Here is a 221920-nt window from a genome sequence, read left to right on the forward strand (position 1 = left end):
GAACGGCACGCTCGGCTGGATCCCGCTGTTCGGCGGCGACAGCCCCGGCAAGAACTCGATCTTCACCGCCTCGGTGGTGCTGGCGATCATGATCCTGCCGATCATCTCGTCCCTGTCCCGCGAGGTGTTCCTGCAGGTCCCGCGCGCACACGTGGAGGCGGCGCTGGCGATCGGCGCCACCCGCTGGGAGATGATCCGGATGGCGGTGCTGCCGTACGGGCGGTCTGGCATGATCGGCGCCTCGATGCTGGGCCTCGGCCGCGCGATGGGCGAGACGATCGCGGTCGCGATGGTGCTGACGTTCGTGCCCGGCATCAACTGGCACATCCTGGCGGACGGCGGCGCGACGTTCGCCGCGAACATCGCCAACAGCTTCGCCGAGGCGTCCGTCACCGGACGCGGCGCGCTGATCGCCTCCGGGCTCGTGCTGTTCGTGATCACCCTGGTCGTCAACATGGCCGCCCGCGCGGTCGTCGCGCGCCGGAAGGAGTTCGCGTGACCACCCTTTCCTCCGGCACGGGCGCGGGCGGGAGCCTGGCCTCGGTCTCGCCTGCCCGCAAGCTCAAGGACCGGCTCGTCCAAGGGCTGGTCTATCTGGCGTTCGCGCTCGCGGTCGTCCCGCTGCTGTCGGTGCTGTGGACGGTCGCCGTCAACGGCGCGAAGCGGCTCGACCCCACGTTCTTCCAGTTCTCGATGAACGCGCTCAGCGGCAAGGACGCCGGAGGCGGCGCCTACCACGCCATCATCGGCACCCTGGAACAGGTCGCCATCACCACCGTGATCGCCGTCCCGCTCGCCATCCTCACCGCGATCTACCTGGTCGAGTACGCCGGCAACGGACGGCTCGGCAAGCTGATCAGCTTCACCGTGGACGTCATGACGGGCATCCCGTCGATCGTCGCGGGCCTGTTCGTGCTGGCGCTGTGGCTGCTCACGATGGGATTCGGCTTCTCCGGGTTCGCCGGTGCGCTGGCGCTGACCATCCTGATGATCCCGACGGTGGTGCGGGCCGCGGAGGAGATGCTGAAACTCGTCCCGAACGACCTGCGCGAGGCGTCCTACGCGCTCGGTGTGCCGCGCTGGCGGACGGTCTGCTTCGTCGTCCTGCCGACCGCGATGACCGGGATCATCACCGGGGTGATGCTGGCCGTCGCCCGCGTGATGGGCGAGACCGCGCCGCTGCTGCTCACGATCTTCTTCACCAAGGCGATCAACAACGACCCGTTCAACGGCCCGCAGGCGTCGCTGCCCACCTTCATCTGGGAGCAGGCCGCCGACCCCAACCAGAACTCGATCGACCGGGCCTGGACGGGCGCCCTCGTCCTGATCGGAATCATCATGCTGCTCAACCTGGTCGCCCGTCTCGTCGCCCGGCGCGCCGCGCCCGCGGGCCGGTAGAAAGGAAACACGACTCCATGGCCAAGCGGATCGAGGTCTCCGGGCTGCACGCCTACTACGGCGGCGTCCACGCCATCGAGGACATCTCGATGACGGTCGAGCCGCGCTCGGTGACGGCGTTCATCGGGCCGTCGGGCTGCGGCAAGTCCACGTTCCTGCGCACGCTGAACCGGATGCACGAGGTCATTCCGGGCGCCCGCGTCGAGGGCAAGGTCATGCTGGACGACGAGGACCTGTACGACTCGTCCGTCGACCCCGTCGCCGTCCGGCGCGTCGTCGGGATGGTGTTCCAGCGCCCCAACCCGTTCCCCACCATGTCGATCTACGACAACGTGGCGGCCGGTCTCAAACTGAACGGGGTGCGCCGCAAGGCCCGCCTGGACGAGATCGTCGAGGAGTCGCTGCGCGGCGCCAACCTGTGGAACGAGGTCAAGGACCGGCTCGGCAAGCCCGGCGCCGGTCTCTCCGGCGGCCAGCAGCAGCGCCTGTGCATCGCCCGCGCCATCGCCGTCCAGCCGCAGGTCCTGTTGATGGACGAGCCGTGCTCCGCGCTCGACCCGATCTCCACTCTCGCCATCGAGGACCTGATCGAGAAGCTGAAGACGCAGTACACGATCGTCATCGTCACCCACAACATGCAGCAGGCCGCCCGCGTCAGCGACCGCACGGCCTTCTTCAACATCGCCGGCACCGGCAGGCCGGGCAGGCTCATCGAGATCGACGACACCAGCAAGATCTTCACGAACCCCGAACAGAAGGCGACCGAGGACTACATCACCGGCCGCTTCGGCTGAGGGGAAGGGGGATCAGGTTCGGGCGGGGGCCTTTTCCTCGGTGTCGCCGGGGCGGTGGTCGGGGACGAAGCGGTAGCCCACGTTGCGGACGGTGCCGATCAGGGATTCGTATTCGGCGCCCAGTTTGGCGCGCAGGCGGCGGACGTGGACGTCGACGGTGCGGGTGCCGCCGAAGTAGTCGTAGCCCCAGACCTCCTGGAGGAGCTGGGCGCGGGTGAAGACCCGGCCCGGATGCTGGGCGAGGTACTTCAGCAGCTCGAACTCCTTGAAGGTGAGATCGAGGACGCGGCCGCGGAGGCGGGCGGTGTAGGTGGCCTCGTCGATGCTGAGGTCGCCGCTGCGGATCTCGCCGGGGCTGTCCTCCTGCTCGCCGGCCGTCGCGGCGCGTCCGACGGCGAGGCGCAGGCGGGCCTCGACCTCGGCGGGGCCGGCGGTCTGCAGCAGGACGTCGTCCAGGCCCCATTCGGGGCTGAGGGCGGCGAGGCCGCCTTCGGTGACGATGGCGAGCAGCGGGCAGTCGAGTCCGGTGGTGCGCAGCAGGCGGCACAGGCTCTTGGCCTGGGCGAGGTCGCGGCGGGCGTCCACCAGCAGGACGTCGGCCGGTGGCGCGTCGATGAGCGCGGACGCCTCGGCGGGGGCGACCCGCGTGGAGTGCAGCAGAAGTCCGAGCGCCGGTAGGACCTCGTCGGAGGGCTCCAACGCGTTGGTCAGCAAGAGCAGGCTGCTCAAGTGCCGTCTCCCGTCCCAAAGACGTAGGACCCGGACGGCTCATCCTCCAGCCTCGGCAACGGCCGGCGGCTCGAAGAACGAGGCGGCCATGAAGGGCCTTCCGGATGAACTCCATGGCCTCGTCGCCCGGATCCCTCACCCCGAGGATAACCGAGCCGTGTCCGCGGGCGGGGGACGGCCTGCGAGACTGGAACCATGGCGAAGGGGACGATGCGGTACTGGGCGGCGGCCAAGGCGGCGGCCGGGACGCATGAGGAGCCGTACGAGGCGGGGACACTGGCGGAGGCGGTCGCCGACGCCAAGGCGAGGCGGGGCGAGGAGTTCGCGCGGGTCGTGCGGCGCAGTTCGTTCCTCATCGACGGGGATCCGGTCGGGAGCCGCCCGCACGAGTCCGTCCCGCTGCCCGAGGGCGGGGTCGTCGAGGTTCTGCCGCCGTTCGCGGGCGGGTGACGCAAGGTCATTCTCCGGCGCGACTCGGTATGGGGGCGTCTGCGCATAAAGTGTGGCGAATCGCATGCCGAAGCCCGAAGGAGAAACATGCGGAAAGTGCTGCTGGTCCTGCTGATCTTCGCGGCGGTGGTGCTGGTCGCCGCGGACCGGATCGGCGTGCGGGTCGCGCAGGACCAGATCGGCCGGCAGGTGGCCGCGCAGTACAACCTGCGGCAGCAGCCGGACGTCACCATCCACGGCTTTCCGTTCCTGACGCAGGCGGTGGGCGGCGAGTACGAGCACATCGAGGTCTCCATCGGGGACTGGACGGAACGGGGCGTCACCGTCAGCGGCGTCAAGGTCGACATGCGGGGGGTGAACGCGCCGCTGTCGGAGGTCAGCCAGGGCAGCGCCGCGAACGTGACCGCGCGGACGGCGACCGCGTCCGCCGTCGTCCCCTATGCCGTGATCCAGAAGGAGGCGCCGAAGGAGGTCAAGCGGATCGGGCCGAAGGGCGACGACCTCTCGGTCGACCTCACCGGCAGCATCCTCGGCTTCCCGCTCTCCGGCACCGCGGTCGTACAGGTCAAGCCGACCGCGAAGGGCATCGCGATCTCGCCGGTGTCGGTCGGGTCGGACGGCGCCGTGCAGATCCCGCTGGTGGCGGTGAAACAGCAGCTCACCTGGGTCGTGCCGGTCTCGGACCTGCCCGTCGGGTCGCGGATCAGCGAGATCCGGCCGACACCGGACGGGCTGCGCGTCTCCGCGACCGCCCAGAACGTCCGGCTGAACGATCTCCAGTCGGCGCAGAAGCAGGGCGGGGCCAGCTGAACCCGCCCGGCGACGCGTACCTGCCGGTGGTGCGGGTCCGGCCGCGGACGAGGGTCGCTTCACGATGACCACCCGAACGGAAGAAGCCGCGTCCCGCCGGGGTTGAGCATGACGATGACCGGAGCATTGATCGCGGCGGCGGTCCTCGCCGCGGCCACGGTGTTCGGCCTCGTCCGCCGGCGCCGTGACGGTGTGCTGCGTACGCGGCGGGAGAAGGGCGGCGAGATGCCGGAGACCGTCCGGCCGGACGACGTGGGCGCCGAACTCGGTGAGAAGGCCACGCTCCTGCAGTTCTCCAGCGCGTTCTGCGCACCCTGCCGCGCGACCCGCCGCGTCCTCGGCGAGGTGGCCGAGATGGTGGACGGTGTCGCGCATGTCGAGCTCGACGCCGAGTCGCACCTGGAACTCGTCCGCCGGCTGAACGTGGTGCGGACCCCGACCGTCCTCGTCCTGGACGCCGCCGGACGCGTCGTCCGCCGCGCCACCGGAGCGCCCCGCAAGCCCGACGTCGTCGCGGCCCTGGGCGAGGCCATCCAGTGAGCCCGCGACCTGCGCTCACTGTCTCGGAAGACGAGACGGATGTGACAGGCACTGGAATGCCGCTTAACATCGTGTCCGTGCGTTACTGGACAGAGCAGATGCTCACGAAGCGTCGCGCGGTCGACTTCTGCCGCGTGGCCGCCTCGCTCTGTCGCATGGCCTGAGGCATCGAGCCCCTCCGCCCCCGAGCATTTTCCACTTCCAGCTCGTACGCACGCTTCCACTCCGCCAGGAGTACCCCAATGCAGGTTGATCCGCGTGGGCAGCGCTTCGGCGCGTCGGTCACGGCAGTCGTCCTCATCGTGGTGCTGGTGACCGGAAGCTGGGCCCTGCTCGCCGCTCAGGCCGTCGTGTTCGCCGTCGCGACCTTCCTCGGCCTCCGGTACGCCCCGTACGGACTGGCGTTCGCAGTGCTGATCCGTCCCCGGCTCGCTCCGCCCAGGGAACTGGAGGACGCCGCCGCGCCCCGCTTCGCACAGGGGGTCGGCCTCGCGTTCGCCCTGGCCGGAACGGTCGGCTACGGGACGGGGACCACCTGGCTCGGCATCGGTGCCACCGCCCTCGCACTGGCGGCGGCGTTCCTGAACGCGGTGTTCGGGTTCTGCCTCGGCTGCGAGATGTACCTGCTGTTCCGACGTATCACCGCGAAAGTCCGCTCCGAGAGGGAGGTTCCCGTATGAGCCGCTCAGACGTCCTGGTGGACACCAGTTGGGTCGAGTCCCACCTGGACGACCCGGGCCTGATCCTCGTCGAGGTCGACGAGGACGTGTCCGCCTACGACAAGGGCCACATCCGTGGCGCCGTGAAGATCGACTGGAAGACCGAGCTGCAGGACCCGGTCCGCCGCGACTTCGTGGACAAGACCGGGTTCGAACAGCTGCTGTCCGCCAAGGGCATCGCCAACGACGACCTGGTGATCCTGTACGGCGGCAACAACAACTGGTTCGCCGCCTACGCCTACTGGTACTTCAAGCTGTACGGCCACGACAAGGTGAAGCTGCTCGACGGTGGCCGCAAGAAGTGGGAGCTGGAGTCCCGCGAGCTCGTCACCGACGTCCCGTCCCGTCCGAAGACCGAGTACAAGGCCAAGGACCAGGACCTGGCGATCCGCGCCTTCCGCGACGAGGTCGTGGACGCGATCGGCAAGCAGAACCTGATCGACGTCCGGTCCCCGGACGAGTTCAGCGGCAAGCTGCTCGCCCCGGCGCACCTGCCGCAGGAGCAGTCGCAGCGGCCCGGTCACGTGCCGACCGCGCGCAGCATCCCGTGGTCGAAGGCGGCCAACGACGACGGCACGTTCAAGTCGGACGAGGAGCTCCGGCAGCTCTACACCGAGGCCGGCGTCGACCTGAACAAGGCCACCATCGCCTACTGCCGCATCGGCGAGCGTTCCTCCCACACCTGGTTCGCGCTGCGTGAGCTGCTCGGCCTGGAGAACGTGAAGAACTACGACGGTTCCTGGACCGAGTACGGCTCGCTCGTCGGCGTGCCGATCGAGCTCGGCGCCCCCAAGTAAGCCCACGCACTTTCCCAGAGCTGGAGGAGCAATGACCCAGGGTTGCGCAGCACCCGAGCAGACGGCGCACCTGCCCGCGACCGTCGACCTGGCCAACGAGGCCGTCATCCAGGGCACCGTCACCCGTGACGGCGCCCCCGTGTCCAGCGCCTATGCCCGCCTGCTCGACTCGTCCGGCGAGTTCACCGCCGAGGTGGTCACGGGCGAGGAGGGCGTGTTCCGGTTCTTCGCCGCCGACGGCGACTGGACCGTCCGCGTCCTCGCCGCCGGCGGGGTGAGCGTCGACACCGCCGTCACCGCCGAGACCGGCACGGTCGCCGGCCTGGAAGTGAAGATCTGACCCGGGCCCGTCCCGCGAACCCCGCCGTCCCACCGGACGGCGGGGTTTCGTCATACGAACCCCGGACGGTTTACGATCAGCGGCGATGTCCTGGCCGTCCGCGCGTTCCCCGCTGATCCTCCCGTGGGCCGCACTGAAGCTCGCGGGACGGTTCATCGTGCCGCTGACCCTCTGGTTCACCGTGGGCGAGCTGCTCCGGTACGGCGCCATGTACGCGGGCTACCGGCTCGGGATGATGAAGGGCACGGCCGCGTCCGTCGCGCCGATCGTCACCATCGGCCTGCTCGTGGTGGTCGCGCTGACGGTCACGGTGCTGATGGTGCACAGCGTCCGGGAGGGCCTGGACGTCGTGCAGGCGCGCGAGGCGGACGGCGACCTGACGCCCTGGGCGGTCGGCAACGAGGAGCCGGTGATCGGCGCGATCGGCCGGGCGGCGCTCCCGTTCGTCATCTTCTACCTGGCGTGGGGCCTGCAGAGCGAGGACGCGCGCGAGTTCGCGTCGGCGGCGGCGAGCCGCGGACTCGCCGAGGGCGGCCTCGAAGGGCAGATCAAGGGCGCCGGGATGCTGCTGTCGCTGGAGAAGCACGTCGGCCTCGCGATCGGCCTCACCGTCGGGCTGTTCGTGCTGAAGGTACTGGCGGAATGGCGGCTGGAGGAGCGGCTGCCCCGCGCCGTCGGCGCCCTCGTCGCCCTCCTGGAGATCAACTTCGCGCTGTTCGGCATCTTCACCATCGACCATCTGCGCAACCTGGGCGCCGACTGGTTCACCGCGCGGGAGGCGTGGGGCCGGCTGACCGGCCTCGCGGGCCCGGCCTTCGGGCTGTGGGGGCCGTTCAAGGACGCGGTGCTCGGCGCACTGATCTGGCTGGTGATCGCCGGGGTGATCCTCGGGCTGGACGCGGGGGACGAGCGGGTCGTCCTCGGCGGAAGCCGGGCGGCGCGGCGGCTGGCGCGGGCCGGGGCGATCGACCGGGTGAACAGCCCCCGCGAGCTGCTGACGCGCGGGTTCCGGGAGATGTGGCTGCCCGCCTGGTACGGGCTGCGGCTCGTCCGCCGGTCCGGGGTGCTGCCGTTCGCCACGTTCTGCCTGCTGTTCGCGGGGCTGCATGTGGGGGAGGACGCGGGCCGCCGGCTGGTGTACGAGCTGATCGGCCCGCACGAGGTGACGTGGTGGATGCAGTGGCTGCCGGCCATCGGCTACGGGACGGGCCTGGTCTTCGAGATCCTGCGCGTGTGCCTGCTGGCGGCGGCGTTCAACCTCGTGATGGCGCGGGTCAGCGTGAGAAACGCAGCGAAGCCAGTGGATCCTCCGGCTTCTTCCGTGTCTCCTTCGGCGCCTGAATCCGCAGCTCCAGCGAGTCCGCCTTGGCGCGAGGCACCGTCCCCCTGACGGTGATGCGCATCGCGACGCCCGCCTTGGGCGGGGCCGTCGTGAGCCCGGCCGCGGACCATTCGCGGCCGTCATCGTCCTGGAGCCGGTACGCCAGGCCGTAAGAGCCGACCGCCTTGGCGCTGGCGTCGTCCGAGGGGAGGACGCCGAGATCGAGCCGCAGCTCGACCACATCGCCCCGCCCGCCGCCGAGCGGCTCGGCCGTCCGCCGGTCGAGGATCTTCCACTTGGCGCCGACCAGAACGCCGAGCCGGCCTTCGGGGACGGTCGTCACCTTCTCGGGCGGTTTCAGGAACCGCCGGACCTTGTCGGTCTCGTCCACCCACTGCAGGGCGAGGAGCGCCGACATCGCGCACCCGAGGGCGATCGCCTCCACGATGCGCCGGTCGCGGGGACGCATCCGGGACCGTCCGGGCAGCGGAATCCCGTCGGGCCGGGTCACCGAGGCCGTCATGAGTTCTCCGCCCTGACCTTGTACCGGTCGGTTGCTCCCCGCACCAGGCGGGCCGCCCGGTCCTTGTCGAGCTTGAGGTCGATGTCCGCCGCCGCGGAAAGCTGCGGCAGCAGCCCGCCGGTGCCCACGACCAGATGCGCCCCGTCCACCCGCTGCTTCGGCAGCTCGAACAGCAGTTTCGTGGACGTCCAGATCATCGGCTCGAACGTCGGCTGGTTCAGCAGGACGGACCTGGCCCGCGGGTCCTGCCCGAACGTGTAGCCGCCGGGCGTCTCCAGCGCCGCCGACGCCAGTCGCAGCGGCTTCCACCGTGCCGTCGCCCGGAGATGCACGATGAGGTAGACGCCGTCCGTCCCGACGGCGGGTGTGGTCCCGAGCGAGAACCCCGGCTCCACCGACCGCGCCGCGTCGACCCTGTCGACCCGCACGCTGAAGTCGCGGGTCGTGACCTGCTCGCCGATCGTCCCGCCGGTCCGGATCGGGTCCAGCGCCCCCGCCCTGACCTCGGGCCGGACCGAGTGCAGCCACATCGCACCGGCGAGCAGGACCGTCCCGCCGAGCCCGGCCCCGCCGCGCAGCAGCACCTCCCGCGTGTTCACCGCGGGCTCACCGCAAGCGTGAGGCGGCCGACGAGTTCATCGCTCTTGGGATCGACGATCCAGTTGAAGCTGCTGTCGGTGAATCCGTGCTCGTACTTCCACTTGCGCAGCCCCACGGTCAGCTTCGCCGGTGCGTCCGCCGGGCCCATCCCCCACATGGCGGACGCCTCCACCGGCAGCCCAGGCTGCGTCGTGTCGGTCTTCGCCCCGCCTGCGACACCGTCGATCCGCTCGGGCTCGACCCATTTGCCGGCCCCGGTGCGCGCGACGACGCCCTCCGACAGCCCGCCGCTGCCGAGCGAGACGGTCTTCTTGCCCTTGTTGAGCACCCGCATCCGCACGATGAGGAACCGCTGCTCGCCGGTGCCGAACATCCCGCCGGCGAGCCCGATCCGCGCGTCGCGGACGGTCACGCTGAAAAGCCCGAGGTCGAGCGGATCTCCCGCCTTCTTGGCGGGCTGCTTCGGCGTCTCCTTGAACCCGCCCGCGACCCACACCACCGGCACCAGGACGGCGACCACCCCCAGAACCGCCCCCGGCACGACCCACCGCCGCGCCCCCACGCGCTGCTCGGGATCTGGAGGAACCGGTGCCGTCGATCGCATCCGCCCGATGGTAATACGAGGACACCGGCCGGCCGCTTCCCGAACCGCTGCGCACACTCGTCCTCGCGTCGCTGATCGGCGTGGAACTGATGACCCCCGCCACCTGACCCCCATTTTCGGCCAGGCCATTGGTGACCGTAGGCAGGTCCATTTGCCCCCTATGATCAACTAGCCGGAGGTGAACGCCTGCCTCCCGCGCACAGCAAGGAGGGCTCTCTCGCACAGGGCCCGAAGGATGAGACACCTCCCTGGGACAAATGACCTTCTCCAGCACCGCCCTGCGCCTGAACCTCGCCGCCCAATACGAGGTGCTGGACGCGGGCACCGGCTCCGTGCTCGCCCGGCTCGCGGAGGTGACGCGTGTCCGCTCACCCCGGGGCAACCTTCTGCGGCCCGACCCCGTCGCCGTCCCCCGGCTCACGTTCGCGCTCACCGCGCCGGACGGCTCGACACTGCTCTACATCGACCGCGCCGAGCACCTGAAGCTCAACTTCGTCCCGCCGCAGACCGCGCTCGTGGACGCTGACGGAACCGTCCTTGGACGTGTGGACTACGACCGGTACTCACCGGTCCGGGAGGCGCCGGCCGGGGGCCGCGGACTTGAGGCGTACACCGATGAGCGGGGGATGCGGGTGGCCCCCGCCGCCTGTGTCCTCGACCCCGGCGGCCGGCTGCTCCTGAACGTGGTCTACGAGATGCCGGAAGACGGCGGCCGCCCCCGCCTGCCCGACGGGCAGGACGCCCGCGTCACCCGCTGGGTCACCACTGAGGGCGTCCAGGTGGCGGAACGCCGCGACGGCGTCCTCGGCTTCGACGAACGGCTCACCGGGGCCTGGCGCGCCATGATCGTCGGCTCGTTCGTCGCGTTCGCCCTCGAATTCCATTTTTCCTGGGGCGGCACTTCCGCCCCCGAATCCGTGCCCGAGCCGTATCCGGGGCACGCGGGCCTTCACGCCGCTTATGCCGAATATCAGCGGAGGGTCGTCGCCGAGTACAGGTCACCTGTCCGCACTCGCACCGGCCTGACCTTCCGTTCGGGCGTCATCTCTGATCAGCTCGACCACTTCTACAAAGTGGCTCTCCCCCTCATGCTCGTCGTCGCCACCGTCATCTTCCTCGTCCGCCACCTGACCTGATGAAAGGCGCCGGGGCCACGCTGATCGTGGACGACGGGACCCCTACACCTGGGCGCGCGGAACGGCGCTGCGGGCCAGGGCGGGCCGGTAGAGCCGGGCCCCTTGTAGTCGTCCATGGCCTCTCTCACGCGCTGCTGCTGGACGCCGAGTTCGTGGGCGAGGTCCCGCATCTGCCCGGCGAAGCCGTTGGCGATCTTGTTGAGGGAGGCGATGGTCTTGGCTGAGGGGCGGCCGGAAGGTCGAACAGGGCGGTACTCGCCTCACGGACCTTGCGCTGGAAGTTCTGGCGGCACAGTTGACCGCGGCACGGATCGCCTCGCTGAGCTCCGCGACCGGCCGCCGCAGCGCCCGGGGGCGAGGTCGATCTTGGTCACACCGTCCTCCGCCGTGCACTCGGTGACGGTGCGGCCGCCGGCGGCTCCCCCGCGCCGGATGGTGGCCCGGATGGACTCCTGCGCCTCGGTGAAGTCGCACATCTGCTTCTGCATGTCGCGCTGGAAGCGCTTGAACTCCGGCCCGAGACTGAACTCGGCCATCATCGCCTCCTGTTCTTGTGGGCGGTCTGGATGACACGGCTGGTGACGGACCGGTGCCATGGACGGCATTCACCAGATGCCATTACGCCGGCATGTCCGACCCGGCGCATGCCGGTAGGGTTCGTGTTGCTCTTGCCGCGATTCGGGTCTGGAGGAACGGTGCTGCGGCGTTCGTCGACACTCGCTCTCGCATCGGCCATCGCGTTGGGCGCGGCCTTCGTCCCTCCGCTCCGGGAGACACCGGCGAGGGCGGCGGGCTGCCCGGAGGAACTGGTCTACGGCAGTCCCGCGAAAGAGCTGCCGCGTCAACTCTGGCCGCAGGAACGGCTGAACTTCACGGACGTCTGGGAGCACACCCGCGGCAAAGGCGTCAAGGTCGCCGTCGTCGACAGCGGCGTGGACATCGGCCATCCGCAGCTGAGGGGGCACGTCAAGGCGTACGACGTGACGAGGAGCGGCCTTCAGGACTGCGTCGGCCACGGCACCGCGGTCGCCGGGATCATCGGCGCCCGGGACATGCGCGACAAGGGCATCCCGTTCGTCGGAGTCGCCCCCCAGGCCGAGATCATCTCGGTGAAGATGGCGGTGAAGCCCACGGGCAACAGGTCGGAGTGGGCCGCGCAGGGGATCAGGAAGGCGGTCGATCTGGGCGCGAAGGTCATCAACGTCTCGTCCCAGTCGCCCGACCTGCCCGATCTGCGGCAGGCCGTCCGCTACGCACAGAAGCACGACGTGGTGATCGTCTCGGTCGCCGGCAACCTCACCGACCAGACCAAGCAGACCCCGCAGAAGTCCTACCCGGCGAGCTACCCCGGTGTGATCTCCGTTGGCGCCCTCTCCAAGGACGGCACACTCGCCGGTTTCTCCAACACCGTCACCCCGGTCACCGTGACCGCCCCCGGACAGGCCGTCATCAGCACCTGGCCGCGCGACTCCTACAAGCTCGACGACGGCACCAGCCTCGCGGCCCCCTACGTCGCCGGCACCGCCGCGCTGGTCCGCGCCTTCAACCCGAACCTGAACTACCAGCAGGTCAAGCAGCGCATCGAGTCGACCGCCGACGGTGCCCAGGTACAAGGCACCGGTTCTGGCGTGGTGAACCCGCTCCGGGCCGTCACCACCGTCGGCACGGGCGGCGGGAACGCCAGCACCGCCCCCGCCGCCGGTGTCCAGCGTGTCTCCATCGACCAGCCGGTCCCCGAAGACCGCTTCGGCCGCAACATGGCCCTCGCCATCGCGGGCGTGGCCCTCGCCATCGCCGCCGCCCTAGGCGTCGCGGCCATGGTCGTTCCCGCCGCCCGCCGCCGCCACTGACCTTTGGGTCGGCGGTCGCCGACCGTGGGTGCCGCTTCAGACTTGGCGGGTGATGCGCACGGCGATGGGCAGAGCGAGCGCGAGCGGGCGGAGCGGCTCTGGGCACTCCGGTGAGAACTCCAGCCACATGCGGCTGTTGTCGGCCTTGCTCTTCGTCCGCAGGGAGGCGACCTCCCGGCCGGTGGTGTCGGTGACGGCATAGCGGCCTCCATCCTGGTGGACGGTGCCGAGCAGCGTGCCACCGGCCGAGCGCAGAGACATCTCCCCACGCCCGCCGAGTTCGCCGAGGCTGTTCCCGTCCGCGTCGAGGACGGTCATACGCTCCCTGCCCAGAGTCCGGGGCATCCGGTTGATGATGAGCATGGTGCGCGCATGGGGATCGCGCAGGACGATGCTCCTGCGTCTCTTGTTGGGGTTGGTGGCGAAGAAGCTCGCTCCCTCCGTCGACTTCTTCATCAGCCGGCCGCAGGCCTGGGCCAGGAGAGCGCCTCCGCGTTCGTTGCGGTAGCGGCCTTCGCCGTTCACGAGGACGCGGTCGGCGTCGAACAGCGCACGCGGTGACGGTCCTGGCACCTCCTGGCCGCGGTCGTCCAGCACGCGCCAGGTACCGCCGAGGATCTCGATGGTCGCGGCGTGCACCGCCTCCAGCCAGCCGGCCGGCAGCGAACGGTCCCGCAGCAGCGTGGCCACCGCCTCCTTCTGGTCTCGCTGTCCGACCTTGGTCACGGTGTCGATGCCGGGTGCCGCCGCCGGGTCGTACCAGGTCGTCCACACCGGGTCGCTGATCGGCCAGGTCAGCCCGACCGCGTGCACAGCGCTCGACGGGATCGTCGCCTCGTCGTCACGGTGGCGCAACGCGATGCCGTCCCCCCTGATGGTGACGATGAGACGGCTCCTATGCACGGTGAGCGCCCAGATGACACCGACCAGGCCGACCATCAGGCCACCGCCGCCGTAGACGATGAGGGGCCCCGCGACCGTGCCGGCGTAGCTGGTGGGCAATGTGGACGCGCAGAGACCGAGGCCGATCAACGGACCGGCCACCGCCATGGCGAACGGCCACCGGTAGGCTCGCGGCCCCAGGGTGACCCGGAGTTCCGGTGCGCCCTTCACGCCCGGCGTCCGCCGGGCGAGGCCCGCCTGGCCGGCCCATCGCCTGCGCCACCAGATCCGGGCGGCCACCGGGCAGCCGACGGCGGCGACCAGGGCGACCAGCGGCAAGAACGACTGCATGCTCAGACCTTCAGGGTGCTCGCAGCCTCCGCGCCATCACGGCGCTGGGCGACCACGTGCAGTTTCTGCCGGACGTCGTGGAGTTCCTCGACCCGGGCCTTGAGGTCCTGATCCGCCCACTCGGTCATGACGGCATGCGCCGTCGCAGTTCGAAGCCGTACAACATGAAGGCGTCCGTGCTGATGTCATGGGGAGCACCGTTGAGGGTGTAGCGGGCCCCCTTGAGGAGGCCCATCGCACTGTGCCTCGTGTTTGTCGGCAAGGACGCGAATCGTCTCGGCCGGGTGCTCATGTTCCACGTCGAGTACTCCGCCCTTCCGTTGATCACGTACCGCCTCGTGATGGAGTATGACGGACTGGTATGCCCCTACGGGCTCTGATTGAAGACCGCCCGGCTGCCGACCACCAGAGCGTTGGTTGATGCTCTGGCAGACACATGTCCGAGACGTCAAGACCGCGCACGACCGGATCCCAAGATGGCTGTTGGCGGGCGAGTGACCACATCGATTGCCCTGCACGGCCGAATCGCAGCGGCGGGGACCGCAGCCCGTGTTGGTGAAGTCCGTGATTAACGACATGACGCTGCTCTGCTGAGGCCACTACCGGCGCCGTGACGGTGACGGCTCGACTGACGATGTCGCTCAGGCGCTCAACGCATTGAGGTGGAATCGTTCCACAATGGACCCGCCGATCCGCGGACGGCGGCTTTGATGGTTTCGGCATCCTCCTTGAAAGCGCCCAGCTCGCACACTTTGACCGCAGCGTGTTCCGACCTCCATTCCGGGTGGTACATGCGGTAGGGCAGTTGCATTGGTGCTTGCTTGGGCCAAGCCATCAACCAGTCGCCCTTGGCGCGACCGGGTGCCTGAACGATCCGAACCTCCTCCAACTGAGTCCAGAGAATCCGAGTCGCCTGGCCGCGTGCTCTCACCTCCATCCCCCCGTCGTCCACCCGGAACTCCATCGGATGGTAGGCGTACGGGAGCAGGAGCACGCCACCGACGAGAAGGACGAAAAAGAAGATGATCAGCGTAAAGCTAATGACTGGATCCAGGCCGAGGAAGGTGCCCGCGACCATTAGTACTGCCAGCCCCAGTGCCCCCAGGGTGGACTGCCATATCGGTTTCTTCTCTGCGTAGAAGACATCAGATTGCATCAGCCTCACCGGATGCTGCTGTTGTGGGTGCCGTACCGCCTAAAGAACCGGCGTCCGGCTATCCCATCATCTTGCGAAGTCTGTCGAGTTGCTCGGCTGCGGCCCGGGCAGGATTCTCTGAGCGGGCTACGGCGGCGGTACTCTGTTCGATACGGTCAGAGACCTCTTGGATGGTTCCCTTGGAAACCATTTCTTCCAGCCGAGTGACATCCCCCGTTAGTGGCGCCATCAGTTCCTGACTCTTCGTGGCCAGGGACTGCTGTGCGGCGAGTATGGTCTTGGTGATCTCTTCGGACAGTGCTTCGGATCCTTGCTTCATGGCTCGCGGATTGATGTCGAGTCGGTCGAGCATCCCGTTGGGCTGCACAGTGACCCGGATGTAACCGTCCTCACTCTCCGCCTCACCTGTGAGTTCGCTGAGTTGGTCAACGACGGCGAGTGCCTGCTTCACTTGCTTCTGAATCCGGTCGATTTCCCGGTCGAGTTCGGGGTTTCCGGTGCCTGCCACTCTTTCTCCTGGTTCTGATGGAATTCGCAGACTATGCCTGGGGAACGGGAACCGTGGGCTGAGCCCAGTCGATGTTGATGTCCTTGAAGGACGTCCCGCCGCCCAGGTTGACCTCCAGCTTGGCGAAGTTCAGGCCCGCCGCCGAAGCAATGTCCTGCAGCGGACCGATGGCGATCCCGGCCACCCCCAGGACGGCCGTGACCGAGGCGGCGGTTCCGGCCGACAGGATTGCGCCCTGAATCAACTTTGCGACCCTGAAGAAGATTCCGACGTAAGGAGTGTTCTCGCCAATCGAGAAGGCTATGATTGCCGCTAGAGAAATCATTGCGAAGCCGAACATGGCGTTCTGAATGAAGTGCAGTTGCTGAACAAGTTCGGTCAGCGCTTGGCTGTTCTTGTCGGCGGCGGCGGCGGTCTGTTCAACTTCTTTCTTGAAGATCTCGGCCCAGTTGTCGAATGCGCTCTTGGAGTCGCCTTCCCAATTCTTGTCGAGCGTCTTGGCAATGCCTTCCCAGGTGCCTCCAGTCACTCCTTCTAGATTGGTTTTGGCTGCGTTCCAGCCGCCGATCGCCTCTTGTATATCGCTGTCTATTGGCGTGAAAAGCGCCCAGAGGATGGTGGACGCGATCGCGGTAGGGGCAAGGGTCTTTGAGGCTCCGTTGGCCGTGGCTATGGCTATGTTCTTGGCGAGCAGTGCGCCGATTCCGGCTCCCGCCCAGCCCGCACCCGTGAGGGCGCCTTCCTTCGGCGCAAAGCCCCAGGAGCTGGAAGGTTTGGTGTATTGACTCTTGGGAGCGCGCTTGGCTCTGGTGTCGGCGGAGTTGGCGATCTCGGCCTTTGCAATGGTGTTGGCGACCTTCACCAGCCCCTCCGACGCGGTCTTGAGTTGCTTGGCTCCCGCGTCAATGCTGTTAGAGAGGGTGCTTCGTGAGCTCTCGTAGGAACTTGAGAAGAGAAAGTGGCAGATCACGCCGAAGGCGAGGGGGTTCAGGTCGCAGGCCTTCTCAGTGTACTCATGGGCCACCTTCATATAGGAGAGCGGTTCGGAGGACATTTCCCCCGCGGTCTCAGCGATCTTTTCTGCGTGCGCGCGAAGCTCTTTGGAAGGTGCCATCGAAACCTCCTGGTGGTGTGTCTTGATGAGCTCGCCGGTCTTTATGTCTAACGAAGGATCTCTAGGAAATGGGGTCGTCGCGGTGGGCGGTTTGGATTAGGCGGGTGCCGGTGCGGCGGTCTATGTGGTAGCCGCGGCCGGGGGGGAGCTTGTGGGGCTTGATGTTGCCGAGCAGGATGCCCTCGTCCTTGTTGCCGGACATCAGCAGGCCAGGCGACGCCATTTCCTTGATGCGGGTGATGGCCGGGTCGAACATGCCGCGGCCGGCGCCGCCCATGGCGCGGGCGAGGATGATGTGCAGGCCGATGTCGCGGGCCTGCGGGAGGAGTTCGACGAGGGGACGCAGCGGGTTGTCGGACGTGGCGACCATCTCGTAGTCGTCGATGATGAGGAACAGGTCGGCGCCCGTCCACCACGAGCGGGAGCGGAGCTGGTCGGGGGTCAGGTCGGCCGGTGGGAGCCGCTGCATCATCGCGCCGCGGATGTCGTTGACCAGTGAGGTCGCCGCCGGCGCGGAGGCGCCGAAGCCGATCTGGTGTTCGGTGTTGGCGACGTCCAGCAGCGAGCGTCCGTAGTCGATGAAGATGATGCGGGCCTGGTCGGGGGTGTAGCGGCTGGTGATGCCGGTGGCGATGTGCCGCAGCAGGTTGGACTTGCCGCATTCGGCGTCGCCGAGCACCAGGAAGTGCGGGTCCTGGGTGAAGTCGAGGTAGACGGGGGAGAGCGACTCCTCGTCGATGCCGATGGGGATGCGCATGCCGGTCTCGGCCGGGGTCGGCAGCGACGACACCGGCAGGACGTCCGGCAGCATGCGGACCTGCGGGGCGCGCTGGCCGGTCCACGCCTCGTTGACCGCCTGCACCATCTTGAGGACGCCGTCGTTCAGCGACTCGTCGGCGCCGCCGCCGTCGAGGCGGGGGACGGCGGTGAGGAAGTGGTAGCCGTCGCGGGACAGGCCGCGGCCGGGACGTCCCTCGGGGACGTTGTCGGCGAGCTTCCGGTCGATCTCCGACTCGTACGGGTCGCCGAGCCGCAGTTCCAGCTTGGTGCCGAACAGGTCGCGGATGTTGCTGCGGAACTCGGTCCACTTGTTGGACGAGGCGATGATGTGGATCCCGTACCCGAGGCCGCGGGCGGCGAGCTGGGTGATGGTGTCCTGTGTGGCCTCGTAGTCCTGGCGGAGCGTCAGCCAGTTGTCCACGACGAGGAACACGTCGCCGTAGCCGTCGCCGGGGTGCTCGCCGGACGCGCGCATCCGCCGGTAGGTCGCGATGCCGTCGATGCCGCGCTCGGCGAACTCCCGCTCGCGCTGCTCCAGCAGCCCGCTGACCTCGGCGACCGTCCGGCGGACCCGGTCGGCGTCCAGGCGGGTGGCGATCCCGCCGACGTGCGGCAGGTCGGCCAGCGCGGTGAGCGCGCCGCCACCGAAGTCGAGGCAGTAGAACTGCACCTCGGCGGGGGTGTGGGTGAGGGCGAGGGACGCCATCAGCGTCCGGATCGTGGTCGACTTGCCGCTCTGCGGACCGCCGGCGATGCCGACGTGGCCGGCGCCGCCGGACAGCTCCAGCCAGTACGGGTCCCGGCGCTGGTGGAACGGCTTGTCGACGATGCCCGCCATGGCGTAGAGCTTGCCGCGGCCCTCCCAGCCGGCCGTCGTGAGCCCGTACTCGCGGGTGACCTGCAGCGGCGGGAGCATCTCGTTCAGCGCGGGCGGCTCGTCCAGCGGCGGCAGCCAGATCTGGTGCGCCTTCGCGCCGTGGCCGGCCAGTTGCCGGACCACCACGTCGAACAGCGCATCCTTGGACTTGTTCTCCTCCGGCTCCGGTGCGGGCGCGTCCGGCTGTTCGACCACCTGCGGCCGCATGTAGTTCGCCAGGTACGGGACGACCTGGGCGGCGACCTGGCCGGTCTGCCGGCCGGTGTCCTGCTTGTGGGGCTGCTCGTCCACCGGGCCCGACACGTACGCCGCCTTGAACCGCACCATCGGCTCGGTCGCGAACTTCAGGTAGCCGTTACCGGGCGCGGGGGGCAGCTCGTAGGCGTCGGGGACGCCGAGGACGACCCGCGATTCCATCGCCGAGAACGTCCGCAGGCCGATCCGGTAGGACAGGTGCGTGTCGAGGCCGCGCAGCTTGCCCTCCTCCAGGCGCTGCGAGGCGAGCAGCAGGTGGACGCCGAGCGACCGGCCGAGCCGTCCGATCATGACGAACAGCTCGGCGAAGTCGGGCTTGGCGGACAGCAGTTCGGAGAACTCGTCCAGGACCAGGAACAGCGTCGGCATCGGCGGCAGGTCGGCGCCGTCCAGCCGGGCCTTCTCGTAGTCGCGCAGCGAGGCGTAGTTGCCCATGGCCCGCAGGTACTCCTGCCGCCGCACCATCTCGCCGTGCAGCGCGTCGTACATGCGGTCGACCAGCGGGAGCTCGTCCTCCAGGTTGGTGATGATGGCGGAGACGTGCTCCAGGCCGTCCATCCCGAGGAACGTCGCGCCGCCCTTGAAGTCGACGAGGACGAAGTTGAGGATGTCGGGCGCGTGCGTCATGGCGAGGCCCAGCACCAGCGTGCGCAGCAGCTCCGACTTGCCGGAACCGGTGGCGCCGATGCACAGGCCGTGCGGTCCCATGCCGCCCTGCGCCGACTCCTTGATGTCGAGTTCGATGGGGCGCCCGTCGGCGTCCAGCCCGATCGGCACCCGGAACCGGTTGCGCTGGGCGCGCGGCCGCCACACCCGCGCCGGGTCGACCTCGTACGGGTTCTCGACGCCGAGGAGGGACGTCAGCGTCATGTTGCCCGACAGGACGTCCTCTTCCTCGGTGGTGTCGTTCGTGCTGCTGCGGAACGGCGACAGCTGGCGGGCGAGGCTCTCCGCCTGCGGGATGCTCACACCGTCGGGGGCGCCGATCGAGGACGGGACGTCCTTGCCGGCCCGGTCCTTCTTCAGCATGTGGACCTTGCCGGCGGCGACGTTCAGCCGCAGCGTCCCGCCCTCGGTGGTGAAGCCGACGGTCTGGCCGAGGTCGATGACGCAGACGCCCTCGATGCCGTCGGCGGCGAGCTGCGAGTCGTAGGACGCCATGCCGCCGTCCACCACGACCACGTGCAACGGCAGTTCACCGGACGGACGGCCCGCCACGAACCGGGAGCGGTCCTTCACCTCCGGCCCGAGCAGGACCTCCAGCTCCGACATCGTCGGCGCGATCCTGCGGATCTGCCCCGCGGCGTCGTGCTCGGTGGGGTGCAGCGCGTGGGGCAGCCACTTCACCCAGTCCCAGTGCGGAAGGTGCTCCTGGGACGTGCAGACGCTGATCTGCACGTCGTCGGGGGAGTGGAACGTCGCGATCTGCATGAGCATGGCGCGGAGCATGGCCCGCCCCGCCTCCACGTCCCCGGACAGGAAGATCCGCGAGAACGAGCGGAGGTTGATCGCGACGGGCAGCGCCGGGACGGTCGAGTGCGTCCGGATGAAGCGCCGCAGCGCGCCGGCGCTCATCGGCTCCAGGTCCTCGATGGGCTTGGTCTCCGGCGCGATCAGCTGGACGGCGAGCCGCTGCGGGCCCGCCCCGACCCGCACCTGGCCGAAGTCGCCGTCCTCGGCGCGCCGCTCCCACAGCCGGGAGCTCATCACGATCGACCACAGCCGCGTCGGGTCCGGGTTGTACCACTCCAGGGCCTCGCGCTGCTGGGTGGCGGCCTTGCGCACCTTTGTCCGGACCTGCCCGAGATAACGCAGGTAGTCGCGCCGTTCGCTGTTCAGTTTCGATTTGCGTTCGCCGGACTTCTGGCCGACCTGGCTGAACATCATGCCGAACATCGACAGGCCCATCATCCCGCCCGCGACCATCTGCAGCGGGTTGGAGTTGGGGTTCAGGAACATGAACGCCATCGCGCCCGAGCCCGCCGCCATCGGCAGGTACATGAGCACGCTGCGGAACCCGTCGGTGGTGATTTCAGGCAGCTCGGGCGGTGATTCCAGCAGGACCTCGCCCCGTGGCATCTCCGGCGGCTTCCGGCGTTCTTTGCGCCGCACCAGTACCGTGCTCACTGGACCGGGCTCCCCTCTGGCCGTCAGTCGTCGCAGCCCGACATCATACGGATAAAGTGCGTCCCCCGGCTTTCAGGACAGCACGCTAAAGCGAATCGGACGCCCGGCGCCACGCCCAGACCAGTGGGAACACCAATCGTCGCCAGGCGGCGGAGAACCTACAGAACTCGGAGACCACGATGTTCGGACCGGACGGCCTCGACCTCGGCGACCTGCTGCGCCAGTCGCAGGAGCGGATGGCCAAACTCGCCGCGGTGCGGGAGCAGATGGCGGGGCTTCAGGGCCGCGCGGAGTCGCAGGACGGCCGCATCAGCGTGACGAGCACGGCCGAGGACCCGCTCGCCGAGATCAAGATCGACCCCAGGGCGATGCGGATGGGGTCGGAGGAGCTGGCGGCCACGCTCCAGGAGACGGCCCGGCGCGCCCGCCAGGACCTCGACGCGCAGGTGCAGAAGATCACCGCCGACCAGTTCGGCGGCACCGAGAACCCGATGGACGTGCTCAAGGACCAGGACGCGCTGAAGAAGTCCCTCACCGACATGCAGGGCGTCTTCGAGCAGGCCGGGCGCCAGTCCCAGCAGATGATGGACGAGCTGCACCGAAAGCTCGGCCTCCGGGACACCGGCAAATGACGGCCCGGTGGGGTGAGGCGGTGCTCGCCGCGGAGCCGTTGCGGCGGCGCGTGTCCGACGACTCCGGGACGCGGGCCCTGATCGTCGCCGCCCTGCTGGTCTTCCTGGCCGGTGCCGTGGTGGCCGGGGTGCTGGCCTACACCGGGCGCTGGCGGTCGTGGTACCCGGGCCGGTTCCGGGTGACCTTCATGCCGCTGGCGGCGCCGTGGTTCGCGGCCGCCGCCCTGCTGATGGCCGGCCTGGTGGGGCTGGACTTCCTGCTGGACCCGATCCCGGCCGGCCTGGCGCTGCTCGGTGTCGCGCTGGCGATCGCCTGCCTGCTCGTCGCCGGTGTCTACGCGATCCATCCCCCGCGGCGCATGCTCCCCCGCTGGATCAGGCATCTGGAAGGGGACGGCTCGCCGTCCGGACCGGCGGGCGGCCGTTGATGAGGCGGCCGGCCCGGAGCGGTTCTCCCCCCGCCGGCGCGGGCTCCCGCGCGTGGCTCAACATCGCCGTCCTGGGAGCCGCCGCGCTGGTGGGCCTGGTGGTCCTCGCGCGGCCGCTGTGGTGGTACGCGACCGGCACGCCGACGAAGGCGGCGGTGGAGCGCTGCGACGATCCCGGCCGGAGGCCGCTGGTCTGCGGCGGGACGTGGACCCTGCCGGACGGCACCGAGCACCACGGCCGGATCGCCGGGGCGGGAGAGGGCGACGAGGGGAAGACCGTCCCCGTACGCGCCTCCGCGTCCCATGCCGCGACGTTCTCCCTGCGGCTCGTGTACGGTCCCGTCCTCGTGCTGCTCGTGGCCGCGTTCTTCGGCTACGTCTCCTACCGGCAGCGAGCCGTCGCGCGAAAGAACGCGGGAGGGAACACGCGGGCGGACGCCCCGGGTGCGCGGCCCGCGGGGACGGATCCCGGGCAGGGCCTGTCCTCCTGAGCGTCAGCGGTGGGGCTGGGTCTTGTCGACGTACTTCTTGCCCGCGTCGTCCTCCGAGCCGTAGGAGTCGCCCCAGTTCGCCCACGGGGTGGCGAGGATGTTGCCTCCGTTGAGTGTGTCCGCCGTCCCGAGCGTGGCGGCGAGCTTCTCGGGGACCGTCAGCGGCGCCACCCGGGAGGTGAGCGGAACGCCCAGCCCGGTCGCCGGGTTCGCGCCGAAGACCTCCGACGTCCGCTTGGTCAGCAGGTAGGCGAGAGCGCCCTTGAGCATGTCGTCGGCGCCGTTCATCGTCGCCTTCCCGAAGGTCGCGAAGACCTCGGAGTTGCCGTTGAACAGCTGGCCGACCATGTTCGTGCCGAGGAAGACGCCCCAGACCGCGGCCGCGCCCACCGAGATCTTCTCGATGATCGTCGAGCTGACGTTGAGGACCTTGTAGGCCATGGACGCGAACTGGTTCGCCTGGGCCTCCAGCTCCAGCGCGGCGGGCGCGCCGACGATGGTCCCGGCCGCGATGCAGATCGCCGTTGCGAAGATCGCCAGCAGCGTCATGATGATGAACATCAGGTAGATGAAGACGCCGATCAGGACGGCGAGGATGTACAGCGCGACGATCACCGACCACGCCATGACGATGGAGAAGTCGAGCTGGTCGGAGTAGTCGTCCATCTTGCCGTCGAAGGCGGTGCGGTCGTCACCCTCCCAGGCGCTCGTGGAGACGCGCCGCGTCAGCTCCTCGATCTTCTGCTGCGCCTTCTCCAGCTGGTCGACCATGTCCTTCCAGCCGTCGGCCGCCCGCCACAGCTTGCCGGGGTTCCCCTGCGCCTGGTAGACGATCGGCACGATCGGGATCGCGGCCGGAATGACCACCGACACCCACAGCGACTCGAAGAACGCCGCCTTCGCCAGGCCCTCCGCGGCGTCCAGTGCCTCGGCCGCCATCAGATCCCCTCAAGCGTCGACTGGCGCTCGGCCTCGTCCTGGATGCCGGCCGTCTTGATGAGCCTGTCGTTGATGTCCATCGCGTGCTTGCTCTTGTCGATGAGGTCCTGGTCGGCGAACTCGATCATCTGCGTGTACGTCAGGGCGGCCGAGATGGCGAACATGGTGTACGCGTCGGGCTGGGCGTCGCGGGGTTCGGCGTCGAGCTTGTAGCGCGCCTGCTTGAACAGCTCCATGAGCTCCTTCTCCACCGCGGTGCCGAGCTTCTTCAGTTCGTCCGGTGAGAACCGCACCTCCCCGCTCGTCTTGCCGGGCGGCGCCGGGGGCGCCTGCGGGGAGGGAGACGGGGTCGGTGTTGCGCCTCCCGGCGGCGTGGCGGGGTGGCCGGCGGCCGGGGCAGGGGCGGGGCTCGGGCCGTTCAGGAGGTCGGCGACTCTGTTCTCACCCATGCGAAGGCCTCCGTTCTGTGAGCGGTGAGCGAACCTGAAGAGACAACGGGGCATCGACCGACGGTCGGATAGCCCCCATCATGGCAGGCATCCACAGGGCGGCCTCGCGGCACAGAACTTCGTGCGACGCGAGGCCGCTCCGTCAGGTGCGGCCCTCCAGTTGGGCGAAGGCGACGTTCCACCAGGACTCGGTGTCGGTGAAGGCGGCCGGGTCGAGGGCGCTCAGCTCCTCCCGGAGCCGTGCGGCGGGCAGGGCGCGGGTGGCCTTTCCCTGGTCGGCGCGGATGAGGCGTTCGAGATGGTAGAGGAACTCGACGAAGGCGCCGAGCGTGGAGTTGACGACCTCCAGCCCGGTGGTGTCGCCGAGGTCGAGGAGCATGACCGCGCCGCTGTCACCGTCCAGGCAGTAGTACATCTTCTCGTCCGGGACGGCGCCGAGGACGAGGAGACCGAGTGCTTCGTTCTCGCCGACCTGTATTTCGAGGACGTTGAAGAGCTCGAAGTCGCCCTCGACGTATGCGGTGAACAGCAGCGGCACCTGGGCCGGTATGGCGGCCTCGGGCGGCAGGGCGCTCAGGTCGAACGTCATCCGCTCGACGCGGTCCGGGGGCAGGTAGAGGAGCCCGTCCTCCCCCCACAGGCGCACCATGTCCTGATATTCGAGCATTAGGCTCCCTCAGTGATGAGTCCCTGGGCGACGAGGAAGTCGTACCAGCGGTCCTCGGGCGGAGCGGGGATCTGCTCGGCGTAGCCCGGGCCGAGGACGTACCGGTCGATGAAGTCGTCGATACCCCCGGTCAGCCGCTCGAAGCGGGAGTCGAAGGCGTACTCGGCGTCCATCTCGGGGAACCACCACACCGCCCCGGTGGCGCGCTCGACCATGAAGGGGAAGTCCATGTTCCCCCCGAAGCACACCCAGGCGTCACGGCCGCCGTCGAGGTCGTCGCAGTAGAACTGGTTGGCGCCGATGGTGCGGGTGGAGTGGACGGTGATGACGCCGGCGTACAGGCCGTCGGTCACCAGCAGCAGATCCCGCAGCTCCGGCGGAAGGCCGGTGAGGACGTCCGCGGAGCCGGACGCGCCGGGATTGAACTCGGCGAACATATAGGAATCGGGTCCCGATTCCAGGCTCTGCCGGACGGAATCGATCTTCTGGCGAAGCCGGTCGTTCATTCGATGATCCTAATACGCAGGGGAGTCCCGTCCGGCAGGTTGTGAATCTGCTGCCGGATCTGCCCGCCGATTCGCCAGTTGGTGAAGCTGTCGAGATAGCGCAGGTTATTCCGGAGATCGGCCCCCGCGGTCTGCAACTCGTTCACATGGTCCAGCTGCATGCTCTGGTCGAACAGGCGGCGGATCATGCGCCTGGAGAGCTGGGGGTTGCGCTGGCCGTATTGCCGGTGGATCCGGTCCACCAGGTCCCTGCGATGGTCGATCGAACGCTGGCGGTCGCGCCTGCGCACCGGGTTGACGGCCTTGAACAGCTTGCCTTCGTCGCCCAGCCGCTGCAGGGCCCTGGCCTTGCGGCGGAACTGGGCCTTCGGCATTCCCGGTTCGTGGCGGAGCGTGATGGTGACGGGGCGGCGGGGACCGTGCCTTTCGGCCCACCGGATGAAGCTCGCGGCGGCCTTGAAGACGCCGCGCGCGTTGTTCTGCCCGGCCGCACGCGGTGCGTGGTACCTGACCCTCAGCAGCAGGACGAGGACCAGGACCGCGAGGCTCGGCCTACCCATTGAGGATCGCTTCGATGGCCATGTTGAGGAGCTGGTCGATGATGAGGCTCGCGATCATCTTGAAGATCGGGATCTCGGCGAGCGAGGCGCCGAAGGTGACCGCGGCGGTCGCGATGGCCTGGGCGATCTGAATGGCCAGCATGATGAGCTGGATGATCACGTGGATCTTGAGGGCGAGGACGATGACGCCGCAGACCATGAGGGCGGCGCCGATGATGGTGGACGCGGTGCCGGCGTCGCCGAGGGCGGGGCCGGGGGCGTCCTCGTGCGACCACGCCTTGCGGAAGGCGTCGATGCCCTCGCCCTGGTTGCCCGCCCAGATCGCGGCGGCGTGGGCGTTGGCCTCGCCGACCGGCTGCCCCAGCTTGCCGGCGAAGCCGATCCAGTCTCCGCCCATTTTGAAGAGCTTCTCTTCGTCGGCCTCGGGCCAGTCGTAACCGAGCATGCCGAGCAGGGAGATCAGATCTCCGGGGAGTTGCAGTCCCATGGCTCAGCCGAGAATGTCGCGGACGCGGTTGACCTCGACGGTGCTGGCGTCCTCCGCCTGGAAGTAGTTCGCCGCCATCACGGTCGCGCCCTCCGCGTGCCCCTTCAACCCGGCGATGTTCTCCTGGATGCACTCGGCGGCGAGTTCGTAGACGGCCATGTAGCAGCCGCCGATCAGCATGCCGAGCATGTCCTGGCCCCAGGGTTCGCCGTGGCCCTGCAGCTTGGCTTGGAACTGCTCCCATTCGGTTTGCAGATGCTGGGCGGACGAGTTGATCCCGGCGCCCGCACGCTTGATGGTCCTGGGTTCTACGTCCAGGTGGTTCTCGCCCATGCGCTTTCCCTCGGTCAGCGTTTCTGGATGCTGCTCATGAGAGCCGTGAGCGACCCCATGAGCGAGCGAAGCTGTTCGATGCTCTGATCTTGCACGGCGCGCACGCGCTCCTGGAGATCCGGGTCGGCTGCGGCCTTCGATCGTTGGGCCGCGTCCGCGCGGGCGGAGTCGAGCGCCTCGTTCGCGGTCGTGACGATCGTGGCGGCGAGGGCGTGAGACGCCATGCGCAGCGACCGGGCGTTGAGATGGACCGCCTCGACCCGCCCGGCGCCGTCCGCCACCACCCGGACGAGTTCATCGTCGTCGGCGGCCTCCGCGGTGGACCGTTCCTTTTGGTCGCCGGGAAGGGCGGAACGCGCGACCTCGCCCGCCTGGTCCAGGAGGTGCTCCAGCCCCGGGAACGCGGCCTCCCCGCTGACGTACGCCCGATCGCGGATCCCGGCGAGCGCTTCGTTGATGCCCTGTGTCATCACGCTCAGCCGGCGCAGCCCCTCGTTCTGCACGCGCTGCAGTTCCCCGGCGAGGACGGCGAGGTCGGGGACGAGGTCCGCCTGCTCGGCGCCGGCCCGGGCGCGCACGTCGTCCAGTGCGAAATTGAGCGCGTCGCCCACGTGGGCGGCGAGTTCCTCCGGTTCCAGGCGCAGGACGCGAGGGTCGATGTCCAGCGTCTCGATACGGCCGCCCGTCACCGCGACGGCCCGCACGCGGCCTTCGCCTGACTCGCCTTCACCGCGGACCCGCACCTCGGCGGAGGAATCGGCGGAGGAAGACGCCCGCAGACGCTCCCGCTCTTCCCGGAGCCGCCGTTCGAAGGGAACTCCGGGCCCTGTGATGTCCGACGTCATGGGTCCTCTCCCTCGCCTGCCGGGCGGGCAGGGGCGCTGAAACGGGACGGTTCCCGGTGATGCTGATACCGTCCGCGACGGTGGAGCGGCCATTGGCGCGCGCCGTCACAATTTATCCTGTTACGGTTTCGCCGGTATCCGGACGCTCCCCAGGGACCATGCTTACAGGTGAGGAAGAACAGTGGCTTCAGTCACCGGGGCGGAGCTGTGCAGGGTCACAGTGGTGGCCCCGAAGCGCCGCATCGATATCTCGCTCCCCGCTCATGTGCCGTTCGCCCAGTTCTTCCCGGCGATCCTGCACTATTCCGGCGCCCAGATGGCCGATGCCGGTCTCGCGCACGGCGGATGGGTGCTGCAACGACTGGACGAGGCGCCGTTCGACGGCGGCATGACGCCGGCGCAGGCCGGACTCCGCGACGGTGAGATCCTCTACCTGCGGCCGGGCAGGTCCCAGCTTCCCGAGCTGGCGTTCGACGACGTCCCGGACGTGGTGGCGACCGCCATCAAGGACCGGCGGGACCGCTGGCGGCCGGAGTGGACGCGGCAGTTCTCGCTGTCCGTCGGCGGCGGCGCCTCGGCGGTCGCGGCGCTCGTGGTGCTGCTCGCCGGTCCGTCCTGGATCGTCCCCGCCGCCGCGGCGGGCGTGATCTGCCTGCTGTACATCGCCGCGGCGGTGTCGGTCTCGCGGGCCGCGGGCGATGAGCGGGCGGGCACGGTGCTCGGTTTCGCCGCGCTGCCGCACGCGTTCCTCGCCGGCCTGCTCGCCCCGGCGCGCGACACCGCGTTCTCCGGCCTGGACGCACTGAACGCGCTGGCCGGGTTCGGCACCCTGGTGCTGGCCGCGGTGATCCTGCTCGTCGGCGTCACCGGCGGCGCGTCGGTCTTCTGGGGGATGGTCGTCGGCGGGCTCCTCGGCGCACTCGGCTCCATCGTCGCGCTGCTGTTCGAGGACCTGTCCGCGGCCGGGATCGCGGCGGTCACGGTGGTGGTGGCGATGATGCTCACCCCGCTCACCCCGACGCTGGCGTTCCGTTTCTCCAAGGTGACGCTTCCACCGGTGCCGCAGAGCGCGGACGACCTGCGGCGCGACACGATCATGGTGGACGGGCAGCAGGTGCTGACCCGCACCGGCCGCGCCAACCGGTTCATCACCGGCTTCACCGCCGGGCTCGGCGTCGTGGCGTTCATCGGGCTCGTCCCGTCCGCGTTCGACGACGGCTGGCTCGGCCCGGTCACCGCGGCGGTCATCTCGGCGCTGCTGATGCTGCGGTCGCGGCTGTTCCGCGGCCGGGCGCAGCGGCTGAACCTGATGGTGCCCGGCATGCTCGGCGTCGGCGCGCTGGTGACCGCGCAGGCGTGGGACGCCTCGCCGGTGGCACTGGTCGCGGGTGCGCTCGTCCCGCTCGTCGTGGTGGCGGCGACCGTGGTCGGTGTCGGACTCTGGCTGCCCGGTAACCGGCCGTCCCCGTTCTGGGGCCGCGCCGGGGACATCCTGGAGATGATCCTGCTGATCGCGCTCATCCCGCTGGCACTCGGAGAATGCGGACTGTTCGCGTACATGCGCGGGCTCGCCGGTTAGGAGCGCCGCGTGCAGACTCGTAAGGACCTGCTGCAGGCTCACCGCCTGATGAACCAGCGCGCGTCGCTGGCGCTCATTTCCGGTGAGCCGGACAACCCCGAACTGCCGATGCGGCGGATGAACATTGCCGCATTCAGCGGCGTCATGATCGGCATCCTGTGCATGGCGGCGTTCGGCATCTACGGCATCATCCGGCCGGGCGGCGCCACCGGCCTGGAGAAAGCCGGGATGCTGATCGTGGAGAAGGAGACCGGCGCCCGCTACGTGTGGTGCGAGAACGGCAAGCTCTGCCCGGTCAGCAACTACGTGTCCGCGCGGCTGGTCGCCGGAACCGACCCCAAGAGCCGCCGGACGGTCTCCCGCACGTCGCTCAAGGAATTCCAGCGCGGCCCCGTGATCGGCATTCCGGGCGCGCCGAACACCCTTCCCGAGCCCGACGAGCTGACCAAGGCCCCATGGGCGGTCTGCGTGCGCACGGTCGAGGGCACCTCGCTGGGCCGCCGGTCGCTGGTCACACTCACCGCCGGACGCAAGGTCGGCGGCACCCCGCTGCAGGACGGCCAGGCGTTGGCCGTGCAGGCCGACGGCCAGAACTGGCTGCTGTGGCGCAATTCCCGGATGCGGATGCCGCCGTACGCGCTGACCACGCTCGGCGCGACACCCGCCCCGATCGCCGGAAAGTGGTTGAACTCCGTCACCCAGGGGCCGGACTTCGCCGCGCCGCAGATCCAGGGGCTCGGGCAGCCGGTGAACGGCCCGGGAGGCAATGCGCGGGTCGGGCAGATCTTCAGCCTGAACACCGCGTCGGGCGCCGGGTCCTCGTTCGTCCTCCTCGCGGACGGCCTCGCGCCGATCACCCCGATCCAGCGGGACCTGCTGGTCGCCGACCCGCAGACCCGCAAGGCCTACGGCAACGGAGCCGTCCGGGCGATCGACATCGACGCGGCACAGGTCAACGCCGTCGGACGGTCCTCGCAGCCGATACGGGACCAGAAACTCGAAGGCAAAGCGCCCGCCCTCGTCCCCTTCAACGGGACGAGCCCGCTGTGCGCGCTCTACAGCGACCCGAGCGGCAACAAGGACGCCGTCCTGACCCTCAACGGTTCGCTTCCGGCTCCACCGGACGCACCCAAGCCGAGCGGCGCCGACCAGCTGGTCTTCCCGCCCGGCAGCGCGGCCCTCGCCGGCCGGGTCCCGAGTCCGGGGCAGGCCGACCAGGTCAACACCTATTACCTGGTCGCCGAAGGAAAACGATTCCCGATCAAGGACAAGGAGACGGCCGAGAAGCTCGGCTACTCGCTGCCCGGCGATGCCTCGAAGGTGCCGGCGGGAGTTCTGGACCTGATCGTGCAGGGCCCGGTCCTCGATCCGGCCGCGGTATCCACCCAGACCACGAATGCCCAGGCAGGGAACTGATCATCGGCCGATTCCGGATTCGGTGAAACCGCAATGGGCGCTATTGCGTCCATGACTGTGGATGAACGGATGGACACCCGGCGAGGAAGATCCTATGGTGGGAGGCACTCTGCGGTGCGACCCCCCGCCTTTCAAGGCCACAGGGTTCATTGCGCTGCCGATACGGGGGCAGTTGGTGTTGGCCCGGCGCCTCTGTTCTGGACCACCCTCGCGGGTCACGAGGATACGAGTCACTGGAGGTGACTGATGGGGCAGCAGTCTGCCGTCGACAGAGCGGCAATGAAGCAGGCCGCGGACGACATCGACGCATCCGCGAACATCATCAAGGGGCTGCAGACGCAGCTCGAAGGACACAAGCAGCAGGTCCGCTCGGCCTGGGAGGGCAACGCCTCCATGGCCTTCGAGTCGGTCTTCAACCGGTTCAACGAGGACTTCGGCAAGGTCCTTCGCGCACTTGAGGGCATGCACCAGAGCCTGGTCCAGACGAAGATCACCTACGAGTCGAAGGAAGAGATGTCCGAGCAGGCCGTGAACAAGGTTCAGGCCCTGCTCAACGGCACGACCTGACCGATTCGCATTAGGTGACGAGAGCTGGAGAAGGGGAATCATGAGCTACACGAGAGCCAATTTCGGTGGCCTCAGCGAGGGCGAGGCACAGTTCAGCCAGGCCGCCCGCGCCCTGATGGACGAGCTGAACGACCTGGAGGGCAAGCTCCGGACGAAGCTCAACCAGTGGGAGGGCTCCGCGCAGGAGGCGTACTGGGTCTTCCAGAAGCAGTGGGACGGCGCCGCCAAGGACATGCAGAACGTGGTGGCGCAGCTGGGCCTCGCCATCCGCGACGCGCACGACAACTACCAGCAGGCCGAGCGGAGCAACTCCGGCATCTGGGGTTGATCGGACGGCCGACGATGGCTCATCCCGGGCTTCCGGGGTGAGATGGCCCTGGCCGTTCACGCGGCCAGGGCCGACTTCGCCGCACCGGGTCCAACGGGGGAGCATGTGCCGTTCTGTGTCCCGGCCAGTCGAAGAGCAAGAGGGCTGATCAGGAGGTAAGCGCACATGGGACACCCGCACCTGCCCACCGCCGGAGGCAAAGAGATCAAGATCGATCACGATGCCCTCAAGGACATCGTGAAAAAGCTCGAAAAGGATCTCCACGACCTGGAGAAGATGCGTTACAGCGAGCGAATCCAGGACGCCACGCCTTCCGAGGGCGCAATGGGCAACTACCAGGCCGGTCGCGGTCTGCACACCACCGTCCGGATGGCACGTGACTCCATCGGTGGTACGTACGACCAGTTCATCGAGTCGTACAAAAAAGTGATCGAAGCCATTCGGAACTCGGACAAGACCCATCGCAAGGCCGACGATGCCTCCAAGCGTGGCGTGGAGGCCGCTGGTTCCCCGCATAACTACGTCTGATAGGTACACGAGCGGATTGGGGTGAGCGGCAGTGGGTCAAGAACAGAAGATCAGGAATGACACGATCACGAAGGACGCCGAGGGCGTTGGCCATTGGTACAACGCCCTCGAGGTCTGGCACGACAACTTCGACAAGGTTCGCGAGATTGTCGACAGTATGCAGCCGGGCCAGCTGGAGTCCGGTGCGAAGGAGTACGGCGCCCTCTCGAAGAGGATGACCAGCTCCGCCAACCTGATCTACAACCAGGCGACGCGCATGGCCGAGGCGTGGGGCGGTGAAGACGCCAAGAAGGCCATGGAGAACATGAACAAGACCTATCGCCAGGTACAGGAGATCGAGCGGGTCTCGGACCAGACCAGCAAGGCGATGTCGGCACACGCCAAAACGCAGCATTCCTGGAAGAATGCGTATGGCAGTGGCAGCCGTATGGACAGCTGGGTCAAGGACGTGGTCACCTGGGGTCACCGTATTCTCGCGATCAACCCTGCCACGGCCCCGACCGCCATCGGCGGTCTGATCGGCAACAACGCCGGTGCCAGCAGCGTGATGAACAACATCAACGACGGCACGGTGGAGTCCAACAACAACTTCCCGCCCTCCATCCGCCAGGACCTGGCGAACGTCAACATTCGCGACACGGACTTCCCCGAGGGCCCAGGGCCGGGCGGTGGTCCGACTTCCCCCAAGATGCCAGGGGGAGGCCCGGGCGGAGGCCCCGGTGGAGGCCCAGGCGGTATGCCGGGCGGTCCTGGTGACCTCCCCGGCGGCGGTCCTGGCGGTGGTCCCGGCGGTCCTGGTGACCTCCCCGGTGGCCCCGGCGGTCCGAACATGCCCGGTGGACCGCATGGGCCCGGGGTTCCGGGCGGCCCAGGTGGGCCGGATCTCCCCGGTGGTCCCGGCGGCCTCGGCGGTGGCCCTGGTGGCCCCGGCACGGACTTGGCCAGTATGCCGCCTGGGGGACCCGGCGGCGGCCCCGGCCTCGGCGGCGGAGGCGCTGGGCTCGGCGCCGGCGGCGTGGGCGGCGGCCCTGGTGCGCTCGGCGGCGGCCTTGGCGCCGGTCCAGGAGGCATGGGCGCGGGCATGGGGGCCGGCCCCGGTGCCTTCGGTGGCCTAGGTGGCAAGGGCGGGATGAACGGTATGGGAATGCCGATGGGCGCCGGTGCCCGCGGAGGCGGCGGTGACGGCGACGAGCACGAGCGCAGCACGTGGCTGACCGAGGACGAGGACGTCTGGGGCGGCAACGATGACACTGCACCGCCAGTGATCGGCTGACGTAGAGACGTCGTGTGGTGAACGTGACGGCATCGGCAGACCAGGCGCCGCCTGGTCTGCCGATACTTTTGTGAACTGATTCCCGTAGACGAGGAGTGCTGATGCTGCAACGGGCTCGCAGAGTGGCCAGTTCGACGTTGGCCATGCTCATTTTCGGGGCGGTTGCCTGGCCCGGTTCAGTTGCGGCGGCACCCGGACCTCTGCCTCAGGAATGGTGGTTCCAGAGTTGGGGTGTTCAGAGTCATCTCTGGCCCTTGTCCACGGGCAAAGGTGTCACGGTCGCAGTGATCGATACCGGTGTTGAGGCGGACCTGCCTGAGTTGCAGGGCGTGGTCCTGCCTGGCATGAACGCCGAGGACGGCGGTGGAGATGGCAGGGAAGACCTCGATAGCGTTGACGATCCACCAGGCCATGGCACGGGAATGGCAGCGCTCATCGCTGGGCAGGGACGAGGCACCGGGATGGTGGGTATCGCCCCTGATGTCAAGATTCTTCCAGTGGTGGCGCAGAGTACGTCCGCTTATGCAAAAGGGATCCGTTTTGCGGTGGATCATGGGGCACAAGTGATCAACCTTTCTCAGGCGGTTCCCGGTCACTGTCCCGGGGATCTGCAGGAGTCGATCGCCTACGCGTTGGGTAAGGACGCGGTCGTCATTGCCGGTGCGGGCAATGACGGTAACGCTGGGAATGCCAGTAACTCGCCTGCCAACTGCAAGGGTGTTGTAGCGGTGGGTGCTGTCGATTTGAAGGGCCGCCCATGGGAGAAGACGCAGCGTCAGCCTTATGTGACGGTGGCGAGCGCGGGCGTCCACACGGTCACGGTCCTTAAGGACGGGAAGCTCTATCCCGGAAGCGGTACGAGCGACGCCACGGCGCTGGTGTCGGGTGCCATTGCCATCATTCGGGCCAAGCATCCGGATATGAAGAACCGTGAGGTGGTGCGGCAGCTCATCGCTTCTGCGGCGGACGTCTACGAGAAGGGGAAGGACGACCGGACGGGGTACGGGATGATTCGTCCCTATCGGCCGCTGGCAGGGAAGGCGCCGAAGGGGACTGCGAATCCTGTGTTCGAAGAGTTCGATCGGTGGAAGAAGGACCATCCCGAGGCTGCCGGGGTAACGCCTGCGCCCGCCGGGAAGAAAAAGGGCGACTCCGTCTCCACGGGCACCATTGTCGGCTACGGGGCTATCGCCGCCGTGGGTTTGGCGGCCTGCATCTTCGGGTTCTTCATCTCCCGGCGAAAGCGGTCCGCAACTCCGCCCCTGATAGGGCCTGGTCCTGGCTATGGTGCGCCGCCAGGATTCGGACAGCAGCCGGGGCCGCCGCCGGGAGGTCCGTATCCCCCTGGGGGGCAGCCACAGTACCAGCCGCATCCGCCCATGCCGCCCGGTCAGCGACCGCCGGAGGGTGGTCCTCCCGCTCAGCCACCCCAGTAACGACGCAGGGGACGGCACTGCACCGCTGGTGATCGGCTGACGTCGAGACATCAGGTGACGAACGTGATGACATCGGCAGGCCAGGCGTCGCCTGGTCTGCCGATATTTTGTGAACTGATTCCGTAGGCGAGGAGTGCTGCTGCGACGGGTTCGGCAAGGGCCGGTTCGACCTTTGCCGTTTTCATCTTGGGTCGGTCGCCTGGCCTGGTCCGGCTGTGGTCGCCCCGATCACGGTCGGATGAATGGTGACCTCGGTTCATCAACACGACCAAGGATGCCAGTTCTCCTGGAAAGGAACGGCTGGTCGGTTACGGAGTCGTAATTCCGGCCCCGGCGTTGGCGGCTAGGGTGCCGAAGAGTGTGCCGAATCCCGTCTTCGCCGCGTACGACCGCTGGTTGAAGGACGTGCCGAGGATGAAGCCGTCCGCCACCAGGGTGCCCAAGCCCAACGCCACCAAGGGTGCTGATCAGGCGGATCGCAATCTGCTGGTCGTGCTGATCACCGTTGGTGCGGTCGTGGTGATCGGCGGAGCCGTGTTCTTCGTCCTCCTCAAGCACGGCAAGAAGGGCGCTCGTCCGGTGCCGTCGCCGGGTGGGCAAGGAGGTCCGCAGGATGGTCGGCCGTATGAGCCTCCGCGGGGTCGCGGCGGTTCCCACCTCAGTACTAGGTCTTTCTCTGTTCGCGGTCACCTTCCCGCTGTGTGCGGACGGCCGTTCTCCCAGTTTTGCAAGCACGACGACAGAAAGAGTGATCATGAAGAAGCTCCTGCTCATCCCGGTCACGGCTGCCGCGCTGGCGCTGAGCCTCAGCGCCTGCGGTTCAGACTCCAAGGACGGCGGTTCGGCGTCCGGGGCGACCGCTTCGGCGACGCAGCCGGGCGGTGGCACCATCACCGGCAATGGCGGTCAGACCACGAACGGCGGCGGCGGGAAAATTACCCCGGCACAGCGTGAGGCACTGACGAAGACCAGGGAGTGCATGATCAAGAAGGGCTACGACATGCCCGAGGTGGACCCGAACAACCCCGTCATGGCGCCGAAGAACGGCAATGGCAAGAGTGACGCGCAGGTCAACAAGGACGCCGCGGAGTGCGCGGCGCAGTCGCAGCCGTCGTGAGGGTGATGCGCGTTCTCTGATGGACGGAGGGCCGCGGCGGCGGGCGAGGCCTCGTAGGCTGTCCCTGCAACGAAAGGAGGTCGGGTGCCGGACTCGAGTTGGCAGCAGGCCGTCTTGCGCGATCTCGGGGTTGCGCAGCGGGGATTGCAGGTGCTTGAGGCGGCGTCGTCCGTGGCGGTACAGCCCGTCTGGGGCGCCGAGGCCCCGCCTCGGCCGGTGCCCGAGCCCGAACCCGCCGTGGCCCCCGTGGTGATGCCGGAACCGGTTCAGGCGGCCCCTCAGCCGCCTCCGCCGCCTCCGCCTCCGGCCGTCGAGCCTCCGCCTCCTCCGCCGCCGGTTCCTTCGCAGGTCGAGCCATCCCAGGATGTCGCGGAAGCTCCGCCTCCGCCTCCGCCGCCTCCGCCTCCGGCCGTCGAGCCTCCGCCTCCTCCGCCGCCGGTTCCTTCGCAGGTCGAGCCATCCCAGGATGTCGCGGAAGCTCCGCCTCCGCCTCCGCCGCCTCCGCCTCCGGCCGTCGAGCCTCCGCCTCCTCCGCCGCCGGTTCCTTCGCAGGTCGAGCCATCCCAGGATGTCGCGGAAGCTCCGCCTCCGCCGCCTCCGCTGCAGCCCCCGTTGCCGCCGCCGCACGAGGAGGCCGATCCGCCGCCTCCGCCGCCTCCGCCGCCCCCGCCGTCGTTGACGCCTGAACCCGTCCCGCAGCCGTCGACAGACGCGCCGCCCGAGCAGCCGCAGCCCGTCGCGCAGCCGACGCACTTCGACTTCGACTGGTCGGCGGCCGTGAACCCGCTCATCGGGGTCGACACCGCGGACGTCCCGGAGCAGTCCGCGGCCGAGCAGTCCGCCGCAAGTCCGGCCGCGCCGGCGACCGCGGAGCAGCAGCCGCCGGCGGTGGGGGCGGCGGCGCCGGTTCCGGCCGAGGAACTGGTCCGCAAGAACCAGCACGGCGACCCGCTGGCGCGGCGCATGGGGCGCAACGTCCGCCGGGCCGTCGGCGGCGGTTCCCGGGAGGCCCGGGAGATGGCCGCGTTCGTCGAGCTGATGCAGCGGTCAGTGCCCAGCACCCGGCAGATCGCGATTGCCAGTGTGCGCGGCGGCGCGGGCAAGACGACGATGGCCGCGCTGGTGGCGACCGAACTGGCCCGGCATCGCCAGGATCGGGTGCTGGCCGCCGATGCCGACGCCGAGCTGGGCTCGCTGCCGCTCCGGCTCGGCGTTCGCTCGCAGCTGTCGCTGTTCGACCTGGCGGGACAGAACCCGCGCTCCTTCGAGGAGGCGGCGCGGTTCCTGTCACGCACCCCCGAGGGCCTGTTCGTGCTGTCGTCGACGCGCGGCGGGCGCATCGCGGGTGAGTTCACGCTGGAGACGTTCCAGAGCGCGCTCAACGTCGTGGCCCGGTACGTCGGCGCCACGGTCATCGACTGCGGCGCCGGCATCCTCACCGAACTGAACCGGGGTGTCGTCGCCGCGTCGCACGGCCTCGTCCTGGTGACGCCGGGCACGGTGGACGGTGCCCTGAGCGCGCGCGGGGCGCTCGAATGGTACGCGGCCAATGAGCAAGGGGACCTTCTGCGGCGGACGGTGATAGCGATGGTTTCGCATGCCCCCCAGGTGGGTGCCGATCTGCACCGGGCGCATCAGATGCTCACCGCGTGGGGTCTGCCCGTGGTGTTCGTGCCTTACGACCGGCACCTCGCCACCGGCAGTTCGGTGGACATGTCCAAGGTTTCCGCCGCCGCCCGGTCGTCGGTGACCCGGATCGTGCACGAGGTGTTCGCGCGGGCGCTCACCGCCCCGACCCGCTGAGGCGGCGCGGCCCGCGCGGGCCGCGCCGCCGGTGGTGGTCAGTTCGTCCAGATGAGGGTGTTGGTGACCTCTACGCCGAGTTCGCCGGCGGTGGCGAAGACGGCGCCGGTGCGGTCGCCGGTGGCGCCGCCGGACGACCAGTAGGACTGGGCGTAGATGACGCGTGAGCCCTGCGACCAGGAGCGCGTCCAGTAGGCGGGGTCGGGACGGGGCTGCGGGAGGCCGCTCGCGTCGGACGGGGTGAGCAGCAGCGGCCAGCCCTTGTCGTTGGTGGTCTGGCTGACGCTGCTCGCCGCCGACGGGCTGGAGAGCGTCAAGATCGACACCGACGTGATGATCTGCTTGGACGGGTTGGCGTACACGGCGGAGTGCATCGGCCCTATGCACGGGTACGTCTGCAGTGCCGTGCGCAGCCGCGCGTTGGCGCGGCTCGTGCACGACTGGGTGCGGGTGCCCGCGCGGGTGAACGTGTTGCCCTTCGCGGTCCGGATGGTCGCGGACAGGACTCCGGAAGGGTCGCCCGGCGTCCCCCCGCTGGTGGGGGTTGGGGTCGGCTCAGAGGAGTAGGGAGTCAGCGTCGGTGGCGTGTAGGGCGTGTACGTGGGAAACGTTGTGGTCCTGTCGTTGCCGCCGCCCAGGACGAGGAACGCGCCGACTCCGACAACGGCGATGACCGCCACCACGCCGAAGATCAGTAGTGGGACGAGTGGGCTACCGCCGCCGCGTGGCGGTGGTGGGAAGCCGGGGCCGCCGAAGGGCGGCGGCGAACCCGGCGGCGGTGGTGGGTATCCCGGGCCGCCGGGGGGTGGGCCCGGCAGGTGAGGGGGCTGCATGATCGACTCCGTGCCGATGGTCGTGCGGGGTGGCGTCCAATGATCGGAACAGCGTATCGGGAGGAACCCGGCGATATCACGGTGATGGATAGGTGTCTCACGGGATAGAGGTCCCGTGGGCAGCGGGTGCGGATCTCTCATAAAGTTGCTGAGGAGAGGGGAGGCAGGTGTCCGACTCAAGCCGGCGACCGGCCGCGGGTGCGGTGGTCGGCTCCCGTTCCGTCCGACGCTGGGGTGGCCGATGAGCAGTGACCTGGTGGCGCTGGTGCGCCGCAGCCCGGATGTGCACGCCGTGGCCGACGGCATGATCGCCATGGGGGAGCCGCTGGAGCTGCGCGGCGGGGAGCCGGAGCCGACGCTGCTGTACGACGCCGAGGGGCGGCTGCTCGTCTCCATCGAGGACGCGGTGCGGGTCTCCGCGCAGAGCGAGATCCGGCGGCTGCTCGGTGCCGAGTTCGCCGACCGGGTCGGCGTGCCGGTGTGGTGGGTGGACGTCCGGGCGGTCGCCGATGTGCCGGAGGCGATGCGGGTCGCGCGCACGTTCGCCGACTCGCTCGTCCGCTGGCTCGGCGGGACCGTCTACCCGGACGGCGCGAGCGATGCCCCGCCCCGCAGCTGGCGGGCGTCCGACCAGGGCGACGACCCCGGTGCCACGGCGTCCCGCGGCCTGTCCGGGGACGTGGGCGGCGCCGCCTACCAGGGCGGCGTGATCGGCTGAGCCGGGCTCAGGGCCAGTCGCGGGTCAGGTCCAGATCCCAGGGGACGAGGTTCCACGGGCTGCGCGGCTCGGTGGCGAGCTCCTCGATGAGCCGTTCGTACTCGGCGTGCGCGGCCCCGCCGCCGCCCGACCAGAGCAGCCGCCCCTGCAGGTAGCAGGTGGCCATGTCCCGCCAGGACGAGTACCGCCGCTGGATGTCGAGCGCCAGCGGAAGCATCCGCTCCCAGCAGTACTCCTCTGTCAGCCACCCCACCATGTGGCCCCAGCGGTAGAGCATGAGGGCCCGCCCGTAGTCCCAGATGAGGAAGCGTCCCGCGTTGGCGCGCAGCGCCGGGTCGGCGAGGACCTCCAGCCGGTGCAGTTCCTCGGACGCGTGGTCGCGGTCGTTGAACAGCCGGTGGAGGAACTGGGCCAGCTCGGCGCCCTGCTCGCTCGCGTCCGCGCCCGGTTCGTCGCGCAGCAGGGCCGGGACGAGCCGGGCGTATGCGCCGCCCTCGTCCCCGTACCGGATGCGGACCAGTTCGATGAGCCGTTCCACGAACGGCGGTTCGAGCCGGTCGTGGGCGATGAGGCCGTCGACCTCGCGCAGCAGCGTCCCGTACTCCTCCCGCGCGGCCGGGGGCCGGGCGGCGAGGTGGGCGTCCTGGGCGAAGTCGGCGCGGTGCCCGTCCTGGACGAGCCAGTTGACGGCGGCGAGGAGCTGTTCGAGGTCGTAGGCGCCCCACGGGTCCTGCAGCAGCTCGTGGGCGGTGCGGCGGTCGGCGGACGCGGTGGACTCGCCGGGCGCGGTGCCGAGCCGGTCCACCTGGAACCCGTTGACGGCGCCGTAGGGGGCGCCCGCCCCGATGATCCAGCGCTGCACGGGGGTGAGGTCGTTGCCGTGGGTGAGGACGCGGGGCAGGTCGGGCGCGGAGATCAGCTCCCAGAGCCGCCGCTGGAACTCCTCGGCCTGCCGTTCCTCACCGTCGAAGAACCCGGCGAGCTGCTTGCGCAGGGACGGATGCCGGACGTAGAGGCGCCGGAAGAACGGTCCCGTCTTCCACACGAGATGCTCGGGACGCAGGTCGCCGAACGGTATCCGGGTCCGCCGGTGGACGATGGCCTGCTCGTCGAACCGCAGCTCCACATCCGACCACAGCCTCGCGAGGGGAGTGAAACGCCACAGCAGCAGGAAGCAGGCCACGGCGCCGAGCAGCGCCGCGCCCGGTGCGAGCGCCCAGCGCGCCTCGTCCTGGAGCCCCGCCAGGGACAGGACGGCGCCGGCGAGCAGCAGTGCCACGCCGCCGATGCCGAGCCCGACGAACCAGCCGGTGGTGAGGATGAGGGACCCCTCGATGCGAAGGACCGCCTCGTCGCCGTCGAACTCGAACGCCCCCTCCGCGAGCGTCCCCTCGACGGCCCGCTCAAGCGCGTCGAGCTGACCGGCCTTCCCCATGGGCAGGACCGTACAGCATCCCTTACGGGTAGATCATCAGCCCTGTGCGGCGTATGCGGCGTCCATGGGGTGGAAGGCCCGCTTTGGGCGCCGCGTACCCCCGGCGGCCGGATCAGGCCGATTGGAGGTGCTGCATGAGCAGGCTGTGCCGCTGCCAGCCGTCCGGCGAGCGGCCGTCCCCCAGTGGGAAGAACGTCAGCGGTGCGCGCGCCGGCCCGACCGGCTGCCCGGGGATGGCGTGGGGGCCGGTGACGGTGCCCGCGACCGCGAGCGCGACCGGCGCGGCCGCGCCCGTCCAGCGCGGCTCGGTGGTGAGGTCGGCGCGGCCCGGGGTGAGCTGGACGAACAGCGACGCGATCGGCTGGTCGGCGGCCAGCGCGCCGACGAGCGAGGGAAGGTGCCGCAGGGGCGGCGGGTCCTCGGGCGCGTAGCCGACGGTGACGGTGCTGACCTCGGCGACGGCGCCGCCCTCGGCGGCCGTGTAGTCGCAGATCGCCTGCGCCGGACGGGGCCCGTCGCCGCCGACGACGAGCCGCACGGTGGAACGTCCGCGCACGTACTCGGTGAGCCGGTCGCGGCGCCACGGGTGCTCCAGCGGTTCGGCGGGGCCGAGCCCGGACGGGTACTTGCCGGTGAGCAGTTGCAGGAGCCGCTCGACCGTCCCGGCGAGGTCGCCCTCGGTGCCGTGCCGGATCCGGTAGACGAGGGTGAGCTGCGAACCGATCGGCGCGGTCGGGCGGGTGGTGTATCCGGGTGCGTAGTCGCGGGCCTCGGGCACCGGGACGAACGTCGCGCCGCCCCACTTCATCGGCCGTCCGGTCAGGCCCTCGTAGTAGCCGTCGCCGTTGCGTACGATCCACTGCACGCCGGTGCCGGACGCGGCGGTGCGCAGCGGAAGCGTCAGCCGGGAGTCCAGCGGCGTGACGAGCTGCAGGGTGCGGCCGGTCTCGGCGCAGTCGGCGAGGGCCCGGTCCAGCCAGGCGCTCAGCGGCACGACCGGCCGGTCCTGGAGGACGACCATTGCTTGGTCGGTCAGCGCGTCTACGGTGCTCATCTCGTCCGGGAGTCTAGTCACCGGGGACCCTCGATGGCCGGGCGACCTGATCACCGGATACTTTCCAGTGACACGCGTGCCCCTTTTCTAATCTGTGCTGAAATGTTACGGATGCAGCGAGCCGCCGCGCCCTCTCCCGTGTACTACGCGGGCAACGCCCCACCGCCACCGGAACCGCCGGTGCGGGGGCGTCTGTGGCGCGTGCTCGGCTGGGTGTCGGTCGTGCTGTCGGTCGGGCTCGTCGCCGGCAGCCTCACCGCCTACGGGTTCTGGCGGCGGCTGGACGGCCAGATCGACCGCGAGCACGTCGACGACCGGCTGGGCGAGCACCGCCCGCCCAAGCTCAACAGTTCGCTGAACATCCTGGTGATGGGGTCCGACAGCCGCGCCGGGGAGAACGCCCGGTACGGCGTCGAGGCCGGGCAGCGCTCCGACACCACGATCCTGCTGCACATCTCGCCCGGCGGCGAGAGCGCCATCGGCATCAGCTTCCCGCGCGACTCGATGGTGCAGATGCCGCCGTGCAGGAAGAAGAACGGCACGACCGTCCCCGCCCAGTTCGGGATGATCAACGCGGCCTTCTCCAACGGCGGCCCGGCCTGCACCTGGCGCACGATCGAGTCGCTCACCAGGATCCACATCGACCACTACGTCGAGGTCGACTTCGCCGGCTTCAAACGGGTCGTGGACGCGCTCGGCGGCGTCGAGATCTGCGTCCCGAAGCGCGTCGACGACCCCAAGGCCGAACTGCACCTCAGGGCCGGCCGGCAGACCGTCCGCGGCGACCAGGCGCTCGGCTACGTCCGCACCCGGTACGTGCTCGGCGACGGCTCCGACCTCGACCGGATCAGGCGGCAGCAGGCGTTCATGGCGTCGGTCGTCAAGAAGGCCACCGACAAGGGCATGCTCACCGACCCGGGACGGACCTACGACTTCCTCTCCGCCGCGACCAAGTCCATCAAGGCGGACGACCGGCTCACGCTGTCGGTGATGCAGAAACTCGCTTCCGGCCTGAGCGGGATGAGCGCGGGGAAGGTCCGGTTCGTCACCGTGCCGGTGCAGCCGTATCCGCAGGACAAGAACCGCGTCCAGTTCAACCAGGCGCTCGCCGAGCCGCTGTTCAAGGCCGTCCGCGAGGACAACAAGCTCCCCGAGCCCGCCCCCGCGCCGGTGCCCGCGCAGAACAAGGTGCCGCCCGTCCCGCCGGCGCAGGTGAAGGTCGGCGTCTACAACGCCTCCAGTGCCCAGGGCCTCGCCCGGCGGACCGCCGACCAGCTCGGCGAGCGCGGCTTCCAGATCGTCAAGGTCGGCACCAGCAAGAAGCGGTACCCCCGCACGATGATCCTCTACGGTGTGGGCGCCGAACGGCAGGCCGCGCGCCTCGCGATCGCCGTCCCCGGGCCCCAGCCGCGCCCCTGGGCGTCCGCCAGGCCCGGCTACGTCTACCTCGTCATCGGCAAGGACGGCGCCGAACTGCGCGCGCTGACACCGACGGTTCCGAAAATGGCGGGCGAGATCCGCGGCGACCGTAACATTTGCGCTCCGACCTGATCTGGCCATGCGCCGCACCGGTATCTTGGCCCGCGCAAACCATTAACCGCACTAAAGCGTCCTCTGTAGGACGGCCGACTCGAATCCCGACCCTGGCCCGCGAAGCCGCCCCCGCACAGGGCTTTACCGGGCAACGCTCCCCCCGGAACGGACGCATGCAGCCCGAACCCTTCACCCTGTTAATGACCGTCTACGGCGGCGATCAGGCGGAGCATGTACGAGACGCGTTCCGGAGCGCCGTGCACCTGCAGACCCTCCGTCCCGACCAGGTGGTCCTCGTCCAGGACGGCCCCGTCCCGCCCGAACTGTCCGCCTGCCTGCGCGAACTCGTCGAGGGCAGCCCGGTGCGGGTGGCGTTCGTCCACCTGGAGCACAACCGCGGCCTCGGCCCCGCCCTCGACGCGGGCCTGCACGCCGCCTGGTACGACATCGTCGCCCGCATGGACGCCGACGACGTCGCCATGCCGCACCGCTTCCAGACCCAGGTTCCGCTCGTGCGCGCCGGAGCCGACCTCGTAGGCGCCGGGCTCCTGGAATTCGGCACCGACATCACCGACGTCGTCGGCCGCCGCATCCCGCCGAGCGACCCCGCCGACATCGCCCGCTACTCGCGCCTCCACGACCCGTTCAACCACCCCACGGTCGTCTACCGGCGCAGCGCCGTCGTCGCCGCCGGCGGCTATGGCGATCTCCCCCTCATGGAGGACTACTGGCTGTTCGTCCGCATGATCGCCAACGGCGCGCGGATGGTGAACATCGCCGAACCCCTCGTCTACTACCGCGTCGGCGAGGGCGCCTACGAACGCCGCGGCGGCCGTGAACTGCTCCGCTCCGAACTGCGGCTGCAGCGCGAGATGCTCCGCGAGGGCTTCATCTCCCAGCCGCAGTACTGGCGCAACGTCGTGGTCCGCGGCGGCTACCGCCTCGTCCCCACCATGATCCGCAAACCGTTCTACCGCGCCGTCGTCGCCCCCTACGGCTCCCGCCGCAACCGCTCCCGCGACCGCGCCGGCACCCCGCCCGGCGCCCTCACCTACATCCCCCGCCACGTCCGCCGCCGAGAGCAGCCGCCCCCGCAGCCGGGGCCTCTCACCCCGCAACCGGAGCCCCCGGCGCCGCCCGCCCGCTGAGCACCGGCGGCGATGCCCTCGGCGCCGGAGTGCCCGGCACCGAGGGTGGCGTGCTCAGCTCTTCCTGCTCCACAGGACGGGCTGCGCCTCGGATTGACGGGAGGTTCCGCCGACGCCGAGCAGCGCGTTCTTGAAGACGGCCAAGCCGGTGATCTGCTGGTCGCCCGCGCCGGACAGGCCCTTGGCGTCGAGGAGCGCGCCCTTCCACGTCGCCCCGTCCGAGGACGTCCACGACACCACGTCGGTGGCCCCGACGGGCCCGCTCGTGCCGGCCGCGGCGAACCCGTCAGGGGTCGCGGTCAGGCTCAGCACCTCAAGGTTCTTCGTGCCGTCCGGCGACGGAAGGTCGACCGGCTTCCAGGTGCGGCCGCCGTCGCCCGACAGATATCCGATCGCGATCCGGCCCGACGCCTTACGGCCGTTGCCGGTCGCCACGAGCGTGTTGTCCTTCGCGCTGATCTGCGTCAGCACGCCCTCCTGCACGCCCGAGGGAAGGGGAAGCTGCTTGAGCGTCCACTGCTTGCCGTCGGACGACGTCCACACGGCGGGGCGGTAGCCGGACTGCTGGGGCGCGGCGGGGTCGCGCAGGCCCCCGGCCGCAGCGAAGCCGAACGGCCCGCCCGCCACCGACCGCAGCCACCGGTTGGAGTTGGGGAGCGCCTTGAGCCCGCTGTTCCCGACGCCCGTTCCGCGCATCCAGGTTTTCAGGTCCGGGGAGAACCAGGTGGCCGCGGACAGCCCGTCCTCACCCACGACCACGTACCCGGCGGGGGCCGATGCGGCACCGTAGGTGACGAGTTCGTGCCGGCCGGCCTTGAACACCTCCGACTGGTCGGCCGCCTGCCAGCTCGACCCGTCGGCGGACGTCACCACGAGCGGCCGCCGCGGTCTGGCCTGGTCGAACCCGACGGCGAGCCAGCCCTTGGCGCCGGCGGTGACGCCGAGCAGCCGCTGCGGGCCGGGCCGGGACAGGGCCGCGCCGACACCGCGGGCACGGTTCCAGGTCTTGCCGTCCGCGGAGACCCAGGTGGCCGCCTCGCCGGCCGCGCTGCCGACCGCCACCGCCTTGCCGCCGTCCGCCGCCAGCGCGGTGACCGCCAGGTCGGGCCGCACCGCGCCGGGCACCTTGGACAGGTCGATGGGGACGTCTCCGCCGTTCCCGTCGTGCACGCTCAGCAGGGCGTCCGTGTCGCCGCCGCCGTCCTGCGCGCCGACCAGGATGCTCTGCCCACCAGCGAGGGCCGCGCCCCGGACGATCAGGCCGCGCGGTGCCGGGACGGTCCCGGCGTCCTTCCAGGTGCGGCCGTCGGCGCTCCGCGAGATCAGCCTGTCCCGCCCGCGGCCGACGATGGCCGCGAAGCCCTGGTCGTCGCTGAGCACGGCCTCGACCTGCTGGTAGCCGGAGACTGCCAGCTTGCCGACCTTCGTCCACTTCTCGCCGTCGGTGGAGGAGAAGAACTGGCCGCCGCCCTTGATCTCGCGGACCGCGAGGAAGCCGTCCGCGCCGCCGCCGATCATCAGGCCCCGGCTGCCCTTCGGCACCGGGATGATGGACTCGGTCCACGTGCCGCCACCGTCCTCGGACCGCCACACCTTCCGGGCCCTCGCGGGCTTCTTCGGATCCGGGCGGTGCACGCCCTCCAGCAGCAGAACGTTCCCGGACGAGGCGACGGTCACCAGCGTGACCTCGCCCTTCTTGACCGGAAGGTCCAGCCGGTCACCCGACCGGACCTGCCAGCTCCGGCCGTCCGCGGACGTCCACACCGCGGGTTCGGCATCGCTGAAGTCGCCCTTCCGGGAGGTGGCGCCGATGGCGACGAAACCGTCCGGGGCGGCGTAGACGTCCTTCACGCGGGTGCCCTTGCCGAAGGACTGCGCGGCCTTGTCGGGCAGCCGCTGCCAGGTCCGGCCGTCGCGGCTCGCCCACACCACGGCGCCGCCGTCGCGGCCGCCGAGCGCGACCCAGCCCTTGGCGGATCCGGTCACCGTCCGGGGGACCTCGTTCGGCGGCGGCTCCCCGCCGCCGGGCCCGGTCACCTTGCCGGAGGAGAAGGTGCGTCCGCCGTCAGCGGAGACGAGGAACTGGCCACGCGAACCCGAGGTGTCGGATTCGCCGCCGATGGCGACGACGGTGGAGCCCGCCGCCGCCACGTCCGTGAGGCGCTGGTCGCGTCCGTCGGTGGTGCCCGCGGAGTTCGCACCGAACATCGAACCCGCCAGCGTGACGTCGCCACCGGCGGCGCCGGTCGTGCTGTCGTCACCGCCCGCCAGGAAGAAGAACCCGCCGGCCGCCACAAGGGCGGCCGCCGCCAACCCGGCGACGCCGATGAGCAGCGGCTTCTTGATGTTCTTCCGCCGCTCCTTGGCCTTGCCCTGCGGCGTCGTCCGCCAGGGTTCCTCGATGACCGGTGGCGGCGCCGCCGGGTGGGCGGCCTCCTGCGGCGGCCCGCTCGGAATCTGCTGCGCGTAGGGGAACGACTCTCCGGCCGGTGGAGAAGCGGGTGGAGCCGCGGGCGTGCCCGGGATCTGCTGCGCGTAGGGGAACGGCTCGGGCGTCTGTGGGGCGGGGGTGCCGGGGATCTCCTGCGCGTAGGGGAACGGCTCGGGGGCCGGCGGGCTCTGCGCGAGGGAACTCGCCGCGGGCGGGTTCTGACCGGGCGGACGGGGAGCCGGCGGGTTCGGCGCGGACGGGTGCTGCGCGGCGGGCGGACGCTCCGCCCGCGCGGCGTCCGGGATCTGCTGCGCGTAAGGGAACGGCTCGGGTGCCCGTGGGAGGGGCGTGTCGGGGATCTGCTGCGCGTAGGGGAACGGCGGGGGCGCTGGCATGTCGGTGGACGTGGCCGGGGGAGCGGGCTGCGCGGCCGGGGCCGCCGGCCCGGTCGCCGCCGGGGAATCGGTCTCCTCCTCCGCGGAGGGTTCGCGCGCGATCACGACGGTCCGAGGCGACCCCTCGGGCTGCGGGACGACGACGGTGCGCTCCATCCGGGTGCGGTCGGCCATCTCGGCCTCCGCGTCGTCCTCGGACTCGTCCTCGGGACGGTCGCCGCCGGACCCTCCCGGCTCAGGGGCGTCCTCGGGCAGGAGCGCGACCGGACCGGGCGCCTGCCCGTCGTTCAGCCACTGCGGGGGAGGCGGGCCCTGGTCCGGCCGCCCGGGTTCGGGACGCTCACCCTCGTGGTCGTCATCCGGTTTTCCGGTTGGAGTCACACCCGCTCTCCCAGCATCAGGGTCGATGTCACGTCGCTATCCTGTCGCCCGCGCGGCCCGCACGACGCCAGCGATGATAGCGGCGCAAACGGGACGGAATTTTCTAATGTCCGCTGAGCTGCTCGTCCATCCAGGTCATCATCTTCGCCCCGGCGTCCTTGCTCAGATTGGTGAGCTGCATGTCCCGCCTTCCCGCTATCGGCTCCGGCCCGCGGATGCGCAGTTCGCGCCCGAGCAGTGGGTCAACGCGTACAGCAGCGCGGAGAGCCGCCGCCGTCGCTCCTCCGGCAGCGTCCCGGCGAGGTTGTCGAGATTGTGCGGGTCGCGGGTGAGGTCGTAGTACTCCCGCTCACCGTCGGCGTACTCGACGTACAGCATGTCGGTGGTGCGCAGTGCGTTGTACGTTGCCGGCGAGCCGGGCAGGGAGTCCTGGCGATCCGGGTCCGCGGCGGAGAACGGCGGCTTGACGTGCTCGATCAGTGCCGTCTGCCGCCAATCGTCCGGGGTGTCGCCGCGCAGGAACGGGACGAGTGACCGGCCGTCGGCGGAGCCGGGAACCCGGAGGCCCGCCATGTCGAGGAAGGTGGGGGCGAGGTCGGTGTTCTGCGTGATGGCGTCCGCCCGGCCGCCCGCGGGGATACCGGGCCCGGTGAAGACGAACGGGACGCGGATGTCGCTTGTGTACGGGGTCATCTTGCCGCCGGCGAGCCGGTGCTCGCCGAGGTGGAATCCGTTGTCGGAGCCGAAGATGACGTAGGTGTCCTTGTCCCGGCCGAGTGTCTTCAGCGTCGAACGGATCCGGCCGACCATCTCGTCCACCGACTGCACCATCCGGGCCCGGTTGCGGAAGGAGTCGTCGATGTGGGTGAGCCGGCGTGGCCCCAGCTTGCGATGCTTCCGCAGCCAGGACGGCTTGTCGCTGATGTCGGGCTCGTTGAACGACGGCGGCCGGGGTGCCCTGAGACGGGGGAACGCCGTGGCGTGCCGGGGCGCGGGGATGAACGGCCCGTGCGGTGCGAACGTCGCGATCTCCAGGAAGAACGGCTGCCCGGAGCCGCCGGCGCGCTGGACGAAGTCGGTGCTCTTGTCGGCGAGCACATCGGTCAGGTAGTCCTTCGGCCGGTGCCCGTAGTGGACGGGGCGGCCGTTCTCGTTCAGTTCGTAGCCGAACTCGGGATAGCCGTTGCCCCCGACGTACCACTCGCTCCAGCCCGGCGGGACCTTCCGCGGCAGGCCGCTTCGGTCCCGGGGCTCGTACCCGTTCATGTACTTGCCCAGCATGGCGGTGCGGTAGCCGGCCTTCTGGAGCGCGGGCGCGAACGACGCCTGCTCGCCGCCTTTGCGCTGGAAGACGTGGTAGCCGCCGTCCGGCGGGAAGTTCGTCCGCACCCCGGTGTTGTGCGGATACATTCCCGTGAAGATCGTGGCCCGGGACGTGCAGCAGAGGGAGTCCGCCATGAGGAAGTTCTGGAAGGTGAGCCCCTCGCGTTGCATGCGCTGCACCTGCGGCATGTAGGGGAGCAGGTCCCACGACAGGTCGTCGGTGAGCACGAACACGATGTTCGGCCTCTTCACGAGCGTCCTGTCTTTCCGGTCCTGTCCGATGCCGCCGGAGCAGGCGCCGAGCAGCAGTCCGGTGAGGACGACGAAGAGAAGGGGGAAGGGCGGTCGGTGCCGCCGGGATCGGAACACTCCGCCTCTCCTTGATCAGGTACGCCGGGTTGCAGCGTACCGAGGTGTGTGCCCGGCTTGTCGCGACCTTGATGGTTCGCGGTGGCCGCCGGCTGTTGGCATCATGCGGAATGTCCCAGGAGGAGGGCCGTGAACTCTCGACCGACCGGTCCGGTGGTTCCGCTGGTCGCGGGCGCGGCGATCACGGGACTCATCGCGTTGCTGATCCTGCTCGCCGGCAGCCTGGTGCCCGGCCTGCGAGCGGGCTCCTCCGGCGGCACGGCCCCGGCGCGCGGCGCCGCACCGGTGACACCCGCCCCGGCGGGGACGGCCACGCCGGTGACCGCCCCGGGCTACTCCCCGGCCGAGCCGGTGATCCGGGACTCCTTCGCCGATCCCGCCGTCATCAAGGCCGGGAACACCTACTACGCCTACGGCACCAACGCCGGCGTCAACATGCCGGTCGAGAGCGCGCCGACGGTCACCGGCCCCTGGGAGAGACTGCCCGGTGACGGACTCGCGCACCTGCCGTCCTGGGCCGCCGAAGGCCGGACGTGGGCGCCCGAGGTCGTGCCCCCCGGGCCCGGTAACGGCGGCTACCTGCTGTACTTCTCGGCGCGGGTGAAGAACCGGGACCTGCAGTGCATCGGTGTCGCGACGTCGGCGTCCCCGGCCGGCCCCTTCGCGGCCCTGGAGGGTGGGCCGCTGGTGTGCCCCGCGGAACTCGGCGGAGCCATCGACGCGTCGTCCTTCATCGAGCGTGACGGCACCCGCTACCTGCTCTACAAGACCGACGCCCGGACGACGGCGGCGATCTACCTGGTGCGGCTGAGCCCGGACGGACTGTATCTGGCCGGGCCGCCCACCGAGATCATGGGCAGGGGCGGGAACGATCCCGTTCTGGTGGAGTCGCCCGCCCTCGTGCACCGGGGCGGCAAGTACGTTCTGCTGTACTCCGCCGGCTGGTACTTCGAGACCAATTATCAGACCAGGTACGCGGTGGCGTCGTCGCTGGCCGGACCTTACGTGAAGGCGCCGGACCCGGTGCAGTCCACCGGCGGTTACGACGGGAAGGTCAAGGGGCCGGGCGGGGCGAGCATCGTCACCGATGCCGCCGGCGACCATCTGGTCTTCCACGGAATCCTGGAGTTCCACGGCGACTCGCAGGTGACCCGGGGCATGTACGTCGCGAGCCTCGGCTGGGACGGTCCCCGTCCCGTGCTACGCGGTGTCCCCGTCCGGTACGAAGCGGAGAACGCTCGTATTGGGACCTGCGCCACCGTCGTCGGCCGTCCGCGCGCCTCCGCGGGCAAGGCCCTCGCGCCGCTCGCGCAGGGCGGCTGCCAGATCGAATTGGACGCGGCCGCACCCGAGACCGGCCGGTACACCGTGCAGATCCGGTATGCGAATCGGTCCGGGCGGCCGGGCACGCAGCAGCTGATCGTGAACGGGCGCGCGGCCGTCCCGGTGAACCTGCGTACGACGGGAGAGGACGAATGGGCGTCGGCCAAGGTGGAGGTCGACCTTGTCTCGGGCCAGAACGTTCTCGCGCTGCGTCAGGTGACGGGAGCGGGCCAGCTCGACTACTTCGAGGTCGGCTGACCCGCGTCAGATCCCGAGGTCGCGGAGTACCTCGGCGGTGGGACGGGGCCGCTTGCGCAGACCGTCGCCGAGCCCGCGTGCCAGGCAGCGGAGCAGGGCGGCCCGGTCTTGGGAGCCGGCGAAGGTTCGGACCCAGCGCCGCAGGGTCGAGCCACCGTAGAGGAGACGTTCGGTGGGGGACAGGGCGCGGCTGCGGGTGAAGAGCCACACCTTGTTGCGTACCTCGTAGTAGAAGCGCGGACCTGGATCTGCATCGGTCGAGCCGAAGGTCACGGTCTTGTGGACGACCACGCTGTCGCGGGACAGCAGCCCGCGCCGGCCGCGCAGGATCCGCATGGTGAACTCGAAGTCGTCGTTCCACAGGAAGTAGTCCGCGATGGGCAGTCCCCTCTCACGCACGTGGCGCGCGTCGATCAGCACGGACACGAACGAGGCGGACCGGATCGGATAGCCGTTCACCGCCTCCGCCAGGGCCAGCTCGGACGACGACGCCCGCGGCTTGCGGCGCGGGGTGTTCATCGGATGGTCGCGGCCGTCCGTCCACACGACGCGGCTGGCGACCAGGACGGGCGCGTTGCCGCCACCGCCCGGCTCGGCGGCGAGCAACGCCTTGAGGGCACCGGGCTCGGGAACGGTGTCGTCGTCCAGTAACCAGAGAAGATCGGCCTCCCCCGTGAGTGCGTGTGCGATGCCCGCGGCGAACCCGCCGGCGCCGCCCGTGTTGACGGGAAGCTCCAGCAGCTCGGTCTCTGGGAACCGGGCGCGGACCAGCTCCGGCGTCCCGTCGCCGGATGCGTTGTCCACGACGATGACCCGGTCCGGGACGCGGCTCTGCGACCGCAGCGCCGTCAGCGCCTCGGTCAGCAGCTCCTGCCGCCGAAACGTGACGACGACCGCGGCGACGACCGGGCTCATCGGCCCATGCCCGCGCGCTTGGCGGCGCGCCGCAGCGCCGGGTTCGGCACGGCGGCGGTCTCCATGAGCCGGTCGAGACCGTCCCGCACACTGGCGAGGTCGGCGTGCAGCTGGGCGAGGCCGACCCGTTCGCGCACCTCCGCGAGCCGCGTCAGCAGCTCGGCGATGACCGCGATCAGCGCCGTGGCCACCTCCCGGTCGGGAAGCTCACCCGGCATGACGGCCTGCTCGGGACGGGGTGCCGCCGCCAGCTCGGCCAGGTCACCGTGCACCCGGTAGCCCGCCGTCCGGATGCCGTCGACGACCTCGGCCGTGCGCCGGGCCGCCCAGGTGGCGTGCTCGTCCGGCAGGGCCATCGGGGCGCCGCCGCCGACCCCGCCGGCCTCGGCGCCCGCGCTGAGCGCATGCCCGATGAGGTGGGCGCGGACGACGTCCTCGTACTCGCCGCCGAGTGCCGCCGCCAGCTTGCCGTTCAGCCGCCGCATCAGTTCCGCCTCGATCACCGACAGCGGCCGGTCGTCCGGTATGCCCGCCACGTCGTACCGGGCGGCGTCGATGCCGGTCAGCTCGCAGAACCGCCGCCACAGCAGCCCCGGAGCGTTCCAGGAGGGCGGAAGCGTGATCACGTGGATGCGCTCGCGTGGCACCGCCGTCTCCCACGCCCGCAGAACCCGGACCGGATCGTGCAGGCCCCAGAACATCTCCCCGTACGGCTCGGGCGCGTCGATGCCGTGCTCGACCAGGTCGGCCACGAACCGCTCGAAGGTGATGGTGTGGGTGTGGCGGATCTGCTCCTGCCAATCCAGGATGAGCTGCGTGCCGAGGTCACGGGTCGCGAACACGATGTGCACCTCGGCGTCCCCGAACGAGGTGACGGCCCGCTCGACCTGTTGCTCGTCCGCTCCACCGAGAAGCTCCTGGGACAGGACGACCGTGTGCCCGCGCCAGCCGCGTGCCCGCTCCGCCACCCGCTCGTACGCGCCCTCCCAGGCCGGGTCCCGGTGACCGCCCCACGTCATGTCGCGCAGGTCCATGACCGCCCCGAAATGCTCCAGGGGACCGGCGACGGGATAGCGGACGCCGTCTTTCGCGAGGCGCCGCCGGTTCGCCCAGAGCGCCTTCTGCAGGAAGGCTCCGCCCGCCGCGGGCGCTCCGACGTGCAGGTACACGGCCTTGTCGGGCTGGGTCGGGTCCATCCGGTCGGTCACCTCGTGTTCGTCTCTTCGGCGGCGGGCACGGAGTCCCGTGGGCCGGACTGAAGCCGCCAGTACGTCTCCCGCAGGCGGGCGGCCATCGGGTGACGCTCGCTCAGCGTCCGCGCCGCCCGTTTGACGAGGGGGACGGTGTCCTCGCACAGCCGGTCGATCCGCTCCCGCAGTAGTTTCGCGTCGGCGTGCAGCAGTTCGATCTGGTCGGCCTTCCGCGTCCCGATGCCCGCCGGCAGCCCGGCCAGCTCCGCCTCCGAGTCGGCGATCCGCCGGAGCAGCGCTCCGATCGTGTCGTCGGCGGCGTCGGCGATGCCGGCCCAGTCGGGGTCGTCGGGATGCCGCCCGGCGTCGTCTCCGGGGGGTGACGGCCGCAGCTCCTCCAGGTCGCCGACGATGTCGTACCCGGCTTCGCGAAGCCGGTGGATTGTCTCCGCCGCCTGCTCCGCCGCCCAGGCGTGGTCCTCGGCGGGCAACTGGATGCGCGGGGACCCCGTCCGGCGGCCGAGCACGTCCTGGGCCAGGTGGTGCTTGATCTCGTCGTTGTAGAAGTGCCAGTCGACGGTCGCCTCGTCCAGGGACGCGTTCAGCCGGCGCAGAATCTGCGTCTCCGGCAGCCCCAGCGACGGGTTCGCGAAGGGGGCGGCCAGGTCGCAGCTCTCCGGCGGTACGCCCACCACCCGGCAGAACCGCTTCCAGAGCAGGTCGCGTGGTGCGCCTGGCCGTGGAAGCGTCACGAGATGGACGTTCTCCGGCGGAAGGTTCTCCGCCCAGCGTCCGAGGACGTCGATGGGGTCCTGGAGCCCCCAGAAGAGCCGGGCGACCTTGACGGTGTTGCGGTCGGGGCGGCGCAGTGCCGCGGTGAAGTCGGCGAACGAGGTGGTGAAGCGGTTCTTGATGTCCTCCTGCCAGTGCGCCGGGATCTGCCGGGCCATGTCCCGGACGGTGAAGATCACGTGCACGTCGGCGAAGCCGAGGTCGTCCAGCGCCCGCGCGACATGCGGGCGCAGCGCGGGCGCGAACAGCTCCTGCGAGATGAGCGTCGTGCCGGGCCAGGCGCGGGCCCGGCTGACCAGGTCCGGCCATGCGCCGGGGACGAGGGGGTCCGACGCGCCGCGGAAGAACGTCTCGCGAAGGTCGAAAGCGGCCCTGACGTGCGCGGCGTCGTCGTCGCCCGGGTAGAGCACGCCGTGCGACCGCAGCCGCTCCCGGTTGTGCCACAGGACGTTCTGCAGGAACGTCGTCCCGCTCTTGGCCGCCCCGACGTGCAGGTACACCACCGGACGCACGCCGGGCCCGGGAGTTTCGGGAGAAGGTGCCGCCACTGCGTTCCTCGGGCTCATGGGCGCTGCCGATCGATCAGCCGGTATCTTAGCCGGGTATCTGTGCGAACAACGCGTATCACCCGGGGCTCCGGCCCCGTTCGCTCCCGGCCCCCCGCATGGAGATGGACGCCGTCCCGTGAAGATCGATCTTGTTGTCGTGGGTGCCGGGTTCTTCGGCCTTACCGTCGCCGAACGGTGCGCGGCCGAGCTGGGCCTTCGCGTGCTCGTCCTGGAGCGCCGCGACCACATCGGCGGCAATGCCTACAGTGAGCCGGAGCCGGAGACCGGCATCGAGGTCCACCGCTACGGCGCGCACCTGTTCCACACCTCGAACGAGCGGGTGTGGGAGTACGCGAACAGGTTCACCGCCTTCACCTCCTACCAGCACCGGGTGTTCTCGACGTTCAAGGGCCGGGTGTACCCGATGCCCATCAACCTCGGCACGATCTGCGAGTACTTCGGCCGTGCGATGTCCCCGGACGAGGCCCGCGCGCTCATCGCCCGGCAGGCCGGGGAGGGCGTGCCGGACGGCGGGCCGCGCAACCTGGAGGAGAAGGCGATCTCGCTCATCGGACGCCCGCTGTACGAGGCGTTCGTGCGGGGGTACACGGCGAAACAGTGGCAGACCGACCCGCGGGAACTCCCGGCGGAGATCATCACCCGGCTGCCGGTGCGGTACACGTTCGACAACCGGTACTTCAACGACCGGCACGAGGGGCTCCCGGTCGACGGCTACACGGCGTGGCTGGAGCGGATGGCCGACCACCCGAACATCGAGGTGCGCCTCGGCGCCGACTTCTTCGAGCGGCGAGACGACCTCGTCGGGCGGGTTCCGGTCGTCTACACCGGCCCCCTCGACCGTTACTTCGACTACCGCGAGGGCGAACTCGGCTGGCGGACGCTGGACTTCGAGATGGAGGTCAGGCCGACCGGCGACTTCCAAGGCACGTCCGTCATGAACTACGCCGACGAGGACGTCCCCTACACGCGAATCCACGAGTTCCGGCACTTCCACCCGGAACGGGAGTGGTACCCGCGCGACAAGACCGTGATCATGCGGGAGTACTCCCGCGCGGCGGCGCGCGGGGACGAGCCGTACTACCCGGTCAACACGCCGGACGACCGCGCGATGCTGCTGCGCTACCGGGATCTCGCCCGACGCGAGGACGGTGTCCTGTTCGGCGGCCGGCTCGGCACCTACCAGTACCTCGACATGCACATGGCGATCGGCGCCGCGCTCAGCATGGTCGACAACCGGTTGCGCCCGCACTTCGCGGGCGGCGCCCGACTGGTCAGCGGAGGAGTGGACGAGTGACGACGACGAACCCCGCCGGCCCGCCGGAGACGGTGACGCCGCGCACGCTGCAGCGGGTCGTGCTGCCGGTCGGGCGGGACCTGGACGTGCTGCCGCTGTACATCGAGGGCCGGATGGTCCGGGGTGCGGAGGCCGTGGCGGAGGAGAGCGCGGTGGAGGCCGCGCCCGGGTTCCCGGAGACGGGCGGGCGGGCCGGTGAGGCGGGGCGCCGCACCGTCCTGGTCCCGGTCGGCGGCCGGGTGTCGTTCGCGACCTACTTCAACGCGTTCCCCGCCGGGTACTGGCGCCGCTGGACACACGTGGAGGAGGTCGCCCTGCGGGTCCGGCTCCGCGGCGAGGCGACCGTCATCGTCTACCGGTCCAGCGCCAAGGGGCACGTGCACCGGGTCGCGTCGGTGACGGTGGACTCCGAGACCGCGGAGGAACGTTCCTTCGCCCTCTCGCTCAAGCCGTTCCTGGACGGCGGCTGGTACTGGTTCGACGTGCTGGCCGGGGAGCGCACCGCGGTGCTGGAACGGGCCGAATGGTGCGCCGACGTCGAGCAGGTGCGGCGCCAGGGCACCGCGAGCATCGGCATCACGACGTTCAACCGTCCCGCCTTCTGCGTGGACCAGCTCATCGCGCTCGGTGAGGCGCCGGAGGTGCTCGACGTCATCGACGAGATCTTCGTCGTCGACCAGGGCACCGACCGCATCGAGGACCATCCCGACTTCGCGGCGGCCGAGGCGGGGCTCGGTGGCCGCTTGCGCGTCATCGACCAGGGCAATCTAGGTGGCTCCGGCGGCTTCGCGCGGGCGATGGACGAGACGGTCCGGGCCGGCCGCAGCGACTATGTGCTGCTTCTCGACGACGACGTGGTGACCGAGAGCGAGGGCATCCTGCGCGCGGTCGCGTTCGCCGACCATGCCAAGACGCCGACGATCGTCGGCGGGCACATGTTCAACCTGTTCGTCCGCTCCCAGCTGCACGCGTTCGGCGAGACGATCGAGCGCTACCGCTGGTGGTGGGGGCCGGCCGCGCACACCTGGCCGGAGCACGACTTCGCGCAGAAGGGCAACGCGCTGCGGGAGACGCCGTGGCTGCACCGCCGCGTCGACTCCGACTACAACGGCTGGTGGATGTGCCTGATCCCGGTGGAGACCATCGGCAAGATCGGGCTGTCCATGCCGATGTTCATCAAGTGGGACGACGCCGAGTACGGGGTCCGCGCGCGGGCCGCTGGGTTCTCCACCGTGTCGCTGCCGGGGGTGGCGGCCTGGCACGTTCCGTGGCAGGACAAGGACGACGGCATCGACTGGCAGGCGTACTTCCACTGGCGCAACCGGCTGGTCACGGCGCTGCTCCACTCACCGTACGAGCGGGGCGGCAACCTGCTGAAGGAGAGCTTCATCATCTCGGTGAAGCACGCGCTCGCCATGCAGTACTCCACCGCCGAGCTCATGGTCATGGCGTTGCGGGACGTGCTGGCCGGGCCCGAGCACATGCACGCGGGCATGGTCACCAAGGTGAAGGAGGTCCGCCGGGTGCGGGCCGGGTTCCCGGACGCGCAGGCCGGTGAGCGTGTCGAGGAGTTCCCCGACGTGCGGCGGACCCGTCCCCCCAGGCGCGGCCGGAACCCGGACGTGCCCAAGGGCCGGTCCAAGGTGATCAAGACCGCGCTGACCAGCGCCATCCGCCACCTCGGGCCGGTCGACGAGGAAGCGCTGCGCAACCCGCAGGCGACGATCCCGCATCTCGACCAGCACTGGGGGATGCTGTCGAAGTTCGACAGCGCTCTCGTCTCGTCCGCGGACGGCACGAAGGTGACCTGGTACCAGCGCGACCCGAAGCGTTTCCGGGCCATCATGAAACGCAGCGGCCTGCTGCATGCCAAGCTCACCCGTGAGTGGGACGACCTCGCCGCGCGCTACCGGGCCGCGGCGGAGGAACTGGCCTCCCCGGAGGCGTGGCGGGAGACGTTCGCCGCCGCCGGATCGGCGGGCGAATGAGCGAGCGGACGGTCCCGGCGCACGCGGGCGGCCTCCCACCGCTCGTCGCGCCGGGCACCGGCGGTGGGCTGCGGCACGTCCTCAAGGACCGTTACCTGCTGCGTCTGCTCGTGCGGCGGGAGCTCAAGGCCCGCTACAAGGGCTCGCTCCTCGGTCTCGGTTGGTCCTATGTACGTCCGGCGGTGCATTTCTCCGTCTACTTCTTCGTGGTCGGGGTCTTCCTCGGGATGGACCGCCACGTCGAGCATTTCCCGATCTACCTGTTCTCCGGCATGGTGCTGGTGAACCTGTTCACCGAGACCATCCACTCCTGCACCCGTTCGGTCACCGGCAACGGTCCGCTGATCAAGAAGGTGTTCCTGCCGCGCGAGCTGTTTCCCGTCGCGTCGCTGCTGGTGTCGCTGGTGCACTTCCTGCCGGGGTTCGGGATCATGCTGGGCGGCGCGCTCGCGTACGGCTGGCGGCCGTCGCCGGCGGGGCTCGCCGGCGCGGTGCTCGGCTTCGCGATCATCATCGTCCTCGGGCTCGGGATCGGGCTGCTGTTCGCCGGGATCAACGTCTTCTTCCGCGATCTGGAGCAGGTCGTGGACATCATGATGATCGTCATCACCTGGTCGGTGCCGATGATCTATCCCTGGTGGCATGTCCGAGACCAGGCGCCGGGCTGGGTGCTGGAGACGTACCTGGCCAATCCGCTCGTGTCCGCGGTCAGCCTGTTCCAGCGCGCGTTCTGGTTCCCGGGCACGCGGGGCGACTTCACCTTCCCCCCGGACATGTACGGCCGTGCCGCGATCTCGCTCGCGGTGGCCGGGCTCGTGTTCCTCGCCGGCAGTCTGGTGTTCGCGCGCGCCCAGCAGCGGTTCGCCCAGGAGTTGTAGCGACGTGGCCATCCCCCCGATCCCCGAGTCCATCGTCATCGACGCGGTGAGCAAGCAGTTCACGCTTCGGCACGCCCGGTCCATCCGGGAGATGACGATCCGCGCCGTCCGGCGGCAGAGCCTGTCGGAGACGTTCAACGCGCTGGACGACGTGAGCCTGACGATCTACCAGGGTGAGACGGTCGCGCTGATGGGGCTGAACGGCTCCGGCAAGAGCACCCTGCTCAAGCTGATCTCCGGGGTGATGCGCCCGGACTCGGGTTCGGTCCGGGTGCGCGGCCGGATCGCCGGGCTGATCGACGTCGGTGCCGGGCTGCATCCCGATCTCACCGGACGCGAGAACGTCTACCTGAACGCGGCGATCCTGGGCATGTCCGAGGCGGAGATCAAGCGAAAGTTCGACACGATCGTCGAGTTCTCCGGGGTAGAGCGGTTCCTGGACAACCAGGTGCGGTTCTACTCCTCGGGCATGTTCATGCGCCTCGCGTTCTCCATCGCGGCGCACACCGAGCCGGACGTGTTCCTCGTTGACGAGGCGCTGGCCGTCGGCGACCCGCCGTTCCGGGAGAAGTGCCTCAAGCGCATCCGGGAACTGCGGGGAGAGGGACGCACCATGGTGATCGTGGCGCACGACATCGAGATGCTCACCCGGCTGTGCGACCGCGGCGTCACGCTGCGCCAGGGCAGGGTCATCTTCGACGGCGATCCGGCGGAGGCGGGCAAGCTGTGGCGCCAGGACCGCCAGGCCAAGCGCGCGGCGATACAGGCGGGCAAGCCCTGACCGTTCCGCAGTGCGGTGGGGAGGGGAAAGTGGCCGGGTGCGGCCAGTTTTGCGGGGCGGGTTGTCCGATCTTTCATGCAGGTGAGGCGGGGTGCCCGAAATGGTGGGGCTAATCGGTTATCTGTAGTGCTGTTACGTTGAAGGACGCGCGGGGACGCAGGAAGGTCTTTACCCTGGACTGCGTAGGCAAGCTGACCGGCAACCCCCAGGCACTCCCGCGACTCCAGGGGTCTCTCGACGTGACGGACATGGCGAGCGGGTCCGCGATGGCGCGGCTCACACAGGCCGACCGCGTTCATGTGGGCTGGCGTTACGTGCAGGTGCACCCCGACCCGGGGCCGCCACCGGAGCGGCCCGAGCAGCCCGAACGGGCGCCGCTGCCGCCGCCGGGGCGGCGGCCCGCCGAGCACATGGCCGGCCGGCCGCTGCGCATCGCGTTCGGTGGGACGGTCGCGTTCGTCGGCCTGTTCCTGCTGTGCGGCATCGTGGGCGTGATCCCGTGGGCGTTCGCCGGGGTGGCGCTGCTGGCGTGCGCGATCGTCCTGGGCATCACCGGCGGCGGGCTGTGGCGGGACGAGCGGGGCGTGCGGGAGCGGCTCGCGCTGGAGCGGGACGAGGAGGAGCGCCGCAGGGCCGCCCGCGAGCGGGAGCGGGACGCGGCCGAGAAGGCGTACGCCAAGGCCCGCGCCGAATGGGAGAGCCGCCGGGCGGCGTACGAGAGCCAGCGCGAGTGGTACCCGGTCGCGGTGCCGCCCGGCGTGGACCGGGTGGACATCGTCGGCGGGACGCTCGCCGGGTGGGCCGCGGCCGTGACCACCATGGGGGCGGCGCGGCTGGCGGTGGGCGCCCGGCTCACCGTCATCGACCTTTCCGAGGGCGCGGTCGCGCACGACCTGCTGCGGCTGGCGGCCGACCGGGGGGACGACCCGCTCGTCTGGGTGCTGCCCGCCGACCTGCCCCGGCTGGACGTCACGCGGGGGCTGAACCGGGAGGCGCTCGCCGACGTGCTCTCGCTCGTGGTCAGCGCGGGCGAGGAGGAGGGCGGCACCCGGGATCTGTCGTTCGACAACGCGATCCTGGAACGGCTCATCGAGGTCCTCGGGCCGGACGCGACGATCCCGCGGATCACCGCGGCGCTGCGCGTCCTCGCCCAGGTCGGCGACCCGCGCGACGACCTGCGGAAGGGGCTCCTCACCGACGAGCAACTCGAACGCATCGCGACGCTGTTCGGCCGGGACGCCACCGACCGGATCGTCGTCCGGCGGGCGTGGGCGCTCGAAGCGCAGCTCCGCAAGCTGGAGAAGCTCGCCACCGAGCCCGTCACGCTGCCGCCGTCCAGGCTGCACGTGGTGTCGATGGACCGCCGCGCGGGCGTCCTCACCAACCGGATCCTCGGCACCTACGTCACGACCGCGCTCACCCACCGGATCCGCGAGGCCCCGCCCGGCGGCAAGTGGGACCACACCCTGTTCCTGTGCGGGGCCGAGAAGCTGCGCGGGGACGTCCTCGACCGGCTCATCGACGCGTGCGAGGCCACCGGGACCGGGCTCGTGCTGATGTACCGGTCGATCCCCGGCCACGTCCGCGAACGGCTCGGACGCCGGGGCCACGCCGCCGTCGGGTTCATGCGGCTCGGCAACCCCGAGGACGCCCGCGTCGCCGCCGAGCACATCGGCGCGGGCCAGCCGCTGCTCGTCGCCGAGATCACCGACGCGGCCGGGGAGACGCTGTTCGACGTCGCGGGGGAGAGCTACGCCAGCACGGTCGCGTTCGCGCGGCCGCGCGGCGACGGCCTCACCGACCCGGTGTGGTCGCCGCTGCCCGCGCCCGCCGCCGACGATTCGGTCCTGGTGAAGGGCATCAGCTCCGCGACCGCGTGGGGCCGGACGGTCGCCGACCTCCGGACGAACAAGCAGCGCTTCCGGGAACTGCTGGTGGAACCGCCGCAGCTCCAGGAGCTCCCCCCGACCGCGATGGTGTTCACCCATTCGGGCGCTGCCGGCCGCCGCATCCTCCTCGTGGACGCCAACCCCGGCATCATCACGCTGCCGACCGCGCATTCGATGGAGTTCGAAGAGTACGTCCGCGAGCAGGAGTCGCTCGCGGAAGCCGAGGACGCCCCGCCGGCGCCCCCCGACCCGGAACCACCACCGGACGCGCCCGCGCCGCTGGTGCCGCACACCCGGCACGCGCTGCCCCGCGGCGCCGGATCCCGCCCGGTCCGGATCGGCTCGCCGCTGAAACCCAACGGCAGGCACAAGGCGAACCCGCCGTCCTCTCCCTGACCGGCCCCGCCGCTCGCGACATCTGCGGTTTCGCAATCCAGAAACCAGAGCCGCCGACGCTGTGCGACCACTCGAAAACTCGCAGCGATCCAGCCCGATCCCGCTTCGGAGAACGCATACACCGACCCACTGTAGAGGTCAATTACGGCAGCTGTAGATCGTGAATTTGGGGATGTCGCTGCTGGTCAGCGGGGCAGCTTGAGATGATCACGATCGGGTGGAGTCCCGGACATGCGGGACGGCCGCCGTGATCTTTGCTTTGTGTGACGAAAACCAAAACCCCGACGACCGTCGGGGGCACGATAGCGCATGCCGAACAGCAGCGGCGGGCCCGGTTTCTGGACGCGGTGATGACCCGGATCGCGGGGTGTTTCCGCAGGTGTGAGCCGCGACGGCTGGCCCGGGAGTTCGTGCTGGGCCTGCTGATGGAGCTGGAGGACCACAACTGCTGGACCTTGGGCGAGGCGCTCGGGCACACAGGCCCGCACCGGCTGCAGCACCTGCTGTCGAGGGCGAAATGGGACGAGCGGCAGGTCCTGGACGAGGTCGCGGCCTGGGCCGTTGAACACTTGACCGGCGGCGACGGTGGCGCCGACGGTGACCAGGACGCGGTGTTCATCGTGGACGAGACCGGCGACGCCAAATCCTCCACCGATTGTGTCGGGGCGGCGCGCCAGTATTCGGGGAGCCTGGGCGGGGTCGCGTTGTGCCAGGTGACGGTGAATCTCACCTACGCCACCGGCCATGGCCACACCATCATCGACCGCCGCCTGTACCTGCCCAGAGACTGGGCGGCCGATGAGGAACGCCGCGAGCTGGCCGGTGTCCCCGAACAGGTCGAGTTCGCCACCAAACCGCAGTTGGCCGCCGCGATGCTCGCCCGCGCCCGCGGCCGCGGGATAGGCGCCGGGTTCGTGGCCGGGGACGAGGTCTACGGCGGCCGAGACCTGCGCACCTGCGTCCGGAGCCTGGGCATGGGCTATGTGATGGCCGTCAAGCACGACCACACCGTGGCCCTCGGCCCGCACACCACCACCGCCCGCAGGGCCGTCCGGCTGATCAGTGACGGCGGGTGGCAGCGCATGCGCACCGGCACCGGGACCAAAGGCGTCCGCTCCTACGACTGGGCCATGCTCGCCATCACACCCGACGACACCCCCGACAGCCACCAGGCCGGTGACCAGGCCGGATGCACGGTCCTGCTGGTGCGCCGGCACCGCTACACCCGCAAACTGTCCTACTACCGCTGCTACAGCCCGACCCCGGTGCCGCTGGCCCGGCTGGTGGCCATCGCCACCGTCCGCTGGAAGATCGAAGAAGACCACCAGCTCGCCAAACAGGCCTGCGGCCTGGACAAAGGCCAGACCACCCGCTGGGTCTCCTGGCACCGCTGGACCTGCCTGGCCCTGCTCGCCTACACCTACCTCGCCGTCACCACCGCCACCGAACGCCACCCCGGCGACCCCGAATTGATCCCCATCACCGTCCCCGAACTGCTACGGCTCATCCGGGGGACCGTCGTACCCCCGCCCCGCACCGACCCCCAGCACCGACACGCATGGTCACTATGGCGCCGACGCCACCAGCAACGAGCCCGAGCCTGCCACCACGCCTGGCACACCTACGCCGAAACCACCCCATGATCACAGCAGGTCAGAGCCGAAATTACAGCTGCCGTATCAATGCCAAAGTTTTATGCCTTCGGCGCTAGATGTTGTGCGGCCGTCGATTTACATCGCCTTCCCGGAATGAGGCCACTGCAAACGTCGATATTTCGAAGGCGTTTAGTTACCTAGCGTAATATTCTTGGTTGGGGTATTGAAGTGGGACGCCGGAGACGTCTCGCCAGGTTTACTGAATTGACTGTGTTGTATATCACATTGCCATGATCGATCCGGGTCTTTCTCCCTAATGATCTGCGGGTTACGTTGAGGCGGCTTTGATCAACCCGGGCGCATTGGGGTTCTTTATGAGTCGCCGTGCAGCATGTCGTCGTGGTTCTGTTCCTTGGCCGTCGCCATGGCGGCGCCCAGTTTGGTTGGTCCGGTTCCTGGCGCTGTTAATGGTCGCCGGAATGGTCCAAGTACCTTTGTGGTCGGCGATTCGAGAACCCCTGGCCCACGCCGATGAACCGAAGTCGGCGGCAACCGAGCAGCAGGCGGTGGCGGCGGCGAAACGGACGGGCCGGCCGGTGGAGATCACCTCCCGGCGCGGAGAGAACAGCACGGTACGGGCGCTGCCGAACGGCCGGATCGAGATCGAGCAGCATGTGCAGCCGATCCGCACTCGCCAGGGTGGCAAGTGGGTCGACATCGACACGACCTTGCACCGTTCCGGTGGCGCGATCGTCCCGGCCGCGACGACGGTCGGGCTGAAGTTCTCCGCCGGTGGGAACGGTCCGATGGTGCGGATGACCCGGGCCGGTCACGCGCTGGCCCTGTCATGGCCGCAGGCGTTGCCCGAACCGATGCTGGACGGCGACACCGCCGTGTACGAGGGCGTGGCCGGCCCGGCCGTGGACTTGCGGCTGCGGGCGCGGGTGGACGGGTTCGCGCATGTGCTGGTGGTCAAGACGGCGCAGGCGGCTAAGGACCCGCGAGTGGCCAAGCTCGCGCTGGCGATGTCGACCACCCGCCTCGCCGTGCGCGAGGAGCGGGGCAGCGGGGTGCTGACGGCCACCGACACCGGCTCGGGCGCGGGAGTGTTCGAGGCGCCGTCCCCGAGAATGTGGGACTCCTCCCAGACCGCGCCAACCACGCCGCAGGCCCGCGCGGCTGAGCCAGGAGCGGACCCGGCGAAGGGGCCCGCCGACGGCGCCAAGACGGCGCGGCTGGATGCGGCCGTGGAAGCCGGCAAGCTGACGCTGATCCCGGATCAGGGGCTGCTGACCGCGCCTGACACCCGGTTCCCGGTGTACATCGACCCGGTGTGGACGACGAGCAAGGCGACCAGTTGGGGGATGGTGTCGTCGGGCTGGCCGGATGAGTCGTATTACAAGTTCGCCGGCAACTCGACCGAGGGCGTGGGTCGCTGTGAAGTGGCCAAGGACCCCAACTGCGTGAAGAACCAGACCAAGCGGCTGTTCTTCCGGATGCCACTGCCGGCGATCAAGGGCCGCTACATCCAGAACGTGGAGTTCGTCGCCTACGAGACCTACGCCTACAACTGCAGCAACCCGACCTCGATCCAGTTGTGGCGGACCGCCACGCTGCAGTCGTATGCGACCTGGAACAACACCAATAACTCATCGGTGTGGCAGGAACAGCTGACCTCGCGTGATGTGGCGTACTGCTCCAAGACGCCGGTGGAGTTCGGCGGGACCAAGCTGCGTTCGCATGTGCAGGACGCGGTGAACAAGGGCTACTCGACCATCACGTTCGGGTTGAAGGCCTACAGCGAGTCGACGATGGACTGGTGGAAGCGGTTCGCCGACGACGCCTACATGAAAGTGCAGTACAACAACCCGCCGCTGCAGCCCGACACCGACACCATGTTCGCCAACCCGGGCACCAAGTGCCTGCCTAGTGGGCAGGCCAAGACGGTCAACGACATCTCCACGGTGTACGCCTACCTCAAGGACCCCGACACCGAGGACGCCAACAAGGTCCAGGGCCAGTTCACGCTGCACTGGGCCAACAACGCCGACGGGTCGGACTGGGGCCCCAAATGGACCTCCGCGCTGACCCCGGCCAAAACCTCGGGCAGCCGGTTCTCGGTGACGCTGCCGTCCACCATCCCGCAGCGGACCAAAATCGGCTGGGGCGTGCGGGCCTGGGACGGCGAGCAGTGGGGCCCGTGGAGCTACGCAGGCGCCCAAACCGGCTGCTACTTCTACTACGACCCCGCCGTGCCCGGGGCCCGACCATCACCTCGACCGACTACCCCGCCGACGATGCTTGGCATGGGGGCGTGGGACAAGCCGGCACGTTCACCATTGCCGATTCCGAGGGCGTCGCCGACCGGTACGAGATCACCTTGAATGACGAGCCGGCGCGGATGGTGACCACTACCGCCGGCGCGGTGCAGCAGGTGCAGATCGCGCCGACCCGCTCGGGCCCCAACATCTTGACGGTGCAGGCGTTCGCGCCGTCCAACCAGAACGGACCAGCGGTCTCCTATGAGTTCCGCGCGAACACGGGTTCGGATCCGGTGGCCAGGTTCAAGCTGGACGAGCCGTCCGGTGCCACGACTTTGCAGGCGGTGACCCGCAACGGTGAACCGGCCGTCTCCGCGACCGTGCACGGAGGAGTGACCACTGGCACGACCGGCCAGATCGATGGGGCACTACAACTAGACGGTTCGACCGGCTACGCCTCCACCAGCGCCCCGTTGATCGACACCAGCAAGAGTTTCGCGGTGTCGGCCTGGGTTCGTCTTGACGACCCTGATGGCCGCACCCGCACGATGCTCAGCCAGGACGGGACGAGCAAGAGCGGGTTCTACTTCAAATACGATGGCGCGTACCGTAAGTGGGCACTGTCCAAGGTCAAGTCCGACTCAGCCGAGACGGGAACCTATCAATCCTTCTCCGCGAGCATGGCGGAGCTGAACACCTGGACCCATCTGGTCGGTGTCTATGACGACACGACCAGAAGGCTGCAGATCTATGTCAACGGTCAACCAGGGACCCCCAGTCCCGAAGTGACTTCCGTATGGAACGCCACGGGCGGGTTCCAGGTCGGGCGCAGCCTTTGGCTTGGCAACCCGGCAGATCACTGGCCCGGTCAGATCGACGACGTGCGAGTTTACGACCGGATCGTCGGCCAGCAGGAGGCCGAGGAAATGGTCACTCAGCATCCGGTGCTCAAGGCTCGGTGGAAGCTGAATGAGAATGGTTCGGGTGAGCCTGCGGGCGCCCCTGCGTTGGTACTGCAGAACGGCGCGGCCATCGACCCGACGGCCGGGTTCCGGGAGTGGGCGTCACCGGCGGGCCTGAAGCTCGACCCCGCCCAGAAGCAGTTCGCCGAGACCACTGAACCCGTGGTCGACACCGATGAGAGCTTCACCATCACCGGGTGGGTCCGCAACGGTGGCCGACCCCAGCAGCCGGCCACCGTGTTCTCCCAACCGGGCGCCGCCACGAACGCCTTCGCGTTGCGGTACGTACCGGGTGAGGATCCGGCCGAGCAGGGCGGCTGGCAGGTCGTGATGCACAACTCCGACGATGCGGCCGCTCCGGCCTTGACCGCCTCGCATTCGGGTTTCGTCCCATGGGACTGGTCGCATGTGGCGGTGGTGTACGACGCGTTGCGTGACCGCGTCAGCCTGTACGTCGACGGGCAACTGGAGGAAACCGCCGACGGGGTGTCGCAACAGGACCAGATCCTCGGTTTCAACGCGGCGGGCAACGGCGGTCTGCAGGTGGGCCGCAACAAGTTCGGCGCGACCGACGGCACCGAATTCTGGACCGACGCCCTCGATGACATCTGGGCCTACCAAGGTGCTCTGACCACCGAGCAGATCCAGTCCCTGGCCGGCGATATCGAGCTTCCGACCGCAGACGGCCCCTAGCCGCTAGGTCCGCCGCCCGCGCTGGTGAAGCCGGGCGGCGGACCATCACATCCCTGCCCTCTTCTCTTCGTGATCTCGTGAGGCGCCCCGCGGCGGGGTGCGGCGATGGAGGACGTCGTGAACGCAGGCCGGAAGGTCTCGGGTCGGACCGGACGCAGGAGGCTGGTGCTGGGGTCGCGTCGGGCCGTGACTCTGGTCGCGGCCGTGCTGGCGGTTGCGATGCCGGCCGGGCTGGTGTCGGTCCCACCGGCGCTTGCCGACCCGCCGAACTCGCATCGCCCGAAGGTCGCGAACCATGAGAAGCAGGTTCCGGGTCGTGATCTGAAGGTCCGGCAGCGCAAGGCTGACCCCGTCAAGCCCGGGCCCGCCGCCAAGGCGGCATGGCCGAAGCCGGGGGCCGCCGAGGTCGACGTCCCGTCCGATGGGAAGGGCGCTGGGGCGCGGGCTGGCAAGCTGCCTGTGCAGGTGTTGCCGCCTGACAAGCAGCCACGATCCGCCAGGGCCGTGCCGGCAGCGGAACGGGTGCGGGTTCAGGTGCTGGACCAGCAGACCAGCCGCACGCTCGGAGTGGACGGTCTGGCGTTCACTGTGGCCCGCACGGACACCGTCGCACCAGGCCGGGTGAAGGTACGGCTGGACTATTCGGGGTTCGCGCAGGCGTTCGGCGGTGCCTTCGGTGCGCGGCTACGGCTCACGCAACTGCCGCAATGCGCCCTGACCACGCCGGACAAGCCGGAATGCCGGGCGGGCAAGCCCGTGACGGCAGGCAATGACGCGGCGGCCAAGACGCTGACCGCCGACGTCGAGGCCGCCCCGTCGGGTTCCCCGACGGCCGCGACGGGTCAGAGTGCGACTTTGCTGGTCGCCACCGCCGGCTCCGGCAGTTCCCAGGGTGACTACGAGGCCACTTCTTTGGAGGCGTCGGCGACGTGGAACGCCGGTGGCAATTCCGGAGATTTCACCTGGTCGTACCCGATGCGGGTGCCGCCGGTACCCGGTGAGCTGGCTCCGGAGGTCGCGCTCTCCTACTCCTCGGCGAGTGTGGACGGCCGGACCGCCAACACCAACGGCCAGCCGTCGTGGGTCGGTGAGGGCTTCGATCTGTGGCCCGGCTACATCGAGCGGCGTTACAAGTCGTGTGAGGACGACGGGGCCCCCAAGGACGCGTATGGCAACTCGCCAGGCGATCAGTGCTGGGGGTACGACAACGCGACGGTCACGTGGAACGGCAAGGGCGGGGAGCTGATCGAGGCTTCCGACGGCACGTGGCGGATGAAGGGAGACGACGGCACCAAGTTCGAGAAGCTCACCAGCTCCTCCACCGGCAACGGCGACGACGACGGGGAGTACTGGAAAGTCACCACGACCGACGGCACGCAGTACTTCTTCGGGTTGAACCGGCTGCCGGGCTGGACGAGCGGTAAGCCGGAGACGGACTCGACGTGGACTGTGCCGGTGTTCGGTGACGACTCCGGTGAACCGTGCCACGGGTCGAGCTTCGCCGACTCGTGGTGCCAGCAGGCCTACCGCTGGAACCTAGACTATGTCGTCGACCCGTCCGGCAACGCCGTCAACTACACCTACGGCAAGGAGATCAACCACTACGGCCGCAACCTCAAACCCGAGGACGAGACCCCGTACGTCCGCGGCGGCTATCTGAAGACGATCTCCTACGGGCTGCGCAAGGACGCATTGTTCGCCAAGGCGCCCGCGCAGGTCTCCTTCACCACATCCGAGCGCTGCATCCCGGACGCGACCTTCGACTGCGACCCGTCCAAGATCGGAACCAACCCGGACTACTGGTGGGACGTCCCCTGGGACCTGAACTGCGACGCCGGGCAGGAGTGCAAGGACACTCATGGGACGGTCTCTCCGACGTTCTGGTCCCGCAAACGCCTCACCAAGGTCACGACCCAGATCCTGACGGCGGACGGGTCAGGGTACCGGCCGGTGGACTCGTGGTCGATGGACCACGAATGGGGGCTGGCGGACGTCGAGCGGGATCTGCTGCTGAAAGAGATCGTCCACACCGGCCACGCCGCCACCGATGACGGTGGTGCGGTGACGTTGCCGAAGGTGACGTTCAACCATGTCCAGTTGCCGAACCGGCTCGACAAGACCGGTGACGACATCCTGCCCTACATCCGGTACCGGCTCGGCGCCATCTACGACGAGTCCGGCGGCCAGATCGACGTCGCCTATTCCGACCCGGACTGCTCCCTGTCGAATCTGCCGACACCGGAGACCAACACCACCCGCTGCATGCCGGTGATCTGGACGCCGCCCGGCCGGGAAGCCCCGATCACCGACTGGTTCCACAAGTACGCGGTGACGTCGGTGATCCAGACAGATCGCACCGGGCTGGCCCCCGACATGGCCACCAAGTACGAGTACGTGGGCGGCGCGGCCTGGCATTTCGACGATGATGACGGGCTGACCAAGGAGAAGAACAAGACCTGGTCGCAGTGGCGCGGATACGGCCACGTCCGCACCTTCACCGGCGACCCCGCCGCCCCCGCCACCCAGGCGGACGCGTACTTCATGCGCGGGATGGACGGGGACCGCGAGTCCAAGGCCGGCGGGACCAAGTCGGTCACCGTCTCCGACGGTGAGGGCGGCACCTACACCGACCATGACGCGCTGGCCGGATTCACGCTCAAAACCGTCCAGTACACCGAACCCGGCGGCAGCGTCCACAGCAAGACGGTGAATACGCCGTGGCGGGTCCAGACCGCCTCACGGACCCGTTCCTGGGGCACCACCGCCGCCAACGTGGTCCACACCGACACCACCCGTACCTGGACGGCCAAGGACGGCGGCGGATGGACCGAGACCAAGACCGACACCGAGTACGCCGGTTCTGGCCCGGGTGTCGGCCGGGTCACCTCCATCAACGACCTCGGTGATACCGCCACCGGCGCCGATGACAAGTGCACGCGCACCAGTTACGCCGACAACACCGCTGCGTGGATGGTGAACTTCCCCTCCCGTGTGGAGACCGTCGCAGTCGCCTGCACCGTCACCCCCGACCGGCCCGCGCAGGTCCTCTCCGACGCGCGCACCTACTACGACAACGGCGCCTTCGGTGACGGCCCGTCCAAGGGCAACATCACCAAGGTCGAAAACCTGGCCGACTATGACGGGACCACGCCGCAGTATGTGACGCAGGCCGCCACCGTCTACGACGCCTTCGGCCGGGTCACACAGGTGACGAATGCGCTGGGACAGGCCACCACCACCGCCTACACCGACACCCAGGGTCTGGCCACCAAGGTGCAGACCACCACGCCGCCCGCCACGTCCGGTGACGTGTCCACGGCGCTGACCACCACCGAAGAGCTGGATCCGGCATGGGGGCAGCCGACCCGCACCACCGACGCCAACGGGCTGAACACCGACCTGGTGTATGACGGGCTGGGCCGGCTGCGGAAGGTGTGGCTACCTGACCGGTCCAAGGCCAACGGCCAGAGCCCCAACCACGAGTTCCAGTACCAGGTGACCGACGGGCAGATCGTCACGGTCACCACCAAGGCACTCACCGCCACCGGCGGGCAACGCGTGGCCGGGATCGAGTTGCTGGACGGGTGGCTGCGATCCCGGCAGACCCAGGTCCCCGCCCCGGACGGCCGCCTGATCGCCGACACCTTCTACGACAACCGCGGCCAGGTCATCAAGTCCTACGCCGCTTACCCGGCGACCGGCGCCCCCGAGCCGACCCTGTTCGGGGTCGGAACCCCCGGCAACGTGGAGACCCAGACCCGCACCGAATATGACGGGCTGGGACGCAAAACCGTCGAGAAGCTCACCAAGGGCAACGGGTCGCAGCCCGAACAGGAACTGTGGCGCACCACCTACGCCTACGGCGGCGGTGACCGGATCTCGGTCACCCCACCCGCCGGCGGCACCCCCACCGCGCAGATCACCAACGCCCATGGTCAGGTGATCGAACGTCGCCAGTACAAGGCGTCCACCCCGACCGGTGACTACGACGCCACCCGCTACACCTACACCCCCGCTGGGCAGATCGCCTCGGTCACCGACCCGTCCGGTAACACCTTCACCACCACCTACGACCTGCGAGGCCGCAAGGTCCAGACGACCGACCCCGACAAGGGCACCACCACCTTCACCTACGACGACCTGGACCGTCTCACATCCACCACCGACGCCCGCAGCAAGAAGGTCTTCACCACCTACGACGGCCTGAGCCGCAAGACCGCCACTCACGAGGGCACGGCTGGCGGGCCGCTGCTGACGTCCTTCACCTATGACACTGTGACCCGCGGCAAGGGCAAACCGGCGACCGCGACCCGCCACGTCGACGGCGCCGAGTACACCAGCCAGATCCGCGGCTACGACACCCTCGGCCGTGTGCAGGCCACCACCATCAACATCCCCACACAGCAGGGCGCGCTGGCCGGTGCTTACACCTTCTCCACCCGCTACAACCTCGACGGCACCGTCCAAAGCAACAGCCTGCCCGGCATCGGCGGGCTGCCCGCCGAAAGCGTCGTGCAGTCCTACGACACCTGGCTGCGGCCCACCCGCCTGACCAGCAGCACCGCCACCTACGTCAACGACACCGTCTACACCCCCACCGGCAAGCCCACCATCCTCGAACTCGGAGTCGCACCCAAACGCGCTTGGCAGACCTTCTCCTACCAGTACGGCCCCCAGCGCCTTTCCACCGCCGAAACCCTCCGCGAGGGCATCAACGGCTCCGACCGCAACGCCACCTACCACTACACCGACTCTGGCGTCATCACCTCCATTGCCGACACCTCCCGTGATGGCGTCGACAACCAATGCTTCACTTACGACCACCTGCAACGCCTCACCCAAGCCTGGACCCAGGCCACCACCGACCCCTGTGCCGCCGACCCCACGGCCTCGGTGGTCGGTGGCCCGGCCCCCTACTGGCACACCTTCGGCTACGACACCGCCGGTAACCGCACCAGCGAAACCCGCCACGGCATCGCCGGCGTCGCCGACACCACCCGCACCTACAGCTACGCCACTCCCGGTCAGGGAAACCGTCTCACCCAGGTCACCCAGAGCGGCCCCACCGGAGACCGCACCGACACCTACGGCTACGACGCCACCGGCAATACCACCACCCGGACCACCACAACCAGCCAAGGCACCACCGGCCAGACCCTGCAGTGGGATACCGAGGGTGAGCTGGCCAAGGTCACCGAGAACGGCAACGACGAAACCTTCATCTACGACACCGACGGCAACCGCCTCATCCGCACCGACCCCGCCGGCTCCACCCTCTACCTGCCCGGCGGCACCGAGCTACGCGCCCTGACCGGCGCCACCACCGCCACCGGCACCCGCTACTACACCTTCGGCGACCAGACCGTCGCGATGCGCACCTCCGACGGCACCGTCACCTACCTCACCGCCGACCACCAGGGCAGCGGCCAAGTCGCCGTCAACGCCACCACCCAGGCCGCCACCGTCCGCCGCTTCACCCCCTTCGGCTCCATCCGCGGCATGGACGAGAACGCCACCTGGCCGAACGACAAGGGCTTCGTCGGCGGCACCCAGGACCCCACCGGCCTCACCCACCTCGGCGCCCGCGAATACGACCCCGAAACCGGCCGCTTCGTCTCCGTCGACCCCCTCATGGACCAGGCCGACCCCCAGCAGATGAACGGCTACACCTATGCCAACAGCAACCCGGCCACCCACGCCGACCCCGATGGCCTATGCCCGCCGGACATCTGCGGCGCGGGCTACGTCCCTGTCGGCCACAAGAAGCCATTGATGACCGGTGGATGTGGGCACGACTGCGGAAGCCCCCCTCGGGGATTCACCTCATCACCCAACAGGCCAGTGAATGTCCGGTGGGGCGACACCGTGGTTCGCGCCAGGGATTCCATCGCATACACCGGTGCCCTGCAAAAGATGCTGCGGCTCGTGTACACGAAATATGCAGGCACCCTAGGCCCTCTGGACCCGCAACTCATGCCAACCTGCGGTACCAACGGCAATGCCTGTTTCCCAGGGGACCTGGGCAGACTGGGCAACTTCGCAAGACTGCTCTGCAAAATCGGCGGCTTCACATGCGAACGCATGTCAGGCATGGAGTTCCTCTCCGCAGGAATGCGCAGCTTCCCAGAGCTTGCCGCGTTGGGGCCGGAAGGCGGTATCACGGGCGTCAGCGGTGGCCGCCGACCGGCGGGCGGGCCAAGGAGCGGCCCCTCCAAGCTCGGGGGATGCAGCAGTTTCGTGCCGGGAACAACGGTCCTCATGGCCGACGGTGGCCGGAAGCCCATCGAAGACGTCAAGGTTGGCGACAAGGTCCTTGCCACCGACCCTGAGACGGGCGAAACCCGGGCCCAACCAGTCCTGGGAACGATCACGAGCAAGGACGATAAGAACCTCGTCCAAATCACCGTCGACGGCGATGCTCCCGCCCTGGCGTGGATGACCAACCAGACGGCAAAGCGTGTCTCTCCCAAGTTCCATGGCCTCAAGTTCTCCAAGAGCGGCGTGCTCATCGCCACCGACAACCACCCCTTCTGGGTCGCCGGTGACATCAACGCGTGGGTCGAGGCGGCCGACCTCAAGCCCGGCATGTGGCTCCGCACCAGCGCCGGCACCTACGTCCAGGTCACCGCCACCCAACACCGGATCACCCACCACCAACGCGTCCACAACCTCACCATCGCCAACACCCACACGTACTATGTGGAGGCGGGCACCGCATCCGTACTCGTCCACAACAGCGGTTGTGGCGAAGTCATGGCGCACTTCGATGGCGTAAGTGCGGCGCGTAACGCCGCTCGAAATTCGGCCGGCTTGGGGGACGATGCTGTTCCGTTCATTCAAGAAATCGGCCCAATGAAGGGTCGGGTGACGGGTATGCAGAGTCCGGACGGCCTGAGAGGGTGGCGTATCGACTTCGACCCGAATGATCCGGAGAAAGGCTTTCATTTCAACTGGTGGGTGAGGGACGCTGCTAAGCGTTCGGCAGGTGGCTGGCGGAGCGGGGCTAACGTCGTTAGGGGTGGCACCTATGACGATTACCTCAGTCTTATCAGCCACTTCCCACAGTCATGATGATTTGATGAAAAAAAAGACAAAGATCAAAGAAGCTCACATCAGGCAGTGGATGTCAGAGCACGAGTCGCTGCAGTTGGACGCGTCTTACTCGGCCGAATTCGAGCAATATCTGAACAGCCAGCCGTGGGCTCCGAGTCGACTCGATTGGAGATCTGTCGGTCACGTCGAGTTTGTAATGACCGATTCCTGGGAAAATAACATCGTTGAGTTTTCCGATCAGACGCCCTTGGGGCATCATGGTCATCTGATGCTTATGTATAGCGGTGCTGAGCCTTCGCTGCTCAGCTTCAAAGAGGACGCACTTCGGGATATCGACTTGATTTATTCGGCAAGTCCTGGAGCTCGCTACTTCTGTGGCGTCGATATTGTGGATGGTCGGCCCATGCCAAGGTATGAGGACTTTGCTGAGTTCGATGGCAACTCTAAGATAACCTTTCGGGTGTAGGTGTAACGAGGGGAGAGTGAAGCTTTGCTCGGTAACTGAGTAGTCGCATCTGCGGTATCTGGTCTCATCAGGTGCGCAGCCGGTTGCGGTCAAAGCCTGGTTGGTTACACAGAGCTCTTCAAGATTCTTATAAAGCCGGGCGGCAGGCGATAGCCTAAGCCCATGCGGCGCATAGCCACCCCGGCAACCGTTACGGTCTCGGCTGTTTTATCTACGGAGGACGGGGCGGTGCGTGCCGCAATTCGTGAGTGGGTGTGGTAGTCGGCGGCACCCTCGGCTGGGTGACCAGCCAAGCTCCCAAGCCCAGCAGCCCCAAGCTTCTCAACCCCAAGGGCCCCAAGAGCGGCGTGCTCATCGCCACCGACAACCCCCCCTTCTGGGTCGCCGGTGACATCAACGCGTGGGGCGAGGCGGCTGACCTGAAGCCCGGCATGTGGCTCCGCACCAGCGCCGGCACCTACGTCCAGGTCACCGCCACCCAGCACCGGAGCACCCACCACCGGCGCGTCCACAACCTCACCATCGCCGACACCCACACGTACTATGTCGTGGCAGGGGCTAGGCCAGTCCTCGTCCACAATCAGACTTGTGGGACCCCGTCTTCAGGGAAGGTTAGTAACCCTGGCACGAGATTTGATGTTCCAGATGAAGCCGGTGTATATACGATTCACATGGATGACGGAAGTAAATATGTCGGAAGTAGCGTCGATAGTATGAGGACGAGAGTTAATAAGTAAATGCGATCGAAGCATGCAGTCAGGAAGGCTGAATATGGTCCGGGAAGCGTTGTTAATGTCACATGAATTTCACTTCCTGGTGTGAATGACCCGGTAGTCGCACGTCGAACCGAGCGGACTGTAATGGAAGGGCTCAAGAGTCGAGGTTTCACGCTGATTAATCGGCGTGATCCGGAAATCGTGGTTCCATTTGGTGGGTATTTTCAGTGAGATAGAATAGAGGGGGCGAGATGGGGGCATGGGGCTCTGGGCCATTTGACAGTGATACGGCGGAAGATTTTGTGGACGACCTGGAACGGCTGGCTTCACTGCAGCGCTTGGCGGTGCTGGAGCGTGTATTTCATCGCGCCATCGATGCCGCAGAATCTGAGAAGCTTCCTGCGGAAGTTGTGGCTGCCGCCGCAGTGGTTGCGGCAAACCTGCCATCAGGCGCGTCTCTGTCCTGGAATGAAGATTATCCAGGTATTTCCGAGTGGTTGCCTAAGCCCATTGCTTTCGATCTCACTGTCTTGGCCAGGCGTGCCTTGGATGTCGCCCTGCCGGTTAACGGATGGTTCTGGCAAAGCTGGGTGGATATTGAGGAGAGGCGCGAAGCGGAGAGTGTGGTCAATATATTGAAATCCATTTTGAGTGATCGGTGATAAGAAAGTCCCGGAGCGTGTGTGGATCGGCGCTAATGTCAAGGGCTTTAATTTGCTGCAACAAGGCACTGGAGAGACTGGCCTGCCTCAGCAGCTCCGTGCCGAGTGGGTATCGCGGGGGCCGCGGCTCGGCATGCGTTGCCGCGGGGTGGAGGGCGGGCGGTAAGGGCTGTGGGGGCGTTGAGGACGGGTGGGGGGCGTAAAGGTGGGCATTTGGGGTCTTCTTAACGGGGCGTTGGCGTGAGCGGTGGGGGCTGGTAAGGATGCTGGGGTGACTCCGCCGTCTGGTTCGAGACCGCCGTACCGGATGAATCCCGGTATACCGCCGAGCATGGGTGCCGCCCCGGCGGAGCCGTTCGTGCTGCCGGGGCCGTGGTACCGGATCCAGGCGATCCCGGTGCCGGAGCGGGTCGCGTCCGCCGAGTGGGATTTCGTCAGCGTGCTGCCCGCCGCGCTGTCGGCGGCGCGACTGGGCAGGCCGTTCGTGGTGGGGTGGTTGTCGGCGGGCGGCGGCGCGCCGCTTGAGCTGATCACCAATGCGGGGTCGATCGGCACCCCGGAGCCGGGGGCGGAGACGCACGGGTTGCTGTTCCCCGGCGGGGCGCGCGGTGTCCCGATCGGGGACGGCTGGCTGCGCCGGGCGGAGCGGATGGCGTGGACGCGCTGCCCCGGCCGGCTCGCCCCGCAGCACGCCGGGGCGGGCGGCGGGCCCGGGCTGTTCGAGGCGACGCTCGTCACGCTGATGGAGCGGCCGTTCGGGTGGTTCGTGGTCGCCGACCCGTGCGACGAGCGGCAGATCGACACCGAGATGCGCGAGCTGCACCACGAGCTGCGGATGCTGCGGCGCGGCGAGGACGAGCAGGCCCGGCTCGCCGTCGACCGGGCCGGGCGGCGGCTCGCCGAGCTGGACGCGTTCCGCGAGGCGGGGCTCTGGCAGGTGCGGGTCGTCGCGGGCGCCGCTTCGCAGGACGAGCTCGGGCAGATCGCCCCGGTGCTGGTCGGGTCGATGGAGCTGGGGCACCATCCCTATCGGCTCAGGTCGGGGCATGGGAGCGGGTCGTTCGCGGAGATGCTGACTCCGGGGGCGGTGCCCGCGCCGGTCCGTTCGATGGCCGAGCCGGAGCAGCGGTTCCCGTTCGTCGCGACGGCCGGGGCGCTGGCGGCGCTCGCCGGGCTGCCGCGGCGCGAGGTTCCCGGGCTGCGGGTGCTGGACGCCGGGTACTTCGATGTGACGTCCGAGACGGTGCCGGTGAGCGGGGAGCCGCAGATCGAGCTGGGCGCCATCCTGGACGGGCAGGACCGGGAGGTCGGCCGGTTCGCCGTGCCGCGCTCCACCATCAACCGGCATGTGTTCGTGACGGGGGCGACGGGCGCCGGCAAGTCGCAGACCGTCCGGCATCTGCTGGAGCAGCTGACCCGCGCGGGCATCCCGTGGCTGGCGATCGAGCCCGCCAAGTCGGAGTACGCGGCGATGGCGGGACGCATCCAGGACCTCGGCGGGCCGGTCACGGTCGTCAACCCGTCCGATCCGGGGGCGGTGCCGCTGTCGGTGAACCCGCTCGCGCCCGAGCCCGGTTATCCGGTGCAGGCGCACATCGACATGGTGCGGGCGCTGTTCCAGGCCGCGTTCGACGCCGAGGAGCCGTTCCCGCAGATCATGGCGCAGGCGTTGCAGCGCGTCTACGAGAACAACGGGTGGGACGTCGTGACGGGCGGGGGCGTGCCCGGTTCGCTCATCGAGCCGGCCGTGCCGACGCTGGAGCAGCTCCAGAACGCGGCGTTGCAGGTCATCCAGGACGTCGGCTACGGGCGTGAGCTGATGGCGGACGTGCAGGGGTTCGTGGACGTCCGGCTCCGGTCCCTGCGCATCGGGTCGGCGGGACGGTTCTTCGAGGGTGGCCACCCGGCCGACATCGGCGGGATGCTCCGCGACAACATCGTCCTCGCCATCGAGGACGTCGCGAACGACGAGGACAAGGCGTTCCTCATGGGGACGCTCATCATCCGCATCGTCGAGCACCTGCGGATGCGGGAACGCAAACGCGACCGCGCGACGGGTCCGGCGCTGCGGCACGTCATCGTGATCGAGGAGGCGCACCGGCTGCTGCGCAACCGCGGCCCGGAACGGGGCAGCTCCCACGCGGTCGAGCTGTTCGCCGGGATGCTCGCCGAGATCCGCGCGTACGGCGAGGGCATCATCGTCGCCGAGCAGATCCCGACGAAGCTCGTCCCGGACGTCATCAAGAACACCGCGCTGAAGGTCGTGCACCGGCTGCCCGCCTACGACGACCGGCACCAGGTCGGCGCGGCGATGAACCTGGACGGCGACCAGTCCCGCGAGGTGGTGTCGCTGCGTCCGGGCGTCGCGGCCGTGTTCGCCGACGGCATGGACCGCCCGCTGCGCGTCCGCGTCCCGCTGGGCGAGGGCCGGGAGGCGGAGCTGGCGGGGCCGCCGCCGCCCGTGGACGGCCGCCGCTCGGCCGCCTGCGGCTGCGAATGCCGGTCGGGGCGCGCCTGCACCCTGTTCGAGCTGCGCGAGGCCGACCTCATCGCGGGCGGCCCCGACTGGACCTGGCTGCGCCTGTGGGCGGACACGCTCGTGCTGGCGCATGTCGTGAACCGTCCGCTGCCCGCCGTCCCGCCCGAACTGGGGCGTGCCTGGTCCCGGCTGGCGCCGCGGCTGCGCGAGTGCGCGCTGGCGACCGTCCTGGAACGTTCGGTGACCCGGCGGTCCCGGTCGCTGCGCACCGCGTACCCGCCGGCCGAGCTCACCGCCGCCGTCGCCGAGGTCGCCGGGCGCCTCCTCGGCGGCGCCGCCCCCGGTGCCGCGCCCGGCCCGGCCTGGGTGATCCCTCAGGTCAAGTGGCTGCACGAGCTGGACCGCCTGTTCCCCTACGGCGGCGGCGTCCCCGACAAGCACGCCCCCGCGCCGCCGCTCGACTACCCGCTTCCCGGTCTCAAGCAGCCGCCGGGCGCCAAGCTCGGCCACCGCCTGCGCGCCCTGCGCCGCCATCCGCTGTCGATGGAACTGGAGCGCAACCGTCCGATCGCCCTCACCGCCCTCTACGGCGACGACGAGCACGCGGGCTTCTACCAGGACCTCACCGTCGTCACGATCGGCTTCGAGGAGGACGAGCAGGTGGAGCACGTCGCCGGGACGATGCGCGTCACCGAATGGCTCGAACCCGTCCTGAGCTGGTTCGAGCGTTTCGTGGCCCCCTTCGAGGACCCCTCCGCCGGGCTCCCCTTCCTCGGCCAGCCCCGCACCCCCGGAGAGCCCGCCGAGCCGTGACCGGGTGTGGCCAGCGGATCACAACTCGGTTCCGTTCCACCTGTCAGGGTGATCATCCGGATATTTTCGTCGTCATGACCGTGGAGCAGGACACTCCGGGCGGCGCGCCGTTCTTCCACCACGCGCAGACGGCCGCGGAGGCCGCGCAGCAGCCGCTGCAGAACACCACCCGCTACCTGTGCGCCGCCGTCTACCTGGACCGGCGGATCTGCGACCGGGTCATCTCCGAGTTCCTCGACGACGAGAACCGCGCCGTCGTCCCGTCCTTCGGGTTCGACCTGGAACCGGTGATCCTGCACGCGCTGCGGGCACGCCGCTACCGGCTGATCCGCGACCTCGTCCTTTGCGGGATCTGGACGGTCGCGCTCATCCTCCTGCCGCTCATCGCCGTCGGCCTCTTCATGTTCGCGCTGGTCCTCTCCGCCTTCTACGCGATCCCATGGCGGCGGCTCTCCCCGGGGATGCGGCTGCTCGTCGGCTGGGTGGCGGTCAACGCGGTCGGGGTGGTCGCCGCCGCCGCCGTGGTCCCCGTGGTCGGTGCACAGCTGGTCGAAAATGCGGGCTACACCACCCACGAACTGGAGCAGGACAAGGGAGCCCTGGAACTGCTCCAGACGGATCTGGCCGTCCCCAGCCTGATCATGCTGACCCTCGCCCTGAGCATGACGGTCATCGGCCATCTCGCCGCCGTCTACGCCGTCCTCGCGCGCGACCTCGCACCCGGCGCGACCGGGCCGGGCCCGCGCGCGTTCGGCGAACGCGCGGGGAAGGTCGTGACGCGGGTCCGCTCCGCCCAGCGCGGCAACGTGACGCTGCACTCGGGGACGAACCCGTTCATCGGCGCGGGCGACCTCACCTCGCCGTGGGCGCGGGCATGGTCGATCGTGCTGGAACTGGACCGTCCCGCCTCCGGCCGGGTCGACCTCGTCAAGCACGGGGACGACGCCGCGGGGCCGTCCCGCGTCGACCCGATGGTCATGCACATGCGGGTGCGGGACCGGCTCCACGCCATGCGGGACGAGCGCCCGACCGGGGAGCACACCGCCGGCCTGGAGGACCTGCCGCCGAACGAGCGGATCACCGCGCTCCTCACCGGCATGCACATCGCCGGGCGTGGCGAGAGCGTGCAGCGGATGCGTCCCGCCGACCCGGCGATCGCCACCTCGATGCCGCCGCACCCGCTGATCGACCCGGCGCACGGATGCCCGTTCTCGATGGCCACGCCGGAGGCCGTCGACGCGCTCGTCCGGCATCCGCAGTCGCACATCCGCTGCTTCCAGCGCATCACGGTCGGCGCCCACGGGCAGGCCGTCCTCAGCCGGGACGGCCGCGTCGTCGCGGCCGCCGAGGAACAGGACATCTCCCTCACCGCCTTCGTGTATCTCGCGGTCGAGGGCCGGATGCTGTACGGGAATTTCGCGGCGACCGTGCTGCCGCCCGTCCGGCGCGAGTTCCGCATCGTGGACCTGCTGCCCACCTGGAGCACCGCGACCCAGCTCTTCTACGCCTTCAAGCACGGGTGGCGCACCGTCCTCAGCGGGATGCTGCTGCCCGGCGTCCGGACGGTCGCGACCTGCTGGGCGACGGTCCGCAGCGTGATCGCGGCGGCGTCCGCGCACGACTCCGCGCGCCGGATGGTGCACGACTACGGCGCGCGGATCAGCGTCCGGGAGCTGTGCGCCGCCGCCGACTTCGACACCTACGTCCAGGAGATGGACGCCGACAAGTACACGCGGCTGATCGAGTGGCGCGTCAACGAGGCGCTGCTCGACTACCTGGGGGACGAGTGCGGCATCGACGTGTCGGCGTACCGGACGCAGGCCGGCGTCATCATGAACGAGGGCGTCATCATCACCGGCGGGACCGTGAACGGTCAGGTCGCCGGGGGCAAGCGCATCGACCAGCGGCAGGGCGGCCCCGGCCGCGTCAACCCATGAACCGCGTCAACCCCCGACGGCATCTGGAGGGCGCATGAGCGAGCACGGTGACCGGGGCATCAGGATCGGCGGCAACGCCCGCGTCTCCGGGCAGGTCGCGGCGGGCGAGAACGTCACGCAGAACCAGCGGATCGGCGCCGGGCCGCCCGGCGACGCCGCGGACGCCCTCGCCCGCGTCGAGCGGCTGCTGGAGGCGCACGCCGCCGAACTCGCCGAGCCCGCCAGGGCGCGCCGCGACCTCGCCGACGTCCGCGAGGAGGCGGATTCCGGCGACCCCGACCCCGAGCGGATGGAGGGCGCGCTCGCGCGCCTCGGACGCCGGGTCGGCGGCGTGGCCGCGCTGGCCGAGGCCGTCCGTGCGCTCGGAACCGCCCTCGGCCTGGGCTGACCCGGTCAGATGTCGCTTTCGCCGCGAGCGGGGAGGCCGGCCCGCTCGGCGATCGGCGTCCAGTAGCCGATGAACTCGCTCTTGGCGCTGCTCGCCCGCTGGTTGACGTCCGCGACCTCGCCCTCGGACGGGCAGCCGGGCGCGACGTCCAGGTAGCGCCGGTTCGACTCGGTCGACGCCTCCAGCGCGCGGACCAGCGCGTCCCTCATCTGGGTGCCGTTGTCGAGCGCGCCCACCTCCAGCTCGCGGGCCTTCTCCAACTGGCTCTGGCGCGCGTCGAGGACGCTCTCCAGCCCGCTGACCGGGCAGTCCTCGGTGACGACCGTGCCGAGGTCGGTGCGGGTCGAGTGCATGTCGTCCAGCAGGTCGTTCACGGCCTTGGCCTGGGTGTCGAAGTCACCGGTGTCCTCGGTCTGCGTCCCGGCGGTCTCCACCGGCCGGGTGGACGGCTGGGTGGCCGCGGGCGGCGGCGTGGGGGTGTTCGACCCGCTCGGCCAGAACACGATCCCGAGCGCCACCCCGATGAGGAGGACGACGCCCGCCGTGCCCAGGAAGTACGGGAGGCGGCTCTTCTTCGGCTGCACGGGCGGCTGCCAGATCGCCGGTTCCGACCACGGCTCGGGGGACAGCGGAGTGGACCGCTGTTCCGACGGCGGCATGGGCGTCGTGTAGTCGGACGGCACATCCCAGGGGACGGGGTTCTCCCATGGCGGCGGCAGCGGATCGCGCGGGACGGGCACCTCGCCGAGCGGGTCGCGGGCCGTCGCGTCACCGCCGGGTGGGGGCGCACCGGGCGGCGGGAGGGGTGCGTTGCAGCGCATGCAGCGAGGCGACGACGTGCCGGTGTCGGTCCCGCAGTTCGGACACCGCATGACGCTCCCTGACCCCGTGATTTCGAACGCTCACAAGATACTTCGTGACCCCGGCGCCGGGGCGGTTCCACGTGGCTTGGAACCCGACCGTAATCGGCCGTTACACCCGCTTCCAGCTCCGCTGCGGCTGGCCCGTCTTCCTCGCGACCGGGTTCCACAGCACGACGAACTGCTTCTTCGCCGTCGTCGCGCGCTGTTCGATGGCGGCTCGGCCGGGCACCTGCGCGGCGCTCGGCCGCGGCTTGCCGTGGCAGTTGCGCTGGTTCGCCTGCGCCCACTGCAGCAGAACCTGGTCGACCTGGAGTGACGCGGTCAGCGCCTGGGCCAGCGAGCCGCGCAGCCGCTCCCCGTTCGCCAGCTTGTCGAGCTGGAGCCGGCTGGTGCGGCGCAACTGGTTCTGGCGGCGCTGCGCGACCGTCTGGAATCCCTGGATGGCCTGCGGCAGCGTCTTGCACTTGCCGGCCCGGCCGAGCGCGCCGGCGAGGATGCGGCGGGTGTCGACGCTGTCGTTCAGGAGCGCGTTCATTGCCGCGGCCTGCTGCTTCGTCGCGGCCGGGATCGTGTTCTTCTGCGCGACCTGGGTGCTGGACGCCGACGGCGTCGGTGTCGTGCCCGCGGACGAGCCGTCACCGGACGGCCACGCGACGAACACCACGGCCCCGGCCGCGACGGTGACGAGTGCGGCGACGGCGGCGATGAGCGGCTTGCTCGTCCCGCCGCTCTTCGGCGGCCGCTGCGCCGGCGGGAAGCCGCCGTACGCGGGGTCACCCGGCCCCATCGGAGCGCCGCCCATCGGAGCGCCCATCGGCGCCATGCCGGGCCCGCCCATCGGGGGAGCGCCCATGGGGGCGCCGGGATCCATCCGCGTCTGGTCGAGGTCGCCGCCGAAGCCCTGCGGGCCGGGACCGGGGCCCATCATCGGGCCGGGGGCGATCTGGGTGGCGTCCGCGTCCTGGAAGGCGGGCGGCTGCGCGGCGCCCTGCTGCCCCCACACCTGGGTCGCGTCTGCGTCCGGTTCGTCGGGCTTGCGGGGCTGTGCGAACCACGAATCCGGGACGATCGACTCCCTCGGCTCGGGCTGCGGGGCGAGGCCGAACGACGGGGGCGCGGGGTCCGCGGGCGCCGGCAGCGCGGGCCGCTCGTTCGCGGGCAGCGCCGGCCGCCCGTTCCCCCACGCGGGCGCCGGCGGCGGAACGGTCCCGAACGAGCCGGAATCGTCCTCGTCGGGGTTGAACGTCCATGCCGCGGTGTCGTCGGGATCGACGGGCGGCAGCGGGGACGCGGTGCCGGGCGTCGCCGCCGACGGCTCCGCGGACGGCGGGAAGGGAGGCGGCGCCTGCGGCCCGGTCGCCGCCGACTGCGGTGACGGCTGCTGGAACGCCGCGGGCTGGGACACCGGGAGCTGGGACGCGGCGGGCGGGGGTGCCGCGGGCAGGGGCGGCATCGCGAGATCCGGCGGCACGGGCGGCTGCGGGCCGGGTGCCCAGGACGGTGTGGGCGGCGGCACCATCATCGTCTGCTCGCCGAGCGCCTCGGCGGTGCCGAACGTGGCCGGGTCCGCGAGGGGTGCCGCCAGTGGAACGGCGGGCCCGATCGAGTACACGTCGATCGGCGCCTCGCAGTGTGAACACTTGCCGAGCGTCCCAGGCGTGTCATTACCGCACGTCGGACACTGCATCGCTCAGACCTCGCCTTATAGCCGCTATGCCACGCTTGCGATCCAGGCCCGCCGGCAGAGACGGGCTCGTTTCCCCGCGAACCAGCAGGGCTACCGACAAAAGTAGTGGGTGCCGCCGTTCTCGGAGGCGTGGCTGGAAATCTGGCACCCCGCAGTCGGAGGTCGCACCGAATCACGACATGTCGGTATCGGTCAAGATTCCTCCGGGTGGTTTACCGGACTCCTTGTGATGATGCACACATTGGACGCCGCGCCGCCGCGGGACGCCCCCGAACCCGGCGGGCGCGCCGCGAGCGGGGCGCTCAGCGGCTAGGCTCGGAGCGGTTTCCCGGCGCATCCAGAGAAGACGGAGTCCATGAGCGATCTTCCGCTGCGTTCGCAGCTGGCCGTCGCGCTCGGTCGTACGGCCGCCAAGATGTCCCGAATGGCGGGCCGCGGGGACGGCTCGGTGATCGGCGGTCGGGTCGGCCTGCGGCTCGACCCCGAACTGCTGACCAGGCTCGCGAAGGACCGCAAGCTCGTCCTCGTCAGCGCGACCAACGGCAAGACGACGACGACCCGGCTGATCACCTCGGCGATGACGCCGCTGGGCGAGGTCGCCACGAACGCGTTCGGCGCGAACATGCCGACCGGGCACGTGTCCGCGCTCGCGTCCGCGCCGTCCGCCCGCTACGGCGTGCTGGAGTGTGACGAGAAGTACGTCCCGATGGTCCTGAAGGAGACCGGGGCGAACGTCGTCGCGCTGATGAACCTGAGCCGCGACCAGATGGACCGTGCCGCCGAGATCTGGCTGCTGGCCGGCAAGTGGCGCCGCGCCCTGGAGGCGTCCCCGACCAGCCACGTCATCGCCAACTGCGACGACCCGCTCGTCACCTGGGGCGCGTCCACCGCCAAGAGCGTCACGTGGGTCGCCGCGGGCCAGCACTGGCGCGAGGACTCCTGGTGCTGCCCCGAGTGCGGCGGCCCCCTCGACCGGCAGGACACCGACGAGGACAGCGACTGGCGCTGCCGCCAGTGCACGTTCGCCCGTCCCCGCCCCGACTGGACGCTGAGGGGCGACACGATCACCGCCCCCGACGGGCGGTCCTACTCGCTCACCGGCCTGTCCCTGCCGGGCCGCGCGAACCGCTCGAACGCGCTGATCGCGCTCGCGGTCGTCGCGCAGTTCGGCGTCCCGCCCGAGCAGGCGCTCCCGCTGCTGTCGCAGGTCACGTCCGTCGCCGGCCGGTACACCACGGTCGAGCACGAGGGGCGCTCCATCCGGCTGCTGCTGTCGAAGAACCCGGCCGGGTGGCTGGAGGCGTTCGACGTCCTGCAGCCCGCGCCCGGCCCCGTCGCCCTGTCGGTCAACGCGCAGGGCCCCGACGGCCGCGACACGTCCTGGCTGTGGGACGTCGACTACCGCATCCTGCGCGGCCGTCCCGTCTGGGTCACCGGCGAACGCCGCATCGACCTCGCCGCCCGGCTGGAGGCCGCCGAGGTGTCCTTCACCGTCGTGGACGACATCGACCAGGCGGTCATGGCCGTCCCGCCCGGACACCTGGACGTGATCGCCAACTACACCGCCTTCCAGACCATCCGAACGAGGTACGGCCGTGTCGTCTGACCGCATCAAAATCGTCTGGATCTACCCGGACCTCCTCAGCACCTACGGCGACCAGGGCAACACGATCGTCCTGGAGCGGCGCGCGGCGCTGCGCGGCATCCCGACCGAGACCGTGCACCTGCGCTCCGACGAGCCCGTCCCCGCCGACGGTGACATCTATCTCCTCGGCGGCGGCGAGGACCGCCCGCAGATCCTCGCGGCGCAGCGGCTGCGGGGCGACGGCGGGCTGGCCCGCGCCGTCCAGTCGGGCGCGGTCGTGTTCGCCGTCTGCGCCGGCTACCAGCTGCTCGGCCACGAGTTCGGCGGCGAGGAGGGCCAGCCCGTCCCCGGCCTCGGCCTCCTCGACATCCGCTCGGGACGCGGCGAGCAGCGCGCCGTCGGCGAGATCGTCGGCGATGTCGCGGCCGAGCTGAACGTCCCGCGCATCACCGGCTTCGAGAACCACCAGGGCGTCACCCACCTCGGCCAGAACGTCCGCCCGTTCGCGAAGGTCGTGCACGGCGTCGGAAACGGTTCCGGTGACGGCTTCGAGGGCGCCTACAGCGGACGCGTCCTCGGCACCTACATGCACGGCCCGGCCCTCGTCCGCAACCCGGGCCTCGCCGACCTGCTGCTCGGCTGGGCGGTCGGCTCGGAGCTGCAGCCGCTGGACAACTCGTGGGCCGACCGCCTGCGCGAGGAGCGCCTGAACGCCGTCCTCAGCTGACCCCGGCCCGCGCCCGGACGGCGGCGGACGCGACAACCCGCCGCCGACCGGGACCGGGTGGGGCTAGCCGGCTTTGCGGGCCATGCCGCGTAGCACGATCTTCTACCCGTTCTGGGCCGTCCACATGAACCCCGAGTACTGGCCCGACCCGCAGAGGTTCGACCCGGACCGGTTCATCCCGGAGGCGGCGGCCGGCACCCCGCGTCAGCCGTCGTAGGGGACGTGCGGGGTCCATTCGCCGTCGGGCCTGCTGACGGCCCGCCACATGGCGTCGGCGATCGGGGCCGGCGAGAACGGGCCCTCCTTGCCGAGCACACCGTTGACCTGCACCGCGACCGCGCGGATCCCGTCCGGCGCCAGGGTGGCGTCCAGGCTGGTGACGAGGTTGCGCACGGCGGCCTTCTGGACGCCCAGCGACGCGGCGCCGTGGAACGGCGTGTCCGCCGCGGCGGACCCGGTGACGAGCACCCGGGCACCCGCCCGCATGAACGGCCGCGCGGCCTGCACGGCGGGCAGCAGCGCCCCGGCCCCGAGCGCCACGTCCTCAAGGAGTTCGGGGACGGTGAGGTGCAGCGGGTCCTTCTCCCGCCACACGCTGGGGTTGAAGTGCAGAAGGTCGATCCGGCCGTGCCGTTCCCCGATTCCGCCGATCACGTCGTGGACGGCCGCGGGATCGGTCAGGTCGACACCCGCCCCTTCCGCGCCGTGCCCCTCGTCCCGCAGCATGGCGGCCAGCGGTTCGGCATGTTCGCTCAGCCGCGCGGCCAGCACCGCGTGATACCCCTCGGCGGCGAACCGCCGGGCGACGGCGAGCCCCAAACCGGGCCCGGCCCCAAGAACGACGCACACGGGTGTGGACATATCGACTCCTGCCTTCCGAAGACCGCTGTGAGCATTCTCCCGAGCCGCACGGTGCGTTCGTCCGCCCCAGGCGGCGCCGCGCGAGGCCGAACACCCAGTCCATCACCTAGGAAACACTCGGCGGCATCTCGGGAGCACTTGTCCGCGCGTGGTATTCCTCTCGGTCGGCCCCGGACGGCTGCTCCGGGATGGTCCGGGGCTCACCGCGCAGCCCAGGGGTCAGCAGCAGGGTGACCGTGATGGAGCCCGCCGCCATGACGGCCATCGCGGTGGCGGACGAGACGTACTGGGCGACCGTTCCGGCGAGGGTGGCGCCGACGCCCTGCATGGTGACCATGCCGGCGGAGTGCAGCCCCAGTGCCTGCCCGTGGACGTCCCTGGGCGTGAGGGCCATGAGGTGGTCCTGGAGGAGCAGGGAGGCGGAGTAGCCGATCGACGCGAGGGTGATGACGGCCACGGCGAGGCCGAACGGCGGGTGCGCCGCGAAGACGAGGTACGGCGCGGCGAGCAGCAGGAGCAGCGGGGCGGCCAGCCGCCGCCTCCACGCCGGCGGGACGAACCGGCCCGTCGCGGTGTCTCCGAGGAGCATCCCCGCGCCGGCGAACGCGAACAGCAGGCCCGCGTGCTGCGGCGAGTACGGGACGAACAGCGCCTCGCAGCCGACGATCAGGCCGTTGGGCACCCACAGGGCCAGGTAGATGTACCGGCGGGGCGGTGAGGACCAGAGCCACGCGTTGGTCCGCCAGGTCGCGGTGATGGACGGCCGCCCGGCGGCGCGTGCGGGGCGGCGGCTCAGCCCGAACCGGGCGACGAGCGCCGTGGCGAGGTAGAGGGCGGCGCCGGCCAGCAGCGTTCCGCGCGGAGACAGGACCGCCACCAGGGCGCCGCCCGCGGCGAACCCGCCGATCTGCATCACTCCGACGGACATGTTCAGCACCGAACGGCCGAGCAGGTAGCCCTCACCGGAGAGGAGCTCGCTGAGCAGCCCGAACCGTACGCCGCCGCCCACCGAACCGGCCAGCCCGAGAAACATGATCACCGCGAAGACGGCCCACAGCGGCAGGCCGGGGACGGCCAGCACGGCGGTGCCCAGCCCGAAGGTGACCGACAGGCTCGTCATCGCGGCGCGCGGCGGCAGCCGGTCGGCCGCCGACAGCAGCGCCGTCGCCCCGACCACCTGGGCCAGGGAGGGGCCGAACATGCTGAACGCGGCCAGCAGCGGTGAGCCGGTGGCGGTGTAGACGAGCGTGCCGAGGGCCAGGCCACTGACGGTCGACGCCGCCACATGCGTCGACGCGGTGGCGAACAGCGGGGTGAATTCGGGCGTGCGGAACAGCCCTCGATAGGTGCTGGGCATGATCGGGAGTCTCACCGTCCCGGCGGCGCGCACGTTAATGTTTCGCCGGGAGGCGAAACATGGGCTGGTGGCAGATCAGCACGGACACCCTGGCGGAGAGCCGGTTCGTCGTCTCGGCGCTGTCGGAGACCACCGCGTGCCTCATCGTCCTGGCGAAAGGAACGGCCGCGCACCCCGGGGAGCGCCAGTGGCTGGCCGCTCACCTGCCCGCCTACCGGGCACGGCTGGCCGGTGACCCGATCACCGCGCTGCTGGTGCGGTCGGCGCTGCGTCCCCGCTATCTCGCCGATTTCGTCACGCCGGCGCCCACCGGCGAGATGAATCCCGCCTTCCACGACGAACTGGTGCAGGTCCGCGAATGGCCGGCCGATCAGGTGCACAAGGACCTGGAGGTCGCGTTGGACGGCCCAGTCCCGGACCGGTTGCACCGGCCGGACCTGGCCGAGCGCATCGCCGACCTGCTGGAGTGGATCTGGACGACGGCGGTCCGGCCGGACTGGGACCGCCGCCGGCGGATCATCGAGGCCGACATCGTCGCGCGGACCGGGCTGCTCGGCCAGGGCGGCTGGGTCACCGCACTCGGCACGATGAGCCCGGGGATGCGCTGGCTGGGGGAGGGCCGCCTCCAGACCAACCAGTACGACTACCCGCCCCGGGACCTCGCGGGCAAACGCCTGCTGTTCGTCCCGGTCACCCCCGTCGTGGGCTGGCTGTGCTGGACGGCCGACCGGTACGCGGTGATCTACCCGTGCTCGGGCGTGCTCGCGGAGCGGGATCCGGTCCCAGTGTCCGACGCGCTCGGCGCGCTGCTGGGACCCGCGCGGGCGCGCGTCCTCGTTCTCCTGGACACGCCCAAGAGCACGACCCAGCTGGTCGCCCTGACCGGTCAGGGACTGGGGTCGGTGGGCCGCCACCTCAAGATCCTGCTCGACGCCAGCCTCATCCGGCGGCGGCGTGCCGGACGCTCCGTGCTGTACGACCGCACCCCGGCCGGCGAGGTCCTCGTAGCCGCACAGACCCGCTGATCACCCGCCTTGCGCCGGGCGACACCCTCCCCTGTTGTCGTCGTGCCGACTCTCCGGCGGGCTACCAGGTGGAGGGGAACATGCGGTGCCTGAGGAGCGCGTCCACCTGGCCGGCGGCGTGCTCGACGTCGTCGCAGGGACACAGGTAGCCGTGCCTCCCGCGTCCGGCCTCGTAGTAGCCCCAGGTCCTGCCGGGCGTGGCCTGGACTTCCACCGGGAGGCGGACGTGGTCGTCGGGGCTGAAGGCGAACACCCACAGCACCGGCGGATGGGTGGGGAACTCGTCGGCCTGGTAGAGCTTGACGTACCGGTACCCCTTGGCCTTGACCGCGTCGGCGAGCAGGTCCAGGTGCCGGATGGCGGTCCTGCGGCCCAGCCAGGTCCGCCACCGCAGCAGGTGGCGGCCCGCCCGGACGGTCAGCGGGCGCATCGAGCCCATACGATCTTCCCCTCCTCGTAGAGCGGGCGGACACCCCAGTCGTGGACGAGCTGTTCCATGAGCAGCAGCCCCCGCCCGCTGGTGGCGTCGTGGTCCTCGCCCCCGATCACGGGAGGGGCGGCGCTCTCGTCCCAGACCTCGATGACGGTGAGCGGCTCCCGCACGTCCGGGAAGACCCGGACCACGATGTGCCCGATACCGACGTGCTTGTAGGAATTCGTAACCAATTCCGTAACCACGAGCCGCCCGACGAAGTCGTCGGCGTGCCCCAGTTCCCGGAACCGCTCGGTGAGATAGCGCCGCGCCATGGCGGGCGCCCGATCAGTCGGCTCCAGCACGAGCGCCGGTCTCTCCGGCGCGAAAGCAATGGTTGGCATCGGTACGACCTCTGGTCAGGCGGGTTCTCGTATCTGTCAGTAAGCCACCCATCGACACAGAGTTATTGTTAACATCCAGAAAGACGCAACATCTTGTTGTTGGTCTGCCGCCCGCGGTTATGTGCGGTTCCCCCTGGTTAAGGAGCGACGAGCATGGCATCCCCCCGACGACGTGCAGTGACGTCCCCCGCGCTGGCCGCGTTCGGCCGGCAGTTCCGGCGGTACCGGGAACGCGCAGGGTTAAGCCAGGCCCGCGTCGCCCAGCGCACCGGCAAGACCGCATCCTTCGTCTCGCAGGTCGAGAGCGGGAAGAAGCGGTGCAAACGCGACTTTGTCGAGATCATGGACCCGGAGCTCAAGGCGGGCGGTGTCCTCCTCAGCCTCTACGACGACCTGAACGGCGACGGCGCCCTGGGCTTCCCGACGTGGTTCGACTGGCCCGAAATCGAGGTTGAGGCAGAGGTTCTGGTCACCTGGCAGCACAGTGTCGTCCCCGGGCTTCTCCAGATCGAGGGCTATGCCCGTACTTTTCTAGGCACGGATGAGGCCGTACTCGCTCGTCTTGCACGGCAAGAGATCCTCACCAGGGACGTGCCTGCTCCGGTATCCCTGATCGCCCTGCTAGGCGAGCATGTACTCCATCACTTCGTGGGGTCTCGGGAGATCATGCGACAACAGCTTGAGCACCTGTTGGCCATGAGCGAACTACCGAACGTAACCATCCAGATAGTGGTGAACGATGACGGCGCCCCCGCTGGCAACGGTGGCTCGTTCGTCCTCGCGACGATGAAAGATCGGAGCGAAGTAGCCTACCTTGAAACTACCGTGCGTGGGATCACCACGGACGACTCAGCCGATCTTGTAGCGATCGCCCGCACACTTGATAGTTTGAGAAGCAGCGCATTGCCGGCAAGCATGTCTCGGGACCTGATTAGAAAGGTGATAGTAGAGAAGTGGACGTGAGTAAAGTGATGTGGCGTAAGGCGAGTTTGAGCACGGAAAACGGTGGCGATTGCGTGGAACTCGCATCTGCGATCGACCAGATCACTGTCCGTGACAGCAAGGACCCCTCCGGCCCCAAAGTTACCATGAGCCGCAATGATTTTCGGCAGTTTGTCGAGAATCTCAAGAACCTCTGAGATTAAACTGCGTGCTCCGGAAGGACGATGAGATGGACCTGAGTAAGGCCGTCTGGTGCAAGGTAAGTTTGAGCACAGAGAATGGTGAAAATTGTGTGGAACTTGCATCTGCGGGAGACCAGATCGCTGTCCGCGACAGCAAGGACCCCGACGGTCCTAAGGTCATCATGAGTCGCGATGACTTCCGCCACTTCGCAGTGACCCTTAAGAACCCCTGGGATTAAGCTACGCGTACCGGAGGGACGGGCCGTGCGGCATTGTGCAAGGCTTCACGCAGCACAGTCCAGAACGACAACCATGTCGAGGTGGCTGGAACTTCGAACGTTGTGGCGTTCCGTAAAAGCAAAGACCCCGATGGCCCCAAGCTCACCATGAACACGAGGCTCTTCAGCGCCTCAGTTAGGCGCTGAAGAGTCTCTCGATGAAAGTCAGCATGCACGGCCGAAGCCATAGAGGAGTGCTCTTGAGTAAAGCTACGTGGCGAAAGTCGTCCTATAGTGGTGCTAACGGCGGAGAATGCGTGGAAGTCGCTAGCGTTCCGGGCACCGTTGCCATCCGTGACAGCAAGGACCCCGCTGGCCCCAAGCTCGTCATGAACCGCAAAGACTTCCAGCGACTCACCGTGACTCTCAAGAACCTCTGAAATTAAACTGCGCGCACCGGAGGGATGACGAGATGGATCTGAGTAAGGCCGTCTGGCGCAAGGCCAGTCGCAGCACCTCCAACGGAGGCAACTGTGTAGAAGTTGCCAGCGTTCCCGGTACCGTTGCCATCCGTGACAGCAAGGACCCCGATGGTCCCAAAGTCATCATGAGTCGCGATGACTTCCGCTGCTTCGCGGCGACCCTCAAAGACCTCTGACGGATGTAGTGGCCGGACGGCTGGCAGCGACTCTGCATGCCGGACGTTCGGCCGCCCTCGCTTGCATGTCGCCACGTCGATGACGCACGCCTACGGTCCCGCGTGCGGTCACGGTCTGCGCCGGCTGGGCGAGCCGCCACCCGACCAGATGGCTCTGCCTACACCACCAAGGGCGCCGAACGCGACAGCTGGCGCAAACGCTGGGGCGTGCCGCCGCCCCCTCCTCATCCATCCGCCCACACCGCGCCCCCTGCCAGTGCGCCGGTATCTTGAAGCGAGCCAATATAACCGGCATCAAACTCCAATTTCCGTTCACCTTATTGGTATGGACGACCGGGGGCTGTAAGGTAGGCATCCCGAAGGTCGATATTTATATCGTACCGTTGACTGGATGCCCGGCGTGGGCGAGTCTTTAAGCAGGCAGTGTGAGTAGCCTCGCGGAGGATGTCATGGCACTCGTGTTCATCGGTATCGACCCTGACACTAACGGCGGTAACTGCCCGTCCGTATGGGTGGACGAGGCAACTGGGGACCTCGTGTTTCAGGGGTGGGAAGTGACTGATCACGCTACGCTGGCCGAAGTGGCGGCGCGGAGCCCGGTCGCGGAGAACGAGAAGGTTGTAAGGCTTCCCGCGCGTATGAAGATGATCATTCAGGAGGCGTGTGGTGGCGGAGCGGCCAACCTTTGACGAACTCTTCGCCGGATGCCGGTATTCGGCCGTGCATCTGGAAATGCGAGACATGTACACGCCTGATGATGAGACGTATCTCGATTGGAAAGCCGGAGTCAAGTTCGATCCCGTCGAGCGGTTCCGTGACTGGTATGATCTGGTAGTCGCGACGGTCGCACGTGGAGTCGACATACGCCGGGCCCGCGTCGTTTCAGAACCGATCACCGACTTCATCCGGCACGAGTACGAGGTCACGCCCGTACTGAACATTCCCGCAGGAGAGAAGGTCCGGTGGTTGCCTCGGAGACGAGCATCAGACCTCGCGCTGCCCGGCAACGACTTCTGGGTGTTCGATGATAAGCTTGTCCGCTTCGGTTTCTTTGCCGGAGACGGCACCTACCTCGGCCACGAAATAACCGAAGACCCGGCCATCGTGAAGTCGTGTTCCAGCGCCTTTGAATCGGTATGGGAGCGCGCAACGGAGCACGGGTCCTACCGGCCGATGTGATGAACGACTTCACTGGTGACGCCAGGACGGTCTTACAGGTCGACACTGTGCACGGTGACATATTTGTGCGCAAGGGTGCTGATAATTTTCCAGTGCCTCGGCAGTTGCCTGTGAGACCGAATTGCTTCGTCAACCGAGCCGTTGAGTTTCGGGTGCTGCATGAGGTCCTGGAGAGAAATCGTACAGGGGACGACGAGCGCACCGCCTTGGCGAGGGTCTACGCGTTAATCGGATCGCCGGGCATCGGTAAGACGGCACTGGCTCTGCACTGGGCTCATCAAGTTCGCGACCGCTTTCCCGACGGCGATCTTTATATGGATCTTCAGGGATACGGGCCGGTTTCCTCGATCGCTCCGCTACATGCACTCGATGCCTTTCTTCGTGCACTGGGAATCCCCGCTGACAGGGTTCCGGAGACTCTTGAAGAGCGCGCGTCGCTCTACCGATCGACCTTGAACGGCAAGCGCGTTCTCGTATTCATAGACAACGCGTCTTCCTCCAAGCAGGTTCGTCCCCTCTTGCCTGCGTCACCGGATTGTTTCACCGTCGTAACCAGCCGTAGCACACTCCCTGGACTGGTAGCGCGAGAAGGAGCGCTGCGCGTGACCCTGGGCTTCCTCTCTTCAGAAGAATCAGTTGAGCTTCTATCTCAGATACGGCAGCTGTAGATCGTGAATTTGGGGATGTCGCTGCTGGTCAGCGGGGCAGCTTGAGATGATCACGATCGGGTGGAGTCCCGGACATGCGGGACGGCCGCCGTGATCTTTGCTTTGTGTGACGAAAACCAAAACCCCGACGACCGTCGGGGGCACGATAGCGCATGCCGAACAGCAGCGGCGGGCCCGGTTTCTGGACGCGGTGATGACCCGGATCGCGGGGTGTTTCCGCAGGTGTGAGCCGCGACGGCTGGCCCGGGAGTTCGTGCTGGGCCTGCTGATGGAGCTGGAGGACCACAACTGCTGGACCTTGGGCGAGGCGCTCGGGCACACAGGCCCGCACCGGCTGCAGCACCTGCTGTCGAGGGCGAAATGGGACGAGCGGCAGGTCCTGGACGAGGTCGCGGCCTGGGCCGTTGAACACTTGACCGGCGGCGACGGTGGCGCCGACGGTGACCAGGACGCGGTGTTCATCGTGGACGAGACCGGCGACGCCAAATCCTCCACCGATTGTGTCGGGGCGGCGCGCCAGTATTCGGGGAGCCTGGGCGGGGTCGCGTTGTGCCAGGTGACGGTGAATCTCACCTACGCCACCGGCCATGGCCACACCATCATCGACCGCCGCCTGTACCTGCCCAGAGACTGGGCGGCCGATGAGGAACGCCGCGAGCTGGCCGGTGTCCCCGAACAGGTCGAGTTCGCCACCAAACCGCAGTTGGCCGCCGCGATGCTCGCCCGCGCCCGCGGCCGCGGGATAGGCGCCGGGTTCGTGGCCGGGGACGAGGTCTACGGCGGCCGAGACCTGCGCACCTGCGTCCGGAGCCTGGGCATGGGCTATGTGATGGCCGTCAAGCACGACCACACCGTGGCCCTCGGCCCGCACACCACCACCGCCCGCAGGGCCGTCCGGCTGATCAGTGACGGCGGGTGGCAGCGCATGCGCACCGGCACCGGGACCAAAGGCGTCCGCTCCTACGACTGGGCCATGCTCGCCATCACACCCGACGACACCCCCGACAGCCACCAGGCCGGTGACCAGGCCGGATGCACGGTCCTGCTGGTGCGCCGGCACCGCTACACCCGCAAACTGTCCTACTACCGCTGCTACAGCCCGACCCCGGTGCCGCTGGCCCGGCTGGTGGCCATCGCCACCGTCCGCTGGAAGATCGAAGAAGACCACCAGCTCGCCAAACAGGCCTGCGGCCTGGACAAAGGCCAGACCACCCGCTGGGTCTCCTGGCACCGCTGGACCTGCCTGGCCCTGCTCGCCTACACCTACCTCGCCGTCACCACCGCCACCGAACGCCACCCCGGCGACCCCGAATTGATCCCCATCACCGTCCCCGAACTGCTACGGCTCATCCGGGGGACCGTCGTACCCCCGCCCCGCACCGACCCCCAGCACCGACACGCATGGTCACTATGGCGCCGACGCCACCAGCAACGAGCCCGAGCCTGCCACCACGCCTGGCACACCTACGCCGAAACCACCCCATGATCACAGCAGGTCAGAGCCGAAATTACAGCTGCCGTATCAGATCGTAGGACGGTCACGTGTAGAACCCGAGTTGTCGGCGGCTTTTCAGATCGCCGAGTTGTGCGGTCATCTGCCGCTGGCGTTGCGGATAGTCGGAGAGCGTATTTCCGCCAGACCTCATATCTCTCTGCCGGAAGTCGTCGGTGAGTTAGTCAACGAACAGAACAGGCTTGATGCCCTCGCCTCCCTCGAGGATGAGCTAAGCGACACTCGGACCGCGTTCTCATGGTCCTACCGTGCGTTGACGCCCGAGTTGCGACAATCCTTCCGGAGGATCGGCCTGCACGCCGGCCCGGATATCGGCCCCGGCGCGGCCGCCGCGTTGATCGGCACGACCGTCGTAACCGCAAAAAGGCGGCTGCACACGCTGACCGGTGTTCATCTTCTTCAGGAGGTGCAGCCCAATCGATTCCACATGCACGATCTTTTGAAGTCGTACGTACTGGAACTCGCCCAGGAGGAGGACACTCGAGAGGAACGTACACAGACCGTACGGCGAGGGCTGACGTGGTATCTCCTCTCCACCGATGCCCGGCGACGGGCGGCGCTACCCCATTCCGCGATGGTTCCACTCGTTCCAGATGACGATATCGAGGTTGCAGAGAAAGTCGGAAGTTCCGCCGACGCAACACGCTGGTTCGCGGAGGAACGGGCGAACATCGTCGCGGCTTTGAATCAATCAATAGAATACGGCCAGTTCGACATAACCTGGAAACTGGCCACGGTTGCAAGCGGCCTTCTAGAGTTGCAGTCCTACTGGACTGACTGGGAAGAGGGAATGCGACTGGGGTTGCGGGCCGCTCGAACCATCGGAGATACCTATGGCGAGGCCGTCTGCAACCTCATCCTCGCCGATGCCGTCTGGCGCGCCGGCCGACCCGACGAGGCCGCGACGCACTACCAGGTAACGGCGAGCATGGCGGATGTGATCTCGGCAGGCTGGATGCGAGGGTTCGCGCTACGCGGACTGGGACTTCTCCGGGAAGAGCGCGCGGACTTCATCTCAGCGCAGGAGTACTTCCAACAGGCGCTGCGTGTCTTCCGCGCGGCCGGTCCTCGGCGCGGTGAAGGCATGTCCCTGCTGAGTCTGGGCAAGTGCGCACGGGCACTCCATGACCTGCCGCGCTCGATTGAACTCCTGGAACAAGCGGCCCTCATCTTCGAAGTCATTGACGACCAATGGACGCTCGCCTACGGAAAACTACCGCTGGCCACGAGCCTCCTTGAAGCCGGTCGAACCGAAGAGGCCATCTCCCACCTCCGTCAGGCTGCCGAGTCCTTCGCTGCCTTCCGTGACCGCCGCAGCGAGGCCCTGGCCCTGGAATCACTCGCGGAAGCACTTCACCAGGCCGACCGAACAGCGGAAGCACTCAACTGCCGGCGTCGCGCGGCGGAACTCTACGAAGCCCTGGCGAACCCCCGCCACACGGAGATCGAGCGTCGCCTCGAAGACCTGACCTGAGCCTGGACGGCCAGGCGTGGGATGCATGACGGCCGTCCGCCGACACAGGTCTGAACGGCTTGGGCGACGTCCGCGATGGTGGACGGCCAATGTGACGTGCGGTCCGCGAGCATGCTCGGCCACTGCCGACCCGCCGTTCATCGTGCACGCACCCAACGGACCTGGCTACCACGGGGCCTGCCGGACCATTGCGTGACGGCGGTGACTCTCTGGCGAGGCATGTCGTCACGGCGTCGGCGCCTCGAACCGCCGGCGCCGTGACGGAATGCCGACCTGGCGGATGCACGGCCGACGATACGGACCCACCTGGCACGGGGCGGCTTCAGCTGTCGTGGCCGACACCGTGATCGGGTGCGCTCATGTCCCCTGTCCCGGGCGTGCCGCCGGCGAGTCCGTAGCACAGGTACACGGTGCCCTTCGGACTGGCTGCCGGTGGTTTGAGGAGTGTGAGGTTCGTGGGCACCTCGCCGCCGTCGAACACCTTCTTCCCGACGCCGAGCACGATCGGGTGCACCCAGAGGTCGAGGCGGTCGAAGAGCTTCTCGTGCAGGAGGGTCTGCACCAGGTTCAGGCTCCCGACGACCTTCACGTGCTCGTGCCGGTCGCGGATCTCGCGCACCGCGCCGGCCAGATCCGGGCCGAGCTGCGTGGACCCGGCCCACGGCAGGTCGGGCTTGCCGCGGGAGGCCACGTACTTGGGGACGCTGTTGAAGAGCACGGCGATCTCGTTGTCCTCGCCGCCCTCCTGGTGCGGCCAGTAGGCGGCGAAGATGTCATACGTCCGCCGGCCGAGCAGGAGGGCGTCGGTGCCCTCGTACGCGGCACCGATCTGTGCCCCGGCGACCTCGTCCAGCAGGGGCGCCTGCCAGCCGCCGAACGGGAACCCCACCGGATCCTCGTCAGGGCCGCCGGGCGCCTGCCCGACGAGGTCGAGGGTTGCGAACATCTCGATATCGATGAGGCCCATGCCTTACTCCCGATGAGTTGGTCGTCTCGGTCGGGAGGTAGACCTGTGGACGCCGGCAGACTCATTGCTGCGACGGCACCCAATCCTTGCGATGCCCGGCAGCAGGGCTCGGCAGGTATGCCGTGCGCCTTGATCCAGGCCCGCACGTCCGATTCCTCGAACAGCACATGCCGACCGATCTTGAAGCGCGCAGCACGGTGCCCTGCTCACACCACCAGGCAGGGACACCGCACCGGCACTCCCCGCTCACAATAGATCACAGAACGCGTCCAAGCCGGGTGGCCGCCCCGCGTCCAGCGTCACCGCAGGTCACCGGCGCGATCTACGGCTGTGGCACGGGCGCTGATTTCCAATGTCGTCGCCGTCCGTAACAGCAAAGACCCACACGGACCGAAGCTCATGGTGAGTCGCCGCGACGTCGGTGACGCACGTCCACGGTCCTGCGCGCGGCCACGGCCTGCGCCGACCGGGCGGGCTTCAGGTGCGGCTCGTCAGCGGTGCCGGTGGGTGTTGAGGCGGGCGGCCTGGCGCGTCAGGTGGTCGCGTTCGGTGAGGTTGGGTGCCTTCTGGGCCGCCTCGGCGTACAGCCGTGCCGCCGTCGCCAGGTCGCCGTCGCGCTCGTGGAGATACGCCGCCACCGCGGCGTATCGGGGTAGTGAGGCGTCCAGCGCCGCGAGCGCCGCCAGGCCGGCGCGTGGTCCGTCGGCCTCGCCGACGGCCACCGCGCGGTTGAGCCGGACGACCGGGCTGTCGGTCAGGCGCGCGAGCTCGTCGTACCACTCGACGATCTGTACCCAGTCGGTCTCCTCGGCGGTGGGCGCGTCGGCGTGCAGTGCCGCGATGGCGGCCTGGGCCTGGAACTCGCCCAGCCGGTCGCGGGCGAGGGCCGCCTGCAGGATTTCGACGCCCTCGGCGATCAACGTGGTGTCCCACCGGCCGCGGTCCTGCTCGGCGAGCGGTACCAGGCTGCCGTCGGGCGCGGTCCGGGCGGCGCGCCGGGCGTGGTGGAGCAGCATGAGGGCGAGCAGCCCCGCCACCTCGGGATGGTCGATCGCGGCGGCGAGCCGCCGGGTGAGCCGGATGGCCTCGGCGGCCAGGTCGACGTCGCCGGAGTAGCCCTCGTTGAAGACCAGGTAGAGGACGCGCAGCACGGTGGCGACGTCGCCGGGCTGGTCGAACCGCACGCCGGAGACGGTGCGTTTGGCCCGGCTGATGCGCTGCGCCATGGTCGCCTCGGGCACCAGGTAGGCCTGGGCGATCTGGCGGGTGGTCAGCCCGCCGACGGCGCGCAGCGTGAGCGCGACCGCGGACGACGGCGTCAGCGACGGGTGGGCGCACAGGAAGTAGAGCTGGAGCGTGTCGTCCACCGCGGGCGCGGGCCCGGGGGCAGGCTCCTCGTCCACGAGGTCCTCGCGTCGGCGGCGGGCGGCGTCCGCCCGGGTCGTGTCGAGGAACCGGCGCCAGGCCACGGTGACCAGCCAGCCCTTCGGGTCCCGGGGCGGGTCGGCCGGCCAGACGCGGACCGCCTCGACCAGCGCGTCCTGCACGGCGTCCTCGGCCGCCGCGAAGTCGGCTCCGCGGCGGACGAGGATCGCCAGGACGTTCGGCGTGAGGCTCCGGAGCAGGACCTCGTTCACCTGAGATGTCACTCCGTGATGGTGGGCGGCGCGGTCAGGAACGGGCGCACCTCCAGCCACTCGTGGATCGGCCTGCCGCCCGCCCCGGGGGCGGCCGACAGCTCCCCGGCCAGCTCGACGGCGCGCTCGTAGCCGTCGACGTCGATCACCATCCAGCCGGCGATGAGGTCCTTGGTCTCGGCGAACGGGCCGTCGGTGACCGGCGGGCGGCCCTCGCCGTCGTACCGGACCCACGTCCCCTCGGGTGCGAGTGCCTGACCGTCGACGAACTCGCCGGTCTCCTCCAGCCGGGCCGCGAAGTCGTTCATGTACTGGACGTGGGCCGAGATCTCCTCCGGCGTCCACCGGTCCATCGGCACGTTGTTGACCGAAGCCGGGGCGCCGCGGTAGTGCTTGAGCAGCAGGTACTTGGCCATCGGGTCTCTCCTCGATGCTGGTGCGACCCATTCTGGTCGCGTTCACACCGGGGACGGAGCCGGTTCCGGGTTCTCGACATCGCCGCCCGATTTTTTTTGGGGCTCTCGTAGATGAGCCTCGGACCGATGAGCTGTCCGGCGTGGAGGGCATGCACCTCTCGACCTCGCCTGCGCCCCTGACCGGCGTCTGCGTGCGCGGCTGCTCGATCTGCACCGCCACCAGCCCCACCCCCGGCCGGCCCGCTCGAACCATCCGGGGGACGGCCGTGCGGGCGGGCCGGGGCCTTGGTCAGCTTTGCCGCAGCGCCGTGAGACCCTTCTCCAGATCTTCTCGGGTCATCACCGGCTGGATCTCGACCTTCGCGCCCAGCTCCTGGAAAAGCGGCTCGGCGATGCTCGGCAGCATTGAGCTGTCCTGCATGTCGAAGACCACGGTGCAGGCGCGTCCGCCCTCGCCAGGGCCGAAGTAGACCGCTTCAGGATTGAGCCGATCCATCATTGAATTGAGGATCTCCGGAAGTTTTCCGCTTTTGAGCGCCTCGTTTGAAGCCTTGGTGTCCATGTGCGCTCTCAGCATGGCTCTCATCGCGTCGTTCTCTCCCGGACGGCCGGGTCGGTGCGGTCCGGTCCGCGCTCGCTGGAACCCGGCCGCTGTCCCGACCCCTCTCCCCTCGGTGAAATGGGCAACCATCCCGAGGGTGTGCCACTGGCGGTCTGCTCTCCGCCGGCCCTCGTGGCCGCCGCCTGGACGGCTCGCGCGGGTGAATTGCGCGGAGTCGGCCCGCGCATGGCCGATCTCGCCGGGCGTCTCATGCTCCGCCGGCGGGCAGGAGGTCGGTATCGACTCGCCGTCGAGATCGGCGGTGCCGCAGAAACCGCTGACCGAGACGTCCCAGCGGTTCGGGCGAAGAGGACAACGCCCCGCCTTCTGAGTGGGATCTTCCGGTCTGAGGTGATGAGGAAGAATTGCGTCCTCGACAACCCCGCGCGGCCTTCCTGTCATTTGCTGCGTATCGCCGGGTCGGCGTTGCCAAGCGGCTGATCCGCCGCATAACCGACTCTCGGGCATTCGCGGGTGAGACGTGCCGACAGGGGCGATCAGGGAATAGCCGACCCGGACGAACTCCACCCATAGGGCAGCCCGGCCAATATCCTCCGCTCGCGCGGTGCCCTCCAGGCCGCCGAGAACCAACGATCTGCGTCTCCGGCATCGCCGGGCCGGCCCATCGAATCGTCGCGCTGAACCTTTCAGGTCGGCACCACACCTCTAAAAACGTCAAATTACGCGGAACGCGGGAATCGGGTTTCAGCTTGCCTGGGCTGGACCCGGTTCCAAGGGATTAAAATCCAGGATGCCTGTCAGGAAAAGTCGGATAAGAATCTATGGCCAGTGATCATGATAGGTCTGACTTTCGGGTGGGTCCTGGTTATCTTTCGCTGCTCCAAGATATGGGCGCCAGATAGTGGAGAGAGTCCAGTTCATCTGGACCTCACGCGGGAGATCAATGAGCCATGTCCTTCGCTGCTTCGCCTGTTAGGGCGCGATCCGCCGATTCATCGACATACGATGTCGCGGTCATCGGGCTGGGTTATGTCGGGCTGCCGACCGCGCTCGCCTTCCACGCCGCCGGGCTGCGCGTGCTCGGCGTCGATCTGGACCCGGGCCGGCTGGAGGCCATCCGGTCCGGACGCGTCGACCTGCTGGACAACGACCATGAACGGCTGCGGGCGGCGCGGGACGGGTTCGCGGTGACCGCCGAGCCCGCCGACGCGTCCCGGGCGGACGCGGTGATCATTTGCGTCCCGACGCCGGTGAACCGGCATCTCGTCCCGGACCTCAGGGCGCTGGCAGGGGCGTGCGCCACCGCTGCCGCGCACGCCCGGACAGGGCAGACGATCGTGCTGACCTCGACCAGCTACGTGGGGTCGACGAAGGAACTGCTCGCCCGGCCGCTGACCGCGCGGGGGTTGCGGGTGGGGACGGACGTGTTCGTCGCGTTCAGCCCGGAACGGATCGACCCGGGCAACGACCGGCACGCGCACGAGGACGTGCCGCGGGTGGTCGGGGGCATGACGCCACGGTGCGCGGAGCGGGCCGCCGGGCTGCTCGGACGGTACGCGGGGAAGCTGCACACGGTGTCGTCGGCGGAGGCCGCCGAGATGACCAAGCTGCTGGAGAACACGTTCCGGGCCGTGAACATCGCGCTGGTCAACGAGTTCGCGGACGCGAGCCGGCTGCTGGAGCTTGACGTGACGGAGGTCATCGAGGCGGCGGCGACGAAACCGTACGGGTACATGCCGTTCTTTCCCGGTCCGGGGGCGGGCGGGCACTGCATCCCGTGCGATCCGCACTACCTGCTGTGGCAGCTGAAGCGGGACCGGCTGGACACGCCGCTGGTGTCGGCGGCGATGAACGCCATCGCGATGCGTCCGGGGCGGGTGGTGGAGCGGGCCCGGCAGGTGCTGTCGGACCAGGGGCGCGGTCTGGCGGGCGCGGACGTGCTGATCCTCGGCGTCGCCTACAAGCCGGAGGTCGAGGATCTGCGCGAGTCGCCCGCGCTGGAGATCATCGACAGGCTGCTCGCGGCGGGCGCGCGGGTCAGATACCACGATCCGCACGTGCCTGAGCTGGTCACCGAGGGCGGGACGAAGCTGGCGAGCGTCGAACCGGGCTCGGCGGACTTAGTGATCGCGCACACCCCGCACCAGGCCCTCGACCTGGGCTGGCTGCACGAGGACCAGTTGCTGCTGGACGCGACGTACCGTTTCTCCGGCCGCGCCCGGCGCGTGGCGCTGTGAGCCGCCGCCGAAGGCCGCGGATCCCCTTCGGCGGCCTGCCCCGGACAGCACGCCCGGTGCCGCTCGGAGCGCTGGCCGGTGTGGCCGCGATCTGCGGCGTCATCATCTGGCATGTCGGCGTGAAGGTCGCGTACATGCGCGGCAACCTGCTGCTGCCGACGTACACGGTGCTGGTCAGCAGCTATGTGATCAGCCGGTTCGTGCTCGCGGTGTTCTACCGGCCGCCGCGTGACGCGGGCATCGCCCCGTCCGTCGCGATCGTGGTGCCCGCCTACAACGAGGGCGAGGCCGTCGCCCGGACGATCCACTCCTGCATCGGGCTGAACTATCCCGGGGACAGGCTGGAGATCGTCGTGGTGAACGACGGGTCCACCGACGACACGTGGGAGCGCATGCAGGAGGCCGCCGCGCAGTATCCGGAGGGGCAGGTGCGGTGCGTCGACCTTGGCGGCAACAAGGGGAAGCGCGCGGCGATGGCGGCCGGGATCCGGGCGACGTCGGCGGAGATCCTGGTGTTCGTCGACTCCGACTCGATGCCGGCGCCGGACTCGGTCCGGTTGCTGGTGCAGGGGTTCGCCGACGAGAAGGTCGGCGCGATCTCCGGGCTCACCTACGTCCGCAACGCCGAGAGCAACGTGCTGACCAGGATGCAGGCGGCGCGCTACTACGTGTCGTTCCAGTTGCTCAAGAGCGCCGAGTCGGTGCTGGGCGCGGTCACGTGCTGCTCCGGCTGCTTCGCGGCGTACCGGCGGACGGCGATCGCGCCGCTGCTGAACGCGTGGGAGCATCAGCGGTTCCTCGGCGTCGAGTGCACCTACGGGGACGACCGGGCGCTCACCAACCGGGTCATCAAGGCCGGCTGGACGACCCGCTACGACGCCCGGGCGGAGGCGTGGACGGACGCGCCGGACCGGTACCGCAAGTTCTTCCGGCAGCAGTTGCGGTGGAAGAAGTCGTGGAGCCGGGAAGGGCCGCTGCTGCTGGCTCACGTGTGGCGGAGCCGGACGCGGGCCCTGCCGTCGATCGCCGTGCAGACGATCGCGGGGCTGCTCAGCCCGATCGTGGTGCTGTACAGCCTGGCGACACCGATCGCCGGCGGCCGCTTCCCGATGATCTACTTCCTCGGCCTGTACCTGGTGTCGATGGGCTACGCGCTGACGTACCGGATGCTGCGCGACGACGGCATGTGGATCTACGCGTTCATCGGGACGTTCTTCTATGTCGCGTTCTCGCCCCAGCTGTTGTGGGCGATCGCGCGGATCCGGGACGGGAAGTGGGGCACGCGGGACACGACGACACCCGCGTCGCCGGCCGCGCCGCGTCCGGTCCAGGTCTACAGCGCGGCGGCGAGCGATGGCTGAGCGGGTGGAGCCCGCGCCGTGGGACAGGCCGCCGCCCGCCCGGTCCACCCGGCTGTTCCGGGCGTTCACCGGCCTGGTGTTCCTGTGCGCGCTCGGTCTCGCGCTCACCACGTGGGTGACGTTGAGCCGTCCATTCGACCCGGGACAGAAGGAGGCGCTGGCCGTCCGGCTGGATCCGGGGACGGCGCGAACCGCGGCGGCGCTTCCCCGCCATCCGGGATCAGTGCTCGTCCTGACGTATCACGGGGTGTCCGGCACCGGCCACACCGGCAGCACGCTGTCACGCGAACTGTTCGGTGAGCACATGGCGGCGCTGGCGGCGGCCGGGTACCGGACGGTCCGGCTGCGGGACGTGGAGGACCTGCTCGCGCGCCGGCCCGTCGACCTGCCGCCCCGCGCCCTGCTGATCACCTTCGACGACGGCCGGCTCACCGACTGGACGACCGCCGACCCGGTGCTGAAGGAGCACGGCTTCACCGCGGCAGGCTTCCTCACCACCGGGAAGATCGTCCAGCCGGGCACGCCGTCCTACTACCTGTCGACCCGGCAGGTCGAGGACCTCGCCGCGACCGGGCGCTGGGAATTCGGCTCGCACAGTGACGGCCTGCACGACCTCGCCCGGATCCCCGGGGACGTCGCCGCGCCGATGCCGAACCTGATCCTCGTGGACGGAAAGCGGGAGACGATCGGGCATTGGCGTGCCCGCGTCCGCCGTGATCTGGCCCACAGCCAGCGCTTCTTCCGCAAGACGCTCGGGCACCGGGTGACGGCGTTCTCCTACCCGTTCGGTCGGCCGGGAGGGGCCGGCAACGACCCGCGGATCGCGGCGGAACTGCCCGCACTGCTCCGGCACGCGGGATTCGCTGAGGCGTTCGTGGGCGAGAACGTCCCGACCGGCCATGTGGACGCGCTGACGGCGGATTCACCGCGCTGGGCGCTCGGCCGGATCGGCGTCCGCGCCACCACGTCGGTGTCCGATCTGCTGGAGATGATCCGCGGCGCCGTCCCCACCCCGCCGCCGCACGACCTGTGGGCGCTGCCGTGGACGGGCGACCTGGCGACCTGCCGGCGCCACGCCTCCGACCTGCGGGTGACCAGCGATGTCTACGGGAGTTGCCTGCTCGGCGGCGTCAACACCAGCCGGTGGACGGACTACCGGGTGACCACGTCGGTCTTCGGGATCGACCCGCGCACCAGCGCGGTGATCGCGGTCCGGGACGGCGCGGCCGTGGACCGCCGCGGCCGCGTCGAGGTCGTCGTCGGCACCGCGTCCGTCCTGGTCAGGCAGCGGGTCGACGACCGGGACCCGGTCGTGCTCGGCCGGCGGCCGATCGCGTCGCGCGCGGGAGCGCGGGACGTCCGGATCGAGGTGCGCGGCACCCGGCTCACCGTCGCCGTGGCGGGCGGCGCGCCGCTGCACGCCACGATCGACCCGCGGCTCGGCAAAGGAGGCCTGAAGTTCGAGATCGCGGCGCGCGACCAGAGCACCCTGATCTTCCACGAACCGACGCTCGACCCGCTCCGCGCGGGCTGAGCGATTTCCTGGAGTCCGATGATGCATCCACGAATCCTTCTCCTCTTCGCCACGACGCTGGTCACCGCGTTCGTCCTCGTCCCGGCGCCCGCACGCGCCGAAACCGGCACGGTCGTGTCGCTGACGTTCGACGACGGGTCGCAGGACCAGTACGACAACGCCCGTCCGGTGCTCGCCGGCCACGGAATGAAAGGGACGTTCTTCATCAACAGCGCGCGGGTCGGGACGTCCGGCTACATGACGCAGGCGGAGATCGAGTCGCTGGAGTCCGCCGGGAACGAGATCGCCGGGCACACCATCACGCACGCCGACCTGCCCACGCTGTCCGTCGCCGAGCAGCAGCGGCAGGTCTGCGACGACCGCGTCGCGTTACTGAACATGGGCTTCACCATCAAGAACTTCGCCTACCCGTACGGGAACGCCGACGGTACGTCCGAGCAGGTGGTGCACGACTGCGGCTACAACAGCGCCCGGACGGTCGGCGGGGTCGTCTCGCCCGGCAGCTGCAACGGGTGCGGCTACGCCGAGACGATCCCGCCCGCCGACGCCTACTTCACCCAGACCCCCGACTCGGTCAAAACGGACACGACGCTCGCCCAGCTCCAGGGCTACGTCACCCAGGCGGAAACGCACGGCGGGGGATGGGTGCAGCTCGTCATCCACCACGTCTGCAACGGCTGCGAGAACACCTATGCCATCAGCCCGTCCACCCTCTCATCGTTCCTCGACTGGCTGGCGCCGAGATCGGCGAACGGGACGCAGGTGAAGACGGTCGACCAGGTCATCGGCGGAAGCCTGCAACCACCCGTCGACGGGCCGCCGTCGCCGACGAGCGTTCAGAACCCGTCGCTGGAGACCGCGACCGGCAACGTCCCCGACTGCTTCCAGCTCGGCGGATACGGGAGTAACACCTACACCTGGTCGCGGACGAGCGCCTCGCATACCGGGCAGTACGCCGAGCGGGTCGACGTCACCGCGTACACCGACGGCGACCGGAAGCTCGTCACGAAACAGGACGCCGGCACCTGCGCGCCCGCCGCGACACCAGGCCACGCATACCGGCTCGGGGTCTGGTACAAGGGCACCTGGTCGTCGGCGGTGCACGCCAAGATGAGCATCTACTACCGCAGCGCCACCGGAGTATGGACGTTCTGGACGAACGGTCCCACCCTCACGCAGACGAACACCTGGCAGCAGACGCTCGTCACGACTCCCGCCGTGCCCTCGGGCGCCACCAACATCAGCTTCGGCGTCGCGCTGCCCGGCGTCGGCACCCTCATCGTCGACGACTTCTCCCTTATGGATCAGGGCCTATGACGAGGAAGAAGAGGACGGCCGGGCCCACGCGGCCCGGCCGTCCCACCCGCCGCGAACGGCACCCGCGCCGACAGCTGCGCCGCCACCTGCTCGAACTGGGCTTCGGCGCCCTCGCACTCGCCGCGATCACTCCACTCGCCCAGGACGCGCTGTTCCCGCAGCCCAGCGGTGGTGACACCGCCCGCGCCAAGACCGTCGTCTCCCGCGCCATGCTCCAGAACGCCGACACGAGCAACGTGTGCAGGCGCGGACGGGTCGCTCTCACCTTCGACGACGGCCCCGACGTCTACACGCCGCAGATCCTTGAGGTCCTGCGCGCCTACAACGTCCGCGCCACGTTCTTCATGATGGGCGAGAAGGCCACCGCGCATCCGGACCTGGTCCGCGCGGTCGTCGCCGGCGGGCATCTCGCCCAGAACCACAGCTGGGACCACCCGCACATGACCGACCTCGACCCCGCCGCCGTCCGCCGCCAGCTCGCCGACACCAACGCCGCGATCACCCGCGCGGGTGCGCCGCGCCCCACCCAGTTCCGGCCGCCGTTCGGCGACACCGACGGCATCGTGGACGGCCAGGCCCGCGCGCTCGGGTTGCGAGTCGTCCGCTGGTCGGTCGATACCACCGACTGGCGCGGGCGGCGTCCCGCCGACATCGCCGCCACCGTCCTCGACCAGGCGGTCCCCGGCTCGGTGGTGCTGATGCACGACGGCGTCGCCAACTCCGCCACCACCATCGAGGCCCTCCCGACGATCATCAGCGGGCTTCGCGCGCGCGGTTTCTGTACGGCGCTCGACACGGGGTAGCCGATGCCCTCCCGGCAGGCCATCATCGCGGGGGCCCTCGCCGTCGCCGCGATCCCCCCGGCCGTCTGGTCGGTGACCGGTGGCCTCGGCTCCGGCGGCGCGGACTTCGCGCCCGCGACGTCCGGACGCGACCGGCTGATCACCAACGAGTACGCGCACTGGAACCCCCGCGCCTCCGACGCGCGCCGCTCCCCGGACTGGGACGTGACCAGCGGATCCTTCTTCGCCCGGAACGGCGTCGGCTGGTCGGGTCCGCCCGACGGCGCCACCCCCGACGCCCGGTCGTCCACCGGCACGGGGTCGAGCGTGTTCCGGATGAACACGCGCCGTACCGACTTCGACGACGTCCAGGTCACGCTGAGGATCCGCACCCTGCGGTTCGTGGCCGGCGGCGGGCGCGCACCGACCAGGCCGAGCGACGGCGTCCACCTGATGCTGCGCCGCCAGGACCAGACCGAGCTCTACGTGGCTTCGCTGAACCGGCGGGACGGGCTGCTGGTGGTGAAGAAGAAGCTGACCGGCGGCACCGAGAACGGCGGCACCTACGTCACACTCGGCCAGGTCCGGGCCCCGTTCCGGTTCGGTGCGTGGCAGTCGTTCGGCGTCCGGATCACCTCCAACGGCCGCTCACTGGTCACCATCGCCGTCTCCCGGAACGGCCGCGAACTGCTGGAGGCCGTGGACGGCGGCGAGCACGGCCCGCCGATCGCCCGCTCCGGTTCGATCGGCCTGCGTGCCGACAACTGCGAGTTCGAGTTCACGGCCCTGCGCGTCCACCCACTGCGTTGACTTGCGGCCTGTCGCCCAAGGCCGCGGTCAGGTGAAGTGGAAACCGGCGATGAGCAGGCCGCACAGGGTCAGGCTGTCGGTGATCCGGCCCTGCCGGTATATCTCGCCCAGGCGGTTCGCGGCGACCGACGCGGTACTGCCCAGGTCTTCTTCGCTGTGCTCGGCGATGTCGCCCCCGAAGGTCCCGTCGGGGGCCGAGCCGGAGAACACGTAGACCTTCTGGTCGCTCAGGCCGGGCAGGGCGTAGAACCAGCCGCGCTCTTGGAGATCGTCGCATCGGACACCGGTCTCCTCGCGCAGTTCGCGCCGCGCCGCGCCGGCGGGGGACTCGCCGCCGTCGATCCCGCCCATCGGAAGCTCAAGGGACCATTCGCCGGTCGGGTAGCGGAAGCTGTTGAGCATCAGGAGGTTCCCGCCGGGGGACTTCACGCTGATGACGACCGAGTCCGGGCGTTCGACGACACCGTAGATCCCGGGCTTTCCGCTGCGGTTGATCCTGTCCTCGTAGACGGTGAGCCAGGGGTTGGTGTAGACGACTTTCCGAGACACCCGGGTGAGTGCGCTCAATTTTCCGGACCTCCTTGCCGCAGGAACCCGTGTTCCCGGTCGCTCGCGAACATCCGTAAGGTCAGGTCAAGGCACAGCAGGGACTGGGGTTCGAAGTCCTCGGCCTTGACGCCGCACCTGTCCCAGGCGAACTCCATGTCCTCGGCGTCCAGGTTGACGAGGAGGTTCTTGGAGTCCCAGACGTAGCGTTCGATCGCCCGGACGCCGGTGTCGAAAACCGTGTTCTCCCGGGCGTTCTTGGCCGTCAGGAGTTTCATGATGGCTCTGGAGTCCGAGTCGGTCTCCCAGGCCAGGAGGATGTCGAAGGCACCCGTGTTCGTGTTGCGAACCACGCCCAGCATGCGCAGATTGCGCGGGTCGGCGCGCACATGGCCGATCTCTCTGAGCGTCTCGTGCTCCGCCGTCAGGCAGGGGTTCAGTATCGACTCACCGTCGAGATCGACGGTGCCGCAGAAACCGCTGACCGAGACGTCCCAGCGGTTCCGGGCGAAGAGGACGTTGACTCCCCGCCTTCTGAGCAGGATCTTCCGGTCCGAGGTGATGAGGCAGAGCTGTGTTCCCAGCAGCCCCACGCGGCCTTCCCGCCATTCGCTGCGTATCGCCGGGTCGACGTTGGGTAAGCGGCTGATCCGCCGCATGACCGACTCCCGGACGGTCGCGGGCGAAACGGGATCGCTGACGAGAGCGATCAGGGAATAGTCGACCCGGACGACCTCCATCTCGTAGGGGCCGCCCGGATGCCTCTGCTTGGGCAGGGTGACGGGAAGAAAACGGACCGCGTCGTAGTAGCCCATGAGACCGGTGGCTTCGCGCCGCATGTTCAGGTCGACGAAGGTCGATACCACCTGCGGTGTCGCCTGGAGTTCGGCGTCCCGGACCGTGACCTTCAACCCGAGGGCCCCGATCGCCTCGCGCGCCAGTATCTCCAGGTCGCCGCGTCCGGAAACCGGTTGCTCGATCTCATTCGCCGTATTATGTGAACCTGCACGGTCGATGACTCTTCTGCTGATCACAGTCCTGATGCCACCTGCACATATCCCGAGACCGGCGAATCCGCAAACTATATAGGCTGCAATGTGCCACGTCAAACTTTCGATCAGATGCGGAGATAGTGCGAGAACGGCGGCTATGAGAATTCCAGCCAAGATCTGGACAAAGGTGTCGTGGAATACCTTTTGCCACCATTTCTCGCCGCGCTCTCCTAGCATCCATCCGCCCCCGGGACGCCCTGGCAGTCGCCCAGCAGCGCGGTTGCGGCGGTGTCCGTCGGAACCGTGCGCCCGCCCGACAAGGCCAGTAACTCGCTCGTCGCGGCGAGGTTCTCCCCATGGTCCTTCATCTGCTGGTTGGTGAGCTGCGCGCCCCTGAGCACATGACCGGCGACACCGAGATCCGCGCACATGCCGAGGAGCGCCGACAGGTCTTTGGGGAGGCACCACTTTCCGAAGGAACCGCCGGGCACGCGCAGCGTGGTGGCGAATCTATCCCGCGAGGTGATCTCCCTGGCGAGCTCAACGAAGAACCGGCGCTGCATCCCCAGCGCGTCGGACAGTTGCAGATACTCGTTCCACAGGCTGATGAGCACGGCGTCGATCGAGTTCTCGATATATTTCAGCAGCTCCACGGCCTCGTACGACGTGGACACATACCTCGGGGCGCCGGTGAACTCCTTGTAGACCTCGTCCAGGACCTCAGTTGCCTCGCTCGGGCCCGCATAGGCGATTCTGGGCGGGCGGTCGCTGTCCTCCCACTGGGTGGCCTTGGATAAGAAACTCGGGTTGACGGCATACGGCGTGTGTTCGAACTCCGCCGAAAACCTCGCCGCCGAACCCGGTGGGCAGGTGCTTCGCTGGACGATCACCGGCGGATGACGTCTCCAGGCGGGGCGGGATTCCAGTGATGAAAGCCCGCGGACGACCTCTTCCATGATGCTGAGGTCGGCATGACCGGTCACCTCGTCAGGATCGGTGGGAACGCAGATGAAGACGATGTCCATGCCGCTGAGCTCTGCAAGCCGGTCGATGACGGCATGTGCGCCAAAAGAATCGGCGACATTGTCCCGGGCGGCTTTGCTGATATCGACGCCGAAGACGGAGTGCCCCCTGACTTGGAAGGCTTTCAGTGTGTTGAATCCGACGTTTCCGCATCCGATCGCACAGACCTGCACGGCGCCTCCGGGCTGCTGGTCCCCCTCCGCATTGGTACCATATATGCGGGAGATTTCCAGCGACGACCCTTTTTGTGGTGGCCGAATCTGCTGTTTCGGAGACCTCTGTGCGTCCGGATTTCGGGATCAAGAGCAAACGGCCGTGGTGGAGATCCATTTGTCACGTTGCAAGCACGGTGGCAATGCCGATCCCAAGTTTGATCTCGGCCCGCGGTGACGGCGTTTCAGATCATTTCGGCGGCCGGGCTCAGAGCCGTTCAGCGTGAGCATGCGCGGATGAAACGGGTGCCCCAGTCGTGCAGCCGGGCTCGCAGTTCGGGGGGTTCCAGGACGCGGAAGTCGGCTCCGGCCACGCCCAGGGCCATGATCGCCCAGTTCAGGGAGTCGGTGGTGAGGGTGACGCGGCACTGCTCGGCGTCCACCTCCTCGACCGTGCTCCATCGGCCGATCCGTTCGCGCACGACCGCGGCCGGGGCGTCGATCAGTGCCTCCACCCGGTGCGGGTGCGGCATCTCCCTCAGGGCGCCGCGGACGAACTCGGCGGCGTCGGCGGCGGGCAGGTCGCGGGGCCGGAACCGGGCGCCGGTGGCCTCCGGTCCGGTGAGCCGGTCGACCCGGAAGGTGCGCCAGTCGTGCCGGTCGAGGTCGTAGGCGACCAGATACCAGCGGCGGCCGAGCGGAACGAGGCGGTACGGCTCGACCTGCCGGTCGGTCCGGTGACCTTGAGCGGCGGTGTAGCGGAAGCGGAGCCGTTCACTGTCCCGGCAGGCGAGCGCGATCACGGTGAGGACGGCCGGGTCGATGTCCGGCGCGGCGGACCCTCCCCAGCCGGCGGGCACCGTCATCGCACGCAGCGCCTCCACCTGGCGGCGCAGCCGGACCGGCATCACCTGCACCACCTTCGCCAGCGCCCGCACCGACGACTCGGCGATGCCCTCCACCGCGCCCTGCGCCGCGGCCTGCAGGCCCACGGCCAGCGCGACCGCCTCCTCATCGTCGATCACCAGCGGCGGCAGGGCCGCGCCGGCGGCCAACTGGTAGCCGCCGTCGACGCCGCGCTGCGCCTCGACCGGATAGCCCAGCTCACGCAGCCGGTCGACGTCCCGGCGCAGGGTGCGGACGGAGACGCCCAGCCGATCGGCCAGCTCCGTCCCGGACCAGTACCGATGGGTCTGCAACAACGACAGGAGCCGCAGCGTCCGGGAGCTCGTGTTCGCCATGGTCCCGATTCTCCGGTAATTCAGGCCGGAAAGTGGCCGCAATGGTTCCTAGCGTGGTCGTTGACCGACGAGGCGGGAAACGACGAAGGGCGGCGGACATGACCGTGAACGAGCAGATGACGGGCGAGCGCACCGACCTGCTGGCGATGCTCGCGAAGCACCGGCACTTCCTGCGCTTCACCACCCGCGACCTCACCGACGAGCAGGCCGGGCTGCGGACCACCGCCAGCGAGCTGTGCCTGGGCGGCCTCATCAAGCACGTCACCTCGGGCGAGCGGAACTGGGCGAACTTCATCCTGGACGGCCCGTCCGCGATGGGCGACTTCACCGAGATGACCGAGGAGGACTGGCAGCGGCGGGCGGACGAGTTCCGGATGCTCCCCGGCGAGACGCTGGCCGGTGTCCTGGACGCCTATGCCGAGGTGGCCCGCCGGACGGACGACCTGGTCGCGAGCCTGCCCGACCTGGACGCCGTCCAGCCGCTGCCGAAGGCCCCGTGGTTCACCGAAACGCACTGGTCGGCCCGCCGGGTGTTCATGCACATCATCACCGAGACGGCCCAGCACGCCGGCCACGCCGACATCATCCGCGAGTCCCTGGACGGTGCCAAGAGCATGGGCTGACCACCCCGAAGCGCATCAGGGCCGACTCCGGCGGCTGACCCGCGTGGCGGGGGACGGCGCTCGTCCCCCGCCACGAAACCCGACCGCACGGCGGACCGTCGCCTGATGCGACCGCCTCATCGGCTACCGTCGGTAACCATGACGCTCAACGGAAAGACGGCGCTGGTGACGGGGGGTTCGCGGGGGATCGGGCGGGCCATCGTCCGGCGGCTCGCCCGGGACGGCGCGCGGGTGGTGTTCAGCTTCCGGGAGGACGAGGCCGCCGCGGGCGCGCTCATGCGGGAGGTCCCGGGCACCGAGGCGGTCCGCGCCGACCAGGCGGATCTGGCGAGCATCGAGGCGCTGTTCGAACCCGTCGCGGGCGGGCTGGACGTCCTGGTCAACAACGCCGCCATCAATCCGCCCACCCCGATCCGCGACGTCACCGCCGAGTTGTTCGACCAGGTGATGACGGTGAACGCGAAGTTCCCGCTGCTGGCCATGCGCCGGGCGGAGCCGCTGCTGCGCGACGGCGGGCGGATCGTCAACATCTCGACGCTCAACACCGTCCTCCCGGTCCAGGGCCTGGTGCTGTACTGCGCGAGCAAGGCCGCGCTGGAGCAGTTCACCGCGGTCGCCGCCCGCGAGTTCGGCGGCCGGGGCATCACGGTCAACACCGTCTCGCCGGGTGCGACCGACACCGGCATGCTGCGCGCCACCAACACCCCGGAGGCGCTGGAGCGCACCACGGAGTTCACCGCGCTGGGCCGCCTGGGCGAGCCCGGCGACATCGCCGACGTGGTCGCCTTCCTCGCCGGCCCCGACGCCCGCTGGATCACCGGGCAGAACATCCGCGCCACCGGCGGCCTGCTCCTCTAGGACGGCGGGCGGTCAGCGGGCCATCGGTCAGCGGGCGGCGGGTTCTTCTTCGCGGGGCCGCCTTTCGCGGTGTCCGCGCAGAGCGCCGGCCTTGGCCTTCTCCTCCGGGTGGGCGTGGACGCGGACCAGGCTGGCGGCGGTGGTGAACAGCAGAATCGCCAGGATCACGCCCAGTGAGAACATGGTCGGGATCTCGGGGATCGACCCGGTGACGTCCTCGTGCAGGAACTGCAGGATCAGCTTCACGCCGATGAACGCCAGCACCACCGAAAGGCCGATCGACAGGTAGACCAGGCGTTCCAGGAGCCCTTTGACGAGGAAGTAGAGGGCGCGCAACCCGAGCAGCGCGAACGCGTTGGCGGTGAAGACCAGGAACGCGTCCCGGGTCACCCCGAACACGGCGGGAATGGAGTCGAGCGCGAAAAGGACGTCCGTGCTGCCGATGGCGACGAACACCAGCAGCAGCGGCGTCATGACGCGCTGCCCGTCCTCGCGGGCGAGCATCCGCCCGCCGTGGAAACCCTCGCTCAGCGGCAGCAGCGCGCGGGCGCGGCGGACGAGGAAGGTGTCCTCGACGTCGGGTTCCTCGTTGCGGTGCCGGATGAGCTGCACCGCCGTCCAGATCAGCACGAGACCGAAGACCAGGAAGGTGAAGGAGAACAGGTTGATCGCCGCCGCGCCGATCGCGATGAGGACGCTGCGCAGCGCCAGCGCGGCGGCGATGCCGAACAGCAGCGTCTTCTGCTGGTACTCCGCCGGCACCGCGAACCGGGCCATGATGATCACGAAGACGAAGAGGTTGTCGACCGACAGGCTCTTCTCGACGATGTAGCCGGAGAAGAACTCCGTCCCCGCCGTCGACCCGCCGAGCAGCCAGAGCGCGCCGCCGAACAGGACCGAGACGGCGACATAGAAGACCGACCAGGAGGCGGCCTCCCGCAACCCCACCGCGTGCGGCCGCCGCACGGCGACGAAGAAATCGAGGACGAAGAGCGCGGTGATCAGACCGATCGTCGCACCCCAGGCCCACAGGGGTATGTCGAGCATCCGGCCGGTTCCTCCTGGATGGGGGCGTCGGCTGAGCTATATATCCGTTCTGTGGCCCTTCTACCGCCCGGGACGCGTGGTCCCGCCGTCCCCGGGCCGGATCGGGGAAGGTGCTCAGGCGGGTCTGAGTAGGCGGACGGATGTGCCCACGCCGGGCGAAACGCCATGCTGACCGGCATGGACACATCCCGATGGCGACCGCTCGCACTCGCCGCCAAGGCGGCCCTGGCCGTGCTGCTGGGGCTCGCCGTGGCCTTCCCCGACTGGGACCGGTTCGCGGACAAGGCGATGGGCGTCCGGGTGGCCGCCTACCCCGCCGCCGTCATGCTCGTCACCCTGATCTGGGCGCTGCGCGGCCGGGCCCGGCCCTTCCCCTGGGACGTCGATCTCCTCGTGACGCTCCCCTTCGTCGTGGACGTCGCCGGGAACGCCGCCGACCTCTACGACACGGTCGCCTGGTTCGACGACGCCTGCCACTTCGGGAACTGGGCACTGCTGAGCGCCGGCGCCGGTGTCGCGCTTGGCCGCCGGGGCGGCCTCAAGCCGTGGGTGTTGGCCCTGACCTGCGCGGGGGCGGGCGCCATCGCGGCCATCCTCTGGGAGTTCGCCGAGTACGGGGTGTTCATCCTCGACACGCCGGAAACCGTCACGATCTACCGCGACACGATCGGCGACCTCATGCTCGGCCTGGCCGGCTCCACCGTCGCGGGCCTGGCCGTCGCGGCTCTCGCCCGCCGGGACCGGCGAACGCCCGAGGCTTGGCGGGGCCTCGGCCAGGACACGGGCCTGGAGGCCGTCGTCCACCTCCTGGACGTCTCAGTACACCAGCGCCTGGACATCGTCCATGGTGACCTCTTCGACGAAGGTCGGGGCGCCGGCGATGCGGACACCGGGCAGGACGTCGTCCGGGCCGATGTCCCGGCGGGCAGCGCACTGGGTGCAGAGGGTGACGCGCCCGGTGGTGAGGATCACGGTGAGCAGGTCGTCCAGGGGGGTGGCGTGCGGCAGTGAGAACTCGGCGGCCCGCCCCGGCAGCGCGAACCACGCCGACTCCCCGGTCAGCCACAGCGAGACCGGTACGCCGCTCGCCGCGGCGGCCGCCGCCACGGTGAACGCCTGGTTGCATCGTTCGGGGGCGTCCGCCCCCACCGTCACCTTGATCACCAGCGGTCTGGCCATAGCCGCACTCTAACCCGCCGATGCCCGTAGCATCCTGCGGTGTGGGTGGCATGGTGAACGCGGGGATCCTCGTCCTCGCCCTCGGACTCATGGCGGTCGCCGCCGTCCTCCTCGTGATCCGGCTGAGCCGGCTGAAATAGGACGGCCCCGGTCGCGGGTCCGGTGATCGCCCGGCGGGGACGCGCGGCCTCCGGGACGCCGCTACGCTCGGTTTCCATGGATGTTCCTGAGCTGCACCCGGACCTTGAGCCTCTGAAGTTCCTGCTCGGCACCTGGGAGGGCGCCGGCGTGGGCGGCTATCCCACGATCGAGTCGTTCAACTTCGGCCAGGAACTGTCCTTCACCCATGTCGGGAAGCCTTTTCTGATCTATGCGAGCCGGTCCTGGATGATCGAGGAGGACGGCACGCTCGGCCGTCCGCTCGCCATGGAGACCGGGTACTGGCGGCCGCGTCCGGACCACCAGGTCGAGGTGACGCTGGCGCACCCGACCGGCATCATCGAGATCTACGTCGGCAACGTGGCGTTCAACCGGGTGGAACTGCACACCGACGTCGTCGCGCGGACGGAGTCGGCCAAGGAGGTCACCGGCGGCCACCGCCTGTACGGGCTGATCGGGGAGGACCTCGGCTGGGCGTACGACATGGCGGCCGTCGGCCACAAGCTCCAGTCGCATCTGTCGGCGCAGCTCAAGAAGGTGTCCTGACGGCCCCGGGCACAGCCCCTGGAAATGAACGATCCCCGGACCTCCCGCCGGATGGCGGGGCGATGGACAGGACGGGTCCATCGGTCCGGGGATCGGGTAACTGCCTGGTATTCGCCGGTCACCGTCGCGACCGGAGGCCGCCGCGGGGCGGCGGCGCCGAGGCGGGATGGCGACTAGCGGACAGCCACCTCGCGAGTCCTAGAATCAACCATTTCTTGGACCACCTCCTTTCGCGCGTACTCGCAACGTATGCGAGCGCGGCCGGTGAGGCAAGCAGTTTTTCTCCGTGGGCACACGCGGCCGGGATCTAGACTCGATGCATGGTCGAGTCGTGGCAGGAGGAGCTGAGGGCCAAGGGGTACCGGGTCACCCCTCAGCGCCAGCTGGTCCTTGAGGCGGTCACCAACCTGGAGCACGGGACCCCCGAGGAGATCTGCACCGAGGTGCAGCGCACCGCCCGCGGCGTCAATATCTCCACCGTGTACCGGACGCTCGAACTCCTCGAAGAGCTCGGGCTGGTCAAGCACGCCCATCTCGGGCACGGCCCGCCGAACTACCATCTCGCCGCCGAAGCGGAGCACATCCACCTCGTCTGCCGCGGCTGCCACACCGTGGAGGACGTCGACCCGCGTGCGGCGGCCGGGCTCGCGGACGTCCTGCGGCGCGACTTCGGCTTCGAAACGGACGTGCACCACCTCACCGTGTACGGGCGGTGCAAGGAGTGCCGCTCCACATAGTCTGGACGGCATGGAGAGCCCGCTGCTGCAGTCGCCCGGAGCCGTCGCCGCCGATGCGCCCGATCAGGAGGTCGCCGCGCACTACGGGGATCCGACGCGGGAGCAACGCGCACTGGAAGCGGGGACGGCGTTCGTCGACCGGAGCAACCGGGGCGTCGTCCGCGTCTGCGGCCCGGACCGGCTGCGCTGGCTGCACAGCCTCCTCAGCCAGCACCTGGAGTCGCTGAAGCCGTTCGAGCCGACCGAGGCGCTGCTGCTGGACCCGAAGGGCCACATCGAGCACCATCTCTTCGTCATCGACGACGGCGAGGCCACGTGGGCGCACGTGGAGCCGGGCGCCGCGCCGTCCCTGGTGGAGTTCCTCGACCGGATGCGGTTCATGCTGCGCGTCGAGGTCGCCGACGTGTCGGACGCGTACATGGTCGTCACCGGGCCGTCCGGTGCCGGCGGCCTGGCCTGGCCCGACGTCGCCGGGACGGCGACGCGGATCGTGCCGCGCGGCGAGTTCCCCGAGGGGCTCGGGCCGGCCGGCATCTGGGCGTACGAGGCGCTGCGGATCGCCGAGCACAGGCCGCGGTTCGGCCGCGACACCGACGCGCGGACGATCCCGCACGAGGCGGGTTATGTCGAGACGGCCGTCCATCTGAACAAGGGCTGCTACCGGGGGCAGGAGACGGTGGCGCGCGTCCACAACCTCGGCCGGCCCCCGCGCCGCCTGGTGTTCCTGCACCTGGACGGCAGCGTGGACCGGCTGCCCGCGCACGGCGACCCGGTCGAGATTCCCGGCGGCCGGACGATCGGCTTCGTCGGCTCCGCGGCCCGGCACCACGAGCTGGGGCCGATCGCGCTGGCGACGGTGAAGCGGAACGTTCCGGTGGACGCGGAACTGCTGGCCGGCGGGGTCGCGGCGGCGCAGGAGGTCGTCGTGTCGCCGGACACCGGGGCGAACGCGCAGATCGCGTTGCGGCGGCGTCCCGCGGCACACGGGTAGCCCCACGGCACACGGGTAGCAACGCACCCCTCTGGGCGAATATCGTCGGACATAGACGATTTATGACGGCCGCCGCCCGGGGAAGGTGGAATCCTACCTATGGTCGCGAACCTTGGGAAGCGGGACAGGGCGGCCAGGAGGGGGACCCGGCGCCGCCCGCGCCGGGAGTCCGCGCTGGTGTGGTGGGCCCTGTTCGCGGCGCTGGGCGGGGTCGCCTGGTGGCTGCACTCGTGGCGGGTCGCGCTGCTCGTCCTGCTCGGCTGGTGCTTCTACCAGTTCGCGTTCGTCCCGACCGTGTGCCGGGTGTCGACACGGCGGGGCGCCGGCTGCACCGAACGCACCAGGGGACGGCTGTTCGCCTGCGGCCCCGGCCATCAGCGGCTCAGGAACGACGCGCTGTGGCGGCTCGCCGGTCTCCGCGCCCCCTTCCGGAAGCGGCCTCCGCGGGACGAGAACGAGACCGGCGCCGTTCCCCCGGACGTCCGCGGGCGCCTCGCCCTGCCCGACCGGCTCCTGATCCTTCTCGCCGCCGCCGGGACGATCGCCGTCCTGGCCGGCCTCGTGCACGGATTCCGCTAGACCTCGACGATCAGCGTGATCGGGCCGTCGTTGACGAGCGCGACCTTCATGTCCGCACCGAACTCGCCCGTCTCGACCTTGGCGCCGAGGGCGCGCAACTCGCGGACGACGGCGTCCACGAGGGGCTCGGCGACGTCCCCGGGCGCGGCGGCCGTCCACGACGGGCGGCGGCCCTTGCGGGCGTCCCCGTAGAGAGTGAATTGGCTCACGACGAGGAGCGGCGCGTTCACGTCCGAGCACGACTTCTCGTCCTCCAGGATGCGCAGCCCCCACAGCTTCGCGGCCAGCCTGCGGGCCTTTTCCGGGCCGTCGTCGTGTGTCACGCCCACGAGAACCAGGAGCCCCGGCCCCTCGATCTCGCCCACGACACGTCCCGCCACGGACACGCCGGCCTGGCTCACCCTCTGGACTACTGCACGCATGACCATGCATTCTGCCGCTTATGGGAGCAACGACGCTCATCACGGTGGCGCCCACGGGCGCGGAGTCCGCCAAGGCGGACGTCCCGGCCCTGCCCGTCACCCTGGATGAACTGGTCCAGACGGCCAAGGAGTGCGAGGCGGCCGGCGCGGCCGTGATCCACGTGCACATCCGCGACGACGACGCGCGGCCCACGCTCGACCCGTCCCGGCTGCGGGACACGGTGGCGGCGCTGCGGGAGAGCACGGGACTGATCGTCCAGTTGTCCACGGGCGGTGCGGTCACCGACCCGTACGAGGACCGGTTGCGCGTCCTGGACGCCGAACCCGACATGTGCTCGCTCACCTGCGGGACGGTCAACTTCGGCGACGACGTCTTCATGAACCCGTGGCCGTTCATGGTGGAGCTCTACCAGCGCACCCAGGAACTTGAGGTCGTCCCAGAGTTCGAGCTGTTCGATCTGGGCCAGGTGGCCGCGCTGAACCGGCTGCTGGACAAGCACGGCCTTCCCTACGGCGGCCACGTCCACTGCGACCTGGTGATGGGCGTGCCGGGCGGTATGCCGGGCGACGCCCGGACGCTCGTCGCCGCCGTGGAGGCGCTGCCGGACGGGGCCACATGGTCGGCGACGGGCGTGGGCCGGACGTCCCTGCCCGTCCTGTTCGCGGCCCTGTCGGCCGGCGGCCATCTGCGCGTGGGCATGGAGGACACGCTCACCCTGGCGAAGGGCCGTCCGGTGACGGCGAACGTCCAGCTGGTGGAGCGCGCCGTGCAGGCCGCGCACCTGGCGCAGCGTCCGCCCATGCCTTCTGCGGAGGCCCGCACCCTGCTAGGCATCAAGCCCCGCTGACCGGGGAGGATGCGGGCATGATCAATCCTGTGCTGGTGGAGGTGGAACGGTCCGGGTTCGTGGAGTCCCGGCACCGTGGGGCGGCGATCGGGATCGCCGCGGACGGGGGCGTCACCGTGCGGGCGGGGGAGCCGGAGGCGGTGATCTTCCCGCGGTCGGCGAACAAGCCGATGCAGGCGGTCGCGATGCTCCGGTCCGGGCTCGACCTGGACGACGAGCTGCTCGCGCTGGCCGCGGGCAGCCATTCGGGGGAGGACTTCCACGTCGAGGGAACCGAGAAGATCCTCGCGGGTGCCGGGCTCGTGGCCGGCGACCTGCGCTGCCCGGCCGGCTGGCCGATCGACCCCGAGGCGCAGCAGGAGGTCGCGCGGGCGGGCGGCGGGCCCTCGCGGATGCGGATGAACTGCTCCGGCAAGCACGCGGCGATGCTCGCCACGTGCGTGGCGGCCGGATGGCCGGCGGACACATACCTGGACCCCGGGCATCCCTTGCAGCTCGCCATCCGGAGCGCCGTCGAGGAACTGGCCGGTGAGGCGGTCACGGCGGTCGGGGTGGACGGGTGCGGGGCGCCGCTGTTCGCGGTGTCCACGGCCGGGGTCGCCCGCGCGTTCCGGGCGCTCGTCCTGGCCGCCCCCGGTACGCCGGAGCGGCGTGTCGCGGACGCGATGCGCACGCATCCGCAGTGGACGTCGGGCACCCGGCGCGAGGAGCGGCGGCTCATGGACGCGGTGCCCGGCCTGCTCGTCAAGTGCGGCGCCGAGGGCGTGGACGCGTTCGCGTTCGCCGACGGCCGCGCCGGTGCCGTCAAGATCGACGATGGGGCGATGCGGGCGCGGACGCCCGTGACCGTGGCGCTGCTGCGGGCGCTCGGCGTCCACGACGGCGCGGAGCTGGACGCCCTGTCGGTCGTCCAGGTGCGGGGTGGTGACGGCGTCGTCGGTGCCGTCCGTCCCGCACCCGGCGTGTTCGCGCCTAGCGCTTCCCGGTCTCCTTGAGGTTCCCCTTCTTGAGGTTCTCGAACTCCTCCTTGAAGACCGTCTGCTCGTACAGGATGCCGTCCGGCCACGGCTTCTTCGGCTCACGGCCCGGCTGGGGATTGTCCTTGCGGAACTCCCTCCACTGGCTCTCCCTGGCCGGGGGATAGCTGTGGGAGAACATTCCCGGCCGGTAGGTGTACAGGCCGCCCTGTTCCATGCCCCGGTGGTTGTCCTGGTCGTTGCGGCGGTCCGGGTGCACCTTCCGGGACGAGGCCGCGCGGGTCGCGTACAGCCAGGCGAGCAGCCCGACGGTCGCCAGGACGGGGATGATCCACGCGTAGACGAGCGCTCCGGTGGGAGCGGTGTTCGCCGAGATCATGGCGAGCATTGTCGGTCCACCTCCCGATGAGGACTCGACCCCGCACAGGGGTCAATGAGGGGTGTGTCCGCTGATTTCCGAGTTAATCCCTTTAAGGGACGGGGTAGCGGGTGCGCCCACCGTGCGGAGGCGTCCCGCCGCCGTCCCGGGGATCAGCATGGCGGCGCAGACGAGCAGCACCCCGGTCATCGGAACGTTCCACCCGCCGGTGGCGTCGTGCAGCGCGCCGAGGGCGAGCGGGCCCAGCGCCGCGATGACGTAGCCGATGCCCTGCGCCATCCCGGACAGTTGCGCCGCGACGTGCGCGTCGTGGGCGCGGAGCCCGATGAACGACAACGCGCCGGCGAAGCCGAGGCCCTGACCGAAGCCGAGGACGGCGGCCCAGGCCCACACCGTCCCGATCGGCGCCCAGGTGACCCCGGCGAACCCCGCCATGGTCAGCGCGACCGTGGCGATCACCAGGGGGCGCTGGTCGCGGGTCCGCCGGGCGATCACCGGGACGGCCAGCGCCCCGGCCGCCTGCATTGCCGCCGTCAGGGACAGCACATAGCCGGCGGGCGCCTCGGCCATCCCGCGGGCCTGGCAGATCGTCGGCAGCCAGCCGAGGACGACGTAGGCCAGCAGCGACTGCAACCCCATGAACACCGTCACGTGCCAGGCCGGCCCCGAGCGCCACACCAGCGCCGCGACACCGCGCGGGACCGCCGGGGGCGGCGCCGACCGGGCCGCGTGCGCCGCGCGCCGAGCCCGCGGCACCCACAGCAGCCCGGCGAGCGCCGCCGGAATCGTGAGCAGGCCGAGCGGCAGCCGCCACGTCGCGCCGAAGAGGTGCTCGACCGGTACGGCGACCCCGGACGACAGGGCCGCCCCGCCCGTCACCGCGACCGTGTAGACGGCCGTCACCGTGGTGATCCTGGCCGGATGGTCCCGCTTGATGATCGAGGGCATCGCGATGTTGCCGATGCTGATCGCGATGCCGGCGACCAGCGACCCGGCGAACAGCGTGACCGGGCCGTCCAGCAGCCGCAGCGCCAGCCCGGCCACGAGCAGCGCCATCGCGCCGACCAGCAGTGTCTCGCCGCGGGGGGCGCGCGGCAGGAACGCCGCGACGAGCCCGTAGGAGCCGAAGAAGGCGAGCGGAAGCGTGGTCAGCGCGCCCGCCGCCGTCCCGGACAGGTCGAACGCGTCGCTGATCTCGGTCAGCAGCGGCCCGACCGCCGCGACCGCCGGCCGCAGGTTGACCGCCACCAGGACGATCATCAGCAGCGAGCCGGCCACCCCGGCACGCCGTGCGGTCACCGCGCGTCCTCCTCACCGGGCGCCTCCTCCGGCCGCGCCGGGCCTGTGTCCGTGCGCCGCCGCGCCGCGAGGCGGGCCACCCGGACATCGTAGGCGAGCCGCATCCTCAGCACCCCGGCGTGCGACAGCGCCCGGTTCGTCTCCCGCACCGCCGTGTCAGATGCGTCAGCGGGGCTTACGGAGGCCGAACAGGCGTCTCCGCGGTCTCCCGGTCGCTCCCGCGGCCACCTCGGCCGCCCTGCGCGCCTCGGCCTCCTCCTCGCGCTCCTTCTCGCGGACGGCCTGCTCACCGGCGCGTCCGTACTCCACGCGTGCCGTGACCTCGCGATGCGTCACCGAGGGCGCCGGGTCGCGGCGCGACCGCTGGGACGGGCTGCCCTTGATGATGCCGCCCTGGACGGGCCCGCGGTTCGGGAGGCCGCCCCTCGGCATCCGGCCGCGCGGGCGCCTGCGGGACGCCGTCAACGTGACCACGACCCAGAAGACGACGGCCAGGAAGATGAGGGCCGGGCCGATGGCCATGAAATAGGCGTCCCCGAGGCGGGTGGAGCTGGCGAGCATGAGGCGACACCTCCTCGCCCCAGCCCTACCCGGTGCCGCGCCGTTAACCGCCCGGCGACCGCGCCGGCGACCGCGCGGCGCCGGTCACATGCCGCGCGACTGGGAGATGGACCCCGACGTGGCCAGCGTGAACGTCCGCATCGACTCAGCGAACTTGGACAGGTCCCATTCGGCCGGGCCCTCGTACCAGTAGAGGTTGTCGGCGCCCTCGGCCCGCTCGCCCGCGTCCTTCACCGTCTCCGCCCACTTCGGGACGGTGTCGAATATGACCGCGTACGGCAGGAAACGGGAGAACAGCGCGATCCGCTGGCGGGAGGCGACGGTGTCGCCGTCCGGGATGGCGCCGCGCTCCAGGAACGCGCGGAAACCGATCGTGTGCGCGAGGACGGTGGCGCCGCGCGCGGTCTTCGCCGGCATGTACTGCCCGCCGTAGGCCAGTGCCGCGCCCGCGATGATCAATGCGAGGCCGGCGAGCGCCCACTCGGTGGTGAGGGCGAGCGCGACCGTCGCGGCGATGCCGAGCACCGTCACCAGGATGCCCGTGACCGTCCAGCGGGACCGGACGGTGTCGGGACGCCGCGCGAACCAGCCCTGCTTCACCACGTCGTCGTACATCGCGGACCTGACCTGCGCCAGCTTCGTCGCGAACGTTCCGCCGAGCTCCGACAGCTTGACCGCGTCGCGGCCGGTGCCGTCCGGGGCGGTGAGCAGCGCGTCCAGCAGGATCCGCTCGTAGGGGAGCAGGTCGGTCTGCGGGCGGTCGAGGCGGCGCAGCGTCCAGTCCAGGCGGCCGGTGACGGCCCTGTCCTCCTCCTCGATCAGCAGGTAGCCGCGCACGGCGAGGTCGACGATCGTCGCGGTCACGTCGATCACGTCGGCCTGCTCGTCGATCAGCGTGCCGATCTGGCCGGGCCGCACCCCGTCCGGCGGCTCGAACTCCGCCCCGGCGATCGGCGCCTGGTCGCCCTCGGCTGCCTTCTTGCCGACGACCCGGGCGTCCCGCCCGCGCAGCAGGTAGAGGACGGCGACGCCGCCGACCAGCAGCACCAGCAGGCCGGCGAGCGCGGCCCCGGTGACGGCGTTGACGGAGAACGCGGTCGCGACCGTGTGGCGGCGCTCGTAGATCGCGCGGCCCCCGGTCGTGCCGGCGGGCAGGCCCGCGACGACGGTCAGGTACTCGCCCGGCAGCATCCCCTGCTGGGCGTAGACGCCCTGCGTGTGCGTGTGGTTCGTGTAGTACTGGGTGCAGCCGATCATGCTGCCGATCGGGCCGGTGAAGCAGTTGACGCTGCGGATCATCGCACCGGCGTCCACGGTCGCCTTCGCCTCGTCCACCGGGACCTTCCAGCCGCCGACCACCGGCCAGCGCAGCTCCTCCGACGCCCCCATCTGGGTGATCGCGCCGCGCAGGTCGTACTCCAGCACGACCGTGCGGTCACCGGTCAGGTTCTTGGCGCCGGTCACCTTCACGGTCGTCCTGGTGCCCCCGCTGGACGCGGCGACCTGTGTCGGCCCGCCGTCCGGGCTGGACGCGCGCAGGTTCGTGAGCTTGTAGACGCGGTCCTCGGACAGGCTCTCGTGGCTGCGGGTGGGGAACGTCCGCTCGAAGCCCCTGTGCCCGGCGAACCGGTAGACGATCGTCTCCTTCACCTTGGTCGTACCGCCTTGACCCGCGGTGAGGACGACCTCGTCCTTGAGAACCCGCTCCGCCGCGGCGGTCCCCGCCGACGCCGCGGAAGGGGTGGCCGTCACCGGCAGCAGGGCCACGGCCGACACCGCGGCCGACATCGTCAGGGCAACCGGCCGGAACCGGAACAACGCCGCAAGAGCAGACATGGCCGCAAATAGTATCGGCAACGCGTGCGATGATTCTGCGCTATGGCAGGTCATTACCCCCCGCCGCCTCCTCCGCCGCGGCCTCCGGCACCGCCCTACGGCGGGCCTCCCCACGGTGGTCCCCCGTACGGAGGGCCGCCCTATGGGGCCCCGCCCCCGCGCGGGGCGGGTTACGGGCCCCCTGCCTACGGGCAGCCGCAGTACCGGTATGTCCCGATGCGGCCACCGCCGAGGCGCAGCGCCGGCGGGACGATCGCGGGCATCTTCGGCGGGCTGACCGCGCTCGTCGTCCTCGCCATCCTGGGGTTCTCCGCGCTCGGCGGGATGCAGACCGCGGCCGGCGGCACGCGGACGCCCACCTCGTCCGGCGGCGCCGCGGTGTCGCCGAAGGAGAAGGCCACCAACAACAGGCTGTACAAGACGGGCCCGCTGACCTCGGTGAGCTGCCGGCTGCCGGGCATCCTGCCGTCCACCGAGTCGATGCGCGGCTTCATGGACACGCTGAGCGACTGCCTCGACCAGGCGTGGACGCAGCAGTTCAGGAAGGCCGGGATCGCGTTCGACAAGCCCGACCGGGTGTTCTGGACCGAGCCCGGACGCAGCCCGTGCGGCAGCTACCCGGCGCCCGGCGCCTCCGCGTTCTACTGCCCGGCGAACAACACGATGTACGTCGGGCTCCGGCACGTCGTGGAGACCTCGGGCGGCGAGCCGCTGTCCCACTACGCCGTGTACGCACGGGTGATCGCGCACGAGTACGGGCACCACGTCCAGGACCGCGCCGGAATCCTCCTCTACGGGGACCGGCAGATCGAGACCGGCGACACCGCGACGCGCAACGCCGCGAGCCGCCGCATCGAACTGCAGGCGCAGTGCTTCGCCGGCGCGTTCCTCGGCTCGGAACGCGCCACGCTGCCGATGACGCGCGAGCAGTACGTCGCGATGGTCGTGGACGTCCGGGGCCGCGGCGAGGACCGCAAGCCGCCGGACGAGCGCGACCACGGCTCGGGCAACCACTACGCGGGTTGGGTGGTCGCCGGCTTCGACGGACGCGACCTCACCGTCTGCAACACCTGGATCGCGCCGCCTGCCAAGGTGAGCTGAGCGCTGCGCGAACTCGCGGCTGAGCACCCGTCTTCGTGACCTGCGGCCCGGCGCCGTCCACCCGGACGGTGCCGGGCTTTTTCGACCTTTCCAGCATGTGAGGCGACTCACCGCGAAGTGCTAGCTGGCCTGCTTGCAATTGCAAGCATCATGACGCAGTGTGGAGGTATGGCAAGTTCGAAGGTCGGCTCCATCGGGGAGTACATCCGGGAACAGCGGACGCGCGCGAAGATCTCGCTGCGCCAGCTCGCGGACGTCTCGGGGATCTCCAATCCGTACCTGAGCCAGATCGAGCGCGGCCTGCGCAAGCCGAGCGCCGAGATCCTGCAGCAGATCGCCAAGGGGCTGCGGATCTCCGCCGAGGCGCTGTACGTGCAGGCGGGCATCCTTGAGGATCGCGAGGCCGACACCGACGTCCAGGCCGCGGTCCGGGCCGACCTCCTGCTCACCGAACGGCAGAAGCAGGTCCTGCTCGACATCTACGCGTCGTTCCTCAAGGAGAACGAGGCCACCGGCGTGCTCGCCACCGAGCCCGCCGGCGCAGCCGGCGCAGAACCGCAAGCGCCACACGAACAGAACGGAAAGGATGAGGTCGGATGACGCTGGCCAACAACCTCCGAGAGAACAAGGCCGTCTACGCCGTGGCCGGCGCGGGCGACTTCGCGGTGGAGAAGCTCCGTGAGGTCCCCGGGCAGGTGGACCGCTACCGCGAGCAGGTCCGCGAGACCGTGCAGCGCTACCGGGGCGAGGTCACCCGGTACCAGGAGCGCGTGGACGCCAAGGACCTGCCGGGCGCGGCCGTCGCCTACGCCACGCACTTCGGCACCCGTGCCGTCGAGTTCATCGACGAGCTCGCCGAGCGCGGCAAGAAGGTCGTCAACCGGCAGGCCGTCGAGATCGCCGAGATCACCGACACCGAGTCCAAGCCGGCCACGAGGACCCGCACCCCGCAGCCGCGCAAGAGGACCACGTCCACGACCGCGACCGCGACCGCGCGGCGGCAGACCCGGACCACCGCCAAGAAGTGACGCCGTGGGCCGCCGAAGGAGCTCGGCCGGGAACACCCGGCCGGGCTCCTTCGTCTGTTCCAACAGGCTGCCCAGGCGGACGGTGCGCATAGGGTTGGGGCAGCAAGACGCCGTGTGAGCGACAAGGGGTCGCCGTCCGAGACGAGCAGGAGCGCTGATCGCCGATGTCGGGCTTCAACGTGCTGGACTACTTCTTCTGGCTGCTGCTGATCATCGCGTTCGCGATGGAGGCGTGGGCGCTGATCGACTCGCTGACCGTGCCCGTCGGCGCGTACTCGGCCGCCGGCAAGCAGAGCAAGAAGCTCTGGATGATCATCTTGATCGTCGCCACCGTCGTCGGCGGCGCCTACGCGGTCGCGCCGGTCGCGCTCGGCGCCAGCCCCATCGCGCTGCTGCTCGGCATCCTCCCGGTCGCCGCGTTCATCGCCGCGGCCGTCTATCTGGCGGACGTCCGTCCGGCCGTCGGTCCGTACAAGAAGAACAACGGCGGGCGCGGCGGCTCCCGATCGGGACCCTACGGCCCCTGGTGACCCCTAGTGTGAGGTCATGAGCACGGAGACCCTCGGACGCACCACCCGGCTGGAACTGGGCGACCAGGCACTGCGGGAATGGGAGGCCGTCGTCCTCGACGCCGGACCGGACGGCATCGTCCTCGACCGGTCGGCCTTCTACCCGGGCGGCGGCGGCCAGCCCCCGGACCACGGCGTCCTGCTCTGGCAGGGTGTGCAGACCCGCATCGGCGGCGTTCGCAAGGGCGACGACCTGGTGCTCATCCCCGTTGAGGGCGACCCGCTGCCGCCCGCCGGCACCGTCGTCCGGGGCGCGGTGGAGGACGAGCGCCGCACCGCCCTCATGCGCACCCATTCCGGCCTGCACCTGCTGTGCGGGGTGGTGTTCCGCGACTACGGCTGCCTCGTCACCGGCGGGAACATGGAGCCGCTGACCGCCCGCATGGACTTCGACCTGCGCGAGGTCCCGCCCGGCTTCAAGCAGGCCGTCGAGGACGCCTGCAACGCCGAGGTCGAGGCCGACCGCCGCATCGACGTCAAGACCCTGCCGCGCGCCGAGGCGTTCGAGATCCCCGACATCATCCGGACCGCGACGAACCTGGTGCCGCCCGAGGTGCAGGACGTCCGCATCGTCGACATCGTCGGCCTCGACACCCAGGCCGACGGCGGCACCCACGTGGGCTCCACCAAGCAGATCGGCCGCATCACGGTCGCCAAGGTCGAGAACAAGGGCCGCGGCTTCCGCCGCCTCCGCATCAAGATCAGCGACTAGCGGACCGGGCACCGGCGCGGCGGGCGCCTCCGCCGTGCCGGTGCCCGGCGGTCCAGGGACGGGCGGTCTAGGGGGACGGGCGGGACAGGGCGTCCACGGAGACGAGGCCGTGTTCGACGATGTCCACGGCGCGGTCGAGGGCCGTCCGCATCGAGAGAGGGTCGTAGCCCTCGCGGCGGCAGTGCGCGACGACCGCCTGCATGCCGCCGATCGCTATGCCGGACGCGGCCACGGCGTCGATCTCCGAAATGTCGGGGCAGAGGTCGCGTAGCAGCGCTTCGATCGCTTCCTGGGCGCCCGTCATCCGCTGGAGCGCGCGGGCCCGCAGGCCGGGACGTTCCAGGACGAGCGCGACCTGCACGGCCCCGTACTCGCGGTGCTCCGCCACGACCGCGTTGAGGACGTCCACGATGCTGCGCCGGATCGTCTCCATCGGCGTCTCGCCGGGGGTGCGGCGCAGCCGCTCGGCGACCTCGGCGAGCCGGTCGTCGATCTCGGCGAAGACCACGTCCTCCTTGGACGGGAAGTAGCTGAAGAACGTGCGGGGCGACACGTCCGCGGCGGCGGCGATGTCGGCGATCGTCGTCTCCTCGTAGCCGCGCTCGGCGAACAGGCGGAGCGCGGCGGTCGCGATGGCCTGCCGGGTGCGCCGCTTCTTGCGTTCCCGCAGGCCCGTCGGCACCTCCGGCCGCTCCGCCTCGTCGTCCATGTGACGGACGTTACCATGTCTGCAAAGTTGCATCTATTGCAAATATGCAGCGATAGGTGTTCTCTGCGACCATGGCGCGATTTCTGGACGCACTGGGGCGTCTCTGCGTGCGGAGGCGGCGCACGGTCTTCGAACTGTGGGTCGCCGTCATGCTGGGCGCGGGGGTCCTCGGCATCATGCACGGGGGCATGTTCGTCCAGCAGAGCACGCTGCCCGGCACCGAGACGCAGCGCGCCATCGACGCGCTCGGCCAGGACTTCCCGGCGATGACCGGGCCCACCGCGACCGTGGTCTTCCACGAGACGCCGCAGGCCGGCCCGGCGGACTGGCGGGTCGCGCTCACGATCGGCCAGTCGATCGAGAACATCGCCAAGCTGAAGCGGGTCGCGTTCGTCGAGAACCCCTATGCCCCGGGCATGGGCGGGTTGAAGGACGACAACGCGGTCGTCGTCCGGCTCAACTTCACCGGGACGATGAGCGATGTCGGCCCCGCCGACCTCGACGCGCTGAACCGGGCCGTCGAGCCGGCCCGGATGGCCGGGCTGGAGGTGAAGTTCGGCGGCATCGTCGCGATGATCCTCAACCAGCCGAAGGGCGGGCCGCAGGAGGGCGTCGGGATCATCCTGGCGCTGGTGGTGCTGCTGCTGGCGTTCGGGTCGTTCCTCGCGGCGGGCATCCCGATCCTGGTGTCGCTGTGCGGGATGGCCGTCGCCTATTCGCTGATCCATTTCTCGGCGTCGCTGTTCCAGATCGCGCCGACCGCGCCGATGGTCGCCGCCATGCTCGGCATCGGCGCCGGAATCGACTACGCGCTGTTCATCGTCACCCGCTACCGGCAGCAGCTCGCCGAGGGCGACGACGTCGAGACCGCGGTCGGCCGGGCCATGGCGCATTCGGGGCACGCCGTGGTCTTCGCGGGCGGCACCGTCGTGTTCGCGATCTGCGGGCTGTTCCTGTCCGGGATCGAGTTCATCGGACGCATCGGAATCGCCACCGCGCTGGCCGTCGCGATCATGGTCGTGGCCGCGCTGACGCTGCTGCCCGCCGTTCTCGGCGCGCTCGGGCACCGCATCGACCGGTACCGGCTGCCGCGCGTCCGCCCCGACCGGAGTTCGCATCGCTGGACGGCGTGGGGGCGCCATGTGGACCGGCACGCCTGGCCTTACGCGATCGTCGCCACGCTCGTCCTGCTGGCGCTGTCCGTTCCGACGCTCAGCCTGCGGTTCGGCGTGATGGCGGACAGCATGTCGTCCCCGAAGATGGAGGCGCGGCAGGCCTACGACATCGTCGCCCGCGAGTTCGGCGCCGGTCACTACAGCCCGTTCGTCGTCGTCGCGAAAGTGCCCGGCGAGGAGAAGCGCGTCAAGCCGAAGCGGGTGGTGCCGACGGTGGACGGCCAGGAAGGGCTGTCGGGCCTGACGGGGCCCGCCGCCGTGGCCGCGCCCAGCCCGTCTCCCCGGCCCGCCCGCCCCAAAGGCGCACCGGACCCGGACAAGAAGCCCGACAAGGACGCGATCCTCATCGGCCGGCAATTGCAGCAGCGCCTGTCCGAGGCGCCCGGCGTCGTTTTCGTCGGCGAACCGGTGGTGACCGGGAAGACGGCGGTCCTGCAGGTCGTCCCCCGCGACGCCCCGCACGCGCAGTCGACCACCGACCTCGTCCACCACCTGCGGGACGTGGAGATCCGCGCGGTCCGCGACGCGCACCCGGGCACCGAGATCTACCTGGGCGGCGAGAACCCCGCGATCATCGACCTGGCCACCACGGTCGGCGACCGGATGCTCACCGTCGTCGTGGCGGTCGTGGGCGTCGCCCTGCTGCTGCTCGTGATCGCGTTCCGGTCGGTGGTCGTCCCGGTGAAGGCCGCGCTGATGAACCTGCTGTCGATCGGCGCCTCGTTCGGCGTCGTCACCGCCGTCTTCCAGTGGGGCTGGGGCGTCGAGCTGTTCGGCGTCGACCAGGCCATCCCGATCATGTCGTTCATCCCGCTGTTCATGTTCGCCCTGATCTTCGGGCTGTCCATGGACTACGAGGTCTTCCTGCTCTCCCGGATCAAGGAGGAGTACGAGCGGACGGGGGACCCGCACGAGTCCGTGGTGACCGGTATCGGGGCCACCGCGCGGCTCATCACCTCCGCCGCGCTCATCATGATCTTCGTGTTCGCGAGCTTCGTCCCGCAGCCGGACCCGACGGTGAAGATGATGGCGCTCGGCCTCGCGGTCGCCGTCGCGATGGACGCCACGATCGTCCGGCTCGTCCTCGTCCCGGCCCTGATGAGCCTGCTGGGCCACGCCAACTGGTGGTGGCCGGGCCGCGGCCGCCCGGTCGCGCCCCCGCCGCCTCCGGAACCGGTCAGCGAACAACTGGAACTGGAGCTGACGAGCTGACCGCGAGAGGGCTCACCGGTCGACGTCGTGAGCCTCGGCGTGCTCGCGCCGGACCGTGGCGGACCGGCCGGTCGCCGTCTCGCGGAACACCGTGTCGACGGTCTTCATGCGTATTTCTTCCAGGACCGCGACCTGCGCATCCGCGCGCTCCAGCAGAGTGCGCAGCCGGCCGGCGTCCAGCCCCGGTTCCTGGTCGGCGAGGGCGAGCAGGGTGCGCCACCCGGCGGCCTTGCCCTCGACGGCCAGGCGCAGCATTTCCACTTCCACGAGATCACTCAGGGGCGAGCGGCTGAGCAGCCGGCCGTTGAGCTTCAGCCGGCCCGCCTTCTCGGCTCCCCATGCCACCAGGCTCTTGGCCCGGTTGACCGGCAGCTCCAGCGACCGCATGATCGCCAGCAGGGCCCCGCGGTCGGCGGCGATGTCGTCCGCCAGCCGTCTCAGGCGCTCGGCGTCGCCGGAGTCGCGGTGCGCCCGCGCGACCCGGCGGGCCAGTTCCACCCCGCCGGCCGCCCCGGTCAGATGGTCGTTCAGATAGATGCGCAGCAATCCGCGGTCGTCACTTGTCGGCATCTGTCTCTGGTACCCCGAGCCGGCCGCGTAAACGGCGCTTTTACGGGATCTGCTCGACCCGGACGCCGGGGACGGCCTCGTAGACGTCGGGATCGGCGGTGATCAGCGGCCAGCGCCGCCAGCGGGCGGACCACGCGGCCTGCGCCGCGTCGATCCCCAGGTTGGGGATCGTGGTGACGAGGAGGCCGGTCTGCTGCGCGATCACGTGGTCGAGGTCGTCCACGTGCACGACCTGCATGCCGGGCAGCCGCTCCAGGACGGTGCGGCCGTGGTCCGGGACGATCTGCCACGCGCGGGCGAGCGCGGTGGCGGGGATGACGATGGTCGCGTGCTGCGCGATGGACGCGCGGAGCCGGGCACGGACATAGATGGTCTTGCCGGTGGCGAGGTCCAGGAGGGCGGTCGCGTCGAAGACGTGACCGGTGATCACGCGACGTCCCTGCGGTCCGGCGTGCCGCGTTCGACGAGACGGTTCACCATCGCCTGCTCGTCGGGGCTCGGCGGGCCGAACAGGTCGTCGATCGTGGAGGCGTCCCGCAGGTAGGCCAGCTTGAGGCGCGCCCCGTCCGCGAGGAACCCGGACACCGAGGCGATCTTCTTGTCCTCGGCGAGCCCCTGCAACGTGGCGGCAAGCTCGTCAGGGAGCGTGATGTTGAGTCTCGCCATGGGCCACACGATACACACTCGACCGCCCTCCAGTGTGTATTCAGGTGGGGGAGGCTCCGGGACGGAGGGTCGCGAGCGTCCGGGCCGGCCAGTCCCGCTCGGCGGTGGACGTCACCCGGGCGATGTGCTGGATGCCCGCCTGGAACGGCGATGCGAGCTCGTCATGGCGGAGCGCCCGGCCGTCTCCGGCGAAGAATCCGCGTTGCGGGTCGTCGAGGAAGTCGAGGCGCCGCTGGAGGACCGCGGACCGGCCCTCGGCCGACGGCAGCAGATGCGGGAAGGCCAGCAGGACGAAGTGCCGGTTGCGGTCGGAGATCTCCAGGTCGTCCGGCGCGGTGAGCCGCCGCAGCTCGTAGGCGTGCATGTCACGTTCGGCCAGGAAGCCGAGGATCGCGAGTTCGAGTATGGCCCGTACCTCCCCGATTCGAGGTACTCAGAAAGCGGCACTCCGCTTTGCGGCCCGGTTTCCGTCGATCCAGCCGGTCGCCGTTCGTATGGAGGATGGGACGGCCGGCACCGGGCCGGCGTCCGAGACGGGTGGTGATGACGATGGGCGAGGTCAGAACGCTGCTGGACGGCCGGGGACTGGTCGAGTCGCCGCGCTGGCACGGGGACCGGCTGTACTTCTCCGACTGGTCCGCGGGCGAGGTCGTCGCCGTCGGCCTGGACGGTGCCGCCGAAGTGGTCGCGCGGGTGAGGTCGCTGCCGCTGTGCACGGCATGGCTCGACGACCGGCTCATGATCGTCTCGTCGGCGGACGGGCGGCTGCTGCGCCGCGACCCCGATGGAACCCTGGTCGCCCACGCCGAACTCGGCCCATCCGGCTGGAACGACGTCGTCGCCGACGGCCGCGGCGGCCTCTACGTCAACGCCGTCGGCTTCGACCCGATGTCCGGTGAAGTGTCCAAGCCCGGGTCCGTCTCTCTGGTCGCGGACGGCTCGGTACGCCAGGTGGCGGACGACATCGCGTTCCCCAACGGAATGGCGGTGACGCCCGACAAGTCCACACTGATCGTCGCGGACTCCTACCGCCACAATCTCGTGGCCTTCGACATCGACGCGGACGGCGGGCTGTCGGGCCGCCGGGTCTGGGCCGATCTGGGGGAGGCCGCCGCCCCGGACGGCATCTGCGTGGACGCGGAGGACGCGGTCTGGTACGCCGACGTCCCCAACCGGCGCTGCGTGCGCGTCGCGGAGGGCGGCGAGATCCTGCAAACCGTCCACCTGGACCGCGGCGGCTTCGCCTGCGCGCTGGGCGGCCCGGACGGCAGGACGCTGTTCATCACCGCCGCCGAATGGCGCGGCATGACCGAGACCGAACCGGTCGCACCCGGCTCCGGCCGGATCCTCGCCACCGAAGTGGACGTCCCGGGCGCCGGCCGGCGGTAAGGACACCCGCCACCGATGACGAGCCCACGCGCCCGAACGGCCGATCACGTATGCCGGCGGATGCTCGGCTCGCTCGTGGTCGTCGGGGACGGTGACCGCCGTGGTGTTCGAAGATCAGCGGGGCGGTAGAGTCGCGGGTGGCATGAACTGACGCGGGGTGCCCCATGTGGGGAGAATCGGGAAGCCGGTGGAATTCCGGCACGGGCCCGCCGCGGTGACCGGGGAGCTGCCACCCAGGCGCGTTCGCGCAGCCACTGGCCGTCCGGCCGGGAAGGCGGGTGGTCGAGCGTCGATCCGGAAGTCCGAAGACCGGCCTCGCTCCGAACGGCCGCCGTTCACGGCGGCCCGATGCAGCGGGAGCCTGCCGTGAACGTCTATGACGCCATCCACCGCCGCCGTGACGTGCGCGCCGAATTCACCGGCGCGCCGATCCCGCCGGACGTCCTCGACCGGGTCCTGGAGGCCGCGCACGCCGCGCCCAGTGTCGGGCTGTCGCAGCCATGGGATTTCATCCTCGTGGGCGATCCCGCCGCCCGGCGCGCGTTCTACGACCACGTCCAGTCGGAACGCGCCGCCTTCGCCGCCACCCTGACGGGCGCCGCCGCCGAACGCTTCGCGCGGATCAAGATCGACGGGATTCTGGAGTCCAGCCTGTCGATCGTGGTCACCTACGATCCCGAACGCGGCGGCCCGGCGGTCCTGGGCAGGCACGCGATCGCCGACGCGGGGCTGTACTCGGTCTGCCTGGCCATCCAGAATCTGTGGCTCGCCGCCACCGTGGAGAACCTCGGCGTCGGGTGGGTGTCGTTCTATCGGGAACCGTACCTGCGCGACCTGCTCGGCATTCCCGAGGCCATCCGTCCGGTCGCCTGGCTCTGCCTCGGCCCGGTCACCCGTCTCCAATCCGCTCCGGATCTCGAACGGCACGGCTGGCGCCGGCGCCGTCCGCTGGACGCAGCCGTCCACCACGACCGCTGGTGAGAACGTACGGGGTGTTCCGAAGGCGGACGGCCATGTGGACGAGGAAGAACACGCCGGCCAGCAGGTAGCAGTTCGCGACGGGGGTCAGCAGGATGTGGAAGCCGTATTCGAGCGGGTGGCCGTTATGGGGCGTCCACCACAGCGGAGACAGTGCGAACAGGATGTAGCCGGCCAGGGCGGTCTTCCGGTTGTTGTTGCGGATCAGGACCGCCAGTGCCGGGACGATCCATGCCCAGTGGTGCGCCCAGGAGATGGGGGAGACCAGCAGGCCGGTCGCGCCTGTGACGGCTGTCGCGCTCAGCCAGTCGCCTCGCCTTGCCCATAGGGCGGCGACCGTGAGGCCGAAGACGCCGATGGTCAGCGGAATGGCGGTGTACCAGTCGCCCACCTCGCCCGTCCCCCGCAATATGCGGGTCAGCGCGCCGTACGGGGATTGGTTGCTGATGTACGGGACGCCCACGCGTGACGTGTCGTAGAACGTGCGCAGCCAATAGAGGCGGGACGCGTCCGGGGCGATGAAGCAGGCGAGCAGGGTGCAGACGGCGAAGGTCGCGGTCGCCGTGAAAGCGTCCCTCGTCCGCCGCGTCACCAGGAGCAGGACGACGAAGACGGCCGGGGTCAGCTTGATCGCGGTCGCGATGCCGATGCCGATTCCGGCGGGACGGCCGAGGGCGACGCGGTGCATGTCCGCGAGGACGAGGGCGAGCAGGAACAGGTTGACCTGGCCGAGGAAGAACGAGTGCCAGATCGGTTCGAGGAGCAGCCCCGCCGCCACGACGGCGGCCGGGGAAGCGCGGCGGCCCGTGAGTTTCAGCGTCGTCCGGCAGGCCCATGCGAAGGCCGCCAGCGAGGCCAGTTGCCACAGCATCCGGGCCGGTCGGAGCGGCAACGCGGACAGCGGAGTGAACAACGCGGCCATGAAAGGCGTGTTGGTGAACCAGTGGTCGGCGAGCTGCTCCTCGTAGAGCCTCGCGTCATCTGTTACGGCGTGCCCGCCCAGCCAGTAGATATGGAAATCCAGCGAGTCGTAGATAATGGAGAAAAGAACGATTCCAAGGATTTCGAGAGCCAGAACCAATGACACCCAGCGCTTCATGCGGATAACGGTGTCGGGCGCCACGCTCAACGGTCATCGGACCGCCGGCCACATTCCTGACGGCCGCTTGTAGCCCGGAGAATTACGCCTCTGGGCCAATGTGCCGGCGGGGGAGGGTGGTTACGCTCGCCGCATGGTCGCGCAACCGCTGAGCCGGGTACGCCACGTCTCGTGGAGGGTCCTCACCTGGGGCGGGGCCGCCCTCTACCCGGTCGTCGTCTACGTCGGGTTGCCGAACGGGCTCCTCGACGTGGAATTCCTTGCGGTGGTCGTGCTGACGGTGCTCGTCATGACGCTGCTGCGGCGCAATCCGCTGCCGGCCTTCGCGGTCCTGCTCCTCACGTGGACCGCTCCCTTGGCCGTGATGCCCAACCTGGCGATCGGCGGCCTGCAACTGGTCTTCACCGATCTCGCCGTCGGCCGCATCGCGGCCGGGTATCCGCGCCGGGTCTCGATCACCGTCGCCGTTATCGCCGGCCTGGTGCAGGCGGCCGCGGTGCTGGTCTTCCTCACCTGGATGTACATCCCGGACGTCTCCTTCTTCATCACGATCGTCCTGGCGTTGGCCGTCTCGTGGATGGTGGGGAACAGCGTCCGGGTGCGCCGCCTGCACGCCCGGGCGCTGCACGAGCAGGCGATCGCCGAGGAGCGGCTCCGGATAGCGCGGGAACTGCACGACATGGTCGCCCACAGCATCGGGATCATCGCCATCCAGGCCGGGGTGGGCGGACGGGTGATCGAGACCCAGCCGGCGGAGGCCCGTAACGCGCTGGCCGCGATCGAGGCCACCAGCCGCGACACCCTGTCCGGGTTGCGCAGGATGGTCACCGCGCTCCGCAAGGACGACCCGGGCAAGGCGCCCCTGGGGCCCATGCCCGGCCTGGACGATCTGGACCGGCTCGCCGAGGCGACGAACGACGCCGGGGTTCGCGTGGACGTCCATATCGAAGGTGAGCCGAGGCCCCTGCCGCCGGACATCGACCTGTCCGCATACCGGATCGTGCAGGAGGCGGTCACGAACGTCGTCCGGCACGCGGACATCGACCACTGCCAGGTGACCGTCGACTACCGGGACCGGGAACTCCTCCTAGAGGTCGCGGACGACGGGCATGGCGGGGTGGTCGGCGTCGGGTACGGCATCGTCGGGATGCGGGAGCGGGTCGGGCTGCTCGGCGGCGAGTTCACCGCCGGGCCGCGTCCCGGCGGCGGGTTCGGGGTGGCGGCGCGCATCCCGCTGGCGGGACGATGACGGTCCGCGTCGTCCTCGCCGACGACCAGCCGCTGATCCGCGCCGGGCTGCGCGTCCTCATCGCCGACACCCCCGACCTGGAGATCGTCGGCGAGGCCGGGACGGGCGCCGAAGCGGTCGCGCTGGTTGAGGACGTCCGGCCCGACGTGGTCGTGATGGACATCCGCATGCCCGACATGGACGGTATAGAGGCCACCCGGCGCATCACCACCGCCCGCGTCATCATGCTGACCACGTTCGACGATGACGACTACGTCTACGGCTCGCTCAGGGCGGGCGCCAGCGGATTCCTCGTCAAGGACATGGCGCTGGAGGAGATCCTCGCGGCGATCCGCGTCGTCGCGGGCGGAGACGCCCTGATCGCGCCCGGCGTCACCAGACGGCTGATCGAGGAGTTCGCCGCCCGCCCGGCACCACGGCCCGAAGCCAGACCGGTGGGCGGCGTCACCGACCGTGAACGCGAGGTCCTGACCCTGGTGGGGCGCGGCCTGAACAACCGGGAGATCGCCGAAGAGCTTTACATCAGCGTCGCCACCGCCAAGGCGCACGTGGCCCGGCTGCTCACCAAGCTCGGCGCCCGCGACCGCGTCCAGCTCGTTATCCTCGCCTACGAACTGGGCCTGGTCACGCCCCCTACAGGAGGTAGTACTACCTGACGTGGTGACCTCCATTTCGGTCGGTTAACCTTGAGGGCGTGAAGGGTCTGGGAGAGCTTGAACGCACGGTCATGGAGGTTCTGTGGGCGCGGGAGGACGCCGGTCACCCGGCGGCGACCGCTCGTGAGGTGAGCCGCGCGCTCGCCGGCGACCGGGACCTCGCGCACACCACGGTCATGACCGTGCTGGACAGGCTCGCCAAGAAGGGCTTCCTCGCACGCGAGCGCGACGGCCGCGCCTGGCGCTACCACCCGGTCGCGAGCCGCGAGATGTACGTGACCGAGCTGATGCTGGGCGCCCTGAACGAGACGGGCGACCGTGACGCGGCGCTCGCGCACTTCGTCCGGTCCGTCTCGCGGGACGAGATCGACGTGATCCGGGAAACCCTCGCGGCCCTCACGAGCAAGGAACCACCCGCATGACCGGCACCGCCCTGCTCGCATTGATCTCTCTCGGGTCCGTCGGCGGGGCGCACCTCCTGTCCCGTGCCCGGTGGACGTGGCGGATGCCGCGCATCGGGATCGCCCTCTGGCAGGCGATCGGCCTGTGCTGGGGCGTCGCCACGATCGGCGCCCTGCTCGGGCTCGCTCTCCTCCCGTACCGCAAGGGCGTCCTCGGCGGGCTGCCCGGCCTGTACGGCGACCAGGGCGCCCGGCTCAACGCCATGCAGGTGACGGCGCTGCTCGGCGCCATCGGCCTCGCGGCCGTGCTGCTGGTCATGCTGATGTTCGCGATCGTCCGGGTCGTCCGGGCCCGGCGGCGGCACCGGGCGCTGCTCGCGCTGGTGTCGCGCAGCGACTCCTCCATGCCCGGCACGCTCGTCCTCGACCATCCCGGCGCCGCCGCGTACTGCGTGCCGGGCGTCCGCTCCTCCAAGGTCGTCGTCAGCGCCGGGACGCTAGAGCTGCTCGACCGCGGTGAACTGGCCGCGGTCCTCGCGCATGAGCGCGCCCACGCCCGCGAGCGCCATGACCTGGTGCTGCTGCCGTTCGCGTCGCTGCGCCAGGTGTTCCCGCAGTTCCACCTGGTCGGGCGGTGCCTGGACGCGGTCGAGCTGCTGATCGAGATGGCCGCCGACGACCGGGCCAGGCACGGCCGCCCGCCGCGTGAGCTGGCGACCGCGCTGCTGCGGTTCGCCGCCGCCCGCCCGGCCGCCGCCCCGTCCGGGACGCTCGGTGTCGCGACGCACGGCGACATCCCGGTGATGGCGCGGGTGAACCGGCTGCTGGAGCCGCAGCCGCTGTCCCGCAGGCTCCGCTTCGCCGCGGCCGTCGCCATCCCGGTCATCGCCGGGCTTCCGCTGCTTCTTCTCGTCCTGCCGCACTAGCCGGAGCCGGAGCGGCCGGGGCCGGGCGGCGCAGCACGAGCAGCGACACCGCGAACGCGGCGATCAGCAGGCCCGCCGACACGCCGAACGCCAGGTGGTAGCCGCCGGCGAGGGCGGCCGCCGTGTCCCGTCCGTCCGCGCGGAGGGCTTCGGTGCGGGACGCGGCCAGCGTGGTCAGGACCGCGACGCCCAGGGCCATCCCCACCTGCTGGACGGTGTTGAACAGCCCGGACGCGAGCCCCGCGTCCTGCGGCCGGGCGCTCGACATGCCGAGCCCGGTCAGCGACGGCAGCACCAGCCCGCCCCCGGCGGCCAGCACGAACACCGGCAGCAGGTCGGTGACGTAGTCGGCGTCCACCGGGATGGTCGTGAGCCACCCCATCCCGGCGATCAGGAGCACCAGCCCGATCATCAGCACGGACCGCTCACCCAGCCGGTTCGACAGCCGCGCCGACACCAGCAGCGACACCGCGCCGATCGCCACGGCCGCCGGGAGCATCGCAAGGCCGGTGTCCAGCGCGCCGTACCCGAGGACCTGCTGCATGTAGAGGGCGACGATCACCTGGAACGCGAACATCGCCGCCAGGGTGAGGAGCTGGACGGCGTAGGCGCCGGCCACGTTGCGGGAGCGCAGGATCCGCAGCGGCATCAGCGGTGTCGCGGCCCGCGCCTGCCGGACGGCGAACCCGGCGAGCAGCAGTGCCGACACCCCGCCGAGGCCCAGGGTGTGCGGCGAGAGCCAGCCGTGGGCCTCGACCTTGACGATCGTGTAGATGCCGAGCATCAGCCCGGAGGTGACGAGCAGGGCGCCCGCGACGTCCGCGCCGGCGGCCAGGCCGAGGCCGCGGTCGCGGGGCAGCGCCGGGAGGGCCAGCACGACCGTGGCGAGGCCGATCGGCACGTTGATGAGGAAGATCCAGTGCCAGCTCAGCGCGTCGGTGAGCACGCCGCCGAGCACCTGGCCGATGGACGCGCCCGCCGCGCCGGTGAAGCTGAAGATCCCGAGGGCCGTCGTCCGCTCGCGGGCGTCGGTGAACAGCGTCACGAGGATGCCGAGCACGACCGCCGCGGTCAGCGCGCTGCCGACGCCCTGCAGGAGGCGGGCGGCGATCAGCACGCCGGACGTGGTGGCCGCGCCCGCCAGCAGGGACGCGGCCGTGAACACCGTGTTCCCGGTGAGGAACAGGGCTTTGCGGCCGACGAGGTCGCCGAGCCGTCCGGCGAGGAGCAGCAGGCCGCCGAACGGGACCAGGTAGGCGTTCATCACCCAGCTGAGGGCGGCGGGGGAGAAGCCGAGGTCGTCCTGGATGGCGGGGGCCGCGACGGTCACGATGCTGCCGTCCAGGATCGTCATCAGCATCGCCGTGGACAGCACGCCGAGTGCCGCCCAGCGGGATCGCAGTGGGGAGGGTGAGGTCATCTCCTGTGTCATAGGAGAGACCGTAACAGATAGTTTTGTTGGAGACGATCCTTGACGGACTTATTTTGTGCGCTGCCGGACGCGGCGGGCCGGCTGCCCGCTCACCACCGGGGTCCCCAGATGGCCGTTGACCAGGGTGTTCAGGGCGCGCAGCAGCATCTCGCGCTCGTCGGGAGGCAGCGAGCCGAGCGCCGCCGCGTGGACGCCGTCCACGATCTCCTGGCTGCGGGCCGCGACCCGTGCGCCCTCCTCGGTGACCGCGATGATCCGGGCCCGCCGGTCCCGCGACGACGGGCGGCGCTCGGCGAGACCGGCCTTCTCCAGCGCGTCGACCGTGACGACCATCGTCGTCTTGTCCATGTCGCCGATCTCGGCGAGCTGGATCTGGGTGCGCTCCTCCTCCAGGGCGTGGACGAGGACGCAGTGCATGCGCGGCGTCAGCCCGATCTCGGCGAGCGCCGCCGTCATGCGGGTCCGCAGCACGTAGCCGGTGCGGTCGAGCAGGAACGACAGGTCGGGTTGCCTGCGTCCGGGGGCCATCGAGGTCATGCGTCCAGCCTATCCGTTTGGTTCCGTTCTGGATTATCTAGAAGCCTTCGCGTTCCGTCGTCTATCCTTGGAGCGTGAGCCGTATCGCATGTCCGAACTGGTGGCCGTCCTAGGACGGCCGGCAATCGCGCATGCATCGGGCCGTCCGCTGGACGGCCCTTTCTCCTTCTCGGCAACGAGGGCGCCCGGCGGGCCGGCCGGACCGAGCCGAGGAGAGACCCCATGCAGACCACACCCGACACCCGCAGCCGTGAGCTGGAGGAACGCATCGCCGCCGATCCCGGCGCGTTCCGGATCCTGACCGGCGACCGGCCCACCGGGCCGCTGCATCTCGGCCACTACTTCGGCACCCTCGCCAACCGCGTGCGGCTGCAGAAGGCCGGGGTCGAACTCTTCGTCCTGGTCGCCGACTACCAGGTGCTCACCGACCGGGACGTCGCCGACCACCTGTCCGAGCACGTCGAAGGGCTGGTCGCCGACTATCTGGCCGTCGGGGTCGATCCGTCCGCGGCGACGATCTTCCGGCACAGCGCCGTCCCCGCGCTGAACCAGCTGATGCTGCCGTTCCTGTCGCTGGTGTCGGTCGCGGAGCTGAGCCGCAACCCGACCGTGAAGGACGAGATCGCGACATCCCGGCAGGCGTCGGTCAGCGGGCTGATGTTCACCTATCCCGTCCATCAGGCCGCCGACATCCTGTTCTGCAAGGCGAACCTCGTCCCCGTCGGCAAGGACCAGCTCCCGCACCAGGAGATCACCCGCACGATCGCGCGCCGCTTCAACGAACGCTACGGCCCGGTCTTCCCGGTGCCGGACGCGCTGCTGTCCGCCGCGCCGAGCCTCCTCGGCGTCGACGGCCTCAAGATGAGCAAGAGCCGTGGCAACGCCATCACCCTGTCCGCCGGGCCGGACGAGACCGCCCGGCTGATCAGGCGGGCGGTGACCGACCCGGACCGGCACATCACCTACGAGCCCGAGACCCGTCCGCAGGTGTCCAACCTGGTGCTGCTCGCCGCGCTCTGCCAGGAGCGTGACCCGCACTCCGTCGCCGCGGAGATCGGGGACGGCGGCGCCGCCGCGCTGAAGAAGGTCGTGACGGACTCGGTCAACGAATTCCTCCGCCCGCTCCGCGCCCGCCGCGCCGAACTCATCGCCGACCGGACGTACCTGCGCCGGGTCCTCGCCGAGGGCAACGCCCGCGCCAACGCCGTCGCGGACCGCACGCTGGACGAGGTCAGGTCGGCGATGGAGTCCTAACGCGGGCCGATGCCGCGCAGGACGACCGCCACCAGCTCGTCCACGGCGTCCAGGGGCACGCGGTGCGCGAGGTTCTCGCCCTGGAACAGCACCGACAGCACCGGCTCGTGGCAGGCACCGACGATCATGGAGGTGGCGGCGTCCACCGGCGCGTCCGGGGCGAGGCGGCCGAGGTCGCGTTCGGCCCGCAGGTAGCGGGCGAGCCGGGTGCGCCAGTCCTCCTCGCCGCCGCTCAGCGCCGCGAACCGGGCGAGGACCTCGGGCCGCGCGATCAGGCCGGCGAGCGCGGGCAGCAGCCCGTTGTGCAGGGTCAGGCCGTAGGCGACATACGCCCGCAGGTTCTCCTCGATCGTCGCGGTGCCGGGTTCGGGCAGCGGGCCGAGCGTGCTCGCCACCGACTCGGCGCGGGCCCGCAGCGCGTGCGCGAGCAGGTCCTCCTTGTCGGCGAAGTGGTTGTAGAGGACGCCGTCGGCGACGCCGGCCTCCCGCGCGATCGCCCGGACGGTCAGGCCGGCCGTCCCGCGCTCGGCCATCATCCGCTCGGCCGTGGCGATCAGGTGCTCGCGCAGGGTCCGGTCGCCGGTGCGCACCGCTGCCGCTTTTCGAGGTGACATCACCTCGAATCGTATTCGCCCGGCTCGAATCCGCGGGCGGCGAACTCCGGCGGGAACCCGGAACCGGCGGCTCCGTGTCCGCCGGCCCGGTTCATCTCCGTGCCCGCACCAGCCGGGCGACGCTGTGCAGGCGGACGGCGCCGTCCCGCTCGAACCGGCCCATCGCCTCGGTCAGCGTGTCGAGCAGCTCGCCGCTCGCGCCGTAGTTGTGGCGGATGGGGCCCCAGCCGGCGAAGAACTCCGCCGCGTCCCGTGCGTCCCGTCCCCAGATCTGCTCGGTCTCCACCAGGTCCGTGTGGACGTCCCGGAACCCGGCCGCCTCCAGGATCTCCTGGACGCGGCCGGGGTCGGCCAGCGACAGCGGCCCCCGGTGCCCGATCGGGGGCTCCGCGAGCGGTGGCAGCGCCGAGATCACCGTGCCGAGGTCGGACTGCGCCGGCGGTGTCATCGCGAGGAACGCCAGCCGCCCGCCGTCGCGCAGCGCCCGCCGGACGTTGCCGAACGCGGCGACCGGATCGGCGAAGAACATGACCCCGAACCGGCTCATCGCCGCGTCGAAGGCGCCCTCGGGGAAGGGGTGGATCTGCACGTCGCCCTGCTCGAACGTCACGTTCGCGACGTCCTCCTCCTTGGCGAGGGTCCGGGCGCGGTCGAGCATCGGCGCGGACAGGTCCACGCCCGTCGCGCCGCCGAGCCGTGCCCGGCCCGCCGCGAGCCGGGTGACCTGGCCGTTGCCGCAGCCGAGGTCGAGGACGCGGTCACGCGGCCCGATCGCCGCCGCGTCCAGCAGGGACTCGTTGTATCCCCCGTTGACGGCGTCGTAGCGGTCGTAGTGCCCGGCCCAGTGCTCGCCCTCATAGCCGTTCCATGCCTCGGCCTGATGGGTGTTGACGATGTCCGCCATGTCTTCTCCTTGATGTGAACGCACGTTCATGAACGTACGTTCATGCAGGGTCGCCCGTCAAGGCCGTGATGAGCGTATGCGGGAGGTCGGCGTGCTGCGGTCCGGGATCGAGGTTGCCTGCCTAAGGGCAGGGGATTCCGGCCGTCGCCGGCCGGGTTTCCCGCTTCGTCGCCGTCTGCCCGCCGGGCTCGCGCCGTTCGGGTCTTACGCCGGCTCCACAGGCCGATGCCGCCGGCCCGGCGGCCAGAACGTTCTTCGCGGTGTTGACGTCCCGGTCATGCCGGGCGCCGCACCCGCCGCATTCCCATTCCCGCACGGGGATGGGATAGAAACGGTACCGAAACGCCCGCTTCACCTGCCGCGCCTGCACCCTAACGGGTTCTCTGTGAATGAAGGAGGGAGCGGCGTTCCTCCCTCCTGAAGGCGGAGAGGAAACGCCGCAAATCCGATGAACCGGCCGCAGTACCGATATCTCCCCCTGATGCTGAACGCTCCGCACCCCCCAGCCGGGGAAGAGCTTCCGGGGCCCGCGCCCGCCGGGGAGGAGTTGCGGGGCCGGTATGACGGCTGAATTGGGGCGCCGGGCGCTGAACCGGGCGCTGCTCGCGCGGCAGATGCTGCTGGAGCGGCACGCGATGCCGGTGCTGGACGCGATCGAGCATCTCGTCGGGATGCAGGCGCAGGCCCCGAACCCGCCGCACATCGGGCTGTGGAGCCGGCTCGCGGACTTCGCGTTCGCCGACGTCGGCGCGCTGCTGACCGATCGCCGCGCGATCCGGATCGTGCTGATGCGCGGGACGCTCCACCTGGTCAGCGCCCGTGACGCCCGCGCCCTGCGTCCGCTCACCCAGGTGGTCCTCGACAACCACCTGAAGGGGCGGGCGCGGGAACTCGGCGGCGTCGACCTCGACGCGGTCACCGCCGACGCCCGCGCCCTGCTGGCGGACGAACCGCGCTCCGACAGGGAACTCCGGGCGCTGCTGGCCGAACGGTGGCCGGATGAGGACGCCGAACTCCTCAACTGGGCGGTCCGCTGCCGCCTGCCGCTGGTGCAGGTGCCGCCGCGCGGTGTGTGGGGCGCCTCGGGGGTGGCCAGGCACACGACGCTCGACATATGGCTGGACGGCCGGGCGGCGCCCGCGCTGTCGCTGGACGAGGTGGTGCTGCGTTACCTGCGCGCGTTCGGGCCGGCGAGCGTCCAGGACGTCCAGCAATGGTCGGGTCTCACGCGCCTCGGCGAGGTCGTGGAGCGGCTTCGCCCCGGGCTGCTGGAGTTCCGCGACGAGAACGGCCGCACCCTCTACGACGTGCCGGACGCGCCGCGCCCCGACCCCGGCGCCCCGGCGCCCGTCCGGTTCGTCCCGGACTTCGACAACCTGCTGCTCTCGCACGCCGACCGGGCCCGGATCATCACCGAGGAGCACCGCAAGCGCATCTTCACCGTCAACGGCATCATCCGCGCGACGTTCCTCGTGGACGGCTTCGTCCACGGCATGTGGAAGATCGAGAAGAAGCGCGGCGAGGCGAGGCTGCGCATCGACTCCTTCGGCCCGATCCCGAAGCGGGAGCGCGCCGCCCTGGAAGAGGAGGGCGTGCGCCTCCTCGCGGCGGCCCACCCCGGGGCCGGGTCACACGTCGTCGAGTTCCGCTAGCCCGGCCGGATGATTGTCGAGTTCCGTCCGGATTCGGGTGGTTCGAGGGTCAGCTGGAGGGGACGGGGCCGTCCACCCCCGCCTCCATCTGCGCGAAGCCGGCACGCCACGACGCGACCTGCGGCTTCCACCCGAGGCCCAGCGCCTTCGCGTTGGACACCGGGCGGCCCGTCGCCGCGGCGTGCCTGCCGGCGCTGCCCGGCGTGGGCGCGCCGAGGGCCGCGCTGTAGACCGGCAGCCAGTCCGCCGTGGTCGCCGGCTCGTCGTCGACGATGTTGACGGCCCCGGCGGGCCAGTCCAGCGCCGCGAGCGCCGCCGACGCGGCGTCGTCGGCGTGCACGAACGACGTCCACGACGGCGTGGGGCGCAGGCTGCCCGCGCGCACCCGCTCGGCGATGGCGCCGTCCGGCGCGTACCACGTCCCGGGGCCGTAGAGCGCCCCGTAGCGCAGCACCACGCCGTGCGGCATCTCGCCGACGGCCTCCTCCAGCGCCGCGACGCCCTCGTACGGGAGCAGCGAGGAGTCGAGCGGGTCGGTCTCGACGGCCGCCGTGTCGCCCGGCACGTACAGCCACGCGATGCTCTGCGCGATCATCGTCTCGACGCCCGCGGCCTTGGCGGCGTCCACCAGGTTGCGGGTGCCGGCGATCCGCAGCCGCGAGTTGGCGGCGAAGTCCTCTTCGCTGAGGTCGGTGAGCTGGTGGATCACGATGTCCGGACGTACCTGCGCGACGGCCTTGCGCACCGCCGGGCCGTGGAGCATGTCCACGACGACGGGCGTGGCGCCGAGGTCGCCGAGCAGCCCGGTGCGTTCGGTCCGGCGCGTCGTCCCCGCGACCTCATGGCCCGCCTGGACGAGCAGCGGGATCAGCCGGCGACCGACGACTCCGGTCGCTCCGGCGAGGAGAATCTTCAAGGGAGTACCTCCGCGACTGTCACGCCTTGTGAGATCGTCTGTCTGGACTGCGCCTGGCGTTTCGGCATGGTAACCCCCCTGTGCCCGGCCGGACGAAGTCGGACGAGCCGCGCCGTCCCCCCGGGCCTCGTCCGCCCATGAGCGTACCGTCGGGAATCGGTCGAACGCGTTTCACGTCCGGCGCGGGTGAGAATTCTTGTCATCTGACGGGGTCCGGCCATCGTGGAGGGCGCGCACATGAAGATCACTCTCGTCCGGGGCGACATCACCGAGCAGGAGGTCGACGCGGTCGTGAACGCGGCCAACTCGTCGCTGCTGGGCGGGGGCGGGGTGGACGGCGCGATCCACCGCCGCGGCGGCCCCGAGATCCTGGCCGAGTGCCGCAGGCTGCGCGCCTCCCACTACGGTGGCGGCCTGCCGGCCGGCCAGGCGGTCGCGACGGCGGCCGGGCGGCTGGCCGCCCGCTGGGTCATCCACACCGTCGGGCCGGTGTACTCCTCGGCCGAGGACCGCTCCGGCCAGTTGAGCTCCTGCTACCGCGAGTCCCTGCGGGTGGCGGACGAACTGGGCGCCGGCTCGATCGCCTTCCCGGCGGTGTCGGCGGGCATCTACGGCTGGCCCATGGACGACGCCGCCCGCATCGCCGTCGGCACCGTCCGCTCCACCGCGACCCAGGTCGCCGACGCTCGCTTCGTGCTCTTCACCGAGGACGGCTACGGCGCCTTCGCACGCGCCCTGGGCATGGCCTGATCGTGTCAGGGGGGCGCCCCGCACGCCCCCCGCAAGGGGCACCGGTCAATCCTCCTTGGGCGGCGGCACCACCAGGACCGGACGGTGCGCATGGTGCAGGACGCGGGTCGAGACGCTGCCCAGGATCACCGACCGGGCACCCGCCAGACCGCGGGAACCGGTGACGACCAAGGACGCGTTCAACTCGTCCGCGACGTCCACGATGGCGGCCCACACCGGCCCGCCGCCGCGCTCGGCCCGCGTCGTCACCTCGGTCGACCCGGCGGCCAGCGCGATCTCCGCGCCCCTGCCCGCGAGCTGCTCGGCCTGCTTCTCCTCCTCGTACTTGTCACCGGGCGCCTCCGCGGTGACCGGGGTCGCGGTGGCCAGCGGCGCCCAGGTGATCTGCGTCAGCAGCGGCTCCCACACCGTCATGATCACGGTCGGCTCGGGCCTGAGGTGCCGTGCCGCGTACTCCACCGCGCTCCGCGCGTCGTCAGAACCGTCGAAGGCAATCAGAATCGTCATATCGAAGACCTCTCCAAGATCGTCCCGGCCGAATCCGAATCCGCTGATCAGTGGCCGATCTCTCAGGCGGACGCGGGGGCGCGGCCGGTGCCGGGCGGGCCGGCGAAGGCCTGGGCGATGTCCAGCCAGCGGCCGGCGTCCGGGCCGGTGGCGACGAGGCCGAGGTCGGCGCGGTGGCGGCGCTGGGTGACGGCGTGGCAGAAGTCGCGCGCGGGGCCGGTCACGGACTGGCGCGCCTCCGGCGGGCCCCACGTCCACTCCTCGCCGCCGGGACCGCGCAGGACGACGCGGAACTCCTCGGCCGGCGGCTCCAGGCCCCGGGTGCGGAACGCGAAGTCGCGGGTGCGGACGCCGATGTGCGCGACGTGGCGGAGCCGGTGCGTGGGCTCGCGGATTTCGCCGAGCGCGTCGGCGATGTCCTCGCCGTGCGCCCATGTCTCCATCAGGCGCGCGGTGGCCATGGACGCGGGGCTCATCGGCGGGCCGAACCAGGGGAGGCGGGTGCCCGGCGGGACGGCGGCGAGGGCGCCCGCCATGCGGCGGCGTCCGTCGCGCCAGCGCGCGAGAAGGCCGGCCGGGTCCTCCTCGGCGCCTTCCCGCGCGCCCGCCTCGACGTAGCCGGCGGGATCGGCCAGCGCCCGCTCGACGAGTTTCGCGAATGCGGCGGCATCGGTGGCCGCGACGACGGCCTGGTGGTCCGTCCAGGCGAGATGGGTGATCTGGTGGGCGATCGTCCAGCCTTCGGCCGGGGTGGGATCCGCCCAGCGCGCGGCGGGCAGCGGGGCGACCAGGGCGTCGACGGAGTCGCCCTCGGCGGCGAGGTCGGCGAGCAGGCTGTGCAGGTCGGGCATGCCGCAAGGATCTCGCGCGGCGGGTGCCGCCGTACAGAGCCGAACCGAATTTCGTTCAGGTCAGCAGTGCGCGGGCGGCCGCGTAGTCGGCCTTGCCGTTGGGGAGGCGGAGGGACGCGCCGGTGCGCACGAACGCCTTCGGGATCTTGTAGCGGGCCAGGTGGGCGGCGCAGCCCGCGCGCAGCTCGTCGTCGGGCGGGGCGCCGGCGGGGGTGATCACCGCGACGATCTCGGTGCCCCAGCGCCGGCTCGGCCGGCCGACGACCAGCGCGTCCGCGACGCCCGGCAGCCCGCGCAGCACGGTCTCGACCTCCTCCGCGAACACCTTCTCGCCGCCCGTGTTGATCGTCGTGGCCTCGCGTCCGTGCACCTCGACGGTGCCGTCCGCGAGCAGCCGCGCCCGGTCGCCCGCCACGACCAGCCGTTCGCCGTCCACGGTGCGGAACGTGGACGCGGTCTTCACCGGGTCGCCGAGGTAGCCGAGCGGGATCGAGCCGCCGCCCTTGGCCAGCCAGCCCAGTTCGTCCTCGCCGGGCGTGAGCCGCCGGGACCGGTCGGCGGACAGGACGGCCGTGCCGGGCACGGCGGCGAACGCCGTCGCGGACGAGCCGCTCCGGGTCACCTGGAACCCGGACTCGGAGGAGCCGAGAACGTCCACGATCCGCGCGTGCGGCAGGAGTTCCAGCATCCGCGCCTGCACGCCGGGGCTGATCGCGGCGGCGGAGTTCACGAACGTGCGGAGCGAGCCGAGGTCGTGGGGACGGGCCTCCAGCGCCGCGACGATCGGCCGGGCGAACGCGTCCCCGACCAGCGGCATCCGGGTGATGCGCGCGCGCTCGGCGGTGGCCATCAGGTCGGCGGCGTCCAGGCCGTCCACCCGGTCGGGGAACACCACGCAGCCGCCGCCGCACCAGCCGCCGAGCGCCGACCATGTGCCCGCGCCGTGCATGAGCGGCGGGCCGACGAGGACCCGGACATCGCCGCGCACCGCCCGCTCCACGGCCTCGCCGAGATCGATGATCGGCGCGCCGTCGCGGCGCCGGAGCCCGAGCGGGCCGAGCATCAGGTCGCCGATCCGCCACAGCACGCCCTTCGGCATGCCCGTGGTGCCGCCGGTGTAGAGGATGTGCAGGTCGCGGGCGTCGGGGCGCAGCGGCAGGGGATCGGGCGACGCCTTGGCGAGGGCGTCCTCGTAGTCGAGAGCGCCGGGCAGGAGGGCGGCGCCGGACCCGTCCGCCACCTGGAGGAGCAGGGGCGGCCGGGGGAGCCGCTCGACGACGCGTCCGATCGCGTCCGCGAAACGCGCGTGGTAGAGCACGGCGGCCGGGCGGGCGTCGCCGAACAGGTGGGCGAGTTCGCCGTCCACGTACCGGTAGTTGACGTTGAACGGGGCGACCCGCGCCTTGTGCGCGCCTACCAGGCCCTCCAGGTATTCCGGGCCGTTGTGCAGGTAGAGGGCGAGGTGGTCGTGCGGTGACTCCCATGGCTCGCACGCCGCGCCGTGCAGGCCGAGGCCGTGCCCGTGCAGGACGTTCGCCAGCCGCCGCGTCCGGTCGGTGATCTCGCGCCAGGTCATCCGGCGGTCGCGCCACACCAGGCACTCGCGGTCGGGGACGGCGGCGGCGATGGCCTCGTGCAGGGTCGCCAGATCGAGCATCGGCACTCCTCGGGAGACGGCGTCGGCAGCACCGTAACCGAGAACTTACCGAATCTGGTTCTGGGTGGCTCGGATGGAGCCGGAAGACGTACGGGGCATAGCGGGCGACAAGGAACAATTACCGCGTGCCCCCAGCCCACAAGCCGCGGGGGGAGGTCACCCGCGGCACCACCGCTCCCAACCGGCTGCGCCGCATCGACCGCTGGATCGCCGCCACCCAGGCCGTCCCGCTGCGCTCGGACCCGCGTCCGCTGGCCGTCGACCTCGGCTATGGCGCGTCCCCGATCACCACCGTCGAGCTCTACACCCGGCTCCGTCCCGTCTCGCCCGGCCTGGAGATCGTCGGCATCGAGATAGAGCCCGCGAGGGTCGCCGCCGGCCATGCCTTCCTGGCCTCGCTGAACGTGGCCGCCGGGGGCCCCGGAGCGTCCGCCGGGCGGCCGTACGAGGGGCTGTCGTTCCGGCGCGGCGGGTTCGAGCTGCCGGTTCCACGTCCGCCCGTGCTGGTCAGAGCGTTCAACGTCCTACGGCAGTACGAGGAGCCGGCGGCCTGGCGCGCCTGGGACGATCTGCGCGCGCGCCTGGCGCCCTCGGGCGTACTCGTCGAGGGGACGTGCGACGAGATCGGGCGCCGCGCGGTCTGGGTCACCCTCACCAAGGACGGCCCCCAGACCATCACGTTCGCGGCTCATCTGGGCTCGCTGGAGCGCCCGTCCGTGCTGGCGGAACGGCTGCCGAAGACGCTGATCCACCGGAACCTCCCCGGCGAACCCGTCCACGCGCTGCTGACCGCGTTCGACCGGTGCTGGGCCATGGCCGCGCCGCACTCTGCGTTCGGCCCACGTGCGCGCTGGGTCGAGGCCGTGTCGCTGCTGGCGCGAACCCACCCCGTCCTGACCCGTCCTCCGTACGGTGGACGGAACCGCTGGCGCCTCGGTGAGGTGACCCTCCCCTGGACGGCGGTCGCGCCCCGCCGCCGGTGAAGCCCTACTCGCGATGAAGCTTGTGGGGGGCGGCCTGCACGCGCGGCTGGACGTCGATGCGGTCGATGTTGACGTGCGGCGGACGGGTGACGGCCCAGGCCACGCAGTCGGCGATGTCCTCGGCGACCAGCGGTTCCGGGACGCCCTCGTACGGCTTGGCGGCCTTCTCCGCGTCCCCGCGGAACCGGACCAGCGAGAACTCCTCCGTCTTCACCAGTCCCGGCGCGATCTCGGTGATCCGGACCGGCTCGGCCACCAGTTCCAGCCGCATCACCTCGTTGACCGCGTGGGCCGCGAACTTGGCCGCGTTGTACCCGCCGCCGCCCTCGTACGCGACGTGCGCGGCGAGCGAAGTGATGTTGACCACATGCCCGACGCCGCTCTCGATCAGCTTCGGCAGCACCGCCTTGGTGACCCGGGCGAGCCCGAGGACGTTCGTGTCGTACATCACCTGCCACTCGGCGAGGTCGGCGCTCGCGACCGGGTCGAGGCCGAGCGCGCCGCCGGCGTTGTTGACCAGGACGTGGCAGGTGCCGACCGCCGCCGCGAGCGCGTCCACCGACTCCTGCGACGTCACGTCCAGGGTGAACGGCGCCACCTTGCCCGCGCCCGGCACGGTCTCGGTGATCTCCTTGGCCAGTGCGTCGATCCGGTCGCGGCGCCGCGCGGCGAGCACGACGTTGAACCCCTCCGCCGCCAGGCGCCTCGCCGTGGCGGCCCCGATCCCGCTGCTTGCTCCGGTCACTATCGCGGTCTTACGCATGCGCCCAGCCTCCCAGGTCGGCGGGCGCGGGGGCGCCGGTGAGACCGATCACTGTGGCGAGATGTCACGAATGCCGCCCTTGCTGAGGGAACACCTAACACGGTCGATAGGTTGCAACACCGGAGGTGGTGTGCAGTGTCGCGTCGTATCAACCGGGTTGCGACGGTCAGTATTCATACTTCCCCCCTCGACCAACCTGGTACCGGCGACGCGGGCGGCATGAACGTCTACATCGTCGAGGTGGCCAAACGGCTGGCCGCCCGGGGCGTGGAAGTCGACATCTTCACCCGTGCGACCTCGCGGGCCCTGCCCCCGGTCGTGGAACTCGCGCCGGGCGTCCTCGTCCGGAACATCGTCGCCGGGCCGTTCGAGGAACTGGACAAGACCGACCTCTCCCGCCATCTGTGCGGCTTCACCTCCGGGGTCCTGCGGGTCGAGGCGGCCCACGAGCCCGGCCACTACGACCTTCTGCACACGCACTACTGGCTTTCCGGGCAGGCCGGGTGGGCGGTGAAGCAGCGCTGGGGCGTCCCGCTTGTCCACTCCATGCACACGATGGCGAAGGTCAAGAACGCGGCCCTCGCGGGCGACGACAAGCCCGAACCGGCCGAGCGCGTCCTCGGCGAGGAGCAGGTCGCGGCCTCGGCCGACCATCTCATCGCCAACACCGCCAAGGAGGCCCGCGAACTCGTCGGCCTCTACGACGCCGACCCCGCGCGCGTCGCGACCGTCAGCCCCGGCGTCGACCTCTCCCTGTTCCGTCCCGAGTCGCCGCTCCTCGCCCGCGGCGCCGGACTCCTCCCGCATCGCACCGGCCCCGCCCGCCGCCGTCTCGGCCTGCCGCGCGACGCGTACGTGCTGCTGTTCGTCGGCCGGATCCAGCCGCTCAAGGCACCGGACGTCCTGCTGCGCGCCGTCGCCCGCATGCTCGCCGACGACCCGTCGCTGCGCTCGAAGCTCGTCGTCGCCGTCGTCGGCGGACCGTCCGGCTCCGGACGCTGCCGCCCGGAGGGCCTGCAGTCCCTCGCCGCCGACCTCGGCATCTCCGACGTCATGCGCTTCGAGCCGCCGAGCCCGCAGGCGGAACTGGCCGACTGGTACCGGGCCGCGGACGTCACCGTCGTCCCGTCCCACAGCGAGTCGTTCGGGCTGGTCGCGGTCGAGTCGCAGGCGTGCGGGACGCCCGTCGTCGCGTCCCGCGTCGGCGGCCTGTGCACCGCGGTCGCGGACGGCGAGTCCGGCGTGCTGATCTCCGGCCACGACCCGGCCGACTACGCCGCCGTCCTGCGCCGCCTGCACGCCGAGCCCGGCCTGCACGCGCGGCTCGCCCGCGGCGCCGTCCGGCACGCGGCCGGCTTCGGCTGGGACGCCACCGTCGACCGCCTCCTGGACGTGTATACCGGTGCCATGATGCCCGTTCCCGTGGCCGCGGAGGTCTCAGCATGAGCGAAGCGAACCGTGGAGCAGGTGTGAACCCCGTCGAGACCATCAGGGAGACGCTGAAGGCCGCCGAACTGGAGTTCGACGAGCCGCGTGAGAACGCGTTCTTCGTCAAGCTCCCCGGGCAGCACAAGCTCGCCACCATGACGTGGCTGATCGTCGGCGACCACTCCCTGCACGTCGAGGCGTTCTTCTGCCGCCGCCCCGATGAGAACCACGCCGAGTTCTACCGGTTCCTCCTGGAGAAGAACGGCGGGATGTACGGGGTCGCGTTCGCGCTGGACGACGTCGGCGACGTTCACCTCGTCGGGAGGCTCCCGCTCGCGGCGATCTCCCCGGACGAGATCGACCGCATCCTCGGCTGCGTCCTCACCTACTCCGACGAGAACTTCGACAAGGCCCTCGAACACGGATTCAAGACGTCCATCCAGCGCGAGTGGGACTGGCGGGTCAAGCGCGGCGAGAGCCTCGCCAACCTGCAGGCGTTCGCCTCCTTCGCGGACCCGGCCAACCGCGAGTGACCAGCGCCGGGCCGATAGGCTCTGGTGTCATGGCGACCCTGGTATTGCTCCGGCATGGCGAAAGCGTCTGGAACGCGGAAGGGCTGTTCACCGGCTGGGTGGACGTCGACCTGTCCGCGAAGGGCGAAAGCGAGGCGACCCGCGGCGGCGACCTGCTGCTCGACGCCGACATCACCCCCGACGTGGTGCACACCTCCCTGCTGAAGCGGGCCATCCGCACCGCCAACATCGCCTTGGACGTCGCCGACCTCCTCTGGATCCCCGTCAAGCGCTCCTGGCGGCTGAACGAGCGCCACTACGGCGCCCTCCAGGGCAAGAACAAGGCGCAGACGCGCGAGGAGTTCGGCGAAGAGCAGTTCATGGTCTGGCGCCGCTCTTACGACACCCCGCCGCCGCCCATCAAGGACGACGACCCCCTGTCCCAGGTCAACGACCTCCGGTACGCCGAGCTGCCGTCCGAGCTGATCCCGCGCTCGGAATGCCTCGCCGACGTCGTGGACCGCCTGCTGCCCTACTGGTACGACTCGATCGTCCCGGACCTGGCCGCCGGCAGGACCGTCCTGGTCGCCGCGCACGGCAACTCACTCCGCGCGCTGGTCAAGCACCTGGACGACGTCTCCGACGAGCAGATCGTCGGCCTGAACATCCCGACCGGCATCCCGCTCGTCTACGAGCTGGACGACGACTTCGCGCCCCTCAAGCGCGGCGGCGAGTACCTCGACCCGGCAGCCGCCAAGGCCGCGATCGAGGCCGTCAAGAACCAGGGCGCCGCCAAGAAGGACGAGCCCAAGGCCCCGGCCCCGCCCGCGAAGGACGCCAAGTCCAAGGACAAGCCGAGGCGAGGCCGCAAGAAGTGACCCGCTGAGGGCCGCAAGAAGTGCCCCAAGGGGAAAGCCCCCGCGCCCTGCGGCGCGGGGGCTGCTGCTACCTGGGAACCGGAAGGGCTACCTGGGGAACCGGACGGTGAGGCGGGCGGCGCGGCCCTTCTCGCCGGCGGCCCAGCAGCCGCCGTCGGACGCGCAGTCCACGGTGTCGAAGCTGCCGCCGTCGAACTGGGTCCATGTGCGGCCGCCGGTGAAGGTGACGTCACTGCCCGTCGGGCCGACGGTGAGCGCGGCCTGGCCCGAGTACCGCGGCCACGTCACTCCCGACCGGAATTCGGCCGGGGGAGTCCGTGCGGGCCGCCAGGTGCGGCCGCCGTCGCTGGTCGTCGCCGCGGCCTGCGGGGACGAGGCGCCGGGGCGGTAGTCACCGCCGACCACGATGCCGTGCCGGGAGTCGCGGAACGCGACCGCGAACGCGCCCTGGGTCGGGCCGCTGGGCAGCGGCGTGTCGGCGACCGTCCAGGTGAGGCCGCGGTCCCCGGAGTGGAACACGCGCGCCCGGGACCCGCCGCCCGTGGCGAGCCACACATCCCGGGACCCCTGGCCGACCAGGCATTGCCCGCTGGCCGCGAACCCCATCTCGCCCTCCAGCGCCGGCGGCATGCCCTTGGACGGCAGCACGCGCCAGCTACGTCCGCCGTCCCGGGTGGCGATGATCCGGAACTTGCCGTCCACGGGGTCGCTCATGGCCAGCCCGTGCCGGGAGTCGAAGAACGTGACGCAGTCGTAGAACGCCGTGGGCTCGTCGTTCTTGAAGCCGAGCGTCCAGGTGCGGCCGCCGTCCGAGGTCCGGTAGAGGCGGGACGCGTCGCCGCTGCCGATCGCCAGCACGACGGCCCGCCGCGCGTCGAACGCCTCGATGTCGCGGAAGTCCAGGCCCGCGGTGCCGGGCGGGGCGACGTTCTGCCAGGTGCGGCCGCCGTCGGTGGTCCGCAGCACCGTCCCGCCGCTGCCCGAGAGCCAGGCGACGTCGCGGCCGACCGCCGCCAGCCCGCGCAGCCGCGCCTCGGTGCCGGTCGGGGTCAGCCGCCACCCCGGCTTGCCGGTGTCCGCGTTCGCGGTGGCCGGTACGGTGAGTGACGCCGCGACCACGGCGCCGCACACTCCAGCGAACGACAACTTCCGTACGAGTGCCCTCATCAGCATCATGAACCGCCAAGCTAACGAAAGCGGATCATGCCGTCCAGACCCAGGTGGGAAAGCTCTGGTCAGGAAAAATCGTTGATCTCCTCCGGGCGCCGGCCGGTCACCAGATAGACGACGTTCTCCGCCACGTGGACGGCGTGGTCGGCGAAGCGTTCGAAATACCGTCCGGCCAGCGTGATGTCGACGGCCGGTTCGACGCCGTGCTTCCACCTGGGGGACAGCAGGATGTCGAACAGGCGCCGGTGCAGACGGTCCATCTGGTCGTCGTCGGCGTCCAGTTCGAGGCCCCTCTCCACGTCCTGGGCCGCGATGACGCTGCCCGTCTTGGCGATCATGCGTTCGGCGATCTGCCCCATCTCCAGGACGGTGGCCTGCAGCTCCGGCGGGACGGCCGACTCGGGGTGCCGGCGGCGGGCGGTCTTGGCGAGGTGGACGGCGAGGTCGCCCATGCGCTCCAGGTCACCGCTCATCCGCAGCGCGGTGATCAGGGTGCGCAGGTCGCCCGCGACGGGCTGCTGGCGGGCCATCAGGTCGAACACCGTCGCCTCGATGTCCGCGTCGATCTTGTTGACGTGCTCGTCACCGCTGATGACCTCCTCCGCCAGCCGCAGGTCGGCGTCCAGCAGGGCGGTCACTGCACGGGACATCGCGGACCGGACGAGCCGGGTCATCTCCACCAGGCTGTCGGTGAGGGAGTCGAGTTCCTCGTGGTAGGCGTCGCGCAATTGAAGTCCTTCGAGGTGAGCCGGGGGACGGGCGGGAGGGGCGGACTCGCCCACGCCACAGCCTGCCCCGCCGGTATGAACACCTCCCCATGGAAAGGTGAACTTTCGGGGAACGGCCGAGTCCCGACCTGGGCCGTTGGGAAGGGCAGGTCGGAAGGCCGCCTACGATCCGAGGTGTGGAGGTCGAGATTGTCGCGAGCCTCGCCGGGCTCGCCGGGCTCGCGATCGGGCTCACGACTGGATTGGCGGTGCGCGTGAGCGAACGAGCCCATCGGACGGCGGCCCCGGCGACCCCGGTGGGCACCCTGCCCCCCGGTGTCGCGTCGGTGCTCAGCGTCCTGCGGTCGTCCGCCGTCGTCGTGGACGGCGAGGACCGGGTGCTGCGCGCCAGCTCCGCGGCCCGCGCGTTCGGCCTGGTCAGCGGCGACCGGCTGGTGGTGGACGAGGTCCTCGCCATGACCCGGCTCGTCCGCCGGGACGGGGAGATCCGGGAGAGCGAGATCCAGGTCGGGCCGACGCGGGTGCGGAGCCGGGCGGACGGGCGCTGGTTCGCGGTCCGCGTCGCGCCGCTCGGGTCGCACGGTCTCGTCCTCGTCCTGGCCGAGGACCTCACCGACATGCACCGCACCGAGGCCATCCGCCGCGACTTCGTCGCGAACGTCAGCCATGAGCTGAAGACCCCGGTCGGTGCCCTGTCGCTGCTGGCCGAGACCGTCGAGGGCGCCGCCGACGACCCGGAGGCCGTCCGCCGGTTCGCCGGGCGGATGCAGTACGAGTCGGTGCGGCTGACCAACCTCGTCCAGGACCTGATGACGCTGTCGCGGGTCCAGGGGGACGAGCCCCTGCCCGCCCTGGAGCCGGTCGTGCTGGACGAGGTCATGGCGGAGGCGCTCGAACGCTGCCGGACCAGGGCGTCCGCCAAGGAGATCGAACTGGCGTCCGGCGGCGAGGAGGGCCTGCGGGTCCGCGCCGACCACGAGCTGCTGGTGACCGCGCTGCGCAACCTCGTCGACAACGCCGTCGCCTACAGCCCCGAGAACACCCGGGTCGTGGTCTCGACCCGGCGGTGCGACGACCGGCATGCCGAGATCAACGTGTCCGACCAGGGCATCGGCATCCCGGAGAGCGAGATCGGCCGGATCTTCGAGCGCTTCTACCGGGTCGACCCGGCGCGCTCCCGGCAGACCGGCGGGACCGGGCTCGGCCTCGCCATCGTCAAGCACGTCACCGGCAAGCACGGCGGCGACGTGACGGTGTGGAGCAAGGAGGGGCACGGGTCGACGTTCACGATCCGGCTCCCGCTGCTCGACGGCCCGTCCCGTCCCGCCGCGGGGACCGCAGGCAAAGACCCAGAGAACACCGCCCGGGAGGCATCACCGTGACCCGTGTGCTCGTCGTGGAAGACGAGGAGTCGTTCAGCGACGCACTGTCGTACAACCTGCGCAAGGAGGGCTTCGAGGTGGCGGTCGCCGCCACCGGCCCCGACGCGCTGGACATCTTCGAGCGGGGCGGTGCCGACCTCGTGCTGCTCGACCTGATGCTGCCGGGGCTGCCCGGCACCGAGGTGTGCCGGGAGCTGCGCGCCAGGTCCAGCGTCCCGGTGATCATGCTGACCGCGAAGGACAGCGAGGTCGACAAGGTCGTCGGGCTGGAACTCGGCGCCGACGACTATGTGACCAAGCCGTTCTCCACCCGGGAGCTGGTCGCCCGGATGCGGGCCGTCCTGCGCCGCCAGGGCGAGGCCGAGGAGCCGGCGCCCGTGGCGCTGGAGGCCGGGCCCGTCCGGATGGACGTGGAACGGCACGTGGTCAGCGTCGGCGGCGAGCCCGTCCAGTTGCCGCTGAAGGAGTTCGAGCTGCTGGAGGTGCTGCTGCGCAACGCCGGCCGCGTCCTGACCCGGATGCAGCTGATCGACCGCGTGTGGGGCGCCGACTACGTGGGCGACACCAAGACGCTGGACGTCCACATCAAGCGGCTCCGGGCCAAGGTCGAGGAGGCGCCGTCCACGCCGCGGCACATCGTCACCGTCCGCGGACTGGGCTACAAGTTCGAGCCCTGACCGGTACGGAGAACGGCCCGTCCGCGGCGGACGGGCCGTTCCTTTCCGCTCGGGGCAGGCGCCTGCCGGTCAGGCGCCCTGGGTCGGCTCGGTCGTCGGCTCGGCCGCACCGGGAGACGGGCTGTGCGACGGGTTGTGCGAGGGGCTGTGCGACGGGCTCGTCGAGGGGCTCGGGGTGGGGCCGCCGGATGCCGGCCCGGTCGGCGAGGCCAGCGGGTAGGTGAGGAAGTCCCCCTGGTGCGGCACCACGGGAGCCTGGAACTCGACCGTGCCCGCGTGCTCGAACTGCATCCGCACCGGGACGTCGGTTCCGGCGAGCAGGTCCCTGGTGAGCCCGGTCAGCACCACGAGCGGCTGTTCACCGGCCGGCGTCGCCGGAAGGGCGCTCTCCTGCGGGCCGGTCGTGTTGCCGGACGTCGGGGTGCCGGACGTGTTCGGCGTCGCCCCGGTCCCGGTGGGCTCCTGCGTCGGGGTGCCCGTGGGCTGCTTGGTCTTCTTCTCCCCGGACGGCGTGGTCGCGGGGGCCGGGTGCGCCTTGCCGAGCAGCTTGACCGCGCTGCCCGTCCCGTCCGCCGCGGCGGGCGGCAGCGTGATCCCGCCACCCTCGATCCTCGCCTGGCCGAAGACGGGCGAGCTGACCGAGACCAGGCGGTCCTGCCGGCCCTCCACCTGGTTGATCATCACGCCGTAGAGCGGTAGGGACGCGCCCGCCTTGAGCGTCTCACCGGACTGCCCGCCCAGCAGGAACATGTTGCGCAGGTTGATCTGCGCCGCCTCGGCCTTCTTCGTCGGGAGCGACACGTTGACGCCCTCGCTCAGGCGGCTCGGTGCGGCGGACTGGGGTTCCCTGCCGGCGCCGCAACCGGAGATCACCGGCGCGATCGCGACGGCGCCCGCGACGGCGAGCACGACCACTCGACGGCTGTTTCGGATCACGGCGTCGGTCTCCTCGCGAAGTGTCATCAAAGATGTGACATCGAAAAGTTGTGAGAGTGGCGTTGAGATACGCCAGGGGAAGCGTAGCGAGACCCTGCCGCAAGCCCCTCCCCGGGGTCGCCGACACGCCGTCACCCCGACTGGAGCGACTCCACCTTCCCGGTCAGCTCCGGACCCGGCCTGGGCGCGTGCACGACCTCGGTGACGACGCCGTCCGGCTGCACGAACACGGCGGTGAGCCCGGTGCCCGCCGGGCCGGGCGTGCCCGGCCCGGGGGCGTAGGTCCCGGCGAGGACGCCGTCCCGGTCTTCGAGGATCAGCGGCGTCCCGTTATGGGCGGTGCCCGCGCACGCCCTCAGGTCGTTCAGTGACATCGCCTTCTTGCCGCCGGCCGGACGCGGGTCGGCGACGAGCCAGAAGTTCAGCTTGGACTGCTGGGTGCGGCCCGCGAGGTCGGCCACCACGTCCTCGCACCGGTACGCGGGCGGGACGATGCCGATCACGCCGGGACGCAGGTCGCGCAGTGCCGTGGGGGTGCGGTCGCGGGCCACCATCTCGACCCGCTCGTCCGGCAGCAGGCCGCCGATCTCCCCGGGGCTCGCCGACGGCCGGGCCGCGAGCTGCGCACCCGTCGGCCGGGGCGTGGGACGGGGCCCGAACGCCGTCATGAGCACGCCGCTGAGCAGCGCGACCAGCAGCGCCCCCGCGATGATCGGGATCGCGACGCCGAACCGGGCCACCGGCCGGACCAGCCGCCCGACCCGCTCCCGGTGCCGCCTGCGCCGCTCCTCGCGGAGGTAGGCGAGCATGTCGCCTTCGAGTTCGCGGGCGTCGTCGGGCACGACGACGTCAACGGGCGGAAGCCCGTAGTCGTCGGGCTCCGGGTCGCCGCCGTCCGGCCTCACACGTCACCTCCCCCGGCTCACGTTCCCCGCGGCCGGCCGTCCCATTCAGACGCTTCCGGGCGCTTCGTACCCGCGCCGCCCGGCGTGTTCACATCCAGTATGGAACCCATCCTCGTGGCCGGCGGGCTGGATGCTTGTAACCGGGTGCCCCTTACCGGTAATGGCGTTTCGATGGGAGGCGGGTGATCTAGTGATTACTCTGGGTGTGGAGAACTGGGCGTCGATGCACCGATAAAGGGCTTTGTCAATACCCCAATATGCGGGTTGACCTGCGGATATGTCTGGAAGGCCGGTTCAGGCACGCTCGTTTCCGTGCTACCCTGGTCTTAGCGGAAGGGGTACTTGTCACATGACTTTCCAGGTCGGCGACACCGTCGTCTACCCCCACCATGGGGCTGCTCGGATCGAGGCCATCGAGACTCGCACCATCAAGGGTGAGGACAGGACCTATCTGGTCCTGAAGGTTGACAAGGGCGACCTGACAGTGCGGGTCCCGGTCGAGAACGTCGAGGACGTGGGCGTCCGGGACGTCGTCGGCCAGGAGGGACTTGAAAAGGTGTTCGAGGTGCTTCGCGCACCCTACACCGAAGAGCCCACCAACTGGTCGCGCCGGTACAAGGCGAACCTTGAGAAGCTCGCGTCCGGCGACGTCAACAAGGTCGCCGAGGTCGTTCGCGACCTCTGGCGGCGCGACAGGGAACGCGGTCTGTCGGCCGGCGAGAAGCGGATGCTCGCCAAGGCGCGCCAGATCCTGGTCAGCGAGCTCGCGCTCGCCGAGAAGACCAACGAGGACAAGGCAGAGGCCCTGCTGGACGAGGTTCTGGCCAGCTGAGCGGCCGGCCGAGTTGAGCACACGGCTTCCACGGGTGGGCGTCGGTACCGACGTCCACCCGTTCTCGTCCACCCCGCGCCCCCTCTGGGTCGCGGGCCTCGAATGGCTTGGTGAAGGCCACGGCCTCGCCGGCCACTCCGACGGCGACGTCGCCGCGCACGCCGCCTGCGACGCGCTCCTGTCGGCCTGCGGTCTCGGTGACCTCGGCGCCGTCTTCGGCACCGCCGACCCGCGCTGGTCCGGCGCGTCCGGCGTCGACCTGCTCCGCGAGGTGGCCCGCCTCGTCGATGAGGCGGGTTTCAGCATCGGCAACGTGGCCATCCAGATCATCGGCAACCGTCCCAAGATCGGCAAACGCCGCACCGAGGCCGAGAAGACCCTCACCGAGGCCCTTTCCGGCGCCCCGGTGACGATCAGCGCCACCACCACGGACGGCCTGGGCCTGACCGGCCGGGGCGAAGGACTGGCGGCCATGGCCACCGCCCTCGTCATCTAAGGAACAGGGCGCTCACGCCGGGACGAAAGCCCCGGACCGTTCCGCTAGCCGGCGGGCGGCATGGGGCCGCTGCGGAAATTGCCGGACGGCGGCGGATTCCAGTCCTCGGCCGTGGGGTCGCCGGCGTCGGGGTCCTCGGCGCGGTCGGCGGGCGGTGCGTCGTGCAGATCCTCGTCCCCGCCCGGGGGTACCGGCATCACGATGTCGGGACGGGTCGTGGACGCCACCGGACGCTGCTCCGCATCGTCCCGGTCACGGCTCCGGACGAGTTCGACGTCCGTCGGCAGCAGAGCCGGAGCGGAATCGAGCGGCGGACGAGGCTCCGGCAGCGTGTCCAGCGGCGGCGCGGGCTCCGACGACAGGCTCCCCCCGTACCCGCCCGGCCCGGGCCGGGATGCCGCGCGCGCGGCGGGCTCGTGTTCGACCGTGTCCTGTTCGTCCGCCTCTTCGCCTGCCTCGTGCTCGGCGGTCTCCTGCGTAGCGGGCCGGTGCGCGCCCCCCACCTGCGTGTCGGGGCCGTTGGGGTCGAAGGGGAAGGGGATCAGGTCTTCCGGGTCTTCGGGCTCGGCGGGCGGCTCCAGGGCCAGCGGGGGCGCGGCGCGCTCCAGGACCTTCACATGGCCGCGCTGCGTTTCGGCCGGGGCCGCCTCCGCGGCGGCGGGCCGGGCCACGCGGATCTGCTTGAACATCGTCAGCCACAGCCAGATCGCGATCACCAGCATGACGTGCGGCGCCACCGCCACACCGACGCGGACCGGGTCGTCCGGCATCGAGGACAAGCCCCGGACCGAGCGCTGGACGGAGATCGCGGCGCCCCCGGCGACGAGGACGAGCAGCAGCGTCCAGCGGAGCAGCCGCGTCCACCAGCGGGCGTTGCGGGTGACGGCCAGCGACAGGATCGTCATCGCGACGAGGGTGTCGGCCATCGCCGGGTACAGCGGCGCCCAGCGGCGGCTCACCCCGCCGGTGAGGGCGAGTTCGCGGAGGGCGTCGTAGGTCAGCACGTACGCGCCGCCGGCGAGCGCGGCGACGACGAGGCCGGCGAGGGCGGTGAGCAGCCGCCGCTGCGCCCGGGTGTAGGACGGCCGGGTGGGGTCAGATGGCATGGAGTCTCGTTCCGAGGATGCGCCGATGAGGGTCCTCAGCCGAGATTAACCAGCCGGGACGGCGGCGAACTGCAACTTTGTGGTGATCACTTTGTCGCTCCACACCATAAGTGGGGAGACGTACCGTATGGAGGACGACATCCGAGGGGAGGCCGCGATGCCGTACGGGTGGTCCGGGGACGGAACGCGGGCCCGAACGGCCGGGTAGCGCGGCGTGCCGCTGCCGAGCGATCGGCTGGGCGAGCCGATCCGGACGTTCGACGGCCGGGCCGCGGGCCGCCGCACCTGGGCATGGCTGTGCCTGCTGTGCCTGGCGTCGCTGGCCATGATCCCGGTGGCCGTCGTCTACCTGCACGACCGCGTGTGGTGGGCGGGCGTCCCGGTGCTGCTGCTCGCGATGGGGTACGCGGCGGCCGCCGGCTGGATCGCGGGACGTGACCGTCCGCGCTTCCGCCACCGGGTCGCGCGCCTGCATACGGGCGGCCTGTCCGTCAGCGGGCCGGGCGGCGAGGCCGCCTACACGTGGGACGAACTGGTCTCGGTGACGGTGTCCGGCCGCCGCGCCGGCCCGCGCGTCCGGTGGTGCTTCACGATCGTCGCGGACGATGGCGGCGTCCTGCGGCTCGAAGACGACATCCCGGACGTCCGGACCCTCGGGGTGGCGGTCGCCGAAGAGGTGACGGCCCGGATCGTCCCGCGGCACCTGGCGGCGGTGCGGAAGCGGGAGCCCGTGCGGCTCGGCCCGTTCACCCTGGACCTGGACGGCGTCGAGAAGGACGGCGAGCGGCTGCCGTGGAAGGCCGTCCGGGACGTGGCGATCGACAACGGCATGGTGATCGTCCACGCGCACACCGGCCGCATGGACCTGATGGCACTCGCCTCCCGGATGCCGGACGCGCTGGCGTTCACGGCACTGTGCCACCGGCTCAGAAGGCTGGCGGAATCCTCCTGAAGATTTTCTCCCGGGGATGTCGAGGACGCGCCCGCCACTCCGATCCTGCTGTGACGAGCGGCCAACGGGGCCGCGTGAAGAGGAGCACACCGTGAAGTACATGCTGCTGATCTACAACCGTCCCGGCTTCGTGGAGGAACTGACGGAGGCGGAGCGCGAGGCGCTGTTCGGCGAGGTCGACGCGATCATGCGGGAGCTGACCGAGTCGGGGGAGATGGTCGGCGGGAACGCGCTGGCCGACCCGTCCGGGACGAAGACCGTCCGGGGGGTGGACGGGCAGCCGGCCGTGACCGACGGGCCGTTCCTGGAGACCAAGGAGCACTTCGCCGGCTACCTCACCGTCGACTGCGAGTCGCGGGAGCGGGCCGTGGAGATCGCCTCGCGCTGGCCGGACATCCGGTTCGGCGGCCACCTGGAGGTCCGGGCGGTCATGGACGAGGCCGGGACCGAGATGTGAGGACGCCCCCGGCCGTCGAGGACCTGCTGCGCACCCTCGCGCCGCAGGTCCTCGGCACGCTCGTGCGGCGGCACGGCGCGTTCGACGCCTGCGAGGACGCCGTGCAGGAGGCGCTGCTCGCCGCCGCCGTGCAGTGGCCGGGGGACGGCGTTCCGGAGCACCCGCGCGGCTGGCTGCTGACCGTCGCGACGCGGCGGCTCACCGACCGGTGGCGCAGCGAGCGGGCGCGCCGCGACCGTGAGGCCGCCGTGTTCGCCCGGGAGCGGGACGAGCCGGCCCGCCCGGACGAGGACCGGCCGGGCGACCGCGACGACACGCTGACGCTGCTGTTCCTGTGCTGCCATCCGGCGCTGTCGCCGTCCTCGCAGGTCGCGCTGACGCTGCGGGCGGTCGGCGGCCTGAGCACGGCGCAGATCGCGCGGGCGTTCCTGGTCCCGGAGGCGACGATGGCGCAGCGGGTCAGCCGGGCCAAGCAGAAGATCAGGTCGGCCGGGGCGCGGTTCGGGACGCCGCCGCCGGACGAGCGGGCCGAGCGGCTGCGGGCCGTCCTGCACGTCCTGTACTTGATCTTCAACGAGGGGTACACGGCGTCGAGCGGGCCCGAGCTGCGGCGCGCCGACCTCACCGCGGAGGCGATCCGGCTGACCCGGGCGCTGCACCGGCTGCTGCCGGAGGACGGCGAGGCCGCCGGCCTGCTCGCGCTGATGCTGCTGACCGACGCCCGCCGCGCCGCCCGCACCGGGCCCGGCGGGCGGCTGATCCCGCTCGCCGACCAGGACAGGACGCGCTGGAACGCCTCCGCGATCGCCGAGGGCACGGCGCTGATCACCGGCGCGCTCACCTGGTCGCCGCCCGGCCCGTACCAGTTGCAGGCCGCGATCGCCGCCGTCCACGCGGAGGCGCGCCGCCCCGAGGACACCGACTGGCCGCAGATCCTCGCGCTGTACCGGCTGCTGGCGCATCTGGCCCCGAACCCGATGGTCACGCTGAACGAGGCCGTGGCGCTGGCGATGGTGGACGGGCCGGCGGCCGGGCTCGACCTGCTGCGGCCGCTGGACGACGACGCCCGCATGTCCGGACACCACCGGCTCGCCGCCGTCCGCGGGCATCTGCTGGAGATGGCCGGAGAGCCCGGTGCCGCGCGGGAGGCGTACCGGGAGGCGGCCCGGCGCACCACCAGCCTTCCCGAGCGCCGCTACCTGGAGTCCCGCGCCGCCCGCCTCGATGGGGGAAACGATGAAGACGCCTGAGGTTCCCGGTGCGAGCCCGCATTGCGCGCCGCGCGGCCCCGTGTCATCCAATAACCTGAGTTCGTGAGTCTGCGTTTTTACGACACCGGCACCCGTAGCGTCCGCACGTTCGAGCCCCTGGAAGAGGGCCGCGTGGGGATGTACGTGTGCGGTGCGACCCCGCAGGCGTCACCCCACATCGGGCACCTGCGCTCCGGCGTCATCTACGACGTGCTGCTGCGCTGGCTGCGCGCGTCCGGCTACGAGGTGACGTTCGCGCGCAACGTCACCGACGTCGACGACAAGATCATCGCGGTGGCGGCGGAGCGGGACGTCCCGTGGTTCGCGGTCGCCGAGGGCAACCAGCGGGTGTTCACGCAGGGCTACGACCTGCTCGGCTGCCTGCCCCCGACGGTCGAGCCGCGCGCCACCGGGCACGTCCCGGAGATGATCGTGCTGATCCGCCGGCTGGTCGAGAAGGGCCACGCGTACGCGGCGGCCGGCGACGTGTACTTCGACGTGAAGTCGTGGGCGGACGAGTACGGGGCGCTGTCGAACCAGCGGCTGGACAACATGCGGTCCGCCGGCGACACCCCCAACGAGGACGCCAAGCGCGACCCGCGCGACTTCGCGCTCTGGAAGGGGGCCAAGCCGGGCGAGCCGGCCTGGGAGACCCCCTGGGGGGACGGGCGCCCCGGCTGGCATCTCGAATGCTCCGCGATGGCGACGAAGTACCTCGGCGCGACGTTCGACATCCACGGCGGCGGCGTCGACCTGATCTTCCCGCACCACGAGAACGAGATCGCCCAGTCCCGTGCCGCCGGTGACGGCTTCGCCCGCTACTGGCTGCACAACGGGCTCCTCACCGTGGACGGCGAGAAGATGAGCAAGTCGGTCGGCAACGTGGTCCTGCTACCGGATCTGCTGGGCAAGGCCCGTCCCGTAGAGGTGCGCTACTACCTGGCCTCGGCGCACTACCGGTCGCTCATGGACTACACCGATGCCGCCTTGGCCGAGGCCGTCTCCGCCTATCAGCGCATAGAGGGCTTCGTAACGCGGGCCTCGGAGGTGGTGGGCACGGTCCCGCCTTCCTCTGTGCCGGCCGCGTTCGCCGCGGCGATGGACGACGATCTGGGCGTACCGCAGGCGCTGGCGGTGCTGCACGAGACCGTCCGGGACGGGAACAGCGCCCTTGCGGCCGGCGACCTCGACGCGGTGCGGCGGGGGCTCGCGGACGTGCGGGCGATGGCGGAGGTGCTGGGCATCGATCCGCTGTCGCCGCAGTGGACCCGTGCGGGCGAGGAGGACCTGCGTCCCGTCGTGGACGCGCTCGTCGCCGTCGCGCTGGAGCAGCGGCAGGCGGCGCGCGCGCGCAAGGACTACGCGTCCGCCGACGCGATCCGCGACGGCCTGGCGGAGGCCGGCATCCTCGTCGAGGACACGCCGCAGGGGCCGCGCTGGGAACTCAAGCGCGGCTGAGGGGTCCCGCACTGCGGATAAAATCGGACGTTCGCGGGGGTTCGTTCGCCGTCCCGCTGAGATCTTGAGCCGCCCGGCAGCCGCGAGGGCGCGCACGCAATCGTCGCGAGGGGCATGATCGACAATGGCCAAGCACAAGGGCAAGGGGCCCACTCCCAAGGCCGAGGACCGGCACTGGCACGGCAAGCGCCAGAAGGCCCGTGCCGTCAAGAACGCCAAGCGCACCGGAACGCCGACGCTCGGTCCGGGCGGGCGCGCGAAGGGACCCTCGCCGGACGCCCGCCCCGCCGGGCGTCCCGCCGGCGCGCGGCGCGCGACCGGTGAGGTGCCGGAGCTGGTCACGGGGCGCAACCCGGTCGTCGAGGCGCTGCGCGCGGGCGTCCCGGGCACCGCGCTGTACGTGACGTCCGGGACGGACGAGCGGGTGCGCGAGTCCATCCAGCTGGCCGCCGACCGGGGCGTCCCGCTGCTGGAGACCGGCAAGAACGAGCTGGACCGGCTGACGGACGGCGCCGTCCACCAGGGCATCGCACTGCAGGTCAGGCCGTACCGGTACGCGCACCCCGACGACCTGCTCAAGGGAACGTCGCCGCTGATCGTCGCGGTGGACGGGGTCACCGACCCGCGCAACCTGGGGGCGATCGTCCGGTCCGCCGCCGCGTTCGGCGCGACCGGTGTCGTCGTGCCGGAGCGGCGTGCCGCCGGGGTCACCGCGGGGGCGTGGAAGTCGTCCGCGGGGACGCTCGCGACCGTCCCCGTCGCGCAGGCCACGAACCTGACGCGGCAGCTCAAGGCGTACCAGAAGGCCGGCTGCTTCGTCGCCGGGCTGGACGCGCGGGGCGGCGTGGCCGTCGCCGACCTGGAGATCGCCTCCGGGCCGTTCGTGCTGGTCGTGGGCTCGGAGGGGAGGGGGCTCGGACGCCTGGTCGCCGACACCTGCGACCTGCTGGTGACGATCCCCATGCCGGGCAGGGCCGAGTCGCTGAACGCCGGGGTCGCCGCGGGCATCGCCCTGTACGAGATCAGCCGGCTCCGCGCCTGAGCACCGATTTGCCTCAACGGAAATAATCTCAACGTTCAGATTATTGACCATGAGGTGAATTCGATGACCGCCGTCGCCGCACCGCGCACGGTGCGCGCCCGCTACGCGTCCGACCTCGCCCTCGCCGCCTTCGCCCCCGCGAGCTGGGGCACCACCTACGTCGTCACCACCACCCTCCTTCCCGCCGACCGCCCGCTGCTGGCCGCCACCCTGCGCGCCCTCCCCGCCGGCCTCGTCCTGCTCGCCGTCACCCGGCGCCTCCCGCGCGGCGGCTGGTGGTGGAGGACGATCGTCCTCGGCATGCTGAACTTCGGCGCGTTCCTCCCGCTGATCTTCTTCGCCGCCTACCGGCTGCCCGGCGGGGTCGCCGCGACGATCGGCTCCGTCCAGCCGCTGGTCGTGGCGCTGCTGTCGCTCGGCGTCCTGCGCGTCCGCCCGGCCCGCCCGGTCCTGTACGCGGCGATCGCCGGCACCGGCGGCGTCGCACTGCTGACGCTGACCGCCGACGCCCGCCTCGACCCGCTCGGCATCCTCGCCATGCTCACGGCCACCTCCCTCATGGCCGCCGCGATCGTCCTGGCCAAAAAATGGGGCCGCCCCGAATCGCCGCTGGTCATGGCCGGGTGGCAGCTCACCGTCGGCGGTCTGGTCCTCCTGCCGGTCACCCTCGCCGCCGAGGGCGTCCCGTCGTCCATGACCGGCGAGAACGTGCTGGGCTTCGCCTACCTCGGCATCGTCGGCACCGCGATCGCGTACGCACTGTGGTTCCGCGGCATCGACCGGCTGCCCCCGACGTCGGTGTCCCTGCTCGGCCTGACCAACCCGATGGTCGCCACTCTCGCCGGCCTGGTCATCCTCGGCCAGACGCTCACGGCGTGGCAGATCGTCGGCTTCACCATCGCCCTCGGCGCTCTCGTCGCCGGCCAGACCCTCAACCGGAGGCCGTGAGGAACCTCGCTCCCCGTGCTCGACGCGATATCGCCATCAGCGCGACCAATCCCCTCCCGGCCGCACCCGTTTCACGGCCGCAAACTGAGCAGCCGTTTTTCAAGGAAGGTCATTTCGGCCGGATTATCCGTCCGCTCCAGGGCTCGGCCGTACGCCTCGGCGGCCTCCTCGTCGCGTCCCAGCCGCCTCAGCAGATCGGCGCGGATCGCATGGAACAGGTGGTACCGGCCGAGGTCGAGACCGTCCACCAGGCCCAACGCGGCCCCGGGTCCCTCGACCTCGGCCACCGCCACGGCCCGGTTGAGCGCCACCACCGGACTCGGCGCCACGACCATCAACTGGTCGTACAACCGGAGAATCTGCCCCCACCGCGTATCCCCGGCGGTCGCCGCGGCACTGTGCACCGCATTGACGGCCGCCTGGATCTGATACGGCCCCGGCCGGCCGATCTCCAGACACCGCCGGACGAGCGCCTGCCCCTCCCGCACCAGCCCGCGATCCCACAACCCGCGATCCTGCTCACCGAGCAGAACCAGTTCCCCGTCCACCATCCGGGCGGCCTTACGGGACTCGATGAGAAGCATCAACGCCAGCAGCCCCAGCACTTCGGGCTCGTCCGGCATCAGCTCATGGAGAACCCGCCCCAGCCTGATCGCCTCGGCCGCCAACTCATCCCGACCCCCATACCCCTGATTGAAAACGAGATAGACAACGGCCAGCACCCCGGAAAGCCTCCCCGGCAGATCACCCTCCTCCGGCACCCGATACGGAATCCGCGCGTCCCGTATCTTCCCCTTCGCCCGCACCAGCCGCTGCGCCATCGTCTTCTCCGGCACCAGAAACGCCCGCGCGATCTCCGCCGTGGTCAGCCCGCCCAGCAACCGCAACGTCAACGCCACCCGCGCCTGCAATCCCAGAGCCGGATGGCAGCACGTGAAAATCAGCCGGAGCCGCTCGTCCTGCACGGTCCCCACCTCGACCGGCTCGCCCTCGTCCACCATCGCGGCCTGCGCCTGCTTCCCCGCCCGCGCCGCCTCCCGGCGCACCCGGTCGATCGCCTTGTTCCGTGCCGTCGTGATGACCCACCCGGCCGGGCTGGGCGGCGTCCCCTCCACCGGCCACCTGCGCACCGCCTCGGCGAACGCGTCCTGGACGGCGTCCTCGGCGACGTCGATATCGCCGAAGGCACGGACCAGCACGGCCACCGCCCGCCCGTGCTCCGCCCGGAAGACCTCCTCGATCACACCTCGCCGTGGAACGGCCGCACCTCCATCGGCAACCCCGTCGCCTTGACGAACCTGGCCGCGATCTTGAGCGCCGCGTCCAGATCCTCCACCTGGATGATCGTGATGCCGCCGATGTGCTCCTTGCCCTCCGCCCACGGCCCGTCCGTCGCGATCACCTCATCGTCGCGCAGCCGCACCATCGTGGACGCCTCGGGCCCGTGCAGCCCGTGCCCGAACACCCACGACTCCTCCAGCTCCAGGTCACGCCGGATCTCGAAGATGTCCGCCATCACCTTCTCCAGCACCTCCGGCGGCGGCGGATCGCCCACCGGCTGGATCATGTTGAGCAAGTACAGCTTCATGCCCCCTCCTTCACGTACGTCGCGATCACTACCCCGGTGGTCGTCGTCACCGATTCCACAAGCCGCAACGACGCCTCAACCCCCTCGAACAGCCGCCGACCCGTCCCCAGCACGAGCGGATGGACCATCAGCAGCCACTCGTCCACCAGCCCCCGCCGCATGAGCTCCCGCGCAAGCACCCCGCTCCCCAGCACGGTGAGCCTCGCCACCCCCCTCTTGACCTCCACCACTTCGGCCACATCGCCGAGCAGCACCGAGTTCTGCCACGGCAACGGCTCCCGCAGCGTCTCCGAAACCACGTACTTCGTGACTCGGTTCAGCGCGTCCGTGTACGGGTTCCCGTCCCTCTGCCGAGGCCAGTACTCGTAGAACTGCTCGTACGTCCGCCGCCCCAACAGCTGCGCTCCGTCCGAGCCCATCCTCTGCCCCAGCGCGGAAGCCATGACCTCGTCATTCCCCGCCACAGCCCACCCACCGCGCACGAACCCGTCCCGCGTATCCTCATCAGCCCCCGCCGGCGCCTGCATCACCCCATCAAGCGACACATGCTCGACCAGAACGACCTTCCCCACAACGCCTCCCCAAGCTCCCGGCCGGCCCACCACCGACCTCTCACCCCCTACACGAACGCACCCCCCGCAAATCGACACCCCACCCAGAAAAACGCCGGATCAGGATCGCGAGGGCGGGCGCGGCACGGTGACGGCCGACGCCTGCCGCCACCACGTTTCACCCGCCACGACCACGGCTTCGTCGTCGTTGATCGGCACGAACTCACAGCGGTCCCCGTAAGCGGCGATCAGTCGCGCGTACCGTTCCCGCCGACCGCGGTCGGCGTGCACGAGGGGAAAGAATCCGACCAGCCCGAGACCCTCGGTGGTCTCGACCGACCCTGGGTCGTCAGGCCCCCGGTAGAAGGCGAGGTCAGCGGTCGCCAGGGCGGCCCCGGCGGACACACCGGCGTAGGCCAACTCGCCGCCGAGAACAGCTTGCTTGACGATGCGAACGAACCCGCTGCGCTGCGCGTGCTCCAGCAGAAGGATCGGATGACCGCCGGTGACGAAGACGAGCTCACAGCGCTCCACCGCACCGTCCACGTCCGCCGCCCGCGCACCTTCCAGATCGAGGTACTCAACCCGCACCCCGCAGGCCGCCAAGTGCCCCACCACCTCATCGACCCAAGGCGTCAACGGCAGCGGGTTACCCGCCGTGGGCACCACCACAACCCGCCCCGGCCAACGAGGAAGCTCTTCCATCCACCCCAGGAGGGCGCCAAGTCCCCGACTCCCCAAAAACGCCCGCACGACAGCCCCAGACACAGGCTCACCGTAGTGAGCCCTCTCGACAAGCGATTCCCCGCCCTCGGGCCTACCAAAGCCAGCAGCAGCCCGCCCCTGCCCGCCTCACCTCGGTCGCACCCAACCCGGCCGTTCGAGGTCACAGCAAACGCCCCCTTCCAAGATTGGAAGGAGGCTTTGACCCGGGGCGCTTCAATCGTGCATCCGATCGGCCCAGAGTGCGTTGCGCAAGTGACCCAAAGTAGTTGATCAAGAGTGTTGCGCCGTGGAACGATGTAGATGATCATTAGAGTGCCTGGCCGGGCGGACACGTCAGTGAAGATTCGTCGATCGCAGGAGAATCCATGACACGACGTATCGTTCGCCTCACCGCCACCCTGGGCACCGCAGCCCTGTTCAGCCTCACAGGCGCCGTGCTGGCCGGCGCCGCCTCGGCCGCTCCCATCACCTCGTCGGCTGCCGCTTCCCCGGCATCCGCCTACGCCACGCACTTCGTCGGCTGGTACCCCGACAAAACCTCCTGCAAGAACGGCGGCGAGTACTACAAACGCCACGGCTACTCCGGCTACATCTGCCAGCTCGACCCCACGCGCGGCTGGGCCTTGTACGTCGTGGACTAACGTCCTGACCTGATGTGCCCGGCACCGGTGGCCCACCGGTGCCGGGCACATCAGGAATCCGGCGTGACGGCCAACCGCCGGCCGACCGGGAGAAGGATCGGTGTAGGACTCCACTTGGCGTGCCCTGCCATCGCTCACTCTTCCCGTAGATGCTCTGCCGGTCCTGCGTGGGGCGCCCCGCAAACCCGCGCTGTCAGTTTGGGAACCAAACCGATCCCGGCCGCCATAGCGGCTGACCTGGCCTCCGCTCGTACCGCGAGTGACCGTGAATGCCCCTCGATCACCCTGACTGGTTGCACGTCAAGCCCAACATCGGCAGCCTGAGCCTCCAAGCTGGCCGGCCCGGCCAGATCACCAGGCTCTACCGCGACCTCGTCACCACCGGCGGACGGCACGGCACCAGCAAGAGCGGCCGGTCCCGCGTCGTTAGCCTCGACGCCGGGACGGTCGACGTCCTCAAAGCACACCGTAAGCGTTAGCTCGCCGACAAGCTCAAGCTCGGCGAATCCTGGAAGGGCGCCGACAAGGCCGCGAACGGCCACGTGTTCGCCATCGGATGGAGAGAGCCCGTCCACCCCGACATCGTTTCGCTGGACTCGGGCACGGCCGAACTCGTCCCCGCGTACCTGACCATGCTCAAGCGAGAGAAGTTCGCCGCCGGTAAGGCGTACCAGGACCACGGGATGTTCTTCTGCCGGGAGAACGGCACGCCCTACAGCCCGGACACCGTATCGAAGGACTTCCAGAAGCAGGCCGTCGCCGCGGGCCTGCCGGTGATCCGCCTCCACGAGGGGCGGCACACCGCGGCCACCCTCGGCCTGGAGGCCGGCATCGACATCAAGATCGTGTCGGACCAGCTCGGGCATTCGACGGTGCGGATCATCGAGGACCTGTACACCCACGTCCGCCAGGCCGTGCATGGTAAGTCGACCGAGACGGTGCTGAACGTGTTGCCGTTCAAGGACATCGAGGACACCGGGAGGACGGGATCATGACCCGGTGGACACTTTTTGGACACTTCCGGCCCGATTCCGCGGGCCGGGCAAACGGTCAACCAAGATCGCAATTGGGGGCTGACCTGCTGGAGCCGGCGAGGGGACTTGAACCCCTAACCTTCTGTTTACAAGACAGATGCTCTGCCAATTGAGCTACGCCGGCGGGCTCGTCCCGCATCGTAGTCGACTCGGCGGGGCGCTCGCTCGGGGTGGGGGTTACCTGGGCGGCGGATGTGGCGTGGTTGAGCGGTCAGGTGATGGTGAAGAGCTGGCCGGGGGCGTGCTCGTCGCAGGGGAGCTGGAGTATCGGGGCGTCGGCGGCGGGTGCCCCCTTGACACCGACGCAGAGGTCGCGGTCGGCGGGGCGTAGCTGGACTCCGCCGGTCACTCTCCGGAGGGTGAAGCGGTCCGGCTGGGCGTGACCGCAGGTGTCGTCGGACAGGGGCGTGCCCGGCCGGAACGAGGCGTCCACGACTCCCATGCAGCCGGGGCCGAATTCTGGGTGTCGCGTGGTGACGCGCCAGAACGTTCCGTCTCGGGTGAGGCGGCGCGGCGGGAAGCTCTGGTCGCAGTCCTTGAGGAAGACGAGTCCGGTCCGGTCGTACGCCCGTTCGGAGAGGCAGAGGCCCCCGAGTTTGAGTGTCGAACCCGGTCGGATAGGGGTGGGCGATGAGGTCGCCGGTGCCGGCTGGGAAGTGCTGCCGGTGTTCTGGGACGGACGGGTGAGGACGACGCCGATGGCGATTGCGGCCACGGCCAGGATCGTGGTACCGGCGGCGATGCGCCGGGGCGGCAGGCGGCGGGGTCGGGGTGGGGCTTGCGGGGAGCTTTCGGCGGGGGCGGGCGGCTCGGGGGGCATGGGGTGGAGGAGGCGTTCCCGGGCCGTCAGCCACGGGGTCACGTCGTCGCCGCAGACCTGTACGAGCGCCGTCACGATCTCGCGCCGAGGGACGGTGTGCCGGTGCAGTGCCGTGGCCAGAGTGGACGCCGGCAGCGAGAGGCCGTCCCCGGCGGAGGTGCGCCGCTCGATTTCCTTGTAGGTCAGGCCGCTGCGTTCCCGGAGTCTTCGCAGCGCCACGACGAACTGTTCCTCGGTGGTCACCGAGGAAGGGTCCAGTTCCCCCTCGCCGTCGTTCACGCGCAGAGTGTGGCAGAACGGCGCCGTTCGGGTCCATCCCGAACGCTCGAATGGGTGCAACTCCATGATCAGGACGACTTGAATGCTCGATGCCGGACGCGATGGCGCCACTTGGGATCCCCGCCATTGCGGCACGTTGCGCAAAAGCGCTTCGGCTTTCCGCGTCGAACACGAAGAGGAGTCAAAGATGACCAGGTTCCGTACGCTCGGGCTCGGCCTGGCGACCGCGGTGGCGCTCACCGCGAGTGCCACGCCGGCCGTGGCCGCGTCGCCGGCCGGCCCCGCCAAGCCGGCGAGGGGGTGCCCGACCGATGTCTACTACAAGGTCAAGTCGAAGAGAGTGGTCAGCTACTGGGTGCCCGGCACGCATTTCGTGGACGGCAAGGGCGGCAAGGTCACCGGCAAGGTCGACAAGTCGTGGACGGAGTCCGCGACGCTTGAGGCCGGTGCGGATGTGTCCATCGGGGCGCTGTGGGCCACCGTCAAAGTACAGGTGTCCGCGTCGGCGACCAAGTCCAACACCGTGACCGTGGGGCACTGGTACGAGCACCAGATCAGCGGGAATCGGTACGGGCACATCCGCTACCGCGTGATCGGCTACCGGGTGCTGTTCGAGAAGCGCCGCACCCGCCCAGATTGCTCTGATCAGTTCCTGGACGCCTTCTACGGTGACATTCCGACCACCAAGGAAGGCTGGAAGTACTGGGAGACGACGACGCCGTAGCCTTCCACCGTTCGCCCCGGGCCTGGCCGCCGCCGGGCTCGGGGCGGCGGCGCGTGTGGGGCGTCTGGGTTGTCGGGGACGGGGACGGTTCTTACGGTGGGGGGATGGGTGGAGTGGGCGTTGCCGGGCCGGGGAGTGCCGGGGCCTTTCGGTGGTGGGGGCGGATGGTCCGGGATCCGCTGGGGACGTATGGGGCGCTCGCACGGCGCTATGGGGATGCGGTGCGGGTGCCGTTCGGGGCGGGGCGGGCGTTCTTTCTGCTGTCGCGGCCCGAGCATGCCGAGCGGGTGCTGGTGGCCGGCCAGGACAACTATGTGAAGGCGTTCACCTACCGGCCGTTGCGGGCGGTTCTCGGGGACGGGCTGCTGACCAGTGAGGGGGAGACGTGGCGGCGGCATCGGCGGCTGGTGCAGCCGGTGTTCTCGCAGCGGCACATCGTCGGGTTCGTGCCGCAGATGGTGGAGACGGCGGAGCGGTTCGTCCGGCGGTGGCCCGACGGGGTGATGCTGGACGCGGCGGGGGAATTGCGGAAGCTCACGCTGGACATCGTCGGGCGGGCGCTTTTCGGTAGTGAGCTCGCCGGGGAGGCGCAGCGGACGGGGCGGGCGCTGGAGGCGCTGCAACGGGGCACGGTGATCGGGACGTTCCTGCCGGGTGTGACCGCGAAGCGGGAACTGTATCGGCGGGTGCCGGGTCTTGGGGGTGCGATCGCGCATCTTGATGGAATGGTGCAGCGGGTCGTTCAGGGGGGTTCCGGGGGAGAGTTGCTGAATCTGCTCAAGGAGCGGGGCGAGTTCGACGCGGAGGAGCTTCGGGACGAGGTCCTGACGCTTTTGCTGGCCGGTCATGAGACCACCGCGGCTTCGCTGGCGTGGACGTTGGTGTTGTTGTCCAGGTATCCGGCGGCCAGGGAGCGGCTGGAAGAGGAAGTGGACGATGTGCTCGGCGGCCGGGAGCCGAAGGCCGAGGATGCCGATCGGCTGCCGTGGACGAAGGCCGTCCTCTCGGAGGCCATGCGGCTCTATCCGCCGGCCTGGACCATCGAGCGTGACGCGGTGAATGACGACGACGTCGCCGGGGTGCGGATACCGGCCGGGTCCACCGTGGCCATCCCGCCTTATCTGATTCACCGGAACGAGGATTTCTGGCCCAATCCCGAGGGGTTTCAGCCGGAACGGTTCATCGGGGATCAGCAGCGTCCCCGATATGCGTACCTGCCGTTCGGGGGCGGTCGGCGTATTTGTGTCGGAGCCGGCTTCGCGATGCTGGAGGCGACTTTGGTGCTCGCCACCATCAGCCGCGCTTACCGGCTGGATCTGGCGCCGGGCGTGGCCGTGCCCGGCCGGGCGGAGATCACCTATCGCCCGGCCGGGCCCGTGCCGATGAGGGTCATCCGGAGGTAGGCCGCCCGGCGTCGCCGCGGGGGAGCAGGAGGGCCGGGATCACTGCCAAGGCCCCGATGACCAGCGCGATCCAGAAAGCGTGGCCGAAGGCGGTCGCCAGGTGCGGGGCCACGGCGATGCGCGTCGCGTCGGGGAGCGGGGCCAGGGCCGAGCCGCCGAGGCCGGGGGCCTGGACGGTGATCTCGTGTTGCAGGATCACCGCCAGCGCGGTGGTGCCGACCGACGCGCCCATCCGCTGGAGGGTGTTGATCGCGCTGGTCGCACGGGGGATCAGGGCCGGCGGCAGGGCCTGGTAGGCGGCCGCCATGGACGGCATGATCGTCGCGCCCAGGCCGAGCCCGATGACGAAGAGCGCCGCCGCGAGCAGGGTCACCGGGGTGTCCGCGTGGATCTGTGTGTAGGCGGCCGTGCCCAGGAGGCCGAGGACGACGCCGGTGGGGACGACCACGCCGGCGCCGAGGCGGTCGGTGAGGCGTCCGGCCAGGGGCATGGCCACCGCGGCACCCAGCGCCTGGGGCGTGAGGAGGAGGCCGGTGGCCAGCGGGCCGTGGCCGCGGACGACCTGCCAGTACAGCGGCAGCAGGACGAGGACGCCGAACAGCGCGATCGCGACGACGACGTTGGTCACGGCGGCGGCGGTGAAGCCGCGGTGCCGGAACAGCGCGATGTCGATCAGCGCCTCACCTCGGCGGGCGTGCAGCACGTACAGCGCGATCAGCACGGCCGCGGTGCCGAGGATCGTCCAGGTGCGCGGCGCGTCGAGCCCTCCGGGACGTCCCGCCTCGGTGGTCCCGTAGACGAACAGGGTCACGCCGGCGCACAGCAGGAGCAGGCCCCGGACGTCCAGTGACGCGGGACGGGGCTCCGAGCGGGGCAGCAGGCGCAGCGCGGCGAGGACGGCGATCACGCCCAGCGGCAGGTTGGCGAGGAAGATCCAGCGCCAGCCGGCCGTCGAGATGATCAGCCCGCCGACGATCGGGCCGGCGACGGAGCCGAGCAGCATCGGCAGCCCGATGAAGCCCATGACGCGTCCCATCCGGGACGGTCCCGCGGCCTGGGCGAGGATCGTCTGCGCAACCGGGATGATCATGCCGCCGCCGATGCCCTGCCCGACCCGGAACGCGATCAGCGCGGGCATCGACCAGGCGAGTCCGGACAGCGCGGAGCCGCCGAGGAACAGCAGCAGCGCGGTGATCCAGACGCGGCGGGCCCCGAACCGCTCGGTGGCCCAGCCGGTGACCGGGATGACGGCGGCGAGCCCCAGCATGTAGCCGGTCAGCACCCACTGGACGGAGGTGATGGAGGCGCCGAAGTCGTCGGCGAGGGTGCGGGTGGCGACGTTGACGGCGGTCGCGTCGATGATCGACATGATCGCGCCGAGCACCACCACGATGCCGAGCGTGACGAGCCCGCGGTCGAGGCGCTGGGACGGGGCCGGAGCGGTGAGCGTTGCCATGACGGTTACCTCGCATTTCAGGCGGGCTGGATGTTGTGGTTGCGGTGGAACACGTTCTGCGGGTCGTAGGCGCGCTTGACCTCGCGCAGCCGCCGGAGGTTCGCCGGGGTGTAGGCGTCGGCGGTCCTGGAGGGTCGTGCAGGAAGTTCAGGAACGAGCCGCCGGTCGCGTGCGGCGCCAGGGAGGCGTCGGAGCCGTCGATGGTGAGCGAGAAGGGGATGTCCCGGTGCCCGACCGGGCCCGCGTCCGGTGCCGGGCGTGCCATCGCGCCGCCCCAGTGCCTGACCTCGATCCCGGACGCGTCACTGGCGACGATCGCGGCGATCAGCGCGTCGGGAAGGTCGGCGTAGAGGTGGAAGTGCTGGGGCGGGGTGCCGCCGAGCGTCTCGGTCTCGGCGTACGGCATCGCCTGGAAGCCGTCCCGCAGGGGCGGCCCGCCGGCTTCCCACAGTGATCGAAGCGCCCGCGCGCCGTCCCGGGCGGGACCCGTGTGCACCGCGCGGACGGCGACGACCCGGCCGAACCGCGGGTGGTGCGTCAGCGCCACCGTCACGGTCAGCGAGTCCGGCCGCGTGGCCGACTCGTCCCGGAACCGGGTGAGCAGGTCGGCGGCCCGCTCGATCGGGAACAGCGCGACCCCCGCGTAGACCGTCGAGACGGGGTGGAGCCGGAACTCCAGCGAGGTGACGACGCCGAAGTTTCCGCCGCCGCCGCGCAGTGCCCAGAACAGGTCGGGGTGGTGGTCGGCGTCGGCGGTCAGGTACCGGCCGTCGGCGGTGACGAGATGGGCGCGCAGCAGGTGGTCGGCGGCGAACCCGTACCGGCGGGACAGCCAGCCGACGCCGCCGCCGAGGGTGTAGCCGGTGACGCCGACGGACGCGTGCGAGCCGGACAGCGGGGCGAGCCCGAGCGGCGCGGCGGCGGTGATGACCTCGCTCCAGCGGGTGCCGGAGCCGGCGCGGGCGACGCGGCGGGAGGGGGCGACGAGCACGCCGGACATCCGGGACGTCTTCAGCAGCAGCCCCTCGTCCGGCGGGACGACCGTGCCGTGTCCGGTGGCCTGGACGGTCAGCGGCAGTCCCTGTTCGCGGGCCGTGAGGATCGCGGCGCGGACGTCCGCCGGGCCGGTGGCGTCGATGGTCGGCGGTTCGGTGGTGCGGGTGGCGATCGCGGCCATGACCTCTTCCTTCCGGAGGTTTTTTCTCCACTTACTCGCACCGTAGCACTGACCGGAGGATTTGTCTCCACTTGTTTTGCTACGCTCACCCCATGGGGCAGAAGCCGAAGGAGCGTCCGCTGCGGGCCGACGCGCGCGACAACCGCAACCGCCTCCTGGCCGCGGCCAGGGAGGTCTTCGTCGAGCAGGGCCCGGGCGCCCCCCTGGAAGAGATCTCAAAGCGCGCGGGCACGGGCATCGCCACGCTGTATCGCCGGTTCCCCGACCGCCAGGCCCTGACCAAAGCCGTCGCGTTGGACGCTCTAGAGCGCACCACAGAGGAGGCCAAGCGCGCGCGGGACGAGGAGCCGACCGCGTTCGCCGCCCTCGTCCGCTACATGCACCGCGTCCTCGACATCCGCATCGGCGCGGTGTTCCCCGTCCTTCTGGAGGAGATCCCGTTCGAGGACGAGGAGATCGCCGCAGTCCGGTCCGACGGCGTCCTCATCATGCAGGACCTCGTCAAGTCGGCGCAGCGGGACGGTGACCTGCGGCCGGACGTCACCCACGGCGACATCGGGATGCTGCTCGTCCGGCTGTCCCGGCCGCTGCCCGGCCCGCTCTCCCGGGAACTCGCGGACGAACTGGCGCACCGGCATCTCGACCTGATCACCGACGGGCTGCGCGCCTCCGCCGCCCGGCCGGGCGAACTGCGCGGCCCGGCGCTGACCTTCGCCGACCTCGACTCCATGGGAGAGCGGCAGCCCGGGTGAGGCGCCGCCCCAAGTGGGCACAGGGACGGCATGAACATTACGGGCATCATCACCGCGATCATCATCGGAGCGATCATCGGGGGGCTGGGCCGGCTGCTGCTGCCCGGCCGTCAGCCCATCGGCGTCCTGCTGACCGTGGTCGTCGGCATCGTCGCCGCGATCATCGGAACGGCGCTCGCGCAGCAGGTCGGTGTGTCCACGACCAAGGGAATCGACTGGATCGAACTGGTCTTCCAGATCGGCCTCGCGATGATCGGCGTCGTGCTCGTCGCGAGGTACCAGGGATGGCGCGCACACCGTCGCCGCTCCCCGCGCTGACCCCGCAAGCGGCGCCCGGTTCGGGTATGCGGTCGCCGGGACCTCCGGAAGGGGCTGAGACCTTCGGAAGGGGCTGAGACCTTCGGAAGGGGCGGGCGGCAAGATCCGCGCTGGCCCGGAGCGTGCGCGAATGTGCCGACCGTCCTGGCGGGGCGTGGTTCGCGTGGCAGAATGTCACCCGCTGTGGAGCACGGCGGTCTGCCGGAGGGAGGTGCGGCGGCGTGTCCGAGACCGGTCGACGCCGTCCGGTGCGAACCCGACCGGCCCTGTCACCGCATCGGCTCGGCGCCCGGACCACCGCGGTCCTCGCCGGTCTCACGCTCGGCGCCGCCGTGGTCGTGCCGGTCACCATGGTCCCCGGTGCGGGGCCTGCGCGGGAGCGGAGCGTCCGCGGGGCGGCGGCGGGGACGCTCGTCGGCGCGCCGGCCGACCAGATCCGCTCCCGCGAGTGGCATCTGAAGGCCATGCGGACGCAGAACGCGTGGAAGTACTCCCGGGGACGCGGCGTCACCATCGCCGTCCTCGACACGGGCGTCGACCAGAACCATCCCGACCTCGTCGGCCACGTGATCAACGGGCCGGACCTCACCGGCGGGGTCCGGCGCCCCGGCAGCCGCTACTGGGGCCTGCACGGGACGTCGATGGCCAGCATCATCTCCGGGCACGGCCACGGCCCAGGGCTGTCGCAGGGGATGATGGGCGTCGCGCCGCTCAGCCACGTCCTGTCCGTCCGTGTCACGCTGGAGAACGACGACCCGCTGCGGCAGGACAACGGGCAGCAGGGCGGCGCCGGCGACCACGACGCCGTCGCGCAGGGCATCCGCTACGCCGTCGACCACGGCGCCGACATCATCAACATGTCCCTCGGCGGCGGACGGCAGTTCTACAACGGGACGAAGTCCCAGGAGAGCGCGATCAAGTACGCGCTCTCCAAGGGCGTCGTGCTGATCGCGTCGGCGGGCAACGACGGGTCCGGCGCCAACCGCAAGAACTTCCCCGCCGCGTATCCGGGGGTGATCGCCGTCGGCGCGCTCGACCGGCGGCTGCGCCTGTGGAAGGACAGCAACCGGCGCTCCCACGCCGCCGTGTGCGCGCCCGGCGTGGACATCGTCAGCGCCGACGCCAGCAACGGCTACGTCGTCGGGACGGGCACGAGCGCGTCGTCGGCGATGGTCGCCGGGGTCGCCGCGCTCGTCCGCGCCCGCTACCCGAAGCTGACCCCGGCCGAGGTCAGGCAGGCGCTCATCCAGGGCTCCCCGGCCCGCAGCGGCCACCCGACCGGCTCGCCCAACTGCCGCGGGACGGTCGACGCGCTGCGCACGCTCATCTCCGCGCACCACATCAACAAGACCTCCAGCGGGCCGGTGCAGAACCAGCCGCCGTCCCCCTCGCCCGCCCCGGCCCCGGCCGCGGAGTCGCCCGCGGAGGAATCGGGGGTGCTGTTCCCGATCGTCCTCGGCGGCGGGGGGCTGCTCATCGTCCTCGGGCTCGTGCTCGGCTGGCGGCAGCGGCGCCGCCCGGAGGAGGACGCCGCCGAAAGCGACGCCGTCCCCGAGTACCGCCTGCCGTCGGCGCCCGCCGCCTCCCCCGAGCCCGCCGCCGCGGCCTCCGGGGAGGCCGCCGCACCGGTCAACGCGCCGCTGTGGCAGAACACGCAGGCGTACCAGGGGCCGCTTTCGGAGCCGGAACCCCGGGGCGCCGAACCGCCGGTCGCGGAGGAAACCCCGCCGGTGGACGTGACCTGGGAGGCCGTGCCGGCGGACCCCGGACGGGACGGGACGCCGTGGGACGTGGAACCGCCGTCCGGCCTCGGCGAGGGGCCGCCTCTGACATCCATCGAGCCGAAGCAGCCCCCGATGATGCCGCACGAGCTGCGCCCGTTCGTCCCCGGCGAGCACGCGTCCAACGGCACGAACGGGCACGACAAGGTCAACGGGCACGACGAGGTCAACGGGCACGGCTTCGGCAACGGACACCACGCCAACGGCCACAACGGCGCCGACCTGACCGACACCGCGGCCACCGCCGACGACGATTGGGAGGCGTTCCGGCGGGGCGCCCTCGACATGCCGGACGCGCCCGAACCGGGGACCGCTCCGCTCCCCGCGGTATCCCCCGAACCGGCGGACGACGCCCCGCCCCCGCCCGTACCTCCCGCGGACGAGCGCTCCACGGGCGCGTTCCCGGCCGTCCCGCCCGCGGACCACGACGACGACGAGGACTACCGGCCGCCCTGGTGGTGAGCGCGGTACTCCGGTGGGCGTACCGCGAGTGCCTCCGGCCGGACGATGCGGCCCCCCGTACCCGTCGCCGAGCATCGACGTATCCGCACACAGGAAGGGTCGATGAACCATGTTGACGACGTTGGCGGCACAGGCGGCGGCACTGCACCCGGGCCCCTGGCAGGACGGGGACGCGCCCGCCTTCTGGCCGGTCTTCCCGATCACGTTCGGCCTGTTCTGGCTGGCCGTGCTCGGGACGGCCTTCTACCTGATCCGCCGCCGGATGAACAGCACCGCCGCGTCGGCCGCGGCGGCGGCCGACCCGCTCGCCAGGGCCCGCGCGGTCCTCGCCGAGCGCTTCGCCCGCGGCGAGATCGACGAGGAGGAATACCTCATGCGCACCTCCACCCTCCGCGACGGCGACTGACAGTGCGCTCCGCTCCGGGGCGGCGGTCGGTGTCGTGGTGGGGGCGACCCTCCACACCCCCGGCAAAAGCCGGACCGACCGCCGCCCTCCGTTCCGGGCGGCGGTCAACGGCATGGTGGGGGCGCCCCCGACAAAGGCGGACTGACCGCCGTTTCGCTGGCGCTCCGTTCCAGGTGGCGGTCAGTCGGCGGCGGCCTCTTCGAAGATCCGGCCTATGCCGTCGGAGTACTGGGGAGCTTGGGCGGCGGCGTCGGCGAACCGGGTGAGGAGCCGGGCGAAGTCGGTCCGCTCCTGCGCCGTCCAGCCGGTCATGAGCGCGTCGAGGTAGGCGCGGCGGGACCGGTCGGCGACCCGCTTGACGCGCCGTCCGGCCTCGGTCAGCCCGAGGTTGGCGCGGCGCGCGTCCACGGGGGAGGGGCGGCGCGACACCAGCCCGGCGTCGATGGCGTGCCCGACCAGCCGGCTGGCGGTGGACGGGTCGATCTCCAGCCGTTCCGCGACGGCGCCGACCGTGGCCTCGCCGGGCGGATGGGGGGCGCATCCCGGGGTCTCGGCGGTGAGGGCGGCGACGGCGTTCACCACCATCAGGTTGGACAGTTGCAGCGGCCGTCCGTCCGGGCCCGCGGACGTCTGGGCGCGGATGCGCTTCATGAGGTCGGGCTTGGCCCAGACGCGGCGCAGATGGAACAGCGCCATCGCGATGTCGGCGAGGGCGGGGTCGGGACGGTCTTCGTCCCGCGGCTCCGGCGCGTCCGGCTCGGCGGGCCGTTCCGTGGCGGGGGTCTCCGTCGCCATGCAGAGGTCTCCGTTCGCTGGTCAGATGCCGGACGCTGGGGAACTCCCCACCCTAACGCATGTAGTGTACATATGTTCTGCGGGTGCTGGGACAGGCGTTAACGATGAGTCACAAGATGCGAAAGAACCGCAGGTGAAACGGGGTGTGATGCACTGAACCACCGGCTTCCGTTCCCCGGGAACCACCGGAACTTGTCGGTCCGTACGCGTAGCATGGCTCCCACCCGAACCCGGACGACCCAGGATCAGTAACCACAGAGGGGACCTGATGCGAGCGGCGAACGCCCCCGACGGCCCCCGCGGTGACGTCCCCCCACAGGACGGAAGCATGGACGATGGCCGACCCCCGAGACCCCTGACCGAAGACGGCGTGCCCGACGACGAGGGCGGTGCCGATGCCGCCGCCTTCGGCGCCGGCCACCTCTCCGAACGCGAACGGCGGATCCTCGCCTTCGAACGGCAGTGGTGGAAGTACGCCGGCGCCAAGGAGCAGGCCATCCGCGAGCTGTTCGACATGTCGGCGACGCGGTACTACCAGCTCCTGAACATCCTGATCGACCGGCCCGAGGCGCTTGAGTGCGACCCGATGCTCGTCAAGCGCCTCCGCCGGATGCGGTCGCAGCGGCAACGCGGCCGTGCCGCGCGCCGACTCGGCATCCGGCCGTGACCTGAGCACACTGGTCGCGTGAAATCTCCCCGCTCTGTGACGGCCGCCGGTACCGCCGGCCTCGACGCGATCCGCGAGAACCCGGCCGGGGCCGTGCTCGGCCTCGACTTCGACGGCACGCTGGCGCCGATCGTGGACGATCCGGCCGCGGCCCGGGCGCATCCGGGCGCCGCCCCGGTCCTGGCCCGGCTGGCCCCGCTGGTCGGCTCCGTGGTGATCATCACGGGACGTCCCGCGGCGGTCGCCGTCGAGTACGGCGGCCTCACCGGCATCGACGGGCTCGTGGTGCTCGGGCAGTACGGGCTCGAACGCTGGGAGTCCGGCGTGCTGACCGAGCCGGAGCCGCCGCCGGGCGTCGCCGAGGCCCGCGCGAAGCTGCCCGGCGTCCTCGCGGCGGCGGGCGCCCCGCCCGAGACGTTCGTCGAGGACAAGGGGCAGGCGCTCGCCGTGCACACGCGGCGCTGCGCCGAGCCGGAGGTCGCGCTCGAACGGCTGCGGAGCATTCTCGCCGCGCTCGCCGAGCGGTCCGGGCTCACCCTGGAGCCCGGACGTCTCGTCCTCGAACTGCGCCCGCACGGCATGGACAAGGGAACGGCGCTGCGCTCGTTCGTCGCCGACCTCGGCGCCCGTCCGTCCGCGGTGCTGTTCGCGGGGGACGACCTCGGCGACCTGGCCGCGTTCGACGCCGTCGAGTCGCTGCGCGCGGAGGGCGTGCCCGGTGTGCTGGTGTGCAGCGGTTCCACCGAGGTCACGGCGCTCGCCGAACGGGCGGACGTGGTGGTCGACGGCCCGGCCGGCGTGGTCGGCCTCCTTGAGGCCCTGCTCTGAGCCCGTCCCGTTGTCGGAGAAGTGACAAGAGTCATATCTGGACTTATCGCATTTCGCGAGACTCTAGGGGCGCCTGTGGACTGAGAGTCCAATTGCGCCAAAATATGCTGTGTTGCGGAAGTGTGGTCGTGGGGGGAGCCGCGAGGGCAAGAGGACGAGTGGAGGCTTGACGGTGGACACGGAACCAGGCGTCCCGCGCCGTCCGGGCGACATCAGGAACACCCCCGCCCACGGCATACCCAGGGCTACGCCGCGGGAGGGTACGCCCGTCCAGCCGCCCGGCCCCCCGATCCCGCCGACCGCGCCGACCAGCCCCATCGTCCACACGGCGCCCGGCGCCCAAGCGGTGCCCGGTGCTCAGGCGGTGCCCGGTGCTCAGGCGCCACCGCGTGTCTGGGGCACGCCCCCGTCCTCGAACCAGTCCCAGCCGGGCGGCGCTTCTCATCCCGGCGTCCCGCCGCAAACCGGCGTCCCGCCGCAAACCGGCGTCCCGCCGCAAACCGGCGTCCCGTCCCAGCCGGACGGCCGGTCTCAGCCGGAGACCGCGGCCCGATCCGGGGCCGCGCAGGCCGGGGAGGCGATGTGGGCCGGGCCGGACGCGCGGGAGGTCTACTCCGAGCGGGAGAGGCGGCCCTCCGCGACCGGGCCGGTGGGGGCCCGGGAGACGAGCGGCGTGCAGGTGCGGCTCGGGTCGAGGGAACGGGAGCGCCGGCGCGAGCGGGAACAGCGGGCACGCCGGCGGGCTCGCCGCAGCGGCGGGCTCGTCGCCGCGGGCGTGCTCGTCCTGGCCGGGCTGGTCACGGCCGGCCTCATCCTGACGCCCAGGCAGGGCGACGAGGGCGGGACGGGCGCGGCCCCGTCCGGCGGGGAGCGGCTGCCGGGCGGCGACGCCAAGCTGCCTCGCGCCGGCAGGTCGATCACGGTCGGCACCGCGGACGGGGCCAGGTACCGGATCGCCGCGGTGGCGGGCGGGGTGAGCGACGGCGTGGTGACGACGTTCCAGTCCTCGCCGCCGTCCGGGACGTCGTTCGCCTACATCGAGTACATCCTCGGCAACCCGACGGGCACGAAGGTGCTGCTCGACTTCCCCGGCGACGTGTTCGTCAAGCGGAACCTCGTCACGCCGGAGGCGCGGGGACGGTGCATGCCGCAGGCCGGCGTCCCCGAGAACATGTGCACGCCGCCGACCAAGAGCCAGGTCGTGCGGCGCCTTACGGGCGGTGAGCTGATTCCGGGGGACGGTGGCGACAAGTACCTGCCGCCCGGCTCGTCCTACCTGGTGCGTGCCACGGTGGACGTCCCCGTAGAGCGCGACATCAAGCGGTCGGACATGGGCCTGTACGTGTGGAAACAGCTCTACATGGCCGACCGGCTCGCCACGCACGCGCCCTTTCCGCGCTGACCGCGGTACCGCCGTGGCCCGGCGGGCCACGGCGGTACCGGTCGTTCCGGCTCACTCGGCTTCGGGGTCATCGGCGAGGATCCCGTAGAGGCGGCGCCGGGCGTCGTTGAGGACGTCCAGCGCGCGCGCCTTCTGCGCCTCGCTGCCGACCGCCATCACCTGGTGCAGGGCCCCCATCAGCTGGCCGATCACCTCACGTCCGCGCAGGGCGTTCTCGCCGGCGGCCTCGGTGACCTCGTCCCAGGGGGCGACGGTCAGCGCCGACGCCTCCTCGCGGCCCGTGTCGGTGAGGGAGAACAGGCGCTTGCCGCCCTTCTCCTCGCTGCTGACCTTGTCCTCGTCCTCCAGCATCTGGAGGGTCGGGTAGACCGAGCCGGGGCTCGGCCGCCAGACGCCGCCGGTGCGGCCGTCCAGTTCCTGGATCATCTCGTAGCCGTGCATGGGACGCTCGGCGAGCAGGGCGAGCAGCGCCGCCCGGACGTTGCCGCGCCGGGTCCGCCGTCCGCGTCCACCGCGCCCGCGGTGGCCGGGACCGAATCCGGGCCCGCCCGGCCCCCAGGGACCGAACGGATCTCCGCGGCGTCCGCGCTCCCTGGGGCCGCGGGCGCCGCCGTGCCCTCTCATCGTGTGGTCGTGCATCGTACTCCTTCCCAGTGATCGGTTGCGATGCATTAACGATATATCGGAATAGTTCGCGATGCAATACCGCACCCGACGGTGCAGGTCACCGCCCCTCCGCCGGGCAACACGAAAACCGCGCCGACCGGGATGGTCGGCGCGGTGAACGCGGGTCGGGCGCCTCAGCCCGGAACGCGGCGGCCGGGAGAGGCGGAACGGGTCACGGCCCGGTGACCTTCAACTGGTCGAGGATGTCCTTGGTCGCCTCCCGGTCGTCGGTCTCCTTGACCCGGATCCACAGCCCGAACTTGCCGGACTTGTCGGTGAGGCCGACCTCGGTGACCGACGGCGTGCCGGTCTTGCAGGCGGTGAAGCGGGTGATCGTGCCGCTGAGGGCGCCGTCCGGCGTGGTGTAGTTCTCCGGCGCGGCCTTCGTGCACTGCGGGTGGGCCGCCACGCTCGGCGGCGGCAGCTGGCCGGAACGCACGTCCGTGGTCACGCCGATGAAGACGCCGGGGCCCTTGCCGGTGCCGAGGAACGCGGCCTTGTCCGGGGTCGCGCGCAGCACCGGACGCGGCTGGCCGTCGCTCAACTGGACGGTGGACGGCGTCCACGTCTGCTCCTGCTGCTTCGGCCACGCCTTCGGCACCGCGGTCTTGATCTTGCCGGCGCCGTCGGAGACCGCGACGAAATCCTTCGGGACCGACGGCGTCTTGCCCTTGCCGTCCTTGTCGTCCTTGCCGCCGCCTCCGGAGAACAGCAGGCCGAGCGTCAGCCCGCCGACCACCGCGACCGCCAGCACGACCACGGTGATGACCAGCGGTGTCACGAACTTCTTGGGTGCGCCGCCGGGTGCGCCGCCGCCGGGTGCGCCGCCGCCCCGCAGCTTGCCCATCAGCCCGCCCGGCTTGCCGCCCGGCCCCTGGCCCTGCCCCTGGACGGGGCCCGGAGGAGGCGGCTGGAAACCGGTCGGCGGCGGACCGCCATAGGGCCCGCCCCCCATCGGGGGCCTGGGGCCGCCCTGCGGAGGCTCCTGGCTCGGGAACACGGCCGTCTTGTTGTCCCCGCCCGGCGGCGGTGCCTGGTAGGAGACCGTGCGGTCGTTGTCGTTGTCCGGGGCGGTGGGACCCTCGGCCTGCCCGAACGGGGCGCCGCGTCCGGCCGGCTCGTCCACGATCGTCGCCTGCCCGCCGGCCGGAGGGCCCGGCGGAAGACGCATCTCGGACGTCCGGACGTCGTCCTCCATGGGCTGGTCGAGCCGCGTCCGCATCTCCGCGGGCCCCTGGTTCGCCGCCGGCCCGGGGCCGGGCGCGGGGGACTGGGCCCGGGAGCCGTCCCGGTAGAAGTCCTGGATGGTCGCGTCCGCCTCGATCTTCGGAGGCGGCGGCGCGGGCGGGGCCGCGGGCGCGCCCGGGGTCATCGTCGGGCGCAGCGTCGACAGCGCCTCGGCGAACGCCTCCGCGGTCGGCCACCGCTTCTCCCGCTCCACCTCCAGCGCCCGCATGATGACCTGGTCGAACGCCGGGGAGAGCCCTTCGCGCAGTTCGCTCGGCGGCGACTTCACCGGCGCCGGGCCCGGCGCCCGCCCGGTCAGCATGTGGTAGGTCAGCGCACCGAGCCCGTACACGTCGGCGCGGACGTCCAGCCCGCCGCCGAACCGCGCCTGTTCCGGCGACATGTACCCGGGGGTGCCGACCGGCAGCGTGAACGCCCCGGACGCGTGCGCGAGGGCCTTGGCCAGGCCGAGGTCGGCGATGAGCAGCTTCTCCCCGCCGTCCGGCGTCGACTGGAACAGCACGTTGGACGGTTTGAGGTCGCGGTGGATCACCCCGAGCGTGTTGATCACCTCGACGCCGTAGGCGATCTGCTCGGCGAGCGCGACGACTTCATTGACCGGAAGTGGCCGTTCGCGCATGCGGTCGCCGAGCGTTCCGCGGTCCGCGTACGACATGACGAAGTACGGGCGGCCGTCCGGAAGCTCGCCGATGTCGTGGACGCGGACGAGCCGCTCGGAGTCGGCGCGGCGCAGGATCCGGGCCTCCTCGAGGAACCGGTTGCGCACGTCCAGATCGTCGATCAGGCTGCCGTTCAGGACCTTGATGGCGACCTGGGAGTCCAGGGCGTCGTCGTGCCCCAGCCACACAGAGGCGAACGCCCCCGAACCCAGGACCCGATCGATTCGGTAACGGCCTACAGATGGTGGGAAAGACACTCCCGTATCATCCCAGCAAACGGGGTGACCCCGCGAACGAGCATTGAGGCGGCATGGCATTCGACGAGAGGACCGAGGAGCTGGCGGTGAAGGCCGCCCAGGGCGACCAGGGCGCCCTCAACGAGCTCCTCCGCAAGATCGAGCCGGACGTGCTGCGGCACAGCTCCCGGTTCCTCCCCTGCCGGCAGGATGCCGAAGAGGCATGTCAGGACGCGCTGCTCCAGGTCGCGCGGAACATCCACCGGTTCGAGGGCAGGTCGCGGTTCAGCACCTGGCTGCACGTTGTCGTCGCCAACTCCGCGCGCTCCACCTACCGGTCGCTGAAGCGGCGCTCGGTCGAACAGGCGGGCGAGCTTCCGCAGCAGCGCCCCGACCCGCGCCGGACCAGCGTCATCGCCGGGTCCCGGGTCGACATCCTGGACGCCATGGAGGACCTGGAGGCCCGCAAACCGGACCTCATCCAGGCACTCGTCCTGCGGGACGTGTCCCAGCTCGAATACGCGGAGATCGCCGAGCAGCTCCAGCTGCCGCTCGGCACGGTGAAGTCCCGCATCCATGAGGCGCGCAAACAGGTCAGGCAGACACTGGGCGAGTCCTACACCTGACCGGACAAGCCGTCAAAGATCGGTAATCGGACGGTAACACTGTGTCCGGAACAGGGGTGTGAGCAGGGCGCCTCCAGCAGCATGAGGTGTATGCCACCTGGACCGGCCTCCCGCCACGACCGTCCGATCTTCGTCCTCGGCTGCGCCCGGTCGGGGACGACGCTGCTGCGGCTGATGCTTCACGCGCATCCGCGCATCGCGATCCCGGAGGAGACGAGGTTCGTCGTCCCCACCTGGACGGCGCGGTGCGATTTCGGTGACCTCACGGAGAGGGGAAACAGGCGCGCGCTCGCGGAATGGATCACGGGGAACCGGTCGACCAAGGTCCATGTGCTCGGGCTGGACCCCGCCGCGGTCATCGACGAGATCGTCGCCGGCCCGCCCACGCTCGGCTCCGCGCTCGGCATCGTGTTCCGCGCCTACGCGCGCCTGCACGGCAAGCCGCGCTGGGGTGACAAACGCCCCAGCTACGCCCGGCATGCCGGGTCCCTGCTGCGGATGTTTCCCGACGCGCAGTTCGTCCACCTGATCCGGGACGGCCGGGACTGCGTCTCCTCCCTGCTGGAGATGCCGTGGTACAAGGGCGATGTCCACCACGCCATCGCGGTCTGGCGGGAGACGATCGACCAGGGTCGGCGGCTCGCCCGGCGCCTCGGCCCCGACAGCTACCACGAGCTGCGCTACGAGCGGCTCGTCGCCGACCCCGCGGGCGAGCTGACCCGGCTGTGCGGGTTCCTCGGTGAGGACTTCGACCCGGCGATGACGCGTCCCGAGGGCCTCGCGCAGCGGGCCGTCTCGTCCCAGAAGGAGTGGCACGGCCGGACCCGCGGCGCCGTCACGACCAGCCGCGTCGGGTCCTGGGCGGAGCGCCTCGAACCCTGGGAGATCAGCCTGGCCGAGGCCGCGTTCGGGGAACGGCTCGCCGAGTACGGGTACGAACCGAGCGGCCTGCCGAAGCCGCCCGTGTCCCAGCTCGCCCACTTCACCCGGGTCAGCTCCCACCGCCGCATGGCGCAGCACAAGGACGCGCTGCGGGAACGCTGGAGACAGCGCCACGAACCGAACCCGGTCGAGTGCCGCCTGACCCCCGAACCCTCCACCAGCGCGACCTGAAGCCCGCGGCACGCCGCGTCTCCGGCGACCGGGCCGTCAGTCCAGCGCGGCGAGCTGGTCGGCGAACCAGCGCTGCGGAGGCAGGGCCGTCGCGGCGGCGGCGAGGCGGGCGCAGCGCTCGGCGCGCTCGGCGCGGGGCATGAGCAGCGCCTGATGCAGGGTCTCCGCGGTCTGCGACACGTCGTAGGGGTTCACCATCAACGCGTCCCCGGACAGTTCGGACGCCGCGCCCGCCTCCCTGGACAGCACCAGCGCGCACCCCTGCTTCGACAGGACGGGTCCTTCCTTCGCGACGAGGTTCATGCCGTCCCGGATGGGGTTGACCACGAGGACGTCCGCCAGCCCGTAAGCGGCGAGGGAACGCGGATAGTCGTCGTTCACCTGCACGATCAGCGGCTCCCAGTCGGCCGTGCCGAACTCGTCGGTGATCTGCTCGGCCAGCTGCTGGACGGCCGCCGTGTACTCGCGGTACTCGGCCAGGTCGTAGCGGGACGGGTAGGCGAACGCCAGATGCACCACCCGTCCGCGCCATTCGGGATGGTTGACGAGCATCTCCCGGTAGGCGGCGAGCCCGCGCACGATGTTCTTCGACAGTTCCGTGCGGTCGACCCGGACGATGAGCTGACGGTCACCCACCTGTTCCCTCAGCGCGTGCGCCCGCTCGACGACGTCTTGCCGGGCCGCGCGCTGGCGCAACGCCGGTCCGTCGACGCCGAGGCCATGGACGCCCACATGCGTGGTGTGGCCCGCAAGGGTGACCGTACGAGCCACCCGGTCGATGCGTGCGCCCGGCAGGAGTTCGCAGCAGTCGAGGAACGCCGAAGCCCATCGCTCGGCGAGGAACCCCGCGTGGTCTGCGCCGAGTATGCCCCGCAGGACCTGCGCCCCTATGTCATCAGGGAGCAGCCTGTAGTAGTCGGGCGGCGCCCAAGGCGTGTGGGAGAAATGCGCGATCTTCAGGTCGGGACGCCGGTCCCGGAGCATCCGCGGGGCCAGCGACAGGTGGTAGTCCTGGATCACCGCCTTCGCGCCGTGCGCGGCGTCCCGTGCCAGGGCGTCCGCGAAGGCCGCGTTGTACGCCTCATAGGACTGCCAGTCGCGGCGTGCACGCGCATCGAAATGCGGCCTGCGCGGTGTGTCGTACAGGAGGTGGTGGATGAACCACAGCGTCGAGTTGGCCACCGCGTTGTAGGCACGCTGGAACGTGGCCGCAGGGATGTCGAGCATCCGCACCGCCGCGCCACCTGTGTCGTACCCCGCCTGGTCTAGGCGGCCGTCCGGGGAACGGCGCGCGGCCGTCCGATCGGCCTCGCCGAGGCTCGCGCACACCCACAGCACGTCCGGCCTGTGGGTGGACGGCGTGGACGTCGTCGCTGGCCGAGGTGGCCCGGGATCCCGTGGGGCGCCCGTGACGGCCGCCAGGCCCGACACCAGCCCGCCCCCACCGCGCCGCATGGTGAGCTCGCCGTCGTCCGACAGCGAGAACGACACCGGCCCCCGGTTCGATGCCACCAGCACTTGGCTCATACCGGCAGGGTCTCAGTTGGGATCGAGGCGCTCCACAGTGACCCACGTGGTTTCCGCCACGGCCGGACCCGGCCGGATTAACGGAGGGTGCCTCGGGTAACCGACCGGCATGAGCAGGTCCGAGACCACGAAGACCGTGCTCGTCGCCGGTGCGGCCAACCTCATCCTCGCGATCGTCAAACTGATCGCCGGCCTGCTGGCCGGCTCCAGCGCGATGCTCGCGGAGAGCGCCCACTCCGTGGCGGACACCCTCAACCAGTCCTTCCTCTTCGCCTCCCTACGACGCAGCGAACGTCCCCCCGACCGGCGGCATCCCTTCGGCTACGGCAACGAGCGGTACGTGTGGTCGCTGCTCGCCGCGTTCGGGATCTTCATCGCCGGCGCCGGCTTCTCGATCTTCGAGGGCGTCCTGACCATGACCGGTCACGGCGGCACCGGGACGGGGATCTGGCTCGCGTACGCCGTGCTCGCCCTCGCCGCCGTCCTGGAGGGGGCGTCCCTGGTCCGCGCCATGTACCAGGCGCGCAAGGAGACCCGCGAGAACGGCCGTGACCTCGTCGAACACGTCCGCCGGTCGCCCGACGTGACGTTCAAGACCGCGCTGTTCGAGGACAGCGCCGCGATGGTCGGCCTCGCGCTCGCCGCCGGCGGCCTGGTGCTGCGCCAGATCACCGGGTCGGACTTCTGGGACGGGCTCGCCTCCGCCCTCATCGGCCTGCTGCTCGCCGGTCTCGCCCTCATGATCGGGCGGGAGAGCACCGTCCTGCTCATCGGGCGGGCCGCCGACCCGGCCGCGCAGCGCGAGATCCGCGCGGAGATCCTCGGCGCGCCCGGAGTGACCGGCGTGGACGAACTGCTCACCATGCACTTCGGCCCCGAGCAACTGCTCGTCGCCGCCAAGGTCCACTTCTCCGACGACATCAGCGCCGACCAGGCCGAGGACGTCGCCGGCGAGATCGACCGGCGGCTCCGGGAGCGGCTCCCGATCGTCCGGCACGTGTTCCTCGACCCGACGCAGCGCACCGTCCCCGCGGAGACACCGGCGTGATCAAGACCGCACCCGGGTAGCGTCTCAACAGATGGACCCGGCTGTCTGGCATCCGGTCAGTTCATGTAAAGTCACGCATACGAGCTGAAACCGTCGCTCGTACTGACAACTGAATACCGCTCATCCAGAGGGGTGGAGGGACCGGCCCTGTGAAGCCCCGGCAACCACCCGGCTGAAGCGCGCTCGCGATCCTGCGAGGCCGGCCGGGAAATGGTGCCAACTCCGGCCTGCGACCAAGGTGGCGCAGGGAAGATGGGGAGAAAGGCCTCGCTTCATGGCATTCACGCCTGCCACGGACCTCGGACCGGCTACCGCCCTGGTCTGCCGCGAATGCGGCTCCACCCGCGATCTCGGCCCCTTCTACGCGTGCGAAGAGTGTTTCGGCCCCCTGGAGATCGCCTACGACTTCGGGACCGTCACCCGCGCCGGGATCGAGTCCGGCCCGCGCAACATCTGGCGCTACCGGGGGCTGCTGCCCGTCCCGTCCCATGTTGCGGACACACCCAACACCGAGCCCGGCCTGACCCGCCTCGTCCGCGCCGACAACCTCGCGGAGAGCCTCGGCCTGCAGAGCCTGTGGGTGAAGGACGACAGCGGCAACCCCACCCACTCGTTCAAGGACCGCGTCGTCGCCGTCGCGCTCGCCGCCGCCCGCGAACTCGGTTTCAAGGTGCTGGCCTGCCCGTCCACCGGCAACCTCGCCAACGCGGTCGCCGCCGCCGCGTCCCGCGCCGGGATCCGCAGCGCGGTGTTCGTCCCGTCCAACCTCGAAGCACAGAAGATCATCACGACGGCCGTGTACGGCGGGACGTTCGTGACGGTCGACGGCAACTACGACGACGTCAACCGGCTCGCGTCCGAGATCGCCGGGGAGCAGGACGACTGGGCGTTCGTCAACGTCAACGTCCGGCCCTACTACGCGGAGGGCTCCAAGACGCTCGGCTACGAGATCGCCGAGCAGCTCGGCTGGCGGCTGCCGGACCAGATCGTCGTCCCGGTCGCGTCCGGCTCCCAGCTCACCAAGATCGACAAGGCGTTCCAGGAGCTCATCAAGCTGGGCCTGGTCGAGGACAAGCCGTACCGCGTGTTCGGCGCCCAGGCGACCGGCTGCTCCCCGGTCGCCGCCGCGTTCAAGGCCGGCCACGACGTGATCCGCCCGGTGAAGCCCGACACCATCGCCAAGTCCCTCGCGATCGGCAACCCCGCCGACGGCCCCTACGTCCTGGACGTGGCCCGCCGCACGGGCGGCGCCGTCGAGGACGTCACGGACGACGAGGTCGTGGAGGGCATCCGGCTCCTCGCGCGCACCGAGGGCATCTTCGGTGAGACCGCCGGCGGCGTCACCGTCGCGACCCTCCGCAAGCTGGCCGCCGCGGGCACCCTCGACCCGTCCGCCGAAACCGTGATCATCAACTCCGGGGACGGCCTGAAGACCCTGGACGCCGTCGCCCCGGTGGTCGCGCCGAGCGCGAACATCGCCCCGTCCCTGGCGGCGTTCCGCGCCGCGGGCCTCGCCTGAGAAAGGAGCACCATGAGCGTTTCCGTGCGCATCCCGACGATCCTGCGGACCTACACCGGCGGCGAGTCCGAGGTGAAGGCCGAGGGCACCACCCTGCGCGCCGTCGTCGCCGACCTGGAGACGAACTACTCCGGCATCTCCGCCCGCATCCTGGACGATGCGGGCAAGATCCGCCGTTTCGTCAACGTGTACGTGGGCGACGAGGACGTGCGCTTCGCCGACGGCCTGGACACCCCCACCCCCGACGGCGCCCAGATCTCCATCATCCCCGCCGTGGCCGGCGGCTGACACCACCCGCGGGCCCGGCTCCGGCCGGGCCCGCGCACTGGGCTGCCTCGACCACCGCGCCGGCGCCCACGGGTCAGCGCCGCGCCGTGCGGCGCCGGCCGGCCGGACTCTAGGATGGCGCGGTGGCAGAGCATGACACGGTCGAACTGATCCATCTCGCCGACGACCTCGGAAACAGCGTCGTCCTCCGCATAACCGGACAGGACGCCCGCGGCCTGAGCGGCGTCATCGAGATCGGCAGCTACTTCGTCAACGGCAGCATCAAGACCCGCCTGACGCCCGAGGACCTCATGCAGTGGGGGGACGTCCTCGAATCCCTGGGTGAGGGCGCTGACGCCGCCTCATGGCGCGAAGGGCAGCGCGCACCCGAGATCCACCTGGAAGCGGACGACAAACATGTGACCATCGCCGTGGTCGACTCCCACTCCTACCTGGTCACCGTCGAACTCACCATCGAGGTCGCCCGGGACTGGATCGAAACCCACCGAGACCGGCTGACCGCCGTTCACAAGACCTACCCTGACCTCCCATAACCGCGCACCGTCCGAAGAACCGGAAGTGTGGACGGTGCCCGGCGATTCGGCAGGATGAGGCGCCGCGCCGGTAGTGGACGACCTGGCTGACCACCCCGCAACGTGCCGTACCACGTCGGCCCCTGCCATCCAGCAGCATGCCCTGTCTAGGACGACTGCCCATAGCTGACAAAGAACGGATCGTCGTAATGCCGTAAACCTGCGGATCCCATGTGGCCATGTGCGGTCAAATGCGCCCGCCTTGCAGTGGAGGCCGGGTGACCTGGCTATATATGAACGCAAGGAATGCAGGGGGTTCCGTGAAAAAGGCTCGATCCGTTCCGGATTACATGGGGCGAATACTCTCGCCCGCAGGAGTTCCCCAGGGAAGCTGCTTCCAGATCGCCCCCGGCTATCTGGTGACGGCGTGGCACGTCCTGCAGATGACCATGGCGCTGAGCGAGGACGACGGAGACGAAGGGGCCGTATTCGTCGACCACCTTTCCACACCGGGTTCCGCGATGATCCGTGCGACGCGTGTGGCCGGGGACAAGAAAGCCGATCTGGCGCTGCTCAAGGTCGAAGATCCATTCCCGGGAAGTGTGCGGCTCGTCCGGTCGTCCGACGCGGTGGCTCCCGGAGAAGAACTGATCATTGTGGGGCACGCCGTCATCCGGGACGGGCCGGATCGACCGGACCTGGTGTGGACCGAAGCCCGCGGGGAGTGGGAAGGGCAGACCAGGCGCGGCGACCTGATCCTCGGACGGCTCCGTTCCATGGACGTCCTGCAGGGCATGAGCGGAGCCCCGGTACGCAGGAGAAAAGACGACAGCGTGGTCGGCGTCATCTCGGCGCGGTACAACACGATCGACGGCTGGTTCAGCAACAGCGTGTGGGTGGCGCGCACCGTCGAACTTCGCGAACTGTGCCGGGGCCACGTGGACCTGACGAAGGATCGGTGGGTCGGTTTCGCCGCCGCGGGCGCCGCCTTCTCCGCCGCCGAGTTCGTCATGAAGCGAAAAGCCGAAGCCGGTACCGATGCGGTCCGGGAAGCGACCCTCCACGTCCCGGCCAATAGTTCCACGCTCGAAAAGCCCTCGGTGGTGGACAAGACGCCCGGAGGCGGCGGCGCGCCCGACGCGATGGATGCACCCGGCCCGCCGGACGGGCTGGAAGAGATCGCGGAGAATATGGGGACCGCCGTCGCCAAATCCGTAGCCCGTTTCATCAGAGACTACCTGTTCTGATCGCTCGGCCCGATCGGTGCGGTGCACAGGACGCACCTATCGACCGGGTCGAGCATCCGGCCATTACGACGATCTTCCCAGGTGACCTCTCGAAAGGCGTGCACGATGACCGACGGATACGACCGCGAACACGGATACGACCCCGAACACGATCAGTGGATCGACCGCGTGTCCTCCTCCAACGCATTCCCCTTGACGATGCCGGCCGTTTTGCACGATGGCAGCATGCGGGATCTCCACGTCGACGCCGGCGACGCCTACATCCACCGCGACACCGGGATCATCCTGTCCCTCTTCTTGTCGGACGGCACGGGCCAGAAGGTCGGCTACGTCCTCAAGCACGCCGATCCGAGCGTGGAGCCCTTCAAGGACCTCCTCCACGGTGCCCGAGACCTCTACGTGCTCTGGTCCCTCATCGGTGCCACCCCGGTCGGCAGGGCGCTCAAGATAGGCGGGTTCGTACTCCGTCATCTCATCAGCGCGAACCAGAAGCCGAAGGACGCGGGCTACTACCAGTACCCGGAGGGGGGCCTCGCGATCCGTGGCATCTACCGGCTGAGCACGGACTGAAGCAGGGCTGAACCGCTCCGAGGGCCGCGTCCGTCCCGGCTCGAGTCCACCGCGTGCATCGAACGATCGCCGTCCCATCGAAATGGGAGAACACTTGAACTACCAGAATCAGGATCTCGTCCCCGCCACCATCGAGGGCGTCGACGTCTATATCGCCACCCAGCGCATGCCCGGATCCGAGCCGACCTCCTCCGCACTGGCCAGGGTCGCCGGGGAGAAGGCCGCCGAGGCGGTGGACCGCGTCCACGAGACGATCCACGCGATGGCGGCCAAGTTCGCCCCGGCGGTCGGTGAACTGGCCCGGCAGGCCATGAAGCCGGAATCACTGTCCGTGCAGTTCGGCATCACCATCGGCGCCCAGGGCAACCTGATCGTCATGGGCGGCACGGCCCAGGCATCCGTAACGGTCACCCTCACCTACCCCATAGCCCCCTGAAAGTCCCCGCCGCCCGAACGGGCAGCCGCTGGCGCCGGACACCGCCTGCCATGCCGCACGGGCCCGCCACATCTCGGTTGCCAGCGGTCCGCTACCTTCCCATGCCCGGGACCCGCAGCCTGGCCTCCACCTGACGAGTGAACGGACGGCCCCACTCGGCGACACCGGGGCCGTCCGTTCCACGATTGCTCCGCGCACCAACCCGTAGACGCCCGGCATGCGGTCCCCTCGGCAGGATGCTCGTCGCTTCCGCAGCAGGCTGGCAGCTATGGATGATCACTGGTGACTGAGCGGAGGCGCACGGCCCCGTGGCGGCCAGTTGGGTCGGGGCGGCAGTGTGTCGCGATGTGCGGCGCGGGCGTGGTCGTCCGGTGGCCGCTCATTCCACCGGCATTGTGAACGCCATGCCCACCACGGCGGACGACCACGCACAGCGGATCACGGCGACACACCCGAGAGGCTTCCGGAGGGGGTTCCGTCGCAGGTGGGGACGGGGCTGGGCAGGTAGATGAACCTTCCCCCGCTCAGGATGTGGCGCTTGCACTCGACAGGGTAGAGTGCTAAAAAGCAGTTGGCACTCTACTGTGGAGAGTGACAGCTTCACAGTCTGGGTCGGGGCGATGAGGCCTCAGTCCGGCGGCGGAATGGCAGCCGTCGGCGGGGGCCGTCCGTCGCGGGCGTCGGCTCGATCCGTCTAAGCCACCTTGTTCCGGGAGGACTGGAGCCTATGGCTGCAAAGATGATCGCGTTCGACGAGGAGGCCCGTCGCGGTCTTGAGCGCGGCATGAACCAGCTGGCAGATGCCGTAAAAGTGACCCTTGGTCCCAAGGGCCGCAACGTCGTGCTGGAGAAGAAGTGGGGCGCCCCCACGATCACCAACGACGGTGTGTCGATCGCCAAGGAGATCGAGCTCGAGGACCCGTGGGAGAAGATCGGCGCGGAGCTCGTCAAGGAGGTCGCCAAGAAGACCGACGACGTCGCGGGTGACGGCACCACCACCGCCACCGTGCTGGCCCAGGCGCTGGTGCGCGAGGGCCTGCGGAACGTGGCGGCGGGCGCGAACCCGATGTCGCTGAAGCGGGGCATCGAGGCCGCGGTCGAGCGCGTCAGCGAGGAGCTGTCCAAGCTCGCCAAGGACGTGGAGACCAAGGAGCAGATCGCCTCGACGGCGTCCATCTCCGCGGGCGACCCGCAGATCGGCGAGATGATCGCCGAGGCGATGGACAAGGTCGGCAAGGAAGGCGTCATCACGGTCGAGGAGAGCCAGACCTTCGGTCTGGAGCTCGAACTCACCGAGGGGATGCGCTTCGACAAGGGCTACATCTCGCACTACTTCGTGACCGACCCCGAGCGGATGGAAGCGGTCCTCGAAGACCCGTACATCCTGATCGTTCAGGGCAAGGCGTCGGCCAACAAGGACCTGCTGCCCGTCCTCGAGGGCGTCATGCAGTCCGGCAAGCCGCTGCTGATCATCGCGGAGGACGTCGAGGGCGAGGCCCTGGCCACCCTGGTCGTCAACAAGATCCGCGGGATCTTCAAGTCCGTGGCCGTGAAGGCCCCGGGCTTCGGCGACCGCCGCAAGGCCATGCTGGGCGACATCGCCACGCTGACCGGCGGCCAGGTCATCAGCGAGGACGTGGGTCTCAAGCTGGAGAACACCACGCTCGACATGCTGGGCCGCGCCCGCAAGGTCGTCATCACCAAGGACGAGACCACCATCGTGGACGGCGCCGGTGACGCCAACGAGATCGCGGGCCGGGTCAACCAGATCCGCACCGAGATCGACAACACCGACTCCGACTACGACCGCGAGAAGCTCCAGGAGCGCCTGGCCAAGCTCGCGGGCGGTGTCGCGGTCATCAAGGCCGGCGCCGCGACGGAGGTCGAGCTCAAGGAGCGCAAGCACCGCATCGAGGACGCCGTCCGCAACGCCAAGGCCGCGGTCGAGGAGGGCATCGTCCCCGGCGGTGGCGTGGCGCTGCTGCAGGCCGGCGCCAAGGCGTTCGACAAGCTGGAGCTGAGCGGCGACGAGGCCACCGGTGCCAACATCGTCAAGCGCGCTCTGGAGGAGCCGCTGAAGCAGATCGCCGTGAACGCCGGCCTTGAGGGCGGCGTCGTGGTGGAGCGGGTCCGCAACCTGACGCCGGGTGAGGGCCTGAACGCCGCGACCGGCGAGTACGTCAACATGTTCGAGTCGGGCATCCTCGACCCGGCCAAGGTGACCCGGTCCGCGCTGCAGAACGCTTCGTCGATCGCCGCGCTGTTCCTGACCACCGAGGCCGTCATCGCCGAGAAGCCCGAGAAGAACGCGGCCCCGGCGGGCGGCATGCCCGACGCCGGCGGCATGGACTTCTGATCAGGTCCACGGCACGCACGACCTCGTGCAACTGAGAGGGGCGGTCCCCGGGGACCGCCCCTTTTGCCGTTCCCGGACGAAAGGCGCCACCGAAGCACCACCGGCGGGAGGGATCGCGTCCGGTCGGCATGGCCGGAGCCACAGGTAGTCGGTGGAAAACGGTTGGGCGAGATGACGTCCGCCGGTAGTTTGCGTAAGCCGTGAAACCGATCGAGGAGGTGAGACCCGTGAACGCTGTATCGACGTGGGTGCTCCTCTCTCTCCCGCACGGTCGGGCGACTGACGTAGGTGTCGCCGGGAGCGCCTCGACACCAAGGCAATCCCGAAAGGCGCACCCCCATGCATTTCACTGCGGAGACATCGTCGAACGGTGTCCGCGAACGCGACTTCACCGTGGGCGAGGTTCCCGGCGTGCTGTGGTCGCCCGAATCCGGTCTCGACCGCGCACCGCTGGTGCTGATGGGCCACGGCGGCGGCACGCACAAGAAGGCCCCGGCGATGGCGGGCCGCGCGCACCTCCTCGTGACCGGCTGCGGTTTCCACGTCGCCGCCATCGACGCGCCCGGTCACGGCGACCGTCCGCGCACGGCGCAGGACGAGCGGGAGATCGCCGCGCTGTACCGGGCGAGGGCGGCCGGCGAGCCGGAAGGCCCGATCATCGTCCGGTACAACACCCATCTGGCGGAGCGCGCCGTGCCGGAATGGCGGGCGACCCTGGACGCCCTTCAACTTCGGCCTGTTCGGGCACGCCTCCCTGGCCGAGGCGGCGAAGCAGACCACCATTCCGATCGAGTTCGCGCTCCAGTGGGACGACGAGCACATCCCGCGCCCGTCCGGCCTGGCGTTGTTCGACGCCTTCGCCTCGAAGGAGAAGACGCTGCACGCCAACGTGGGCGCACACATGGAACTGCCCAGATTCGAGGCCGACAGCGCGGTCCGATTCTTCGCCCGCCACCTCGGCCAAGCCGCCACATCACCGGCCTGACGTGACGGGTGCCGGTGCCCGGCCACCAGCCGGGCACCGGCACCGCAATCTCCCGCGCCCTGCCCCTCCCACAGGGCTGGGGCCGCGTGGATTAGCGTTTCAGGTCGGCCACCAGGGCTGCGAAGTGGTCAGGTGTGATGACCAACTTGGGGCCGTCGGGGTTCTTGGAGTCGCGGAGGGCGACCGTGTGGCGGAAACGGCCCACCTCCACGCACTCACTTCCGGATTGGGTTCCGCTGTGGCTGCTCTTGCGCCATGTCGTCATTGGACGCCTCCATGGCCTTCCTGATCAGGTCTTTGGACCTGTGGTCGGGGTGTCAGCGCTTGAGGGTTGCTATCAGGTCTGTGAACTCGTCGCGTCCCATGCGCAGTTTAGTACTCCAGCCGCACTTGGAGATCTCGGTCTGATCGAGGTCGGGACGTGAGACGGCCACCGCTGTGATCGTGTGGGTGTGTTGAGACCAGACGATCGGCGGTGGCCGTGCCGCCTACTGTAGAAGATGTCGATCCGGCGGGGTGGGCTGATGGGTTCGATGAGTTGTTCGCGCAGGTGGTGGCGCCGTTCTTCGGGCGCCGGGAGCCCCGGGTGCGGGCCCGGTGGTATCTGCTGGGGCTGTTGAGCGGGCTGGAGCGCAAGAACGGCTGGTCGCTGGCGGAGTTCGCCGGGGACATCACTCCCGATGGGATGCAGCGGCTACTGAATCACGCCCGCTGGGACGCCGATCAGGTGCGGGACGCGCTGCGATGGCAGGTGGCCGAGCGGCTCGGCTCGGCCGACGCGGTGCTGGCGGTCGATGACACCGGGTTTGAGAAGAAGGGCCGCCGCAGCGCGGGGGTGCAGCGGCAGTACACCGGCACCGCAGGCAAGATCACCAACTGTCAGATCGGGGTGTTCTGCTCGTATGTGAACCCCGATAAGCAGCGGGTTCTGATCGACCGGGAGCTGTATCTGCCCGAGTCCTGGTTCGCCGATCCGGGCCGGCTCGTCGACGCCGGGGTCGACGAGCGCACGCGGTTTGCGACCAAGCCGGAGCTGGCCTGGCGGATGATCGAACGCGCCGCTGATGATCCGCTGCTGGTGTTCGGGTGGGTGACCGGCGACGAGGCCTACGGCGACAACACCGTGCTGCGCCGCCGCTGCACCGGCCGCGGCATCAACTTTGTGTTCGCGGTCTCCTGCGACCACCCGCTCGTGCTCGGCGGCACCCGCACCAGGGCCGATGCCGCGTTCGCCGGCCTGGGGGAGACGGCGTGGCAGCGGCACTCGTGCGGAAACGGCGCCAAAGGCCGCCGCTGGTACGACTGGGCATGGATCAGCCTGGGCGAACACGAATGGATGCTGGCCCGCCGGTCGATCAGCGACCCCACCGACCTGGCGTTCTACCGGTGCCGGGCGAACCGGCCGGTCGGATTGCCCGAGCTGGTGCGGGTGGCAGGCTCCCGCTGGAGCGTCGAGGAATGCTTCCAAGCGTCCAAGAACGAGGTCGGCCTGGACCACTACCAGGTCCGCAAGCACACCGCCTGGTACCGGCACGTCACCCTGGCCATGGTCGCCCACGCGCACCTGGTCTTCCTGGCCGCCGCCCCACCCCCAGGCCGAAGCGGCACCGACGACGGCGAGGCCGACGACCTCGCCACACAGGGGGCCGTCCCGGCAGGGACGTTCACCCTGCCGGCGGTATGAAGGTGACGATCCGGACGCGTTGGCCCCGCTCACGGTCAACGAGATCCGCCGCCTCCACGCCCTCCTGCACCCGACCCGGCACCCACCCGCACACCATCTGCACTGGTCACACTGGCGACGCCGCCACCAAGCCCGTGCTCGAAGATGCCACTACCAGCGACAACGAGAACTCACCCATCTCTAAATGCGGCTGGAGTATTAGGGCCGTCCGGGTCCTTGGAATCCCGGACGGCCACAACCGTGCCGAGGTTGGCCAGTTCAACGCATTCGTCTCCCTGAGAACTGCTGTGGCTGCTCTTACGCCACACGGGGCGAGGGGGCATGGCTTCCATACTTCGTCTGCGATCTCCCCGATCAGTGCCGCCGACAGCTCGGCCGGAAGCGCATAGGTGGAAATGTCCGCGAACCGCTCGTGCAGTCGTTCGATGTCGGACAGTCCGTCCAAGATCCTGCCGTGCGGCTCGGAGACAGTGTAAGCGGCTCGCAGATTGCCGGGCAGAGTCGCGATGGTGAACGCTCCCGAGCTGCCTGGGTGCGGGGCACCATCCGGAATCACTTGGACAGACAGGCGCGGGGACACGGCGTCAGCTCGTCGGTCTGGCCTTGCGCAACGCGGCCCGCAGCTTGGGTGAACGCGCCGACAGCAGCGCGACGATCTCCTCGACGTAGCGCCGGGCGGTGGCCACCGATACCCCGAGCCCGCGGTGGCCTCGGCGAACGTCTCGCCTTTGCGCAGGTGCACCAGCAGCGGGAGAGCCTACCGGCCGGGGTTCAGCAGCCGCCACCGTGACCTGATCGCCCGGCGATGGCGCCGGGACGATCCCCGCCACGTAGTTCAGCGTCGGACGCGACAAATCCACAGCGGCACGGTAGAACAGCATGCAGAAGCTCCTGGTGAGACGGTGTGGGTTGTGGTGATCAACCCGTCTACCAGGGGCTTCTCTGCATCCGAGGGCACTCCATCAACTTGCGATCACGCTGTGATCAACTGCCCCGCCCGAGAATGAAAAGGATCAGTCCACTTTTGGCCAGTCACAGGACACCCTCTTTAATTGATCACCAGATCTGATCTTGATTGCTGGTTCATGATGTCAGACATGACAAGAGGTTTATTTGTTTGGGTTGGGGCTTCGATCATGGTGGCTGCTGCAGTCGGCATGGCGGCGTACTGGGGCCGGGTGGGTTTCCGCTTGGACGACACGTTGGGGTGGGTCGGTGCGACGGTGGGGGTTGCCGGTCTGGCACTGGCGGTCTTCGGAGCCGTGGCGTCCCGCCGTTCCGACCACCAGGCCGATCGGGACGGCTCGTCGAGCCGGAGGCCAACTGAGGCCGACGTGCAACTGAAGGCCAAGGCGTCGGGGCACAGTATTGTGAAACAGGCCGGCCGAGACCTCAACGAGAAATGAGCTCCGCGCAGAAGCCCGGCGATGCGCCGGAGAACTCGGGTACCCGGCTAGAGGCGACTGCCTCAGGCCACAGTCAGGTGATACAGGCAGCCGGAAATCTACATTTCCTCAATGTCTCTATGTCCCGGGGGGTCCGCAACGCGGTGTTCATCACCATGGCCTTGGCAGTGCTCATCGGCGGAGGATGGGTCGGGTGGAAGTGGGTGCGGCCCATGTTCGCGCCTGCGTACAAGACCCAGTTCCTCATCGACGCGACCGCGGCGGCGGGCGGCCCGGAGGCGATCGCCGCCTCATTGTCAAAGGCGGTGGGGAACGCGGGGGAAGACGATGTGTTGTCGCTGAGGGCCTTCGGCGGTCAGTGCGGTACCGACGATGCCACCACTCAGTTGGTGGGTTTCGGTACCGGCAACCGGCAGCAGATCACGCATGCCGCCACCAAGGTCAGTCCGACCGGCGAGGCGACGTTGCTGCGCGGCATCGTCGAGGCGGTGAACGATTTCTCCAAAACGCTGGCATGGGGAGCTGACCAGCGGGCGACGCAGGTCAACCGAATCATCGTGGTGACCCGGCATGGTGCCGACGCCTGTGACGACGACAGTGCCTTCGTCCAGCGCGAGATTCAGGAGCGGATTAAGGCAGCGGGTCTGAAAGTGGACTTCAAGGTGGTCGGTTACCAAGTTCCCCACGCCCAGCGGACACGGTTAGAGCAGATCGCCGCGGGAGTACAGGCGGGGGACCCGGTGTTCGCCGACGATCCGGCCAAGTTGAACGCCGCCTTGGAGTGGCTCACCAACACCCAGCCCGTCCTGCGGGAGGCAAAGCAGGTTATCGATGTTCTCAATCCGGCTGTCAGCCAGGTTGAGGCGGCCCGTACCGCCATCGACGAGGGCCGCTTCGATTCCGCTGAGCGCCATCTGGACCGGGCCGGGTCGGTGAACGTCACCGGGCCGTTGGACGGCCTTGAGAGCAGGGCCAAGACCGCCCAGGCGCGGGACACTTACGTGAAGGCCAGACAACTGCGTGCGCAGCAGCGGCGCGTGGTCGCCTCCGGGAGGGATCTACTGGAGGCCGCCCGAGCAGGCCGGTCACACGAGAGCGAGTTGGCCGCCTACCGGACAGCCGTGACGACCTACAACGCGAGGGCGAACGCCCTGACCGATGCTCTGAACACGCTGCGCGCCGCCGCTCCGGGGGGCCGGTCATGACCGAGGCCACCACCCGGCGGCGTCCATCGCGTCGGCGACGCCTGGTCTGGGCGCTGATCCTGGTGGTTGCGATGACGGTCGGGGCCATTGTCTTCGTGGTCGTCCAGTTCGTTCCGGGATACCGCACGACTTTGTTGATCGACACTTCCGCGACCGATTCGGCCGACTTCGCCGCGGTGCGCACCGCGGTCGTCGCCACGGCGGATAATGCGGGGGGCGGTGACGCCATGGCGCTGCGCCGTTTCGGCGGTACCTGCGCCGACCCTGGAAACACTGCTGAGGTGGTGGGCAGCGGCATCGGGAACCGGCAGAAGATCGGTAGAGCCGCCCGGACACTCGCCTCCGGCGGCCAGGTCACCTTGGGCAGCGGGATCCTTGCCGCTATCGACGACTTCTCCAGCCGTTACCCGTTCCGCGGACGCGACGGCAACCGCATCGTCATCGTGACCAGCCATGGCATCGACGCATGTACGTCCAATCCCGCCGTCCTCCGCGCCGCTGTCCAGAAACGGGCCGAAGAGGTCGGGGTGGATCTGAGTTTACGGTTCATCGGCTACAAGGTCCCAACACGTGACCGGGCCGCCCTGACCCAGCTCGCCACCGCGGGCGGCGGAGACCAGCGATCCGCCTTCGTCAGCAACCCAGCAGACCTCACGGCGACGCTCAGAAAGTTCACGCTGCCCACCTCGGCCGATCCCAAGACGATCACACTGCCCGCGCAGGTCGTCACGGCGAAGCTCTGTACCCCCAAGCAGCCCGGCTTGCCACATCCGGACCCTGTTTCCTCCACGGTGCGTCTGCCTGGCCAGGTCAGGCTTCCTGCGGGGGCCCAGGTCTACGGGGCGGGCATGTACGGGACAGCGCAGTACCTCATCGGACCGGCGGGACTGCCCTGTGACAACTCCTACCCGGGGCTCTCAGCAGGCATGTGGGCCTTCGTGGGCGAAGATGCGATCCAGGGGGATCCCAAAGCCGGTCCACAAGTGAGCGCGAACTATCTTCCCGGAAGTACGAGCGTCCAAGCCGAAGCCGCCTGTAGCGCCTTCGGCAAGGACGCATCCGAACTGAACGGGCTTCTCCATGTCACGGACTGCGCACAACGCGACGAAGGAACCACAGATGCCATCCCGACCAACACCCCGAAATTCTACGTCAACGCGCAGGTTTCCGTCGCCGGTGGTTCCATCAACACGGAAGCCCAAACCCTGAGCCTCGACGGTGGCCACACGACCAGGTCGATCAGCTGTGTGCTTCCACGTTCACAAGCCGATATTTGCACTGCCGCACTGACATTCTTCATCATCTTGCAATCGAAGGGAACACTGATTTCTCCCGCCGACCTCGACCGCATCAGCCAGACGATCGCCGATCGCGTCGCGAGACCTCAATAATCTTCTCCGCTGGTCGGAGCGGACACCTTACGGGTTTCCCGGGGCCGGTATAACGGCATTTGTCATAGCCGGGGTTCCGCGTCCGACGCTGAACTACGTGGCGGGGATCGTCCGTCGCCATCGCCGGGCGATCAGGTCACGGTGGCGGCTGCTGAACCCCGGCCGGCAGGCTCTCCTGGTGCTGGCGCTGGTGCACCTGCGCAAGGGCGAGACGTTCGCCGAGGCCGCCGCGGGTTTCGGGGTGTCGGTCGCCACCGCCTGGCGCTACGTCGAGGAGATCGTCGCGCTGCTGTCGGCGCGTTCCCCCAAGCTGTGGGCCGCGTTGCGCAAGGCCGGGACCGACGGGCTGACGCACCTGGTTCTGGACGGCACGCTGATCCACACCGACCGGGTGAAGGCAACCGCCCCCACTTCTCCGGCAAGCACCGGGTGCACGGGATGAACGTGCAGGTGATCGCCGGCCCGGACGGGACGATCCTGTGGACCTCGGGGGCGATGCCCGGCAAGATCCACGATCTGACCGCCGCCCGCGTGTGGGGCATCCTGCGCGAACTGGAGAAGGCGGGAATCCTCACCCTGGCCGACAAGGCCTACCAAGGTGCCGAGGCCTCGGTCGTCATCACGCCCTGCAAGGGCAAGGACAAGCCCGAGTCGCAGAAGCAGGCCAACCTGGCGCACGCCAAGCTCCGCGGCCCCGGCGAATGCGCAAACGCCCAGCTCAAATCATGGCGAATCCTCCGCAAGCTCCGCTGCGGTCCCAGCAAGGCCGGCCACCTGGTCAAGGCCATCACCGTCCTGCAGAACTACGAAACCACCCGAAGATGAAAAGGGGCCGTCATCCCATGCTCCAAAGCCCTGGCCCAGGCAGGGCCAGGGCCAGGGCCATGTGAAGCTAACGCTTCAGGTCGGTGACCAGGGCTGCGAAGTGGTTGCGTGTGATGAGGAGTTTGGGGCCGTTGGGGTCTTTGGAGTCGCGGAGGGCGATTGCCTGGGGGAAACGGCCCACCTCTACGCAGTCACTTCCGCCCTGGGTTCCGCTGTGACTGCTCTTGCGCCATGTCGTGCTCACTGAACGCCTCCATAGCCTTCGTGATCAGGTCCTTGGACCTGTGCTCGGGGAGAGCCTTCGCACTGATCCGTGCGAACAAGATCGCGTAATCTGCGACCTCTACTGGAGACGATATAAGCCGTCCGCCGCCGAGCGACTCGGTGTAGGCAACCTCGCCGAAATCATCACCCGTGACGAGCTTCACGCCGCCGTCCAGGCCCGGGTAGGCGCCGGTCTCGAAGGTCTGCGGGATTACGTGCACGACGACGTTCGGATGCTCTGCTACTTCGAGAACGTGTGCGAGCTGTTCTCGCATGATCCGAGGGCTTCCCACCGGCCATCGCAAAGCCGCCTCGCTCAGGAGCACCATGACGAACGCGCGGTCGAGAACGCCTTGGCGTTCTATTCGCTCAGTGACGAACGGCTCGGGGTCGGGCATGCCGCCACCTATCAGGAGCGCCCGGGCGTACTCCTCGGTCTGGAGCAGACCGGAGATCACGAGCGGCTCGAAGATCCGGATGATGCGGGCTCGCTGCTCGAAGGTCGAGAGTTGGGCGAGCCACTGGGGGTCGTGGCCGATGCTGGCGTACCAGACCAGGAGGGAGAAGACCCCGCCGGTCTCCCACGCCTTGTCGAGGAGGGCGGCGCGTGGTCCGTCCAGGCGGTCTATGCCGTTCTCGATGCGTGAAACGGTCGCCTTGCTCGCGTTGACGATCCGTCCTACCGCTTCGCCCGACAGTCCTCGCTGGTTGCGGCAGAAACGCAGGTAGTAGGCGATGAAAGCCCACATGCTGCCTTTGGGATCGGGTGATTCGTTGGTGGCCATGGGGGAGGGGCTCCACGTTCCGTGTTGTTACGAATCCGCTGAGTACGCATGCCAACTTAGCGTGACGGGCTGACTCTGTGTCGTGGTTAACACACATCTCACCTGGACACGGAGGTGATGGCGATGCCCACTGCACTGGCCCCCGAGACCCCCACGCTGGTCCTCGATCCGAATGATCAGGCGCCGGGGCTCGCGCGGCGGTTTCTGGCCGCGCGGTTCGCGGAGTGGGGGATCGAGGACGACTACGTGGGGCGGCTCGTGGTGTGCGAGCTGGTCACGAACTCCTACCGGCACGGGCAGGGGTCGATCGTCGTGCGGGTGTTCCGCGACGAGCGCGACGGGCTGGTGGTTGTGGAGGTGTGGGACGGCGGAGAGGGGTTGCCGGTGGTCCGGTCGGAGAACTACGCCGCGACGTCCGGCCGGGGCCTGATGCTTGTGGCCGAGCTGGTGCGGGCGTGGGGCGTCCGTCCCCTCAACGAGGGCGGCAAGGTCACGTGGGCCAAGCTTCCCTGACCGGCTACCAGCTGCGCCGCAAGGCCCGTTTCCAGATGGTGAAGTGGCGCACCCTGCGGAACCGTGACGCGGTGGGGCGGTACCTGGACGCACTGGCGGTCGCGCTGGAGCGGCGAGGGTGGCGCTGCGTGCGGACGGTGGCCCCGGCCCGTGCCCCGCTGCTCCAGGTCCACGGCGTTGACGGTGCCGTGACCACGTTGAGTGTCCTGGCAGGGCCGGGTGGTCGGTGGTGGATCCATGAGGTTCCGCGCGGCTTCCTGGGCCACTGCGGAGACAACACCGAGCACGCCGCGCAGGTCATTGACCGCCTCCTCCAGGGGTGGTTCGGTCCGCTGACTCACCGAGGTGATCGGCAGGAGGGGACGTGCTGAGCCGGCGGGGTGCCGGACCTGCCGGGGTAGGGAGAGCCGCACCCTTCGTGCGTGCCGTCCGGTCGCCGCCAGCCGCGTCCGTAGGTTGGCCATGGTGCCCGGACTGGCAGAAGAGTGTGTCCGGGGTGGCCAACCCGGTTCGTAATCGCGCAGGCCAGCCGGTTTTAGGCGTGCTGTCGATCGGTTCCGCCGTGGCGATCGGATGCGGAAACTACTTCCCTTGAGTGCCCGCGGCTTGGCAGGATCGCCGGTTGGACGGCGTGCCGCGCGAAAACGTGAGGACGTCGGCAGGGTGAACGGTGAGGTGCCCGCGTATGCGGCCGACGAGGCAGGAGAACACGTGAGCGAAGTGTTCCGCTCCCCGGTGCTCAAGGTCGAACAGCCTCGCAGGGGGCCGTTCGCCAAGTCGCGGTACAAGGTGATGGACGGCGATGGGATCGTCCTCGCCATTGCGGGCCAGACGAAGGACGATGGCCGTGCCGAAATGCGGGGGCTCGTCCCCGGCAAGTCGAACCTTGATGCCCGGGCCGTCCTGCTGACCACACCGGACGGTGAACCACTGCTCATGGTGGACAAGCAGAGCGGGCGGGAGTACACCGAGATCCTCAAGCCGGACGGTGAACGCATCGGCTCGTTCGTCACCGAACGGGTCGGGCGCCGCTACGTCATCTACGACGATGACGGGACGCTGATCGGCTCGGTGGAGGTCGATGTGCCGCGCACCAACTTCCAGGTGAAGGACGCCGACAGTGGCAAGGTCGCGCACGTGCGCAAGAAGTGGGCCGGGCTCGCCACGCACCTGCTGACCACGGCGGACAAGTACGAGACCGAGATCTTCGATCCCGTCCCGGAGCCGTTGCGGACGATGGCGGCCATGACGGCGATCGTCATGGACATGAACCTCCACGAGGCCAAAGAGATCACCTGACCCTGCCGGCGGTTCCCGGATGGGCCTTCACGGCTTCCGCGATGCGAGGTACCGTCCGGTCGTGCAGGCCATGTCGGGACGTTCGAAGAGCTGGTGGATCTCGCCGGCCATTCCGACGATCGCGAACTGCGCGCTGGCCCTCCTATGGCTCTTCTCCGCTTTCGGCGGGTGGGGCGAGACGGCGTTCTGTGGCGAGGACGACCTTCGCGACCCGGGATGCGGTGCGGGCTTCGACGCTGCGGTCCGGCTGTCGTCCCCCGCCGCCGTGCTGGCCGTGGCCGTCGCCGTCACCGCGTGGGCCTGGGGCGGTGTCCGGCGCAGGCCCGACCGGCTGGACACACTTCTCACCATGGCGGCCTTCATCTGGGTCTTCGCCGAGGCGGTTCTCTTCGTCGGTGGATACCTGGCCAAGTCGTAAGGCGCGCTGTCCGCCGATGTTGCCGAAAAGAAACATTGGCGGTTCGGAGCACGTTCTTGAAGTGGGTGCTACGGGACGGCCGGAGCAAAACCCAAGGTAGAACGAGTGCTGGGCGTGTGTCCCGGCCGTTCGGCCGACCGATCTGTGGCGATCCGTCCGGGCAAGTCGGTTTGACGTCCCCGCCTCGTGGGCATACTGTTCACTTCGCCCCACGGGGAGCAGGACGCCTGACGGCGGCCGGCCCGGGGGAAACCACCAACGAACCCGCCGACGCGGCTGAGCCGTGTCTGCTGTGCCGTGGTGGGTCGGAAAAGGCGCGGTTTGACAATCGGGCCGGATCTGATGAAATAGCTCCACCGCTCGGAAGAAGCCGCGAAAGCGGCGTCGGAAGGGTGTTATCGGAGAAAGCCGGAAATTGACAAGCCGGCCGGATCCGATAAAGTAAGTGAGTCGCCCCGGAGCGGGAAACGCGAAAGCGGATCCAGTGCGGTGGGTGTCCGTTTCTTGAGAACTCAACAGCGTGTTAAAAGCCAGTGCCTTTATCGGCCCGGCCTTTTTGGCCGGGTCGCCCCGTGGCCATCCTCTTTTGTGGGGGTGGTGGGGATTTCTTTGAGGCAATACACGGCCCTCTTGGGGGTTGTGTGTGCTGGGATTTTCTTCAAGGTTTGGCCTGCCGGGGTTTGTGCCCTGGTGTGGTCGTTGGACCTTAATGGAGAGTTTGATCCTGGCTCAGGACGAACGCTGGCGGCGTGCTTAACACATGCAAGTCGAGCGGAAAGGCCCCTTCGGGGGTACTCGAGCGGCGAACGGGTGAGTAACACGTGAGCAACCTGCCCCTGACTCTGGGATAAGCCCGGGAAACTGGGTCTAATACCGGATATGACCACTCCGGGCATCTGGTGGTGGTGGAAAGTTTTTCGGTTGGGGATGGGCTCGCGGCCTATCAGCTTGTTGGTGGGGTGATGGCCTACCAAGGCGACGACGGGTAACCGGCCTGAGAGGGCGACCGGTCACACTGGGACTGAGACACGGCCCAGACTCCTACGGGAGGCAGCAGTGGGGAATATTGCGCAATGGGCGGAAGCCTGACGCAGCGACGCCGCGTGGGGGATGACGGCCTTCGGGTTGTAAACCTCTTTCAGCAGGGACGAAGCTAACGTGACGGTACCTGCAGAAGAAGCGCCGGCTAACTACGTGCCAGCAGCCGCGGTAATACGTAGGGCGCAAGCGTTGTCCGGAATTATTGGGCGTAAAGAGCTCGTAGGCGGTTTGTTGCGTCCGTCGTGAAAGCCCACGGCTTAACCGTGGGTCTGCGGTGGATACGGGCAGACTAGAGGCAGGTAGGGGAGAACGGAATTCCCGGTGTAGCGGTGAAATGCGCAGATATCGGGAGGAACACCGGTGGCGAAGGCGGTTCTCTGGGCCTGTACTGACGCTGAGGAGCGAAAGCGTGGGGAGCGAACAGGATTAGATACCCTGGTAGTCCACGCCGTAAACGTTGGGCGCTAGGTGTGGGGTCCTTCCACGGATTCCGCGCCGCAGCTAACGCATTAAGCGCCCCGCCTGGGGAGTACGGCCGCAAGGCTAAAACTCAAAGGAATTGACGGGGGCCCGCACAAGCGGCGGAGCATGTTGCTTAATTCGACGCAACGCGAAGAACCTTACCAAGGCTTGACATTGCCGGAAAACCATCAGAGATGGTGGGTCCTTTTTGGGCCGGTGACAGGTGGTGCATGGCTGTCGTCAGCTCGTGTCGTGAGATGTTGGGTTAAGTCCCGCAACGAGCGCAACCCTCGTTCCATGTTGCCAGCACGTAATGGTGGGGACTCATGGGAGACCGCCGGGGTCAACTCGGAGGAAGGTGGGGATGACGTCAAGTCATCATGCCCCTTATGTCTTGGGCTGCAAACATGCTACAATGGCCGGTACAGAGGGCTGCGATACCGTGAGGTGGAGCGAATCCCTTAAAGCCGGTCTCAGTTCGGATCGAAGTCTGCAACTCGACTTCGTGAAGTCGGAGTCGCTAGTAATCGCAGATCAGCAACGCTGCGGTGAATACGTTCCCGGGCCTTGTACACACCGCCCGTCACGTCACGAAAGTCGGCAACACCCGAAGCCCGTGGCCCAACCACCTTGTGTGGGGGGAGCGGTCGAAGGTGGGGCCGGCGATTGGGACGAAGTCGTAACAAGGTAGCCGTACCGGAAGGTGCGGCTGGATCACCTCCTTTCTAAGGAGCATCGACTGGCTCAGGCGACCTCTTTAGGGGTGTCTGGGTCGGTGGCCGCCGTTGACGGCGCACGTCCGTCAGGTGGCTGCTCATAGATGTGGAGCACTGGTTACTCAGCAGGCCGCGTATGCGGCTCGGCTAGTACCGCCCCGGGTGACCGGGGAGTGGGAACGGCGAGCTTCGGGTGCGCGGGCTGGTGGACACGCTGTTGGGTCCTGAGGGAACGGGCGTAAGCCCGGTGGCCTCGGACTGCGGGACCAGACGCCGCGCTCCTTTGCGGGGGTGGGGGTCTGGTGGGCCCGGTTGTTTTTTGAGAACTGCACAGTGGACGCGAGCATCTCTGGCGAGAATGCGGTCTTTGGATCGTGTTCTTGTCTGCGATTTGTTTTGATCGTTTCGTGTGTTCAAGTTTTTAAGGGCATACGGTGGATGCCTTGGCATCAGGAGCCGATGAAGGACGTGGGAGCCTGCGATATGCCTCGGGGAGTCGGCAACCAGACTTTGATCCGGGGATTTCCGAATGGGGAAACCTGGCACCCGTCATGGGGTGTCGCCGCCTGCTGAATGTATAGGCAGGTTGGTGGGAACGCGGGGAAGTGAAACATCTCAGTACCCGCAGGAAGAGAAAACAATAGTGATTCCGTGAGTAGTGGTGAGCGAAAGCGGAGGAGCCTAAACCGTGCGCGTGTGATAGCCGGCAGGTGTTGCGTGTGCGGGGTTGTGGGACCGCCTTGATCTAGCTGCCGCTGGGTCGGAGAGTTACAAAATGTTGTGATAGCCGAACGGTATGGGATGGCCGGCCGTAGACGGTGAGAGCCCGGTAGGTGAAATCATGACGTCTCTTGGGTGTGTTCCCGAGTAGCACGGGGCCCGTGAAATCCCGTGTGAATCTGCCACGACCACGTGGTAAGGCTGAATACTTCCTGATGACCGATAGCGGACCAGTACCGTGAGGGAAAGGTGAAAAGTGCCCCGGTGAGGGGTCGTGAAATAGTACCTGAAACCGTGTGCCTACAAGCCGTCAGAGCGTCCTCACTGCCTTCGGGTGGTGTTCGTGATGGCGTGCCTTTTGAAGAATGAGCCTGCGAGTTATGGTGTGTGGCGAGGTTAACCGGTGGCGGGTAGCCGTAGCGAAAGCGAGTCTGAATAGGGCGTTTTCAGTCGCATGCTGTAGACCCGAAGCGGGGTGATCTAGCCATGGGCAGGGTGAAGCGCCGGTAAGACGGTGTGGAGGCCCGAACCCACCAGGGTTGAAAACCTGGGGGATGACCTGTGGTTAGGGGTGAAAGGCCAATCAAACTCCGTGATAGCTGGTTCTCCCCGAAATGCATTTAGGTGCAGCGTCGCGTGTTTCTTGCCGGAGGTAGAGCTACTGGATGGCTGATGGGCCCTACAAGGTTACTGACGTCAGCCAAACTCCGAATGCCGGTAAGTGAGAGCGTGGCAGTGAGACTGCGGGGGATAAGCTTCGTAGTCGAGAGGGAAACAGCCCAGATCATCGGCTAAGGCCCCTAAGCGTGTGCTAAGTGGGAAAGGATGTGGAGTTGCCGTGACAACCAGGAGGTTGGCTTAGAAGCAGCCATCCTTGAAAGAGTGCGTAATAGCTCACTGGTCAAGTGATTCCGCGCCGACAATGTAGCGGGGCTCAAGCACACCGCCGAAGCCGTGGCATTGACATGTGATGTGTTGATGGGTAGGGGAGCGTCCTGCAGCCGGTGAAGCCGCCGAGTGATCGAGTGGTGGAGGCTGTGGGAGTGAGAATGCAGGCATGAGTAGCGAGTCACACGTGAGAAACGTGTGCGCCGAATGACCAAGGGTTCCTGGGGCAGGCTAATCCGCCCAGGGTAAGTCGGGACCTAAGGCGAGGCCGACAGGCGTAGTCGATGGACAACGGGTTGATATTCCCGTACCCGCTGGTATGCGCCAACGCTGAACCCTCTGATGCTAACCACCCGAGCTGTGGTCTGGGCCTTCGGGCCTGGTCTGCGGGGAGCGTGGGGCCCGAGGGGGTAGTAGGTGAGTGATGGGGTGACGCAGGAGGGTAGCTCAGCCCAGGCGATGGTTGTCCTGGGGTAAGCATGTAGCCCGGTGTGCAGGTAAATCCGTGCGCCGCCAAGGGTGAGATGTGATGCCGAGCCGTTTTAGGTGAAGTGAGTGATCCCATGCTGTCGAGAAAAGCCTCTAGCGAGTGTATCGGCGGCCCGTACCCTAAACCGACTCAGGTGGTCAGGTAGAGAATACCGAGGCGATCGGGTGAACTGTGGTTAAGGAACTCGGCAAATTGCCCCCGTAACTTTGGGAGAAGGGGGACCACGCCCGGTGAACGCCCTTGCGGTGGGAGCTGGGTGGGGTCGCAGAGGCCAGGGGGAAGCGACTGTTTACTAAAAACACAGGTCCGTGCGAAGTCGTAAGACGCGGTATACGGACTGACGCCTGCCCGGTGCCGGAACGTTAAGAGGACCGGTTAGATCCCTTTTGGGGGTCGAAGCTGAGAATCTAAGCGCCGGTAAACGGCGGTGGTAACTATAACCATCCTAAGGTAGCGAAATTCCTTGTCGGGTAAGTTCCGACCTGCACGAATGGCGTAACGACTTCCCCGCTGTCTCAACCACAGGCCCGGCGAAATTGCAGTACGAGTAAAGATGCTCGTTTCGCGCAGCAGGACGGAAAGACCCCGGGACCTTCACTATAGCTTGGCATTGGCGCTTGGAGCGTCTTGTGTAGGATAGGTGGGAGACTGTGAAGCCGGCACGCCAGTGCCGGTGGAGTCGCTGGTGAAATACCACTCTGGTCGTTTTGAGCGTCTAACCCGCACCCGTGGATCCGGGTGGGGGACAGTGCCTGGTGGGTAGTTTAACTGGGGCGGTTGCCTCCTAAAGTGTAACGGAGGCGCCCAAAGGTTCCCTCAGCCTGGTTGGCAATCAGGTGGCGAGTGCAAGGGCACAAGGGAGCTTGACTGTGAGACGGACGTGTCGAGCAGGTGCGAAAGCAGGGCCTAGTGATCCGGCACCTACGTGTGGAAGTGGTGTCGCTCAACGGCTAAAAGGTACCCCGGGGATAACAGGCTGATCTTCCCCAAGAGTCCATATCGACGGGATGGTTTGGCACCTCGATGTCGGCTCGTCGCATCCTGGGGCTGGAGTAGGTCCCAAGGGTTGGGCTGTTCGCCCATTAAAGCGGCACGCGAGCTGGGTTTAGAACGTCGCGAGACAGTTCGGTCCCTATCCGCTGCGCGCGTAGGAGAATTGTGAGGGTCTGTCCCTAGTACGAGAGGACCGGGACGGACGGACCTCTGGTGTGCCAGTTGTCCCGCCAGGGGCACGGCTGGTTGGCTACGTTCGGTCGGGATAACCGCTGAAAGCATCTAAGCGGGAAGCCTTCCTCAAGATGAGTTCTCCCACCCCCTTGTGGGGTGTAAGGCCCCCGGTAGACGACCGGGTTGATAGGCCGGAGATGGAAGCGCGGTGACGTGTGGAGTCGACCGGTACTAATAGGCCGAGTGGCTTGAACACATGATCCGTTCAAACCAAATCGCCGCATGTGTTGCGTGTAGTTGTTCGCGTCCCTGTGTGGTTCCCGGAAAACAACCGGGTACCGCAGCAAAAAGTGAATACCGAGCCTGACGCTCGGACGAGTCTTCCCGCACCCCCTGTTTGGTGGGGTGTTGGGGGTTGGTCGTTCGGTGGTTTTGGCGAAGGGGAAACACCCGGTCCCATCCCGAACCCGGAAGTTAAGCCCTTCAGCGCCGATGGTACTGCATGGGAGACCGTGTGGGAGAGTAGGACACCGCCGGACTCATATTGTGGAAGGGCCCCGCCGTTACCGGCGGGGCCCTTCTCATTTCACCGGGTCACTTTGTCCAGGAACGTATCCAGGTTGGTCTGGACGCGGGCGACCTTCTCTTCCAAACTGAGCGATTCGTCGAGCCCTCCGCCTGCAACGGATTGCTTCTTGCCTCGCACGTACAACGAGCAGTCGAGGTCGCCGCACAAGTACTGCCCGACCGAGTTGCCCTGGCGGCCGGCCTCGCCGGTCCGGCGCGCGGTCATCAGCGTCACGCCACCGCCGGTGCGCGTGGTCAGGCACAGCGAGCACAGGCTTCGCGAGGTGAAGCCGCGTGCCGCACCCGCCGTCACGCGCAGCGAGATCCCGACGAGACCGTCATCCCGCATGGTGACGAGGTAGGCGCGTCCCGGGGCGCCCGGATCCTGCCACCCGAGGAAGTCCAGGTCGTCCCAGGGCAGGTCCGTGAAGTCCTTGGGCAGGCTTAGGCGCTTGGCCTCGCCCTTGGAGCAGTTGACGAAGGACGCACGGATGTCGTGTTCAGTGACAGGTCTCATGGGCGGGACGCTAGTCTTCCTAAGACCTTTAGGCAAACGCATTAATCGTCTAGGTAGATAGGAAGGTCCCATGGCACGTGCGGGAGTGACCGTTGACCGCCTGACCCGGGCGGCGGCGGAGCTGGCCGACGAGGTCGGCTTCGACAACCTGACCGTGGCGGCGGTGGCGCGCCGGTTCGGCGTCAAGGAAGCCAGCCTGTACTCGCACATCAAGAACGTCCACGACCTGAAGACCCGGGTGGCGCTGCTGGCCCTGGTCGAACTCGCCGACGAGGTCGCCGCCGCGGTGGCCGGCCGTGCCGGAAAGGACGCGCTCGTGGCCTTCGCGAGCGCCTACCGCGACTACGCCAAGCGGCATCCCGGCAGGTACACCGCGGCACGGATGAAGCTGGACCTGGAGACGGCGCTCACGAGCGCGGCGGGACGGCACGCGGAGCTGACGCGGGCGATCCTGCGCGGCTATGAGCTCCCAGAACCCGACCAGACCGACGCGGTGAGAATGCTGGGCAGCGTGTTCCACGGCTATGTGAGCCTGGAGACCGCGGGCGCGTTCCAGCACAGTCCGCGCGATGTGGAAGCCTCCTGGGAGAGGACCTTGGACGCGCTCGACGCCGCACTCAGGAACTGGCCGCAGGCTTGACCACGCCCTGTCCTGGCGCAGCGCCCAACCCCGCAGGGTTAGAAGTCGTCGCCGGCGAGGATGGTGTCGGCGTCCACGATGCGGTAGGCGTAGCCCTGTTCGGCCAGGAAGCGTTGCCGGTGGGCGGCGTAGTCCTGGTCGAGGGTGTCGCGGGCGACGACCGCGTAGAAGCGTGCTCCGGTCCCGGACGCCTTGGGGCGCAGCAGGCGTCCCAAACGCTGAGCCTCCTCCTGACGTGACCCGTAGGCTCCCGACACCTGGACGGCGACGGACGCCTCGGGCAGGTCGATGGAGAAGTTCGCCACCTTCGACACGACCAGTACGTTGATCTCCCCCGAGCGGAACGCGTCGAAAAGCCGTTCCCGTTCGCGGACGCGGGTCTCGCCCTTGATGACGGGTGCGTCCAGCAGGGCGCCCAGTTCGTCCAACTGGTCGATGTACTGACCGATGACCAGTGTCTGCTCGCCCCGATGGCGATCGACCAGAGCCTGGATGAGTTTCGTTTTGGTGTCGGTGGTGGCGCAGAAGCGGTAGCGCTCGTCGGGTTCGGCGGTGGCGTAGGCGAGGCGCTCGGAGTCGGTGAGGGTGACGCGGACCTCGACGCAGTCGGCGGGCGCGATCCAGCCCTGGGACTCCATGTCCTTCCAGGGCGCGTCGTAGCGTTTCGGGCCGATGAGGGAGAACACGTCGCCTTCGCGGCCGTCCTCCCGGACGAGGGTGGCGGTGAGGCCGAGGCGGCGGCGGGCCTGCAGATCGGCGGTCATCCGGAAGATCGGCGCGGGCAGCAGGTGGACCTCGTCGTAGACGACCAGGCCCCAGTCGCGGGCGTCGAACAGTTCCAGATGCGTGTAGGCGCCCTTCCGGCGCGTCGTCATGATCTGGTAGGTGGCGATGGTGACCGGCCGGATCTCCTTCTTGGCGCCGGTGTACTCGCCGATCTCGTCCTCGGTGAGGGACGTGCGCCGCAGCAGTTCCTGCTTCCACTGGTGCGCGGAGACGGTGTTGGTGACGAGGATCAGCGTGGTCGCCTGCGCGTGCGCCATGGCGGCGGCCCCGACGATGGTCTTCCCGGCGCCGCACGGCAGGACGACGACGCCCGACCCGCCGTGCCAGAACGCCGAGGTGGCGTCCCGCTGGTAGGTGCGCAGCTCCCAGCCGTCCTCGACCAGGGAGATCGAGTGGGCCTCGCCGTCCACGTAGCCGGCGGCGTCCTCGGCGGGCCAGCCGACCTTGAGCAGCGCCTGCTTCAGCGACCCCCGCTCGCTCGGATGGACGATCACCGTGTCGGCGCCGACCCGCTCCCCGATCATCCCCTTGATCTTCTTGGCCCGCAGGATCTCCTCCAGCACCGACCGGTCGGAGGAGGTCAGGACGAGCCCGTGCACCGGGTCCTTCTCCAGCCGCAGCCGCCCGTACCGCGCCATCGTGTCGGCGACGTCCACGAGGAGGGCGTGCGGGACGGGGTACCGCGAGTACCGGATCAGCGTGTCGACGACCTGCTCGGCGTCATGGCCGGCGGCGCGCGCGTTCCACAGCGCCAGCGGCGTGACCCGGTAGGTGTGGACGTGTTCGGGTGCCCGTTCCAGTTCGGCGAACGGGGCGATCTCCTTGCGGCAGGCGCCGGCCAGTTCGTGGCCGACCTCCAGCAGCAGCGTCTTGTCGGACTGGACGATGAGCGGACCGTCGGTCAAAGCAGTGGCCCCCGTCGGATTGCGATGGTCGATGCCGTGTCCGGACATCCGCTGCCGCACGCTACCCGAGGCGGGTCGGCGCGTCGTACGGTCCGGGCGGGAAACGCATCCTTTCAACGGCCCGTGCCCGGCGTTTATTGCGGCGTAGGGGGTGCTCAGATCCCCGATGTGCGGGACCTTCGGATTCGGCTCCCGGGCAGTGGGGCGGGTTCCACCGTGTCCGGGAAGACCGTTCGGAAACCGTATCGGGGAAAAGGGTGCTACGAGGCGGAGTCGTCGTCCAGTTCTGAGACGCCGGTGATGCGGTGGAGGGCGAAGCGGTGCACGGCGGCGCGGGTCGCGTCGTAACCGGTGAGGAAGCCGCCCTCGACGCGGACGGGCTCCACGATCCGGCTGGACGCCTGGCCCTGCTGGTCGAGGTAGCCGATCCAGACGCGTCCGCCGCGGTCGACGGCGGCGCGGAGCCGCTCGATGGTGGCCATCGCGGGCGAGCGGGGCGGTTCGCCGGACGGGGTCTGCCGGGCGTGCTCGGCGCCGTGCAGGGCCGCCTCGTCCCCGGCCCGCAGCGCCCGCACGGCCGCGGAGATCATCGAGGCGTCGGTGCGGGAGTCCGGACGCAGCCGGACGATCTC

Annotated in this window: 222 protein-coding genes, 1 tRNA gene, 3 rRNA genes, 4 pseudogenes and 2 riboswitches (2 of these 232 running past the window's edge); of the genes and pseudogenes, 139 read left to right on the forward strand and 91 right to left on the reverse strand. The window is 69.8% G+C overall.

All coding sequences use genetic code 11. The annotated features are described in order from the left end of the window. The 3 genes in view from pstC to pstB are tightly spaced (at most 17 nt apart) and all read left to right on the forward strand, a layout consistent with a single transcriptional unit that may run on beyond the window. Window positions 1–499, forward strand: the 3' portion of a protein-coding gene (gene pstC / locus ACQP1N_RS04775; RefSeq protein WP_433229343.1) for a phosphate ABC transporter permease subunit PstC. Its footprint begins 479 nt before the window's first position; 499 of the gene's 978 nt are visible here — the last part of the coding sequence; its start codon lies beyond the left edge, outside the window; its stop codon occupies window positions 497–499. Beyond that, entirely contained in the window at window positions 496–1398 is a 903-nt protein-coding gene (pstA, locus tag ACQP1N_RS04780; protein WP_067792866.1) for a phosphate ABC transporter permease PstA, read from the forward strand. The genes pstC and pstA overlap by 4 nt, the downstream gene beginning before the upstream one ends. Before the next feature lie 17 nt (window positions 1399–1415). After that, window positions 1416–2192: a phosphate ABC transporter ATP-binding protein PstB gene (gene pstB / locus ACQP1N_RS04785; RefSeq protein ID WP_067792869.1), complete on the forward strand. Its 777-nt coding sequence runs from the start codon at window positions 1416–1418 to the stop codon at window positions 2190–2192. Between the two features lie 12 nt (window positions 2193–2204). Here pstB and ACQP1N_RS04790 read toward each other — a convergent pair whose 3' ends face one another. Next, window positions 2205–2921 (reverse strand): winged helix-turn-helix transcriptional regulator, encoded by a 717-nt coding sequence (locus tag ACQP1N_RS04790; RefSeq protein ID WP_067792873.1) that lies wholly within the window; start codon window positions 2919–2921, stop codon window positions 2205–2207. 195 nt (window positions 2922–3116) lie between these two features. On the opposite strand from ACQP1N_RS04790, the gene ACQP1N_RS04795 reads away from it, so the two are divergent. The 8 genes from ACQP1N_RS04795 to ACQP1N_RS04830 all read left to right on the forward strand — a co-directional run bounded on the left by ACQP1N_RS04795 (window position 3117) and on the right by ACQP1N_RS04830 (window position 7967). Next, the gene (locus ACQP1N_RS04795; RefSeq protein WP_067792876.1) at window positions 3117–3371 is read left to right on the forward strand and encodes a MoaD/ThiS family protein; all 255 of its coding nucleotides are present in this window, start codon (window positions 3117–3119) and stop codon (window positions 3369–3371) included. Window positions 3372–3458: 87 nt separating this feature from the next. Further along, window positions 3459–4181 (forward strand): LmeA family phospholipid-binding protein, encoded by a 723-nt coding sequence (locus ACQP1N_RS04800; protein ID WP_067792879.1) that lies wholly within the window; start codon window positions 3459–3461, stop codon window positions 4179–4181. A gap of 114 nt (window positions 4182–4295) precedes the next feature. Then, window positions 4296–4721, forward strand: coding sequence for a TlpA family protein disulfide reductase (locus ACQP1N_RS04805; protein ID WP_067792997.1), 426 nt, complete (start codon window positions 4296–4298; stop codon window positions 4719–4721). A gap of 98 nt (window positions 4722–4819) precedes the next feature. Beyond that, window positions 4820–4885 carry a putative leader peptide gene (locus ACQP1N_RS04810; RefSeq protein WP_353819285.1) on the forward strand — a complete coding sequence of 22 codons (66 nt, stop codon included), beginning with the start codon at window positions 4820–4822 and terminating at the stop codon, window positions 4883–4885. 78 nt (window positions 4886–4963) lie between these two features. Further along, the gene (locus ACQP1N_RS04815) at window positions 4964–5401 is read left to right on the forward strand and encodes a DUF4395 domain-containing protein (RefSeq protein WP_067792882.1); all 438 of its coding nucleotides are present in this window, start codon (window positions 4964–4966) and stop codon (window positions 5399–5401) included. Beyond that, on the forward strand, window positions 5398–6237 hold the full coding sequence (locus ACQP1N_RS04820; RefSeq protein ID WP_067792885.1) for a sulfurtransferase: 840 nt from the start codon (window positions 5398–5400) through the stop codon (window positions 6235–6237). The genes ACQP1N_RS04815 and ACQP1N_RS04820 overlap by 4 nt, the downstream gene beginning before the upstream one ends. Before the next feature lie 31 nt (window positions 6238–6268). Then, window positions 6269–6577: a DUF1416 domain-containing protein gene (locus ACQP1N_RS04825; RefSeq protein WP_433229344.1), complete on the forward strand. Its 309-nt coding sequence runs from the start codon at window positions 6269–6271 to the stop codon at window positions 6575–6577. Window positions 6578–6662: 85 nt separating this feature from the next. Beyond that, the gene (locus ACQP1N_RS04830; RefSeq protein WP_433229345.1) at window positions 6663–7967 is read left to right on the forward strand and encodes a hypothetical protein; all 1305 of its coding nucleotides are present in this window, start codon (window positions 6663–6665) and stop codon (window positions 7965–7967) included. Here ACQP1N_RS04830 and ACQP1N_RS04835 read toward each other — a convergent pair. The 3 genes from ACQP1N_RS04835 to ACQP1N_RS04845 are packed head-to-tail and all read right to left on the reverse strand — an operon-like array spanning window position 7852 to window position 9625. Further along, complete coding sequence (locus ACQP1N_RS04835) at window positions 7852–8421, reverse strand: hypothetical protein (protein ID WP_433229347.1); 570 nt, start codon at window positions 8419–8421, stop codon at window positions 7852–7854. The two genes, ACQP1N_RS04830 and ACQP1N_RS04835, sit on opposite strands and share 116 nt — an antisense overlap. Beyond that, a complete protein-coding gene (locus ACQP1N_RS04840) occupies window positions 8418–9020 on the reverse strand; it encodes a hypothetical protein (protein WP_433229349.1) in 603 nt (200 codons plus the stop codon). The genes ACQP1N_RS04835 and ACQP1N_RS04840 overlap by 4 nt, the downstream gene beginning before the upstream one ends. Further along, entirely contained in the window at window positions 9017–9625 is a 609-nt protein-coding gene (locus ACQP1N_RS04845; protein ID WP_433229351.1) for a hypothetical protein, read from the reverse strand. The genes ACQP1N_RS04840 and ACQP1N_RS04845 overlap by 4 nt, the downstream gene beginning before the upstream one ends. A gap of 257 nt (window positions 9626–9882) precedes the next feature. On the opposite strand from ACQP1N_RS04845, the gene ACQP1N_RS04850 reads away from it, so the two are divergent. After that, window positions 9883–10761 carry a hypothetical protein gene (locus ACQP1N_RS04850; RefSeq protein WP_433229352.1) on the forward strand — a complete coding sequence of 293 codons (879 nt, stop codon included), beginning with the start codon at window positions 9883–9885 and terminating at the stop codon, window positions 10759–10761. A gap of 260 nt (window positions 10762–11021) precedes the next feature. Here ACQP1N_RS04850 and ACQP1N_RS04855 read toward each other — a convergent pair whose 3' ends face one another. After that, window positions 11022–11297 carry a hypothetical protein gene (locus ACQP1N_RS04855; protein WP_174548808.1) on the reverse strand — a complete coding sequence of 92 codons (276 nt, stop codon included), beginning with the start codon at window positions 11295–11297 and terminating at the stop codon, window positions 11022–11024. Window positions 11298–11456: 159 nt separating this feature from the next. Here ACQP1N_RS04855 and ACQP1N_RS04860 point away from each other — a divergent pair, with 159 nt between their 5' ends. Beyond that, window positions 11457–12611 (forward strand): S8 family serine peptidase, encoded by a 1155-nt coding sequence (locus tag ACQP1N_RS04860; protein WP_067792907.1) that lies wholly within the window; start codon window positions 11457–11459, stop codon window positions 12609–12611. A gap of 36 nt (window positions 12612–12647) precedes the next feature. Here ACQP1N_RS04860 and ACQP1N_RS04865 read toward each other — a convergent pair whose 3' ends face one another. From ACQP1N_RS04865 to eccCa, 6 genes are all read right to left on the reverse strand, one after another. Continuing rightward, complete coding sequence (locus ACQP1N_RS04865; RefSeq protein WP_433229353.1) at window positions 12648–13844, reverse strand: hypothetical protein; 1197 nt, start codon at window positions 13842–13844, stop codon at window positions 12648–12650. A 2-nt stretch (window positions 13845–13846) separates the two neighbouring features. Continuing rightward, window positions 13847–13972 carry a hypothetical protein gene (locus tag ACQP1N_RS04870; RefSeq protein WP_255218769.1) on the reverse strand — a complete coding sequence of 42 codons (126 nt, stop codon included), beginning with the start codon at window positions 13970–13972 and terminating at the stop codon, window positions 13847–13849. A 521-nt stretch (window positions 13973–14493) separates the two neighbouring features. Then, the gene (locus ACQP1N_RS04875; protein WP_067792913.1) at window positions 14494–15000 is read right to left on the reverse strand and encodes a hypothetical protein; all 507 of its coding nucleotides are present in this window, start codon (window positions 14998–15000) and stop codon (window positions 14494–14496) included. Between the two features lie 58 nt (window positions 15001–15058). Continuing rightward, window positions 15059–15508, reverse strand: a complete 450-nt coding sequence (locus ACQP1N_RS04880) for a YbaB/EbfC family nucleoid-associated protein (protein ID WP_067792916.1) — start codon at window positions 15506–15508, stop codon at window positions 15059–15061. Between the two features lie 31 nt (window positions 15509–15539). Then, window positions 15540–16622: a hypothetical protein gene (locus ACQP1N_RS04885; RefSeq protein ID WP_433229354.1), complete on the reverse strand. Its 1083-nt coding sequence runs from the start codon at window positions 16620–16622 to the stop codon at window positions 15540–15542. Window positions 16623–16683: 61 nt separating this feature from the next. Next, the gene (gene eccCa / locus ACQP1N_RS04890) at window positions 16684–20661 is read right to left on the reverse strand and encodes a type VII secretion protein EccCa (RefSeq protein WP_433229355.1); all 3978 of its coding nucleotides are present in this window, start codon (window positions 20659–20661) and stop codon (window positions 16684–16686) included. A gap of 179 nt (window positions 20662–20840) precedes the next feature. Here eccCa and ACQP1N_RS04895 point away from each other — a divergent pair, with 179 nt between their 5' ends. From ACQP1N_RS04895 to ACQP1N_RS04905, 3 genes are read left to right on the forward strand one after another with little or no spacing between them, the layout of a single operon-like run. Then, a complete protein-coding gene (locus ACQP1N_RS04895) occupies window positions 20841–21293 on the forward strand; it encodes a YbaB/EbfC family nucleoid-associated protein (RefSeq protein WP_067792926.1) in 453 nt (150 codons plus the stop codon). Next, a complete protein-coding gene (locus ACQP1N_RS04900) occupies window positions 21290–21721 on the forward strand; it encodes a hypothetical protein (protein ID WP_067792929.1) in 432 nt (143 codons plus the stop codon). Before ACQP1N_RS04895 ends, ACQP1N_RS04900 begins: the two co-directional genes overlap by 4 nt. Beyond that, a complete protein-coding gene (locus ACQP1N_RS04905) occupies window positions 21721–22212 on the forward strand; it encodes a hypothetical protein (RefSeq protein ID WP_433229357.1) in 492 nt (163 codons plus the stop codon). Before ACQP1N_RS04900 ends, ACQP1N_RS04905 begins: the two co-directional genes overlap by 1 nt. A 3-nt stretch (window positions 22213–22215) precedes the next feature. On the opposite strand, the gene ACQP1N_RS04910 is transcribed toward ACQP1N_RS04905, so the two are convergent. From ACQP1N_RS04910 to ACQP1N_RS04945, 8 genes are all read right to left on the reverse strand, one after another. Next, window positions 22216–23151 (reverse strand): hypothetical protein, encoded by a 936-nt coding sequence (locus tag ACQP1N_RS04910; protein ID WP_433229358.1) that lies wholly within the window; start codon window positions 23149–23151, stop codon window positions 22216–22218. Beyond that, entirely contained in the window at window positions 23151–23600 is a 450-nt protein-coding gene (locus ACQP1N_RS04915) for a hypothetical protein (protein ID WP_433229360.1), read from the reverse strand. The genes ACQP1N_RS04910 and ACQP1N_RS04915 overlap by 1 nt, the downstream gene beginning before the upstream one ends. 142 nt (window positions 23601–23742) lie before the next feature. Beyond that, a complete protein-coding gene (locus ACQP1N_RS04920) occupies window positions 23743–24267 on the reverse strand; it encodes an SUKH-4 family immunity protein (protein WP_433229361.1) in 525 nt (174 codons plus the stop codon). Continuing rightward, complete coding sequence (locus ACQP1N_RS04925; protein WP_433229363.1) at window positions 24267–24773, reverse strand: hypothetical protein; 507 nt, start codon at window positions 24771–24773, stop codon at window positions 24267–24269. Before ACQP1N_RS04925 ends, ACQP1N_RS04920 begins: the two co-directional genes overlap by 1 nt. Next, on the reverse strand, window positions 24770–25333 hold the full coding sequence (locus ACQP1N_RS04930; protein ID WP_433229365.1) for a hypothetical protein: 564 nt from the start codon (window positions 25331–25333) through the stop codon (window positions 24770–24772). The genes ACQP1N_RS04925 and ACQP1N_RS04930 overlap by 4 nt, the downstream gene beginning before the upstream one ends. After that, entirely contained in the window at window positions 25326–25820 is a 495-nt protein-coding gene (locus tag ACQP1N_RS04935) for a hypothetical protein (RefSeq protein ID WP_067793362.1), read from the reverse strand. Before ACQP1N_RS04935 ends, ACQP1N_RS04930 begins: the two co-directional genes overlap by 8 nt. A gap of 3 nt (window positions 25821–25823) precedes the next feature. Beyond that, the gene (locus ACQP1N_RS04940; RefSeq protein WP_067793360.1) at window positions 25824–26153 is read right to left on the reverse strand and encodes a hypothetical protein; all 330 of its coding nucleotides are present in this window, start codon (window positions 26151–26153) and stop codon (window positions 25824–25826) included. Between the two features lie 14 nt (window positions 26154–26167). Further along, window positions 26168–26998, reverse strand: coding sequence for a YbaB/EbfC family nucleoid-associated protein (locus tag ACQP1N_RS04945; protein WP_067793358.1), 831 nt, complete (start codon window positions 26996–26998; stop codon window positions 26168–26170). A 181-nt stretch (window positions 26999–27179) separates the two neighbouring features. Here ACQP1N_RS04945 and eccD point away from each other — a divergent pair, with 181 nt between their 5' ends. The 9 genes from eccD to ACQP1N_RS04990 all read left to right on the forward strand — a co-directional run bounded on the left by eccD (window position 27180) and on the right by ACQP1N_RS04990 (window position 37045). After that, window positions 27180–28577 carry a type VII secretion integral membrane protein EccD gene (gene eccD, locus ACQP1N_RS04950; RefSeq protein ID WP_067793356.1) on the forward strand — a complete coding sequence of 466 codons (1398 nt, stop codon included), beginning with the start codon at window positions 27180–27182 and terminating at the stop codon, window positions 28575–28577. Window positions 28578–28586: 9 nt separating this feature from the next. Beyond that, complete coding sequence (gene eccB, locus ACQP1N_RS04955; RefSeq protein WP_433229368.1) at window positions 28587–29993, forward strand: type VII secretion protein EccB; 1407 nt, start codon at window positions 28587–28589, stop codon at window positions 29991–29993. A gap of 246 nt (window positions 29994–30239) precedes the next feature. Continuing rightward, entirely contained in the window at window positions 30240–30560 is a 321-nt protein-coding gene (locus tag ACQP1N_RS04960) for a WXG100 family type VII secretion target (RefSeq protein ID WP_084262378.1), read from the forward strand. Window positions 30561–30600: 40 nt separating this feature from the next. Continuing rightward, window positions 30601–30888, forward strand: coding sequence for a WXG100 family type VII secretion target (locus ACQP1N_RS04965; protein ID WP_067793350.1), 288 nt, complete (start codon window positions 30601–30603; stop codon window positions 30886–30888). A 165-nt stretch (window positions 30889–31053) separates the two neighbouring features. Next, window positions 31054–31416: a hypothetical protein gene (locus ACQP1N_RS04970; RefSeq protein ID WP_067793347.1), complete on the forward strand. Its 363-nt coding sequence runs from the start codon at window positions 31054–31056 to the stop codon at window positions 31414–31416. Between the two features lie 31 nt (window positions 31417–31447). After that, window positions 31448–32689: a WXG100 family type VII secretion target gene (locus tag ACQP1N_RS04975; RefSeq protein WP_433229370.1), complete on the forward strand. Its 1242-nt coding sequence runs from the start codon at window positions 31448–31450 to the stop codon at window positions 32687–32689. 284 nt (window positions 32690–32973) lie between these two features. Then, window positions 32974–34125: a S8 family serine peptidase gene (locus ACQP1N_RS04980; protein WP_433229372.1), complete on the forward strand. Its 1152-nt coding sequence runs from the start codon at window positions 32974–32976 to the stop codon at window positions 34123–34125. 754 nt (window positions 34126–34879) lie between these two features. Beyond that, a complete protein-coding gene (locus ACQP1N_RS04985; protein ID WP_433229373.1) occupies window positions 34880–35242 on the forward strand; it encodes a hypothetical protein in 363 nt (120 codons plus the stop codon). 675 nt (window positions 35243–35917) lie between these two features. Further along, window positions 35918–37045 (forward strand): MinD/ParA family ATP-binding protein, encoded by a 1128-nt coding sequence (locus ACQP1N_RS04990; RefSeq protein WP_433229374.1) that lies wholly within the window; start codon window positions 35918–35920, stop codon window positions 37043–37045. Between the two features lie 38 nt (window positions 37046–37083). Here ACQP1N_RS04990 and ACQP1N_RS04995 read toward each other — a convergent pair whose 3' ends face one another. Then, window positions 37084–37725: a hypothetical protein gene (locus ACQP1N_RS04995; protein ID WP_131732351.1), complete on the reverse strand. Its 642-nt coding sequence runs from the start codon at window positions 37723–37725 to the stop codon at window positions 37084–37086. Between the two features lie 394 nt (window positions 37726–38119). On the opposite strand from ACQP1N_RS04995, the gene ACQP1N_RS05000 reads away from it, so the two are divergent. Beyond that, window positions 38120–38596 (forward strand): hypothetical protein, encoded by a 477-nt coding sequence (locus ACQP1N_RS05000; RefSeq protein WP_174548810.1) that lies wholly within the window; start codon window positions 38120–38122, stop codon window positions 38594–38596. Window positions 38597–38603: 7 nt separating this feature from the next. Here the strand turns inward: ACQP1N_RS05000 and ACQP1N_RS05005 are convergent, their stop codons facing one another. Further along, complete coding sequence (locus tag ACQP1N_RS05005; RefSeq protein ID WP_433229376.1) at window positions 38604–40031, reverse strand: DUF1266 domain-containing protein; 1428 nt, start codon at window positions 40029–40031, stop codon at window positions 38604–38606. A 112-nt stretch (window positions 40032–40143) separates the two neighbouring features. Next, entirely contained in the window at window positions 40144–41085 is a 942-nt protein-coding gene (locus ACQP1N_RS05010; RefSeq protein ID WP_131732350.1) for a DUF6177 family protein, read from the reverse strand. 111 nt (window positions 41086–41196) lie between these two features. Here ACQP1N_RS05010 and ACQP1N_RS05015 point away from each other — a divergent pair, with 111 nt between their 5' ends. After that, complete coding sequence (locus ACQP1N_RS05015; RefSeq protein WP_433229377.1) at window positions 41197–42636, forward strand: LCP family protein; 1440 nt, start codon at window positions 41197–41199, stop codon at window positions 42634–42636. Window positions 42637–42791: 155 nt separating this feature from the next. After that, the gene (locus tag ACQP1N_RS05020) at window positions 42792–43766 is read left to right on the forward strand and encodes a glycosyltransferase (protein WP_433229378.1); all 975 of its coding nucleotides are present in this window, start codon (window positions 42792–42794) and stop codon (window positions 43764–43766) included. Between the two features lie 54 nt (window positions 43767–43820). Here the strand turns inward: ACQP1N_RS05020 and ACQP1N_RS05025 are convergent, their stop codons facing one another. Together ACQP1N_RS05025 and ACQP1N_RS05030 are read right to left on the reverse strand one after the other, a co-directional pair. Further along, window positions 43821–46973 (reverse strand): hypothetical protein, encoded by a 3153-nt coding sequence (locus ACQP1N_RS05025; RefSeq protein ID WP_433229379.1) that lies wholly within the window; start codon window positions 46971–46973, stop codon window positions 43821–43823. 195 nt (window positions 46974–47168) lie between these two features. Further along, window positions 47169–48665 carry a sulfatase family protein gene (locus ACQP1N_RS05030; RefSeq protein WP_433229380.1) on the reverse strand — a complete coding sequence of 499 codons (1497 nt, stop codon included), beginning with the start codon at window positions 48663–48665 and terminating at the stop codon, window positions 47169–47171. Between the two features lie 129 nt (window positions 48666–48794). On the opposite strand from ACQP1N_RS05030, the gene ACQP1N_RS05035 reads away from it, so the two are divergent. Further along, on the forward strand, window positions 48795–50246 hold the full coding sequence (locus ACQP1N_RS05035) for a family 43 glycosylhydrolase (RefSeq protein WP_433229381.1): 1452 nt from the start codon (window positions 48795–48797) through the stop codon (window positions 50244–50246). A gap of 6 nt (window positions 50247–50252) precedes the next feature. On the opposite strand, the gene ACQP1N_RS05040 is transcribed toward ACQP1N_RS05035, so the two are convergent. From ACQP1N_RS05040 to ACQP1N_RS05050, 3 genes are read right to left on the reverse strand one after another with little or no spacing between them, the layout of a single operon-like run. Further along, window positions 50253–51161 (reverse strand): glycosyltransferase, encoded by a 909-nt coding sequence (locus ACQP1N_RS05040; RefSeq protein WP_067793315.1) that lies wholly within the window; start codon window positions 51159–51161, stop codon window positions 50253–50255. Next, window positions 51158–52357, reverse strand: a complete 1200-nt coding sequence (locus ACQP1N_RS05045) for a hypothetical protein (RefSeq protein ID WP_433229382.1) — start codon at window positions 52355–52357, stop codon at window positions 51158–51160. The genes ACQP1N_RS05040 and ACQP1N_RS05045 overlap by 4 nt, the downstream gene beginning before the upstream one ends. 8 nt (window positions 52358–52365) lie before the next feature. Continuing rightward, window positions 52366–53655, reverse strand: a complete 1290-nt coding sequence (locus ACQP1N_RS05050; protein ID WP_433229383.1) for a hypothetical protein — start codon at window positions 53653–53655, stop codon at window positions 52366–52368. A gap of 172 nt (window positions 53656–53827) precedes the next feature. Between ACQP1N_RS05050 and glf the strand changes: the two genes are divergently transcribed. From glf to ACQP1N_RS05125, 15 genes are all read left to right on the forward strand, one after another. Then, window positions 53828–55006, forward strand: coding sequence for a UDP-galactopyranose mutase (gene glf / locus ACQP1N_RS05055; protein WP_067793308.1), 1179 nt, complete (start codon window positions 53828–53830; stop codon window positions 55004–55006). Further along, window positions 55003–56994 carry a glycosyltransferase gene (locus tag ACQP1N_RS05060; protein WP_067793306.1) on the forward strand — a complete coding sequence of 664 codons (1992 nt, stop codon included), beginning with the start codon at window positions 55003–55005 and terminating at the stop codon, window positions 56992–56994. Before glf ends, ACQP1N_RS05060 begins: the two co-directional genes overlap by 4 nt. Further along, entirely contained in the window at window positions 56991–57872 is an 882-nt protein-coding gene (locus tag ACQP1N_RS05065) for an ABC transporter permease (protein ID WP_067793304.1), read from the forward strand. The genes ACQP1N_RS05060 and ACQP1N_RS05065 overlap by 4 nt, the downstream gene beginning before the upstream one ends. A gap of 4 nt (window positions 57873–57876) precedes the next feature. Next, complete coding sequence (locus tag ACQP1N_RS05070; RefSeq protein WP_067793302.1) at window positions 57877–58653, forward strand: ABC transporter ATP-binding protein; 777 nt, start codon at window positions 57877–57879, stop codon at window positions 58651–58653. 248 nt (window positions 58654–58901) lie between these two features. After that, entirely contained in the window at window positions 58902–60938 is a 2037-nt protein-coding gene (locus ACQP1N_RS05075) for a hypothetical protein (RefSeq protein ID WP_433229384.1), read from the forward strand. A gap of 263 nt (window positions 60939–61201) precedes the next feature. Continuing rightward, window positions 61202–62581, forward strand: a complete 1380-nt coding sequence (locus ACQP1N_RS05080) for an IS701 family transposase (protein ID WP_433225973.1) — start codon at window positions 61202–61204, stop codon at window positions 62579–62581. Between the two features lie 518 nt (window positions 62582–63099). After that, a complete protein-coding gene (locus ACQP1N_RS05085) occupies window positions 63100–64917 on the forward strand; it encodes a hypothetical protein (protein WP_433229385.1) in 1818 nt (605 codons plus the stop codon). Next, window positions 64848–66449 carry a LamG domain-containing protein gene (locus ACQP1N_RS05090; RefSeq protein ID WP_433229386.1) on the forward strand — a complete coding sequence of 534 codons (1602 nt, stop codon included), beginning with the start codon at window positions 64848–64850 and terminating at the stop codon, window positions 66447–66449. Before ACQP1N_RS05085 ends, ACQP1N_RS05090 begins: the two co-directional genes overlap by 70 nt. Window positions 66450–66554: 105 nt before the next feature. Further along, entirely contained in the window at window positions 66555–73520 is a 6966-nt protein-coding gene (locus ACQP1N_RS05095; protein WP_433229387.1) for a polymorphic toxin-type HINT domain-containing protein, read from the forward strand. A 7-nt stretch (window positions 73521–73527) separates the two neighbouring features. Beyond that, entirely contained in the window at window positions 73528–73968 is a 441-nt protein-coding gene (locus ACQP1N_RS05100; protein ID WP_131732346.1) for a hypothetical protein, read from the forward strand. Between the two features lie 281 nt (window positions 73969–74249). Continuing rightward, window positions 74250–74705 (forward strand): polymorphic toxin-type HINT domain-containing protein, encoded by a 456-nt coding sequence (locus ACQP1N_RS05105; protein ID WP_433229388.1) that lies wholly within the window; start codon window positions 74250–74252, stop codon window positions 74703–74705. Between the two features lie 281 nt (window positions 74706–74986). After that, window positions 74987–75346 carry a DUF4259 domain-containing protein gene (locus tag ACQP1N_RS05110; RefSeq protein ID WP_242608586.1) on the forward strand — a complete coding sequence of 120 codons (360 nt, stop codon included), beginning with the start codon at window positions 74987–74989 and terminating at the stop codon, window positions 75344–75346. A 331-nt stretch (window positions 75347–75677) separates the two neighbouring features. Beyond that, window positions 75678–78638, forward strand: a complete 2961-nt coding sequence (locus tag ACQP1N_RS05115) for an ATP-binding protein (RefSeq protein ID WP_433229390.1) — start codon at window positions 75678–75680, stop codon at window positions 78636–78638. Between the two features lie 74 nt (window positions 78639–78712). After that, window positions 78713–80575: a hypothetical protein gene (locus ACQP1N_RS05120; protein ID WP_433229391.1), complete on the forward strand. Its 1863-nt coding sequence runs from the start codon at window positions 78713–78715 to the stop codon at window positions 80573–80575. A 34-nt stretch (window positions 80576–80609) separates the two neighbouring features. Beyond that, window positions 80610–80963 (forward strand): DUF5955 family protein, encoded by a 354-nt coding sequence (locus ACQP1N_RS05125; protein WP_067793289.1) that lies wholly within the window; start codon window positions 80610–80612, stop codon window positions 80961–80963. Between the two features lie 5 nt (window positions 80964–80968). On the opposite strand, the gene ACQP1N_RS05130 is transcribed toward ACQP1N_RS05125, so the two are convergent. Both ACQP1N_RS05130 and ACQP1N_RS05135 read right to left on the reverse strand, forming a co-directional pair. Beyond that, entirely contained in the window at window positions 80969–81784 is an 816-nt protein-coding gene (locus ACQP1N_RS05130) for a hypothetical protein (RefSeq protein ID WP_131732345.1), read from the reverse strand. A gap of 151 nt (window positions 81785–81935) precedes the next feature. Continuing rightward, a complete protein-coding gene (locus tag ACQP1N_RS05135; RefSeq protein ID WP_067793285.1) occupies window positions 81936–83438 on the reverse strand; it encodes a hypothetical protein in 1503 nt (500 codons plus the stop codon). Between the two features lie 430 nt (window positions 83439–83868). On the opposite strand from ACQP1N_RS05135, the gene ACQP1N_RS05140 reads away from it, so the two are divergent. From ACQP1N_RS05140 to ACQP1N_RS05150, 3 genes are all read left to right on the forward strand, one after another. Then, on the forward strand, window positions 83869–85119 hold the full coding sequence (locus ACQP1N_RS05140) for a Mur ligase family protein (protein WP_067793284.1): 1251 nt from the start codon (window positions 83869–83871) through the stop codon (window positions 85117–85119). Further along, on the forward strand, window positions 85109–85825 hold the full coding sequence (locus ACQP1N_RS05145; protein ID WP_067793283.1) for a type 1 glutamine amidotransferase: 717 nt from the start codon (window positions 85109–85111) through the stop codon (window positions 85823–85825). The genes ACQP1N_RS05140 and ACQP1N_RS05145 overlap by 11 nt, the downstream gene beginning before the upstream one ends. An 82-nt stretch (window positions 85826–85907) precedes the next feature. Then, window positions 85908–86042: a cytochrome P450 gene (locus ACQP1N_RS05150; protein ID WP_433229392.1), complete on the forward strand. Its 135-nt coding sequence runs from the start codon at window positions 85908–85910 to the stop codon at window positions 86040–86042. On the opposite strand, the gene ACQP1N_RS05155 is transcribed toward ACQP1N_RS05150, so the two are convergent. Further along, window positions 86030–86686 carry an SDR family oxidoreductase gene (locus ACQP1N_RS05155; protein ID WP_433229394.1) on the reverse strand — a complete coding sequence of 219 codons (657 nt, stop codon included), beginning with the start codon at window positions 86684–86686 and terminating at the stop codon, window positions 86030–86032. The two genes, ACQP1N_RS05150 and ACQP1N_RS05155, sit on opposite strands and share 13 nt — an antisense overlap. 106 nt (window positions 86687–86792) lie before the next feature. After that, complete coding sequence (locus ACQP1N_RS05160; RefSeq protein WP_433229396.1) at window positions 86793–88043, reverse strand: MFS transporter; 1251 nt, start codon at window positions 88041–88043, stop codon at window positions 86793–86795. A 59-nt stretch (window positions 88044–88102) separates the two neighbouring features. Between ACQP1N_RS05160 and ACQP1N_RS05165 the strand changes: the two genes are divergently transcribed. Beyond that, entirely contained in the window at window positions 88103–89068 is a 966-nt protein-coding gene (locus ACQP1N_RS05165) for an ArsR/SmtB family transcription factor (protein WP_433229397.1), read from the forward strand. A gap of 61 nt (window positions 89069–89129) precedes the next feature. Here ACQP1N_RS05165 and ACQP1N_RS05170 read toward each other — a convergent pair whose 3' ends face one another. Further along, window positions 89130–89507 carry a hypothetical protein gene (locus tag ACQP1N_RS05170; RefSeq protein WP_433229398.1) on the reverse strand — a complete coding sequence of 126 codons (378 nt, stop codon included), beginning with the start codon at window positions 89505–89507 and terminating at the stop codon, window positions 89130–89132. Further along, a complete protein-coding gene (locus ACQP1N_RS05175) occupies window positions 89486–89884 on the reverse strand; it encodes an ATP-binding protein (protein WP_433229399.1) in 399 nt (132 codons plus the stop codon). Before ACQP1N_RS05175 ends, ACQP1N_RS05170 begins: the two co-directional genes overlap by 22 nt. A gap of 153 nt (window positions 89885–90037) precedes the next feature. Between ACQP1N_RS05175 and ACQP1N_RS05180 the strand changes: the two genes are divergently transcribed. The 11 genes from ACQP1N_RS05180 to ACQP1N_RS05230 all read left to right on the forward strand — a co-directional run bounded on the left by ACQP1N_RS05180 (window position 90038) and on the right by ACQP1N_RS05230 (window position 96718). Beyond that, window positions 90038–90847 (forward strand): helix-turn-helix domain-containing protein, encoded by an 810-nt coding sequence (locus ACQP1N_RS05180; RefSeq protein ID WP_433229400.1) that lies wholly within the window; start codon window positions 90038–90040, stop codon window positions 90845–90847. Next, the gene (locus ACQP1N_RS05185) at window positions 90844–91023 is read left to right on the forward strand and encodes a DUF397 domain-containing protein (RefSeq protein ID WP_433229402.1); all 180 of its coding nucleotides are present in this window, start codon (window positions 90844–90846) and stop codon (window positions 91021–91023) included. The genes ACQP1N_RS05180 and ACQP1N_RS05185 overlap by 4 nt, the downstream gene beginning before the upstream one ends. A 32-nt stretch (window positions 91024–91055) precedes the next feature. Beyond that, window positions 91056–91247, forward strand: a complete 192-nt coding sequence (locus tag ACQP1N_RS05190) for a DUF397 domain-containing protein (protein WP_433229404.1) — start codon at window positions 91056–91058, stop codon at window positions 91245–91247. An 81-nt stretch (window positions 91248–91328) separates the two neighbouring features. Further along, a complete protein-coding gene (locus ACQP1N_RS05195) occupies window positions 91329–91433 on the forward strand; it encodes a hypothetical protein (protein WP_433229406.1) in 105 nt (34 codons plus the stop codon). Between the two features lie 23 nt (window positions 91434–91456). Further along, window positions 91457–91666, forward strand: coding sequence for a DUF397 domain-containing protein (locus ACQP1N_RS05200; RefSeq protein ID WP_433232578.1), 210 nt, complete (start codon window positions 91457–91459; stop codon window positions 91664–91666). 32 nt (window positions 91667–91698) lie between these two features. Next, the gene (locus ACQP1N_RS05205; RefSeq protein WP_433229408.1) at window positions 91699–91884 is read left to right on the forward strand and encodes a DUF397 domain-containing protein; all 186 of its coding nucleotides are present in this window, start codon (window positions 91699–91701) and stop codon (window positions 91882–91884) included. A 449-nt stretch (window positions 91885–92333) separates the two neighbouring features. Next, complete coding sequence (locus ACQP1N_RS05210) at window positions 92334–92573, forward strand: hypothetical protein (RefSeq protein ID WP_067793366.1); 240 nt, start codon at window positions 92334–92336, stop codon at window positions 92571–92573. Beyond that, window positions 92551–93063 carry a DUF6879 family protein gene (locus ACQP1N_RS05215; protein ID WP_433229409.1) on the forward strand — a complete coding sequence of 171 codons (513 nt, stop codon included), beginning with the start codon at window positions 92551–92553 and terminating at the stop codon, window positions 93061–93063. Before ACQP1N_RS05210 ends, ACQP1N_RS05215 begins: the two co-directional genes overlap by 23 nt. Then, window positions 93063–93731, forward strand: coding sequence for a hypothetical protein (locus ACQP1N_RS05220; protein ID WP_433229410.1), 669 nt, complete (start codon window positions 93063–93065; stop codon window positions 93729–93731). Before ACQP1N_RS05215 ends, ACQP1N_RS05220 begins: the two co-directional genes overlap by 1 nt. Before the next feature lie 106 nt (window positions 93732–93837). After that, window positions 93838–95217, forward strand: a complete 1380-nt coding sequence (locus ACQP1N_RS05225) for an IS701 family transposase (protein WP_433225973.1) — start codon at window positions 93838–93840, stop codon at window positions 95215–95217. A 70-nt stretch (window positions 95218–95287) separates the two neighbouring features. Further along, complete coding sequence (locus ACQP1N_RS05230) at window positions 95288–96718, forward strand: tetratricopeptide repeat protein (protein WP_067793267.1); 1431 nt, start codon at window positions 95288–95290, stop codon at window positions 96716–96718. A gap of 322 nt (window positions 96719–97040) precedes the next feature. On the opposite strand, the gene ACQP1N_RS05235 is transcribed toward ACQP1N_RS05230, so the two are convergent. From ACQP1N_RS05235 to ACQP1N_RS05250, 4 genes are all read right to left on the reverse strand, one after another. Then, window positions 97041–97685 (reverse strand): dihydrofolate reductase family protein, encoded by a 645-nt coding sequence (locus ACQP1N_RS05235; RefSeq protein WP_433229412.1) that lies wholly within the window; start codon window positions 97683–97685, stop codon window positions 97041–97043. 491 nt (window positions 97686–98176) lie between these two features. Beyond that, window positions 98177–99322, reverse strand: coding sequence for an RNA polymerase sigma factor (locus tag ACQP1N_RS05240; RefSeq protein WP_067793264.1), 1146 nt, complete (start codon window positions 99320–99322; stop codon window positions 98177–98179). Between the two features lie 8 nt (window positions 99323–99330). After that, complete coding sequence (locus ACQP1N_RS05245; protein WP_067793261.1) at window positions 99331–99738, reverse strand: YciI family protein; 408 nt, start codon at window positions 99736–99738, stop codon at window positions 99331–99333. Between the two features lie 289 nt (window positions 99739–100027). Continuing rightward, a complete protein-coding gene (locus ACQP1N_RS05250) occupies window positions 100028–100300 on the reverse strand; it encodes a hypothetical protein (protein WP_207393927.1) in 273 nt (90 codons plus the stop codon). Between the two features lie 950 nt (window positions 100301–101250). Between ACQP1N_RS05250 and ACQP1N_RS05255 the strand changes: the two genes are divergently transcribed. The 6 genes from ACQP1N_RS05255 to ACQP1N_RS05280 are packed head-to-tail and all read left to right on the forward strand — an operon-like array spanning window position 101251 to window position 108341. Next, window positions 101251–102537: a nucleotide sugar dehydrogenase gene (locus tag ACQP1N_RS05255; protein WP_067793257.1), complete on the forward strand. Its 1287-nt coding sequence runs from the start codon at window positions 101251–101253 to the stop codon at window positions 102535–102537. A 56-nt stretch (window positions 102538–102593) separates the two neighbouring features. Further along, a complete protein-coding gene (locus tag ACQP1N_RS05260; RefSeq protein ID WP_067793245.1) occupies window positions 102594–103898 on the forward strand; it encodes a glycosyltransferase in 1305 nt (434 codons plus the stop codon). Further along, complete coding sequence (locus ACQP1N_RS05265; RefSeq protein WP_433229415.1) at window positions 103891–105432, forward strand: polysaccharide deacetylase family protein; 1542 nt, start codon at window positions 103891–103893, stop codon at window positions 105430–105432. Before ACQP1N_RS05260 ends, ACQP1N_RS05265 begins: the two co-directional genes overlap by 8 nt. An 18-nt stretch (window positions 105433–105450) precedes the next feature. Continuing rightward, the gene (locus ACQP1N_RS05270) at window positions 105451–106749 is read left to right on the forward strand and encodes a polysaccharide deacetylase family protein (protein WP_433229417.1); all 1299 of its coding nucleotides are present in this window, start codon (window positions 105451–105453) and stop codon (window positions 106747–106749) included. Then, window positions 106746–107552: a polysaccharide deacetylase family protein gene (locus ACQP1N_RS05275; RefSeq protein ID WP_433229418.1), complete on the forward strand. Its 807-nt coding sequence runs from the start codon at window positions 106746–106748 to the stop codon at window positions 107550–107552. The genes ACQP1N_RS05270 and ACQP1N_RS05275 overlap by 4 nt, the downstream gene beginning before the upstream one ends. A gap of 3 nt (window positions 107553–107555) precedes the next feature. Beyond that, on the forward strand, window positions 107556–108341 hold the full coding sequence (locus ACQP1N_RS05280; RefSeq protein ID WP_067793235.1) for a hypothetical protein: 786 nt from the start codon (window positions 107556–107558) through the stop codon (window positions 108339–108341). Window positions 108342–108368: 27 nt separating this feature from the next. Here the strand turns inward: ACQP1N_RS05280 and ACQP1N_RS05285 are convergent, their stop codons facing one another. The 4 genes from ACQP1N_RS05285 to ACQP1N_RS05300 form a co-directional block, all read right to left on the reverse strand. After that, window positions 108369–108908 (reverse strand): NUDIX hydrolase, encoded by a 540-nt coding sequence (locus ACQP1N_RS05285; protein ID WP_131732342.1) that lies wholly within the window; start codon window positions 108906–108908, stop codon window positions 108369–108371. Then, window positions 108905–110116, reverse strand: coding sequence for a hypothetical protein (locus ACQP1N_RS05290; RefSeq protein WP_131732341.1), 1212 nt, complete (start codon window positions 110114–110116; stop codon window positions 108905–108907). Before ACQP1N_RS05290 ends, ACQP1N_RS05285 begins: the two co-directional genes overlap by 4 nt. After that, on the reverse strand, window positions 110110–111075 hold the full coding sequence (locus ACQP1N_RS05295; RefSeq protein ID WP_433229420.1) for a hypothetical protein: 966 nt from the start codon (window positions 111073–111075) through the stop codon (window positions 110110–110112). The genes ACQP1N_RS05290 and ACQP1N_RS05295 overlap by 7 nt, the downstream gene beginning before the upstream one ends. A gap of 257 nt (window positions 111076–111332) precedes the next feature. After that, window positions 111333–112295 carry a helix-turn-helix transcriptional regulator gene (locus ACQP1N_RS05300; RefSeq protein ID WP_433229421.1) on the reverse strand — a complete coding sequence of 321 codons (963 nt, stop codon included), beginning with the start codon at window positions 112293–112295 and terminating at the stop codon, window positions 111333–111335. 98 nt (window positions 112296–112393) lie between these two features. Between ACQP1N_RS05300 and ACQP1N_RS05305 the strand changes: the two genes are divergently transcribed. Both ACQP1N_RS05305 and ACQP1N_RS05310 read left to right on the forward strand, forming a co-directional pair. Then, window positions 112394–112918 (forward strand): DinB family protein, encoded by a 525-nt coding sequence (locus ACQP1N_RS05305; protein ID WP_067793223.1) that lies wholly within the window; start codon window positions 112394–112396, stop codon window positions 112916–112918. Between the two features lie 138 nt (window positions 112919–113056). Further along, on the forward strand, window positions 113057–113776 hold the full coding sequence (locus tag ACQP1N_RS05310) for an SDR family NAD(P)-dependent oxidoreductase (RefSeq protein ID WP_067793222.1): 720 nt from the start codon (window positions 113057–113059) through the stop codon (window positions 113774–113776). A gap of 27 nt (window positions 113777–113803) precedes the next feature. Here ACQP1N_RS05310 and ACQP1N_RS05315 read toward each other — a convergent pair whose 3' ends face one another. Continuing rightward, window positions 113804–114823 carry a TerC family protein gene (locus tag ACQP1N_RS05315; RefSeq protein ID WP_067793221.1) on the reverse strand — a complete coding sequence of 340 codons (1020 nt, stop codon included), beginning with the start codon at window positions 114821–114823 and terminating at the stop codon, window positions 113804–113806. Window positions 114824–115639: 816 nt separating this feature from the next. Continuing rightward, window positions 115640–116002 carry a DsrE family protein gene (locus tag ACQP1N_RS05320; protein WP_084262360.1) on the reverse strand — a complete coding sequence of 121 codons (363 nt, stop codon included), beginning with the start codon at window positions 116000–116002 and terminating at the stop codon, window positions 115640–115642. Between the two features lie 216 nt (window positions 116003–116218). Here ACQP1N_RS05320 and ACQP1N_RS05325 point away from each other — a divergent pair, with 216 nt between their 5' ends. The 4 genes from ACQP1N_RS05325 to ACQP1N_RS05340 all read left to right on the forward strand — a co-directional run bounded on the left by ACQP1N_RS05325 (window position 116219) and on the right by ACQP1N_RS05340 (window position 119014). After that, window positions 116219–116707 (forward strand): FABP family protein, encoded by a 489-nt coding sequence (locus ACQP1N_RS05325; RefSeq protein ID WP_067793215.1) that lies wholly within the window; start codon window positions 116219–116221, stop codon window positions 116705–116707. 320 nt (window positions 116708–117027) lie between these two features. Then, a complete protein-coding gene (locus tag ACQP1N_RS05330) occupies window positions 117028–117444 on the forward strand; it encodes a Fur family transcriptional regulator (RefSeq protein WP_067793213.1) in 417 nt (138 codons plus the stop codon). A 10-nt stretch (window positions 117445–117454) separates the two neighbouring features. Continuing rightward, window positions 117455–118435, forward strand: a complete 981-nt coding sequence (locus ACQP1N_RS05335; RefSeq protein WP_067793211.1) for a YgfZ/GcvT domain-containing protein — start codon at window positions 117455–117457, stop codon at window positions 118433–118435. A 99-nt stretch (window positions 118436–118534) separates the two neighbouring features. Beyond that, the gene (locus ACQP1N_RS05340; protein ID WP_433229424.1) at window positions 118535–119014 is read left to right on the forward strand and encodes a hypothetical protein; all 480 of its coding nucleotides are present in this window, start codon (window positions 118535–118537) and stop codon (window positions 119012–119014) included. On the opposite strand, the gene dtd is transcribed toward ACQP1N_RS05340, so the two are convergent. After that, a complete protein-coding gene (gene dtd / locus ACQP1N_RS05345; protein ID WP_067793364.1) occupies window positions 119011–119436 on the reverse strand; it encodes a D-aminoacyl-tRNA deacylase in 426 nt (141 codons plus the stop codon). The two genes, ACQP1N_RS05340 and dtd, sit on opposite strands and share 4 nt — an antisense overlap. A 20-nt stretch (window positions 119437–119456) precedes the next feature. Between dtd and ACQP1N_RS05350 the strand changes: the two genes are divergently transcribed. Then, window positions 119457–120284, forward strand: a complete 828-nt coding sequence (locus ACQP1N_RS05350; RefSeq protein ID WP_067793207.1) for a 3-keto-5-aminohexanoate cleavage protein — start codon at window positions 119457–119459, stop codon at window positions 120282–120284. A gap of 17 nt (window positions 120285–120301) precedes the next feature. Then, window positions 120302–121279: an asparaginase gene (locus tag ACQP1N_RS05355; RefSeq protein ID WP_433229426.1), complete on the forward strand. Its 978-nt coding sequence runs from the start codon at window positions 120302–120304 to the stop codon at window positions 121277–121279. On the opposite strand, the gene ACQP1N_RS05360 is transcribed toward ACQP1N_RS05355, so the two are convergent. From ACQP1N_RS05360 to ACQP1N_RS05380, 5 genes are all read right to left on the reverse strand, one after another. After that, a complete protein-coding gene (locus ACQP1N_RS05360) occupies window positions 121257–121640 on the reverse strand; it encodes a hypothetical protein (protein ID WP_131732339.1) in 384 nt (127 codons plus the stop codon). The genes ACQP1N_RS05355 and ACQP1N_RS05360 overlap by 23 nt on opposite strands. Before the next feature lie 51 nt (window positions 121641–121691). Further along, window positions 121692–122939, reverse strand: coding sequence for a CynX/NimT family MFS transporter (locus ACQP1N_RS05365; RefSeq protein WP_433229427.1), 1248 nt, complete (start codon window positions 122937–122939; stop codon window positions 121692–121694). Next, a complete protein-coding gene (locus ACQP1N_RS05370; RefSeq protein WP_157419172.1) occupies window positions 122936–123088 on the reverse strand; it encodes a hypothetical protein in 153 nt (50 codons plus the stop codon). The genes ACQP1N_RS05365 and ACQP1N_RS05370 overlap by 4 nt, the downstream gene beginning before the upstream one ends. A 16-nt stretch (window positions 123089–123104) precedes the next feature. Continuing rightward, on the reverse strand, window positions 123105–123500 hold the full coding sequence (locus ACQP1N_RS05375; protein WP_067796785.1) for a hypothetical protein: 396 nt from the start codon (window positions 123498–123500) through the stop codon (window positions 123105–123107). An 84-nt stretch (window positions 123501–123584) separates the two neighbouring features. Beyond that, window positions 123585–125336: a DUF2207 domain-containing protein gene (locus ACQP1N_RS05380; RefSeq protein WP_433229429.1), complete on the reverse strand. Its 1752-nt coding sequence runs from the start codon at window positions 125334–125336 to the stop codon at window positions 123585–123587. A 216-nt stretch (window positions 125337–125552) separates the two neighbouring features. On the opposite strand from ACQP1N_RS05380, the gene ACQP1N_RS05385 reads away from it, so the two are divergent. The 5 genes from ACQP1N_RS05385 to ACQP1N_RS05405 all read left to right on the forward strand — a co-directional run bounded on the left by ACQP1N_RS05385 (window position 125553) and on the right by ACQP1N_RS05405 (window position 128746). After that, window positions 125553–126437: a neutral zinc metallopeptidase gene (locus ACQP1N_RS05385; protein WP_433229430.1), complete on the forward strand. Its 885-nt coding sequence runs from the start codon at window positions 125553–125555 to the stop codon at window positions 126435–126437. A 168-nt stretch (window positions 126438–126605) separates the two neighbouring features. After that, on the forward strand, window positions 126606–127037 hold the full coding sequence (locus ACQP1N_RS05390; protein ID WP_067796794.1) for a helix-turn-helix domain-containing protein: 432 nt from the start codon (window positions 126606–126608) through the stop codon (window positions 127035–127037). Next, the gene (locus ACQP1N_RS05395) at window positions 127034–127465 is read left to right on the forward strand and encodes a hypothetical protein (RefSeq protein WP_067796797.1); all 432 of its coding nucleotides are present in this window, start codon (window positions 127034–127036) and stop codon (window positions 127463–127465) included. Before ACQP1N_RS05390 ends, ACQP1N_RS05395 begins: the two co-directional genes overlap by 4 nt. A 164-nt stretch (window positions 127466–127629) precedes the next feature. Continuing rightward, window positions 127630–127995, forward strand: a complete 366-nt coding sequence (locus tag ACQP1N_RS05400) for a DUF2516 family protein (protein WP_433229432.1) — start codon at window positions 127630–127632, stop codon at window positions 127993–127995. A 16-nt stretch (window positions 127996–128011) separates the two neighbouring features. Continuing rightward, on the forward strand, window positions 128012–128746 hold the full coding sequence (locus tag ACQP1N_RS05405; protein WP_433229434.1) for an alanyl-tRNA editing protein: 735 nt from the start codon (window positions 128012–128014) through the stop codon (window positions 128744–128746). Window positions 128747–128813: 67 nt separating this feature from the next. On the opposite strand, the gene ACQP1N_RS05410 is transcribed toward ACQP1N_RS05405, so the two are convergent. Beyond that, a complete protein-coding gene (locus ACQP1N_RS05410) occupies window positions 128814–129455 on the reverse strand; it encodes a TetR family transcriptional regulator (RefSeq protein ID WP_067796804.1) in 642 nt (213 codons plus the stop codon). 71 nt (window positions 129456–129526) lie between these two features. Here ACQP1N_RS05410 and ACQP1N_RS05415 point away from each other — a divergent pair, with 71 nt between their 5' ends. After that, window positions 129527–131842, forward strand: coding sequence for an MMPL family transporter (locus ACQP1N_RS05415; protein ID WP_433229436.1), 2316 nt, complete (start codon window positions 129527–129529; stop codon window positions 131840–131842). Between the two features lie 12 nt (window positions 131843–131854). On the opposite strand, the gene ACQP1N_RS05420 is transcribed toward ACQP1N_RS05415, so the two are convergent. The 4 genes from ACQP1N_RS05420 to ACQP1N_RS05435 are packed head-to-tail and all read right to left on the reverse strand — an operon-like array spanning window position 131855 to window position 133442. Further along, window positions 131855–132412 carry a hypothetical protein gene (locus tag ACQP1N_RS05420; RefSeq protein WP_067796809.1) on the reverse strand — a complete coding sequence of 186 codons (558 nt, stop codon included), beginning with the start codon at window positions 132410–132412 and terminating at the stop codon, window positions 131855–131857. A gap of 40 nt (window positions 132413–132452) precedes the next feature. Continuing rightward, window positions 132453–132842, reverse strand: a complete 390-nt coding sequence (locus ACQP1N_RS05425; RefSeq protein WP_067796812.1) for a hypothetical protein — start codon at window positions 132840–132842, stop codon at window positions 132453–132455. Continuing rightward, window positions 132839–133078 (reverse strand): hypothetical protein, encoded by a 240-nt coding sequence (locus ACQP1N_RS05430; RefSeq protein WP_067796816.1) that lies wholly within the window; start codon window positions 133076–133078, stop codon window positions 132839–132841. Before ACQP1N_RS05430 ends, ACQP1N_RS05425 begins: the two co-directional genes overlap by 4 nt. A 40-nt stretch (window positions 133079–133118) precedes the next feature. Beyond that, window positions 133119–133442 (reverse strand): hypothetical protein, encoded by a 324-nt coding sequence (locus ACQP1N_RS05435; protein ID WP_067796820.1) that lies wholly within the window; start codon window positions 133440–133442, stop codon window positions 133119–133121. 185 nt (window positions 133443–133627) lie between these two features. On the opposite strand from ACQP1N_RS05435, the gene ACQP1N_RS05440 reads away from it, so the two are divergent. Next, window positions 133628–134467, forward strand: coding sequence for an SMP-30/gluconolactonase/LRE family protein (locus ACQP1N_RS05440; protein ID WP_067796943.1), 840 nt, complete (start codon window positions 133628–133630; stop codon window positions 134465–134467). A gap of 138 nt (window positions 134468–134605) precedes the next feature. Then, a riboswitch (cobalamin riboswitch) is annotated at window positions 134606–134799 on the forward strand. Window positions 134800–134833: 34 nt separating this feature from the next. Further along, on the forward strand, window positions 134834–135448 hold the full coding sequence (gene bluB, locus ACQP1N_RS05445; protein WP_433229438.1) for a 5,6-dimethylbenzimidazole synthase: 615 nt from the start codon (window positions 134834–134836) through the stop codon (window positions 135446–135448). Here the strand turns inward: bluB and ACQP1N_RS05450 are convergent. After that, window positions 135357–136544: a glycosyltransferase 87 family protein gene (locus ACQP1N_RS05450; RefSeq protein WP_433229440.1), complete on the reverse strand. Its 1188-nt coding sequence runs from the start codon at window positions 136542–136544 to the stop codon at window positions 135357–135359. The genes bluB and ACQP1N_RS05450 overlap by 92 nt on opposite strands. 133 nt (window positions 136545–136677) lie before the next feature. On the opposite strand from ACQP1N_RS05450, the gene ACQP1N_RS05455 reads away from it, so the two are divergent. From ACQP1N_RS05455 to ACQP1N_RS05470, 4 genes are read left to right on the forward strand one after another with little or no spacing between them, the layout of a single operon-like run. Further along, on the forward strand, window positions 136678–137793 hold the full coding sequence (locus tag ACQP1N_RS05455) for a sensor histidine kinase (protein WP_433229442.1): 1116 nt from the start codon (window positions 136678–136680) through the stop codon (window positions 137791–137793). Then, complete coding sequence (locus ACQP1N_RS05460) at window positions 137790–138449, forward strand: response regulator (protein ID WP_067796828.1); 660 nt, start codon at window positions 137790–137792, stop codon at window positions 138447–138449. Before ACQP1N_RS05455 ends, ACQP1N_RS05460 begins: the two co-directional genes overlap by 4 nt. A gap of 38 nt (window positions 138450–138487) precedes the next feature. Further along, a complete protein-coding gene (locus ACQP1N_RS05465; RefSeq protein ID WP_433229444.1) occupies window positions 138488–138871 on the forward strand; it encodes a BlaI/MecI/CopY family transcriptional regulator in 384 nt (127 codons plus the stop codon). After that, a complete protein-coding gene (locus ACQP1N_RS05470) occupies window positions 138868–139776 on the forward strand; it encodes a M56 family metallopeptidase (protein WP_067796834.1) in 909 nt (302 codons plus the stop codon). The genes ACQP1N_RS05465 and ACQP1N_RS05470 overlap by 4 nt, the downstream gene beginning before the upstream one ends. On the opposite strand, the gene ACQP1N_RS05475 is transcribed toward ACQP1N_RS05470, so the two are convergent. Both ACQP1N_RS05475 and ACQP1N_RS05480 read right to left on the reverse strand, forming a co-directional pair. Continuing rightward, on the reverse strand, window positions 139733–141208 hold the full coding sequence (locus tag ACQP1N_RS05475) for a DHA2 family efflux MFS transporter permease subunit (protein WP_433229445.1): 1476 nt from the start codon (window positions 141206–141208) through the stop codon (window positions 139733–139735). The genes ACQP1N_RS05470 and ACQP1N_RS05475 overlap by 44 nt on opposite strands. A 48-nt stretch (window positions 141209–141256) precedes the next feature. Next, the gene (locus tag ACQP1N_RS05480; RefSeq protein WP_433229447.1) at window positions 141257–141745 is read right to left on the reverse strand and encodes a MarR family winged helix-turn-helix transcriptional regulator; all 489 of its coding nucleotides are present in this window, start codon (window positions 141743–141745) and stop codon (window positions 141257–141259) included. Window positions 141746–141967: 222 nt separating this feature from the next. Between ACQP1N_RS05480 and trpS the strand changes: the two genes are divergently transcribed. Then, window positions 141968–142999 carry a tryptophan--tRNA ligase gene (trpS, locus tag ACQP1N_RS05485; RefSeq protein WP_433229448.1) on the forward strand — a complete coding sequence of 344 codons (1032 nt, stop codon included), beginning with the start codon at window positions 141968–141970 and terminating at the stop codon, window positions 142997–142999. On the opposite strand, the gene ACQP1N_RS05490 is transcribed toward trpS, so the two are convergent. Both ACQP1N_RS05490 and ACQP1N_RS05495 read right to left on the reverse strand, forming a co-directional pair. Next, window positions 142996–143613 carry a TetR/AcrR family transcriptional regulator gene (locus ACQP1N_RS05490; RefSeq protein ID WP_067796845.1) on the reverse strand — a complete coding sequence of 206 codons (618 nt, stop codon included), beginning with the start codon at window positions 143611–143613 and terminating at the stop codon, window positions 142996–142998. The genes trpS and ACQP1N_RS05490 overlap by 4 nt on opposite strands. A 91-nt stretch (window positions 143614–143704) precedes the next feature. After that, window positions 143705–144517, reverse strand: coding sequence for a class I SAM-dependent methyltransferase (locus ACQP1N_RS05495; protein WP_433229450.1), 813 nt, complete (start codon window positions 144515–144517; stop codon window positions 143705–143707). A gap of 560 nt (window positions 144518–145077) precedes the next feature. On the opposite strand from ACQP1N_RS05495, the gene ACQP1N_RS05500 reads away from it, so the two are divergent. Continuing rightward, window positions 145078–146169: a winged helix DNA-binding domain-containing protein gene (locus ACQP1N_RS05500; protein WP_433229452.1), complete on the forward strand. Its 1092-nt coding sequence runs from the start codon at window positions 145078–145080 to the stop codon at window positions 146167–146169. A 49-nt stretch (window positions 146170–146218) separates the two neighbouring features. On the opposite strand, the gene ACQP1N_RS05505 is transcribed toward ACQP1N_RS05500, so the two are convergent. Beyond that, window positions 146219–147085: an NAD-dependent epimerase/dehydratase family protein gene (locus ACQP1N_RS05505; protein ID WP_433229454.1), complete on the reverse strand. Its 867-nt coding sequence runs from the start codon at window positions 147083–147085 to the stop codon at window positions 146219–146221. A 237-nt stretch (window positions 147086–147322) separates the two neighbouring features. Here ACQP1N_RS05505 and ACQP1N_RS05510 point away from each other — a divergent pair, with 237 nt between their 5' ends. Beyond that, window positions 147323–147835 (forward strand): O-acetyl-ADP-ribose deacetylase, encoded by a 513-nt coding sequence (locus ACQP1N_RS05510; RefSeq protein WP_067796856.1) that lies wholly within the window; start codon window positions 147323–147325, stop codon window positions 147833–147835. A 45-nt stretch (window positions 147836–147880) separates the two neighbouring features. Here the strand turns inward: ACQP1N_RS05510 and ACQP1N_RS05515 are convergent, their stop codons facing one another. The 3 genes from ACQP1N_RS05515 to ACQP1N_RS05525 form a co-directional block, all read right to left on the reverse strand. Continuing rightward, complete coding sequence (locus ACQP1N_RS05515; protein WP_067796859.1) at window positions 147881–148342, reverse strand: universal stress protein; 462 nt, start codon at window positions 148340–148342, stop codon at window positions 147881–147883. 62 nt (window positions 148343–148404) lie between these two features. After that, complete coding sequence (locus ACQP1N_RS05520) at window positions 148405–149193, reverse strand: TIGR03084 family metal-binding protein (RefSeq protein WP_433229455.1); 789 nt, start codon at window positions 149191–149193, stop codon at window positions 148405–148407. A 55-nt stretch (window positions 149194–149248) separates the two neighbouring features. Continuing rightward, on the reverse strand, window positions 149249–150850 hold the full coding sequence (locus tag ACQP1N_RS05525) for an AMP-binding protein (RefSeq protein ID WP_067796865.1): 1602 nt from the start codon (window positions 150848–150850) through the stop codon (window positions 149249–149251). Between the two features lie 125 nt (window positions 150851–150975). Here ACQP1N_RS05525 and ACQP1N_RS05530 point away from each other — a divergent pair, with 125 nt between their 5' ends. After that, the gene (locus tag ACQP1N_RS05530; protein ID WP_067796868.1) at window positions 150976–151833 is read left to right on the forward strand and encodes a methylase; all 858 of its coding nucleotides are present in this window, start codon (window positions 150976–150978) and stop codon (window positions 151831–151833) included. Window positions 151834–151837: 4 nt separating this feature from the next. Here the strand turns inward: ACQP1N_RS05530 and ACQP1N_RS05535 are convergent, their stop codons facing one another. Further along, window positions 151838–152596 (reverse strand): SDR family NAD(P)-dependent oxidoreductase, encoded by a 759-nt coding sequence (locus tag ACQP1N_RS05535; protein ID WP_067796871.1) that lies wholly within the window; start codon window positions 152594–152596, stop codon window positions 151838–151840. A gap of 135 nt (window positions 152597–152731) precedes the next feature. Here ACQP1N_RS05535 and mshA point away from each other — a divergent pair, with 135 nt between their 5' ends. The 3 genes from mshA to ACQP1N_RS05550 are packed head-to-tail and all read left to right on the forward strand — an operon-like array spanning window position 152732 to window position 155414. Beyond that, window positions 152732–154042: a D-inositol-3-phosphate glycosyltransferase gene (gene mshA / locus ACQP1N_RS05540; RefSeq protein WP_067796874.1), complete on the forward strand. Its 1311-nt coding sequence runs from the start codon at window positions 152732–152734 to the stop codon at window positions 154040–154042. After that, the gene (locus ACQP1N_RS05545) at window positions 154039–154557 is read left to right on the forward strand and encodes a YbjN domain-containing protein (protein ID WP_067796877.1); all 519 of its coding nucleotides are present in this window, start codon (window positions 154039–154041) and stop codon (window positions 154555–154557) included. Before mshA ends, ACQP1N_RS05545 begins: the two co-directional genes overlap by 4 nt. A gap of 29 nt (window positions 154558–154586) precedes the next feature. Continuing rightward, window positions 154587–155414, forward strand: a complete 828-nt coding sequence (locus ACQP1N_RS05550; protein ID WP_067796880.1) for a phosphoglyceromutase — start codon at window positions 154587–154589, stop codon at window positions 155412–155414. Window positions 155415–155501: 87 nt separating this feature from the next. Here the strand turns inward: ACQP1N_RS05550 and ACQP1N_RS05555 are convergent, their stop codons facing one another. Both ACQP1N_RS05555 and phoU read right to left on the reverse strand, forming a co-directional pair. Further along, on the reverse strand, window positions 155502–156590 hold the full coding sequence (locus ACQP1N_RS05555; RefSeq protein ID WP_207393924.1) for an oxidoreductase: 1089 nt from the start codon (window positions 156588–156590) through the stop codon (window positions 155502–155504). Between the two features lie 59 nt (window positions 156591–156649). Further along, complete coding sequence (phoU, locus tag ACQP1N_RS05560) at window positions 156650–157312, reverse strand: phosphate signaling complex protein PhoU (protein ID WP_067796883.1); 663 nt, start codon at window positions 157310–157312, stop codon at window positions 156650–156652. Between the two features lie 176 nt (window positions 157313–157488). Here phoU and ACQP1N_RS05565 point away from each other — a divergent pair, with 176 nt between their 5' ends. Next, complete coding sequence (locus ACQP1N_RS05565; RefSeq protein WP_433229458.1) at window positions 157489–158694, forward strand: sensor histidine kinase; 1206 nt, start codon at window positions 157489–157491, stop codon at window positions 158692–158694. Continuing rightward, window positions 158691–159371 carry a response regulator transcription factor gene (locus ACQP1N_RS05570; protein WP_067796889.1) on the forward strand — a complete coding sequence of 227 codons (681 nt, stop codon included), beginning with the start codon at window positions 158691–158693 and terminating at the stop codon, window positions 159369–159371. Before ACQP1N_RS05565 ends, ACQP1N_RS05570 begins: the two co-directional genes overlap by 4 nt. 69 nt (window positions 159372–159440) lie before the next feature. Here ACQP1N_RS05570 and ACQP1N_RS05575 read toward each other — a convergent pair whose 3' ends face one another. Both ACQP1N_RS05575 and ACQP1N_RS05580 read right to left on the reverse strand, forming a co-directional pair. After that, on the reverse strand, window positions 159441–160307 hold the full coding sequence (locus ACQP1N_RS05575; protein ID WP_131732336.1) for a hypothetical protein: 867 nt from the start codon (window positions 160305–160307) through the stop codon (window positions 159441–159443). Window positions 160308–160438: 131 nt separating this feature from the next. Then, a complete protein-coding gene (locus ACQP1N_RS05580) occupies window positions 160439–161212 on the reverse strand; it encodes a hypothetical protein (protein WP_067796894.1) in 774 nt (257 codons plus the stop codon). A gap of 349 nt (window positions 161213–161561) precedes the next feature. On the opposite strand from ACQP1N_RS05580, the gene ACQP1N_RS05585 reads away from it, so the two are divergent. Together ACQP1N_RS05585 and ispF are read left to right on the forward strand one after the other, a co-directional pair. Next, window positions 161562–162044: a CarD family transcriptional regulator gene (locus ACQP1N_RS05585; protein ID WP_067634555.1), complete on the forward strand. Its 483-nt coding sequence runs from the start codon at window positions 161562–161564 to the stop codon at window positions 162042–162044. A 34-nt stretch (window positions 162045–162078) separates the two neighbouring features. Further along, window positions 162079–162540, forward strand: a complete 462-nt coding sequence (gene ispF / locus ACQP1N_RS05590; protein ID WP_433229461.1) for a 2-C-methyl-D-erythritol 2,4-cyclodiphosphate synthase — start codon at window positions 162079–162081, stop codon at window positions 162538–162540. A 44-nt stretch (window positions 162541–162584) separates the two neighbouring features. Here the strand turns inward: ispF and ACQP1N_RS05595 are convergent, their stop codons facing one another. Next, a complete protein-coding gene (locus ACQP1N_RS05595) occupies window positions 162585–163646 on the reverse strand; it encodes a DUF2637 domain-containing protein (RefSeq protein ID WP_433229462.1) in 1062 nt (353 codons plus the stop codon). A gap of 214 nt (window positions 163647–163860) precedes the next feature. Here ACQP1N_RS05595 and ACQP1N_RS05600 point away from each other — a divergent pair, with 214 nt between their 5' ends. The 6 genes from ACQP1N_RS05600 to ACQP1N_RS05625 all read left to right on the forward strand — a co-directional run bounded on the left by ACQP1N_RS05600 (window position 163861) and on the right by ACQP1N_RS05625 (window position 169753). Further along, window positions 163861–164598, forward strand: a complete 738-nt coding sequence (locus ACQP1N_RS05600; protein WP_433229463.1) for a DUF6585 family protein — start codon at window positions 163861–163863, stop codon at window positions 164596–164598. Window positions 164599–164698: 100 nt separating this feature from the next. Further along, window positions 164699–165055, forward strand: coding sequence for a YciI family protein (locus ACQP1N_RS05605; RefSeq protein ID WP_207393933.1), 357 nt, complete (start codon window positions 164699–164701; stop codon window positions 165053–165055). Continuing rightward, on the forward strand, window positions 165052–166305 hold the full coding sequence (locus ACQP1N_RS05610; protein WP_433229464.1) for an RNA polymerase sigma factor: 1254 nt from the start codon (window positions 165052–165054) through the stop codon (window positions 166303–166305). Before ACQP1N_RS05605 ends, ACQP1N_RS05610 begins: the two co-directional genes overlap by 4 nt. 63 nt (window positions 166306–166368) lie before the next feature. Next, window positions 166369–167763 carry a cysteine--tRNA ligase gene (cysS, locus tag ACQP1N_RS05615; RefSeq protein WP_067796911.1) on the forward strand — a complete coding sequence of 465 codons (1395 nt, stop codon included), beginning with the start codon at window positions 166369–166371 and terminating at the stop codon, window positions 167761–167763. Between the two features lie 124 nt (window positions 167764–167887). Continuing rightward, window positions 167888–168805 (forward strand): 23S rRNA (guanosine(2251)-2'-O)-methyltransferase RlmB, encoded by a 918-nt coding sequence (gene rlmB, locus ACQP1N_RS05620; protein WP_067796913.1) that lies wholly within the window; start codon window positions 167888–167890, stop codon window positions 168803–168805. Window positions 168806–168868: 63 nt separating this feature from the next. Further along, window positions 168869–169753, forward strand: coding sequence for an EamA family transporter (locus ACQP1N_RS05625; protein ID WP_433229465.1), 885 nt, complete (start codon window positions 168869–168871; stop codon window positions 169751–169753). 71 nt (window positions 169754–169824) lie between these two features. On the opposite strand, the gene ACQP1N_RS05630 is transcribed toward ACQP1N_RS05625, so the two are convergent. From ACQP1N_RS05630 to ACQP1N_RS05645, 4 genes are all read right to left on the reverse strand, one after another. Next, the gene (locus ACQP1N_RS05630) at window positions 169825–170958 is read right to left on the reverse strand and encodes an RNA polymerase sigma factor (protein ID WP_433229466.1); all 1134 of its coding nucleotides are present in this window, start codon (window positions 170956–170958) and stop codon (window positions 169825–169827) included. Window positions 170959–170993: 35 nt separating this feature from the next. Beyond that, window positions 170994–171341 carry a YciI family protein gene (locus ACQP1N_RS05635; protein ID WP_067796922.1) on the reverse strand — a complete coding sequence of 116 codons (348 nt, stop codon included), beginning with the start codon at window positions 171339–171341 and terminating at the stop codon, window positions 170994–170996. Beyond that, on the reverse strand, window positions 171338–171913 hold the full coding sequence (locus ACQP1N_RS05640; RefSeq protein ID WP_433229467.1) for a dihydrofolate reductase family protein: 576 nt from the start codon (window positions 171911–171913) through the stop codon (window positions 171338–171340). Before ACQP1N_RS05640 ends, ACQP1N_RS05635 begins: the two co-directional genes overlap by 4 nt. A gap of 99 nt (window positions 171914–172012) precedes the next feature. Then, window positions 172013–172597 carry a Type 1 glutamine amidotransferase-like domain-containing protein gene (locus tag ACQP1N_RS05645; protein ID WP_433229468.1) on the reverse strand — a complete coding sequence of 195 codons (585 nt, stop codon included), beginning with the start codon at window positions 172595–172597 and terminating at the stop codon, window positions 172013–172015. Between the two features lie 386 nt (window positions 172598–172983). Between ACQP1N_RS05645 and ACQP1N_RS05650 the strand changes: the two genes are divergently transcribed. The 3 genes from ACQP1N_RS05650 to ACQP1N_RS05660 all read left to right on the forward strand — a co-directional run bounded on the left by ACQP1N_RS05650 (window position 172984) and on the right by ACQP1N_RS05660 (window position 174254). Next, window positions 172984–173259, forward strand: coding sequence for a hypothetical protein (locus tag ACQP1N_RS05650; protein WP_433229469.1), 276 nt, complete (start codon window positions 172984–172986; stop codon window positions 173257–173259). Between the two features lie 293 nt (window positions 173260–173552). Next, window positions 173553–173738 carry a hypothetical protein gene (locus ACQP1N_RS05655; protein WP_433229470.1) on the forward strand — a complete coding sequence of 62 codons (186 nt, stop codon included), beginning with the start codon at window positions 173553–173555 and terminating at the stop codon, window positions 173736–173738. 63 nt (window positions 173739–173801) lie between these two features. Beyond that, entirely contained in the window at window positions 173802–174254 is a 453-nt protein-coding gene (locus ACQP1N_RS05660; RefSeq protein ID WP_433229471.1) for a tyrosine-type recombinase/integrase, read from the forward strand. Window positions 174255–174341: 87 nt separating this feature from the next. On the opposite strand, the gene ACQP1N_RS05665 is transcribed toward ACQP1N_RS05660, so the two are convergent. After that, window positions 174342–174417: transfer RNA gene (locus ACQP1N_RS05665), tRNA-Thr, on the reverse strand. Window positions 174418–174504: 87 nt separating this feature from the next. Further along, window positions 174505–175392, reverse strand: a complete 888-nt coding sequence (locus ACQP1N_RS05670; RefSeq protein WP_433229472.1) for a helix-turn-helix domain-containing protein — start codon at window positions 175390–175392, stop codon at window positions 174505–174507. 187 nt (window positions 175393–175579) lie between these two features. Between ACQP1N_RS05670 and ACQP1N_RS05675 the strand changes: the two genes are divergently transcribed. Next, window positions 175580–176116 (forward strand): hypothetical protein, encoded by a 537-nt coding sequence (locus ACQP1N_RS05675; protein WP_433229474.1) that lies wholly within the window; start codon window positions 175580–175582, stop codon window positions 176114–176116. A gap of 164 nt (window positions 176117–176280) precedes the next feature. Then, a complete protein-coding gene (locus ACQP1N_RS05680) occupies window positions 176281–177519 on the forward strand; it encodes a cytochrome P450 (RefSeq protein WP_433229475.1) in 1239 nt (412 codons plus the stop codon). Here the strand turns inward: ACQP1N_RS05680 and ACQP1N_RS05685 are convergent. Further along, window positions 177506–178975, reverse strand: coding sequence for a DHA2 family efflux MFS transporter permease subunit (locus ACQP1N_RS05685; protein WP_433229476.1), 1470 nt, complete (start codon window positions 178973–178975; stop codon window positions 177506–177508). The two genes, ACQP1N_RS05680 and ACQP1N_RS05685, sit on opposite strands and share 14 nt — an antisense overlap. 17 nt (window positions 178976–178992) lie before the next feature. After that, window positions 178993–179064 carry a BBE domain-containing protein gene (locus ACQP1N_RS05690; RefSeq protein ID WP_433232582.1) on the reverse strand — a complete coding sequence of 24 codons (72 nt, stop codon included), beginning with the start codon at window positions 179062–179064 and terminating at the stop codon, window positions 178993–178995. Between the two features lie 111 nt (window positions 179065–179175). Between ACQP1N_RS05690 and ACQP1N_RS05695 the strand changes: the two genes are divergently transcribed. Beyond that, window positions 179176–179325 carry a hypothetical protein gene (locus ACQP1N_RS05695; RefSeq protein ID WP_433229478.1) on the forward strand — a complete coding sequence of 50 codons (150 nt, stop codon included), beginning with the start codon at window positions 179176–179178 and terminating at the stop codon, window positions 179323–179325. Between the two features lie 461 nt (window positions 179326–179786). Here ACQP1N_RS05695 and ACQP1N_RS05700 read toward each other — a convergent pair. Next, window positions 179787–180152, reverse strand: a pseudogene (locus ACQP1N_RS05700) (FAD-binding oxidoreductase); the annotation flags it as partial. A gap of 92 nt (window positions 180153–180244) precedes the next feature. On the opposite strand from ACQP1N_RS05700, the gene ACQP1N_RS05705 reads away from it, so the two are divergent. The 4 genes from ACQP1N_RS05705 (at window position 180245) to ACQP1N_RS05720 (ending at window position 183871) form a co-directional block, all read left to right on the forward strand. Continuing rightward, a complete protein-coding gene (locus ACQP1N_RS05705) occupies window positions 180245–180904 on the forward strand; it encodes a TetR/AcrR family transcriptional regulator (RefSeq protein ID WP_433229479.1) in 660 nt (219 codons plus the stop codon). Window positions 180905–180934: 30 nt separating this feature from the next. After that, on the forward strand, window positions 180935–181222 hold the full coding sequence (locus ACQP1N_RS05710) for a transglycosylase (RefSeq protein ID WP_067800838.1): 288 nt from the start codon (window positions 180935–180937) through the stop codon (window positions 181220–181222). A 248-nt stretch (window positions 181223–181470) separates the two neighbouring features. Then, window positions 181471–183465, forward strand: coding sequence for a S8 family peptidase (locus ACQP1N_RS05715; protein ID WP_433229481.1), 1995 nt, complete (start codon window positions 181471–181473; stop codon window positions 183463–183465). Between the two features lie 109 nt (window positions 183466–183574). Continuing rightward, window positions 183575–183871, forward strand: a complete 297-nt coding sequence (locus ACQP1N_RS05720) for an SHOCT domain-containing protein (RefSeq protein WP_433229483.1) — start codon at window positions 183575–183577, stop codon at window positions 183869–183871. 180 nt (window positions 183872–184051) lie between these two features. Here ACQP1N_RS05720 and ACQP1N_RS05725 read toward each other — a convergent pair whose 3' ends face one another. Then, on the reverse strand, window positions 184052–184666 hold the full coding sequence (locus ACQP1N_RS05725) for a MarR family winged helix-turn-helix transcriptional regulator (RefSeq protein ID WP_084263110.1): 615 nt from the start codon (window positions 184664–184666) through the stop codon (window positions 184052–184054). A gap of 328 nt (window positions 184667–184994) precedes the next feature. On the opposite strand from ACQP1N_RS05725, the gene ACQP1N_RS05730 reads away from it, so the two are divergent. The 3 genes from ACQP1N_RS05730 to ACQP1N_RS05740 all read left to right on the forward strand — a co-directional run bounded on the left by ACQP1N_RS05730 (window position 184995) and on the right by ACQP1N_RS05740 (window position 187563). Beyond that, window positions 184995–185333 carry a DUF3263 domain-containing protein gene (locus ACQP1N_RS05730; RefSeq protein ID WP_084263109.1) on the forward strand — a complete coding sequence of 113 codons (339 nt, stop codon included), beginning with the start codon at window positions 184995–184997 and terminating at the stop codon, window positions 185331–185333. Between the two features lie 18 nt (window positions 185334–185351). Further along, window positions 185352–186161, forward strand: a complete 810-nt coding sequence (gene otsB / locus ACQP1N_RS05735; protein WP_433229484.1) for a trehalose-phosphatase — start codon at window positions 185352–185354, stop codon at window positions 186159–186161. A 172-nt stretch (window positions 186162–186333) separates the two neighbouring features. Beyond that, window positions 186334–187563, forward strand: a complete 1230-nt coding sequence (locus ACQP1N_RS05740; RefSeq protein ID WP_433229485.1) for a hypothetical protein — start codon at window positions 186334–186336, stop codon at window positions 187561–187563. Window positions 187564–187614: 51 nt separating this feature from the next. On the opposite strand, the gene ACQP1N_RS05745 is transcribed toward ACQP1N_RS05740, so the two are convergent. Next, window positions 187615–188202 (reverse strand): PadR family transcriptional regulator, encoded by a 588-nt coding sequence (locus ACQP1N_RS05745; RefSeq protein ID WP_067800822.1) that lies wholly within the window; start codon window positions 188200–188202, stop codon window positions 187615–187617. Between the two features lie 199 nt (window positions 188203–188401). Then, window positions 188402–190324: a serine/threonine-protein kinase gene (locus tag ACQP1N_RS05750; protein ID WP_433229487.1), complete on the reverse strand. Its 1923-nt coding sequence runs from the start codon at window positions 190322–190324 to the stop codon at window positions 188402–188404. 122 nt (window positions 190325–190446) lie between these two features. On the opposite strand from ACQP1N_RS05750, the gene ACQP1N_RS05755 reads away from it, so the two are divergent. After that, on the forward strand, window positions 190447–190998 hold the full coding sequence (locus tag ACQP1N_RS05755) for an RNA polymerase sigma factor (RefSeq protein WP_433229489.1): 552 nt from the start codon (window positions 190447–190449) through the stop codon (window positions 190996–190998). A gap of 90 nt (window positions 190999–191088) precedes the next feature. Continuing rightward, window positions 191089–192111, forward strand: a complete 1023-nt coding sequence (locus ACQP1N_RS05760) for a sulfotransferase family protein (protein ID WP_433229490.1) — start codon at window positions 191089–191091, stop codon at window positions 192109–192111. A 36-nt stretch (window positions 192112–192147) separates the two neighbouring features. Here the strand turns inward: ACQP1N_RS05760 and ACQP1N_RS05765 are convergent, their stop codons facing one another. Then, window positions 192148–193638 carry an alpha,alpha-trehalose-phosphate synthase (UDP-forming) gene (locus ACQP1N_RS05765; protein ID WP_433229492.1) on the reverse strand — a complete coding sequence of 497 codons (1491 nt, stop codon included), beginning with the start codon at window positions 193636–193638 and terminating at the stop codon, window positions 192148–192150. Between the two features lie 109 nt (window positions 193639–193747). Here ACQP1N_RS05765 and ACQP1N_RS05770 point away from each other — a divergent pair, with 109 nt between their 5' ends. The 9 genes from ACQP1N_RS05770 (at window position 193748) to ACQP1N_RS05810 (ending at window position 202604) form a co-directional block, all read left to right on the forward strand. After that, window positions 193748–194686 carry a cation diffusion facilitator family transporter gene (locus ACQP1N_RS05770; RefSeq protein ID WP_433229494.1) on the forward strand — a complete coding sequence of 313 codons (939 nt, stop codon included), beginning with the start codon at window positions 193748–193750 and terminating at the stop codon, window positions 194684–194686. A 117-nt stretch (window positions 194687–194803) separates the two neighbouring features. Beyond that, a riboswitch (SAM riboswitch) is annotated at window positions 194804–194945 on the forward strand. A 15-nt stretch (window positions 194946–194960) separates the two neighbouring features. Then, on the forward strand, window positions 194961–196205 hold the full coding sequence (gene thrC / locus ACQP1N_RS05775; RefSeq protein WP_433229496.1) for a threonine synthase: 1245 nt from the start codon (window positions 194961–194963) through the stop codon (window positions 196203–196205). Between the two features lie 12 nt (window positions 196206–196217). Then, window positions 196218–196493, forward strand: a complete 276-nt coding sequence (locus ACQP1N_RS05780; RefSeq protein WP_067800797.1) for a MoaD/ThiS family protein — start codon at window positions 196218–196220, stop codon at window positions 196491–196493. Window positions 196494–196615: 122 nt separating this feature from the next. Beyond that, window positions 196616–197026 (forward strand): DUF5959 family protein, encoded by a 411-nt coding sequence (locus ACQP1N_RS05785; RefSeq protein WP_433229497.1) that lies wholly within the window; start codon window positions 196616–196618, stop codon window positions 197024–197026. A gap of 299 nt (window positions 197027–197325) precedes the next feature. Further along, on the forward strand, window positions 197326–198252 hold the full coding sequence (locus tag ACQP1N_RS05790; RefSeq protein ID WP_433229499.1) for a S1 family peptidase: 927 nt from the start codon (window positions 197326–197328) through the stop codon (window positions 198250–198252). A 105-nt stretch (window positions 198253–198357) separates the two neighbouring features. After that, window positions 198358–198822, forward strand: a complete 465-nt coding sequence (locus tag ACQP1N_RS05795; RefSeq protein ID WP_067800788.1) for a hypothetical protein — start codon at window positions 198358–198360, stop codon at window positions 198820–198822. Between the two features lie 94 nt (window positions 198823–198916). After that, window positions 198917–199258, forward strand: coding sequence for a CU044_2847 family protein (locus tag ACQP1N_RS05800; RefSeq protein ID WP_067800785.1), 342 nt, complete (start codon window positions 198917–198919; stop codon window positions 199256–199258). Window positions 199259–199985: 727 nt separating this feature from the next. Next, a complete protein-coding gene (gene groL, locus ACQP1N_RS05805) occupies window positions 199986–201614 on the forward strand; it encodes a chaperonin GroEL (protein WP_067800782.1) in 1629 nt (542 codons plus the stop codon). A 339-nt stretch (window positions 201615–201953) separates the two neighbouring features. Next, window positions 201954–202604 (forward strand): hypothetical protein, encoded by a 651-nt coding sequence (locus ACQP1N_RS05810; RefSeq protein ID WP_433229501.1) that lies wholly within the window; start codon window positions 201954–201956, stop codon window positions 202602–202604. Window positions 202605–202690: 86 nt separating this feature from the next. On the opposite strand, the gene ACQP1N_RS05815 is transcribed toward ACQP1N_RS05810, so the two are convergent. Beyond that, window positions 202691–202864, reverse strand: coding sequence for a DUF397 domain-containing protein (locus tag ACQP1N_RS05815; RefSeq protein ID WP_084263106.1), 174 nt, complete (start codon window positions 202862–202864; stop codon window positions 202691–202693). A gap of 273 nt (window positions 202865–203137) precedes the next feature. On the opposite strand from ACQP1N_RS05815, the gene ACQP1N_RS05820 reads away from it, so the two are divergent. Next, a complete protein-coding gene (locus ACQP1N_RS05820; protein WP_242609080.1) occupies window positions 203138–204283 on the forward strand; it encodes an IS701 family transposase in 1146 nt (381 codons plus the stop codon). 170 nt (window positions 204284–204453) lie between these two features. Here ACQP1N_RS05820 and ACQP1N_RS05825 read toward each other — a convergent pair whose 3' ends face one another. The 3 genes and pseudogenes from ACQP1N_RS05825 to ACQP1N_RS05835 form a co-directional block, all read right to left on the reverse strand. Next, window positions 204454–204615 carry a DUF397 domain-containing protein gene (locus ACQP1N_RS05825; RefSeq protein WP_433232584.1) on the reverse strand — a complete coding sequence of 54 codons (162 nt, stop codon included), beginning with the start codon at window positions 204613–204615 and terminating at the stop codon, window positions 204454–204456. 77 nt (window positions 204616–204692) lie between these two features. After that, window positions 204693–204863: pseudogene (locus ACQP1N_RS05830) on the reverse strand (Scr1 family TA system antitoxin-like transcriptional regulator); the annotation flags it as partial. Between the two features lie 16 nt (window positions 204864–204879). Beyond that, a pseudogene (locus ACQP1N_RS05835) lies at window positions 204880–205164 on the reverse strand (IS5/IS1182 family transposase); the annotation flags it as partial. 171 nt (window positions 205165–205335) lie between these two features. Between ACQP1N_RS05835 and ACQP1N_RS05840 the strand changes: the two are divergent. From ACQP1N_RS05840 to ACQP1N_RS05855, 4 genes and pseudogenes are all read left to right on the forward strand, one after another. After that, the gene (locus ACQP1N_RS05840) at window positions 205336–205689 is read left to right on the forward strand and encodes a hypothetical protein (protein ID WP_131732323.1); all 354 of its coding nucleotides are present in this window, start codon (window positions 205336–205338) and stop codon (window positions 205687–205689) included. After that, the gene (locus ACQP1N_RS05845) at window positions 205686–206894 is read left to right on the forward strand and encodes a hypothetical protein (RefSeq protein WP_433229503.1); all 1209 of its coding nucleotides are present in this window, start codon (window positions 205686–205688) and stop codon (window positions 206892–206894) included. The genes ACQP1N_RS05840 and ACQP1N_RS05845 overlap by 4 nt, the downstream gene beginning before the upstream one ends. After that, entirely contained in the window at window positions 206891–208285 is a 1395-nt protein-coding gene (locus ACQP1N_RS05850) for a hypothetical protein (protein ID WP_131732321.1), read from the forward strand. The genes ACQP1N_RS05845 and ACQP1N_RS05850 overlap by 4 nt, the downstream gene beginning before the upstream one ends. Window positions 208286–208334: 49 nt before the next feature. Next, window positions 208335–209110 (forward strand): annotated as a pseudogene (locus ACQP1N_RS05855) (transposase family protein). 67 nt (window positions 209111–209177) lie between these two features. On the opposite strand, the gene ACQP1N_RS05860 reads toward ACQP1N_RS05855, so the two are convergent. Together ACQP1N_RS05860 and ACQP1N_RS05865 are read right to left on the reverse strand one after the other, a co-directional pair. Next, complete coding sequence (locus ACQP1N_RS05860; RefSeq protein WP_084263104.1) at window positions 209178–209354, reverse strand: DUF397 domain-containing protein; 177 nt, start codon at window positions 209352–209354, stop codon at window positions 209178–209180. Then, the gene (locus tag ACQP1N_RS05865; RefSeq protein ID WP_433229505.1) at window positions 209302–210159 is read right to left on the reverse strand and encodes a helix-turn-helix domain-containing protein; all 858 of its coding nucleotides are present in this window, start codon (window positions 210157–210159) and stop codon (window positions 209302–209304) included. The genes ACQP1N_RS05860 and ACQP1N_RS05865 overlap by 53 nt, the downstream gene beginning before the upstream one ends. 123 nt (window positions 210160–210282) lie before the next feature. On the opposite strand from ACQP1N_RS05865, the gene ACQP1N_RS05870 reads away from it, so the two are divergent. The 7 genes from ACQP1N_RS05870 (at window position 210283) to rrf (ending at window position 218412) form a co-directional block, all read left to right on the forward strand. After that, window positions 210283–210672 carry an ATP-binding protein gene (locus ACQP1N_RS05870; protein WP_433229506.1) on the forward strand — a complete coding sequence of 130 codons (390 nt, stop codon included), beginning with the start codon at window positions 210283–210285 and terminating at the stop codon, window positions 210670–210672. Beyond that, complete coding sequence (locus ACQP1N_RS05875; protein WP_433229508.1) at window positions 210654–211043, forward strand: hypothetical protein; 390 nt, start codon at window positions 210654–210656, stop codon at window positions 211041–211043. Before ACQP1N_RS05870 ends, ACQP1N_RS05875 begins: the two co-directional genes overlap by 19 nt. A 340-nt stretch (window positions 211044–211383) precedes the next feature. Then, window positions 211384–211971: a phospholipid scramblase-related protein gene (locus tag ACQP1N_RS05880; RefSeq protein WP_433229510.1), complete on the forward strand. Its 588-nt coding sequence runs from the start codon at window positions 211384–211386 to the stop codon at window positions 211969–211971. Between the two features lie 61 nt (window positions 211972–212032). Further along, window positions 212033–212389 (forward strand): hypothetical protein, encoded by a 357-nt coding sequence (locus ACQP1N_RS05885; RefSeq protein ID WP_433229511.1) that lies wholly within the window; start codon window positions 212033–212035, stop codon window positions 212387–212389. Between the two features lie 706 nt (window positions 212390–213095). Next, window positions 213096–214617, forward strand: a 16S ribosomal RNA gene (locus ACQP1N_RS05890). Window positions 214618–215019: 402 nt separating this feature from the next. Continuing rightward, a 23S ribosomal RNA gene (locus ACQP1N_RS05895) occupies window positions 215020–218129 on the forward strand. 166 nt (window positions 218130–218295) lie between these two features. Continuing rightward, a 5S ribosomal RNA gene (gene rrf / locus ACQP1N_RS05900) occupies window positions 218296–218412 on the forward strand. Together the 16S, 23S and 5S rRNA genes form the textbook arrangement of a ribosomal RNA operon. A 47-nt stretch (window positions 218413–218459) precedes the next feature. Here rrf and ACQP1N_RS05905 read toward each other — a convergent pair. Beyond that, window positions 218460–218957 carry an FBP domain-containing protein gene (locus ACQP1N_RS05905; RefSeq protein WP_067805257.1) on the reverse strand — a complete coding sequence of 166 codons (498 nt, stop codon included), beginning with the start codon at window positions 218955–218957 and terminating at the stop codon, window positions 218460–218462. Between the two features lie 70 nt (window positions 218958–219027). Between ACQP1N_RS05905 and ACQP1N_RS05910 the strand changes: the two genes are divergently transcribed. Further along, a complete protein-coding gene (locus ACQP1N_RS05910) occupies window positions 219028–219597 on the forward strand; it encodes a TetR/AcrR family transcriptional regulator (protein WP_433229513.1) in 570 nt (189 codons plus the stop codon). A gap of 38 nt (window positions 219598–219635) precedes the next feature. On the opposite strand, the gene ACQP1N_RS05915 is transcribed toward ACQP1N_RS05910, so the two are convergent. Further along, window positions 219636–221288, reverse strand: a complete 1653-nt coding sequence (locus ACQP1N_RS05915; protein ID WP_067805251.1) for a DNA repair helicase XPB — start codon at window positions 221286–221288, stop codon at window positions 219636–219638. A gap of 260 nt (window positions 221289–221548) precedes the next feature. Next, window positions 221549–221920 carry the 3' end of a helicase-associated domain-containing protein gene (locus ACQP1N_RS05920; protein WP_433229514.1) on the reverse strand. Its footprint extends 1995 nt past the window's final position, so 372 of the gene's 2367 nt are visible here — the last part of the coding sequence; the start codon falls outside the window, past its right edge — the gene reads right to left on this strand; the stop codon is at window positions 221549–221551.

It is taken from the genome of Actinomadura formosensis, from assembly GCF_050948385.1.
Classification (GTDB): Bacteria; Actinomycetota; Actinomycetes; order Streptosporangiales; family Streptosporangiaceae; genus Spirillospora; species Spirillospora formosensis.

Excerpts from the sequence above, each read along its gene's own strand:
- pstB (WP_067792869.1), top strand. The coding sequence starts at position 1,416 with ATGGCCAAGCGGATCGAGGTCTCCGGGCTGCACGCCTACTACGGCGGC.
- ACQP1N_RS04795 (WP_067792876.1), top strand. The coding sequence starts at position 3,117 with ATGGCGAAGGGGACGATGCGGTACTGGGCGGCGGCCAAGGCGGCGGCC.
- ACQP1N_RS04800 (WP_067792879.1), top strand. The coding sequence starts at position 3,459 with ATGCGGAAAGTGCTGCTGGTCCTGCTGATCTTCGCGGCGGTGGTGCTG.
- ACQP1N_RS04805 (WP_067792997.1), top strand. The coding sequence starts at position 4,296 with ATGACCGGAGCATTGATCGCGGCGGCGGTCCTCGCCGCGGCCACGGTG.
- ACQP1N_RS04815 (WP_067792882.1), top strand. The coding sequence starts at position 4,964 with ATGCAGGTTGATCCGCGTGGGCAGCGCTTCGGCGCGTCGGTCACGGCA.
- ACQP1N_RS04820 (WP_067792885.1), top strand. The coding sequence starts at position 5,398 with ATGAGCCGCTCAGACGTCCTGGTGGACACCAGTTGGGTCGAGTCCCAC.
- ACQP1N_RS04825 (WP_433229344.1), top strand. The coding sequence starts at position 6,269 with ATGACCCAGGGTTGCGCAGCACCCGAGCAGACGGCGCACCTGCCCGCG.
- ACQP1N_RS04830 (WP_433229345.1), top strand. The coding sequence starts at position 6,663 with ATGTCCTGGCCGTCCGCGCGTTCCCCGCTGATCCTCCCGTGGGCCGCA.
- ACQP1N_RS04835 (WP_433229347.1), bottom strand. The coding sequence starts at position 8,421 with ATGACGGCCTCGGTGACCCGGCCCGACGGGATTCCGCTGCCCGGACGG.
- ACQP1N_RS04845 (WP_433229351.1), bottom strand. The coding sequence starts at position 9,625 with ATGCGATCGACGGCACCGGTTCCTCCAGATCCCGAGCAGCGCGTGGGG.
- ACQP1N_RS04850 (WP_433229352.1), top strand. The coding sequence starts at position 9,883 with ATGACCTTCTCCAGCACCGCCCTGCGCCTGAACCTCGCCGCCCAATAC.
- ACQP1N_RS04855 (WP_174548808.1), bottom strand. The coding sequence starts at position 11,297 with ATGGCCGAGTTCAGTCTCGGGCCGGAGTTCAAGCGCTTCCAGCGCGAC.
- ACQP1N_RS04865 (WP_433229353.1), bottom strand. The coding sequence starts at position 13,844 with ATGCAGTCGTTCTTGCCGCTGGTCGCCCTGGTCGCCGCCGTCGGCTGC.
- ACQP1N_RS04870 (WP_255218769.1), bottom strand. The coding sequence starts at position 13,972 with ATGACCGAGTGGGCGGATCAGGACCTCAAGGCCCGGGTCGAGGAACTC.
- ACQP1N_RS04875 (WP_067792913.1), bottom strand. The coding sequence starts at position 15,000 with ATGCAATCTGATGTCTTCTACGCAGAGAAGAAACCGATATGGCAGTCC.
- ACQP1N_RS04885 (WP_433229354.1), bottom strand. The coding sequence starts at position 16,622 with ATGGCACCTTCCAAAGAGCTTCGCGCGCACGCAGAAAAGATCGCTGAG.
- ACQP1N_RS04895 (WP_067792926.1), top strand. The coding sequence starts at position 20,841 with ATGTTCGGACCGGACGGCCTCGACCTCGGCGACCTGCTGCGCCAGTCG.
- ACQP1N_RS04900 (WP_067792929.1), top strand. The coding sequence starts at position 21,290 with ATGACGGCCCGGTGGGGTGAGGCGGTGCTCGCCGCGGAGCCGTTGCGG.
- ACQP1N_RS04905 (WP_433229357.1), top strand. The coding sequence starts at position 21,721 with ATGAGGCGGCCGGCCCGGAGCGGTTCTCCCCCCGCCGGCGCGGGCTCC.
- ACQP1N_RS04910 (WP_433229358.1), bottom strand. The coding sequence starts at position 23,151 with ATGGCGGCCGAGGCACTGGACGCCGCGGAGGGCCTGGCGAAGGCGGCG.
- ACQP1N_RS04915 (WP_433229360.1), bottom strand. The coding sequence starts at position 23,600 with ATGGGTGAGAACAGAGTCGCCGACCTCCTGAACGGCCCGAGCCCCGCC.
- ACQP1N_RS04920 (WP_433229361.1), bottom strand. The coding sequence starts at position 24,267 with ATGCTCGAATATCAGGACATGGTGCGCCTGTGGGGGGAGGACGGGCTC.
- ACQP1N_RS04925 (WP_433229363.1), bottom strand. The coding sequence starts at position 24,773 with ATGAACGACCGGCTTCGCCAGAAGATCGATTCCGTCCGGCAGAGCCTG.
- ACQP1N_RS04930 (WP_433229365.1), bottom strand. The coding sequence starts at position 25,333 with ATGGGTAGGCCGAGCCTCGCGGTCCTGGTCCTCGTCCTGCTGCTGAGG.
- ACQP1N_RS04935 (WP_067793362.1), bottom strand. The coding sequence starts at position 25,820 with ATGGGACTGCAACTCCCCGGAGATCTGATCTCCCTGCTCGGCATGCTC.
- ACQP1N_RS04940 (WP_067793360.1), bottom strand. The coding sequence starts at position 26,153 with ATGGGCGAGAACCACCTGGACGTAGAACCCAGGACCATCAAGCGTGCG.
- ACQP1N_RS04945 (WP_067793358.1), bottom strand. The coding sequence starts at position 26,998 with ATGACGTCGGACATCACAGGGCCCGGAGTTCCCTTCGAACGGCGGCTC.
- ACQP1N_RS04960 (WP_084262378.1), top strand. The coding sequence starts at position 30,240 with ATGGGGCAGCAGTCTGCCGTCGACAGAGCGGCAATGAAGCAGGCCGCG.
- ACQP1N_RS04965 (WP_067793350.1), top strand. The coding sequence starts at position 30,601 with ATGAGCTACACGAGAGCCAATTTCGGTGGCCTCAGCGAGGGCGAGGCA.
- ACQP1N_RS04970 (WP_067793347.1), top strand. The coding sequence starts at position 31,054 with ATGGGACACCCGCACCTGCCCACCGCCGGAGGCAAAGAGATCAAGATC.
- ACQP1N_RS04985 (WP_433229373.1), top strand. The coding sequence starts at position 34,880 with ATGAAGAAGCTCCTGCTCATCCCGGTCACGGCTGCCGCGCTGGCGCTG.
- ACQP1N_RS05000 (WP_174548810.1), top strand. The coding sequence starts at position 38,120 with ATGAGCAGTGACCTGGTGGCGCTGGTGCGCCGCAGCCCGGATGTGCAC.
- ACQP1N_RS05005 (WP_433229376.1), bottom strand. The coding sequence starts at position 40,031 with ATGGGGAAGGCCGGTCAGCTCGACGCGCTTGAGCGGGCCGTCGAGGGG.
- ACQP1N_RS05010 (WP_131732350.1), bottom strand. The coding sequence starts at position 41,085 with ATGAGCACCGTAGACGCGCTGACCGACCAAGCAATGGTCGTCCTCCAG.
- ACQP1N_RS05015 (WP_433229377.1), top strand. The coding sequence starts at position 41,197 with ATGCAGCGAGCCGCCGCGCCCTCTCCCGTGTACTACGCGGGCAACGCC.
- ACQP1N_RS05020 (WP_433229378.1), top strand. The coding sequence starts at position 42,792 with ATGCAGCCCGAACCCTTCACCCTGTTAATGACCGTCTACGGCGGCGAT.
- ACQP1N_RS05040 (WP_067793315.1), bottom strand. The coding sequence starts at position 51,161 with ATGAGCCCGGTCGTCGCCGCGGTCGTCGTCACGTTTCGGCGGCAGGAG.
- ACQP1N_RS05045 (WP_433229382.1), bottom strand. The coding sequence starts at position 52,357 with ATGGACCCGACCCAGCCCGACAAGGCCGTGTACCTGCACGTCGGAGCG.
- ACQP1N_RS05065 (WP_067793304.1), top strand. The coding sequence starts at position 56,991 with ATGAGCGAGCGGACGGTCCCGGCGCACGCGGGCGGCCTCCCACCGCTC.
- ACQP1N_RS05075 (WP_433229384.1), top strand. The coding sequence starts at position 58,902 with ATGGCGAGCGGGTCCGCGATGGCGCGGCTCACACAGGCCGACCGCGTT.
- ACQP1N_RS05095 (WP_433229387.1), top strand. The coding sequence starts at position 66,555 with ATGGAGGACGTCGTGAACGCAGGCCGGAAGGTCTCGGGTCGGACCGGA.
- ACQP1N_RS05100 (WP_131732346.1), top strand. The coding sequence starts at position 73,528 with ATGAAAAAAAAGACAAAGATCAAAGAAGCTCACATCAGGCAGTGGATG.
- ACQP1N_RS05115 (WP_433229390.1), top strand. The coding sequence starts at position 75,678 with ATGGGTGCCGCCCCGGCGGAGCCGTTCGTGCTGCCGGGGCCGTGGTAC.
- ACQP1N_RS05120 (WP_433229391.1), top strand. The coding sequence starts at position 78,713 with ATGACCGTGGAGCAGGACACTCCGGGCGGCGCGCCGTTCTTCCACCAC.
- ACQP1N_RS05125 (WP_067793289.1), top strand. The coding sequence starts at position 80,610 with ATGAGCGAGCACGGTGACCGGGGCATCAGGATCGGCGGCAACGCCCGC.
- ACQP1N_RS05130 (WP_131732345.1), bottom strand. The coding sequence starts at position 81,784 with ATGCGCTGCAACGCACCCCTCCCGCCGCCCGGTGCGCCCCCACCCGGC.
- ACQP1N_RS05140 (WP_067793284.1), top strand. The coding sequence starts at position 83,869 with ATGAGCGATCTTCCGCTGCGTTCGCAGCTGGCCGTCGCGCTCGGTCGT.
- ACQP1N_RS05150 (WP_433229392.1), top strand. The coding sequence starts at position 85,908 with ATGCCGCGTAGCACGATCTTCTACCCGTTCTGGGCCGTCCACATGAAC.
- ACQP1N_RS05155 (WP_433229394.1), bottom strand. The coding sequence starts at position 86,686 with ATGTCCACACCCGTGTGCGTCGTTCTTGGGGCCGGGCCCGGTTTGGGG.
- ACQP1N_RS05160 (WP_433229396.1), bottom strand. The coding sequence starts at position 88,043 with ATGCCCAGCACCTATCGAGGGCTGTTCCGCACGCCCGAATTCACCCCG.
- ACQP1N_RS05165 (WP_433229397.1), top strand. The coding sequence starts at position 88,103 with ATGGGCTGGTGGCAGATCAGCACGGACACCCTGGCGGAGAGCCGGTTC.
- ACQP1N_RS05170 (WP_433229398.1), bottom strand. The coding sequence starts at position 89,507 with ATGGGCTCGATGCGCCCGCTGACCGTCCGGGCGGGCCGCCACCTGCTG.
- ACQP1N_RS05175 (WP_433229399.1), bottom strand. The coding sequence starts at position 89,884 with ATGCCAACCATTGCTTTCGCGCCGGAGAGACCGGCGCTCGTGCTGGAG.
- ACQP1N_RS05180 (WP_433229400.1), top strand. The coding sequence starts at position 90,038 with ATGGCATCCCCCCGACGACGTGCAGTGACGTCCCCCGCGCTGGCCGCG.
- ACQP1N_RS05190 (WP_433229404.1), top strand. The coding sequence starts at position 91,056 with ATGGACCTGAGTAAGGCCGTCTGGTGCAAGGTAAGTTTGAGCACAGAG.
- ACQP1N_RS05200 (WP_433232578.1), top strand. The coding sequence starts at position 91,457 with ATGCACGGCCGAAGCCATAGAGGAGTGCTCTTGAGTAAAGCTACGTGG.
- ACQP1N_RS05205 (WP_433229408.1), top strand. The coding sequence starts at position 91,699 with ATGGATCTGAGTAAGGCCGTCTGGCGCAAGGCCAGTCGCAGCACCTCC.
- ACQP1N_RS05210 (WP_067793366.1), top strand. The coding sequence starts at position 92,334 with ATGGCACTCGTGTTCATCGGTATCGACCCTGACACTAACGGCGGTAAC.
- ACQP1N_RS05220 (WP_433229410.1), top strand. The coding sequence starts at position 93,063 with ATGAACGACTTCACTGGTGACGCCAGGACGGTCTTACAGGTCGACACT.
- ACQP1N_RS05235 (WP_433229412.1), bottom strand. The coding sequence starts at position 97,685 with ATGGGCCTCATCGATATCGAGATGTTCGCAACCCTCGACCTCGTCGGG.
- ACQP1N_RS05245 (WP_067793261.1), bottom strand. The coding sequence starts at position 99,738 with ATGGCCAAGTACCTGCTGCTCAAGCACTACCGCGGCGCCCCGGCTTCG.
- ACQP1N_RS05250 (WP_207393927.1), bottom strand. The coding sequence starts at position 100,300 with ATGGACACCAAGGCTTCAAACGAGGCGCTCAAAAGCGGAAAACTTCCG.
- ACQP1N_RS05255 (WP_067793257.1), top strand. The coding sequence starts at position 101,251 with ATGTCCTTCGCTGCTTCGCCTGTTAGGGCGCGATCCGCCGATTCATCG.
- ACQP1N_RS05265 (WP_433229415.1), top strand. The coding sequence starts at position 103,891 with ATGGCTGAGCGGGTGGAGCCCGCGCCGTGGGACAGGCCGCCGCCCGCC.
- ACQP1N_RS05270 (WP_433229417.1), top strand. The coding sequence starts at position 105,451 with ATGATGCATCCACGAATCCTTCTCCTCTTCGCCACGACGCTGGTCACC.
- ACQP1N_RS05275 (WP_433229418.1), top strand. The coding sequence starts at position 106,746 with ATGACGAGGAAGAAGAGGACGGCCGGGCCCACGCGGCCCGGCCGTCCC.
- ACQP1N_RS05280 (WP_067793235.1), top strand. The coding sequence starts at position 107,556 with ATGCCCTCCCGGCAGGCCATCATCGCGGGGGCCCTCGCCGTCGCCGCG.
- ACQP1N_RS05290 (WP_131732341.1), bottom strand. The coding sequence starts at position 110,116 with ATGCTAGGAGAGCGCGGCGAGAAATGGTGGCAAAAGGTATTCCACGAC.
- ACQP1N_RS05300 (WP_433229421.1), bottom strand. The coding sequence starts at position 112,295 with ATGGCGAACACGAGCTCCCGGACGCTGCGGCTCCTGTCGTTGTTGCAG.
- ACQP1N_RS05305 (WP_067793223.1), top strand. The coding sequence starts at position 112,394 with ATGACCGTGAACGAGCAGATGACGGGCGAGCGCACCGACCTGCTGGCG.
- ACQP1N_RS05310 (WP_067793222.1), top strand. The coding sequence starts at position 113,057 with ATGACGCTCAACGGAAAGACGGCGCTGGTGACGGGGGGTTCGCGGGGG.
- ACQP1N_RS05315 (WP_067793221.1), bottom strand. The coding sequence starts at position 114,823 with ATGCTCGACATACCCCTGTGGGCCTGGGGTGCGACGATCGGTCTGATC.
- ACQP1N_RS05320 (WP_084262360.1), bottom strand. The coding sequence starts at position 116,002 with ATGGCCAGACCGCTGGTGATCAAGGTGACGGTGGGGGCGGACGCCCCC.
- ACQP1N_RS05325 (WP_067793215.1), top strand. The coding sequence starts at position 116,219 with ATGGATGTTCCTGAGCTGCACCCGGACCTTGAGCCTCTGAAGTTCCTG.
- ACQP1N_RS05330 (WP_067793213.1), top strand. The coding sequence starts at position 117,028 with ATGGTCGAGTCGTGGCAGGAGGAGCTGAGGGCCAAGGGGTACCGGGTC.
- ACQP1N_RS05335 (WP_067793211.1), top strand. The coding sequence starts at position 117,455 with ATGGAGAGCCCGCTGCTGCAGTCGCCCGGAGCCGTCGCCGCCGATGCG.
- ACQP1N_RS05340 (WP_433229424.1), top strand. The coding sequence starts at position 118,535 with ATGGTCGCGAACCTTGGGAAGCGGGACAGGGCGGCCAGGAGGGGGACC.
- dtd (WP_067793364.1), bottom strand. The coding sequence starts at position 119,436 with ATGCGTGCAGTAGTCCAGAGGGTGAGCCAGGCCGGCGTGTCCGTGGCG.
- ACQP1N_RS05350 (WP_067793207.1), top strand. The coding sequence starts at position 119,457 with ATGGGAGCAACGACGCTCATCACGGTGGCGCCCACGGGCGCGGAGTCC.
- ACQP1N_RS05355 (WP_433229426.1), top strand. The coding sequence starts at position 120,302 with ATGATCAATCCTGTGCTGGTGGAGGTGGAACGGTCCGGGTTCGTGGAG.
- ACQP1N_RS05360 (WP_131732339.1), bottom strand. The coding sequence starts at position 121,640 with ATGATCTCGGCGAACACCGCTCCCACCGGAGCGCTCGTCTACGCGTGG.
- ACQP1N_RS05375 (WP_067796785.1), bottom strand. The coding sequence starts at position 123,500 with ATGCTCGCCAGCTCCACCCGCCTCGGGGACGCCTATTTCATGGCCATC.
- ACQP1N_RS05380 (WP_433229429.1), bottom strand. The coding sequence starts at position 125,336 with ATGTCTGCTCTTGCGGCGTTGTTCCGGTTCCGGCCGGTTGCCCTGACG.
- ACQP1N_RS05385 (WP_433229430.1), top strand. The coding sequence starts at position 125,553 with ATGCGGCCACCGCCGAGGCGCAGCGCCGGCGGGACGATCGCGGGCATC.
- ACQP1N_RS05390 (WP_067796794.1), top strand. The coding sequence starts at position 126,606 with ATGGCAAGTTCGAAGGTCGGCTCCATCGGGGAGTACATCCGGGAACAG.
- ACQP1N_RS05395 (WP_067796797.1), top strand. The coding sequence starts at position 127,034 with ATGACGCTGGCCAACAACCTCCGAGAGAACAAGGCCGTCTACGCCGTG.
- ACQP1N_RS05400 (WP_433229432.1), top strand. The coding sequence starts at position 127,630 with ATGTCGGGCTTCAACGTGCTGGACTACTTCTTCTGGCTGCTGCTGATC.
- ACQP1N_RS05405 (WP_433229434.1), top strand. The coding sequence starts at position 128,012 with ATGAGCACGGAGACCCTCGGACGCACCACCCGGCTGGAACTGGGCGAC.
- ACQP1N_RS05410 (WP_067796804.1), bottom strand. The coding sequence starts at position 129,455 with ATGGACGACGAGGCGGAGCGGCCGGAGGTGCCGACGGGCCTGCGGGAA.
- ACQP1N_RS05415 (WP_433229436.1), top strand. The coding sequence starts at position 129,527 with ATGGCGCGATTTCTGGACGCACTGGGGCGTCTCTGCGTGCGGAGGCGG.
- ACQP1N_RS05420 (WP_067796809.1), bottom strand. The coding sequence starts at position 132,412 with ATGCCGACAAGTGACGACCGCGGATTGCTGCGCATCTATCTGAACGAC.
- ACQP1N_RS05430 (WP_067796816.1), bottom strand. The coding sequence starts at position 133,078 with ATGGCGAGACTCAACATCACGCTCCCTGACGAGCTTGCCGCCACGTTG.
- ACQP1N_RS05435 (WP_067796820.1), bottom strand. The coding sequence starts at position 133,442 with ATGCACGCCTACGAGCTGCGGCGGCTCACCGCGCCGGACGACCTGGAG.
- ACQP1N_RS05440 (WP_067796943.1), top strand. The coding sequence starts at position 133,628 with ATGGGCGAGGTCAGAACGCTGCTGGACGGCCGGGGACTGGTCGAGTCG.
- ACQP1N_RS05450 (WP_433229440.1), bottom strand. The coding sequence starts at position 136,544 with ATGAAGCGCTGGGTGTCATTGGTTCTGGCTCTCGAAATCCTTGGAATC.
- ACQP1N_RS05455 (WP_433229442.1), top strand. The coding sequence starts at position 136,678 with ATGGTCGCGCAACCGCTGAGCCGGGTACGCCACGTCTCGTGGAGGGTC.
- ACQP1N_RS05460 (WP_067796828.1), top strand. The coding sequence starts at position 137,790 with ATGACGGTCCGCGTCGTCCTCGCCGACGACCAGCCGCTGATCCGCGCC.
- ACQP1N_RS05470 (WP_067796834.1), top strand. The coding sequence starts at position 138,868 with ATGACCGGCACCGCCCTGCTCGCATTGATCTCTCTCGGGTCCGTCGGC.
- ACQP1N_RS05475 (WP_433229445.1), bottom strand. The coding sequence starts at position 141,208 with ATGACACAGGAGATGACCTCACCCTCCCCACTGCGATCCCGCTGGGCG.
- ACQP1N_RS05480 (WP_433229447.1), bottom strand. The coding sequence starts at position 141,745 with ATGACCTCGATGGCCCCCGGACGCAGGCAACCCGACCTGTCGTTCCTG.
- trpS (WP_433229448.1), top strand. The coding sequence starts at position 141,968 with ATGCAGACCACACCCGACACCCGCAGCCGTGAGCTGGAGGAACGCATC.
- ACQP1N_RS05490 (WP_067796845.1), bottom strand. The coding sequence starts at position 143,613 with ATGTCACCTCGAAAAGCGGCAGCGGTGCGCACCGGCGACCGGACCCTG.
- ACQP1N_RS05495 (WP_433229450.1), bottom strand. The coding sequence starts at position 144,517 with ATGGCGGACATCGTCAACACCCATCAGGCCGAGGCATGGAACGGCTAT.
- ACQP1N_RS05500 (WP_433229452.1), top strand. The coding sequence starts at position 145,078 with ATGACGGCTGAATTGGGGCGCCGGGCGCTGAACCGGGCGCTGCTCGCG.
- ACQP1N_RS05510 (WP_067796856.1), top strand. The coding sequence starts at position 147,323 with ATGAAGATCACTCTCGTCCGGGGCGACATCACCGAGCAGGAGGTCGAC.
- ACQP1N_RS05515 (WP_067796859.1), bottom strand. The coding sequence starts at position 148,342 with ATGACGATTCTGATTGCCTTCGACGGTTCTGACGACGCGCGGAGCGCG.
- ACQP1N_RS05520 (WP_433229455.1), bottom strand. The coding sequence starts at position 149,193 with ATGCCCGACCTGCACAGCCTGCTCGCCGACCTCGCCGCCGAGGGCGAC.
- ACQP1N_RS05525 (WP_067796865.1), bottom strand. The coding sequence starts at position 150,850 with ATGCTCGATCTGGCGACCCTGCACGAGGCCATCGCCGCCGCCGTCCCC.
- ACQP1N_RS05535 (WP_067796871.1), bottom strand. The coding sequence starts at position 152,596 with ATGCGTAAGACCGCGATAGTGACCGGAGCAAGCAGCGGGATCGGGGCC.
- ACQP1N_RS05545 (WP_067796877.1), top strand. The coding sequence starts at position 154,039 with ATGAGCGAAGCGAACCGTGGAGCAGGTGTGAACCCCGTCGAGACCATC.
- ACQP1N_RS05550 (WP_067796880.1), top strand. The coding sequence starts at position 154,587 with ATGGCGACCCTGGTATTGCTCCGGCATGGCGAAAGCGTCTGGAACGCG.
- ACQP1N_RS05555 (WP_207393924.1), bottom strand. The coding sequence starts at position 156,590 with ATGATGCTGATGAGGGCACTCGTACGGAAGTTGTCGTTCGCTGGAGTG.
- ACQP1N_RS05585 (WP_067634555.1), top strand. The coding sequence starts at position 161,562 with ATGACTTTCCAGGTCGGCGACACCGTCGTCTACCCCCACCATGGGGCT.
- ACQP1N_RS05595 (WP_433229462.1), bottom strand. The coding sequence starts at position 163,646 with ATGCCATCTGACCCCACCCGGCCGTCCTACACCCGGGCGCAGCGGCGG.
- ACQP1N_RS05605 (WP_207393933.1), top strand. The coding sequence starts at position 164,699 with ATGCTGCTGATCTACAACCGTCCCGGCTTCGTGGAGGAACTGACGGAG.
- rlmB (WP_067796913.1), top strand. The coding sequence starts at position 167,888 with ATGGCCAAGCACAAGGGCAAGGGGCCCACTCCCAAGGCCGAGGACCGG.
- ACQP1N_RS05625 (WP_433229465.1), top strand. The coding sequence starts at position 168,869 with ATGACCGCCGTCGCCGCACCGCGCACGGTGCGCGCCCGCTACGCGTCC.
- ACQP1N_RS05635 (WP_067796922.1), bottom strand. The coding sequence starts at position 171,341 with ATGAAGCTGTACTTGCTCAACATGATCCAGCCGGTGGGCGATCCGCCG.
- ACQP1N_RS05645 (WP_433229468.1), bottom strand. The coding sequence starts at position 172,597 with ATGGAAGAGCTTCCTCGTTGGCCGGGGCGGGTTGTGGTGGTGCCCACG.
- ACQP1N_RS05650 (WP_433229469.1), top strand. The coding sequence starts at position 172,984 with ATGACACGACGTATCGTTCGCCTCACCGCCACCCTGGGCACCGCAGCC.
- ACQP1N_RS05675 (WP_433229474.1), top strand. The coding sequence starts at position 175,580 with ATGACCAGGTTCCGTACGCTCGGGCTCGGCCTGGCGACCGCGGTGGCG.
- ACQP1N_RS05680 (WP_433229475.1), top strand. The coding sequence starts at position 176,281 with ATGGTCCGGGATCCGCTGGGGACGTATGGGGCGCTCGCACGGCGCTAT.
- ACQP1N_RS05685 (WP_433229476.1), bottom strand. The coding sequence starts at position 178,975 with ATGGCAACGCTCACCGCTCCGGCCCCGTCCCAGCGCCTCGACCGCGGG.
- ACQP1N_RS05695 (WP_433229478.1), top strand. The coding sequence starts at position 179,176 with ATGGTGAGCGAGAAGGGGATGTCCCGGTGCCCGACCGGGCCCGCGTCC.
- ACQP1N_RS05705 (WP_433229479.1), top strand. The coding sequence starts at position 180,245 with ATGGGGCAGAAGCCGAAGGAGCGTCCGCTGCGGGCCGACGCGCGCGAC.
- ACQP1N_RS05710 (WP_067800838.1), top strand. The coding sequence starts at position 180,935 with ATGAACATTACGGGCATCATCACCGCGATCATCATCGGAGCGATCATC.
- ACQP1N_RS05720 (WP_433229483.1), top strand. The coding sequence starts at position 183,575 with ATGTTGACGACGTTGGCGGCACAGGCGGCGGCACTGCACCCGGGCCCC.
- ACQP1N_RS05725 (WP_084263110.1), bottom strand. The coding sequence starts at position 184,666 with ATGGCGACGGAGACCCCCGCCACGGAACGGCCCGCCGAGCCGGACGCG.
- ACQP1N_RS05730 (WP_084263109.1), top strand. The coding sequence starts at position 184,995 with ATGGACGATGGCCGACCCCCGAGACCCCTGACCGAAGACGGCGTGCCC.
- ACQP1N_RS05745 (WP_067800822.1), bottom strand. The coding sequence starts at position 188,202 with ATGCACGACCACACGATGAGAGGGCACGGCGGCGCCCGCGGCCCCAGG.
- ACQP1N_RS05755 (WP_433229489.1), top strand. The coding sequence starts at position 190,447 with ATGGCATTCGACGAGAGGACCGAGGAGCTGGCGGTGAAGGCCGCCCAG.
- ACQP1N_RS05760 (WP_433229490.1), top strand. The coding sequence starts at position 191,089 with ATGCCACCTGGACCGGCCTCCCGCCACGACCGTCCGATCTTCGTCCTC.
- ACQP1N_RS05765 (WP_433229492.1), bottom strand. The coding sequence starts at position 193,638 with ATGAGCCAAGTGCTGGTGGCATCGAACCGGGGGCCGGTGTCGTTCTCG.
- ACQP1N_RS05770 (WP_433229494.1), top strand. The coding sequence starts at position 193,748 with ATGAGCAGGTCCGAGACCACGAAGACCGTGCTCGTCGCCGGTGCGGCC.
- thrC (WP_433229496.1), top strand. The coding sequence starts at position 194,961 with ATGGCATTCACGCCTGCCACGGACCTCGGACCGGCTACCGCCCTGGTC.
- ACQP1N_RS05780 (WP_067800797.1), top strand. The coding sequence starts at position 196,218 with ATGAGCGTTTCCGTGCGCATCCCGACGATCCTGCGGACCTACACCGGC.
- ACQP1N_RS05795 (WP_067800788.1), top strand. The coding sequence starts at position 198,358 with ATGACCGACGGATACGACCGCGAACACGGATACGACCCCGAACACGAT.
- groL (WP_067800782.1), top strand. The coding sequence starts at position 199,986 with ATGGCTGCAAAGATGATCGCGTTCGACGAGGAGGCCCGTCGCGGTCTT.
- ACQP1N_RS05810 (WP_433229501.1), top strand. The coding sequence starts at position 201,954 with ATGCATTTCACTGCGGAGACATCGTCGAACGGTGTCCGCGAACGCGAC.
- ACQP1N_RS05815 (WP_084263106.1), bottom strand. The coding sequence starts at position 202,864 with ATGACGACATGGCGCAAGAGCAGCCACAGCGGAACCCAATCCGGAAGT.
- ACQP1N_RS05825 (WP_433232584.1), bottom strand. The coding sequence starts at position 204,615 with ATGGAAGCCATGCCCCCTCGCCCCGTGTGGCGTAAGAGCAGCCACAGC.
- ACQP1N_RS05845 (WP_433229503.1), top strand. The coding sequence starts at position 205,686 with ATGAGCTCCGCGCAGAAGCCCGGCGATGCGCCGGAGAACTCGGGTACC.
- ACQP1N_RS05850 (WP_131732321.1), top strand. The coding sequence starts at position 206,891 with ATGACCGAGGCCACCACCCGGCGGCGTCCATCGCGTCGGCGACGCCTG.
- ACQP1N_RS05865 (WP_433229505.1), bottom strand. The coding sequence starts at position 210,159 with ATGGCCACCAACGAATCACCCGATCCCAAAGGCAGCATGTGGGCTTTC.
- ACQP1N_RS05870 (WP_433229506.1), top strand. The coding sequence starts at position 210,283 with ATGCCCACTGCACTGGCCCCCGAGACCCCCACGCTGGTCCTCGATCCG.
- ACQP1N_RS05905 (WP_067805257.1), bottom strand. The coding sequence starts at position 218,957 with ATGAGACCTGTCACTGAACACGACATCCGTGCGTCCTTCGTCAACTGC.
- ACQP1N_RS05910 (WP_433229513.1), top strand. The coding sequence starts at position 219,028 with ATGGCACGTGCGGGAGTGACCGTTGACCGCCTGACCCGGGCGGCGGCG.